The 167,321-nt window shown below is 73.9% G+C and carries 162 protein-coding genes, 1 tRNA gene and 1 pseudogene; 71 read left to right on the top strand and 93 right to left on the bottom strand.

The window, feature by feature from the left end; genetic code table 11:
• Nucleotides 1-194: 194 nt before the first annotated feature.
• Genes ACFZBX_RS26295 through ACFZBX_RS26285 form a run of 3 tightly spaced genes read right to left on the bottom strand, consistent with a single transcriptional unit; the run spans nt 195 to nt 2,035 of the window.
• Nucleotides 195-569 (bottom strand): VOC family protein, encoded by a 375-nt coding sequence (locus ACFZBX_RS26295; RefSeq protein ID WP_391536244.1) that lies wholly within the window; start codon nt 567-569, stop codon nt 195-197.
• A gap of 16 nt (nt 570-585) precedes the next feature.
• A complete protein-coding gene (locus ACFZBX_RS26290; RefSeq protein WP_391536253.1) occupies nt 586-1,488 on the bottom strand; it encodes an aminoglycoside phosphotransferase family protein in 903 nt (300 codons plus the stop codon).
• Nucleotides 1,489-1,522: 34 nt separating this feature from the next.
• Nucleotides 1,523-2,035 (bottom strand): 2'-5' RNA ligase family protein, encoded by a 513-nt coding sequence (locus ACFZBX_RS26285; RefSeq protein ID WP_391536243.1) that lies wholly within the window; start codon nt 2,033-2,035, stop codon nt 1,523-1,525.
• A 53-nt stretch (nt 2,036-2,088) separates the two neighbouring features.
• Here ACFZBX_RS26285 and ACFZBX_RS26280 point away from each other — a divergent pair, with 53 nt between their 5' ends.
• Together ACFZBX_RS26280 and ACFZBX_RS26275 are read left to right on the top strand one after the other, a co-directional pair.
• On the top strand, nt 2,089-2,625 hold the full coding sequence (locus ACFZBX_RS26280; protein ID WP_391536242.1) for a GNAT family N-acetyltransferase: 537 nt from the start codon (nt 2,089-2,091) through the stop codon (nt 2,623-2,625).
• Between the two features lie 7 nt (nt 2,626-2,632).
• On the top strand, nt 2,633-3,388 hold the full coding sequence (locus ACFZBX_RS26275) for an alpha/beta fold hydrolase (protein ID WP_391536241.1): 756 nt from the start codon (nt 2,633-2,635) through the stop codon (nt 3,386-3,388).
• Between the two features lie 15 nt (nt 3,389-3,403).
• Here the strand turns inward: ACFZBX_RS26275 and ACFZBX_RS26270 are convergent, their stop codons facing one another.
• The 4 genes from ACFZBX_RS26270 to ACFZBX_RS26255 form a co-directional block, all read right to left on the bottom strand.
• On the bottom strand, nt 3,404-4,027 hold the full coding sequence (locus ACFZBX_RS26270; RefSeq protein ID WP_391536240.1) for a DJ-1/PfpI family protein: 624 nt from the start codon (nt 4,025-4,027) through the stop codon (nt 3,404-3,406).
• Nucleotides 4,028-4,112: 85 nt separating this feature from the next.
• Nucleotides 4,113-4,592, bottom strand: a complete 480-nt coding sequence (locus ACFZBX_RS26265; RefSeq protein WP_391536239.1) for an HIT family protein — start codon at nt 4,590-4,592, stop codon at nt 4,113-4,115.
• A 9-nt stretch (nt 4,593-4,601) separates the two neighbouring features.
• Nucleotides 4,602-5,540, bottom strand: a complete 939-nt coding sequence (locus tag ACFZBX_RS26260; RefSeq protein WP_391536238.1) for a HEAT repeat domain-containing protein — start codon at nt 5,538-5,540, stop codon at nt 4,602-4,604.
• Nucleotides 5,541-5,628: 88 nt separating this feature from the next.
• Nucleotides 5,629-8,130, bottom strand: a complete 2,502-nt coding sequence (locus tag ACFZBX_RS26255) for a collagenase (RefSeq protein ID WP_391536237.1) — start codon at nt 8,128-8,130, stop codon at nt 5,629-5,631.
• Nucleotides 8,131-8,495: 365 nt separating this feature from the next.
• On the opposite strand from ACFZBX_RS26255, the gene ACFZBX_RS26250 reads away from it, so the two are divergent.
• Nucleotides 8,496-9,119: a DUF998 domain-containing protein gene (locus tag ACFZBX_RS26250; RefSeq protein WP_391536236.1), complete on the top strand. Its 624-nt coding sequence runs from the start codon at nt 8,496-8,498 to the stop codon at nt 9,117-9,119.
• A 45-nt stretch (nt 9,120-9,164) separates the two neighbouring features.
• Nucleotides 9,165-9,380 carry a DUF4287 domain-containing protein gene (locus tag ACFZBX_RS26245; protein ID WP_391536235.1) on the top strand — a complete coding sequence of 72 codons (216 nt, stop codon included), beginning with the start codon at nt 9,165-9,167 and terminating at the stop codon, nt 9,378-9,380.
• A gap of 20 nt (nt 9,381-9,400) precedes the next feature.
• Here ACFZBX_RS26245 and mqnP read toward each other — a convergent pair whose 3' ends face one another.
• Nucleotides 9,401-10,306: a menaquinone biosynthesis prenyltransferase MqnP gene (mqnP, locus tag ACFZBX_RS26240; RefSeq protein ID WP_391536234.1), complete on the bottom strand. Its 906-nt coding sequence runs from the start codon at nt 10,304-10,306 to the stop codon at nt 9,401-9,403.
• On the bottom strand, nt 10,303-11,760 hold the full coding sequence (locus ACFZBX_RS26235; RefSeq protein ID WP_391536233.1) for a menaquinone biosynthesis decarboxylase: 1,458 nt from the start codon (nt 11,758-11,760) through the stop codon (nt 10,303-10,305). Before ACFZBX_RS26235 ends, mqnP begins: the two co-directional genes overlap by 4 nt.
• 127 nt (nt 11,761-11,887) lie before the next feature.
• Between ACFZBX_RS26235 and ACFZBX_RS26230 the strand changes: the two genes are divergently transcribed.
• From ACFZBX_RS26230 to ACFZBX_RS26215, 4 genes are all read left to right on the top strand, one after another.
• Nucleotides 11,888-12,292, top strand: coding sequence for a PLD nuclease N-terminal domain-containing protein (locus ACFZBX_RS26230; RefSeq protein ID WP_391536232.1), 405 nt, complete (start codon nt 11,888-11,890; stop codon nt 12,290-12,292).
• Nucleotides 12,293-12,732: 440 nt separating this feature from the next.
• The gene (locus tag ACFZBX_RS26225) at nt 12,733-14,334 is read left to right on the top strand and encodes an acyl-CoA carboxylase subunit beta (protein ID WP_380758858.1); all 1,602 of its coding nucleotides are present in this window, start codon (nt 12,733-12,735) and stop codon (nt 14,332-14,334) included.
• A gap of 86 nt (nt 14,335-14,420) precedes the next feature.
• Nucleotides 14,421-14,633, top strand: coding sequence for an acyl-CoA carboxylase subunit epsilon (locus ACFZBX_RS26220; RefSeq protein WP_391536231.1), 213 nt, complete (start codon nt 14,421-14,423; stop codon nt 14,631-14,633).
• Between the two features lie 225 nt (nt 14,634-14,858).
• Nucleotides 14,859-15,485, top strand: coding sequence for a ScbR family autoregulator-binding transcription factor (locus tag ACFZBX_RS26215; protein WP_391536230.1), 627 nt, complete (start codon nt 14,859-14,861; stop codon nt 15,483-15,485).
• A gap of 174 nt (nt 15,486-15,659) precedes the next feature.
• Here ACFZBX_RS26215 and ACFZBX_RS26210 read toward each other — a convergent pair whose 3' ends face one another.
• Entirely contained in the window at nt 15,660-16,310 is a 651-nt protein-coding gene (locus ACFZBX_RS26210) for a ScbR family autoregulator-binding transcription factor (RefSeq protein WP_391536229.1), read from the bottom strand.
• 364 nt (nt 16,311-16,674) lie between these two features.
• Between ACFZBX_RS26210 and ACFZBX_RS26205 the strand changes: the two genes are divergently transcribed.
• Nucleotides 16,675-17,733 (top strand): ScbA/BarX family gamma-butyrolactone biosynthesis protein, encoded by a 1,059-nt coding sequence (locus tag ACFZBX_RS26205; protein WP_391536228.1) that lies wholly within the window; start codon nt 16,675-16,677, stop codon nt 17,731-17,733.
• Between the two features lie 5 nt (nt 17,734-17,738).
• Here the strand turns inward: ACFZBX_RS26205 and ACFZBX_RS26200 are convergent, their stop codons facing one another.
• The 7 genes from ACFZBX_RS26200 to hemL all read right to left on the bottom strand — a co-directional run bounded on the left by ACFZBX_RS26200 (nt 17,739) and on the right by hemL (nt 24,795).
• Entirely contained in the window at nt 17,739-18,143 is a 405-nt protein-coding gene (locus tag ACFZBX_RS26200) for a hypothetical protein (RefSeq protein WP_391536227.1), read from the bottom strand.
• Nucleotides 18,144-18,269: 126 nt separating this feature from the next.
• Nucleotides 18,270-19,403: a c-type cytochrome biogenesis protein CcsB gene (ccsB, locus tag ACFZBX_RS26195; RefSeq protein WP_391536226.1), complete on the bottom strand. Its 1,134-nt coding sequence runs from the start codon at nt 19,401-19,403 to the stop codon at nt 18,270-18,272.
• Nucleotides 19,404-19,406: 3 nt separating this feature from the next.
• The gene (locus ACFZBX_RS26190; protein WP_391536225.1) at nt 19,407-21,152 is read right to left on the bottom strand and encodes a cytochrome c biogenesis protein ResB; all 1,746 of its coding nucleotides are present in this window, start codon (nt 21,150-21,152) and stop codon (nt 19,407-19,409) included.
• A 3-nt stretch (nt 21,153-21,155) separates the two neighbouring features.
• Complete coding sequence (locus ACFZBX_RS26185) at nt 21,156-21,929, bottom strand: cytochrome c biogenesis CcdA family protein (RefSeq protein ID WP_391536224.1); 774 nt, start codon at nt 21,927-21,929, stop codon at nt 21,156-21,158.
• Complete coding sequence (locus ACFZBX_RS26180) at nt 21,926-22,531, bottom strand: TlpA family protein disulfide reductase (protein ID WP_391536223.1); 606 nt, start codon at nt 22,529-22,531, stop codon at nt 21,926-21,928. The genes ACFZBX_RS26185 and ACFZBX_RS26180 overlap by 4 nt, the downstream gene beginning before the upstream one ends.
• Nucleotides 22,532-22,771: 240 nt before the next feature.
• A complete protein-coding gene (locus ACFZBX_RS26175; RefSeq protein ID WP_391536252.1) occupies nt 22,772-23,419 on the bottom strand; it encodes a histidine phosphatase family protein in 648 nt (215 codons plus the stop codon).
• A 47-nt stretch (nt 23,420-23,466) separates the two neighbouring features.
• Nucleotides 23,467-24,795 carry a glutamate-1-semialdehyde 2,1-aminomutase gene (gene hemL, locus ACFZBX_RS26170; protein WP_391536222.1) on the bottom strand — a complete coding sequence of 443 codons (1,329 nt, stop codon included), beginning with the start codon at nt 24,793-24,795 and terminating at the stop codon, nt 23,467-23,469.
• 321 nt (nt 24,796-25,116) lie between these two features.
• Here hemL and ACFZBX_RS26165 point away from each other — a divergent pair, with 321 nt between their 5' ends.
• A complete protein-coding gene (locus ACFZBX_RS26165; protein WP_380759331.1) occupies nt 25,117-25,749 on the top strand; it encodes a hypothetical protein in 633 nt (210 codons plus the stop codon).
• A 79-nt stretch (nt 25,750-25,828) separates the two neighbouring features.
• On the opposite strand, the gene ACFZBX_RS26160 is transcribed toward ACFZBX_RS26165, so the two are convergent.
• From ACFZBX_RS26160 to ACFZBX_RS26145, 4 genes are all read right to left on the bottom strand, one after another.
• Nucleotides 25,829-27,604, bottom strand: a complete 1,776-nt coding sequence (locus ACFZBX_RS26160; RefSeq protein WP_391536221.1) for an LCP family protein — start codon at nt 27,602-27,604, stop codon at nt 25,829-25,831.
• 146 nt (nt 27,605-27,750) lie between these two features.
• Nucleotides 27,751-28,251 (bottom strand): MarR family winged helix-turn-helix transcriptional regulator, encoded by a 501-nt coding sequence (locus ACFZBX_RS26155; RefSeq protein WP_391536220.1) that lies wholly within the window; start codon nt 28,249-28,251, stop codon nt 27,751-27,753.
• A 35-nt stretch (nt 28,252-28,286) separates the two neighbouring features.
• Nucleotides 28,287-29,594 carry a hypothetical protein gene (locus ACFZBX_RS26150; protein ID WP_391536219.1) on the bottom strand — a complete coding sequence of 436 codons (1,308 nt, stop codon included), beginning with the start codon at nt 29,592-29,594 and terminating at the stop codon, nt 28,287-28,289.
• A 222-nt stretch (nt 29,595-29,816) separates the two neighbouring features.
• Nucleotides 29,817-30,059, bottom strand: a complete 243-nt coding sequence (locus ACFZBX_RS26145; RefSeq protein ID WP_391536218.1) for a chaplin — start codon at nt 30,057-30,059, stop codon at nt 29,817-29,819.
• Nucleotides 30,060-30,535: 476 nt separating this feature from the next.
• Between ACFZBX_RS26145 and ACFZBX_RS26140 the strand changes: the two genes are divergently transcribed.
• From ACFZBX_RS26140 to ACFZBX_RS26130, 3 genes are all read left to right on the top strand, one after another.
• Nucleotides 30,536-30,778 carry a chaplin gene (locus ACFZBX_RS26140; protein WP_391536217.1) on the top strand — a complete coding sequence of 81 codons (243 nt, stop codon included), beginning with the start codon at nt 30,536-30,538 and terminating at the stop codon, nt 30,776-30,778.
• Between the two features lie 111 nt (nt 30,779-30,889).
• Nucleotides 30,890-31,189 (top strand): chaplin, encoded by a 300-nt coding sequence (locus tag ACFZBX_RS26135; protein WP_391536216.1) that lies wholly within the window; start codon nt 30,890-30,892, stop codon nt 31,187-31,189.
• 118 nt (nt 31,190-31,307) lie between these two features.
• Nucleotides 31,308-31,682 carry a hypothetical protein gene (locus ACFZBX_RS26130; protein ID WP_391536215.1) on the top strand — a complete coding sequence of 125 codons (375 nt, stop codon included), beginning with the start codon at nt 31,308-31,310 and terminating at the stop codon, nt 31,680-31,682.
• A 72-nt stretch (nt 31,683-31,754) separates the two neighbouring features.
• Here the strand turns inward: ACFZBX_RS26130 and ACFZBX_RS26125 are convergent, their stop codons facing one another.
• Nucleotides 31,755-32,411 carry a hypothetical protein gene (locus tag ACFZBX_RS26125; protein ID WP_391536214.1) on the bottom strand — a complete coding sequence of 219 codons (657 nt, stop codon included), beginning with the start codon at nt 32,409-32,411 and terminating at the stop codon, nt 31,755-31,757.
• 311 nt (nt 32,412-32,722) lie between these two features.
• Here ACFZBX_RS26125 and ACFZBX_RS26120 point away from each other — a divergent pair, with 311 nt between their 5' ends.
• The 3 genes from ACFZBX_RS26120 (at nt 32,723) to ACFZBX_RS26110 (ending at nt 33,890) form a co-directional block, all read left to right on the top strand.
• Entirely contained in the window at nt 32,723-33,067 is a 345-nt protein-coding gene (locus tag ACFZBX_RS26120; RefSeq protein ID WP_380764561.1) for a rodlet layer protein, read from the top strand.
• A gap of 84 nt (nt 33,068-33,151) precedes the next feature.
• Nucleotides 33,152-33,496, top strand: coding sequence for a rodlet layer protein (locus ACFZBX_RS26115; RefSeq protein WP_380764560.1), 345 nt, complete (start codon nt 33,152-33,154; stop codon nt 33,494-33,496).
• A 127-nt stretch (nt 33,497-33,623) separates the two neighbouring features.
• Entirely contained in the window at nt 33,624-33,890 is a 267-nt protein-coding gene (locus tag ACFZBX_RS26110; RefSeq protein ID WP_391536213.1) for a hypothetical protein, read from the top strand.
• Between the two features lie 66 nt (nt 33,891-33,956).
• On the opposite strand, the gene hemB is transcribed toward ACFZBX_RS26110, so the two are convergent.
• The 7 genes from hemB to ACFZBX_RS26075 all read right to left on the bottom strand — a co-directional run bounded on the left by hemB (nt 33,957) and on the right by ACFZBX_RS26075 (nt 41,305).
• The gene (hemB, locus tag ACFZBX_RS26105; RefSeq protein WP_391536212.1) at nt 33,957-34,937 is read right to left on the bottom strand and encodes a porphobilinogen synthase; all 981 of its coding nucleotides are present in this window, start codon (nt 34,935-34,937) and stop codon (nt 33,957-33,959) included.
• Nucleotides 34,938-35,002: 65 nt separating this feature from the next.
• Nucleotides 35,003-36,673, bottom strand: coding sequence for a uroporphyrinogen-III synthase (locus tag ACFZBX_RS26100; RefSeq protein WP_391536211.1), 1,671 nt, complete (start codon nt 36,671-36,673; stop codon nt 35,003-35,005).
• Nucleotides 36,670-37,683: a hydroxymethylbilane synthase gene (gene hemC, locus ACFZBX_RS26095; protein ID WP_391536210.1), complete on the bottom strand. Its 1,014-nt coding sequence runs from the start codon at nt 37,681-37,683 to the stop codon at nt 36,670-36,672. Before hemC ends, ACFZBX_RS26100 begins: the two co-directional genes overlap by 4 nt.
• 41 nt (nt 37,684-37,724) lie before the next feature.
• Complete coding sequence (locus ACFZBX_RS26090; RefSeq protein WP_391536209.1) at nt 37,725-39,062, bottom strand: glutamyl-tRNA reductase; 1,338 nt, start codon at nt 39,060-39,062, stop codon at nt 37,725-37,727.
• 31 nt (nt 39,063-39,093) lie between these two features.
• A complete protein-coding gene (locus tag ACFZBX_RS26085; RefSeq protein ID WP_391536208.1) occupies nt 39,094-39,981 on the bottom strand; it encodes a redox-sensing transcriptional repressor Rex in 888 nt (295 codons plus the stop codon).
• A 101-nt stretch (nt 39,982-40,082) separates the two neighbouring features.
• Entirely contained in the window at nt 40,083-40,862 is a 780-nt protein-coding gene (locus tag ACFZBX_RS26080) for an exonuclease domain-containing protein (RefSeq protein WP_391536207.1), read from the bottom strand.
• A 164-nt stretch (nt 40,863-41,026) separates the two neighbouring features.
• Nucleotides 41,027-41,305, bottom strand: coding sequence for a glutaredoxin family protein (locus ACFZBX_RS26075; RefSeq protein WP_380763157.1), 279 nt, complete (start codon nt 41,303-41,305; stop codon nt 41,027-41,029).
• Between the two features lie 118 nt (nt 41,306-41,423).
• Between ACFZBX_RS26075 and ACFZBX_RS26070 the strand changes: the two genes are divergently transcribed.
• From ACFZBX_RS26070 to ACFZBX_RS26060, 3 genes are all read left to right on the top strand, one after another.
• Complete coding sequence (locus ACFZBX_RS26070; protein ID WP_391536206.1) at nt 41,424-42,425, top strand: HAD family hydrolase; 1,002 nt, start codon at nt 41,424-41,426, stop codon at nt 42,423-42,425.
• Between the two features lie 525 nt (nt 42,426-42,950).
• Nucleotides 42,951-43,772 carry an ECF subfamily RNA polymerase sigma factor, BldN family gene (locus tag ACFZBX_RS26065; RefSeq protein WP_391536251.1) on the top strand — a complete coding sequence of 274 codons (822 nt, stop codon included), beginning with the start codon at nt 42,951-42,953 and terminating at the stop codon, nt 43,770-43,772.
• A 325-nt stretch (nt 43,773-44,097) separates the two neighbouring features.
• The gene (locus tag ACFZBX_RS26060; RefSeq protein WP_391536205.1) at nt 44,098-45,450 is read left to right on the top strand and encodes a DUF5667 domain-containing protein; all 1,353 of its coding nucleotides are present in this window, start codon (nt 44,098-44,100) and stop codon (nt 45,448-45,450) included.
• Between the two features lie 77 nt (nt 45,451-45,527).
• On the opposite strand, the gene ACFZBX_RS26055 is transcribed toward ACFZBX_RS26060, so the two are convergent.
• From ACFZBX_RS26055 to ACFZBX_RS26030, 6 genes are all read right to left on the bottom strand, one after another.
• Complete coding sequence (locus ACFZBX_RS26055; protein ID WP_391536204.1) at nt 45,528-46,541, bottom strand: lysophospholipid acyltransferase family protein; 1,014 nt, start codon at nt 46,539-46,541, stop codon at nt 45,528-45,530.
• 6 nt (nt 46,542-46,547) lie between these two features.
• Nucleotides 46,548-47,642, bottom strand: coding sequence for an NAD-dependent epimerase/dehydratase family protein (locus ACFZBX_RS26050; protein WP_391536203.1), 1,095 nt, complete (start codon nt 47,640-47,642; stop codon nt 46,548-46,550).
• Nucleotides 47,643-47,792: 150 nt separating this feature from the next.
• Complete coding sequence (locus tag ACFZBX_RS26045) at nt 47,793-47,891, bottom strand: 30S ribosomal protein bS22 (RefSeq protein WP_003948845.1); 99 nt, start codon at nt 47,889-47,891, stop codon at nt 47,793-47,795.
• A 189-nt stretch (nt 47,892-48,080) separates the two neighbouring features.
• A complete protein-coding gene (locus tag ACFZBX_RS26040) occupies nt 48,081-48,290 on the bottom strand; it encodes a helix-turn-helix domain-containing protein (protein WP_045937940.1) in 210 nt (69 codons plus the stop codon).
• Between the two features lie 251 nt (nt 48,291-48,541).
• Entirely contained in the window at nt 48,542-49,738 is a 1,197-nt protein-coding gene (locus ACFZBX_RS26035; RefSeq protein ID WP_380755265.1) for an acetoin utilization protein AcuC, read from the bottom strand.
• A gap of 69 nt (nt 49,739-49,807) precedes the next feature.
• Nucleotides 49,808-50,203: an HGxxPAAW family protein gene (locus tag ACFZBX_RS26030; protein ID WP_391536202.1), complete on the bottom strand. Its 396-nt coding sequence runs from the start codon at nt 50,201-50,203 to the stop codon at nt 49,808-49,810.
• Nucleotides 50,204-50,319: 116 nt separating this feature from the next.
• Here ACFZBX_RS26030 and ACFZBX_RS26025 point away from each other — a divergent pair, with 116 nt between their 5' ends.
• On the top strand, nt 50,320-50,820 hold the full coding sequence (locus ACFZBX_RS26025; RefSeq protein WP_391536201.1) for a MarR family transcriptional regulator: 501 nt from the start codon (nt 50,320-50,322) through the stop codon (nt 50,818-50,820).
• A gap of 12 nt (nt 50,821-50,832) precedes the next feature.
• Here ACFZBX_RS26025 and ACFZBX_RS26020 read toward each other — a convergent pair whose 3' ends face one another.
• The 3 genes from ACFZBX_RS26020 to proC all read right to left on the bottom strand — a co-directional run bounded on the left by ACFZBX_RS26020 (nt 50,833) and on the right by proC (nt 53,722).
• Nucleotides 50,833-52,071, bottom strand: a complete 1,239-nt coding sequence (locus ACFZBX_RS26020) for an MFS transporter (protein WP_391536200.1) — start codon at nt 52,069-52,071, stop codon at nt 50,833-50,835.
• 138 nt (nt 52,072-52,209) lie between these two features.
• Nucleotides 52,210-52,863 carry an HAD family hydrolase gene (locus ACFZBX_RS26015; RefSeq protein ID WP_391536199.1) on the bottom strand — a complete coding sequence of 218 codons (654 nt, stop codon included), beginning with the start codon at nt 52,861-52,863 and terminating at the stop codon, nt 52,210-52,212.
• A gap of 31 nt (nt 52,864-52,894) precedes the next feature.
• On the bottom strand, nt 52,895-53,722 hold the full coding sequence (gene proC, locus ACFZBX_RS26010; RefSeq protein WP_391536198.1) for a pyrroline-5-carboxylate reductase: 828 nt from the start codon (nt 53,720-53,722) through the stop codon (nt 52,895-52,897).
• Nucleotides 53,723-53,967: 245 nt separating this feature from the next.
• On the opposite strand from proC, the gene ACFZBX_RS26005 reads away from it, so the two are divergent.
• Nucleotides 53,968-54,402, top strand: a complete 435-nt coding sequence (locus ACFZBX_RS26005; protein ID WP_391536197.1) for a hypothetical protein — start codon at nt 53,968-53,970, stop codon at nt 54,400-54,402.
• A 123-nt stretch (nt 54,403-54,525) separates the two neighbouring features.
• Entirely contained in the window at nt 54,526-55,872 is a 1,347-nt protein-coding gene (locus ACFZBX_RS26000; RefSeq protein WP_391536196.1) for a hypothetical protein, read from the top strand.
• 4 nt (nt 55,873-55,876) lie between these two features.
• On the opposite strand, the gene ACFZBX_RS25995 is transcribed toward ACFZBX_RS26000, so the two are convergent.
• The 9 genes from ACFZBX_RS25995 to ACFZBX_RS25955 form a co-directional block, all read right to left on the bottom strand.
• Nucleotides 55,877-56,404, bottom strand: a complete 528-nt coding sequence (locus tag ACFZBX_RS25995; protein WP_391536195.1) for a hypothetical protein — start codon at nt 56,402-56,404, stop codon at nt 55,877-55,879.
• Between the two features lie 95 nt (nt 56,405-56,499).
• A complete protein-coding gene (gene ilvD, locus ACFZBX_RS25990) occupies nt 56,500-58,344 on the bottom strand; it encodes a dihydroxy-acid dehydratase (protein ID WP_391536194.1) in 1,845 nt (614 codons plus the stop codon).
• Between the two features lie 131 nt (nt 58,345-58,475).
• A complete protein-coding gene (locus ACFZBX_RS25985; protein ID WP_391536193.1) occupies nt 58,476-59,246 on the bottom strand; it encodes a class I SAM-dependent methyltransferase in 771 nt (256 codons plus the stop codon).
• Nucleotides 59,247-59,284: 38 nt separating this feature from the next.
• Entirely contained in the window at nt 59,285-60,073 is a 789-nt protein-coding gene (locus ACFZBX_RS25980; RefSeq protein WP_391536192.1) for a class I SAM-dependent methyltransferase, read from the bottom strand.
• Between the two features lie 32 nt (nt 60,074-60,105).
• Nucleotides 60,106-60,933, bottom strand: a complete 828-nt coding sequence (locus tag ACFZBX_RS25975) for a sugar phosphate isomerase/epimerase family protein (RefSeq protein WP_391536250.1) — start codon at nt 60,931-60,933, stop codon at nt 60,106-60,108.
• Between the two features lie 607 nt (nt 60,934-61,540).
• Entirely contained in the window at nt 61,541-62,503 is a 963-nt protein-coding gene (locus tag ACFZBX_RS25970) for a Ppx/GppA family phosphatase (protein WP_391536191.1), read from the bottom strand.
• 188 nt (nt 62,504-62,691) lie between these two features.
• Nucleotides 62,692-64,002, bottom strand: a complete 1,311-nt coding sequence (locus ACFZBX_RS25965; protein WP_391536190.1) for an SUKH-4 family immunity protein — start codon at nt 64,000-64,002, stop codon at nt 62,692-62,694.
• Nucleotides 64,003-64,057: 55 nt separating this feature from the next.
• Nucleotides 64,058-67,027: a toxin glutamine deamidase domain-containing protein gene (locus ACFZBX_RS25960; protein ID WP_391536189.1), complete on the bottom strand. Its 2,970-nt coding sequence runs from the start codon at nt 67,025-67,027 to the stop codon at nt 64,058-64,060.
• Between the two features lie 103 nt (nt 67,028-67,130).
• On the bottom strand, nt 67,131-67,490 hold the full coding sequence (locus ACFZBX_RS25955; RefSeq protein ID WP_391536188.1) for a hypothetical protein: 360 nt from the start codon (nt 67,488-67,490) through the stop codon (nt 67,131-67,133).
• Nucleotides 67,491-67,806: 316 nt separating this feature from the next.
• On the opposite strand from ACFZBX_RS25955, the gene ACFZBX_RS25950 reads away from it, so the two are divergent.
• Nucleotides 67,807-68,634, top strand: a complete 828-nt coding sequence (locus ACFZBX_RS25950; RefSeq protein ID WP_391536249.1) for a hypothetical protein — start codon at nt 67,807-67,809, stop codon at nt 68,632-68,634.
• Between the two features lie 42 nt (nt 68,635-68,676).
• Here ACFZBX_RS25950 and ACFZBX_RS25945 read toward each other — a convergent pair whose 3' ends face one another.
• Together ACFZBX_RS25945 and ACFZBX_RS25940 are read right to left on the bottom strand one after the other, a co-directional pair.
• The gene (locus ACFZBX_RS25945; protein WP_391536187.1) at nt 68,677-69,846 is read right to left on the bottom strand and encodes an NADH-quinone oxidoreductase subunit D; all 1,170 of its coding nucleotides are present in this window, start codon (nt 69,844-69,846) and stop codon (nt 68,677-68,679) included.
• The gene (locus ACFZBX_RS25940) at nt 69,843-70,898 is read right to left on the bottom strand and encodes an SAM-dependent methyltransferase (RefSeq protein ID WP_391536186.1); all 1,056 of its coding nucleotides are present in this window, start codon (nt 70,896-70,898) and stop codon (nt 69,843-69,845) included. The genes ACFZBX_RS25945 and ACFZBX_RS25940 overlap by 4 nt, the downstream gene beginning before the upstream one ends.
• Before the next feature lie 175 nt (nt 70,899-71,073).
• On the opposite strand from ACFZBX_RS25940, the gene ACFZBX_RS25935 reads away from it, so the two are divergent.
• The 24 genes from ACFZBX_RS25935 (at nt 71,074) to ACFZBX_RS25820 (ending at nt 97,296) form a co-directional block, all read left to right on the top strand.
• On the top strand, nt 71,074-72,270 hold the full coding sequence (locus ACFZBX_RS25935; protein ID WP_391536248.1) for a sensor histidine kinase: 1,197 nt from the start codon (nt 71,074-71,076) through the stop codon (nt 72,268-72,270).
• A 58-nt stretch (nt 72,271-72,328) separates the two neighbouring features.
• Nucleotides 72,329-73,021 carry a response regulator gene (locus tag ACFZBX_RS25930; RefSeq protein ID WP_391536185.1) on the top strand — a complete coding sequence of 231 codons (693 nt, stop codon included), beginning with the start codon at nt 72,329-72,331 and terminating at the stop codon, nt 73,019-73,021.
• Between the two features lie 107 nt (nt 73,022-73,128).
• Nucleotides 73,129-74,064, top strand: coding sequence for a Rossmann-like and DUF2520 domain-containing protein (locus ACFZBX_RS25925; RefSeq protein ID WP_391536184.1), 936 nt, complete (start codon nt 73,129-73,131; stop codon nt 74,062-74,064).
• On the top strand, nt 74,064-74,969 hold the full coding sequence (gene panC / locus ACFZBX_RS25920) for a pantoate--beta-alanine ligase (protein ID WP_391536183.1): 906 nt from the start codon (nt 74,064-74,066) through the stop codon (nt 74,967-74,969). Before ACFZBX_RS25925 ends, panC begins: the two co-directional genes overlap by 1 nt.
• A 58-nt stretch (nt 74,970-75,027) precedes the next feature.
• On the top strand, nt 75,028-75,477 hold the full coding sequence (gene panD / locus ACFZBX_RS25915; RefSeq protein ID WP_391536182.1) for an aspartate 1-decarboxylase: 450 nt from the start codon (nt 75,028-75,030) through the stop codon (nt 75,475-75,477).
• Between the two features lie 14 nt (nt 75,478-75,491).
• Nucleotides 75,492-77,168, top strand: a complete 1,677-nt coding sequence (locus tag ACFZBX_RS25910; RefSeq protein WP_391536181.1) for an L-aspartate oxidase — start codon at nt 75,492-75,494, stop codon at nt 77,166-77,168.
• Nucleotides 77,169-77,172: 4 nt separating this feature from the next.
• Nucleotides 77,173-78,165, top strand: a complete 993-nt coding sequence (nadC, locus tag ACFZBX_RS25905) for a carboxylating nicotinate-nucleotide diphosphorylase (RefSeq protein ID WP_391536180.1) — start codon at nt 77,173-77,175, stop codon at nt 78,163-78,165.
• A gap of 79 nt (nt 78,166-78,244) precedes the next feature.
• On the top strand, nt 78,245-79,039 hold the full coding sequence (locus ACFZBX_RS25900; RefSeq protein ID WP_350564455.1) for a type III pantothenate kinase: 795 nt from the start codon (nt 78,245-78,247) through the stop codon (nt 79,037-79,039).
• Between the two features lie 176 nt (nt 79,040-79,215).
• The gene (locus ACFZBX_RS25895; RefSeq protein WP_391536179.1) at nt 79,216-79,497 is read left to right on the top strand and encodes a LuxR C-terminal-related transcriptional regulator; all 282 of its coding nucleotides are present in this window, start codon (nt 79,216-79,218) and stop codon (nt 79,495-79,497) included.
• Nucleotides 79,498-79,642: 145 nt separating this feature from the next.
• A complete protein-coding gene (locus ACFZBX_RS25890; RefSeq protein WP_391536178.1) occupies nt 79,643-80,065 on the top strand; it encodes a hypothetical protein in 423 nt (140 codons plus the stop codon).
• 88 nt (nt 80,066-80,153) lie between these two features.
• Complete coding sequence (locus tag ACFZBX_RS25885) at nt 80,154-81,131, top strand: hypothetical protein (RefSeq protein ID WP_391536177.1); 978 nt, start codon at nt 80,154-80,156, stop codon at nt 81,129-81,131.
• Nucleotides 81,132-81,321: 190 nt separating this feature from the next.
• Entirely contained in the window at nt 81,322-82,173 is an 852-nt protein-coding gene (locus ACFZBX_RS25880; RefSeq protein WP_391536176.1) for a hypothetical protein, read from the top strand.
• 88 nt (nt 82,174-82,261) lie between these two features.
• Nucleotides 82,262-83,959 carry a peptidoglycan-binding protein gene (locus tag ACFZBX_RS25875; RefSeq protein WP_391536175.1) on the top strand — a complete coding sequence of 566 codons (1,698 nt, stop codon included), beginning with the start codon at nt 82,262-82,264 and terminating at the stop codon, nt 83,957-83,959.
• The gene (locus ACFZBX_RS25870; RefSeq protein ID WP_391536174.1) at nt 83,956-84,690 is read left to right on the top strand and encodes an ABC transporter ATP-binding protein; all 735 of its coding nucleotides are present in this window, start codon (nt 83,956-83,958) and stop codon (nt 84,688-84,690) included. The genes ACFZBX_RS25875 and ACFZBX_RS25870 overlap by 4 nt, the downstream gene beginning before the upstream one ends.
• Complete coding sequence (locus ACFZBX_RS25865) at nt 84,687-85,925, top strand: ABC transporter permease (protein WP_391536173.1); 1,239 nt, start codon at nt 84,687-84,689, stop codon at nt 85,923-85,925. The genes ACFZBX_RS25870 and ACFZBX_RS25865 overlap by 4 nt, the downstream gene beginning before the upstream one ends.
• A gap of 130 nt (nt 85,926-86,055) precedes the next feature.
• Complete coding sequence (locus ACFZBX_RS25860) at nt 86,056-86,829, top strand: hypothetical protein (RefSeq protein ID WP_391536172.1); 774 nt, start codon at nt 86,056-86,058, stop codon at nt 86,827-86,829.
• Between the two features lie 144 nt (nt 86,830-86,973).
• On the top strand, nt 86,974-88,530 hold the full coding sequence (gene lysX / locus ACFZBX_RS25855; protein ID WP_391536171.1) for a bifunctional lysylphosphatidylglycerol synthetase/lysine--tRNA ligase LysX: 1,557 nt from the start codon (nt 86,974-86,976) through the stop codon (nt 88,528-88,530).
• Nucleotides 88,531-88,534: 4 nt separating this feature from the next.
• The gene (locus tag ACFZBX_RS25850; RefSeq protein WP_256463529.1) at nt 88,535-88,657 is read left to right on the top strand and encodes a hypothetical protein; all 123 of its coding nucleotides are present in this window, start codon (nt 88,535-88,537) and stop codon (nt 88,655-88,657) included.
• Between the two features lie 118 nt (nt 88,658-88,775).
• On the top strand, nt 88,776-89,213 hold the full coding sequence (locus ACFZBX_RS25845; RefSeq protein WP_391536170.1) for a BlaI/MecI/CopY family transcriptional regulator: 438 nt from the start codon (nt 88,776-88,778) through the stop codon (nt 89,211-89,213).
• 9 nt (nt 89,214-89,222) lie between these two features.
• The gene (locus ACFZBX_RS25840; protein WP_391536169.1) at nt 89,223-89,759 is read left to right on the top strand and encodes an amino-acid N-acetyltransferase; all 537 of its coding nucleotides are present in this window, start codon (nt 89,223-89,225) and stop codon (nt 89,757-89,759) included.
• 92 nt (nt 89,760-89,851) lie between these two features.
• A complete protein-coding gene (locus ACFZBX_RS25835) occupies nt 89,852-90,202 on the top strand; it encodes an Lsr2 family protein (protein ID WP_391536168.1) in 351 nt (116 codons plus the stop codon).
• Nucleotides 90,203-90,787: 585 nt separating this feature from the next.
• The gene (locus tag ACFZBX_RS25830; RefSeq protein ID WP_391536167.1) at nt 90,788-93,307 is read left to right on the top strand and encodes an ATP-dependent Clp protease ATP-binding subunit; all 2,520 of its coding nucleotides are present in this window, start codon (nt 90,788-90,790) and stop codon (nt 93,305-93,307) included.
• A 352-nt stretch (nt 93,308-93,659) separates the two neighbouring features.
• Nucleotides 93,660-96,008 (top strand): immune inhibitor A domain-containing protein, encoded by a 2,349-nt coding sequence (locus tag ACFZBX_RS25825; RefSeq protein ID WP_391536166.1) that lies wholly within the window; start codon nt 93,660-93,662, stop codon nt 96,006-96,008.
• 433 nt (nt 96,009-96,441) lie between these two features.
• A complete protein-coding gene (locus tag ACFZBX_RS25820; protein ID WP_391536165.1) occupies nt 96,442-97,296 on the top strand; it encodes a M23 family metallopeptidase in 855 nt (284 codons plus the stop codon).
• Between the two features lie 21 nt (nt 97,297-97,317).
• On the opposite strand, the gene ACFZBX_RS25815 is transcribed toward ACFZBX_RS25820, so the two are convergent.
• Nucleotides 97,318-97,944 (bottom strand): TetR/AcrR family transcriptional regulator, encoded by a 627-nt coding sequence (locus ACFZBX_RS25815; protein WP_391536164.1) that lies wholly within the window; start codon nt 97,942-97,944, stop codon nt 97,318-97,320.
• A 256-nt stretch (nt 97,945-98,200) separates the two neighbouring features.
• On the opposite strand from ACFZBX_RS25815, the gene ACFZBX_RS25810 reads away from it, so the two are divergent.
• Complete coding sequence (locus ACFZBX_RS25810; protein ID WP_391536163.1) at nt 98,201-99,874, top strand: MDR family MFS transporter; 1,674 nt, start codon at nt 98,201-98,203, stop codon at nt 99,872-99,874.
• Nucleotides 99,875-99,953: 79 nt separating this feature from the next.
• On the opposite strand, the gene ACFZBX_RS25805 is transcribed toward ACFZBX_RS25810, so the two are convergent.
• Nucleotides 99,954-100,892, bottom strand: a complete 939-nt coding sequence (locus tag ACFZBX_RS25805; RefSeq protein ID WP_391536162.1) for an A/G-specific adenine glycosylase — start codon at nt 100,890-100,892, stop codon at nt 99,954-99,956.
• Nucleotides 100,893-101,074: 182 nt separating this feature from the next.
• Between ACFZBX_RS25805 and ACFZBX_RS25800 the strand changes: the two genes are divergently transcribed.
• Nucleotides 101,075-101,980: a hypothetical protein gene (locus ACFZBX_RS25800; protein ID WP_391536161.1), complete on the top strand. Its 906-nt coding sequence runs from the start codon at nt 101,075-101,077 to the stop codon at nt 101,978-101,980.
• A 117-nt stretch (nt 101,981-102,097) separates the two neighbouring features.
• Here ACFZBX_RS25800 and disA read toward each other — a convergent pair whose 3' ends face one another.
• Together disA and radA are read right to left on the bottom strand one after the other, a co-directional pair.
• A complete protein-coding gene (disA, locus tag ACFZBX_RS25795) occupies nt 102,098-103,156 on the bottom strand; it encodes a DNA integrity scanning diadenylate cyclase DisA (RefSeq protein WP_344345239.1) in 1,059 nt (352 codons plus the stop codon).
• Nucleotides 103,157-103,343: 187 nt separating this feature from the next.
• Nucleotides 103,344-104,843, bottom strand: a complete 1,500-nt coding sequence (gene radA / locus ACFZBX_RS25790; protein WP_391536160.1) for a DNA repair protein RadA — start codon at nt 104,841-104,843, stop codon at nt 103,344-103,346.
• 167 nt (nt 104,844-105,010) lie between these two features.
• Here radA and ACFZBX_RS25785 point away from each other — a divergent pair, with 167 nt between their 5' ends.
• Entirely contained in the window at nt 105,011-106,873 is a 1,863-nt protein-coding gene (locus ACFZBX_RS25785; RefSeq protein ID WP_391536159.1) for a sigma-70 family RNA polymerase sigma factor, read from the top strand.
• Between the two features lie 342 nt (nt 106,874-107,215).
• On the opposite strand, the pseudogene ACFZBX_RS25780 reads toward ACFZBX_RS25785, so the two are convergent.
• The 4 genes and pseudogenes from ACFZBX_RS25780 to ACFZBX_RS25765 all read right to left on the bottom strand — a co-directional run.
• A pseudogene (locus ACFZBX_RS25780) lies at nt 107,216-107,491 on the bottom strand (transposase family protein); the annotation flags it as partial.
• A 472-nt stretch (nt 107,492-107,963) separates the two neighbouring features.
• Nucleotides 107,964-108,620, bottom strand: a complete 657-nt coding sequence (locus tag ACFZBX_RS25775) for a GAP family protein (protein WP_391536158.1) — start codon at nt 108,618-108,620, stop codon at nt 107,964-107,966.
• Between the two features lie 35 nt (nt 108,621-108,655).
• The gene (locus tag ACFZBX_RS25770) at nt 108,656-109,999 is read right to left on the bottom strand and encodes a DUF1254 domain-containing protein (protein WP_391536157.1); all 1,344 of its coding nucleotides are present in this window, start codon (nt 109,997-109,999) and stop codon (nt 108,656-108,658) included.
• A 20-nt stretch (nt 110,000-110,019) separates the two neighbouring features.
• Nucleotides 110,020-111,354 (bottom strand): DUF1254 domain-containing protein, encoded by a 1,335-nt coding sequence (locus tag ACFZBX_RS25765; protein ID WP_391536156.1) that lies wholly within the window; start codon nt 111,352-111,354, stop codon nt 110,020-110,022.
• A gap of 251 nt (nt 111,355-111,605) precedes the next feature.
• Here ACFZBX_RS25765 and ACFZBX_RS25760 point away from each other — a divergent pair, with 251 nt between their 5' ends.
• Nucleotides 111,606-112,646 (top strand): NAD-dependent epimerase/dehydratase family protein, encoded by a 1,041-nt coding sequence (locus ACFZBX_RS25760; RefSeq protein ID WP_391536155.1) that lies wholly within the window; start codon nt 111,606-111,608, stop codon nt 112,644-112,646.
• A gap of 92 nt (nt 112,647-112,738) precedes the next feature.
• On the opposite strand, the gene ACFZBX_RS25755 is transcribed toward ACFZBX_RS25760, so the two are convergent.
• Both ACFZBX_RS25755 and ACFZBX_RS25750 read right to left on the bottom strand, forming a co-directional pair.
• A complete protein-coding gene (locus ACFZBX_RS25755; RefSeq protein WP_391536154.1) occupies nt 112,739-113,788 on the bottom strand; it encodes a family 2 encapsulin nanocompartment cargo protein polyprenyl transferase in 1,050 nt (349 codons plus the stop codon).
• 65 nt (nt 113,789-113,853) lie between these two features.
• Nucleotides 113,854-115,275, bottom strand: a complete 1,422-nt coding sequence (locus ACFZBX_RS25750) for a family 2B encapsulin nanocompartment shell protein (RefSeq protein ID WP_391536153.1) — start codon at nt 115,273-115,275, stop codon at nt 113,854-113,856.
• 350 nt (nt 115,276-115,625) lie between these two features.
• Between ACFZBX_RS25750 and ACFZBX_RS25745 the strand changes: the two genes are divergently transcribed.
• Entirely contained in the window at nt 115,626-116,675 is a 1,050-nt protein-coding gene (locus ACFZBX_RS25745; RefSeq protein WP_391536152.1) for an ATP-grasp domain-containing protein, read from the top strand.
• Between the two features lie 19 nt (nt 116,676-116,694).
• On the opposite strand, the gene ACFZBX_RS25740 is transcribed toward ACFZBX_RS25745, so the two are convergent.
• From ACFZBX_RS25740 to ACFZBX_RS25730, 3 genes are all read right to left on the bottom strand, one after another.
• A complete protein-coding gene (locus ACFZBX_RS25740) occupies nt 116,695-117,246 on the bottom strand; it encodes a methylated-DNA--[protein]-cysteine S-methyltransferase (RefSeq protein ID WP_391536151.1) in 552 nt (183 codons plus the stop codon).
• Nucleotides 117,247-117,338: 92 nt separating this feature from the next.
• The gene (locus ACFZBX_RS25735; RefSeq protein ID WP_380762144.1) at nt 117,339-117,575 is read right to left on the bottom strand and encodes a hypothetical protein; all 237 of its coding nucleotides are present in this window, start codon (nt 117,573-117,575) and stop codon (nt 117,339-117,341) included.
• A gap of 52 nt (nt 117,576-117,627) precedes the next feature.
• Entirely contained in the window at nt 117,628-118,947 is a 1,320-nt protein-coding gene (locus tag ACFZBX_RS25730) for an MFS transporter (RefSeq protein WP_391536150.1), read from the bottom strand.
• A gap of 204 nt (nt 118,948-119,151) precedes the next feature.
• On the opposite strand from ACFZBX_RS25730, the gene ACFZBX_RS25725 reads away from it, so the two are divergent.
• A complete protein-coding gene (locus ACFZBX_RS25725) occupies nt 119,152-119,952 on the top strand; it encodes a hypothetical protein (protein ID WP_391536149.1) in 801 nt (266 codons plus the stop codon).
• Nucleotides 119,953-120,010: 58 nt separating this feature from the next.
• On the opposite strand, the gene ACFZBX_RS25720 is transcribed toward ACFZBX_RS25725, so the two are convergent.
• A tRNA-Thr gene (locus tag ACFZBX_RS25720) sits at nt 120,011-120,084 on the bottom strand.
• Between the two features lie 287 nt (nt 120,085-120,371).
• Between ACFZBX_RS25720 and ACFZBX_RS25715 the strand changes: the two genes are divergently transcribed.
• The 3 genes from ACFZBX_RS25715 to ACFZBX_RS25705 all read left to right on the top strand — a co-directional run bounded on the left by ACFZBX_RS25715 (nt 120,372) and on the right by ACFZBX_RS25705 (nt 122,977).
• Nucleotides 120,372-121,463 (top strand): ABC transporter ATP-binding protein, encoded by a 1,092-nt coding sequence (locus ACFZBX_RS25715; protein WP_391536148.1) that lies wholly within the window; start codon nt 120,372-120,374, stop codon nt 121,461-121,463.
• Nucleotides 121,464-121,646: 183 nt separating this feature from the next.
• Complete coding sequence (locus ACFZBX_RS25710; protein WP_380762136.1) at nt 121,647-122,090, top strand: hypothetical protein; 444 nt, start codon at nt 121,647-121,649, stop codon at nt 122,088-122,090.
• A 104-nt stretch (nt 122,091-122,194) separates the two neighbouring features.
• Nucleotides 122,195-122,977, top strand: coding sequence for an NDP-sugar synthase (locus ACFZBX_RS25705; RefSeq protein ID WP_391536147.1), 783 nt, complete (start codon nt 122,195-122,197; stop codon nt 122,975-122,977).
• 90 nt (nt 122,978-123,067) lie between these two features.
• Here ACFZBX_RS25705 and ACFZBX_RS25700 read toward each other — a convergent pair whose 3' ends face one another.
• From ACFZBX_RS25700 to ACFZBX_RS25670, 7 genes are all read right to left on the bottom strand, one after another.
• Complete coding sequence (locus ACFZBX_RS25700; protein WP_391536146.1) at nt 123,068-124,873, bottom strand: DoxX family membrane protein; 1,806 nt, start codon at nt 124,871-124,873, stop codon at nt 123,068-123,070.
• Nucleotides 124,874-125,077: 204 nt separating this feature from the next.
• The gene (rlmB, locus tag ACFZBX_RS25695; RefSeq protein WP_391536145.1) at nt 125,078-126,073 is read right to left on the bottom strand and encodes a 23S rRNA (guanosine(2251)-2'-O)-methyltransferase RlmB; all 996 of its coding nucleotides are present in this window, start codon (nt 126,071-126,073) and stop codon (nt 125,078-125,080) included.
• A gap of 139 nt (nt 126,074-126,212) precedes the next feature.
• A complete protein-coding gene (gene cysS / locus ACFZBX_RS25690; protein ID WP_391536144.1) occupies nt 126,213-127,607 on the bottom strand; it encodes a cysteine--tRNA ligase in 1,395 nt (464 codons plus the stop codon).
• Nucleotides 127,608-127,722: 115 nt separating this feature from the next.
• Nucleotides 127,723-128,115: a PPOX class F420-dependent oxidoreductase gene (locus ACFZBX_RS25685; RefSeq protein ID WP_391536143.1), complete on the bottom strand. Its 393-nt coding sequence runs from the start codon at nt 128,113-128,115 to the stop codon at nt 127,723-127,725.
• A gap of 146 nt (nt 128,116-128,261) precedes the next feature.
• Complete coding sequence (gene ispF / locus ACFZBX_RS25680; RefSeq protein ID WP_391536142.1) at nt 128,262-128,789, bottom strand: 2-C-methyl-D-erythritol 2,4-cyclodiphosphate synthase; 528 nt, start codon at nt 128,787-128,789, stop codon at nt 128,262-128,264.
• A complete protein-coding gene (gene ispD / locus ACFZBX_RS25675) occupies nt 128,779-129,537 on the bottom strand; it encodes a 2-C-methyl-D-erythritol 4-phosphate cytidylyltransferase (RefSeq protein WP_380764025.1) in 759 nt (252 codons plus the stop codon). Before ispD ends, ispF begins: the two co-directional genes overlap by 11 nt.
• A gap of 258 nt (nt 129,538-129,795) precedes the next feature.
• Nucleotides 129,796-130,278: a CarD family transcriptional regulator gene (locus tag ACFZBX_RS25670; RefSeq protein ID WP_030244332.1), complete on the bottom strand. Its 483-nt coding sequence runs from the start codon at nt 130,276-130,278 to the stop codon at nt 129,796-129,798.
• Between the two features lie 416 nt (nt 130,279-130,694).
• Between ACFZBX_RS25670 and ACFZBX_RS25665 the strand changes: the two genes are divergently transcribed.
• Entirely contained in the window at nt 130,695-131,294 is a 600-nt protein-coding gene (locus ACFZBX_RS25665) for a DUF461 domain-containing protein (protein WP_391536141.1), read from the top strand.
• Between the two features lie 109 nt (nt 131,295-131,403).
• Here ACFZBX_RS25665 and ACFZBX_RS25660 read toward each other — a convergent pair whose 3' ends face one another.
• Nucleotides 131,404-132,096, bottom strand: a complete 693-nt coding sequence (locus ACFZBX_RS25660) for a response regulator transcription factor (RefSeq protein ID WP_030305055.1) — start codon at nt 132,094-132,096, stop codon at nt 131,404-131,406.
• A 2-nt stretch (nt 132,097-132,098) separates the two neighbouring features.
• Nucleotides 132,099-133,382, bottom strand: coding sequence for a sensor histidine kinase (locus tag ACFZBX_RS25655; RefSeq protein ID WP_391536140.1), 1,284 nt, complete (start codon nt 133,380-133,382; stop codon nt 132,099-132,101).
• A gap of 308 nt (nt 133,383-133,690) precedes the next feature.
• Between ACFZBX_RS25655 and phoU the strand changes: the two genes are divergently transcribed.
• Together phoU and ACFZBX_RS25645 are read left to right on the top strand one after the other, a co-directional pair.
• Nucleotides 133,691-134,374: a phosphate signaling complex protein PhoU gene (gene phoU / locus ACFZBX_RS25650; protein ID WP_391536139.1), complete on the top strand. Its 684-nt coding sequence runs from the start codon at nt 133,691-133,693 to the stop codon at nt 134,372-134,374.
• A 191-nt stretch (nt 134,375-134,565) separates the two neighbouring features.
• The gene (locus ACFZBX_RS25645; RefSeq protein ID WP_391536138.1) at nt 134,566-134,742 is read left to right on the top strand and encodes a hypothetical protein; all 177 of its coding nucleotides are present in this window, start codon (nt 134,566-134,568) and stop codon (nt 134,740-134,742) included.
• Between the two features lie 162 nt (nt 134,743-134,904).
• Here the strand turns inward: ACFZBX_RS25645 and ACFZBX_RS25640 are convergent, their stop codons facing one another.
• The 3 genes from ACFZBX_RS25640 to ACFZBX_RS25630 form a co-directional block, all read right to left on the bottom strand.
• Nucleotides 134,905-135,492, bottom strand: coding sequence for a lytic polysaccharide monooxygenase (locus tag ACFZBX_RS25640; protein WP_391536137.1), 588 nt, complete (start codon nt 135,490-135,492; stop codon nt 134,905-134,907).
• Nucleotides 135,493-135,827: 335 nt separating this feature from the next.
• Nucleotides 135,828-136,370, bottom strand: a complete 543-nt coding sequence (locus tag ACFZBX_RS25635; protein WP_391536136.1) for an RICIN domain-containing protein — start codon at nt 136,368-136,370, stop codon at nt 135,828-135,830.
• A gap of 342 nt (nt 136,371-136,712) precedes the next feature.
• Nucleotides 136,713-137,471: a phosphoglyceromutase gene (locus ACFZBX_RS25630; RefSeq protein WP_391536135.1), complete on the bottom strand. Its 759-nt coding sequence runs from the start codon at nt 137,469-137,471 to the stop codon at nt 136,713-136,715.
• A 150-nt stretch (nt 137,472-137,621) separates the two neighbouring features.
• On the opposite strand from ACFZBX_RS25630, the gene ACFZBX_RS25625 reads away from it, so the two are divergent.
• Nucleotides 137,622-138,944 carry an MDR family MFS transporter gene (locus tag ACFZBX_RS25625; protein ID WP_391536134.1) on the top strand — a complete coding sequence of 441 codons (1,323 nt, stop codon included), beginning with the start codon at nt 137,622-137,624 and terminating at the stop codon, nt 138,942-138,944.
• Between the two features lie 11 nt (nt 138,945-138,955).
• Here the strand turns inward: ACFZBX_RS25625 and ACFZBX_RS25620 are convergent, their stop codons facing one another.
• Both ACFZBX_RS25620 and mshA read right to left on the bottom strand, forming a co-directional pair.
• A complete protein-coding gene (locus tag ACFZBX_RS25620) occupies nt 138,956-139,513 on the bottom strand; it encodes a YbjN domain-containing protein (RefSeq protein ID WP_391536133.1) in 558 nt (185 codons plus the stop codon).
• Between the two features lie 80 nt (nt 139,514-139,593).
• Entirely contained in the window at nt 139,594-140,976 is a 1,383-nt protein-coding gene (gene mshA, locus ACFZBX_RS25615) for a D-inositol-3-phosphate glycosyltransferase (RefSeq protein WP_391536247.1), read from the bottom strand.
• Between the two features lie 267 nt (nt 140,977-141,243).
• On the opposite strand from mshA, the gene ACFZBX_RS25610 reads away from it, so the two are divergent.
• Nucleotides 141,244-142,077: a class I SAM-dependent methyltransferase gene (locus ACFZBX_RS25610; RefSeq protein WP_391536132.1), complete on the top strand. Its 834-nt coding sequence runs from the start codon at nt 141,244-141,246 to the stop codon at nt 142,075-142,077.
• Between the two features lie 116 nt (nt 142,078-142,193).
• Here the strand turns inward: ACFZBX_RS25610 and ACFZBX_RS25605 are convergent, their stop codons facing one another.
• Nucleotides 142,194-142,745, bottom strand: coding sequence for an O-acetyl-ADP-ribose deacetylase (locus ACFZBX_RS25605; protein WP_391536246.1), 552 nt, complete (start codon nt 142,743-142,745; stop codon nt 142,194-142,196).
• A gap of 238 nt (nt 142,746-142,983) precedes the next feature.
• Here ACFZBX_RS25605 and ACFZBX_RS25600 point away from each other — a divergent pair, with 238 nt between their 5' ends.
• Nucleotides 142,984-144,435, top strand: coding sequence for a PP2C family protein-serine/threonine phosphatase (locus ACFZBX_RS25600; RefSeq protein ID WP_391536131.1), 1,452 nt, complete (start codon nt 142,984-142,986; stop codon nt 144,433-144,435).
• Nucleotides 144,436-144,511: 76 nt separating this feature from the next.
• On the opposite strand, the gene ACFZBX_RS25595 is transcribed toward ACFZBX_RS25600, so the two are convergent.
• The 4 genes from ACFZBX_RS25595 to ACFZBX_RS25580 all read right to left on the bottom strand — a co-directional run bounded on the left by ACFZBX_RS25595 (nt 144,512) and on the right by ACFZBX_RS25580 (nt 147,146).
• The gene (locus tag ACFZBX_RS25595) at nt 144,512-144,865 is read right to left on the bottom strand and encodes a DUF2516 family protein (RefSeq protein ID WP_391536245.1); all 354 of its coding nucleotides are present in this window, start codon (nt 144,863-144,865) and stop codon (nt 144,512-144,514) included.
• Between the two features lie 112 nt (nt 144,866-144,977).
• Nucleotides 144,978-145,496: a hypothetical protein gene (locus tag ACFZBX_RS25590; protein WP_391536130.1), complete on the bottom strand. Its 519-nt coding sequence runs from the start codon at nt 145,494-145,496 to the stop codon at nt 144,978-144,980.
• Between the two features lie 20 nt (nt 145,497-145,516).
• Nucleotides 145,517-145,930 carry a helix-turn-helix domain-containing protein gene (locus ACFZBX_RS25585; RefSeq protein ID WP_380755096.1) on the bottom strand — a complete coding sequence of 138 codons (414 nt, stop codon included), beginning with the start codon at nt 145,928-145,930 and terminating at the stop codon, nt 145,517-145,519.
• A gap of 76 nt (nt 145,931-146,006) precedes the next feature.
• Nucleotides 146,007-147,146, bottom strand: coding sequence for a MerR family transcriptional regulator (locus ACFZBX_RS25580; protein ID WP_391536129.1), 1,140 nt, complete (start codon nt 147,144-147,146; stop codon nt 146,007-146,009).
• Between the two features lie 172 nt (nt 147,147-147,318).
• On the opposite strand from ACFZBX_RS25580, the gene ACFZBX_RS25575 reads away from it, so the two are divergent.
• Nucleotides 147,319-147,933: a YceI family protein gene (locus ACFZBX_RS25575; RefSeq protein WP_391536128.1), complete on the top strand. Its 615-nt coding sequence runs from the start codon at nt 147,319-147,321 to the stop codon at nt 147,931-147,933.
• A 221-nt stretch (nt 147,934-148,154) separates the two neighbouring features.
• On the opposite strand, the gene ACFZBX_RS25570 is transcribed toward ACFZBX_RS25575, so the two are convergent.
• Complete coding sequence (locus ACFZBX_RS25570; RefSeq protein WP_391536127.1) at nt 148,155-149,120, bottom strand: LysR family transcriptional regulator; 966 nt, start codon at nt 149,118-149,120, stop codon at nt 148,155-148,157.
• Between the two features lie 147 nt (nt 149,121-149,267).
• On the opposite strand from ACFZBX_RS25570, the gene ACFZBX_RS25565 reads away from it, so the two are divergent.
• Together ACFZBX_RS25565 and ACFZBX_RS25560 are read left to right on the top strand one after the other, a co-directional pair.
• Entirely contained in the window at nt 149,268-150,500 is a 1,233-nt protein-coding gene (locus ACFZBX_RS25565; protein WP_391536126.1) for an MFS transporter, read from the top strand.
• 10 nt (nt 150,501-150,510) lie between these two features.
• Nucleotides 150,511-150,996 (top strand): macro domain-containing protein, encoded by a 486-nt coding sequence (locus ACFZBX_RS25560; protein WP_391536125.1) that lies wholly within the window; start codon nt 150,511-150,513, stop codon nt 150,994-150,996.
• Here ACFZBX_RS25560 and ACFZBX_RS25555 read toward each other — a convergent pair.
• Nucleotides 150,984-151,523, bottom strand: coding sequence for a GNAT family N-acetyltransferase (locus tag ACFZBX_RS25555; protein ID WP_391536124.1), 540 nt, complete (start codon nt 151,521-151,523; stop codon nt 150,984-150,986). The genes ACFZBX_RS25560 and ACFZBX_RS25555 overlap by 13 nt on opposite strands.
• Nucleotides 151,524-151,703: 180 nt before the next feature.
• Between ACFZBX_RS25555 and ACFZBX_RS25550 the strand changes: the two genes are divergently transcribed.
• A complete protein-coding gene (locus ACFZBX_RS25550) occupies nt 151,704-152,504 on the top strand; it encodes a TetR family transcriptional regulator (RefSeq protein WP_391536123.1) in 801 nt (266 codons plus the stop codon).
• A gap of 51 nt (nt 152,505-152,555) precedes the next feature.
• Here the strand turns inward: ACFZBX_RS25550 and ACFZBX_RS25545 are convergent, their stop codons facing one another.
• On the bottom strand, nt 152,556-153,869 hold the full coding sequence (locus tag ACFZBX_RS25545) for a GNAT family N-acetyltransferase (protein ID WP_391536122.1): 1,314 nt from the start codon (nt 153,867-153,869) through the stop codon (nt 152,556-152,558).
• Between the two features lie 134 nt (nt 153,870-154,003).
• On the opposite strand from ACFZBX_RS25545, the gene ACFZBX_RS25540 reads away from it, so the two are divergent.
• Nucleotides 154,004-154,729, top strand: a complete 726-nt coding sequence (locus ACFZBX_RS25540) for a dienelactone hydrolase family protein (RefSeq protein WP_391536121.1) — start codon at nt 154,004-154,006, stop codon at nt 154,727-154,729.
• A gap of 644 nt (nt 154,730-155,373) precedes the next feature.
• Here the strand turns inward: ACFZBX_RS25540 and ACFZBX_RS25535 are convergent.
• The 4 genes from ACFZBX_RS25535 to ACFZBX_RS25520 form a co-directional block, all read right to left on the bottom strand.
• Nucleotides 155,374-156,840: a C40 family peptidase gene (locus ACFZBX_RS25535; protein WP_391536120.1), complete on the bottom strand. Its 1,467-nt coding sequence runs from the start codon at nt 156,838-156,840 to the stop codon at nt 155,374-155,376.
• A gap of 260 nt (nt 156,841-157,100) precedes the next feature.
• A complete protein-coding gene (locus ACFZBX_RS25530; RefSeq protein WP_391536119.1) occupies nt 157,101-158,216 on the bottom strand; it encodes a hypothetical protein in 1,116 nt (371 codons plus the stop codon).
• Between the two features lie 69 nt (nt 158,217-158,285).
• Entirely contained in the window at nt 158,286-160,136 is a 1,851-nt protein-coding gene (locus ACFZBX_RS25525; RefSeq protein WP_391536118.1) for a threonine/serine exporter ThrE family protein, read from the bottom strand.
• Nucleotides 160,137-160,263: 127 nt separating this feature from the next.
• Nucleotides 160,264-160,974 (bottom strand): DedA family protein, encoded by a 711-nt coding sequence (locus ACFZBX_RS25520; protein WP_391536117.1) that lies wholly within the window; start codon nt 160,972-160,974, stop codon nt 160,264-160,266.
• Between the two features lie 265 nt (nt 160,975-161,239).
• Between ACFZBX_RS25520 and ACFZBX_RS25515 the strand changes: the two genes are divergently transcribed.
• Nucleotides 161,240-161,563 carry a hypothetical protein gene (locus ACFZBX_RS25515; protein ID WP_391536116.1) on the top strand — a complete coding sequence of 108 codons (324 nt, stop codon included), beginning with the start codon at nt 161,240-161,242 and terminating at the stop codon, nt 161,561-161,563.
• 155 nt (nt 161,564-161,718) lie between these two features.
• Here the strand turns inward: ACFZBX_RS25515 and ACFZBX_RS25510 are convergent, their stop codons facing one another.
• Nucleotides 161,719-161,871, bottom strand: a complete 153-nt coding sequence (locus ACFZBX_RS25510; protein WP_391536115.1) for a hypothetical protein — start codon at nt 161,869-161,871, stop codon at nt 161,719-161,721.
• 549 nt (nt 161,872-162,420) lie between these two features.
• On the opposite strand from ACFZBX_RS25510, the gene ACFZBX_RS25505 reads away from it, so the two are divergent.
• Complete coding sequence (locus ACFZBX_RS25505; RefSeq protein ID WP_391536114.1) at nt 162,421-163,578, top strand: acyl-CoA dehydrogenase family protein; 1,158 nt, start codon at nt 162,421-162,423, stop codon at nt 163,576-163,578.
• A gap of 90 nt (nt 163,579-163,668) precedes the next feature.
• Here the strand turns inward: ACFZBX_RS25505 and ACFZBX_RS25500 are convergent, their stop codons facing one another.
• Nucleotides 163,669-163,935 carry a hypothetical protein gene (locus ACFZBX_RS25500; protein WP_391536113.1) on the bottom strand — a complete coding sequence of 89 codons (267 nt, stop codon included), beginning with the start codon at nt 163,933-163,935 and terminating at the stop codon, nt 163,669-163,671.
• A 195-nt stretch (nt 163,936-164,130) separates the two neighbouring features.
• Between ACFZBX_RS25500 and ACFZBX_RS25495 the strand changes: the two genes are divergently transcribed.
• A complete protein-coding gene (locus ACFZBX_RS25495) occupies nt 164,131-164,448 on the top strand; it encodes a cupin (RefSeq protein ID WP_391536112.1) in 318 nt (105 codons plus the stop codon).
• Between the two features lie 48 nt (nt 164,449-164,496).
• On the opposite strand, the gene ACFZBX_RS25490 is transcribed toward ACFZBX_RS25495, so the two are convergent.
• On the bottom strand, nt 164,497-165,135 hold the full coding sequence (locus tag ACFZBX_RS25490; protein WP_391536111.1) for a TetR/AcrR family transcriptional regulator: 639 nt from the start codon (nt 165,133-165,135) through the stop codon (nt 164,497-164,499).
• A gap of 109 nt (nt 165,136-165,244) precedes the next feature.
• On the opposite strand from ACFZBX_RS25490, the gene ACFZBX_RS25485 reads away from it, so the two are divergent.
• Entirely contained in the window at nt 165,245-166,789 is a 1,545-nt protein-coding gene (locus ACFZBX_RS25485; RefSeq protein WP_391536110.1) for an MFS transporter, read from the top strand.
• 90 nt (nt 166,790-166,879) lie between these two features.
• Here ACFZBX_RS25485 and ACFZBX_RS25480 read toward each other — a convergent pair whose 3' ends face one another.
• Nucleotides 166,880-167,173, bottom strand: coding sequence for a type II toxin-antitoxin system Phd/YefM family antitoxin (locus tag ACFZBX_RS25480; RefSeq protein ID WP_391536109.1), 294 nt, complete (start codon nt 167,171-167,173; stop codon nt 166,880-166,882).
• Nucleotides 167,174-167,321 lie beyond the last annotated feature (148 nt).

The following is a 167,321-nucleotide window of genomic DNA, read 5'->3' as shown; positions in this document are numbered from 1 at the left end:
GCCCCCCCCCCCCCCGCCCGCTGCGGCCCCGCCCACGCCCCCCCCCCCCCCCGCCGCCGCGGCCCCGCCCCCCGCCCCCCCCCCCGCGCCCCCCCCCGCCCCCGCCGCCCCCCCCCCCCCACGGCCGGTCGGAGGGCACATCGAGTTCACCCCGCAGGGCGAGCGCCCCGGGTTGACGGGGTGGGATGCCGGGGTCAGTGGCGGGCCGGGAGGAGGCAGAGGGGGTGGCCGGCGGGGTCGGCGTAGATGCGCCAGCGGCCGGCGTCGTGCAGGAGGGTGGCGCCGAGGGCCAGGACGGCGGGTTCGGCGGTGGCGAGGTCGGGGACGTCGATGTCGAGGTGGGCCTGCTGGGGGCTCGCCGGGTCGCCCCAGCGGGGCGGGCGGTGGTCGGCGACCCGCTGGAAGCAGAGCACCAGGCCGGCGGGGGTGTGCAGGGTGGACCAGTCGGGGTGCAGCGACCAGCGCGGGTCCGGGCGGTCCACCTCGCCGCCGAGCAGCCCGGCGTAGAACCGGGCCAGCACGGCCGGGTCCGGGCAGTCCAGGACGATGCACTGCAGTTCGCCGATCACGGGGCTCCTTCGGGGGTCAGAGCGGCTCGGAGAGCGCCGCCTCGATCTGGTGGCGGGTGGCCCGGGCGATCCGGGGGTCGGTGGCCGCGTAGTGGGTGTACGCGTTGAGGCCCGTGGTGAGGGCCCAGCCGCGGCCGCGCAGCCAGGTGGCGTCGTCGACGCCGAGGGCGGTGCGCAGGACGGCGCGGGCGGGGGCGTCCAGGAGGGTCCAGGCGATGACCAGGTCGCAGGCCGGGTCCCCGACGCCGAGGCCGCCGAAGTCGATCACGGCGGTGAGCCGGCCGTCGACGGCGAGCAGGTTCCCGGTGTGCAGGTCCCCGTGGAACCAGACCGGCGGACCGCAGTGCTCGGGGGCGCGCACGGCGGCGTCCCAGAGCGCGGTGAGCGCGCGGGCGTCGAACGCGCCCGCGACCGCCGCGATCCGGGCACGCGTCCCGGCGTCGCGGCCGGCGAGGGGAGCGCCCAGGTGGTCGTTGTGCGCCCCCGGCGCGAGGCCCGGGGCCGTGGGGAGCGTCTGGAGCGCGGCCAGGAAGCCGGCGAGCCTGGCCGCGTCAGCGGACGGGTCGCCGAGGGCGGCGGGCCCCGCCGGGGTCTCGCCGTCCAGCCAACGGGCGACCGACCAGTGCCACGGATACCCGTGCGCGGGCGCTCCGACGGCCAGCGGCGCCGGCACGGCGAGCGGCAGATGCGGCGCGAGCCGCGGCAGCCAGCGGGCCTCCTTCTCCGCCTGCCCGGCCGCCCACTCCCCCCGTGGCAGCCGGACGGCGAGTTCGTCGCCGAGCCGGTGGATCACGTGGTCCGAGCCCCCGGGCTCGACCCGCCGCAAGGGCAGGCCGGCCCATCGCGGGAACTGCTCCGCGAGCAGCCGCCGGACCAGCGCGGTGTCGATCACCAGGGCCTCCGAGGTCACACCCGACAGTCCAGCGCGCCGGCGCCCCGCTGTCGAAGGGTTTTCAGCCCAGCGGGAAGTCGGCGCGCCGGACCCATCGCGCACCGTCGAAGACCAGCAGCCGGACGGCCTCGGCCCGGGCGGCGAGCGGCAGGTGCGGGGCCAGGCCGGCCGCGACGGGCCCCGGATCGTCGCGGTAGGCCACCGTCAGGTGCGGGACGACCTCCTCGAACCGGCCGCCGTAGGGCGGGTGCTCCGGCCAGCGGGCGGCGACGGCGGCCGTGAGCGCGTTCACCCGCGCGGCGCCCTCGGCCGCCGAGGCGAGGTAGTGGACGCCGGGGAACTCCCCGCAGTGGGTGAGGACGAGGTCGAACGCGCGCTGGGCGGCGAGGATCTCGCCGATCTCCCCGAGCACCTCCGCGTCCAGCCGGTCGGCCGGCAGGAACGGGTACAGCACCGTGACGTGCGCGGGAACGCCGAGCCGCGCCGACGGGTCGTACCGCTCGCGCCAGGGCCCGACGACGGCCTCCGCCTCCGGCACCGGGAGGATCAGTGCGCTCTCGCCCGCCGCTGTCATACGGGCATTCTCCACGCTGGACGGCGACCGCCGCAGGACAGGACCATGGGCGGATGATCACAGCGGAAGGCATCCGGCTGGAGCGGCTGGCGGACGGGCACGCGGCGGCGGTGCTGGCGTTCGAGCGGGCGAACCGGGAGTGGTTCGCGCGGTCGGTGCCGGACCGGGGGGACGCGTACTTCACGGCAACCGGGTTCGCCGAGCGGCACCGGGCGATCCTCGCCGAACAGGCCGACGGGGCCTGCCACTTCCATCTGGTGCTGGACGGCGCAGGACGGATCGTCGGACGGGTCAACCTGGTGGACGCCGTGGACGGCAGCGCCGAACTCGGCTACCGGGTGGGCGAGTCGGCCGCCGGACGGGGCGTGGCACGGGCGGCGGTCCGGCTGGTGTGCGAACTGGCCTCTGGCTCCTACGGGTTGACCGCGCTGACCGCCGTGACCACGCTCGACAACGCCGCCTCCCGGGCCGTGCTCGCCCGTACCGGGTTCACCGGAACCGGCGCGGTGGACCTCGGCGGGCGGCCGGGCCTGGCGTACCGGCGCGTGCTCCGGGCGGGGGTTTCGACGGCCACCGCCACCGGGCAGTAGGCCCGGCATGACGATCCCTCACCGCTTGGTCGGCTCCGGTGCCCACAAGGTCCTGGTGCTGCACGACTGGTTCGGCACCAGCGCCGGCTGGGGCCCGTTCCCGGACTACCTGGACGGCTCCGCCTTCTCCTACGCGTTCCTCGACTACCGGGGCTACGGCGAGCGCAAGGACGTCCCCGGCGCCTACACGCTGGCGGAGATCGCGGACGACGCGCTCGCGCTGGCCGACCAGCTCGGCTGGCAGGAGTTCTCGCTGGTCGGGCACTCGATGGGCGGCAAGGCCGTCCAGCAGGTGCTCGCCCAGGCACCGCGGCGGGTGCGGAGGCTGGCCGGGCTGGCGCCCGTCCCGGCCGGGCCGTACCCGATGGACGCGGCCGGGGAGGAGCTGTTCTACGGCGCGGCCGAGGACCGGGCGAAGCGCTACGAGATCCTGGACCAGGTGACCGGGCGGCGGGCCGGCCGGGTCTGGCTCGACCGGATGGTGGACCGCTCGCTGGAGCTGTCCACCCGCGAGGCCTTCGGCGGCTACGTGCGCGACTGGACCACCGCCGACCTGGTCGACCGGATCGCCGGGAACCCGGTGCCGGTCCGGGTGTTCGTGGGCGAGCACGACCTCCTGCTGACGGCCGAGGCGATGCGCGCCACCTTCCTGGCGCACTACCCCAACGCCGAGGTCGAGCAGTTGCCCGCCACCGGCCACTACCCGATGCACGAGACACCGGTCGCCCTGGCCACGGCGCTGGAGTCCTTCCTGGGCGCCTAGCGGACGCCCAGAGCCTTACCGGAGCGTCTTGATCCGCTCCCGCACGGCGGGCGAGGCCTTCTCCCAACTGCCGCTGTCGAAGGGCGGCCTGGGGTCGTACTCGGCGTGCAGCTGGATCGCCCGGGCGGTGGTCTCGTCGGTGAGCAGGGCGGCGAGCCGAAGCGCCATGTCGATGCCGGCGGAGACGCCGGCCGCCGTGACGATCCGGCCCCGGTGCACCACCCGCTCGGGGGTGTACTCGGCACCGTGGGCGGCCAGTTCGCGGGCCGCCGCCCAGTGGGTGGTGGCGGCGAGGCCGTCGAGCAGTCCGGCGGCCCCGAGCAGCAGCGCGCCGGTGCAGACGGAGGCGGTGAACCGGGTGGTCGCGTGCGTCCGGCGCAGCCAGTCGAGGAAGGCGGCGTCGCCCGCCAGCGGCCGGGTGCCGTGCCCGCCCGGGACGAGCAGCACGTCGCACGCCTCGACCTCCGCGTACCGGGCGGGCACGTCCAGCCGCATCCCCCCGATGCTGTCGGTCACCCGCCCCCGCTCCCCCACCGCCACGAACCGCACGGCGGCCCCGGGAAGATGCCCGAGCACCTGGTAGGGGCCGATCGCGTCGAGCGGCTCGAAGTCGTCGAAAAGCGGGATGACGATGTCCATGTCCCGCAGCGTAAGCGGGAGTTGGACCCCCGTCCCGCCCCCGGTCAGCGGATTCACGAGAACGAGTGGTCTGCACCACCGGCCTTTACCGCAGTGCATCCAGTTCGGCGCCGATGGCGGCCCGGACCGGGTCCTGCGCCGAGGTGAGGGCGTGGGCGGGGTCGGTCCAGCGGGTGCGGGGGTAGAGCCAGACGGGGAGGCGGACGAGGTCGGCGGGCTCCCAGTCGTAGCGGGGCCAGACGTGGGCGTGCAGCATCGGGTCGGTGTTTCCGAGGATCTCCAGGTTGACCCGGCGAAAGGCCGGATCGGCCGCCCCACAGGCCCGTTCGACGGCCTCGCCGAGGCGGTCGAGGTCCTCCAGGTAGGCGAGCCGGCGGGGGCGTGGCAGGTCGGAGAGGCGCTGCACCCCGGGGTCGTCGGTGAGCAGGATCGCGTAGCCGGGCAGGAACTGCACGTCCCCGATCACCGCGAACCCGGCGTCCAGGCGGCGGATGACGGTGGGGTTCTCGCCACGCAGGGCGCTGGCGATGCGGTCGGACTTCCAGTCGCCGTTCTCGTCAGTCATGGGCCGATGCTAGGCGTGAATGATCACCGGGTGATCGGATTCGACCAGTTCGGCCGCGCGGTCCGGGTCGCCGCCGGCCCGGGCCAGCAGCCCCGCGACGTCGTAGCAGGGTGCGTCCGGATCGTCGCCGAAACCCAGGGTCAGACCGGGTTCGCAGCGCGCCGCCCACAGCGCCGGGGCGAGGTCGGGCCGCAGCCGCTCCACCGCGCACACCAGCGTCCACGCGTCGTCCTCCAGCCGGGCCCGCCGGACCGGGTCGCAGGCGGCGAGGGCCGCGGCCACCCCGTGGTCGTCCGGGTCGTACTCCTCCAGCAGCGGCAGCAGTTCGGGGGCGCCCAGGATCTCCGCAGCCCCGAAGGTGAGCACGTGCGCGCCGTCCGGGTCCGCCAGCAGCCCGCGCAGCAGCGGCACGGCGCGGGGGTCGCGCCGCCGGGCCAGGCCCCGGACGCCCTCCTCGCGGGCGTCCTGGTACTCGTCGCCGGTCCGCTCCCACAGCGCCGCCCGCACCTCGGGGCCGTCGGCCTCGCAGAGGAACCCGAGCGTGAACGTGGCCCGGTCGCGGACCACCGGGTCCGGGTCCCGGGTCAGGCCGATGAGCGCGCGGACACCGGGGGCGTCCGGCGAAGCGGTGGCCGCCCCGTCGAGGTGGAGGGCGAAGGCCGCCTCTGCGCGCACCGCCGCCTCGGGGTGGCCGGCCAGCTCGACGAGCACCGGCACCGCCCGCCCGTCCCCGGCCCGCCCCAGGGCTTCCGCCAGGCGGGCCAGGACACTGCCGTCCCGCTCAGGCCCGGCGAGCCCGAGCAGCGCGGTCGCCGCCTCCTCGCGGACCGCCTCGTCGCGGTCGGCCGCCTTGCCGATCAGATCGCAGCCCGCCGCCCGCTCCGCCGCCTCCGCCGAGCCGAGCAGTTCGGCCCCGTGCGCCAGCGCCGCCGCCGTGTTCATCACCATCCGGCCAGTCTGGTGCACGGCCCCGCCCACGGGGAACGCCCGGCCGGGAGGCCCCGGCCGGGCGTCGGTGCCGCTGTCGCGGGTCGGGTCAGAACTCGGTGCTGACGGTGACGCCGCTGAAGTCGGTCACGGCGTGCAGGCTGAGGTAGCGGTAGCCGGCCGTCGGGTTGGTGACGGTGATGGCCTGGGTGGTGCCGGTGCCGGTGGAAGAGGCGGTGAAGGCGGTCGGCGAGGCCCAGGTGTCCGCGTTGTAGTACAGGTGCGCGGTGCCGGTGCCGCCGGAGGTGGTGACCTTCAGCGTGGTGGTGCCGGCCGGCAGGTAGACGTACAGGTAGTCGGTGTTGCCGGCGGTCGCGGCGCGGCCGGTCCGCGAGCAGTTGCGGCCCATCGCGTCGGTGCGCTGCTCGGGGCAGGTCGGCAGGACGACCGGGGCGTCCTTCACGGTGACCGTGGCCGGGGTGGTCGCGGTCCGGCCGGTGTCGTCGGTGGTGGTCAGGGCGACGGTGTACGAGCCGGCCGCCGCGTAGGTGTGGCTCGGGTTGCGCTCGTCCGAGGAGGTGCCGTCACCGAAGGTCCAGTGCCAGGCGGTGATCCGGCCCGGGCCGGTCTGGACGGACCGCTCGGTCGCGGTGACGGTCGCGCCGTTCACCGAGGTGTCGAACAGGGAGGTCGGGCCGGCCGCGTAGCAGGCGCCGGCGGCGCAGGCGGTGAGCCAGGCGTCGAAGTCGGCGTCGTAGGAGGTGCCGAGGCCGTTGTAGACCGCGTAGCCGCCGGGGTAGTCACCGGCGCGGAAGCGCTGCAGCATGGCCTGGATGTCGGCCGGGTGCTTCTCCAGCATGTACCGGACGGACAGGTAGCCCCACGGGTAGATGCGGGTCGAGTCCGAGTTGGCGTAGGTGTTCTGGAAGAGGGTGCTGAGCTTGTAGGTGTGCTTGGCCGCCTGCGCCATCGCGTCGACGTCGGTGGCGCCCCGGTAGCCGTACGAGACGTACTCGGCGAGGCCCTCGACCCACCACTTGTTCGGGACGGACGACTGGGTGGTGTAGTTGCCCTTCAGGTTGTAGATGCTGTCGAGGTAGTGGGTGTACTCGTGGTTGAGGTTCCACACCCGCGCGGGGTCGTTGACGTTCCAGGCCTTCTGGTACATCACCGTCACGGCCCGGTTGTTCGGGTCGCTCGCGTCCATCACGGTCTGGCCGCCGTTGTCGGTGTCGTTGCCGAAGATCGCCCACGAGTAGGTGGTGTAGTCGGTCTTGTTGGCGAAGATCCCGAAGGTGACGTTTTTGGCGTACTGGTTCGGGATGGGCCCGTTGTCCTTGGCCACGTTGTGGAAGAACGCGTCCTGGCCGCGCAGGCTGGCGCAGACGGTGGCCAGTTCGGCGGCCGACAGGGCCTGGGCCTGGAGGGTGCGGTTGTCGCAGACCAGCTGGTTCGGCAGGACCACCGAGGTGAGCTTGGCGGGCAGGTCACAGGTGCCGTAGTACGAGCACTGGCTGTTGTTGTACCAGTTCGCCTGGACCGCCGTGTACACGTACAGCGGCGCGTGGGGCGTGAGCAGCGGCGCGGAGTCCAGCACCTTCTTGACCAGCGGCTTGGCCACCGCCTCGGCGGCGGGGCTGGTCCCGGCGAACCGGGCCAGGTCGTTGCCCGCGTTGGTGTCGAGGACGGCGTTGGGCCCGCCGAGCAGGTCCCGGTGGTTGATCGCGAAGTCGGCGAGCGAGTTGATCAGGCTGGGATCGGCGGCGAGCGCCCGGACGAAGTCCTTGTTCCGGTAGCCCTCCCAGAGCGGGTAGAACAGCACGGAGTTGACGGCGCTGACCATCTGCGGGGACGCGCTGTAGGAGTTGTCGAACCCGTCCAGCATCCGCTTGTAGACGCCCATGTAGTGGGCCTGGACGTTGGCGCTGTCGGTCAGCCACACCACCTCTTTGAGGACGCGGCCGTTGTCGTCGGTGACGTCGCGCCAGCGGGTGCCGGCGAAGAGGGTGTCCAGGGCGGACGTGACGGCGTCGGTGAGCGCGGGGGTGTACGCGCCGGCCGCGACGGGGTAGTGGAACTGGATGTAGTAGCCCACCTGGAGGTACTTCACCAGCTGCGTGATGCCGGCCGAGTTGTCGCCGGTGTAGCCGGCCGCCGCGTCCTTGAGGGCGGTCGCGACGGACAGCATCCGGGACTGCTTGAAGATGGCCGGGTCGGCGCTGCCGCTGCTGTACAGCGACTTGATGCAGTCCACGGTCGAGCTCTTGATGAACGCGACCAGGTCGGCCCCGGTGCGGGCCGCGAAGTCGGCCGGGGTGCAGGCCTGTGCGGCAAGGGACTTGGAGAGGGCGGGGGCGCCCGCCTCTGCCTCGGCGGCCGGATCGGCCAGGCGCGTCGCGCCGATCAGCGCCGGGGGCAGCGGAGCGGCGGGCTCGGCGAGGTCCTCGGACCCCGTCGTCGCGGTCGGGGCGGCGGGGGCGACCGGGCCGGCGGTGACGGCCTCGGCGGCGGGGGGTGCCGCGAAGGCCTGGGCCGGGAGCACGGCGGTGGCCGTGGCGCAACAGGCGGCGACGCCGGCTGCGAGCATGGAGAGTCTGGTGCGCAGGAGCACGCCGAATCCTTCGTCGAGTGGGGGCAGCCCGACGTGGGGTCGGGCTGAAGGAAGGAGATTTGGCGTGGATCCTGTCATCGACCGAAGATCAGAACAATGTCACAGGTTATATTTCATGAGAATTTCGGCCACTCCCTGCCCCACAGCACTCCCAGGGTCGCTGACCTGCGGTGTTCACGACCGGGGCAAGGCGGCACGCAGGCCACCGAAAGGATGTCGGGCCACAAGCCGGACCTTCCGGACCGGCGGGCGGGCCGCGCGGACTGGCCGATCTGCGCCCCTACGGCAGAACACCCGGCCGAAAAGTGACGCGGGTCACAGGTGATCCTCCGATGAGTTCCCGGACCGCCTCCGGTCCTATGGGCATGACCAACACGCTGACGGCGCAGAGCGCCCCCGCCACCGCCGCCACCGCCCGCACCCTGCTGACCGCCGGGGCGGCCGGCGGACCGCTCTTCCTCGCCGTCGGCCTCGCCGGGGGACTGACCCGGGAGGGGTTCGACTTCACCCGCAACGCGCTGAGCCAGCTCAGCCTCGGCGACCTCGGGTGGATCCAGCAGGCCGCGTTCCTGCTCACCGGCGCGCTGCTGCTCGCGGGCGCCGTCGGACTGCGCCGGGCGCTGCCCAGCAGCGTGTGGGCGCCGCGGCTGGTCGGGGTGTTCGGGGCGAGCTTCGTGCTGGACGGGTTCTTCGCGGCCGATCCCGGGGCCGGGTTCCCGGTCGGGGCACCCGAGGAGCGGGTGACCGGGCTGAGCGGGCACGGGGCGGTGCACCTGGCCGGCGGAACGGTCGGCTTCCTCGCGCTCTGCGCGGCCTTCCTGGTCCTCGCCCGGCACCTGGACCGCCGCTGGGCCCTCGCCTCGCGCGCCGTCGCGGCCGTGGTGCTCGCCGGCTTCGCCGCCTCGGGCGTCACCGTGCCGGCGTTCACCCTCGCCGCCGCGCTCGGCCTCGGCTGGCTGAGCACTGTCGCGATCAAGCTCCGTGCATGAAGATCACCATCAGAAGATCATCCGACCGGCAAGGAGAGTCACCCCATGAGCGAGACCCCCGCCGTCAAGGGCCCCGCCAGTTACTTCCCCTCCATCGAGCAGAAGTACGGGCAGCCGATCGCGCACTGGAAGGAGCTGATCCGTTCCTCGCCGCTGGCCAAGCACATGGAGCTGGTCGCCTGGCTGAAGGAGGAGCACGGGCTCGGCCACGGGCACGCGAACGCCCTCGTCAAGCACACGCTCGACGAGGGCGGGAAGTAGGACCCCGGAGGGGCGCGGTCTCAGACGCCGAGACCGCGCACCACCAGGTCGACCAGCGCGAAGAAGAACAGCGAGATGCCGACGAAGCCGTTCGTCTGGAAGAACGCCCGGTTCAGCCGCGACAGGTCGTTCGGCTTGACGATGGTGTGCTCGTAGACGAAGGCGCCGGCCACCACCAGCAGGCCGGTCCAGAACGCCGCGCCCGCGTCGGTGAGCACCGCGTACCAGCCGAGCAGCAGCGTGGTGACGACGTGGCAGCCGCGCGCGCCGCGGATCGCGGCCGGGACCCCGAACCTGGCCGGCACCGAGCGCACGCCGCCGGCCCGGTCGGACGCGACGTCCTGGCAGGCGTAGACCAGGTCGAAGCCGCCGATCCAGATGCCGACCGCCGCGCCGAGCACGACCGCGTCCCAGGACCAGCTGCCGGTGACGGCCAGCCAGGCGCCCACCGGGCCCATCGCCTGGGCCAGGCCCAGGATCGCCTGCGGGAAGTCGGTGAACCGCTTGCCGTACGGGTAGACCACCATCGGCACCACGGCGACCGGCGCGAGCGCCAGGCAGAGCGGGTTGAGCAGCGCCGCGGCGCCGAGGAAGACCACCAGGGCGACCGCCGAGCCCACGTACGCGGTCTTCAGCGAGACGGCTCCGGTGACCAGTTCACGCCCGGCGGTGCGCGGGTTGCGGGCGTCGATCTCCCGGTCGATGATCCGGTTGGCGGCCATCGCGAAGGTCCGCAGGCCCACCATGCAGACCGTGACGATGAACAGCTCGCCCCAGTGCACCCGCCGGTCGGCCAGGAACATCGCCGTCAGCGCCGCGATGTAGGCGAACGGCAGGGCGAAGACCGAGTGCTCGATCATCACCAGCCGCAGGAAGGACTTGACCCTGCCGGGCGGGACCTCGGGGATCGCGGCGGCGGTGCTCACAGCCCGTACTCCTTCCAGCGCCGGTCCACCAGGGCCGCGGTCGCCGGGTCGGAGGTGACCATCTCGGGCCAGCCGCCGTCGCGGGTGTAGCCCTCCTCGGGCAGCTTGCGGGTCGCGTCGATGCCCGCCTTGCCGCCCCAGAACTGCTGGTAGGAGGCGTGGTCGAGGTGGTCGACCGGGCCCTCGACCACGGTGAGGTCGCGGCTGTAGTCGACGTTGCCGAAGGCCCGCCAGGCGACCTCCTGGTAGTCGTGGACGTCGCAGTCCGAGTCCACCACGATGATCAGCTTGGTCAGCGACATCATGTGCGCGCCCCAGATGGCGTGCATGGTCTTCTGCGCGTGCTTCGGGTACTTCTTGTCGATCGAGACGATCACGCAGTTGTGGAAGCCGCCGGCCTCGGGCAGGTCGTAGTCGACGATGTCCGGGATGATGATCTTCAGCAGCGGCAGGAAGAAGCGCTCGGTGAACTTGCCGAGCGGGCCGTCCTCCGTCGGCGGGCGGCCGACCACGATGGACTGCAGGATCGGACGGCGGCGCATCGTCACGCAGTCGATCGTCAGCGCCGGGAACGGCTCCTGCGGCGTGTAGAAGCCGGTGTGGTCGCCGAACGGGCCTTCGGGCAGCAGTTCGCCCGGCTCCAGCCAGCCCTCCAGGACCACCTCGGCGTCGGCCGGGACCTGGAGCGGCACGGTCTTGCAGTCCACCATCCTCACCCGCTCGCCCGCGACGAAGCCGGCGAACAGGTACTCGTCGATGTCGCCCGGCAGCGGCGCGGTGGCCGCGTAGGTGACGGCCGGCGGGCAGCCGAAGGCGATCGCGACCGGCAGCCGCTCGCCGCGCTTGGCGGCCACCGCGGCGTGGTTGCGGCTGTCCTTGTGGATCTGCCAGTGCATGCCGATGGTGCGGCGGTCGTGGCGCTGCAGCCGGTACAGGCCGAGGTTGCGGATGCCGGAGTCCGGGTCCTTGGTGTGGGTGAGGCCCAGGTTGAAGAAGGAGCCGCCGTCCAGCGGCCAGGTGAACAGCGCCGGCAGCTCGTCCAGGTTGACGTCCTCGCCGGTGAGCACCACCTCGTGCACGGGGGCGTCGCCGGACTTCACGTGCTTCGGCGGCACGTGGGCCATCGAGGCGAGCTTGCCGAAGGCGTCCCGGAAGCCGGTGAAGCCCTGCGGCAGCTCCGGCTTCAGCAGGCCGGAGATCTTGTCGCCGATCTCCTCCGGGCCCTTGAGGCCGAGCGCCTTGGCGAGCCGGCGCTCGGTGCCGAAGACGTTCATCGCCAGCGGCATCGTGGAGCCCTTGACGTTCTCGAACAGCAGGGCCGGGCCCTTGGCCTTCTGCACGCGGTCGACGATCTCGCCGATCTCCAGATAGGGGTCCACCTCCGCCTTGATGCGCTTGAGGTCGCCTTCGCGGTCGAGGGCCCGCAGGAACGAGCGGAGATCGTCGTATGCCATGCCAGCCAGTATCCGCCACCCGATAGCCTGGCCTGTGTCAAGGGCCCCCTCGAAGCGGCGCACCGCCAGCGGCCGCCGCGCCGAGGGGCCCGACCGCCACCGACGCCGCCCGGGGGAGATCGCCGCCGTGCTGAGGATCCTGACCTTCGTGCTCCCGCTCGCCCTGTGGGTGTGGGCCTTCATCGACTGCCTGACCACCCCCGAGGAGGAGGTGAAGCACCTCCCCAAGGTGGTCTGGGTGATCATCGTCCTGCTCTTCCCGCTCGTCGGCTCGATCGCCTGGCTGGCGGCCGGCAAGCAGCGCGGGGTGCGCACCGCCCCGGCCGGCGGCCGCGGCGCGGGCGGCCCGGCGTACGACCGCCGGCGCGACGGCCGCCCGCTCGCCCCGGACGACGACCCCGAGTTCCTCGCCTCGTTGAAGAAGGACAACAACGACCACGAGGACATGCTCAAGCAGTGGGAGGCGGATTTGCGCCGCCGCGAGAACGAGCTGCGCGGCAAGGAGGACCCGGACGAGGGGCAGCGGGCCTGACCCCCGGTCGCTCGGACAGCCCACCCGGCATCCACCGGGTGGGCTGCGGTGTTTTTGGCGCATCCCTACGACTGGGAGGGCGCCACCGGATCGCTGGCACGGCCTTCACCGGCGTACCGAGCACCCCTTGAGCGCCACTTGAGGCGGCCCCGGCAGGATCTACCGGGACAGCCCTGACCTGCACGTTTCCTCATGCTCAGCTCACCCCGGGGCCATCCTGGCGACAGCTCGGGGTAATCGAACGGCTACCCGCCGCGCGGGCCGAAACGCTTCGGTTTCTGTGCAGCCCTCACATCTAAACGGACGCGACCTTGTACGGAATCGACGCCGAAACCAGCGTGCGGCCCCTCGTACAGTCATAAGTGAAGAAGTGATTCGCAGCCGGGGGCATCGCAGACGTTGGCTGTCGGACAGTTCCCTCACCTTTGGAGTGGTTCGAGATGACGGTTGTGCACCAGGCGCCGGTCGACGACGACGCCCCCGAAGCCCCCGCCGACGTGCGGGGCCGGGTCGCGGAGCTGCACGAACTGCGCGAGCAGGTCCGCCGCGGTCCGAGCGAGAAGGCCACCGAGGCCCAGCACGCCAAGGGCAAGCTGACCGCCCGCGAGCGCATCGACCTGCTGCTCGACGAGGGTTCGTTCCACGAGGTCGAGCCGCTGCGCCGGCACCGCGCCCAGGGCTTCGGCCTGGAGGCGAAGAAGCCGCACACCGACGGCGTCGTCGTCGGCTGGGGCACCGTGCACGGCCGGACGGTCTTCACCTACGCCCACGACTTCCGGATCTTCGGCGGCGCGCTCGGCGAGGCCCACGCCCAGAAGATCCACAAGATCATGGACATGGCCATCGCGGCCGGCGCCCCGCTGGTCTCCCTGAACGACGGCGCCGGCGCCCGCATCCAGGAGGGCGTCACCGCGCTGGCCGGCTACGGCGGCATCTTCCAGCGCAACACCAGGGCCTCCGGCGTCATCCCGCAGATCTCCGTGATGCTCGGCCCGTGCGCCGGCGGCGCGGCCTACTCGCCGGCCCTTACCGACTTCGTCTTCATGGTCCGCGAGACCTCGCAGATGTTCATCACCGGCCCGGACGTCGTCCAGGCCGTCACCGGCGAGAAGATCAGCCAGAACGGGCTCGGCGGCGCCGACGTGCACGCCGGGGTCTCCGGCGTCTCGCACTTCGTCTACGACGACGAGCAGTCCTGCATCGAGGAGGTCCGCTACCTCCTCTCGCTGCTGCCGCAGAACAACCGCGAGATGCCGCCGGCCGCCGTCAACGACGACCCGGTGGACCGCCGCAACGAGTCGCTGCTGGACCTGGTGCCGGCCGACGGCAACCGGCCGTACGACATGCGCAAGGTCATCGAGGAGATCGTCGACCACGGCGAGTACCTGGAGGTCCACGAGCGCTGGGCCACCAACGTGCTCTGCGTGCTCGCCCGGATCGACGGCCACGTCACCGGCATCATCGCCAACCAGCCGCAGTCGCTGGCCGGCGTCCTGGACATCAACGCCAGCGAGAAGGCCGCGCGCTTCGTCCAGATGTGCGACGCCTTCAACATCCCGCTGGTCACCATGCTCGACGTCCCCGGCTTCCTGCCCGGCGTCGACCAGGAGCACGACGGCATCATCCGGCACGGCGCGAAGCTCCTCTACGCCTACTGCAACGCGACCGTGCCGCGGATCCAGCTGATCCTGCGCAAGGCCTACGGCGGCGCCTACATCGTGATGGACTCGCGCTCGATCGGCGCCGACCTCTCGTTCGCCTGGCCGACCAACGAGATCGCCGTGATGGGCGCCGAGGGCGCCGCCAACGTCATCTTCCGCCGGGACATCAACGCCGCCGACGACCCGGACGCGATGCGCAACCAGAAGATCAAGGAATACAAGAGCGAACTGATGCACCCGTACTACGCGGCCGAGCGCGGCCTCGTGGACGACGTCATCGACCCCGCCGAGACCCGCCAGGTCCTGGCGTCCTCGCTGGCCATGCTGCGCACCAAGCACGCGGACCTGCCGAGCCGCAAGCACGGCAACCCGCCGATGTAGCGGCAGCGCCGCCCCGGCCGGGCGCAGCACCGCCGGGCACGCCGACGACGACCACTCACCACCATCCGCCGGGAGAGAACCGGACCATGACCGCTTCCGCCGAACCACTCGTCCGCATCGTCCGCGGCTCGCTCACCGACGAGGAGCTCGCCGCCCTGACCGCCGTGCTGATGGCCCGCGCCGCGGCCGCCCAGCAGGTGGCGGCCGCCGCCTCGCCGGTCGAGCCGATCGCCAACTGGCAGCGCCTGGAGCGCCGCCCGGCGTACTACTCGCCGGTCAGCTGGCAGTGGGCCGCCTGACGGTCCGACCCAGGGCCCGGACACCCGTCCGACCGCCGGCCGGCCACCCGCTGTGCGCGGGTGGCCGGCCGGCGGCGTTCCACCCGGCGGCGGACGCCCGCGACCGGCGCGCGCCGGCGCCCGGAACGGCTCGAAAGGATCGCTACCGCACGGTACTGAGGCAGCCGCCCGGCCCGCCCCCGTAAGATCCAGCCGCTGCCGACGACAGAGATCAGGGAGGCTGCGATGGCCAGGCAGGCCCGGGCGCTGGCGACCCGCCAGACGGTGCTGCGCGCCGCGGCCGAGGTGTTCGACGAACGCGGCTACGCGGGCGCCACCATGGCCGAGATCCTGGAACGGGCCGGCGTCACCAAGGGCGCGCTCTACTTCCACTTCCCGTCGAAGGAGGAACTGGCGCTCGCCGTGATCGAGAGCCAGGGCGGCTGGCTGGCCACCTGGCAGCCCTCCTCCGGCAGCCCGATGCAGACCGTCATCGACCTCGGCTACGCCTTCGCGCACGCCCTGCTGGACGACCCGCTGCTGCGCGGCGCGATCCGGCTGACCATCGAGCACGGCAGCTTCACCCAGCCGCAGATCGGCGCCTACCAGGGCTGGACGGACGCGGCGCGCGAGCTGCTGGAGCAGGCGCGGGAGGCCGGCGAGCTGCACCCGGGGGTGCGGCCGGCGACCGCCGCCGGGGTGATCACCGGCGCGGTGACCGGCATCCAGCTCAGCTCCCAGGTGCTGACGGACCGCAGGGACCTGTTGCAGCGGATGGCCGACCTCTGGGCGCTCCTGCTGCCCGGCCTGGTCGAGCCGGGCACGCTCTCCCGCCTGAACACCGCCTGGGCCATCAGCCGCCCACTCGCCTAGGTTCAGCCCGCGGCGGCCAGGGCCCGTCTTCGGACCCCCCTCGTCCGCCCGCAGGGCGGGCCGGGCGGCGTCCGGGTGCGCGCATCGCAAGGCGGAGGTGGGGGCACCTCCCGGCCGAAGGCCGGGGTCGCGTCGCCCGGCAGGCGGGCGTTCGAAGACGGGCCCTAGATCGCCCTAGATCCGGTAGTCCGTCAGGCGGTCGGCCGGGACGAGGGACGGCAGGGCGGCCGACCAGAGGCCGCTGATCGCGGCGGGGGCGAGCCGGCCGGTGGACTCGGCGGCGAACAGGACCAGGCCGGCCGCCAGGGTGGTGAGCAGTCCCGCCGTCTGGGCGCGGTCCAGCCCGGGGCGCAGGTCCCCGGCGGCCGAGGCCCGGTCGAGCAGGACGTGGAAGACGGCGGTGAGGCTCCGCCAGGCGTCCGCCGAGGGCTCCGGCGGTGAGCCGGCCGGTGCCACCACCGCACCGGAGCCGCAGCCCGCCGGCCGGCCGCCGAGGCCGAGCAGCACGCCGGCCCGGACCACCACGTCCTCCCGCAGCAGCCGGGCCAGTTCATGGGTGAGGTCGACGAGTTCCTGGACGGCCGGCCCGCCGCCGCGCAGCGCGCGCAGCACCGCCAGGCCGATGGTGTCGGCGGCCTCGGTGCGGACCCCGTCCGCCAGCGCCTGCTTGGAGACGAAGTGGAAGTAGAGCGCGCCCTTGCTGACGCCCGCCCGGCGGCTGATGTCGACCAGGCTGGCCGACTCGAAGCCCGCGTCCGCGAAGGTGTCCGCCGCGGCGAGCAGCACGGCCTGCCTGGTTCGCCCCGCCCGTTCCTGCTTAGCCACTCGGCCCCTCCGGCCCCGGCCGCGGCGGGCTGCGGCCCGCCCGGTTGCTGTCACGGCGCCGCCGTCGGTTCCGCGGTGCCCCGTCTGCGGACCGTCGGTGGCGCGCCGCGACCGCCCGAAACCGCATGGTTGGTATCTAATCTAGCCCCTGTCCGGCCCCCGCCGTCCAGGGGGGAACTGCCCGCCGCTCACCGGCCGGAGCGGGCCGGCCGGACGTTGCCGCAGGCCGGAGCGCGGGTACCGTGGACACAGCGGGTGCGCACCGGCGTCGCCCCCGCAGGGGGAGCAGAAACCGGGTGGCCTGTATGTTTTGACAGGGCCGCCCACACGGCCGGCCGACCGACACCCGGGAGTGGGGCCCGTCATGCCAGTGTTCACCGCGATGGACGGCGACGCCCCGTATCCCCACCCCGGCCCCGTTCACGCGGGTCCGGGCCGCTACGACTTCCACGAACGGACCGTCTCGCGCACCCTGGTGCGCCGCTCCTCGGTCGCCGAGGTGCTGATCACCGGCTGGCAGGCCACCGGTCCGTACGACTTCCTGCTCGGCGCCCAGTGGCCGCGGCTGCACGGCTTCTACCGGCTGCCCGGCGACCGTCACCACGACCCGGTGCTGATGGCCGAAACGGTCCGTCAGGCCGCCCTGCTGGTCGGCCACGCCGGATTCGGCGTCCCGCACGACCACCACGCGGTGCTCGACGAGCTCGGCTACACCCTCGGCCCGGCCGGCCTGGAAGGTCTCGCGGTCACCGCCGCCCCCACCGAGCTGATGCTCCGGATCACCTGCCACGACGTCCGGATGCGGCACGGCCGGCTGGCCGCGCTACGGGTGCACGCCGAGGTCGAGCGCGACGGCCACCCGGTCGCCCGCGGCTTCGGCGGGCTGCGGATCCTCTCCCCCGCCGCCTACGACCGGCTGCGCGGCCCGGGCCCGGCCACCGCCCCGCCACGGCTCCCGGGCCAGGCGATCGCCCCGGAACTGGTGGGCCGCCAGCAGGCCGCCGACGTCGTGCTCGGCCCCGCGCTGCTGCCCGGCAGCTGGCTGCTGCACGCGGACGCCCGCCACCCGGTGCTGTTCGACCCGATGGACCCGGCGCCCGGCCACCTGCCCGGGATGCTCGTCCTGGAGGCCGCCCGGCAGGCCGCCCAGCGGCTGCACCACCCGGACCGGGTGGTGCCGCTGGAGCTGCTCACGTCGTTCCACGACCCGATCGCGCCGGACCGCCCCTGTGTGGTGCGGGCCGTCCGGGAGGGCGGGCAGGAGACAAGCGGCGGCAGCGGACGCCGGACGCCGCTGCGGGTCCTGCTGGTGCAGGAGGGCCGGACGGTGGCCGAGGCCCGGCTGCTCACCGGACCGGCCGACGGCGGGCCGGCCCAGGCCGCGCCCGTCCCGGCCCGCCGCGGCCTGCCGCTCGCCAGCTGAACCCGTCAGGCGGCCACCAGCGCGGACGGCCGTCCGGCGTGCATCACGGAGAGGTTCTCCGCCAGCCGCCCCGGATCCTGGGCCAGCCACAGCCGCAGCGCGGCGCCCAGCATCGCGCTGGCCGAGCCGATCCGCACCTGTGTCAGCTGGGCGATCCGGGCCGCTCCCGGCACCAGCAGGTCGGCCAGCGGCGTCGGCAGCCAGACGGTCAGCGCGCACGGCGCGGGGGCCGCGAGGGCGCCCAGCAGCCGGTAGGCGTCGGCCGGCGAGCTCAGCGTGGGGATGATGTCCAGCAGTCCGTCGGCCACCACCTCGGACACGTCACTGCGGTGTCCCTGGGCGAGCCGGCGGAGCAGCAGTTGCTCGGCGGCGGTGATTCGGACGGTCAGCATGACCTCGTCGCACTCCATCGCGCGATTTCCTCCTCAGTTCCTCCCCGTGCCGGACCGGGCGGGCCGGCACGAACTACCCCTGTCGCACCTCGGCCCGGCTTCCTCCTTCGGAGTGCCGGGCCGGTGGGTGGTTTCCGGTCCCGGTCAAATCCCCGCGTAGGAGTGCTTGCCGGTGACGAAGATGTTCACGCCGTAGTAGTTGAACAGCCAGCAGGCGAAGGCGGCGAGCGCCAGGTAGGCGGCCTTGCGGCCCTTCCAGCCGGCGGTGGCGCGGGCGTGCAGGTAGCACGCGTAGGCGACCCAGGTGATGAACGACCAGGTCTCCTTCGGGTCCCACTCCCAGTACTTGCCCCAGGCGGCCTCGGCCCAGATCGCGCCCGCGATGATGGTGAACGTCCACAGCGGGAAGACCAGGGCGTTGATCCGGTAGGACAGCTTGTCCAGGGTCGACGCGGCGGGCAGCCGGCGCCAGATCGACGCCGAGGTGCCGAGCGGGCCCCTGGTCAGGCCGGCCGCCATCCGCTTGTCGAAGGAGTCCTTGCCCAGGTACAGCAGCGTCGTGACGAACGCCGCGTAGAAGGCGCCGCCGCAGACGATCGCGGTGGAGACGTGGATCGCCAGCCAGTACGAGTGCAGCGCCGGGACGAGCTGCTCGGACTCGGTGTAGAGCACCTCGGTCGCGATGCCGAGGGTGAGCACCACCGCCAGGGTGACCGGCAGGCCGAGCCAGCGGACCGGCTTCTTCGCGATCAGCAGGCCGACGAAGGCCACCGCCATGGCGAGCGCGAAGGCGCAGGAGAACTCGTACATGTTGCCCCACGGCCAGCGGGAGACCGAGAGGCCGCGGGTGATGACGCCGCCGATGTGCAGCAGCAGGCCGAGGATGGTGAGCGAGACCGCGATCCGGCCGGCCAGGTCGGCCTTCTCGCTGGTGCCGGCCGCGCCGGGGCCGTCGACCTCGTCGTCGCCGCGCCCGCTGGTCACCACCGTGGCGCCCTCGCCGGCCAGCGCGGTGCGGGTCAGCGTGGTGGTGCCGCCGCCCGCGGAGGCGACGGTGACGGTGACCTTCTTGGCGCCCTTGGCCTTGGCGTCGGCGTCCGCGACGGTCTCGGCCAGGCCGGCCTGTTCGATGGAGCGGACGGCGACGGCGCCCTTGGCACCGAAGGTCCACTCGAACATGTAGGCGAACATGGCGATCAGATAGACCGCCATCGCCGAATAGATCAGCTTGTTGGACAGGTCGGCCAGCTGCGGGTCGACCGACGAGGCGAGGTGCACCGTCTACTCCTTGGAGTTCTGGTCGGCGGGGACTGCGGATTCTTCGGATTCCGGGGCCTCGTCGGCCCCGGTGGCGCCGCCCTCGGCGGGCTCGTCGTCGAGCGCCGGGGCGTCGTCCTGGAGGTCCACCGCGAGCGCGGCCAGCTCCTCGGCGATCTTCGCCGACTCGCTGCGGCCCAGCCCGGCCAGCTCGACCAGCGTCCCGCCGTCCGGCAGGGCCACCGCCCGCACCCAGATCCGGCGGCGCTGGATGAACAGCGAGCCGATCAGGCCGGCGATCGCCGCCACCGCGCCGACCAGGGCGATGCCGTTGCCCGGACGGTGCGAGACGTTGAAGCTCGCCCACTGCTTGTAGCCCTCGAAGGTGACCGAGCCGTAGCCGTCCGGAAGCTTCCAGGCCTGGCCCGGCTCCAGCTTGGCCCTGGCCGGCTCGCCGTCCCGCTGGAGCTGGGTCAGGTTCTTGGTGTTGAGCTGGTAGATGTTCTGCGGCAGGCCGGAGTCGGTGCCCAGGTCGCCCGCGTAGGCGTTGAGCACCAGCACGGGGGCGGCGTCACCGGGGAACAGCGAGCGCGGGCCGGTGTTCTGGTCGAACGCCGTCGGGGCGGTCGGCAGGAAGAAGCCGGAGAGGCCCAGCTGGGTCTTCTTCCCGTCCTTCTCGCCGTAGTCGGAGACCTTGATGACGCCGGTGGAGGTCAGGTTGCCGTCCTGCGGCAGGAACGGGGTGGCGCCGGTGTAGACGACCTCGTCCGCGGCGTTGCGGACCGTGATCACCGGGGCGTAGCCGTGGCCGATCAGGAAGAACTTGCTGCCGCCGATCTCCAGCGGGTGGTTGACCTCGATCTTGCCCTGCTTGAGCTTCGCCGGGTCGCTGCCCTCGTAGTACTCGACCCCGGCGGTGAACTCCCGCGCGCTGCCGATCTGGGAGCCGTTGGTCTGGAACTTCGAGCGGAAGTCGTTCAGCTTCACGTAGAACGGGTCGAGGTCGTCGCTGCCGTAGAAGCGGGTCCCGGTGAAGTCGTCCAGCTGCGTGATGGTGTTGGAGTAGCCCTCGCCCTCGACCAGCAGCTTGCCGCCGGTGCCGCTGGCCAGGCTCGCCCAGGCGAAGCCGCCGAGCAGCGCGAACAGCGACAGGTGGAAGACCAGGTTGCCGACCTCGCGCAGGTAGCCCTTCTCGGCCGCCACCGCGCCGCCGTCCAGGTGCGCCCGGAACCGCCGCCCGCGCAGCAGCCGGTGGGCGGCCGTGCCGACGGCCGCGGCGTCCGCGTCGGTCCGCCAGGCCGCGTACACCGGCATCCGGGTCAGGTTGCGCGGCGCCGCCGGCGGCCGGGAGCGCAGCACCCCGACGAACTGCCAGGTGCGCGGCACGATGCAGCCGGCCAGCGAGACGAACAGCAGGATGTAGATCGCCGAGAACCAGACCGAGCTGTAGACGTCGAACAGCTGGAGCTTCTCGTAGATCGGCGCGACCGTGGTGTGCTGCGCCTTCCAGGTCTCGACCTTGAACTGGTTCTGGCCGTTCTGCGGGATCAGCGAGCCGGGGATGGCCGCCAGCGAGAGCAGGAACAGCAGGATCAGCGCGACCCGCATCGAGGTCAGCTGGCGCCACATCCAGCGCAGCCAGCCGAGCACGCCGATGCCGGTCGGGCCGTCGGACTCGGCCGGGGCGGTGGTGAGCCGCTCGGCCGCGTCGTCGTCCGCGCCCTGCGGGGCGGCCGCGTGCCGCTCGCGATCGGTCGTGGAGTTGGTCACGGGTCAGATTCCGATCTGGAAGTCGGCGAACTGGTTCTGCAGGTCACTCACCATGGAGTCCCAGACCCCGGTGACCAGCAGCAGACCGACCACGACGAGCATGCCGCCGCCGATCCGCATGACGAGCGGATAGTGCCGCTTGACCCAGCCGAAGGCGCCCAGCGCCCGGCGGAAGGCCACCGCGGCCACGACGAACGGTACGCCGAGGCCCATGCAGTAGAAGAACATCAGCAGCGCACCGCGCTGGGCGTCGGCCTGGTTGAGCGCGAGGTTGGTGACGGTCGCCAGGGTCGGGCCCATGCACGGCGTCCAGCCCACCCCGAAGACCACGCCGAGCAGCGGCGCGCCGAGCAGGCCGATCACCGGGCGGCGGTGGGTGCGCACCTCGCGCATGCTCAGACCGGGCACCACGCCCATGAACGCCAGGCCCATCACGATCGTGAGCGCCCCGAGCACCTTGCTGATGACCGCCTGGTGCTCCTTGAGCGTGTCCCCGAACTGGCCGAACAGCGCGCCGCTGGAGACGAACACGGCGGTGAAGCCGAGGATGAACAGCGCCGCGCCGGCCAGCATCCGGCCGCGCCGGGCCCCGCGCGCGTCCGCGAGGTCGGCGGCGGAGAAGCCGGTCACGTAGGAGAGGTAGCCGGGGACGAGCGGCAGCACGCACGGCGAGAAGAACGACACCAGTCCCGCCGCCAGCGCGATCGGCGCCGCCACCAGCAGCGCCCCGCTCTGGATGGTCCCGATGTTGTCGGCGAGCTGGAGCGCCGCGCTCACCGCTGCTGCTCCGCCAGCACCGGCTGGAGCATCGACTCCAGGGCGTCGTCGGTCTGGCCGCCGACGGCGCGGGCGGCCAGCCTGCCGTCCCGGTCGACCACCAGGGTGGTCGGGATCGACTGCGGGTTGAGGCTGCCCTTGGGGAACTTGAGCAGCTCCGCGCCGGCCGGGTCGTAGATGCTGGGGAAGGTGACGCCCTTCTCCTGCTCGAAGCGGACGGCGTTCTTGATCTCGGTGTCCCGGGTGTTGATCCCGAGGAACTGCACGCCCTGGTCCTTGTACTTCTCCCAGACCCGCTGGAGGTCGTCGGCCTCCGAGCGGCACGGGCTGCACCAGGAGCCCCAGACGTTCAGCACGACGACCTTGCCCCGGTAGTCGGAGAGCTTGGCCGGGGTGCCCTCCAGGGTGTTGCCGCCGATGTCCGGCGCGTCCTGGCGCTTTCCGGCGGCGGCGGTCGAGATGTTGCTGCCCTTCACGGTGACGAACCCGATCTGTCCGTCGCCACTGGCCGAGGAGCCGGAGGAGCTGCAACCGGTGAGGACCAGCGCGGCAGCGGCGGCGGTGACCGCGGCGGCGGCGAGACGGGGACGGGGGCGCGTCATGCCAGACATGTGAAAAGTTTCGCATGGAGTCGCGGGCGGGCCCCGGGGGGTCCGGCCTTGTCTGCCGGACCCCCTCTGACCTGCGACGGGACCACCTGAGCCGGTGTCGCGGGAGTGTGACGCAGCTCTTACTCACACGGCTCTTACACCGGATCGGGAACCATTGGCACCGTTCCGCACGTCCGGGTCTCCTCGGCGTACCCGGATTCCGGGCGGCCCGCGGCCGCTCCCGGCCGGCTGTCAGGCGCCGAAGCTCTTGCCCACCGGCTTGCTCTTGCCGCCCTTGCCGACCAGGTGGGCCGGCAGCAGGTCACGGGCCGGCTCGCGGTAGCCGACCGAGACGATCCGGTCCCCCTCGTAGGTGAAGCTGGTCAGCGAGGCCAGCGAGCACTGCCGGTTGCGCGGGTCGTGCCAGAGCCGGCGGCGCTCCACGAAGGAGCGGACGATCCAGATCGGCAGCTGGTGGCTGACGCAGACCGCCTCGTGCCCGCGCGCCGCGTCCCTGGCCGCGGCCAGCGCGCCCATCATCCGCACCGCCTGCTCCAGGTACGGCTCGCCCCAGGAGGGCTTGAACGGGTTGGTCAGGTACTTCCAGTAGGACGGGTTGCGCAGCGAGCCGTCGCCGACCCCGAAGGTCTTGCCCTCGAAGACGTTCTCCGCCTCGATCAGCCGCCCGTCCGCCGCGACGTCCAGTCCGTGCGACTTGGCGATCGGCGCGGCGGTCTCCTGCGCCCGCTCCAGCGGGGACGCCACCACATGGGTGATGTCCCGCCCGGCCAGGTCCTCGGCGACCCGCTCGGCCATCTCGCGGCCGAGCTCGGACAGCCGGTAGCCCGGCAGGCGCCCGTACAGGACGCCCTCCGGGTTGTGCACCTCGCCGTGCCGCATCAGGTGGACGACGGTGATGTCCTTGGCGCTCACTTCTCGGTACCCCTTCAGGCGGTGGCTTCGGCGGCGGCCCGGGCGGCGGCGGGCAGGGCGGCGGCGATCCGCTCCAGCGCCCGCTCGTCGTGCGCGGCGGACACGAACCAGGACTCGAAGGCGGACGGCGGCAGGTAGACGCCCTCGGCGAGCATCGCGTGGAAGAACGCGGTGAAGCGGAACGCCTCCTGGGTCTTCGCCTCGGCGTAGTTCGTCACGGCGTCCTCGGTGAAGAACACCGAGAACATGTTCCCGGCGGTCTGCAGCCGGTGCGCCACGCCCTCCTTGGCGAGCGCCGCGGAGACCAGGCCGGAGACCTCGCCGGCGACCCGGTCGACGGTCGCGTAGACCTCGTCGGTGCAGCCGCGCAGCTGGGCCAGGCCGGCCGCGGTGGCGATCGGGTTCCCGGACAGGGTGCCCGCCTGGTAGACCGGGCCGGCCGGGGCGAGGTGGGCCATCACGTCGGCACGGCCGCCGAAGGCCGCGGCCGGGAAGCCGCCGCCCATGACCTTGCCGAAGGTCAGCAGGTCGGGCGCCCAGCCCTCGTTCGCCGCCTCCAGGCCGTACCAGCCGGCCTTGGAGACGCGGAAGCCGGTCATCACCTCGTCGGAGATGAACAGCGCGCCGTTCTCCCGGCAGAGCCGGGCCAGGCCGCCGTTGAAGCCGGGCAGCGGCGGGACGACGCCCATGTTGCCGGGCGAGGCCTCGGTGATCACGCAGGCGATCTCGCCGGGGTGGGCCCGGAAGGCCTCCTCGACGGCGGCGAGGTCGTTGTAGGGCAGCACGATGGTGTCGCCGGCCTGAGCGCCGGTGACGCCGGGGGTGTCCGGTAGGCCGAACGTGGCGACTCCGGAACCGGCGGCGGCCAGCAGCGCGTCCACATGGCCGTGGTAGCAGCCGGCGAACTTGACGACCTTCGCGCGGCCGGTGAAGCCGCGGGCCAGCCGGATCGCCGACATGGTGGCCTCGGTGCCCGAGGAGACCAGGCGGACCTGCTCGACCGGGGCGACCCGGGCGACGATCTCCTCGGCCAGCTCGACCTCGCCCTGGCCCGGGGTGCCGAAGGAGGTGCCGCGGGCCACCGCGTCCCGCACGGCGTCGAGCACGGCCGGGTGCGCGTGGCCGAGGATCATCGGTCCCCACGAGCAGACCAGGTCGACGTACTCACGGCCGTCGGCGTCGGTCAGGTAGGGGCCGGTGCCGGACACCATGAAGCGCGGCGTACCGCCGACGGCGCGGAAGGCACGCACCGGCGAGTTGACCCCACCGGGGGTCACGACGGACGCGCGGTCGAAGAGCGACTGGGACTGGGGTGCTTCGTAGGGATAGCTCACGGGAGACATGGTCTCAAATCGTGTCCTTCACCTCTGCATGTCGGACCTCATCATCTGGAACGATGATCCTGGCGCCCGAATCTGTACGGTTATCCATACAACGGGGCCCCTGACTGCACCGGCTGCCCGGACCAGTCAGACTATGTACCCGGAGTGTCTCCGGAGTCCCCCCGGCCGCGAGGACGGGAGGGCGCTCCGGGTCGATGCAGGGGTGTGGAGAGGACTGCCGCGTACCGCGACTGGGTACGGCGGCGCATGACGGGTAAGGAGCACGTCCGGAGGGACACCGGACGTGCGGGGGTCTGTCGATTCCGGCGAATTCCGGTGAGGATGGTCCGAGTGTCCGAGGCGCAGGACGGCCACGACGAGGCCGCGGGTGGCCCCCGCCGGCCCGCCGGGGCCGCACGCGGGGGTAAGGGAGCGGGAACCGGGCGGAGCGGCCGGGGCGGCCGTGAGAGGCGGGGTGAGGGACGCGTGGGGGTGACGTACAAGTACTTCGGCGCACCCGACCGGGCGACCGCGGCCCGGGTCCCGACCGCGCTCGGGCCGGGCGGGCTCGGGCTGGACGCGGGCGAGCTCGGCTCGCTCGGCCGGCTCGGCGACCTGATGGAGACCAGTGGCTCCCCCAACGGCCACCTCTCCACCAAGATCAAACCGGAGACCATGAGCGCGATGGTCCTCACCGGCATCCAGGGCGTGCCGCTGCACCAGGTGCCGCCGCTGGAACTCGTCGTGCTGCATCCGGACTACGCCGTCGTCCAGCTGCCGCAGAACGTCGTCGAACCGCTGCGCAAGGCGGACGAGACCGAACTCGGCGCCGCCGCCTTCATCTGGTCCACCGTCCCCGACCGCCGGGGCCCGCGCGACGCCTTCGTGATCTACAGCATGCTGCACGAGTGGCAGGACTTCGCCAACCGCCTGCACGAGGCCGGCCACCAGCTGTACTGCCTGGTCTGGCCCTGATCCGAGGCGGGTGCGAGCGGGCCCCCGGCGGTGTGCCGGGGGCCCGCTCGCCGGCTTTCGCCGGCGGGGTGCCGGGCGGTCAGCCGCCGGAGCCGTAGGTCGTGTTGGCGCAGATGTCGTCGTCCGCCGAGCGGGCCTCGTCGGTGACCGAGGGGGGCAGCGGGGCGGGTGCCGCCGGGGCCGTCGGGGTGGTCGCTCCGGCCGCGGCGCCGGCACCGCCGTTGGCGTCGGCGTAGTCCTTGCCGAGGACGACGCTGATGCCGGCCGCCGAGGTGGGGGTCAGGGTGGCGCCGGGGAACAGCGCGGCGACCTTCTCGGCGTTGGCCTTCTGCCCGGCGCCGTACTCGATGGTGGTGGTGGCCTTGTTGGTGGACTTCGCCTGGTTGACGCCGGTGACGGTGAACTGCGCCGCCTTGAGCGCCTCGCCCGCCTTGGCGCCCAGGCCGTTGACGGTCGTTCCGTTGTAGACCGCGACCTTGACCGGCGCCGCCGGGGCGGTGTGCGCGGGCGGCGCGGTGGTGGTCGGCGGGGCCTCCGGGGTGGCCGGGGGCGCCGGGGTGGCGGGCGCGTCGGGCTGCTGGCCGGTGGCGTCCTTGCCGTCCAGGGTGCGGTCGGCGCGGATCGCCTCCCAGAGCCGGTCCACGTCCGGCTTCACCAGGTCGAGGTTGGCCTCGTTGTAACGCCACGGCGGGGTCACGAACTTGAGGTCGTGCAGGTCGATGTTCTTCAGCGACAGGGCGAAGGACATCAGCTTGTCGACGGTGTTGAGCCCCTCGTCGACGCGCAGCGACTTGGTGGCGGCGTCGGCCAGCGGCAGCAGGGTGGTGGGCTCCAGGCCCTTCTTCTTCACCGTACTGATCATCGAGCTCATGAAGGCCTGCTGACGCTTCATCCGGCCGATGTCGGAGCCGTCGCCGATGCCGTGCCGCAGCCGGACGTAGTCGAGCGCCGGCTGGCCCTCCACCTTCTGCGGGCCCTTCTTCAGGACCAGCGCGCCCTTGGAGGGCAGCTTCTCGTTGAGGTCCTTCTCGTAAATGTCCTTGGGCAGGCAGACCTCGACGCCGCCGACGGCCTTGGTCATCGCCGCGAAGCCCTGGAAGTCGACCACGATGGTGTGGTTGATGTAGACGCCGGTGAGCTTCTCCACGGTGTTCTGGGTGCAGGCGGGGTTGCCCTCCGCCGTGCCGCCCACCGTGAAGGCGGCGTTGAACAGGACGTCCTTGCCCTTTTGTTCCTTGGTCCACTTCCCGTTCGGGAGCTTGCACGGCGGAATGGTGACCAGGGTGTTGCGCGGGATCGAGACACCGATGGCGTTCTTGTGGTCGGCGTAGACGTGCAACAGGATCGTGGTGTCCGAGCGGGCGCCCTCGGTGTCGCCGCCGCCGAGGTCGGAGTTGCTGCCGCCGCGGCTGTCGGAGCCGATCAGCAGGATGTTCACCGGCTTGTTGCCGTTGGCGTCGGCCTGCGCCTCCGGCGGGCGGTCCTTGCTGAGCGCGTCCGAGTCGATGGTCTTGATGTTGCCGTTGAGCTTGAAGTAGATCGCGCCACCGGTACCGGCTATCAGCACCAGCGCGCCGACCGCCGTCCAGCCGACGATCTTCTTGACGCTGCGTTCGGGTTTCTTGCCGCGCCCGCCCGAGCGGCGGTGGCCCTGGCCGTTCGACCCGCCGTCACCGCCCTGCCCGCCGCGGCCCTTCGACTGCGCCGCCCGCCTGGCCTCGGCCCGGCCGCCCGGCCGGGGCGCCGGGACGGTGCCGCCCGATGCGCTGCCGCCCGATCCGGTGCCCGGTGAGCCGCTCCGGGAGCCGGTGGAACCCGCCGAGCCGGTCGAGCCCCCCGGACGCGGCTGGGCCACGTTGGGCTGACTCCTGTCTCGGCGACCCGACATCCCCGCACCTCTTCACGGCTGTGCCATCGAACGATCAGCGGCCAGGACGTCCCCCCTGGCGCCAGGTGGAGCATACAAGCCGACCGGAAACCGACTACCGCCGCGCCCGGGCCTCAGCCACGGGCGCGGCGCGCGCGGCGCACCGTCCGGTCGCCCCCGACCGGTTCGGCCAACGCCCCTCCCCCGCCCACCAGGCGGGTCAGCGCCGCGACGAGGACCGTGCGCTCGTCCCCCGGCAGCGAGTCCAGCACCTCCCGGTGCACCCGGTCGGCGATCGCGGTTCCCCGCTCGACGGCCCGCTCGCCCGCCTCGGTGACCCGCACGATCCGGGCCCGCCGGTCGGCCTCGGCCGGGCGGCGCTCGGCCAGCCCGGCCCGCTCCAGCTCGTCGACGGTCACCACCATGGTGGTCTTGTCGAGGTCGGCCAGCTCGGCCAGCCGGCTCTGGGTGCGCTCGGCCGCCAGCGCGTGGAAGAGCACGCAGTAGGCGCGCGGGGTGACGCCGAGCTCGGTGAACGCCGCCGCCATCCGGGTCGCCAGGACGTGGCTGGCGTGGTCGAGCAGACCGGAGAGGTCGCTGGTCTGACGCACGGGCGGCGTGCGGCTGGTCGTCATGCCGTCGAGGTTACGCGGCCCTCCGGGGGCCCCGGTCAGGGGATGCCGAGCTCGAAGAGCGCGTACCCCGCGTACCAGCCGGCCGCCGCCGCGGGCACCGCGACCAGGCCGCCCAGCGTCGCCGGCCGCAGCCTGCGCAGCGCCACCGCCAGGCCGATGAACAGCGGGAAGGCCGGCAGCAGGTAGCGCGAGATGTTGCCGTAGATCTGGTTGCTGCCCAGCGCCATGACGACCGTCAGCAGGGTGTAGAGCACCAGGACCAGCGGCGGCCGCAGCCGCAGCAGCAGCACCAGCAGCCCGGGCAGGGTGATCAGCAGGCCCACCGCGATGAGGTCCGGCGCCGGGTTGGACTGCCAGAACGACCAGTGCCCGGTGACCGTGTCCAGGGTGCTGCGGACGGTGGACGCGCCCCAGTCGAAGTAGCGGTTCCAGGCGCCGCGCTGGAGCTTGAAGTAGCCGGTCCAGTCGCCCATCCGGTAGCCGACCCAGGCGATGTAGCCGAACAGGCCCCACGGGGTGATCAGCATCGCGGTCAGCGGGCGGGCCACCCCGTCGGTGCGCCGCACCAGCGCCACCAGCGCGGAGATCGAGACGGCGGCGATCAGCGCGGCCGCGGTCGGCCGGTTGAGGCCGGCCACCAGGGCGAGCACCCCGGCGGTGAGCCAGTGGCGAGCCATCACGCAGTAGCAGGCCCAGGCCGACAGGGCGACGAACAGCGAGTCCGAGTAGACCGCCCACTCCACGCCCGAGCCCGGGAACAGGCCCCAGACCACCGCCGCGATCACACCGGCCCGGAAGCCGCCGAGCCGGTCGGCGACCGCGAAGATCCCGGCCGCGGCGACGAAGGAGGCGAGCACCGAGACGACGATGCCCGAGCCGTACGGGCCGAGCCCGGTGACCGCCCCGACCGCCCTCATCAGCCACGGGTAGAGCGGGAAGAACGCGGAGGAGTTCTCGTAGTAGGTGGCCAGCGGGTAGCCGTGCAGCGGGATCAGCTGCGGGTCGTAGCCGTTCTCGGCGATCCGCTGGTACCAGATGCCGTCCCAGGTGCCGAGCACGTCCCAAGGCTGGGCGCCGCCGCCGCGCCCGGGGTCCTTCCTCAGGAAGTCCTCGGTGTGCGAGAGCAGGAGGAGGAAGACGGCCAGGCCGGTCGCCTTGACCACCGCGTACGCGCCGAGCGCGGGCGCGTAGCGGTCGACCGCGGCGCCGAACCGGCCGGGGACGCGGGCCTCCGCCGCCTCCGGGCCCTCCGCCGCCGGTCGGTCCCGCCGCGGCGCGGCGGCGTCGGACGGGGGCACGCTCGCGCCACCGCCCGACGACCCGGTGCTCGATGCCACGCTCATCAGCTCTGGTACTCCCCGCCAACTCGTGACCGGCGCGCCGACCGACACCGCGACGCCGGCCGAGCCTACGACACCGTCCTCGGTGGACGGACGGGCAGCCCGCCGGCGGACGGGCCAGGTCACCGGGCCGGCGGCGGCCCCGGGAACGCCGAGAGCCGCCACCCCGCGCCCCAGGAGGGAAGCACGGAAGCGGCGGCTCGCACCGGCCGGACCGGCGGCCGGTCAGCCGGCGTTGACGCAGGTGTTGCCGAAGGCCGGGTTCAGGATGCCGATGAGGACGTTGATGGTGTTGCCGCAGGCGTTGACCGGGACGTGCACCGGGACCTGGATCTGGTTGCCGGAGACGACACCGGGGGAGTTGGCGGCGACGCCCTGCGCGCCGGAGCTGGCCAGCGCGGTGCCGGCACCGGCGGCGACGATGCCGACCACAGCGGCGCCGACGGCGGCCGTCTTCTTGATGCTCATGGGAGCCTCCTGACTGTTCGACAGAGATGCACGGGGAGTGCGACATCTCCAACGAGACCCGCTCCGGCCGGTTGCGAGGGCACCCCCACTGTCACCCGACCGGAGGAACGGCGCTCCCGGGCCCGGCAATCGGGTGACACCCGCATCCGACCGTTTCCCCCGGCACCCTGCCTCGTTCTCCAGTCGGAACACGCTCCACCCGCCCCGCTACGACGAGGAGATCCGCCGCCGGTCCAAACCCGTCCGGAATTCTCCCGGTCGCGCGTCGATCCGAATGCTTCCCGGCCGTGCGGGAATTGTTCGCGGCGCACGGTGCCGCGGCGGCCGCTCATCGCCCGAGCCATGGGCGACACGCGCCATCTGGGCCGCCCGAGTGACAATCACGGCATTCCCAGAAGCCAACGGGCCAGGATTTCCCCGCGCCCGGCTCCCGACTATTTCCACAGACGGTCGGGAAGAATACGGAGGAAGAACACATGCGCAACGTCAAGAAGACCGCCGTCCTGTCTCTCGCCACCGCCGGCCTGGTGGTCGGCGCGGCCGGCGGCGCGTTCGCCAGCGCCGGTGCCGAGGGCGTCGCCGCCAACTCGCCCGGTGTCATCTCCGGCAACCAGCTCCAGGTGCCGATCCACGTGCCGATCAACCTGTGCGGCAACACCATCAACATCATCGCGCTGCTGAACCCGGCGTTCGGCAACACCTGCATCAACGCCGACTGAACCGGTGGCCGCCGAGCCGGCGGCCACGGCTCCACCGCACTCGTGCCGCACCCCGCCACCGGGCGGGGTGCGGCCCGTTCAATCCGTGTGTGATCGAGGAGATCAACCCCCATGCAGAACGTGAAGAAGGCCGTCGTCCTCACCGCCGCCGCCGCCGGCCTCGTGCTGGGTGCGGCGGGCGGTGCCGCCGCCAGCGCCGGCGCCGAGGGCGTCGCCGCCAACTCCCCCGGTGTCATCTCCGGCAACCAGCTCCAGATCCCGGTGCACATCCCGGTCAACCTGTGCGGCAACTCCATCAACATCGTCGGCCTGCTGAACCCGGCGTTCGGCAACACCTGCATCAACGCGGACGCCCCGAAGCAGGAGCACGAGCACGAGGTGCACGAGCACCACGACGAGGAAGACTGCTGATCCTGATCGGCACGCGTTCCGCCCGCACTGCCTCCCGGCCCGCCGGCCGGGGGGCGGTTCGGCGTACCCGGGCGCGTTCCGGTCGCCCGGGGACCCCCTCCCCCGAAGGTGAACACGCATGGTTGTGAAGAAGAGCGGGGCCGGCCTCGTCGCCGCCCTGGGCGCCGCGGTGCTGCTCGGCGGCGCGGGCGCGGGCGCGGCGCACGCGGCCCCGACCGCCGGCGGCGCCGCCCTCACCAAGACCGACCTCGCCCAGGCGCTCACCGGCGCCACCACCGGCATCGGCTACGGCATCGCGCCGTTCAAGGACCTGCGGCTGGACCCGTGGGCCAACTCCTCGGCCGATGTGCTGAACAACGGCGCGACCGTCCAGCCGGAGGGCTCCGGCCTGGCGCCGATCGGCACCGACCTCCTGACCGGCCCGCTCAGCGCCGGCGGCGGTCCCCGTGACCTGCCGCTGGTCGGCGGGCTGCTCGGGGCGCTGCCCGGCTGAGCCGCCGCCGCACGCGCGAGAGCCCGGCACCCGCCGACGACGGGGTGCCGGGCTTCGTGCCGCACGGACGGGCTAGAGGTGCGTCAGGCCGGCCAGGCCGGTCTCACCGACGACGCCGGTGGTGGTGGCGGTCGCGGTGGTGGCCAGGTTGCCCACCGAGTCGGTCACCGAGATCCGCTCGTCCTCGTTGCCCAGGGATGCCTTGGCGCCGGGCACGGCCTGGATGGCGCCGGTCACCAGCCTCGGGTCGAGCTCGCCCAGCTTGAGCCGGCCGTCGGCCAGCTGGCCGGTGCCGTCCTCGACCAGCGAGAGCGGCTTGCCGAGGCCGACCGCGGGCGTGGAGGCGTTCAGCGGCGCGGCGGGGGCGTCCAGCAGCAGCTCACCGAGGTCGGCGCTGTCGTCGAGCAGTGGCAGCGGCAGCTCGGCCTTGGCGGTCGGGCCGACCTTGCCGATGCCGAGCGCGGGCACGATGCGCTCCGGGATCAGCGCGTCGCCCGTGGCGTGGGTGGGCGCCGGCGGCATCAGCAGCGAGGTCGGGATGGCGCCGGAGATCCGGCTGTCCAGCGGCGCCAGCGGGATGTCCACCGGGACCTGCTGGGTGGCCAGCTGGTCCTCCAGCGCCCCGACCTGATCGGGGCCGACCGGGGCTGCGGACGCCGCCCCCTGGGAGGCGAGCACGCCCGCACCGACCGCCAGCAGCATCGCGCCGGCCCGCTTGGAGAACCTCATGCTTTTCACCGTTCCACCTGTCCGTACGGGAGATCCAATGGGGAGGCGGCCGCGCGGGCGCGGCCGAAAGCAACGGGCTCAACGAGCGACCGGCGTTCCCGATGGCACCGGTTAACCGATTCGGGTTAATAATCCCACCGGAATCCATTGACCGCCGCGCCTCCCGGACTCTTTTCCAAAATCCCCGTAACCTTCCGTGCCGTGATTCTTTGATCTGAACGTCAGTGACCGCAGACCGGGTCTGAGCGTTGAACGCGTCGTACGCACGGAAACCGCACGGAAACCGAGCTCTTTCAGAGAGGGATCTCCTCATGATCCAGAAGTCCTTCGCCGCCGCCGGCCTGGCCGCCGCCGCGCTGGCCGCCGCCGCCGCGCCGGCCTCGGCCATCGCCGACGCGGACGGCGCCGCGGGGTCGTTCCAGGGCAACGGCGGCACCAACTTCACCGGCACCGTCGGCGACCACAGCCCGAACTTCCACTTCCTGGACAACGCGAACATCTGCCTGCCCGAGATCCACAACATCGCCGTCGGTGTGGCCGGCATCGCCGTCCCGATCGAGGTCCCGATCGCCAACAGCGGTGGCAAGCAGTACTGCACCCAGGGCCAGGGCACCCAGAGCCACGGCGACGCGGGCATCTCGCACCTGATCGGCTGACCAGCCCGTCCCGGCAGCGTCACCCTCCCGAACCGACCACCCTTCGAATCGCTCCCCGATTCACCCCCCGAGAGGAACACCGAAATGATCAAGAAGTCCCTCGCCGCCGCGGGTCTGGCCGCCGCCGCCATCGCGATGTCCGCCGGTTCGGCCGGTGCCATCGCCGACTCGGACGGCTCGGCCGTCTCGGTCCAGGGCAACGGCGGCACCAACCACACCGGCACCGCCGGCGACCACAGCCCGAACTTCCACACCCTGGACAACCCGAACATCTGCCTGCCGGAGATCCACAACGTGGCGGTCGGCGTCCTCGGCCTGGCCGTGCCGATCGAGGTTCCGGTCCTCAACAGCACCCCGAAGCAGATCTGCAACGTCGGTCAGAACACCCAGTCCTCGGGCGACGCGGGTGTCTCGCACCTGATCGGCTGATCCAGCCGCACGGCGCAACGCGGAGGGCCCGGGGACGTCTGGTCCCCGGGCCCTCCGGGCGTCCGGGCGGAAACACCCCCACAGGCAGGGCGCCCGCCCCGGGCGCCCCGGAAGAAAGGGCAGATCCATGAAGAGCACGCTGGGCAAGATCACCCTGGTCACCGTCGGCGCGCTGGCGCTGGCCGGCCTCGCCGCCCCGGCGGCGTCCGCGCACGTCGGTGTCGCCGGCGGCGGCGGGTTCGTCGCCTCCGCCGACCCGGTCTTCGCGGCCGGCGGGGGCGGGGGCGTCGCCCACACCTCGAACATCGCGGCCGGTGAGTTCGGCGGCGGCGGCGCGACCTCCACCACCCTCTTCGGCGGTGGCGGGGGCTTCGCCCACATCGGCGACTGGTAGGACGCAAGGACGAAGGCCGGGCCCTCCCGTCGGGGGCCCGGCCTTCGGCGTGCGTACGTGCGTGCGCTACTTGAGCATCGCGGCGGCCTCGACGGCCCAGTAGGTGAGGATCTGCTCGGCACCGGCCCGGCGGATCGACGTGAGGGTCTCCAGGATGGTGCGCTCCCGCTCGATCCAGCCGTTGGCGGCGGCGGCCTCCACCATCGCGTACTCACCGGAGATCTGGTACGCGGACACCGGTACCGGGGAGGCGTCGGCGACCTGCCGCAGGACGTCCAGGTAGAGCATCGCGGGCTTGACCATCACCATGTCGGCGCCCTCGGCGAGGTCCAGCTCCAGCTCGCGCAGCGCCTCGCGGGCGTTCGCCGGATCCTGCTGGTAGGTCTTGCGGTCGCCCGTGAGCGAGGAGTTGACGGCCTCGCGGAACGGGCCGTACAGCGCGGAGGCGTACTTGGCGGTGTAGGCGAGGATCGCCACGCCCTGGTGCCCCGCCTCGTCCAGCGCCCGGCGGATCACGGCGATCTGGCCGTCCATCATGCCCGAGGGGCCGACCATGTGGACGCCGGCCTCGGCCTGGACCACCGCCATCTCGGCGTAGCGCGCCAGGGTGGCGTCGTTGTCCACGCCGCCGTCCCCGGCCAGCACGCCGCAGTGGCCGTGGTCGGTGAACTCGTCCAGGCAGAGGTCCGACATGACCACGAGCCGGTCGCCGACCTCCGCGACCACGTCACGGATGGCCTGCTGGAGGATGCCCTCCGGGTTGGTGCCCTCGGAGCCGACCGCGTCCTTCACCTCGGGCAGGCCGAACAGCATGATGCCGCCCACCCCCGCCTCGGCGGCCTCCACCGCGGCCTTCCGCAGGCTGTCCCGGGTGTGCTGGACCACGCCGGGCATCGAGGAGATCGGCTTCGGCTCGGTGATGCCCTCGCGGACGAAGGCGGGGAGGATCAGTTCCGCCGGGTGCAGCCGGGTCTCGGCGACCAGCCGGCGGACCGCCGGGGTCGAGCGGAGCCGGCGCGGGCGGACGTACGGGAATTCAGCGGACACGGCTTCTCTCTCCGGACGATGGTGCGGTGCCGAGGGCGGCGGTCGGGCCGCCCCCGGTCTCTACGTCAGCGCGCGGCCTTGCGGCGCGAGCCGGGACGGCGCTCACTGGGGCGGTACACCGGCTCGCCCGCGGCGGTCGCGGTGTCCCGGCGCTTGGCCCCGAAGTCCGCCAGCGCCTGGGCCAGCGCGGCCGCCGACGGCGCCGGGGCCATCACGTCGACCCGCAGGCCGTGCTCCTCGGCGGTCTTGGCGGTGGCCGGGCCGATGCAGGCGATGACGGTCACGTTGTGCGGCTTGCCCGCGATGCCGACCAGGTTCCGCACGGTCGAGGACGAGGTGAACAGCACCGCGTCGAAACCGCCGCCCTTGATCGCCTCACGGGTCTCGGCCGGCGGCGGCGAGGCGCGCACCGTCCGGTACGCCGTCACGTCGTCGACCTCCCAGCCCAGCTCGACCAGGCCGGCCACCAGGGTCTCGGTGGCGATGTCGGCGCGCGGCAGCAGCACCCGGTCGATCGGGTCGAACACCGGGTCGTACGGCGGCCAGTCCTCCAGCAGCCCGGCCGCGGACTGCTCGCCGGACGGCACCAGGTCCGGCTTCACGCCGAAGTCCACCAGCGCCTGCGCGGTGGTCTCGCCGACCGCCGCGACCTTGATCCCGGCGAACGCCCGGGCGTCCAGGCCGTACTCCTCGAACTTCTCGCGCACCGCGCGCACCGCGTTCACCGAGGTGAAGGCGATCCACTCGTAGCGGCCGGTGACCAGGCCCTTGATCGCCCGCTCCATCTGCTGCGGGGTGCGCGGCGGCTCGACCGCGATGGTCGGCACCTCCTGCGGCACCGCGCCGTACGAGCGCAGCTGCTCGGAGAGGCCGTGCGCCTGCTCCTTGGTGCGCGGCACCAGCACGTTCCAGCCGAACAGCGGCTTGGTCTCGAACCAGGAGTGCGAGGCGCGGTGGGCGACCTGCTCACCGACCACGGCTATCACCGCGGTGGCCGGGTCCACCGGGGCGGAGACCGGGGAGGGCAGCACCCGGGCGGCCTTGAGGTCCGCCGCGATGGAGGACAGCGTCGCGGTGAAGGTGCGCTGACGGGTGGTGGTCCCGGAGAGCGTGGCGCTCAGCGCCGAGTCCGGCTTGCGGCCGTTGGCGACCAGCGCGTTGGCGGTGGCCGGCAGCTGGCCCAGGGTGGTGCGCACCACCAGGGTGGTCTCCGGCGCGCCCAGGTCCACCGGGGAGCCGGCCAGCAGCGCCGCGGCCTCCACGAAGCGGACGTCGGTACCGGCCGCGCCGCGCAGCGGCACACCCGCGTAGGCGGGCACGCCGACCGACTGGGCGACGCCCGGGATCACCTCGAAGGCGATCCCGGCACCGGCGCAGCCGAGCATCTCCTCGGCCGCGCAGCCGTCCAGGCCCGGGTCGCCGTCGACGGTCCGCACCACGTGCTTGCCGGAGCGCACGGCCTCGGCGACCAGGTGGGCCAGGTCGAACTCCGGCCCCTCGGCGCCCGGGGTGTGCACCTGCACGCCGGTGGGACAGTGGCTGCGCACGGCGGCGGCGGTCAGCGGGTCGGCGACCAGCACGTCGGCGGAGGCCAGCACCTCGACCGCGCGCAGGGTCAGCAGGCCCGGGTCGCCGGGGCCCGCGCCCAGGAAGGTGCAGCGCCCGGCGGACGGGACCGTGCCCCCGAACGGGCTGTCGGCCGGGAACGGGCTGTCGGTGGCGGTGGTGGGGCTCATCGGGCTCGCTCCCCCATCAGGGCGGCCGCGCCCGCGTCGAGCAGCCGTGCGGCCAGCGCGCGGCCGAGGGCCGCCGCCTGCTGCTCGGCGGTCTCGTCGAGGACGATCGGACCGTGGGCGGACATCTTCAGCATGGTGGCGCCGTCGGGGGTGCCGACCACGCCCTCCAGCCGCAGTTCGGTCTGGTGGTTCCAGCCGGCCAGTGCGGCGACCGGCGCGGAGCAGCCGGCCTCCAGGGCACCCAGCAGGGCGCGCTCGGCGGCCACCGCGACCCGGGTGGGGGCATGGTCGAGGGCCGACAGCGCGGCGGCCAGTCCAGTGTTCGCGGTGGTGCACTCGACGGCGAGCGCGCCCTGGCCCGGGGCCGGGATCATCAGCTCGGGGTCGAGGTGCCCGGTGATCTCGGCGGACCGGCCGAGCCGGTTCAGGCCGGCCGTGGCCAGCACCACGGCGTCCAGCTCGCCCGAGGTGACGAAGCCGATCCGGGTGTCCACGTTGCCGCGGATCGCGACGGTCTCCAGCTGGGCACCGTTGGCCCGGGCCCAGGCGTTCAGCTGCGCCATCCGGCGCGGCGAGCCGGTGCCGATCCGGGCCGGGCGGCCGGCGCCGGCCAGCTTCTCGACCAGCTCGTCCAGCGCCAGGCCCTCGCGCGCCACCAGGGCGTCACGGCTGTCCTCGCGCTGCGGGACCGCCGCCAGCACCAGGCCCTCGGGCTCGGCGGTCGGCAGGTCCTTGAGGGAGTGCACGGCGAAGTCGATCCGGCCCTCCAGCAGCGCGTCGCGCAGCGCGGAGACGAACACCCCGGTGCCGCCGATCTGGGCCAGCGCCTCGCGGGAGGTGTCGCCGTAGGTGGTGATCTCCACCAGCTCGACGGGGCGCCCGGTGACGCGGGTCACCTCACGGGCGACCATGCCCGACTGGGCCATGGCGAGCGCGCTGCGCCGGGTGCCGAGCCGCAGGGGTGCCGCGGTGGCGTCCGGCGTCCGGCCGGTGAGCGGTTGACCATTCATGAGGTGATCGTCCCGGTGGTACTCGTGGGATGGCTGACGGTTCATCCGGCGCCCCCGCCCGCAGGCTGCTGGGCGCCGATCGGAGTGCCCGAAACCGCGTGCACGGCGGCCGGGTCGAGGTCGAAGAGTTCGCGCAGGGCCTCCGCGTAGGAGGCGCCGCCGGGCTCGGCGGCCAACTGCTTCACCCGCACGGTGGGCGCGTGCAGCAGCTTGTCGACCACCCGGCGGACGGTCTGGCCGATCTCGGCGCGCGAGCGCTCGTCCAGTCCGGGCAGCCGGGAGTCCAGGCGGCCCAGTTCGGCGGCGACCACCTCGGAGGCCATCGCGCGCAGCGCCACCACGGTCGGGGCGATCCGCGCGGCCCGCTGGGCGGCGCCGAAGGCGGTGACCTCCTCGGAGACGATGCCGGAGACGGCGTCGACGTCGCCCGCGCCGGGGGTGGCGGCGTGGGCGTGCGAGAGGCTCTCCAGGTCGACCAGCAGCGCGCCGGGCAGCTCGTGCACGGCGTGGTCGACGTCGCGCGGCATGGCGAGGTCGAGCAGGGCGAGCGGGGTCGGGCCGGAGCGCGCGGCGACCGCGGCGGCGACGTCGTCGGCCTTGATCACCACGCCGGCCGCGCCGGTGCAGGAGATCACCAGGTCGACGTCGGCCAGTGCCTCGGGCACCTTGGCCAGCTCCAGGGTGCGGGCGACGTCCGCGCCGAGGATCTCGACCAGCCGCTCGGCACGGGCCGGCGTCCGGTTGGCGATCAGCAGGTCGGTCACGCCCGAGCGGACCAGGGTGGCGGCGGCCAGCGAGCTCATCGAGCCCGCGCCGACCACCAGCGCCCGCTTGCCGGCGATCTCGCCCGCGCCGGCCGCGACCTGCTCCAGGCCGAAGGTCACCAGCGACTGGCCGGCCTTGTCGATGCCGGTCTCGCTGTGCGCGCGCTTGCCGACCCGCAGCGCCTGCTGGAACAGCTCGTTCAGGCCGCGCCCGGCGGTGTGCTCCTCCTGGGCCTTGGCCAGGGCGTCGCGCAGCTGGCCGAGGATCTGGCCCTCGCCGACCACCATCGAGTCCAGGCCGCAGGCCACCGAGAAGAGGTGGTGGACGGCGCGGTCCTCGTAGTGGACGTAGAGGTGCGACGTCAGCTCCTCCAGGTCCACCCCGCTGTGGTGGGCGAGCAGCAGCGACAGCTCGGCGACGCCGGCGTGGAACTTGTCCACGTCGGCGTACAGCTCGATCCGGTTGCAGGTGTTCAGCAGCGCGGCCTCGGCGACGGTCGCGGACGCGGCCGCGTCGTGCAGCAGCCGGGTCGGCACCGCACCGGTCAGCGCGGCGCGCTCCAGCACGCCGACCGGGGCCGTGCGATGGCTCAGCCCTACGACGAGAAGACTCACGCCCGCTCCCTGGTCCCACGAATCTCGGTGCTCATGCCGGCATCACCGCGGACAGCTCGCCCTCGCCGGCCTTGCCGGGCTTGCCCTTCGCCGCCGGGTCCGCGTCCTCCGCCGCCGCGCGCGTCTTTCCGCTGCCCCCCGCCGCCCGGCGGAGCTTGGCGGCGGCGGCGCGGACCGGGCCGGGGGCCCGGTCGAGCACGGACTCGGTGCGGTCCGGCTCGTCGCCGGCCTTGCGCTGCTCGTGGAAGGCGAGGATCTGCAGCTCGATGGAGAGGTCCACCTTGCGCACGTCCACGCCGTCCGGGACGGTCAGCACGGTCGGGGCGAAGTTCAGGATGCTGGTGACGCCGGCCTCGACCAGCCGGTCGCAGACCTGCTGTGCCGCGCCGGGCGGGGTGGTGATGACGCCGATCGAGACGTGCTGGCTCTCCACGATGGACTCCAGTTCGTCCATGTGGCGCACCGGCAGGCCGGCCGCGCTGCTGCCGACCACGGCCGGGTCGGCGTCGAGCAGGGCGGCGACCCGGAAGCCGCGGGAGGCGAAGCCGCCGTAGTTGGCGAGGGCGTGGCCGAGGTTGCCGATGCCGACGATGACGACCGGCCAGTCCTGGGTCAGGCCCAGCTCGCGGGAGATCTGGTAGACGAGGTACTCGACGTCGTAGCCGACGCCGCGGGTGCCGTAGGAGCCCAGGTAGGAGAAGTCCTTGCGGAGCTTGGCGGAGTTCACGCCGGCCGCGGCGGCCAGTTCCTCGGAGGAGACTGTCGGCACCGAGCGCTCGGAGAGCGCGGTGAGCGCTCGCAGGTAGAGGGGCAGCCGGGCGACCGTCGCCTCGGGGATTCCCCGGGCACGCGAAGATCGGCGCGCGGCGCCCGGGTCGGGCGTCTGCGAACTGCTCTGTGGTGATCGGCCGACGGCCACGGCGCTCCTGTGGGTGAAGCTGGGCTTTGGCAGCCAGGCTATGCGTTTGTGAACGTGTGCACAAAGATGGTGTCCGTTTTGTCCCTGCACAGTGACGCGCATCACGCCGTCGACCCCATAGCACCGGCCGGTTTCCCGGCCGCCGCCGGGGGCGGTGCAGCGGGTGGCCTGGGGCCGTACGGAAGGCGGTCCGACAGCTCGCGCGGGGCGGGCACGGGAGCCGGGCGGGCGCCGTCGCGCGTCACCAGCGGAACCGGCTCGCCCGACAGGCGGGAGCGGGCCCGCCCCAGCCGCGGCCACGGCACCCGGGCCGCCTCCCGCAGCGGGTCCGTCCAGTCCCCCGGCGGGCAGGAGGGCGCGTCCAGGCAGTGCCGCAACAGGCCGGCGGTGGCGCGGGCGTCGCCCAGCGCGGTGTGCGCCGCGAACCCTCCGAGACCGGCCGCCTCCACGCAGGCCGTCAGGCCGAACCCGCGGGCCCCGGGCAGGTGGGCGCGGGCCAGCCGCATGGTGCACAGCAGCGGCACCGGCGGCATCGGCACCCCGATCCTGGCGAACTCGCGGTCCAGGAAGGCCTGGTCACAGGTCACGTGATGGCCGACCAGCACCCGGCCGGCCAGCAGCTCCAGCAGCCGCGGCGCGATCTCGCGGAACCGCGGGGCGCCCTCGACGTCCTGCTGCTCGATCCGGTGCACATGGGTCGGGCCGACCGGGCCCAGCGGGTCCAGCAGGGTGCAGAACTCGCCCTCCGGACGGAGCCGCTCGTCCAGCAGCACCACGGCCACCTCGACCACCCGATGCCGCCAGGGGCTGCGGCCGGTCGCCTCCACGTCCACCACGGCGAAGCCCCCGCGAGCGGGCGGCGACGACGGGTCGGGAAGCATGGCGGCACTCCTCGCGTGCTCAGCCCCCCATGGGCGCAAACGAGTTCGATCGTAAGCCGACCGGCGGGAGGCGCCCCAAGCCGAGCACGCGGAATCTTCACAACGATTCGGCGAACCGCCCCCGCCGGACGGCGGGGGGTGGCCTCGGGGTCAGGTCCTCGGGGTCAGGCGCCGAGGGCGGTGCGCAGGCGCTTCTCGTCCACGCGCCAGAAGTCGTGCTGGCGTCCGTCGACCAGGGTGACCGGGATCTGCTCCCAGTAGCGCCGGTAGAGCTCCTCGTCCTGGGTGATGTCCTTCTCCTCGAAGGACGCGCCCAGCTCGGCCGTCACCCGGACGATCACCTCCCGGGCGTCGTCGCACAGGTGGCAGCCGGGCTTGGCCACCAGGGTCACCGTCCGGTCGGCCGGCTTCGGGTTCTTGTCACGTCGCAGCAGTGGACTCACCCCGCCATTGTGCGACGCCCCTACACGGGGACCGGACACGACCGGCCCTCCTCCCGTTCACCCGCCGGGAACGCAGCCGTCACGGCCGCCGCGCAGGTGGCTGGTTATGCTCGATGACATGGCCGTGCTCCGAAGGCTCACCCAGGCAAGGCGTTCCACCAGCTCGCGGACCGCCCTGGCGGGCGAGGCCGCGGCCGAGGCGGCGGAGGCCGCCCTGCGGGCCGCGCCGGAGCCGCCCGCCGAGGAGGAGGCGCAGCCCGCGGAGGCCCGGCCCGGGGAGGCGCATCCGGCCAAGCGCGGCAAGGCGCCCAAGGCCCCCGAGGGCAACCACACGCCCGAGCCGGACGACCCGCGCGCCGCCGCGTTCTTCGACTGCGACAACACCATCCTGCGCGGCGCCGCGATCTTCTACCTCGGTGTCGGCCTCTACCGGCGCGGCTTCCTCAGCCGCCGGGACATCGCCCGGTTCGCCTGGCAGCAGGCCTGGTTCCGGCTGCACGGCGCCGAGGACCCGGAGCACATGGCGGACGCCAAGCACACCGCGCTCGGCGTGGTGGCCGGCAAGCGGACCGCCGATCTGGAGGCGCTCTGCGAGGAGGTCTTCGAGGACGTCATCGCCGACAAGGTGTGGCCGGGCACCCGCGCGCTGGTGCAGATGCACCTGGACGCCGGGCAGCGGGTCTGGCTGGTCACCGCCGCGCCGGTGGAGGTGGCCCGGATCATCGCGGCCCGGCTCGGCATGACCGGCGCGCTCGGCACGGTGGCCGAGGCGCGCGACGGCGCGTACACCGGCCGGCTGGTCGGCGACCTGCTGCACGGCCCGGCCAAGGCGGCCGCCGTGCGTTCGCTGGCCCGGCGCGAGCGGCTCGACCTCGACCGGTGCGCCGCCTACAGCGACTCGGCCAACGACATCCCGATGCTCTCGCTGGTCGGCCACCCGTACGTGGTGAACCCGGACGGCGCGCTGCGGCGGCACGCCCGGGCGCAGGGCTGGCGGGTCCGGGACTTCCGGACCGGCCGGAAGGCGGCCCGGGTGGGCCTGCCGGCGGCGGCCGCGCTCGGTGTGGCGGCGGGCGCGGCGGCGGCCGGGATCGCACTGCACCGCCGGCACCGCGCCTGAGCCGCCCGCCCGGGCGCCGCTCGCCGGGGTGAGCGCGGTCAATCCGCACGCTGACCAGGCCGCTCGTACGGGCGAACTCCCGCGCGTCGCCGGGCCGTCCGGACCCGCCGACCGAACCCGACACCCCGTGACCGGATCTGATCGTTCGCCACCTTGCGAAAGTCGGGGATTATCTGACCCCCGGGCCGGGAAACCGCCCGCCGCACCGCCGAATTGGTCACCTGGCGCACCCGTTCTGTCACGTTGAGCCAGCCCATCGCCGACACGTTCGGTCAGTGTCGGCCGGATTTGCACCCTTCGCGGATCTCAAACGACCACTTCGACCACACGGTGTAGCTGTCATTGCACAAAGCGTTATTCTCTCCTGGATGCACGTCACCCACCCGCCCCAGGCACGACCTGGCGGGACGGACGTGCTCTCCGCGCAGGCGGAGGTGATCCGTCCACAGTTCTGCCTCTGGGAGTCCCGTGTACCCACCCGTCCGGAACGACGCGCCTGCACCCTCCCGCCCGTCGTCCGCGCCCCTGCGCTCCCGCACCGGCCTCCGCGGCCGCCCCGCCGCGCCCCGGCAGATCTCCACCGGCCTGGACCTGCTGCGCACCCTGCTCCGCAGCCGGCTCGCCGTCACCCCCCAACCGGTGCCCGCCGGAGCCGTGTTGGGCCACGGACCCGCCGCCGGCGGCCCGCTGCTGCGCACCACCGCCGCCGGCTCGGCCGGCACCGGCGCCCGCAGCCGCGCCGGCACCACCGGCGGCCGCAGCCGCTCCCGCACCACCACCGGCCCCGGCCACGAGACCGAGCACAACCCGGTCATGGAGCTGGTCGAGCGGGCCCAGGCCGGCGAGAGCGAGGCCTTCGGCCGGCTCTACGACCACTACGCGGACACCGTCTACCGCTACATCTACTACCGGGTCGGCAGCCGGGCCACCGCCGAGGACCTCACCAGCGAGACGTTCCTGCGCGCGCTGCGCCGGATCGGCACGTTCACCTGGCAGGGCCGGGACTTCGGCGCCTGGCTGGTGACCATCGCCCGCAACCTGGTCGCCGACCACTTCAAGTCCAGCCGCTTCCGGCTGGAGGTCACCACCGGCGAGATGCTCGACTCCAACGAGTGCGAGCGCAGCCCCGAGGAGTCGGTGCTGGAGTCGCTCTCCAACGCCGCCCTGCTGGATGCCGTCCGCCGGCTGAACCCGCAGCAGCAGGAGTGCGTCACCCTCCGCTTCCTGCAAGGGCTCTCGGTCGCCGAGACCGCCCGGATCATGGGCAAGAACGAGGGCGCCATCAAGACCCTCCAGTACCGCGCCGTGCGCACGCTGGCCCGCCTGCTCCCGCCCGACGCCCGATGAGCCCACGTGCGATGAGCCCACGTGCGATGAACCGACGTGCGACGAACCGGCGGTCGTCCGGGGCGGGCTCCGGGCACGCCGCGGGAGGGACCGGAGGCGGGCCGTCACCTCACGGGACGGCCCGACACATCCGGGTGAACGGTCGGTCCGATGATCAGCCGTGCGTAACCGACCGCCCGCACCGCTCGTTGGCCAGCGTGCAAGCCTCCACCAGGCGTACGGTCAAGTCGAATTGCGACCTCTCACCCGATGGAGTGGCTTTGGCTTGCCGGGGCAACCGTCCGGCAGGCCGGGGTGTCGACAACGACGAAGGGAGGTGTGGCCCGTGACGGCAAACGTGCTGGAGCACCGGCGCGCGAAGGCCTTCGCCGAGGCGCTGGAGGCCCACCGGGCGGAGCAACGCGCCGCCGACGGTGACGGAACGGCCAACACCGCCGGCGGACACGCCGGTTCGGCCGCGATGGCGGAACTCATCGACACGGTCGGCGCGCTGCGCGCGCTGCCCGCCCCGGAACTCGACCAAGAGGTCCGGACCGTCCAACGAGCCCAGCTGATGGCCGCGTTCGAGCAGGCCATGGCGGGCGGCCTGGGCGCCACCGTGCCACGGCAGCGCCGCCACCGGGGCGTCCGCACCGCACCGCGCGGACGCTGGAGCCGCCGGTTCGCGATCGGCGGGCTGGTCGCCGGCCTCGCCGTCGGCAGCTTCGCCGGCGCCGCGGCCGCCAGCGGCAACGCGCTTCCGGGCGACCCGCTGTACGGCATGAAGCGCGGTCTCGAAGGCCTACGGCTCAACCTGGCGGGCTCCGACAGCGAACGCGGCGAACTGCTCCTGGACAACGCGGCCACCCGCCTCGGCGAGGCGCGGTCCCTGGTCGGCCGGGCCGACTCCGACGGAGCGCTCAGCCCGGGCACCGTCGAGCAGCTCCGCAGGGCCCTGGACGCCATGCACGCCGACGCCCTCAAGGGGCGCGACCTGCTGCGCGCGATCTACCGCAACAACGGCTCGCTCGACCCGATGCGCACCCTGGCCGGCTTCGCCCAGGACGAGGACGGCACCTGGGCCGAGCTCCAGTCCCGGCTCCCGGTCCAGCTCATCCCCCAGGCCCACCTGGTGGACCAGCTCTTCGACGACATAAGCCAGGACGTCGCGCCTCTGCGTCTGGTCCAGCAGCCCGCCAAGAGCGGTGCGCCGGCCGGCGGCGGGGCGGGCGGCGGTACCCACGGTCCTGGCACCGGCGGCTCCGGCGCGCCCTCCGCCGGGACGGCGCCGGGCGGCAACCCGGCGGCCGGCGGCGTGCCGGCCCACGGCGGTGCCACCGGCGGTCCGGCGGGCGGCGCGGCCGACGGGCGTCCGGCCGCCCCGCAGGTCCCGCCCCAGGGCGGCGTCCCCGCCCCGGCGGCCCCCGCCGCACCGGTGCTGCCGCTGCCGAGCGGTACGGCCAATGTCGTCCCGGAGGAGGTCGGCGGGCTGGTCGACGACCTCACCAGCGGGCTCACCGGCGTCAGGCCCTCGCCCAGCGCCGACGCCCCCGCGCCGGCACCGGCGCCGGCGCCGGACCAGTCCCCGGCCGCACCGAGCGAGGCGCCGAGCGCCGGCGGCGCCGCCGCCCAGCAGGGCGTCGAGGTGCCGCCGCTGATCCCGGGCCTGCTGCCGGGTCTGCGGATCCTCGGCGGCTGACCGGCCGGCCGGTGGGAGAACGGAGCGGGCCCCGGCGGACATCTCGTCCGCCGGGGCCCGCCCGTGTTCGCGCGCGGTCAGAAGAAGACCGACCGCCGCTGCACCAGCAGCTGGTAGAGCGTGTGCTGGATGGTCTCGCGCACCTCGTCGGCCAGGTCGAAGACCAGCATCGGGTCGTCCGCGGCCTCCGCCGGGTGCCGGTCGGTGGCGATCGGCTCGCCGAACTCGATGATCCACTTGGTCGGCAGCGGTACCGCGCCGAGCGGCCCCAGCCACGGGAAGGTCGGCGTGATCGGCACGTACGGCAGGCCCAGCAGCCGGGCCAGCGTCCGGAAGTTCCCGATCATCGGATAGGTCTCCTCCGCCCCGACGATCGAGCACGGGACGATCGGCACCCCGGCCCGCAGCGCCGAGGAGACGAAACCGCCCCGGCCGAACCGCTGCAGCTTGTACCGCTCGGCGAACGGCTTGCCGATCCCCTTGAAGCCCTCCGGCCAGACGCCGACCAGCTCGCCGCGCTCCAGCAGCGCCTGGGCGTCCTCGTTGCAGGCCAGGGTGTGCCCGGCCTTGCGGGCCAGCTCGTTGACGCCGGGCAGCACGAACACCAGGTCGGCGGCGAGCATCCGCAGGTGCCGCCGGTGCGGGTGGTGGTCGTGTATCACCACCTGGGTCATCAGGGCGTCCAGCGGGATCGTCCCGGAGTGGTTGGCGACGATCAGCGCGCCGCCCTCGGCCGGGATGTTCCCGATCCCGCGCACCTCCACCCGGAAGTACTTCTCCGCCAGCGGCCGCAGCAGCCCGAGCAGCACCTCCTCGGTGAGCTCCCGGTCGAAGCCGAACTCGTCGACCTCGTAGTCGCCGGTGATCCGGCGGCGCAGGAAGGCCAGCCCGTCGGCGGCCCGGTCCTCCCAGCCCTTGCCGAACGCCCGGGTCGCGGCGGCGCCGAGCCGCCCGGCCAGCGCGCCGCCGACGGCGTCGGCGACCCGGTCGGCCAGTCCGGAGGCGTCGGCGGGCGGCTCGCTCCAGCTGGGCGCGGACTCGATCGGGATGACCTTCGCCTCGCCCGGCGCGTTCTCGGCGGCGGCACTCATGCGGGTTCAGCTCCTGGGTCGGTGCGGGCGGGCGGTGGCATCGGACCCGGCCAGCAGCGCGGCCAGTCCGTCGGTGACGGCGGTCAGCCGCCCCGGGGGCAGCAGGCCGGGCGACTGCGCGGCGGCGAAGTCCGCGAAGGCCTCCAGGGTGGTGAACGCCGGACGGTGGCCGAACACCTCGCGCAGCCGCGCGGTGTCCACCACCCGGCCGTGGGTCAGCAGCCGCAGCTGCTCGGGCGAGACGTCGACCAGCCGGGTCTGCCGGGCCAGCCCGGCCATCCAGCTGACGGCGGGCAGCAGCAGCGGCAGGGTCGGGCGGCCCAGCCGGCGGGCGCACTGGGAGAGCAGCAGCACGCCCTCCCCCGCCACGTTGAAGGTGCCGGTGTTCACGGTGCCGGGCTCGGCGGGGAAGGAGGAGCGGCAGAGCACCTCGATCACGTCGTCCTCGTGCGCGAACTGCAGCCGGGGGTCGTACCCGAGGACGGTCGGCAGCACCGGCAGCGCGAAGTAGTCGCTGAGCGGGGTGTCGGCGCCGGGGCCGACGATGTTGGCGAACCGCAGCACGGTGACCGCGACGTCCGGGCGGCGCCGGGCGAAGCCCCGGACGTAGCCCTCCACCTCGACGGCGTCCTTGGCGAAGCCGCCGACCGGCAGCACCTTCGGCTGGGTCCGCTCGGTGAACACCGCCGGGTCGCGCGGCGCGGAGCCGTAGACGCCGGTGGTCGACTTCACCACCAGCCGCCGCACCCCCGGCGCCTTCTGGCAGGCGCCGAGCAGCTGCATCGTGCCGATCACGTTGGTCTCCTTCACCGCGGAGCGGTGGGTGGAGCCGAGACCGGTCGCGCTGACCGCGAGGTGGACGACCGTGTCGACGCCGTGCTCGGCGATCACCCGCGCCACGGCAGGGCGGCGCAGGTCGAGCTGGTGGAAGCGGTACGGCGCGGCGGGCCCGTCCGGCTCCGCGAGCGCGCGCAGCGCCGGGCGCGGCGGCTGCACGTCCACGCCGACCACCAGGTCCACCCCCGGCCGGCGGCGCAGCTCGGCGGCGAAGCGGGCGCCGAGGTGGCGGGCCACGCCGGTGACGAGCACGACCGTTCCCACAGCGCTGCACCCCATTCCTCGGCCCGGGCGACCTGCGTGCACCGTACCGCGCCGCCGCGGCGGGCCGGGAAACGACACCGCCCGCCCCGGGCCGTGAGGCCGGGGCGGGCGGTGCGAAGCGCTGGGCGCGCGAGGCGCGGCCGGGGACGCTTACTTCTTGTTGCGACGCTGAACGCGCGTGCGCTTGAGAAGCTTGCGGTGCTTCTTCTTGGCCATACGCTTGCGACGCTTCTTGATGACAGAGCCCACGGAACAACCCTCGCTCACTGAGACTCTCGCCCGTGAGAGACGGAGTCCATACGACTGACGGAGGGCCTAGCCTACCTTCCACTCGCCCAGGGCCGTAATCGCGCTCCCCGAGGCGGGCGAACTCAAGGCGAATCCGGGGCTAACGGATACGGGGTCCACCGTGGTGGACCCCGTACCGGACCGGCCTGCCTACGCGCTCTCGAGCCGCACGTAGGACTCCTTGAGGTACTCGTGCACTGCCTGCTGGGGCACCCGGAACGAGCGGCCGACCCGGATGGCGGGCAGCTCACCGCTGTGCACCAACCGGTAGACCGTCATCTTGGAGACCCGCATGACCGCGGCCACCTCGGCCACGGTCAGGAAGACGACGTCCTGCAAGGGGCGTTCGCCGGAACTCATGACCATCACCCGACCCTTACCCGTGTGCAAGGCACCGGCTTCCCCTCCGGTGACTCCACCGGCACACGTGTATCCCCAGAGTAGTTATGGGTGGTACCAGTGGGAAGAGGGAGAAGCGCAGTCCTCGTACGGTGAGGGATAAGCCTGTTGCAGTACGTAGCCGATCGGCGGTCTGCACTAGTCGGCGTGCGCACGGAACGCGACCGGGCACCAGGTCTTCACAAGCGGGGGCGCCGGTTCTGCGGCCCGGATCAGGGCATCAGGCCGTGGTGCGGCAGGACGGCGCGGCGGGTGGCCAGGATCGCCTGGTCGAGGCGGTCGGCCGGATCGTATCCCGCGTCGAAGTCGCGCCAGACCGGACGGGCGCCGTCCGTCATCCGCAGCGGGGCCGGGCGGCGGGTGCGCCGGTAGACCTCGGCGCGCCAGGACTCCGGGGTCTCGGTGGCCGGGTCGACGGGGCGGCCGGCCGCGGTGGCGACCAGGTGGGTCCAGGTCCGCGGGACGACGTCGACGACGGCGTAGCCGCCCCCGCCGAGCGCGATCCAGCGGCCGTCGGCGTGCTCGTGGGCGAGCGCGTGCAGCTCCTGGGCGATGGCCCGCTGGGCGTCCACGGTGACGGCGAGGTGGGCGAGCGGGTCCTCCAGGTGGGTGTCGGCGCCGTGCTGGGTGACCATGACCTGGGGGCGGAAGGCGGCGAGCAGCTCGGGCACCAGGGCGTGGAAGGCGCGCAGCCAGCCGGTGTCGCCGGTGCCGGCCGGCAGCGGGAGGTTGACGGCGGAGCCCACGGCTCCGGGGCCGCCGGTCTCGGTGGCCCAGCCGGTCTGCGGGAAGAGGGTGGCGGGGTGCTCGTGCAGGGAGACAGTGAGCACCCGGGGGTCGTCCCAGAACGCCTGCTGGACGCCGTCGCCGTGGTGGACGTCGACGTCGACGTAGGCGACCCGCTCGGCGCCGAGTTCGAGCAGCCGGGCGATGGCGAGGGCCGGGTCGTTGTAGACGCAGAAGCCGGAGGCGCGGTCGGGCATGGCGTGGTGCAGGCCGCCGGCGAAGTTGACCGCGTGCGGGGTCTCGCCGCGCCAGACGGCCTCGGCGGCGGCGACGGACTGGCCGGCGATCAGCGCGGAGGCGGAGTGGACGGCGGGGAAGGACCAGTTGTCGTCGGTGCCGAGGCCGTGCCTGGGGTCCTGCCGCTCGGGGTGGGCGGCGGCGTACTTGACCGCCTCGACGTACTCCGCGGTGTGCACCAGGCGGAGGGTGGACTCGCCGGCGGGCGGCGCCGAGCGGACGGTGACGCCGGGTCCTGCGGCGAGGCCGAGGTCCTCCACCAGGCGCATGGTGAGCGCCAGCCGGGTCGGGTCCATCGGGTGGCCTGGGCCGAAGTCGTAGGCGGTGACCGCCTCGTCCCAGAAGAGGTGCAGGCCGCAGGAGGTGTCACGCTCGGCGTCGGGCATGGCCTCCACCGTAGTGGGTGGGGGCGACGGGGCCCGGCAACGGGTCCTTGAACGCTGGTTGTACGGGCGTCAGCCCCGGGCGGCTCCGGCGGCCGGTCCCGGGGCCGGGGCCGGGGCGTCGGGGGCCTGTGCGGTGGCGGGGGCCGTGGCGGCGGCCCCGGTGGGACGGCGGCCGGCGAGCCGGCAGCCCAGGCAGTCCGGGTGGCCGCGCCGGCCGGCCGGGTCCGGGGTGCGCCAGTGGCGCAGGCCGGGCGGGCGGGGGCCGGTGGCCTTGCCCCGGCCGGCCAGGTGGAGCACCCAGGCGGCGACCGCCCCGAGGGCGGTCAGCGCCGCGCCGGCCCACAGTCCGGGCACGGAGCCGGCGATGAAGGCCGCGCCCGTGACGGCCGAGCCGAGGGTGGCCACCGCCGTGCCGGTCCAGCCGGCCACCGTGTGGCCCATGTCGTGATCACCGTGTGCGCCCATGTCTCCTCGTTTGGTGTGATGGACGGGTTCGCACGGACTCCCCCCGCCCGCGGGACGCCCGATCACCAACGTTTTATCTCACGAGATAAGTAACTTAAATGCTAAGGAGATCTCCCGTGGAGGGCAAGCCCCGCCCGGACGCGACGGCCGCACAGGCGCTCTACGCGATGGACCGGATGATCGCGCTCGCGCAGTTCGGCCAGCAGGACATCGCGGCGCGGCTCGGCCTGAACGTCACCGACCTCACCTGTCTCGGCTTCCTGATCGAGGCGGCCGCGGCCGGCGAGTCCCTGGCCGCCGGTGACCTCGCCGAACGCGCCCAGCTGACCACCGGCGCCGTGACCGGAGTGCTCAACCGGCTGGAGAAGGCCGGGTACGCCCGGCGCCAGGCCGACCCGGGCGACCGCCGCCGGGTGCGGGTGGTGCTGGAGACCGACGCGCAGTCCCGCATCCTGGAGGTCTACGGCCCCTTCTACGAACGGATCGGCCGCCTCTTCGCCGACTACACCCCGGACGAGATCGCCGTCCTCGCCGACTGGTTCACCCGCGCCCGGGGGATCATGCGCGAGTCGCTGGACGAGGTCCGGGGGACCACGGACCCGGGCGCCTCCGGCTGACGCCCTTGCGGGTCACGCCGGAGCGGGCGCCACCGGGGCCGGGGCCGGGGCGAAGCGGTCGGCGAGCGGCAGGACGGCCAGCACCAGCAGCATCGGGGCGAGCAGCGCCCAGCGGTAGGAGCCGGCCCCCGCCAGCACCCCCACCAGCGGTGAACCGACCAGGAAGCCCACGTAGTTGAACAGGTTGAGCCGGGCCACGGCGGCGTCCGGGTCCGCCGGGAGGAGCCGCCCGCCGGCCGCGAAGACCTGCGGGACGATCGCGCAGATCCCGAGGCCGAGCACCGTGAACCCGGCGATGCCGGTCCGGGCGTCCGGCGCGGCGGCGGCCACCGCGAAGCCGAGCGCGGCCAGCGCGGCACCGGCCCGCACCACCGGGACGGCACCCCAGCGGCGCACCGCGCGGTCGCCGAACGCCCGGCCGAACAGCGTCGCCACCAGGTAGCCGACGTACGAGAGCTTGGCGACGTCCTCGGGGCTGCGCAGCTCGTCGGTCAGGTACTTGACGCTGTAGTTGGAGACCGAGGCGTCGGCGATGTAGGCGAAGGCCATCGCCAGGCAGAGCGGCAGCAGCGGGCGCCAGGGGACCGTCCGGGCGGCGGCCTCGGCCGCCCGGACGGCGTCGCCTGGTTCGGCGGGTCCGCCTCGGCGGTCGGCGAGGAGGAGGGCGCCGGTCGGCAGCGCGAGCGGGGCGATCACCGCGGCCGCCGCCCCGAAGAGCACCGGCAGGCCGAGGTCGTAGTGCGCGCCGAGGCCGGCGACGGCCGCGCCGAGGATGCCGCCGAGGCTGAACGCGGCGTGGAAGCCGAGCATCACGGAGCGGCCGTAGCGGCGCTGGAGGCCGACCCCGAGCATGTTCATACTCGCGTCCAGCGCGCCGACCAGCAGCCCGAAGGCGCCCAGGGCGAGCGCCAGCTGCCAGAGCGCGTCGCCGAGGCCGACGGCGGCCAGGGTGGCGCAGACGGCCGGCTGGACCACCCGCAGCACGGCCCGCGCGCCGGTCCGGCGGACCAGCCGCTCGGCGGCGATCGAGCCCGCCCCGGCCAGTACCGGCACCGCGGCCAGGAAGAGCGGCAGCAGCGCGTCGTCCAGCCCGTACCGGTCCTGGATCTCCGGGACGCAGGTGACCAGCAGGGCGAAGACGACGCCCTGGAGCAGGAAGCTCACGGCCAGTGCGGCCCGCCCCGCCCGGAGCCGCGGCGTGATCGCGGGCCCCTCGCCCCGGCCGGCGTTCTCGGGACCCTCGGTACGCACATGCACCTCGCTACTGGCCGGTACGGCGGTCGGTGGCGAGAGCGTAGGCGCAGACGGCCGTCCACGGGAGGGGGTGCGCACGAGGAACACCGTCGGCGGCGTCCTCCGTCGCCCCGCCTCCCGGGGGCGGGCGCGTGCTCAGCCGAGCAGGGCGGGGACCTCGGCCAGGTCGGCGATCAGGCCGGTGGCGCCGGCGGCGGTCAGCTTCGCCGGGTCGGTCAGCGCGGTGTAGCCGTAGACGTCCATGCCGGCCGCGCGGGCGGCCAGCACCCCGTTGGGGCTGTCCTCCAGCACCAGGCAGGCCGCCGGGTCGACGCCGAGGGTGCGGGCCGCGTGCAGGAAGAGGTCCGGGGCGGGCTTGCCCACGCCGACGTCCTGGGCGCTGAAGATCCGCTCCTCGGCGATGTGGCCGCGCAGGCCGGCGGCGTCCAGCGCGGTGCGGATCCAGCTGTGGTGGGCGGAGGAGGCCAGGCAGTACGGCATCGCGCGCCGCCGGAGCTCCTTCAGCAGTGCGTCCGCGCCCCGGACGGCGGTCAGTTCGGTCGTGAAGGCGTCGAAGATCCGGCCGTGGTACGCGTCGTCGAAGTCCTCCGGGAGCAGCGCGCCGTCGTACCGCTCGGCGATGACGTCGTGCACCCGGTGGGCGGCGGTGCCCATGAAGTCCCGGTAGGAGTCCTCGATCGTGGTCGGGTAGCCCAGCTCCGTCAGGTACTCGGCCAGCAGCCGGTTGGAGAGCGGCTCGCTGTCCACCAGGACACCGTCGTTGTCGAAGATCACCAGTTCATAGGTCATGCGTGCGACCCTACCGGCCCGTTCGCGCAGGTCACTTGCCGCCGGAGGCCAGCTCGCGGGAGCGATCCCGGGCCGCCTCCAGGGCGCCCAGCAGGGCCGCCCGCACCCCGTGGTTCTCCAGTTCGCGGATGGCCGCGATGGTGGTGCCGGCCGGCGAGGTGACCGCCTCGCGCAGCTTCACCGGGTGCTCGCCGGAGTCCCGCAGCATGACCGAGGCGCCGATCGCCGACTGCACGATCAGGTCGTGCGCCACCTGCCGGGGCAGGCCGAGCAGGATGCCCGCGTCGGTCATCGCCTCGACCAGGAAGTAGAAGTACGCCGGGCCGGAGCCGGAGAGCGCGGTCGCCGCGTCCTGCTGGGACTCGGGCAGCCGCAGTGCCTTGCCGACCGAGCGGAAGATCTCCTCCGCCCGTTCCAGGTGCGCCTCGGTGGCGTGCGAGCCGCCGGAGATCACGCTCATGCCCTCGTCGACCAGGACGGGCGTGTTCGGCATCACCCGGACCACCGGGGTGCCGGCCGCGAGCCGGGCCTCGAACCAGGCGGTGGGGATGCCGGCCGCCGCCGAGATCACCAGCCGGTCCGGGGCGACGTGCGGCGCCAGCTCGTCCAGCAGGGTGCCCATGTCCTGCGGCTTCACCGCGAGGATCAGGGTGTCGGCCAGCTTGGCGGCCTCGCTGTTGCCCACCACGCCGACCCCGTACCGGGCGGCCAGCTCGGCGGCCCGCTCCGGGCGGCGGGCGGTCACCAGGACGTCCCCCGGGTCCTTGCCGGCCCGCAGCAGACCGGAGAGCAGGGCCTCCCCGATCTTGCCCGTGCCGAGGAAGGCGATCTTCTGTCCGTGCGCCGCGCTGCTGGTCATGGCCGCTCCTTGCCTCCGGTACCGCGTTCCTGCACCGCGGCCATCCTCGCACCGCCCGCCCGCCACCGGCGGCACCGTCCACTCTGCGGGCACGGTCGCCGAGCCCGCCGGGCACCGCCGAGGGGGCGCTGCGACGGGCGCGTCCGGGGGGCACCGCCGGACGGCCCCTAGGGCGAAACTCCGGGTTCTCCCCTATGGCCCGGGGGTTGGCACGGGCGCACCGTGGAGTCATGGCACACGGAGAGATGTCCCGACGTGAGAACCGGCAGGTGGCCGTCGCCGCGGCGACCCTGGGACCGTGGCGGACGGCCGCGGGAGTCGGTGCGCTGGTGGGGGCGACGGACCTGGTGATCGAACTGATCGACGGGGACTGGTCGTCGAGCATGCTGGCCGGTTCGGCCGGCTGGGGTCTGTTCTTCTTCTTCCTGGTCGGCACGGTCGGCGCCCGGCTGCGCCGGGAGGGCGGCGACCGGCGGCTGCAGCGGTGGGCGAACGAGCACCCGTGGCAGGCGGCGGTCCCGGCGGCCGGCGGGCTGCTGGTGCTGAACACGCTGGCGCAGCTGTTCCTCGGGGACGCGGGCGTGTTCGAGGCGTTCTTCGCCTCGCTGTTCCCGGCCGCCATGCTGGTGACCGTCGCGGGGGTGGTCGGCTCGGTGAAGAAGGCCCGCGGCAAGGGCTGACGGGGCCGCGGCGGCGGGCGGGCCGGGGACAAAACGTCCCGATCGACGCACACCGCCGGCGTGTTCACCGGTTGGTGTGGCCCCGATCGAACACTGGTCACCCCCCGTCGGCATACTGGCGCGATGCCGATCGCCGAAGATCCAGAACCGCGCCCGTCCGAGGGCCGGGAACCGGACGGGACCGCCCCGTCCGGACCGGACGGGAAGGACCCGTTCGCCGACCTCGTCCTGGACGAGGAGTTCGTCCAGGGCGCCTCCGTCAAGGAGCAGACGGGCCGCACCCGGATGCTCGCCGCCCAGTGGCGGCACACCCCGCCGGTCGACCCGGGCGGCCGCCGCTCGGTGAACGACGGGCCGGCGCCGAAGAAGCGCTTCGCCCGCAAGGCGCGTCCGGTCGACCCGTGGGGCAACCCGCGGCCGCGGCGCTCGCTGGAGTGGCGCACGCCGCTGTTCGTGCTGCTGGCCGTCGCCCTGGTGCTCGCCGTTCTGAACGTCGACGGGCTGCGAAACTGGTACTCGACGCGCTTCGGTGACGGCTCCGCCGGTACCGCCACGTCCACCCCGGTGCCGACCGTCGCGCCCGAGACGGCCCGGCCGACCGGAGCGCCGTCGGCGGCGGCCGAGCAGCGCCCCACCGTCGACCACCCGTGGGCCGGCTCCCCCGCCGAGGGGTGGCCGACCGGCATCACGGTGTTCGAGCCCAAGGAGGCTCCCGGCGCCATCGGGGTGTTCACGGCCGAGGAGGTCGCCGAGCAGGTCAAGCTGGTCAAGGAGTACCTGGCGGCGGCCAACCTGGACCCGGCGGTGGTGGCCGGCGGGCGTCCGGTGGCGGCGCTGGCGATGCTGGACGCCGAGGAGCAGAACTCGGCGGTCAAGGCGCTCGCCAAGCCGTCCGTCGAGACCGACCCCACGTACTGGTTCACCCGCTTCGACCCGGCCGAGGCGATCCCGGTCAACGACACGGTGAAGCTCCAGGGCATGATCACGGTCGAGGGCGACGGCGAGAAGGGCGTGCTGGTGCACACCGACTTCACCTTCGTCTACGCGCTGCGGCCCGGACCGGAGGCCGCCGCGCGGGCCGCCTCCCCCAGGCCGAAGCCCACCCAGGGCGGCGGCAGCGGCGGCGCGGGCGGCACGGCCAAGCCGGTCGGCTGGACGGTGCCGGCCGCCGACGTCGCCGGGGACACCTGGACCGCCCGCACCGTGGTCCGCAAGGTGGAGACCTTCCGGTTCTACGACCCGAAGCGCTACGACGTGATCCCGAAGAAGCTGAACCTCAGCAGCAGGTCCGAGATCGGCAACAGCGCCTGCGACGTCTACGACGGCTATCTGCACCCGCAGTTCGACCAGTTCGCGGCCGTGGACGGCCCCGAGCCGGCGCCCAGCGGCACCGCCAGCGACCCGTACGACCGCAGCAAGGACCTGCCGGCCGACGACGACGACGAGTGCGGGACGGTGACCCGCAGCTGAGGTCTCAGCGCCTGCGCTTGGCGCGGCCCGGCGTCCTGGCGCCGGGCCGTCCGCTGCGGTTGGCCTGCCGGCGCTCGTGCCGGTCGAGCTCGCGCTCGTAGCGGGCGCGCCGGACGGCCTCGCCGGGGGCCTCGCGCAGGCTGCGGACGAAGTAGGCGAGCAGGGCGCCGACCCCGCCGATGACCCAGACCACGCCGAGCGACTTCTCCTCGGCCATCCAGCCGGTCAGGTTCTCCTTGCCCTCGGCGAGCAGCTTCCAGGTGCGCAGCGCGGCGAGCAGCGAGCAGATCGCGACGGCGGCGGCCAGCAGGCCGTTGAGGAAACCGCCGTTGTCCGCGACCCGGATGCCGTCGACGGCGAACCGCAGCAGGAGGGCGGCGGCCGCGGCGGCGAGCAGGGCGCCGGCGGGGACGAGGACGCGGCGGAGCCGGTAGCCGCCGTCGCGCTCGACCCAGCTGGTGCCGAACCAGCGGATCGGCTCCGGCTCGGGGGCGCCGGCGGGCTGGGCGGGGAGGCTGGGTTCCTGGGTCACGGATCCGATTATCCCCGGTCGGCGGAAACGGCGGAGGAGCCGTCCCGATGGTCGGGACGGCTCCTCGTGGGCGCTGTCGGTGCGGGCGGGCGGGGTCAGCCGAGCTTGGAGACGTCCCGGACGGCGCCCTTGTCGGCGGAGGTGGCCATCGCGGCGTACGCGCGCAGGGCCTGGCTGACCTGGCGGTCGCGGTTCTTCGGCCGGTAGCCGCCGCCTGCCTCCAGCGCGCGGCGGCGCTCGTCCAGGACCTCGGCGGGGACCTCCAGGGAGATCCGCCGGCCCGGGATGTCGATGGCGATGGTGTCGCCGTCCTCGACCAGCGCGATGGTGCCGCCGGACGCGGCCTCCGGGGAGGCGTGGCCGATCGACAGGCCCGAGGTGCCGCCGGAGAAGCGGCCGTCGGTGACCAGCGCGCAGGCCTTGCCGAGGCCGCGGCCCTTGAGGAAGGAGGTCGGGTAGAGCATCTCCTGCATGCCGGGGCCGCCCTTGGGGCCCTCGTAGCGGATGACGACGACGTCGCCCTCCTTGACCCGCTTGGCGAGGATCGCCTCGACCGCGTCCTCCTGGGACTCGACGACGACGGCCGGGCCGCTGAACGTCCAGATCGACTCGTCGACGCCGGCGGTCTTCACGATGCAGCCGTCCTCGGCGAGGTTGCCGTACAGCACGGCGAGGCCACCCTCGACGGAGTAGGCGTGCTCGACGCTGCGGATGCAGCCCTTGGCGGCGTCGGTGTCCAGCGACTCCCAGCGCTCGGACTGCGAGAAGGCCTCGGCGGAGCGGACGCAGCCGGGGGCGGCGTGCCACAGCTCGACGGCCTCGGCGGACGGCGAGCCGCCGCGGACGTCCCAGGTCTTCAGCCACTCGGCGAGCGAGTCGGAGTGCACGGTGTGCACGTCCTCGTTGAGCATCCCGCCCCGGTAGAGCTCGCCGAGGATGGCCGGGATGCCGCCGGCCCGGTGCACGTCCTCCATGTAGTACGAGCCGTTGGGCGCGACCTTGGAGAGGCAGGGCACCCTGCGGGAGACCGCGTCGATGGCCCGCAGGTCGAAGTCCAGCTCGGCCTCCTGGGCGGCGGCGAGCAGGTGGAGGATGGTGTTGGTGGAGCCGCCCATGGCGATGTCCAGCGCCATGGCGTTCTCGAAGGCGGCGCGGCTCGCGATCGAGCGCGGCAGGACGGAGTCGTCGTCCTGGCCGTAGTGGCGGTTGGCGATCTCGACGACGGTCCGGCCGGCGTTCTCGTAGAGCGCCCGGCGGGCGGTGTGGGTCGCGAGGACGGAGCCGTTGCCGGGCAGCGACAGGCCGATCGCCTCGGTGAGGCAGTTCATCGAGTTGGCGGTGAACATGCCCGAGCAGGAGCCGCAGGTCGGACAGGCGTTCTCCTCGATGATCGCGATGTCCTCGTCGGAGACGTTCTCGTTGACCGCCTGGGAGATCGCGTCGACCAGGTCGAGCTTGCGCACGGTGCCGTCGACCAGGGTGGCCTTGCCGGCCTCCATCGGGCCGCCGGAGACGAAGACGGTCGGGATGTTGAGGCGCAGCGCGGCCATCAGCATGCCGGGGGTGATCTTGTCGCAGTTGGAGATGCAGATCAGCGCGTCCGCGCAGTGCGCGTTCACCATGTACTCGACCGAGTCGGCGATCAGGTCGCGCGAGGGCAGCGAGTAGAGCATGCCGCCGTGGCCCATCGCAATGCCGTCGTCGACGGCGATGGTGTTGAACTCGCGCGGGATGCCGCCCACCTCCTTGATCGCCTCGGAGACGATCCGGCCGACCGGCTGGAGGTGGGTGTGGCCGGGGACGAACTCGGTGAAGGAGTTGGCGACCGCGATGATCGGCTTGCCGAAGTCCTCGCGGGCTACGCCGGCCGCCCGGAGAAGCGCCCGGGCGCCTGCCATGTTGCGACCGTGGGTGACCGTACGGGACCTCAGCTCGGGCACTGTGCTCCACTCCTTCGGAGGCTGGCTGGCGGCCCCGGTCGTTCGGAGGGTGCGGGGCCACTGTGTCCGTCGAGCCTACGCCCGCCGTCCGGGCGGCGGACGCCACGTCCGCGATGCGGTCAGCACCGCGGTCAGCTGGGGACGACCGCGACGGTGAGGTCCAGGAGGTACGGCACGGTGATCCGGCCGTCCGGGAACTCGGCCCGCAGGGCCTCGCGCTCGCTCTCCAGCACCGCACGGCGCCGGCCCTCGTCGAGGACGGCGACGTAGGAGCGCGAGGAGAGGTCGGTGATGAGGTGGTCGACGGTGGTCGGGCGCTCCCAGCGGAGGACCGTGGTGGCGGACTCCAGGCCGAGGCGGCGCCACTGCTCGGCCGCCGTCTCCAGTTCGTCGAACTGGCGGACGGCCCCGGGCAGCAGCGCGCGTTCCCGGTCGCCGGCGGCCCGGACCCAGGGCACCTCCCGGTCCATCACGTTCCACCAGGCGGCGAGGGCTCCGCCGGGCCGCAGGACCCGGACCGCCTCGGGGACCGAACGGGCCGGATCGGTCCAGTGGAAGGCCTGGGCGTAGGTGACGAAGTCCGCGGAGTCGTCGTGGAACGGCAGGTCGTCGCCAGTGCCCCGGACCAGCGCCAGCCCCGGACCGCTCGCCAGGAACTGGGCCGCCATGCCCGCGCTCGGCTCCACCCCCACCACGTGCGCGCCCCGGGCCGCCAGCAGCCGGGTCGAGATGCCGGTGCCCGCGCCGACGTCCAGCACCCGCGCGCCGCGCAGGCCCCGGCAGGCCAACCGCTCCAGCTCCTCGAACAGCTCCTGCGGATACGACGGCCGCGCCCGGTCGTACTCCGCCGCCACCCCGCCGAACGACTCCGCCAGCTTCCGGAATTCCTGCACGTCCGTCATGTTCCCTCCCAGGTCGGTCGGTTCGGTGCAAGCGCGGGTCAGGCCGGGGTGACGGCCACGGTGAGGTCCAACACGTACGGCTCGATCACCCAGCCGTCCGGGAACTCCGCCAGCAGGGCCTCGCGCTCGACGGCCAGCAGCGGCGCGCGCTGCTCCGGGGTGAGCGCGGCGAGGTAGGAGCGCGAGGAGAGGTCGGTGATCAGGTGGTCGACGGTGACCCGGCGCTCCCAGTGGAGCACGACGTGCCCGGTCCGCAGGCCGTACGGGGCGAGGTGGGAGGCGATCTCCCGGACGGCGCCGTAGCCGTGGTAGCTCTCGGGCAGCGCGGCGGCGAGCCGCTCGCCCATCGCCCGCACCCAGGTGACGCCGCTGTCCTTCACGTTCCACCAGGCGGCCAGCGCCCCGCCGGGGCGCAGGACCCGGATCGCCTCGGGGACGGAGCGCTCGGGGCGGGTCCAGTGGAACGCCTGGGCGTAGGTGACGAAGTCCGCCGAGCCGTCGTGGAAGGGCAGCTCGTCCCCCGTCCCCTTGACCAGCGCCAGGCCGGGACCGCTCGCCAGGAACTGCGCCGCCATGCCGGCGCTCGGCTCCACTCCGACGACGTCCGCGCCACGGGCCGCCAGCAACCGGGTGGAGATCCCGGTACCCGCGCCCACGTCCAGCACCCGCGCGCCGCGCAGGCCCCGGCAGGCCAACCGCTCCAGCTCCTCGAACAGCTCCTGCGGATACGACGGCCGCGCCCGGTCGTACTCCGCCGCCACCCCGCCGAACGACTCCGCGAGCCTGCGGAAGTCGCCGCTGGGCCTGATCCCGTTCGATTCCGCCATGTCTCCCCCTGTGGACGGCAGTTCGTGTGCCGTCAGCGTACGCGGGCGGGGGTCGCCAGGTGCAAGCGCGTGAAGGCGAGCGCCTCCGCGAGGTCGGCCTCGCGTTCGGCAGGCGACGCGGCCCGGCGGGTGTTGACCTCCAGCACCACATGGCCGTCGAAGCCGGTGCGGGCCAGGTGCTCCAGCAGTTCGGCGCAGGGCTGCTTGCCCCGGCCCGGGATGAGGTGCTCGTCCTTGCCGGAGCCGGAGCCGTCCGCCAGGTGGATGTGGGCGAGCCGGTCCCCCATCCGGTCGACCATCGCGAAGGCGTCCACCCGCGAGGTGGCGACGTGCGACAGGTCGATGGTGAAGTGCCGGTAGTCCTCGTCGGTGACGTCCCAGCCCGGCGCGTACGCCAGCATCTCGCGGTCCTTGTAGCGCCACGGGTACATGTTCTCGACGGCGAACCGGACGTCGGTCTCCCCCGCCATCCGGTGCACGCCCTCGACGAACTCGCGGGCGTACTGGCGCTGCCAGCGGAAGGGCGGGTGGACGACGACCGCGTTCGCACCGAGCTTCTCGGCCGCCGCCCGGGCCCGGACCAGCTTGGTCCACGGGTCGGTGGTCCACACCCGCTGAGTGATCAGCAGGCACGGCGCGTGTACGGCGAGGATCGGCATGCCGTGGACGTCGGAGAGCCGGCGCAGCGCCTCGATGTCCTGGCTGACCGGGTCGTTCCAGACCATCACCTCGACGCCGTCGTAGCCGAGCTTGGCGGCCAGCTCGAAGGCGATCGCGGTGTTGGCCGGGTAGACCGAGGCGGTGGACAGGGCGACCTTGGTGTCCGGGATGTGCAGGGTCGGATGCGCGGGCAGCACCAGGCGGTCGGTGGTGCGCAGCAGCGGGGGGCGGGCGGCGGCCTGGCGGGCGGCCTTGACGGACTTCACCGACTGGACGGCGGCCTTGGCGGCGCCGGCCGCCCGGGCCGTGCGGGTGCCGCGGGCGGGCTCGGGGGACGGCTTGCCGGGGGTCCCGGTCGCGGCGGGCGTCTTGGTCTCGGCGGGCGTCGGGGCCGGCGTCCTGGCCGTCTTGGCGGTGGTCCTGCCCGCCGCCTTGCCCGCCGCCCTGGTGGCGGCCTTCCGAGCGGCCTTCTCGGCGACGCCGCCGGCGGCCTCGCGGGCGGCCTTGCCGAGCTTGCGGGTACGGGCGGGGGCGGGCGGCTTCGCGGGCGTTTCGGGAGCCGGCTCCGAGGACGGCTCCGGGGCCTGTTCCCGGTCCGGTTCCGAGGGCCCGCCGGCGGACGGCCCGGCGTCGCCGCGGCGGGCGGCCGGGCGCGGCGCGTCCGACCGCGGCCGCCCGTTCCCGGGAGCGCGGCCCTCCCGCGTTCCGTCCTCGTCCGCTGGTTGCGCCACGGGAGACAGCGTAAGCGGACCGCGCCCGGAACGGGGAGCGGGTCGGTGCCCGCCCCGCCGTCCCGGGCGCCGTTCGTCAGGGGGTGAGGGCGGGCCGGCGGCGGTCGGCGGCGTTGTCCATGGCGTCCAGACGGCGCAGGATGATGCCCTCGCGCAGCGCCCAGGGACAGACGTCCAGCTCGTCGAGGCCGAACAGGTCCATCGCGGCGTCCGCGACCAGCGCGCCCGCCAGCAGCTGCTTGGCGCGCCCCTCGGAGACGCCGGGGATCTGCGCCCGTTCGGCGACGGTCATCGCGGAGAGCCGGGGCAGCCAGGCGGCGAGGTTGCTGCGGGTGAGCCGGCGGTCCGCGTACGGGCCGGCGTCGGCCGGGGCGGCACCGGTCATCCGGGCGAGCTGCTTGAAGGTCTTGGAGGTGGCGACGGCGTGGTCCGGCGTTCCGAGCCGGGAGATCTCGCCGACCACGGTGGCGATCTCGGCGCGGATGTGCCGCCGCAGCCCGCGCAGCTGCTCGGGGTCGGCGATGTCGCCGGGCAGCCAGCGGGCGGTCAGCCGGCCGGCGCCGAGCGGCAGCGAGCAGGCCGCGTCCGGCTGCTCGTCCAGGCCGCAGGCGATCTCCAGCGAGCCGCCGCCGATGTCGAGGTTGAGCAGCCGGCCGGAGGACCAGCCGAACCAGCGACGGACCGCCAGGAAGGTCAGCCGGGCCTCGTCCTGACCGGAGAGCACCCGCAGTTCGACGCCGGTCTCCTCGGCGACCCGGCGCAGCACCGCCTCGCCGTTCGCGGCCTCGCGCACGGCGGAGGTCGCGAAGGGCAGTATGTCGACCACGCCCTTGTCCTCGGCGACCCGCAGCGAGGAGGAGATCATGCCGATCAGCTTGTCGACGCCGGCATCACTGATCGCGCCCTGCTCGTCGAGGAGTTCGGCGAGCCGCAGCTCGGCCTTGTGGGAGTAGGCGGGCAGGGGGGCGGCGCCCGGATGGGCGTCCACCACGAGGAAGTGGACCGTGTTGGAACCTACGTCGAGCACACCGAGTCGCATAACTCTCCACGCTACGCGATCCGGGGCCCAAGGAGACCGGCCGTGCCGGTGTTCGTGCTGGTCCGGGCCCTGATCGCGGTTCCGGAGGGCGTCCCGGGGCCCGCTCGGCGGGGTCGTTCGAACGGTATTCGGACGGTGTTGTTCCGGCGTTCACCCGGACGGTGGAGGGCCGGTGCGGCGAGGACCTTTCAGAGCAAGCCGTCCCAGAGCTGCTCGACGACGACCGCCCACCAGTTCTCCGGGTCCGCGAAGGCCTCCGGGTCCAGCGCGGCGAGCCCGAGCTGCAGGGCGGCGACGGCCGCCCCGGCGTCCTGCGGACCGAGCCCGCGCAGTCCCGGCAGCCAGCCGGCGAACAGTTCGAGGGAGCGCACGAAGGCGGTGACCGAGGCGTTGCAGTGGCGGGCCGTCGCGTGGTCGGGGTCGACCGCGCGGACGGCGCCGCAGGCGGTGTCCAGGGTGATCAGCGCCCAGCCGTCGGTGCCGAGCACCAGCTGCGGGGCGAGCGCCCGGCGCTCCCGCTCGGCGACCCGGGTGCCGCGGCCCGCCGCCGCCAGGTGGTCGGCCACCGGCGGGAGCACGGTGGCGGGGCGGTCGGCGGCGTCCTGGGGCACGCCGCCGAGGACGGGGTCCGGGCGCGGGTCGTACAGGGCGAAGTAGCCCTCGACGGCCGCCGGTACGCCCACCGTCAGCAGCACGCGGGCGCCCTCGGCCAGCAGGCCGGCGCGGGCGACGTCCGCCGGGGAGAACCGGCGGACGCCCTCCGGCCCGAAACGCGCCGTCAACCGCCGGGCCAGCGCCTGCTCCTCCTCGGCGGGCGACGGCCGGACGGCGCGCGGGAACGGCACCCGGTTGCGGGCCGGGCCGCCGTCCGGCTCCGCCGGCAGTGCGCGGACGGCCGCCGCCCGGTGGTCGAAGCGGGGGCCGTAGGGCAGGTCGAAGTCGATTCGCACGTTGGGGAGTTCGGCCGCCAGCGCGTACGCCCAGTAACCGCCCGGCAGGGCGCTCGGCCGCAGGTCGGTGCGGACGGCGAGCACCTCCTCGGGCCGGACGCCCTGCTCGCGCAGCCACCACCAGCCGCGCAGCGCGGGGTGCGGCAGGCCCGGAGCCGACCGCAGGGCCAGAACCTGCCGCCGGCCGGCCGGGTCACGGTAGGTCAGCTCGGCGCGGGCGCCGCGGCCGGTGGCGGGCGGCCGGGTGGGGTCGTAGCCGCCCGCGCCGACGAAGTCCCGGTACAGCCGGACCACTTCGGGCACCGGCACCGACGGCCAGACGGTGAACCGGCCGTCCGTCCGGTCCACCACGGCGCAGGCCGCCCCGATCTCCTCGGGCGCCCGCCGCTCGCCGGTCCGCGGGTCCACGTGGACCGGCGGCGGCTCGGCCCAGACCACCCAGCCCAGCTCGAACTCGTGCGAGCGGACCTGCCGGGCCCGCGCCGTCGGCAGATCGCCGTTGATCCACCGGTGCGCCGCCTCGATCGCCGCCGCCCTCGTCACCGCCACCGCGGCCACCTCCGTTCGTTCACGGCCACTCTCCCCCGCGCGGGTGCCACCGGGCTCACGGGGTGGGGGCGAGCAGGTCGAGGGGGCGGCCTTCGGGGGTGAGGGCGATGGCCCAGAGGCCGCGGTCGGCGGGGTGGAGGGGAGCGGGGTCCCGACGGCCCGCCTGGTGGTCGAGGTAGGTGACGGCGTCCCGGTGGTTCACCGCGTTCCAGGCGTGCGGGCGGCCGAAACCGTCCAGGGTGAGCAGCACGGCCTGGGCGCCGTGGCCGGCCCGGCGCAGTTCGCCCGCCAGCCGGGCGAAGGCCTGGGCGCCGTCGCCGAGGTCGCGGAACGGCGCGCCGAGTTCGCGCTCGGCGCGATCGCGGCCGCCGCGTTCGCCCGTGTCGCCCTCGGTGGGGACGCGCGGGGCGGCGCAGGTCGGGCGGCCGGTGAAGGTGTCGACGGCGGAGAGGGCGATCTCCAGGCTGTTGTTGGACCGCCCCGGTTCGCGGTACCCGCCGTCGTTGACCACCTCGGTCCAGCCGCCGGCCGCCGGGTCGGGGTGGCGGACGGGCAGGCCGTCGGCGTCCCGGGGCGCCCGGCGTTCGATCTCGCGCTGGTGCTCGGGGTCGACCGGACCGAGCCCGCCGGGCAGGCCGGTCGGGCGGCTGTCGGCGATGGTCCGCAGCCGGAGGACGGGCGTGCCCGGGGCAGCCTCGGCGCGCAGCGCGCGCATGGCCAGGTGCAGGGCGGTCGCGTGCGCGGTGGCCACCGGGACCACGCCCCAGGCGAGCCCGGACTGGCCGTCGGCGGGCGGGGCGTCCGTCCGGCGGCGGTGCTGGTGGTGGCCGTCCGGGTGGTCGTCGGACCGCCCGGGGGCGGGGCCGGGGCCGGTTCCGCCGGCTCCGGGAGCGGGCGGGGGCGCGCCTGGCCCGACCGTGGGCGGCGCCGTCGGGGGCGGGGGCACCGGCAGCGGCACCGGGGCGGCCACCGGGACGACGGCCGGGTGCGGGGCCGCCCCGGCGGCGGCGCGAGGCGTCGGCGCGGCGACGGGAGCGGGGGCGGTCGTTGGCGGCCCGGCCGGGGCGGCGCCCGCGCCGATCCCGCTGCCGAACGGGGCCGGCCCGTGCGCGCCGGAGGACCCCGGCGTCGCGGACGGTCCCGGGGCGGCGCCCACGGCCAGCGGTCCGGGCCCGACCGCCGCGCCGCCGGCGCCCGGCGGCGCGGCGTGGGAACCGGGGTGGGCGGTGACATGGGGCGCGGCGGTCCAGCCGCTCGCCACCGGAGCCGGCGCGGGGCCGGGAGCCGGGGCCGGGGCCGGGGGCGGAACGTCGTAGGCGGTGACGGGCTGGGGTGCGGGCGGCGCGAGCACCGAGTCGGTGCGCACGGTCACCGGGGTGGCGGCGTACCCGCCGCCACCGCCGCCGCCGCCGTGCGCCGGGCTCGGCGCAGGTGCGGGCGCGGCGGCCGGTGGCAGCAGGTAGTCGTCGTCGGCCGCTCGGACATGCCCGGACGAGCCGGACGAGCCGCCTCCTCCCCCGCTCCCGCCCCCGTCGGCGTGGTGGACGGGCGTCGGCCCGGGCCCGGCCGGAGCCCGGTCCCCTCCGCCACCGCCGCCACCACCGCCACCGCCACCGCCGCCACCACCACCACCACCACCGGATCCTCCCGACCCGCCGCCCGTCGGCCCCTCGGCGAACGCCTCCGGCCTGGGCCCGTGCCCGCCCGGCACAGGACCGGTCACCACGTCCTCGCCCCCCGGACCGCCGACGAACGCCCACGGGGCCCCCGCCCCGGGCTCCGCGTCCACCCCGGCCGCCAGCGCCGTCACCGGCCCGCCCTCGCCGGCCCCGTGTCCACGGCCGTCACCGTCACCGTCCGCGCCGCCGTGGCCGTGCCGCCCGTCCCCCTCCCCCGGTCCGGGCAGCGGCGGCCCGGAGAGCGATCCGGGAAGCGGCCCGGACGGCGACCCCGCGAGCGGCACCCCGGTGATCTCCCGCCCGTTCTGCCCGGTCAGCACCGGGCGCCCGTCCTCGCCGAGCACCGGCCGCCCCTGCTCGTCCAGCTTCACGGCCAGGTTCTCCACCCCGACCACCGGCCGCCCGTCCGCGCCCGGCACCACGACCAGCCCGTCGGCGTCCGTCACCGGGGTGCCGTCGGCGCGCACGATGACCGGGTCGCCGTGCTCGTCCAGGACCGGCCGCCCGGCCTCGTCGAGCTTCACCGCCAGCCCGGGCACGCCCACCACCGGTTTGCCGTCCTGCCCGAGCACCACGGCCAGCCCCGTCCCGCCGGGGCCGCCGAGCACGCCGGGCTCGCCGAGGACGGCGGGCAGTCCGGCGGCCACCGGGTCGAAGGCCCCGCCGACGCCGCCCGGCCAACCGGCCGTCCGCACGCCGTCGGTGCCGGGCGGCGCCAGCCGCAGCAGCGCGACCACGGCCGGCTCCCGCAGCGCGGTGCCCAGAGCGTCCTTCATCGCCCGGCCGAGCTCGTCCAGCAGTCCGCCGATCCGCAGCCCGGCGGCCTCGACGGCCGCCGCCGCCACCGCCCGCGCGGCCTGTTCGGCGGCCGCGTCGGCGGTCCGCCGCACCGCGTCGAAGAGCCCGCCCGTTCCAGCCGCCGGCGGCTGCTCCGACGCGGCGGCGGCCCGGGCCACGGCGGCCTGCTCCTCGGCCTTCTTCAGTTCGGCGGCCAGTTCCCGCAGGGCGGCGACGATGTCGGCCTTGCCGGAGTCGACGGCCCGGGCGGCCGCGTCGAAGGCGCCGGCGACCAGTCCCGCGGCGCAGTGCGCGTCGTCCAGGTGCCCCTTGCCGGCGCCGCGGAACGCCTGCCAGTACGCGGCGAAGGCCTCGACGGCGCGGCCTGAGTTGTCCCCGGTGACGCGCCGCGCGGCGTCGCCGCCGCGCTTGGCGAGCCGGTCGGCCTCGGTGCCGAACTCGCGCCAGAGCCCGGCCGCCCTGCGCAGCCCCTCCTCGTCGGCCAGCGGCCACCGGTGACCGGTCCTGGCCAGGACCGGGACGAGTTCCTCGGGCGGTTTCCGGGACACGTGCCTCCCCCTTCGACGGACGGGCCCCGCACGACCGGGCGGTACTCCGCCCCAGGGGAGACGCGCGCCGGGCCCCGAACGGTGCGCGCGTCCACCGCCGGCCTCAGGCCGAGCGGTCCTCGGCGGTACCGCGCGCGCCCGGCGCGCCCCCGGCGAAGCCGCTCGCCGCCGAGGTGTCGGCGTCGGAGGTCCGCTCGGCCATGCCGTGCAGGCCCGCGCCGACCGTCCCGAGCCGCCCGGCCAGCCCGCGCAGTCCGCCCACCAGCCCGCCGTGCGCCTCCCGGTAGGCGGCGGCGAACCCGCTGCCCGGCAGGTCCGCGCCCCACGGGCTGCCGAGCGCGGCGAGCCCCTGTTCCAGGGCGGTGGCGGCCTTCCCGAAGTCCGCCGAGATCTTCTCGAACTCCCGCCCCTCACCGTGCAGTTCCCACGGCTTGATGACGAACCCGCTACCGCCGCCGGCCATCCCCGTACCTCCCCGTGTGGTGGACCGGCCGCCATCCTAGGGCCGCCCGGGCCCCTGTCCGGCGCGCGCCGACGGCCCCTTCACCCGGCCTTCACCGCGGCCCCGCACCCGTCCCCGACCGGCCGGAACGCCCCGCCGCGCGGCCGCCGCACGGTGAACTCGTCGTAAAGCCCGTGGCCACGGACGGTTCGCCACCGCGCGAAGGCTCTACCCTTGCCGAGTGGCAGCAGCAGACACGTCCCAGCACAGCAGCAGCACCTCCAAGGGGAAGAAGGCCAAGCCGAAGGCCGGCGGCCCGACCGCCGTCGACCTCGCGATGCCGGTCCTCCGCTCCGAACTCCGCCCCGAGGTCCCGCTCGACTTCCCGCGTGCCTGGGTGGAGTTCGCCGACCCGGACGACGAGGAGCAGGTCTTCCGCTGCGACCTGACCTGGCTGACCTCCCGCTGGTCGTGCATCTTCGGCCAGGGCTGCCAGGGCATCCGCGAGGGCCGGGGCGAGTCCGACGGCTGCTGCACGCTGGGCGCGCACTACTCGGACGAGGACGACGAGAAGCGCGTCACCGGCCACGCGGCCCGGCTGACCCCGGAGATCTGGGAGAACCACGCGCACGGCACCGACGCCAAGGGCCGGATCAAGGCCGACGGCGGCATCACCATGTTCGACGAGGACGGCGACCGCCAGACCCGGCGGGTCAACGGCGCCTGCATCTTCGTGAACAGCCCCGGTTTCGCCGGCGGCGCGGGCTGCGCCCTGCACGCGCTCGCGCTCAAGGAGGGCCGCGAGCCGCTGGAGACCAAGCCGGACGTCTGCTGGCAGCTGCCGGTGCGCCGCACCTACGACTGGATCGACCGCCCGGACGACACCCGCTACCTCCAGGTCACCATCGGCGAGTACGACCGCCGCGGCTGGGGCCCGGGCGGCCACGACCTGCACTGGTGGTGCACCGGCAGCCCGGACGCCCACCAGGGCGCCGACCCGGTGTACGTCAGCTACCGCCCGGAGCTCACCGAGCTGATGGGCCGGGCCGCCTACCGGGTGCTGGCCGGGCTGTGCGAGGAGCGGATCGCCACCAAGGGCGACCGGAAGGTGGCCCCGCACCCGGCCGACCCGGCGAAGAAGCCGAAGGCGCCCAAGAACACGTAGCGCCGAGGGGGCGGGCCCGCCCGCCCCCTCACCCCGCCCGGCTCACTTGTCGATGTCGCCGACGACGAAGAACATCGAGCCCAGGATCGCCACCATGTCCGCCACCAGCGTCCCGGGCAGCAGCTCGGTGAGCACCTGGACGTTGTTGAACGACGCCGAGCGCAGCTTGAGCCGCCACGGCGTCTTGTCGCCGCGCGACACCAGGTAGTAGCCGTTGACGCCGAGCGGGTTCTCGGTCCAGGCGTAGGTGCTGCCCTCGGGGGCCTTGAGCACCTTGGGCAGCCGCAGGTTGACCGGGCCGGGCGCCAGCTCGGCCAGCTTGTCCAGGCAGGCGTCGGCGAGGTCCAGCGCGTTGACCGTCTGCTCCAGCAGGCACTCGAAGCGGGCCAGGCAGTCGCCCTCCTCGCGGGTGACCACGGTCAGCACCCGGCGCAGCTCCTCGCTGCCGTAGGCGAGGTAGGGCTCGTCGCGGCGCAGGTCGAGGTCCAGGCCGCTGGCCCGGGCGATCGGGCCGCTGACGCCGTACGCCTCGGCCTGCGCCCTGGTGAGGACGCCGACGCCGGCGGTGCGGGCGCGGAAGATCTCGTTGCCCAGCACCAGTTCCTCGAAGACCGGCAGCTGGGAGCGGACGACGGCGACCGCGGCGCGGACCCGGCCGAGCCAGCCGGCCGGGAGGTCCTCCTTGAGGCCGCCGACCCGGTTGAACATGTAGTGCATCCGGCCGCCGGAGGCCTCCTCCAGCACGTGCTGGAGGTCCTCGCGGCCGGAGAAGGCGTGGAAGATCGGGGTGATCCCGCCCAGCTCCAGCGGGTAGGAGCCGAGGAACATCAGGTGGTTGAGGACGCGGTTCAGCTCGGCGAGCAGGGTGCGGATCCACACCGCGCGCTCGGGCACCTCCATGCCGAGCATCCGCTCGACGCCGAGCACCACGCCCAGCTCGTTGGAGAAGGCCGAGAGCCAGTCGTGCCGGTTGGCCAGCATGATGATCTGCCGGTAGTCCCGGGCCTCGAACAGCTTCTCGGCGCCCCGGTGCATGTAGCCGATCACCGGCTCGGCGGTGACGATGCGCTCGCCGTCCAGCACCAGCCGCAGGCGCAGCACGCCGTGGGTGGCCGGGTGCTGCGGGCCGATGTTGAGCACCATGTCGGTGGCGCCCGCCTCGCCCGTGAAGTTCTCGGCTCCCGCCCCGATGCCGACCGTGGTCTCCCTCATGGGGTGAGAGTCTGCCATCCCGCCAGCGCCTCCAGGCTCGGCGGTACCGGCATGCGGACGGTCTGCGCGAGCCAGCCGAACGCGCCGAGACCGGCCGGGTCGGTGAGCTCCGCCCCCTCGCCGGCGCCGCCGAGGGCCCTCAGGTAGGCGGCCGGGTCGGTGGACGCGAGGGCGAGCGCGGGCCGGGCGCCGCTGACGCCGAGCGCCCGCAGCGCCTCGCGCTGCGTCGTCCACAGGCTGTGGAGACCGGGGACGGCGACGGCGTCCAGCGCCACGTGCGTGGTGACGTCGCAGGAGCCGTCGGGCACCGGGGCCACCTCGCGGCCGGCCCGGAAGCCGGTGCGGGTGGGGAACGGCGGGCGGTGGGCGGCGGTGTGCCCGTAGTCGGCGGCGACGGCGAGGCCGCGGTCCAGGCCGGCCACCGCGTGCGCCCAGGCGGCGTCCCGGGGGGTGCCGAACTCGGCGAAGTCCCCGGGGCGTTCGGCCGGCCACCAGCGGGCGGCCCAGGCCGCGTCGGCGGCGTCGACCGGGGCGCCGAGCCGCTCCTCGCCGGTCCCGGTGTCCACCTCCAGGTAGCGCAGCCGCCCGTCCTCGCCGACCTCGCCGGTGTCCAGCGGCACGTTGTCCAGCCACTCGTTGGCGAACAGCAGCCCGGTGACGCCGCGCGGCACCTCGTCCGTCCACACCACCTCGGCCCGGCGCTCCTCCGTCCACAGCCCTGTGGACGGAGCGGCGGGCGGCAGCGGCGGCCGCTCGGCGAGCTCCACCGCGTACACCCGCAGCCGCCCGCCCACCGTCTCCGGCAGCGCCGCCAGCACCCCGGCCACCAGTTCGCCCCGCCCGGCCCCGACGTCCACGAACGCCAGCTCCTCCGGACGGCCGAGTGCCGCGTCCACCTCCAGGAGCAGCCGGGCGACCGCCCGGGCGAACAGCGGCGAGGCGTGCACCGAGGTGCGGAAGTGCCCGGCGGGGCCCTCCGGCCTGCGGTAGAAGCCTCCGTCGGGTCCGTAGAGGGCGCGCTCGGTCGCGGGCGCCCACCGCATCCAGGTCATACGGCGGGACGCTACACACCCGGTCCGTACCCGCCCAATCCGTACGGCATCGGTACGTCACGCTCTCCGACCTAGGGAGTAGGACGGATCGCTCTCCCGGCGGACCTTGGGGCACGGCGCACCTGCCTACGCTTGACCCGTGCATCGACTCAACGCGTGGCTCCGCCGACACCCCATGGTGGTCGACTCCGCCTGGGCCGCGCTGGTGCTCGTCCTCGGCGTCCTGCCGGAGGAGGGCAGCAACAACACCGGCTGGCGCGCGGTGGTCGGCTTCGTCGTCGCCGTCGTGCTGCCGCTGCTGATGGTGTTCCGGCGGCGGTTCCCCGATCTGACCGTGGCCGCCGCGATCCTGGTCGGCCTCACCCAGGTGGCCCTCGACGTCAGCCCGGCGCTCTCCAGCATCGCCTATCTGGTGTTCGCCTACACGGGCGCCGCGTTCGGCGGGCGGTGGACGTCCCGGGCGGCGCTGGCCGGCGGACTGCTGGCCGGCCCGCTGGTGTTCTGGCGGCTCGATCCGGAGAAGGCCACCCGGATGCCCGACGGCGACATCAGCTACGTCGAGTACTCCATCCCCGAGGCGCTGTTCTTCGGCGGCATGATGACCACGCCGTTCATCCTGTGCTGGGCCTGGGGGCGGCTGACCCGGGTCCGCCGGGCCTACCTGGTGGAGCTGGAGGACCGCGCGGCCCGGCTGGAGCGCGAGCGCGACGCCCAGGCCAAGGTGGCGGTCGCCGCCGAGCGGGCGCGGATCGCCCGCGAGCTGCACGACGTGGTCGCGCACAACGTCTCGGTGATGATCGTCCAGGCGGACGGCGCCGCGTACGTGCTGGACAACTCGCCCCAGCAGGCCAAGGAGGCGCTGGGCACCATCGCCTCCACCGGCCGGCAGGCGCTGGTCGAGATGCGCCGGCTGCTCGGCGTGCTGCGCACCGCCGACACCAAGGGCGAGGAGTACGTGCCGCAGCCGGGCGTCGAGGAGCTGCCGGAGCTGCTGGACCAGGTCCGCACGGCCGGCCTCCAGGTGGACTTCGCGACCTCGGGCGACCCGCGCGAGCTGCCGCGCGGCGTCGAGCTGACGGTCTACCGGATCGTCCAGGAGGCGCTGACCAACGTCCGCAAGCACGGCGGCCCCGATGTGCACGCCCGGGTCGCCGTCGACTTCGGCGAGCGCGAGCTGGCCGTGCTGGTCGAGGACGACGGCCGCGGCAGCACCGACGAGGAGCTGGCCGCCGGCGGCACCGACGGCCAGGGCCACGGCCTGATCGGCATGCGCGAGCGGGTCGGCATGGTCAGCGGCAGCCTCGACGTCGGTCCGCGGCCCGGCGGCGGCTTCCGGATCCGCGCCGTGCTGCCGCTCAAGGCGGCCCACTGACCCGGGCCCGGACGCCCACCGACCCCCGCCGTTCCCCCCGAGGAGCTAGGAGCCACCCTTGACCATCCGCGTGATGCTGGTCGACGACCAGGAGCTGCTGCGTACCGGATTCCGGATGATCCTGCAGTCGCAGGGCGACATCGAGATCGCCGCCGAGGCCGGGGACGGTGCCCAGGCCCTGGAGAAGCTCCGGCACACCGCGGTGGACGTGATCCTGATGGACGTCCGGATGCCGCGGCTGGACGGCGTGCAGGCCACCCGGCGGATCTGCCTGGCCGAGGACGGCACCCCGCTGCCGGACGCCCCGCACGTGCTCATCCTCACCACTTTCGACCTCGACGAGTACGCCTTCGCCGCGCTCAAGGCCGGTGCCAGCGGCTTCCTGCTCAAGGACGTGCCGCCGACCGAGCTGGTGGCCGCGATCCGCGCCGTGCACGGCGGGGACGCGGTGGTCGCGCCGACCACCACCCGCCGCATGATCGACCGGTTCGCCGAGGTGCTGCCCACCCCGCAGAGCGGCCCCGGCCGCGCGGACACCCTCGGCCCGCTCACCGAGCGCGAGCGCGAGGTGTTCCTGCTGGTCGCGCAGGGTCTGTCGAACGGGGAGATCGCGGCCCGGCTGGTGCTCTCCGAGGCCACCGTGAAGACCCACGTCGGACGGATCCTGGCCAAGCTCAACCTGCGCGACCGGGTCCAGGCGGTGGTCCTGGCCTACGAGGCGGGCCTGATCCGCGCCGGCGCCGCGGACTGAGCCCGCCCGGGGCCGCCCCGGGCGCGTTCCCGCCCCCCGTAGAATGGGCCGGTACGTCCGGTACCCCCGAGTGGACCGGAACGGGACCCCTGGACAAAGGTGGGTGCGTGAGTCTGTCCGACTACGGCGATCTGGCCCCACTCGACGACCCGGCCGACCCCGGCAACCGCCCCGCGCGGCTCGCCGTCGGCGTGGTCGGCACCGGCCGGGTCGGCCCGGCGCTCGGCGCCGCCCTTCAGCTGGCCGGCCACAAGGTGGTCGCCGCCTCCGGGGTCTCCGCCGCCTCCCGCCGCCGCGCCGAGACGCTGCTGCCGGGCGTGCGGATCGTCACCCCGCCGCAGGTGCTGGCCGCCGCCGACCTGGTGCTGCTCACCGTCCCCGACGACGCGCTGGCCGATCTGGTCGCCGGCCTCGCCGCGACCGGCGCCGTCCGCCCCGGCCTGCTGCTGGTGCACACCTCCGGCGCGCACGGCGTGGCCGTGCTGGAGCCGGCCACCCGGGCCGGTGCGCTGCCGCTCGCGCTGCACCCCGCGATGACCTTCACCGGCACCTCCGTCGACCTGGCCCGGCTGGCCGGCTGCCCGTTCGGGGTGACCGCCCCCGAGGAGCTGCGCCCGGTCGCCGAGGCGCTGGTGGTGGAGATGGGCGGCGAGCCCGAGTGGGTGCCCGAGGACGTCCGCCCGCGCTACCACACCGCCCTCGCACACGGCGCCAACCACCTGGTCACGCTGGTCGCGCAGGCGATGGAGCTGCTCCGCTCGGCGGGCGTCGCCGAGCCGGGCCGGATGCTCGGCCCGCTGCTCGGCGCCGCGCTCGACAACTCGCTGCGCTCCGGCGACGCGGCCCTCACCGGCCCGGTCGCCCGGGGCGACGCCGGCACCGTGCGGCGCCACCTGGCGCAGCTCAGTACGGTGTCCCCGGACATCCCGGCCGCCTACCGGGCGATGGCCCGCGCCACCGCCCAGCGGGCCCTGGCCCACGGGACGATCGACGAGACGTCGGCGGCGGCGCTGCTGGACGTACTGAACGAGGAGAAGCAGTAATGGCACGCGGCAAGCAGCCGGGCAAGGCCCAGCGCGCCCCGAAGGTCCACCGGGCCGTCGTCACGCACACCGTCGACGACTTCGAGTCGGCGTTCTGGCCGGACGAGCAGCCGGTGGACAACGCGGTCGTGATGACGATGGGCGCCCTGCACGAGGGCCACGCCGCGCTGATCCGCGCCGCCCGCAAGCAGGTCGGCCGGGACGGCCGGGTCGCCGTCTCGGTCTTCGTCAACCCGCTGCAGTTCGGCGCCGGCGAGGACCTGGAGCGCTACCCGCGCACCCTGGACGAGGACGTGCGGCTCGCCGAGGCCAACGGCGCCGACGTGGTCTTCGCGCCGTCCGCCGACGAGGTCTACCCGAACGGCGAGCCGCAGGTGCGGCTGGCCGCGGGCCCGATGGGCGAGCGCTACGAGGGCGCCACCCGGCCCGGGCACTTCGACGGGGTGCTGACCGTGGTCGCCAAGCTGCTGCACATCACCGACCCGGACTTCGCCTTCTTCGGCGAGAAGGACGCCCAGCAGCTGGCGGTGATCCGCCGGATGGTGGCCGACCTCGACTTCGACGTCGAGGTGGTCGGCGTGCCGACCGTCCGCGAGGAGGACGGCCTGGCGCTCTCCTCCCGCAACCGCTACCTCTCCACGGAGGAGCGCACCCGTGCCCTCGCCCTGTCCAAGGCGCTGTTCGCCGGCCGGGACGCGGCCGCGCAGGGCCCGGAGGCCGTGCGCGAGGCCGCCTCGGCCGCGCTGGACGCCGCCGAGGGCGTGGACCTCGACTACCTCGCCCTGATCGATCCGCACGACTTCACCGAGGCGCCGGACGACTTCCAGGGCGAGGCGGTGCTGGCCGTCGCCGCGAAGGTGGGCGCGACCCGCCTGATCGACAACGTCCGCATCATCGTTCGCTAGCGCGGACACCCGGCAGCGAGACCCCCTAGGCATGCACTCACAGGAGGCGTGACCCGCAATGCTCCGCACCATGCTCAAGTCCAAGATCCACCGGGCCACCGTGACCCAGGCCGACCTGCACTACGTCGGCTCCGTCACGGTGGACGAGGACCTGCTCGACGCCGCCGACCTGCTCCCCGGCGAGCTGGTCCACATCGTCGACATCAACAACGGCGCCCGGCTGGAGACGTACACCATCCCCGGCCCGCGCGGCACCGGCGTCATCGGCATCAACGGCGCCGCCGCCCGCCTGGTCCACCCCGGCGACCTCGTCATCCTGATCGCCTACGGGCAGATGGACACCGCCGAGGCCAAGGGCCACGTCCCCAAGGTCGTCTTCGTCGACGAGCACAACCGGATCACCGGCACGGGCGGGGACCCGGCCGAGGCCGGGGAGGGCAGCGGACTGCTGCGCGGGGACGCGGCGTACCGTGGCGGCAGCGGCGCCGTCGACGCCGCCGCGCGCTAAGGAGCCACCACGTCATGTCCGCCGTCACGCACCGCCTCACCGCCCCCGCACCGGGCTGGACCACCGACACCGACGTCGTCGTGGTCGGCTCCGGCGTGGCCGGGCTCACCGTCGCCCTCAATGTCCGCAAGGCCGGCCTGCGGGCCATGGTGGTCACCAAGGCGATGCTGGACGACGGCTCGACCCGCTGGGCCCAGGGCGGCATCGCGGCCGCCCTGGGCGAGGGCGACACCCCCGAGCAGCACCTGGCCGACACCCTGGTGGCCGGCGTCGGGCTCTGCGACGAGGACGCCGTCCGGGCCCTGGTCACCGAGGGCCCGGACGCGGTCCGCCGGCTGATCGCGGTCGGCGCCGCCTTCGACCGCGGCGAGGACGGCGCGGTCCTGCTCACCCGGGAGGGCGGCCACCACCGCAACCGGATCGCGCACGCCGGCGGGGACGCCACCGGCGCCGAGATATCCCGGGCCCTGGTCGAGGCCGTCCGGCAGGACCCCGAGGTCGAGCTCATCGAGCACGCCCTGGTCCTCGACCTGCTCACCGACGCCGACGGGCACGCCGCCGGGCTGACCCTGCACGTCATGGGCGAGGGCCGGCGGGACGGCGTCGGCGCCGTCCGGGCCCGCGCGGTGGTGCTCGCCACCGGCGGCATGGGCCAGGTCTTCTCGGCCACCACCAACCCGACCGTCTCCACCGGCGACGGCGTGGCGCTCGCGCTGCGGGCCGGCGCCGAGGTCACCGACCTGGAGTTCGTCCAGTTCCACCCCACCGTGCTCTTCCTCGGCCCGGAGGCGCACGGCCAGCAGCCGCTGATCTCCGAGGCGGTCCGCGGCGAGGGCGCCCACCTGGTCGACGCGGACGGCGTCCGGTTCATGACCGGTCAGCACGAGCTGGCCGAGCTGGCCCCGCGCGACATCGTCGCCAAGGCCATCACCCGCCGGATGGAGCTGCACGGCACCGACCACATGTACCTGGACGGGCGGCACTTCGGCGCCGAGATGTGGGAGCGCCGGTTCCCGACCATCCTGGCGTCCTGCCGCGCGCACGGCATCGACCCGGTCACCGAGCCGATCCCGATCGCCCCGGCCGCGCACTACGCCTCCGGCGGGGTGCGCACCGACGACCACGGCCGCACCTCCGTCCCCGGCCTGTACGCCTGCGGCGAGGTCGCCTGCACCGGGGTGCACGGCGCCAACCGGCTGGCCTCCAACTCGCTGCTGGAGGGCCTGGTCTTCGCCGAGCGGATCGCCGCCGACCTGGCCGCCCGGCACGCGGCCGGCGACCTGCCCGCCCGCACCGTCGACGCGCGCGCCGCCCGCGACGCCCGCCCGGTGCCGCTGCCCGCGCCCGAGGCGCGGGCCGAGGTCCAGCGGCTGATGTCGCGCGGCGCGGGCGTCCTGCGCTCGGCCGCGTCGATGGCCGACACCGCGCGCGGACTGGCGCTGCTCGCCGAGCACGCCCGCGCCGACGCCGCCGAGCAGAAGCCGGCCGACCCCCGGGTGGAGACCTGGGAGGCCGCCAACCTGCTGCTGGTCGCCGACGCGCTGGTCACCGCCGCCGGACAGCGCGAGGAGACCCGCGGCTGCCACTGGCGCGAGGACTTCCCGGAGCGCGACGACGCGCACTGGCGCCGCCACCTGATCACCACCCTCACCGCCTCCGGCGGCCCCGTCAGCACCCCCGAGGAGCAGTAACACCATGACCGACGCAACCGACGTGACCCACCTGCACGAGCACGAGCACGAGGAGCTCCCGCTGGCCGGCGGCTGCGGCGACGGCTGCGCCTGCGGGGACGGCGAGGGCTACGAGACCGGCCTGGACCCGCAGCTCGCCGAACTGCTGGAGGAGGCCGGCCTCGACCCGGTCGAGGTCGAGGACATCGCCACCCTGGCGCTGGCCGAGGACCTGGCCGGCGGCGAGGACGTCACCTCGGTGGCGACCGTGCCGGCCGACGCCGTCGCCACCGCCGACTTCACCGCCCGCCAGGCCGGTGTGGTGGCCGGCCTGCGGATCGCCGAGGCGGTCGTCTCGCTGGTCTGCGAGGAGGAGTTCGAGGTCGAGCGGCACGTCCAGGACGGCGACCGGGTCGAGGCCGGCCAGGTGCTGCTCTCGGTCCGCTCGCGCACCCGGGACCTGCTGACCGCCGAGCGCAGCGCGCTCAACCTGCTCTGCCACCTGTCCGGCATCGCCACCGCCACCCGCGCCTGGGCGGACGCCCTGGAGGGCACCGGCGCGGTGGTCCGCGACACCCGCAAGACCACCCCGGGCCTGCGCGCGCTGGAGAAGTTCGCGGTCCGCTGCGGCGGCGGCGCCAACCACCGGATGGCGCTGTCCGACGCGGCCCTGGTCAAGGACAACCACGTGGTCGCGGCCGGCGGCGTCGCCGAGGCGTTCCGGGCCGTCCGGGCCGCCTACCCGGAGCTGCCGGTCGAGGTCGAGGTCGACACCCTGGAGCAGATCGCGCCGGTCCTGGAGGCCGGGGCCGACCTGATCCTGCTGGACAACTTCACCGTCCCGCAGCTGGCCGAGGCGGTCGCGCTGGTGGCCGGCCGGGCAAAGCTGGAGGCCTCCGGCGGACTCACCCTGGCCACCGCGCGCGAGGTCGCCCAGACTGGTGTCGACTACCTGGCGGTGGGCGCGCTGACCCACTCCTCGCCGGTCCTGGACATCGGCCTGGACCTGCGCGCCTGACCGTCCGCCCGTCGCTCCGCCCGTTCGTCCGCTCCGCCCGTTCGGTCCGTCCGCTGGTCCTCGACGAAGAAAGCACCCCATGCTGCTCACCATCGACGTCGGCAACACCCAGACCACCCTCGGCCTGTTCGGCGGCGAGGAGGTCGTCGAGACCTGGCGGATCTCCACGGATCCGCGCCGCACGGCGGACGAACTGGCGGTGCTGCTGCACGGCCTGATGGGCTCGCAGGGCTCGCGCACCGCGATCGCCGACGCCAAGGTCGAGGGCCTGGCGATCTGCTCCTCCGTCCCCTCCGTGCTCCACGAGTTCCGCGAGGTGACGCGCCGCTACTACGGCGACGTCCCCGCGGTGATCGTGGAGCCGGGGGTGAAGACGGGGGTGCACGTCCTGATGGACAACCCCAAGGAGGTCGGCGCCGACCGCATCGTCAACGCGCTGGCCGCCAACCACCTCTACGGCGGCCCGTGCATCGTGGTCGACTTCGGCACCGCCACCACCTTCGACGCGGTCAACGCCCGCGGCGACTACGTCGGCGGCGCGATCGCCCCCGGCATCGAGATCTCGGTCGAGGCGCTCGGCAACCGCGGCGCCCTGCTGCGCAAGATCGAGCTGACCCGCCCGCGCAACGTGATCGGCAAGAACACCGTCGAGGGCATGCAGTCCGGCATCCTCTACGGCTTCGCCGGCCAGGTCGACGGCCTGGTCGACCGGATGGCCCGGGAACTCTCCAAGGACCCGGACGACGTCCAGGTGATCGCCACCGGCGGCCTGGCCCCGCTCGTCCTCGGCGAGGCGGGCTCGATCGACGTCCACGAGCCCTGGCTGACCCTGATCGGCCTGCGCCTGGTCTACGAGCGCAACCGCCCGAGCTGAGCACGCTCAGTGTGACGCGGATCACACTTTCGCGAACGAGGACATTCACCCACGGTTCCCCCATCGCGACCGTGCGCGACCACTCCCGGCACTCCCCACCGTGCTACCGTCCGAAGACGGGGCCCCGCCACCCACCGCTCCCCATCGAGGAGCGGTAGGACCGAGGGGGGAGACACATGCACGGAACCATCACCGCCGTCGACGACGCCCTGGCCTGCCTGCGCACGTCGGCGTCCCGGATCGACAGCCTGAGCGGCCGCCAGGAAGAGGTGCTCCACCTCCTGGCGCTGGACCTCTCCAACCAGGAGGTCGCCGACCGCCTCGGCATCACCGAACGGACCGTCAAGGCCCACGTGGCCGCACTGATGGACCGCCTCGGGGTCGACTCACGGCTGCGCCTGGCCATGGTCGCGCTCTACCACCGCATGGCCGACTGTCCTTGCGGACAATGGTCTTGATGCGAAGGAAGGCCTAAATTCGGGAGCCTCGGGGGTCCGGGTCCGCATCCGCGACCCCCGGGTGCTCCAATCGGGGGGAAGTACCGACGCTTCTCTCCTTCGTGCCCCCGTCCGATCCATGGGCGGGCCATCCGAAGGGTCAAACGTGAACGTCAAGCGCATCGCGGCCGCGGCCGCGATCCTCGCCACCGGCCTCGGCGCCGCCGTCGCCACCGCCCCGGCCGCCTCGGCCGCCACCATCGGCAGCTGCTCCGTCTTCAACGCCTGCCTGTTCTACAACTCGTCCGGCTACGGCCTGGGCGCCCAGTTCTCGCACGCCGACGACATCAACGACTACGTCGGCTCCTACTTCAGTGCGGGCCCGTACGGCACCAGCGGTGCCGGCGGCCCGGTCAAGAACCACACCGCCTCCGTGGCGAACGGCGACCCGAACTACCAGATCACCATCTGGCAGCGCAGCGGCACCAACCCGTTCGGCAACCACGAGTCGATCACCCCGTACGCGTTCAAGGACCTGACCCTTCTCAAGAACGACAACGCCGCCGGCACCTGGCAGTACGTCGGCTGACGTCGCACCTCGCCGCCCGGTGCGGGCCCGGCAGGTCCGGGCCCGCACCGGCACCACCCGCACCGAGCCACGGGAGACCGCCGAACAGATGGCCACGACCGCTTCCACCCAGGCCCGAGCCCGGTTGCTCGCCGGGGGCGCACTGCTGCTCCTGACCGCCGCCTGCAGCTCCTCCGGCACACCGGCCGCCAAGTCCACGGGCGAGGGGCTCCACGTGCCGCCACCGTCGGTCTCGGCCGTCCCGACCCTCGCCAGGGCCGACGACAAGGCGTTGCCGATCGAGGCCTATCTGCTGACCCCCGAACAGCAGCGCCAGCTGATCGCGGCCCGGGACGCGCTGACGTCCCGATGCATGACCCGGCTCGGCTTCACCTACACCCCGGAACCCGCGCCCGCCGAACCCGGAACGCGGCAGAGGAACCTGACCCAGTGGCGGTACTTCGTCACGGACACGGCGGAGACCTCGCAGTACGGCTACACCGTCAAGGACTTCCGGCCAGGTGAGAAGCCCTCGCGGGCGGCGAAGCCCCCGGCCTACCTCCTCGCGCTCACCGGAAGCGCGGACGGGTCGGTCGCGGTGGCACCGGGCCAGACCCCGAAGGGCGGCCAGGACATCAACGGCCAGCAGATCCCGCCCGGCGGCTGCCTCACCGAGGCCCTGGGCAAGCTGGGCGCCGGCGCGGCCAACGGCAACGGCGGGGACGCCCAACTCGCCTCCGACATCAAGAACTCCGGCTGGAACCAGTCGCTGGCCGACGCCCGGCTGGTCGCCGCCTTCGCCGCCTGGTCCGGCTGTATGAAGGCCAAGGGCTACGACTACCCGACCCCGATCGCGGCCGCCGACGATCCGCAGTGGCAGAGCATCGGCGCCTCCTCCGAGAAGGCCCGGCAGACCGCCACCACCGACGCGACCTGCAAGGCCGAGCACAACGTGGTGGGCATCTGGTACACGGTCGAGTCCGCCTACGAGACCACGCTGATCGAGCAGAACGCCGAGGCGATGCGCGCCGTCAAGCAGGACATCGACAACCGGATGAAGCTCGCCGCCCAGGCCCTCGCGTCCTGATCCATGGCCGACCACGGAACGCCGGAACCGCCGCGCCACTCATCCTTCCCGGGAGCCCGCCGACAACCACGATGGTCGGTCAGACGGTCTTCATGACCGGACAGTTGAATCGATTCCGCGGAACGAGGGTGGGAGCGTGGCCGATTTCGGGCGGAGGCCCCGAGGGCGCCGGCGGGCACTGGTGCCGGCCATGGCGGCGATGACGGTGGCGCCGGCCGGGTGCTCCTCCGGCGGCTCCGGCGGGAGCCCCTCGGCCCCCGGGGCCGCCCCGCCCCCGTCGCAGGCCGCCACCGGGGCCGCGCGGGACGCGGGCCTGCCACTGGAGGCGGTGCGCCAGGAGGGCGCGGAAAGCCAGGCCGCCATCGAGAGCGCCCTGAACAAGATCGCCGCGAAGTGCGCACGGGAGCAGGGCCACCAGGTCACCGAACGTCCGCCGGTGACGGCCGAACAGGTCCTGGCCCGGCTCAAGGAGCAGGGCCCGGTCACGAACCCGTTCGCATGGCCGCCCGTCCAGGCGCTCAAGGACTTCGGCTACGCCGGCTCCGCCCACGGGCGGGACGCGAAACCGCCGGAGTCGGAGCAGCCCGTCGTCGCCGACTCGGCGGCGAGCGGCGCGCAGGCCGGGTGCGCCAAGGAGGCGGCGGCCCGGATCGCGGCGGCCGATCCGACCAAGGGCGCGGCCCGGGGCCGGGTGCGCGAGCTGACGGCGCAGGCGGAGCAGCAGACCGCCGCCGACCCCCGGCTGGTCGCGGCGCTCGCCCAGTGGTCGGGGTGCATGAAGCCGAGCGGCTGCCCGTACGCGAGCCCACTGGAGGCGGAGCGGCAGTTCGAGAAGGCCGTCGGAGTCGCCGGCGCCCAGGAGTTGGCGATCGCCCGCGCGGACGCCGGGTGCCGGACGAGCAGCCGGGTCGCGGACGTGTGGTTCCAGGTCCGCTCGCAGGTGGAACAGCGGCTGGTCGAGCAGAACGCCCAGGTACTGAAGGAGGCCGCCGACGCCGAGAAGCGGGTGGCCCAGGAGGCGAGCAGGGCCGCGGCCGGGTGAGTCGGGAGATCCGCCGACAACCCTGACGCGACATCAGGCAGTCTTGATAGTCGGACAGTTGGACAAATTTCCAGAACGAGGGTGGGTCGTGGCCGAGTTCGAGGGGTCGGACGTCACGCCGGAGGCGGCGGCGGACGACGAGGTGGGCGGCGGCGAGCGGGGGGTCCGGCGGCGCCGGCGGGCGCTGGTGCTGGTCATGGCGGCGGCGGTGGCGCTGGCCGGGGGCGGGGTCGCGGCGTCCACGATGATCAAATCGCCCGCGCAGGCGGCGGCGGACAGCGAACCGCCGGCGCCGGACGTGCTGACGGCGGCGGTGGAGAAGCGGGTGCTGACCGACTCGGTGGTGATCCGCGGCCAGGTGAGCGCCGGGCAGTCGGTGGACGTGGCGCCCGCCGGGGGGGGCGGCGCCACGGGGGCGAAGCCGGTGGTGACCAAGCTGCCGCTCAAGGTCGGCGACCAGGTGCAGGCCGGACAGTCGGTGCTGGAGGTGGCGGGCCGACCGGTGTTCGCGCTGCACGGCGACCTGCCGGTGTACCGGGACCTCAAGCCGGGCGCCACCGGGCAGGACGTCAAGCAGCTCCAGCAGGCCCTGAAGGAGCTGGGGTTCGGCTCGGACGGCGACGCCGAGGGCACCTACGGCACGGGCACCAAGGAGGCGGTGAAGAAGTTCTACGCCGCGCGCGGCTACGACCCGATGCCCGCCACACCCGACGGGGACGCCCAGGTGACCGCCGCCCAGGACGCGGTCACCGGCGGCGAGCGCGCGCTGGCGGACGCCAAGGACGCGCTGAAGCAGGCGAGGAAGCAGTACGACGACGCGGTGGCGGCCGCCCGGCAGCAGGAGCTGGCCCAGCAGCAGGCCCAGCAGCAACAGGCGCAGCAGAGCGCCGCACCGACCGCCGCACCGACCGGTGCGGCCACCGGCGGCCCCGCCGCCACCGCGCCGGCCCCCGTGGCGACGGCCGGCACCGGCCGGTCCGGCACCGCCGGCGGCACGGGCCCGGCGGCCCAGGCTGGGGAGAGCCCGGTGGACGCGGCCCGCACCGCCGTCGAGACCGCCCAGAAGCAGGTGACCCGGGCCACCGAGGACCTCGCCAAACTGCGGAAGAAGGTGACGGACGCGAAGGCCGCCGCCGGCCCGATGGTCCCGGCCGCCGAACTGCTGTTCCTCTCCGGCTTCCCGGCCCGGGTCGACGCGGTGGCCGGCCGGATCGGCGGCGAGGTCTCCGGCAAGGTGCTGACCGTCTCGGCCGGGGCACTGGTGGTCAAGGGCGGCCTGAGCATCTCCGACAAGGGCCTGGTGCACCCCGGGCAGACGGTGGAGATCCTCTCCGAGGTGACCGGCGTCAAGGCCGCCGGCAAGGTCGGCGCGGTGGCCGACACCCCGGGCGACGGCCAGCCGGCCGGAGCCGCGCCGGGTGCCGGCCAGGGCGGCCAGAACCCGGCCCCCGCCCAGGGCGCCGCCACGAACGGCTACCCGATGGTGGTCCAGCCGGACGCCCCGCTGGACCCGCGGCTGGCCGGCCAGGACGTCCGGCTGACCGTGCAGGCCGCCTCCTCGGCCGGCCCGGTGCTGGTCGTCCCGCTGTCGGCGGTCTCCGCGACGGCGGACGGCAGGACGGTGGTGACGGTGTACGAGAACGGGCAGCGCCGCCGGGTGGAGGTCACCCCGGGAACGGTCGGCGGCGGCAGCGCCGAGGTCCGGCCGCTGACCGAGAACACCCTCAAGGAGGGCGACCAGGTGATCGTCGGCGTCAAGGACGCCACCGGGGCGGGCGCCAAGTGAGCGAAGCGCCCGACGCGGCCGGCGCGACCGGCCCGGCCACCCCCGTCATCGAGTTCCGCCAGGTCGGCCTGACCTACCCGGGCCCGCCGCCGGTGGCCGCCCTCAAGCCGTGCGACCTGGCGGTCGCCGCCGGCGAGTACGTGACCGTGATCGGGCCTTCCGGCTCCGGGAAGTCCACCTTCCTGAACATCGCCGGCCTGCTGGACGCCCCCACCGCCGGCCACTACCTGCTGGACGGCATCGACACCGGCGCGCTCCCGGACGCCGACCGCACCGCGCTGCGCGGGCGCCGGATCGGCTTCGTCTTCCAGTCCTTCCACCTCCTCCCGCACCGCTCGGCGGCCGAGAACGTCGCCCTGGCGATGCTCTACACGGCCACCAGGGGCCGGCGCACCGCGGCCGAGCGGCGCGAGCTGGCCCGCGCGGCGCTGGTCCGGGTGGGCCTCGGCCACCGGCTGGACGCGCTGCCGACCCGGCTGTCCGGCGGCGAGCGGCAGCGGGTGGCGATCGCCCGGGCGCTGGTCGGCCGCCCGTCGCTGCTGCTCTGCGACGAGCCGACCGGCAACCTGGACACCGTCACCGCCGAATCGATCCTGGCCCTGCTGGACGAGCTGCACGCCCAGGGCCTGACGGTGCTGCTGATCACCCACGACCCGCAGGTGGCCGCCCGCGGCCGGCGGACGGTGGCGATCCGGGACGGCCTGCTGCGCGAGGAGGTGGCCGCGGCGTGAGGCCGACCCGCCGCCGGGACCGGGTGGTCGAGCCCTCCCGGTTCCCGCTGCGCGACCTGCTCTCCGAGGCGCTGGCCGGCGTGCTCCAGCGGCCCGCCCGCTCGGCGCTGACCGGCCTGGGCACCGTCCTCGGGGTGGGCACCTTCGTGGCCATCCTGGGGCTGACCGCGACCACCTCCTCACAGATCGACTCCCGGTTCAACGTGCTGAGCGCGACCGAGGTGAGCGTCGAGGACATCGGCGGCACCCGCCCGGAACTGGTGCCGCTCGCCTTCCCGGCCGACGCCGACGCCCGGATCGAGCGGCTGAACGGGGTCGAGGCGGCCGGCGTCTACTGGCCGGTGAACCAGGCCTCCGGGACGGTCCGGGCCGCGCCGGTGGGCCGGCAGGGCGGCGGCGAGCAGGTCTCGGTGGTGGCCGCCTCGGCCGGGGTGCTCACGGCCGCCGAGCCGCACCTGGTGCAGGGCCGCACCTTCGACCGCTGGCACGACTCCACCGCCCGGCAGGTGGCGGTGATCGGCGCGGCGCTGGCGTCCCGGCTGGGCATCACCACGCTGGACACCCAGCCTGCGATCTTCCTGGACGACAAGCCGTTCACGGTGATCGGGATCGTCGACGACGTGAAGCGCAAGCCGGACCTGCTGCTCTCGGTGACGGTGCCGCGCGGGGCCGCCGCCCGGCTCTGGGGCGAGCCGAGCCGCGACCGGGCCAAGATGATCATCTCGACCAGGATCGGCGCCGCTCAGCAGATCGCCGCCGAGGCCCCGCTCGCCCTGGACCCGGCGCACCCGGAGTACTTCAAGCCCGTCCCGCCGCCGGACCCGCGCACCCTGCGCTCCAACATCACCTCCGACCTCAACCAGTTGTTCCTGCTGCTGGCCGGGATCTGCCTGGTGATCGGCGCGGTCGGCATCGCCAACACCACCCTGGTCGCCGTCCTGGAGCGGACCGGCGAGATCGGCCTGCGCCGGGCGCTGGGCGCCCGCGGCCGCCACATCACCGGCCAGTTCCTCTCCGAATCGGCCTCGCTGGGGCTGATCGGCGGCCTGGTCGGCACCTCGCTGGGGGTGCTGACGGTGCTCGGCGTGGCGCTGGCCCGGGAGTGGACACCGGTGGTCGACCCGGCGACGGTGGCCGCCGCACCGGTGATCGGCCTGCTCACCGGGCTGCTGGCCGGGGTCTACCCGGCCTGGCGGGCGGCCCGGATCCAGCCCGCGGAGGCGCTGCGGCGCTGACCCCGCCACCGACCCCAGCCGTCCTGCGGGCGGGCCCCGGCGGCCCGCCCGCAGGACGTTCCCGGGGCAAACGTGGGGCGTCGGCGCGACGTTACCGACAAATCGGATATTCCTCACGTAGTGTCAACCCATGCCTACGCCACACGGATCGCGCGGCGGCATGGCCTTCAGCGCCGACGAAGTCCGCGTGCTGCGCCGCGCCCTCGCCCAAGCCCTGCACCCCGCCGTCCCCGTCCACCTCCAGCTCCCCGGCCTGCCGCCGCACGCCGACGGCGCCGCGCTGTGGGCCGAGGACGTCCAGGACGCGCTGCGCCTGACCGAGGCGATCGACGAGGCCGTCCAGGAGGGCGGCCGGCTGCGTGCCTTCCTCCTCGCCGACCTCGCCCGCTACCGGGCCGCGCTGCCCGGCAGCGCCAGCGGCTACCTGGAACGGCTGGAGGAGGCGGTGGCCGACGGCTACCTCCCCGGGCCCGAGGACCTCACCGCGCTGCGCGGACTGAGCCGCCAGCCCTGCGGCCAGGGCGAGCGCTCCCGCCGCTCCCGGCTGGCCGGGCGCTGCCACGCGCTGGCCGAGGCCGCCGTCCGCGAGCGGCTCGCCCTCACCACCGGCCAGCGCCACCTCGTCGCCGTACCGAGCCCCGCCGCACCCCCGAGCAGCACCTCCCCCGCCTTTACCGGCCCCATCCCCGTTGGCCCCCCTGTTGGAGGACGGATCCCGATGAGCAGCACCGAGCCCCCCGTCGAGCAGTCCGCCGACCCGCGCGCACCGCAGGGCCGCAAGCCCGTCCGGCCGCACCGGATGCCCACCCCCGCCGAGCTGTTCGGCCGCCGCCCCAAGCCGCCGGCCGGTACGCCCGCACCGCCCGCGCCCGAGGACGTCGAGCTGGCCACCGGCACCGGCTGAGCCCGCCCGCCACCGCCTCCCGGGGAGGCCGCGCCGGATCCGTCCGCCGCGGCCTCCCCGGTTCCGTTTCCGGCGGTCCCGCCGCACCACCCCGCACGGCAATCCCGTGGCGGAGCACCGGCCGCGGCTGGCTACCCTGGTGGGGTGAGCGATCAGAGCCCTATCCCCGCGACCGACGACCTTCCCGAGCAGATGCGCGTCCGGCGCGAGAAGCTGGACCGGCTCCGGGCCGCCGGCGTCGACCCCTACCCGGTCGGCTTCCCCAGGACCAGCACCATCGCCGACCTCCGGGCCAAGCACCCGGACCTCGCCCCGGACACCGCGACCGGTGAGCGGGCCGGCATCACCGGCCGGGTGATCCTCTCCCGCACCGGCGGCAAGCTCTGCTTCGCCACCCTGCGCGACGGCTCCGGCGACCTCCAGGTGATGCTCTCCCTGGACAAGCTGGGCGAGGAGCGGCTGGCGGCCTGGAAGTCCGACATCGACCTCGGCGACCAGGTCGGCGTCGAGGGCGAGGTGATCACCTCCCGGCGCGGCGAGCTGTCGGTGATGGTGGACCGCTGGGAGCTCACCGCCAAGTGCCTGCGCCCGCTGCCCGACAAGCACAAGGGCCTGACCGACCCGGAGGCCCGGGTCCGCCAGCGGTACGTCGACCTGATCGTCAACCCCGAGGCCCGCGAGATCCTCCACCTGCGCTCCAAGGTGGTCCGCTCGATCCGCCGCACCTACGAGGAGCGCGGCTACATCGAGGTCGAGACCCCGATGCTGCAGCCGGTGCACGGCGGCGCCAACGCGCGGCCCTTCAAGACCCACATCAACGCGTACGACATCGACCTCTACATGCGGATCGCCCCCGAGCTGTACCTCAAGCGGCTGGTGGTCGGCGGCGCGGAGAAGGTCTTCGAGATCAACCGCAACTTCCGCAACGAGGGCGCGGACTCCACCCACAACCCGGAGTTCACCTCGCTGGAGTCCTACGAGGCCTACGGCGACTACGACACCCAGGCCGAGCTGATCCGGGCCACCATCATCAACGCCGCCCGCGACGCGCTGGGCACCACGGTGATCAAGGGTCTGGACCCGCACGGCGTCGAGCACGAGATCGACCTGGCCGAGCCCTGGGACGAGGTCGCCGTCTACCCGGGCGTCTCCGCCCGCCTGGGCGTCGAGGTCACCCCGGAGACCTCCGTCGAGGAGCTGCGCAAGCTGGCCGCCGAGCACGGCATCCCCTTCGAGAAGGAGTGGGGCCACGGCCAGATCGTGCTGGAGATGGTGGAGCGCCTGCTGGAGGAGAACGCCGTCCGGCCGACCTTCATCAAGGACTACCCGACCGAGGTCTCCCCGCTGACCCGCGGGCACCGCTCGATCCCGGGCGTGGCCGAGAAGTGGGACCTGGTGATCTTCGGCACCGAGATCGGCACCGCCTACTCCGAGCTGGTCGACCCGGTCGAGCAGCGCGCCCGCCTCACCGCGCAGTCCCTGCTCGCGGCCGGCGGCGACGTCGAGGCGATGCAGGTCGACGAGGACTTCCTGCGGGCCCTGGAGTACGCGATGCCGCCCACCGGCGGCCTCGGACTCGGGGTGGACCGCCTGATCATGCTGCTCACCGGCAAGAACATCCGGGAGACCGTGCTCTTCCCGCTGGTGAAGCCGGAGCCCAAGGCGTCCGCCGGTGCGGCGGAGAAGACCGAGGAGGAGTGACCTGATGGACTATGTCAGCGCGATCGTCCCGCCGCTGGTCATGGCGATCGGCTTCGGCTTCCTGGTGCGGGCCATCATCCGCAGCCAGGGCGGGGCCCAGAAGGCCAAGGAGGACCTGGTCGACTGACCCCGTCAGCCGCCCGTGAACACCGCGCGCCGCCATTCCCGGATTCCGGGGTGGCGGCGCGCCGGTTTGGCGGCACTTCACAAGATTTGCCCCATTCACTCCCTATCCTGGCCGCACTATGGTCCGGCAACTCGGCGAACTTGAGAACGCCATCATGACCCGGGTGTGGCAGTGGAACCGACCGGTCACGGTTCGCGAGGTTCTCCTGGATCTGCGGTCGGAACGCGATATCGCCTACACCACGGTGATGACCGTCCTGGACAAGCTGCACAGAAAGGGCTGGCTCCGCCGGGAGCGCGCGGGGCGGGCCTATCGATATGAACCGGTCTCCTCCCGCGAGGCGTACACCGCGGCGCTGATGAACGACGCGTGGGCCACCAGCGACAATCCCGCGGCGGCCCTGGTGCACTTCTTCGGCCTGATGTCGCCGGAGCAACGGGATGCGCTGCGGGACGCCTTGCGGGTGGCCGCTCCGTCCCCGTCCGATCCGGCCGCCCCGGATTCCCCGGAGAGCGGACCGGATACCGGGGAGACCCGCTCGGGGCCGGCACGATAACGTCCCGGCATGGAGGTCACCATCCGCCGGGCGCGGACCATGGACGTACGGGCCGTGCGCGGGCTCATCGACGCCTACGCGCGTGACGGGATTCTGCTCGACAAGCCCACCGTCACACTGTTCGAATCGGTGCAGGAGTTCTGGGTCGCGGAACGCGACGACGACGGGACGGTGGTCGCCTGCGGCGCGCTGCACGTCATGTGGGAGGACCTCGCCGAGGTCCGCACCCTCGCCGTCGACCGGTCCTGCCGGGGCCACGGGGTCGGACACCTGCTGCTGGAGAAGCTGCTGCAGACCGCCCGCTGGCTCGGCGTCCGTCGGATTTTCTGCTTGACGTTCGAGGTCGCCTTCTTCGCGAAACACGGTTTCGTGGAGATCGGTGAGCTCCAGGAAACCGATGATGGTACGACAGACCCGGCGGCGATCGCTACGGATGTCTATGAAGAACTTCTCCGCTCGTACGATGAAGGTGTCGCCGAGTTCCTCGACCTGGAGCGGGTGAAGCCCAACACACTGGGCAACTCGCGCATGCTGCTGCACCTGTGAGCCGCCCCCGGACCGGCCAGGGGTTTGTGTTTTCCGGGAAAAGGCGCTTTCCTTTCCTTAGGCAATGGGTCGTTTAGCGGAAAGGGAAGCCCGTGGCACAGAGGGTGCAGGTCATTCTTGAAGACGATCTCGACGGCGGGTCGGCGGACGAGACGGTCACGTTCGCGCTCGACGGCGTTGCCTACGAGATCGACCTGAAGAGCGCCAACGCGGACAAGCTCCGCGGTCTGCTGGCGCCGTACGTGGAGAAGGGGCGCAAGCAGAGCGGCCGCCTCGCCGGCACCCGCCGCGCCGGCCGCAGCTCCGCCCCGCGTCCGTCCGGCAGCGTCCCGGACACCGCCAAGATCCGCGCGTGGGCGAAGGAGCAGGGCCTGGAGGTCAACGACCGCGGCCGCGTTCCCAGCAACGTGCGCGAGGCCTACGAGAAGGCCAACGCGTCCTGAACCGGGCGACGCCCGGCCGTCCGGACGGGTGCGGGGTCCCGGGCGGCGCTTGAGGCGTCCGCGACACACGCGCGGGGCGCGGAGGGGACCCCTCCGCGCCCCGCGGCGCACACCGTCACGGCCTGTGCAACGCTGTAAGGGCGAAGCGGCGACGCGGACGCACCGGAACGGCGCACCGGCCCCGCCGCGGCTGATCCACCGTCAGCGGCGGTCCGACTTCTCGCCAGGCGAACACCGCCACCGCGGAAACTGCGCGAGAACCACCCCGATACCGGGTATGAATGCAGAGGGACGGGGTCCGTGACTCCGCCCGGGGCAGGACGCGTGACCGGTCGGACACCCACCGGCAGCGTCGCGGCGGAGGTTGTTCGCCGATGGCGTAGCGGTATCCGGTGCATCCGGCCCGCGGGCGGGAACACCGTCTTCCAGCATCGGGTTGGGATTGGTGTCGGCTGGTCGCGCAGCATGTCGCTCCCCTTCGAGGGAGTGAATCCGTGGGCCGCGCCGCTGAGCGGGACTAGCATGCGGAAGGACAGGGCGGGGACGGACCCCGAACTGCCCGACCGCTCTGAGGAGCGATAAACGATGTTCGAGAGGTTCACCGACCGCGCGCGGCGGGTTGTCGTCCTGGCTCAGGAAGAAGCCCGGATGCTCAACCACAACTACATCGGCACCGAGCACATCCTCCTGGGTCTGATCCACGAGGGTGAGGGTGTCGCCGCTAAGGCCCTGGAGAGCCTCGGGATTTCTCTTGAGGCCGTTCGCCAGCAGGTCGAGGAGATCATCGGCCAGGGCCAGCAGGCCCCGTCCGGTCACATCCCCTTCACCCCCCGGGCGAAGAAGGTCCTGGAGCTGTCGCTCCGCGAGGCCCTGCAGCTCGGCCACAACTACATCGGCACCGAGCACATCCTGCTCGGCCTGATCCGCGAGGGCGAGGGCGTCGCCGCCCAGGTCCTGGTGAAGCTGGGCGCCGACCTCAACCGGGTCCGCCAGCAGGTCATCCAGCTGCTCTCCGGCTACCAGACCCCCGGCGGCAAGGAGTCGGCCACGGCCGGCGGGCCCGCCGAGGGCACCCCGTCGACCTCGCTGGTCCTCGACCAGTTCGGCCGCAACCTCACCCAGGCCGCCCGCGAGGCCAAGCTCGACCCGGTCATCGGGCGCGAGAAGGAGATCGAGCGGGTCATGCAGGTGCTGTCCCGCCGCACCAAGAACAACCCGGTGCTGATCGGTGAGCCCGGCGTCGGCAAGACCGCCGTCGTCGAGGGCCTGGCCCAGGCGATCGTCAAGGGCGAGGTCCCGGAGACGCTCAAGGACAAGCAGCTCTACACGCTGGACCTGGGCGCCCTGGTGGCCGGCTCCCGCTACCGCGGTGACTTCGAGGAGCGCCTGAAGAAGGTCCTCAAGGAGATCCGCACCCGCGGCGACATCATCCTGTTCATCGACGAGCTGCACACCCTGGTCGGCGCGGGCGCCGCCGAGGGCGCCATCGACGCCGCCTCGATCCTCAAGCCGATGCTGGCCCGCGGCGAGCTGCAGACCATCGGTGCCACCACGCTCGACGAGTACCGCAAGCACCTGGAGAAGGACGCCGCGCTGGAGCGCCGCTTCCAGCCGATCCAGGTCGCCGAGCCGTCGCTGCCGCACACCATCGAGATCCTCAAGGGCCTGCGCGACCGCTACGAGGCCCACCACCGGGTCTCCATCACGGACGCCGCCCTGGTCGCCGCCGCCACCCTGGCCGACCGGTACATCTCGGACCGCTTCCTGCCGGACAAGGCCATCGACCTGATCGACGAGGCCGGCTCCCGGATGCGCATCCGCCGGATGACCGCGCCGCCGGACCTGCGCGAGTTCGACGAGAAGATCGCCGACGTGCGCCGCGAGAAGGAGAGCGCGATCGACGCGCAGGACTTCGAGAAGGCCGCGTCCCTGCGCGACGACGAGAAGCAGCTCCTCCAGGCCAAGGCCAAGCGCGAGAAGGAGTGGAAGGCCGGCGACATGGACGTCGTCGCGGAGGTGGACGAGGAGCTCATCGCCGAGGTTCTGGCCACCGCCACCGGCATCCCGGTCTTCAAGCTGACCGAGGAGGAGACCTCCCGGCTGCTGCGCATGGAGGACGAGCTGCACAAGCGCGTCATCGGCCAGAAGGACGCCATCAAGGCGCTCTCCCAGGCCATCCGGCGCACCCGTGCGGGCCTCAAGGACCCGAAGCGCCCCGGCGGCTCGTTCATCTTCGCCGGCCCGTCCGGCGTCGGTAAGACCGAGCTGTCCAAGACTCTCGCCGAGTTCCTCTTCGGCGACGAGGACGCGCTGATCGCCCTCGACATGTCGGAGTTCTCGGAGAAGCACACCGTCTCCCGGCTCTTCGGCTCGCCCCCCGGCTACGTCGGCTACGAGGAGGGCGGCCAGCTCACCGAGAAGGTGCGCCGCAAGCCGTTCTCCGTCGTCCTCTTCGACGAGGTCGAGAAGGCCCACCCGGACATCTTCAACTCGCTGCTGCAGATCCTGGAGGACGGCCGCCTGACCGACTCCCAGGGCCGCGTGGTCGACTTCAAGAACACCGTCATCATCATGACGACCAACCTCGGCACCCGGGACATCTCCAAGGGCTTCAACCTGGGCTTCGCGGCCCAGGGCGACAGCCAGACCGGCTACGAGCGGATGAAGGCGAAGGTCGGCGAGGAGCTCAAGCAGCACTTCCGCCCCGAGTTCCTGAACCGTGTCGACGACATCGTCGTCTTCCACCAGCTGTCCGAGGACGACATCATCCAGATCGTCGACCTGATGATCGACAAGGTGGACGAGCGGCTCAAGGACAAGGACATGGGCCTGGAGCTCAGCGTCGAGGCCAAGAAGCTGCTGGCCAAGCGCGGCTACGACCCGATCCTGGGCGCCCGGCCGCTGCGCCGGACCATCCAGCGCGAGATCGAGGACCACCTCTCCGAGAAGATCCTCTTCGGCGAGCTGCGGGCCGGCCACATCGTGGTCGTCGGTGTCGAGGGCGAGGGCAAGGAAGCGAAGTTCACCTTCCGCGGCGAGGAGAAGTCCGCGGTCGCGGACACCCCGGCCGCCGTCGCCTCACCGGGTCCGGACCTGACGAAGTAGCAACATTTAACAGATAACAGCAAACGGTTTGGGCCCCCGGCGTTCGCGCCGGGGGCCCAAACCGTTTTCCGCACCTCTGCCGAAGCTGTGACCCGGCCCACGAAGGGGCAGCTCGGGGGCCGCATAGGGGGCCGGTGCGGGTGCGATCGAAGCTGCGGTCATCTTTAATACCAATGTTGTTGACGGTGCGTCAGTTGATACGAAGTTGCGGAGGATAGCGCTGTGGCCATGTCACGGTCAAGGTCTATCTTTTCCGTCCACGCTTGGATCAAATGACGTCCACCTGTCTTTCATTGGTTTACCGGAAGGCCAAGAGCCGGACCGGTTTGGGGAGGACGTCACAACGTTGAAGATGACCAGGAAAGCCGCTTCGGTCGCCTCGGCCGTAGCGGTCATAGCCGCGCTCGGCGCGGGGATGCTCCCGGGCACGGCCGTCGCCGCCGGTGCCGCCCCCGCTCCGCAGGACCCGGCCGACGCCGTCCTGACCAGCACCGAACACAACCTGCCCGGCCCGCTGACCGAGAAGGTCGAGGCCGAGTCGAAGGCCGCCACCGAGCAGCTGCTCGCCGGCACCGCCAAGATCGAGCAGCACGGCGGCAGCTCCAGCATCAAGCTGGGCAAGAACAAGTACGTCGAGCTCGCCCGTGAGCGCACGGACAAGATCTTCACCATCCTGGTGGAGTTCGGTGACGAGGTGGACAACACCACGACGACGCCGGACGGCAAGATCAAGTACGGCGGCACCCCCGGTCCGCAGCGCAACCAGATCGAGAAGCCGGACCCGGCGACCAACAACTCGACCATCTGGCAGTCCGACTACAACCGGCAGCACTACCAGGACCTGTACTTCAGCAAGACCCAGGACTCGCTGAAGACCTACTACGAGAAGCAGTCCTCGGGCCGCTACTCGGTGGACGGCCAGGTCACCGACTGGGTGAAGGTCAAGTACAACGAGGCCCGCTACGGCTCGGACTACTGCGGCCAGCACGTCTGCGCCAACGCGCAGGACCTGATCCGCGACGCGATCGACACCTGGGTCGCCGACCAGAAGGCCAAGGGCCAGACGGACGAGCAGATCAAGGCCGCCATCGCGCAGTACGACCTGTGGGACCGGTACGACTTCAACCAGAACGGCAACTTCAACGAGCCGGACGGTTACATCGACCACTTCCAGATCGTGCACGCCGGTGAGGACCAGTCCGCCGGCGGCGGCAAGCAGGGTACTGACGCCCTGTGGGCCCACCGCTCGTACGTCTACGGCACCGGCGCCGGCACCACCGGCCCGGCCGGCAACAAGCTGGGCGGCACCCCGGTCGGCGGCACCGGCGTCTGGGTCGGCGACTACACCATGCAGCCCGAGAACGGCGGCCTCGGTGTCTTCGCCCACGAGTACGGCCACGACCTCGGTCTGCCGGACCTCTACGACACCTCCGGCAGCGGCATCGACAACTCGGTCGGCTTCTGGTCGCTGATGTCCTCCGGTTCCTGGCTGGGCGAGGGCAAGAACTCGATCGGCGACATGCCGAACGACCTCGACGCCTGGAGCAAGCTCAAGCTCGGCTGGCTGAAGTTCGACAAGGCCAAGGCCGGCACCGAGTCGACCCACCACATCGGCCCGGCGGAGTACAACAGCAGGCTCCCCCAGGCGCTGGTCGTCGACCTGCCGAAGAAGGCCGTCACCACCACCATCAACAAGCCCTTCGCGGGTGCCAACGAGTGGTGGAGCGGCAGCGCGGACGACCTGAACGTCTCGCTGACCCGTGACGTCGACCTGACCGGCAAGACCAAGGCCACCCTGTCGGCCAAGGCCTGGTACGACATCGAGCAGGACTTCGACTACGGCTACGCCGAGGTCTCCACCGACGGCGGCACCAACTGGAAGGCCCTTGAGGGCACCTTCAACGGCGTCGCGCTGCCGAAGGACCCCTCGGGCAACGCCTCGCTGTCCGGCAACTCCGGCGGCAACTGGGGCGACCTCGCCCTCCCGCTGGACGCCTACGCCGGCCAGGCCGTCAAGGTCCGCTTCCGCTACGTCACCGACGGCGGCCTGCACCTCAAGGGCCTGGCCCTGGACGAGCTCGCGGTGACCGCCGACGGCGCCACCGTCTTCACCGACGGCGCCGAGAACGGCGACAACGGCTGGACCGCCAAGGGCTTCTCGCGGACCACCGGGTCGTTCACCAACGACTACAACCAGTACTACATCGCGGAGAACCGCCAGTACGTCTCGTACGACCGCACCCTCAAGGTCGGCCCGTACAACTTCGGTTTCGCCGACAAGCCGCTCTGGGTCGAGCACTACCCGTACCAGCCGGGTCTGCTGATCTGGTACTGGGACGAGTCGCAGAGTGACAACAACGTCACCAACCACCCGGGCCAGGGCCTGATCCTGCCGGTCGACTCGCACCCGACCCCGCTGAAGTGGAAGGACGGCACGCTGATGCGCCCGCGCATCAACGGCTACGACTCCACCTTCGGCTCGCGCAAGACCGACAGCCTGACCCTGCACCGCGCCGGTGTCGAGACGGTCGTCCCGAAGGCCAAGGGCGTCGACGAGTTCTCCGACCTGAAGTCCTACTGGTCGAAGGACAACCCGTACAGCAGCGTCATCGTCCCGAAGACGGGCACCAGCATCGAGGTCGAGAACGAGTCCTCGAACTACCTGGAGACCTGGATCCGGGTCCGCCCGGTCGACAACTGATCGACCGCGCTCTGACGCCTGGTCCCTGACCGGGCACCGCTGAGCCGATCCGGCCCGCTCCCGCATCCGCGGGGGCGGGCCGGATTCCTTTGCGTCCGGGCGGTCGCGGGCGAAGGCGGGCGGTTCCGGGCGGTCGCGGGCCGTTCAAACCCGCGCTCCGGGTGGTGCTGCTCACAACCCCCGACAGGGGTACGAGCGGGCGTAGTAGCCCGCCCGGGTGACGCCCACCGGCCGTCGCCCCATGAACGGACGATCCGACCGCATGATCGTTACTCCGTCGGTTTGAATTCCCGGCGCGATGATGACTACACGCCGTAGTACGTCACACGGTTTGGGACTCCGCTCGGTGACGGTTACACCTGAGTGGTCCCCCGCTCAGCAGCCCGACCGGGCTCAGCGTGCCGTCCCCGTACGTTCGTGAGGTCCGAGCTCCATGCCTTCCGTCCCGCCTCTGGGGCCGGCCCTGTGCCGGCTCGCCGACTCCTTCCTCCGGCAGACCGGCCGCAACCACTCCACCACCGCCGCCGCGGCCGGCGCGGCCGTGCTGACCGGTGCCCTGCTGCTGGCCGCCTCCGGCAGCGCCTCGGCGCAGACGGTCTCCCCGACCACCCCCGGCAGCTCGGCGTTCACCGCGCAGCAGCACGGGGCGGCGCGCACGTCGTCGCTGGTCGAGGTCGCGGGCCCGAGCCCGTACACGCTGCCGTCCGAGCAGGCCTCGGCCCAGGAGTACGTCGCGGTCGCGGCCAACCTGACGGCGCCGCCCGCCGAGCCCGCGCCCGCCCCGGAGCCCGCTCCCGCGCCCGCCCCCGAGCCGGCGCCCGAACCGGCTCCCGCCCCCGCACCGGAGCCCGCGCCCGCCCCGGCCCCGGCCCCGGCCCCCCAGTGGTCCGCCCCGGTCCCGGGCGCGCCGACCAGCAACCCGTACGGCGTGCGCAACGCCCACTACGCCGCCGGCTACCACACCGGTGTGGACTTCGCGGTCCCCACCGGCACACGACTGCTCGCGGTCGGCAACGCCACCGTGGTGTCGGCCGGCTGGGACGGCGCGTACGGCAAGGAGGTCGTGCTGCGGCTGGCGGACGGCCGGTACGCCCAGTACGCCCACATGTCGTCGATCTCGGTGTCGGCGGGCCAGCGCGTGGCGGCCGGGCAGCAGATCGGCCGCTCCGGCAACACCGGCAACTCGACCGGCCCGCACCTGCACTTCGAGATCCGCTCCGCCAACCAGTACGGCGCGGTGATCAACCCGATCGCCTACCTGTCCGCGCGCGGGGTCACCGACTTCTGATCCCCCGTCCGGTCCGGCCGCTCAGTCCGTCGGCGCGGGTCTGCCGATCAGCCGGCAGATCTCCAGCGCGACGTGCTGGGCGGCCTCGACCGCCTGCTCCCGGGTGGCCTCCGCGACCGGCGGCCAGTCGACCGCGCACTCGGGGTCGGGCCGCTGGTCCTGGTGCAGCAGGAAGAGCGCCGAGTTGACGGTGAACAGGGACATCGCCGCGCGCAGCCGGTCCTCGAAGCTCGCCTCCGGACCGTGCATCAGCCGGACCAGCGCGATCATGCTGTCCCGGAACTCCCGCCCGGCCGCCAGGTCGCGCAGTGCCGGCTGGTTCTCCTGGAAGAAGCGGAGCAGCGGCGCCCGCTCGGACATCCCGGCCGCGAACCGGCGGATCAGCTCGTCGCGCACCTCGGGCGTCCAGGTCTGCTCGCGCCCCCAGGCGATCAGCTCGTGGATCGGGGCGGCCGTGGCCGCCACGATGCCCTGGACGATGTCCTCCTTGGTCTTGAAGTGGTAGTAGAGCGCGGCCTTGGTGACGCCCAGCCGGTCGGCGATCTCCCGCAGCGAGGTGCGCTCGTAGCCGTGCTCGGAGAAGAGCTCCAGGGCGACGGCGACGATGCGCGCCCGGGTGTCGCTACGGGGGCCGTGCGTGGTGCCCATCGCCTGCCTCTGACTGCGTCGTGGTCCGTGTACCCGCGGCGGCCGACGGCCGGCGCGGCGCGGCGGCGGACACCTGTGCGGCAACCGCCCCTGCGTTCATTGTTCCTGCCCGGGGAGCCCGCCGGAAAACTGGCTTGACGACCGGCTAGTAAACAACCTACCGTGCCGACGGTCCACAAACTAGCCGGGCGACAAGTAAGGAGGCCGTCGCAGGCCGCACCGGTCGCCCGACGCCCTGCCCGGGAGACTCCCACCCATGTCACATCCCAAGGCCGACACCGGCTCCCCCGAGAAGAAACCGGCCGAGGACGAGGCGCCCCGCTCGGCCCGTGAGATCCGCCTGGTCATGATCGGCCTGGTGATCACCATGCTGCTCGCGATGCTCGACGGCCTGATCGTCGGCACCGCGATGCCGACCATCGTCGGCGAGCTCGGCGGCGCCGAGCACCTGTCGTGGGTGGTCACCTCGTACACCCTGGCCACCGCCGCCTCCACCCCGATCTGGGGCAAGCTCGGCGACCTCTACGGCCGCAAGGGCACCTTCCTCACCTCGATCGTGATCTTCCTGGCGGGCTCGGCGCTCTCCGGCCTCTCCCGGGACATGACCGAGCTCATCGGCTTCCGCGCCCTCCAGGGCCTGGGCGCCGGCGGCCTGATGGTCGGCGTGATGTCGATCATGGGTGCGCTCGTCCCGCCGCGTGACCGCGGCAAGTACCAGGGCATGTTCGCCGCGGTGATGGCCCTCGCCACCATCGGCGGCCCGCTGGTCGGCGGCTTCATCACCGACCACCTGAACTGGCGCTGGACCTTCTACATCAACCTGCCGCTGGGCGCCCTCGCGCTCGCCGTCGTGGTCGTCACGCTGAAGCTGCCGAAGGTCCGCAGCAAGGCCAGGATCGACTACCTCGGCGCGCTGCTGCTCACCACCGGCATCACCGCGCTCACCCTGATCACCACCTGGGGCGGGCAGGAGTACGCCTGGGGCTCGAAGCAGATCCTCGGCCTGACCGCGCTGGCCGCGGCCACCCTGATCGGCTTCTGCTACGTCGAGCAGCGGGTCCAGGAGCCGATGCTGCCGCTGTCGCTGTTCAAGAACCTCAACTTCACCCTGGTCTCGATCATCGGCTTCGTGGTCGGCTTCGTGATGTTCGGCTCGACCGTCTTCCTGCCGCTCTACCAGCAGACCGTGCAGGGCGCCTCGGCGACCAACTCCGGCCTGCTGCTGATGCCGATGATGTTCGGCATGCTGGTGATCTCCCTGGTGGTCGGCCAGGCGGTGACCAGGACCGGCAAGTACCGGATCTACCCGATCATCGGCACCGTCGTGATGACGGCCGGCCTGCTGCTGCTCTCCACCCTCTCCACCGACACCTCGGGCTTCGCCTCCGCCTGCTGGATGGTGGTGCTCGGTGCCGGCATGGGCTTCCTGATGCAGATCACCATGCTGGTCGCGCAGAACAGCGTCGAGCTCAAGGACATGGGCGTGGCCAGCTCCACCGCCACCCTGTTCCGCACCATCGGCGGCTCGTTCGGCGTGGCGCTGTTCGGCGCGCTGTTCAACAGCCGGGTCACCGAGACCATGGAGGAGCGGCTCGGTTCGGCCGCCGGGGCGGGCGGCTCGCAGGGCGGCGACCCGGCGCAGCTGAGCCCGGCCGCGCTCAAGGCGCTGCCGGAGCCGGTCCAGGACGCCTACCACCACGCGGTGGCCAACGGCATGCACACCGTGTTCCTGTGGGGCGCCGCCGTCGCGGTGATCGCGGTCGCCGCCGCGGTCTTCATGCGCGAGGTGCCGCTGCGCGGGGCCGGCGGCCCGCCGGCCGGCGGCGAAGGCGGCGAGGCGGCCGAGGCCGACCAGGGCGGCAAGGGCGGCAAGGGCCGCAAGAGCCGGAAGGGCGCCGCGACGGGCAACATCGAGGCCGTCGCGCTCTGACGCCGGACCTCGACCGGGCCCCCGTTCGCCGCACCGGCGGACGGGGGCCCTCGTGTGTGTCCGGGCCCGGCTGGTGCGCCTACTGAGGCAGCCGGTAGACGCCCTGCTCGACCGGTTCGACCAGGCCGTCGGCGACCAGTCCGTCCAGCGCGCGGGCACGCTGCACGGCGTCCGGCCAGACCGCGTCGAGCCGGGCCTGCGGCACCTCGCCGTGCGCCTCGCGGAGCACCGCGAGCAGCTTGCCGCGCACCTGCCGGTCGGTGCCCTCGTAGGACTGGCCGCGCCGGGCCGGGCCCTCGTACGGCGGGCAGCCGGCCCGCTGCCAGGCGCAGGAGGTGAACAGCGGGCAGTCCCCGCACTCGGGCCCGCGGGCCGTGCAGACCAGCGCGCCCAGCTCCATCACGGCCACCGCCCAGGTGGCGGCCGTCCGGGCGGCGTCGGGCAGCAGCGCGGTCGCGGTGCGCCGCTCGGCCGCCGTGGTGGCCTGCGCCGGGTACTCCACTCCGGTCACGGCGCGGGCGAACACCCGGCGGACGTTGGTGTCCAGCACCACGTGCCGCTGGCGGAAGGCGAAGGAGGCCACGGCCGCCGCGGTGTACTCGCCGACGCCGGGCAGCGAGAGCAGCGTCGCGTGGTCGTCCGGGACCTTGCCGTCGTGTTCCTCGGTGATCGCCACGGCGGCGCCGTGCAAGCGCAGCGCCCGGCGCGGGTAGCCCAGCCGGCCCCACATCCGGACGGCCTCGCCGGGCGCCTCGGCGGCCAGGTCGGCCGGGGTGGGCCAGCGCTCCATCCAGGCCTCCCAGGCCGGCAGGACGCGCTTGACCGGGGTCTGCTGGAGCATGAACTCGCTGACCATCACGGCCCAGGGCGAGGCGTCCGGGGTGCGCCAGGGGAGGTCGCGGGCATTGGCGTCGTACCAGTCGAGGACGGTCGCGTGCAGGACGGGCAGCGGCAGCGCGAGCTCCGGCCCTTCGGCCGGGGTCTCGGGGGCGGCGGGGGTGATGGTGTTGGCAGCCATGGCCCTTCGATCCTCCCACGCCCGGGTCGGGAGCCGAATCGGATCATGAGGTTCCGGTTCGGAGCGCAAATCACCCCATTCGGCCTCCCTCGAACGGCGCAAATGGCGGATCATGTGAAGGAAGGGGTGACTGTGCGGTGTTGGTGCGTCAAGGGGCACACACTGTCTCGTAGAGTTTGGGCGTGCCCTCTCTGCGTCAACCCGTAGGACCGCTGCCGGCCTCGATCTACTGGCGTCGGCGCATCGTCGTGCTCGTCGCCGTCGTCGCGGTCGCCGCCCTCGTCATCTGGCTGATGACCGATCAGGGCGGGGGTGACGACGGCCCGAAGGACAAGGCCGCGCAGGCCGCACCGACCCAGTCGCAGAGCCAGACACCCGCCCAGACGATCACCCCGGGCGCCTCGCCGACCGGGCCGGCCAACAACTCCCGGCCCGGCAGCGGCAGCACCGGCGGCAGCGCCTCCGGTGGCGCGGCGGGCGGCTCCGGCGGCGGCGAGGTCAGCGTGAGCACCGGCGGCACGACCGGCGGCGCCAACCCGGCCCCCGGGACCGGCGGGGCGGCGGCGGGCGGCGCGGCGGCCGGTGGCGGCGCGAACCCGGCGCCCGCGACCGGTGGCGGCTCCGGCGGTGGCGGCACCGGCGGCCCGCCCCCGGCGAACACCCCCGAGGTCATGGCCCTGCCGGTCTGCGTCTCCTCGCAGGTCACCCTCAACCTGGCCGGCGCCCAGAACGCCTACCAGCCCAAGGACAAGCCCAAGCTGGCGCTGACCATCAACAACTCCTCCGGCACCACCTGCCGGGTGGACCTGGGCCGGACCGCCTCGGCGATCACCGTCACCGCCAGCAACGGCGAGCGCATCTGGTCCTCCGGCGACTGCCCGTCCGACAAGAACAGCAGCTGGGTCCAGCTCCCCGCCAACGGCGGGCTGACCGAGACCTTCACCTGGGACCGGGTCCGCAGCAAGCCGCAGTGCGCCACCGCCGACGCGGCGCCCGCCCCGGCCGGCACCTACCTGGTGGTCGCCGACCTCACCGGCCTCTCAGGCGGCCAGGCCTCGGCCCGCTCCTCGATCCGCCTGGAGAACTGAGCAGCCCTCAGGACGCCTCCCGGCAGTACGGCACCGCAGCAGGAAGCCCGGACCACCGCTCAGGTGGTCCGGGCTTCGGCGTCTGCGAGGGGGCGGGCGGCGAGCGCCGGGCCCGGGTCAGACGTAGCGTTCGAGGATGGACGATTCGGCAAGCCGGGACAGGCCCTCGCGGACCGAACGGGCCCGGGTCTCGCCGACGCCCTCGACCGTCTGCAGATCGTCGATGCTCGCGGCCAGCAGCTTCTGCAGGCCGCCGAAGTGCTCCACCAGCCGCTCTATCACGGTGTTGGGCAGCCGCGGGATCTTGGCCAGCAGCCGGTAGCCGCGCGGCGAGACCGCCGAGTCCAGCGACTCCGGCGAGCCCGAGTAGCCGAGCGCCTTGGCCACCGTCTGCAGGTCGAGCAGCTCGGCATGGGTCAGCGCCTCCAGGTCGGCCAGCACCTCGGTGACGGTCCGGCCCTTCTTGGCGGCGCGCTCCGGGAAGTAGTCCCGGGCCACCAGCTCGCGCTCCGGCTCCACGCCCGCGATCAGCTCGTCCAGCTGGAGCGAGAGCAGCCGGCCGTCGATGCCGAGCTCCAGCACGTAGCCGGCGATCTCGGTGGCGATCAGCCGGACCATCTCCAGCCGCTGCGCGACGGCGGTGACGTCCCGGACCGTCACCAGGTCCTCGATCTCCAGGGCGGAGAGCGTGCCGGCCACCTCGTCCAGGCGCAGCTTGTAGCGCTCCAGGGTGGCCAGCGCCTGGTTGGCGCGGGACAGCACGGTGGTGGAGTCCTCCAGCACCCGGCGGGTGCCGTTGACGTACATGGCGATCAGCCGCATCGAGTGCGAGACCGCGACCACCGGGAAACCGGTCTGCCGGTTGACCCGCTCGGCGGTGCGGTGCCGGGTGCCGGTCTCGTCGGTCGGGATGGTGGAGTCCGGCATCAGGTGGACGCCGGCCCGGACGATCTTGGTGATGTCCTTGTCCAGCACCACGGCGCCGTCCAGCTTGCACAGCTCGCGCAGCCGGGTCGCGGTGAACTCGACGTCGAGCACGAAGCCGCCGGTACAGAGCGATTCGACCGTCTTGTCGAAGCCGAGCACGATCAGGCCGCCGGTGTTGGCCCGGAGCACCCGCTCCAGGCCGTCGCGCAGCGCGGTGCCGGGGGCGATGGCGGTGAGGGAGGCCCGCAGCAGGGCCTCCTCGCGGGAGGACTTGTCCGCCCGGTCGCTGGCTGCCACGTGACTCCTCCGTCGACCCCGTACCGCGTGCCCTCGCGCGGGGCGCCGGCCTGCGGTCTGTTGCTCTGTCGCTTAGTACTGCCTTATCACCAATGAGACAGGGGAAGTCTAACTGCGTGCGGCAACGACAGGGCTTGGGTCAGCGCAGTTCGTCGGAGTCGAGCGGCTCCCAGCCCTCCATGACCTCCTCCGGATAGGCCGTCGGCCGGGGCGCGCGGGGCGCCGGCGGCGCCGACGGGGCCTCACTCTTCGGCTTGGCGGCGGCCCGGCGGCGGCCCGGGATCGCCCGCAGCGCCTCACCGATGTCCGCCACCTCGACGACCTTCATGCCCGGCGGGACCTTGCCCGGGTCCGGCGGGACGAGCGCGTGGGTGAAGCCCAGCCGGTGCGCCTCGGCCAGCCGCCGCTGCACACCCGTCACCCGCCGCACCTCACCCGCCAGGCCGACCTCGCCGATCGCCACCAGGTTGCTGGGCAGCGGGGTGTCGGAGGAGGAGCTGGCCACCGCGAGCGCCACCGCGAGGTCCGCCGAGGGCTCGGAGAGCTTCACCCCACCGACGGTCGCGGTGTAGATGTCCTGCTTGCCCAGCTTCACCCCGCCATGACGCTCGACCACGGCCAGGATCATCGCGATCCTGGGCGACTCCAGACCGGAGGTGGTCCGGCGCGGCGAGGGGATCTGGGAATCCACCATCAGTGCCTGCACCTCGGCAACCAGCGGCCGCTTGCCCTCCAGGGTCACGGTCAGGCAGGTGCCCGGCACGGGCTTGTCACGCCTGGTCAGGAAGAGGCCGGACGGGTCGGCCAGGCCCTCGATGCCCTCGTCGTGCAGCTCGAAGCAGCCGACCTCGTCGGTCGCGCCGTACCGGTTCTTGACCCCGCGGATGATCCGCAGCCGGGCGTGGCGGTCCCCCTCGAAACTCAGCACCACGTCCACCAGGTGCTCCAGCAGGCGGGGGCCGGCGATCTGGCCGTCCTTGGTGACGTGGCCGACCAGCAGGGTGGCCATGCCGCGGTCCTTGGAGGCGCGGATCAGCGCGCCCGCCACCTCGCGGACCTGGGCCGGGCCGCCGGGCGCGCCGTCCAGCTCGGCGGAGGCGATGGTCTGCACCGAGTCCAGGATCAGCAGGCCGGGGCCGACCGCCTCGATGTGGCCGAGGACGGCACCGAGGTCGGACTCGGCGGCCAGGTAGAGGTGGTCGGAGAGCGCGTTGATCCGGTCGGCGCGCAGCCGGACCTGGCTGGCCGACTCCTCGCCGGTCACGTAGAGGGTGCGGTGCTGCGGGCCGGCCGCCTTGGCGGCGACGTCCAGCAGCAGGGTGGACTTGCCGACGCCGGGCTCGCCCGCCAGCAGCACCACGGCGCCCGGGACCAGGCCGCCGCCGAGCACCCGGTCCAGCTCGGGCACGCCGGTGGAGCGCGCCGTCGCCACCTGGCCGTCCACCTGGGCGATCGGGCGGGCGGGTGCGCTGACCGGGCCGGCGGCGGTGGTGCGGATCGGCACCGCGCCGTACTCCTCGACCGTGCCCCAGGCGTTGCACTCCGGGCAGCGGCCGACCCACTTGGGCAGCTGGTTGCCGCACTCGGTGCAGCGGTACGCCGGGCGCGGCTTGGCGGTGGTCTTGGTACGGGCAGCCATGCGGTCACCGTAGCGCCTGGGTACGACAGCGCGGGGCGGTCGCGTCGCGACGGGGGCGGTCGGAGACTTCCGGCGTGGTCCACGAATGGGCGATGTTGTTACCCGAAAGAAGTACAACCGGGCGGAATCACCCGGACCGGGCCTGTGCGCTCTCTACCGTCGGACGGGTGACAACGAGTACGGAAGGGCCGCGCGACGCCGTCCTCGCGGCGTACGAACGGCAGGTGGACGGCCTCTTCACCTACTGCCTCTCGGTGCTGTGCGAGCACGAGGCCGCCGGAGCCGCCCTGCGGGAGGTGCGCGGGCTGGCGGCCCGGTACGGTGGCCGGCTCGCCGAGGCCGGGCTGGTGCGGGCCTGGCTGTACTCGCTGGCGCGGTACTGCTGCCTGCGGCGGCTGGCGGACGGGGCCGAACGGGACGGCGGCGGGGGCTGCGCGGTTCCCGGCGTCGGCGGGGTTCCGGGGGACGGCGGGGTTCCGGGGGACGGCGGGGTTCCGGGGGACGGCGGGGCGGAGGCGGTCCGGCGCAGGCACGAACTGGCCTCGCTGGCCTGGCCGGAGGCGGCCGGCACCGATCCCGAGCAGCGGGAGGCCCTGGAGCTGTCGGTGCGGCACCGGCTCAGCCCGATCGAGGTGGCGGCCATCCTCGGGCAGCCGTTCGATTCCGTCCGGGCGCTGCTCGCCTCCGCGCGGGCCGAGGTCGACCGGACCAGGGCCGCGCTGCTGGTGCTCGGCGTCGGCGACTGCCCCGAGCTCGACCGGCTCGGCGGCGCGGGGGCGGAGAGCCGGCGGGACCGGGTGCTCGGCCCCGCGCTCCGCCGCGAGCTGGTGCAGCACGTGGTGGACTGCCCGACCTGCCGGGGCACGGCGGAGCGGGTCGCGGACAAGGCTCCGGAGGACGGGGCCGCCGGGCTGCCGGTGCTGACCGCCCCGTCCCGGGACGCCGGCCTCCCGGCCGGCCCCGTCGCGGCCCCGCCCCCGGTGGCACGGCAACGCGCCGGGCGGCGGACGGCGGCGGTGGCCGAACCAGGGCTCCGCTTCGACCAGGGCGGGTTCCCCCGGCACCGCGCGCCGGACACCGGCCGGGGGCCGACGATGCGGCGGCGGGTGGTGACCACCGGGGTGCTGGCCGCCGTCCTGGTCGCGCCGGTCGTCGCCCTGTGGGCCGGACACCGGGGCGGCGACGGGCCGGGGGTGGCGGCGTCGGTCTCGTCGGTCCGGGTCGAGGGGGAGCGTTCGACGGGTGGCCCGGCGCGAGGTCCGGCGGAGCCCGGCGGGGAGGTTTGGAACCCCGGGGCGTCCGACGGGGCTCACCGAGGGACCGGTCCGGCGGCGGCCGGGATGGAGCTGGCGGGGGCGAGGCCGTTCAATGCAGAAACGTTGCTGCCGGGGATCCAGGGACCGCTGGTCCCGGTCCCGGCCCGCGGGTCGAGCCCGCTCGGCAGCCCCGCCCTGGTCGCGACCCCCGCGCCGGCGCCCACACCCACCGCGCCTGCCACGCCTGCCACGGCGGGTGCGTCGGAGGGGCCGTCGGTGGCTGCGCCGGCGGCCGGGCTGTTGACCGTCGAGGCGGGCGAGTACGGCAGCCGCACGGTGCTCACCCTCACCAACTCCGGCGGCACCGAGATCCACTGGCACGCCGTCGTGGACGCGCCCTGGCTGCGGCTCAGCCGCGACGCCGGCACGCTCGCGCCCGGTCAGCGGATCACGGTGATCGCCGGCGTCGACGAGGACCTCGCCCCCGCGACCCGCTGGACCGCCCGGATCACGCTTCCGCCCTCACAGGCCGTGGTCACCCTCGCGGGCGGCCCACACCACCGCAGCGGCGACACCCCACCCACCGCCGACCCCACCCCGACGCCGACACCCACGACCACCCCGAGCACCAGCCCCACCGCGACGCCGACGCCGACGCCGGCTGAGACGCCCACACCAACGCCAACGCCCACAGCCACCCCGACCAGCGAGCCGACCGGCCCGATTTCGCCGAGCCCGTCCCCCACGGCCACCGCCGGCCCGACGCCTCAGTGAGGAAGGCCCAAGGCGGACAACACGCCCACCCCGCAGTCCGAACGCTGCCCTGCCCGCTTGCCGCACCCCGAGGCCACCGCCGCCACCGCGCCGCCCCGAGGAAGGACCAGAAGGCGGACAGCTGGCCCGAACTCTGCCCTGACGTCTCCCCCACGACGCCACCGCGCCGGGTACGCCCAGGATTGGGCGGCGAGGCCGATGAGGCGAGAGCCGAGGCGGGTGGCACCGGGCAGCGAAGCCCGGCAGCCCCAAGGCCAGGCCGGGGGCACCGTTGAGATGGGCCGGCAGCGGCATCAGAGCCTGACAGGCCGAAGGCGGGCAGTAGTGGGGGCAGCAAGAGATCGAGCCCCTGAGGCCCCGGTCGAGGACCGGAACCAGGGTGCCGTCCACGCTCCACAGCCGCTCCAGGAAGGGGCCGAGGCGCTGCACGATGCGGCACACCGCCGCCGTCAAGGCCCGAAACAGCGGCGCGAACTGTCGCATCGTGAGGTTGGTCCGGTAGTGGACCGCCACCAGCAGGACCCGGTCGGGCGGCGGCAGGCGCCACGGCCTGCCGCCGCCCGGACCAGTGCCACCCCGCTCACGCACCACGCCCACCAGGCCGTCAAACTGCCGCATCCGCAGCCCCGTGAACGTCTCCACCCGGACCTGGCGCCAGGTGCGGCCGGGCCGACCGGCAAAGCCTGGCGCGAACGGACCCGAGGCGGGCGGTACGAGACACGGTCGGCAGCGGGTGACGCAGCCCGACAGGCCGAGGACCGAGGCGGGCAGCGCCGACGTGCAGCCGGGCGGCCCGGCGGCGACTTGTTGTGGGTGGCCGGGTGTGGGCACGTCGGTGTGTGCTCTGACCTGCTGGTTCACCGGGCTGGGGCGAGGTTGTGGATGTGGGCGGCGGCAGTCGCGGAGCGGGCGGTACGAGACACGGTCGGCAGTGGGTGGCGAAGCCCGACCAGGCCGAGGGCCGAGGCGCAGCCGGGCCGAGCGGGCGGCGCCAGGATTCGGCGACACCGGGCAGGCACGCCCGGTAGGTCGGAGGCCGAGGGTGGGCGGCGGCCGGGCCGACCGGTGGGGGTTGTGAGGCGGGGCGGGGTCAGGTGGTGAGGCCGGAGAGGGCGGTGCCGAGGTGGGTGGTGGCGAGGGTGAGGAGGAGGGTGAGGAGGATCGCGGTGTTGTGGGTGGCGGCCCAGGCCTTCCACTCGTTCAGGCGGCGGGGGGTGCGGTGGGCGGCGAGGGGCAGGAGGGTGCCGAGGGAGCCGATCAGGACCAGCAGCGCGGCGGCGACCGCCTTGCCGGTGGCCGGGGCGCCGCCGGTGGCGATCGCGACGGCGGCGGCGACGGCCAGCAGCAGGTTCTTCGGGTCGGTCGCCAGCAGGACCGCCCCGAGGGCGGCGGACCGGGCGGGGGTGGAGCGGTCGACCGTCCGCATCCAGTCCGGCGGCCCGTGCACCCGGCCCTCGCGGGGGCGGTCCCGCCACTGGCGCGCGCCGAGCAGCAGGAGCAGGCCGCCGACGGCCAGTTCGAACCACCACGACCAGTCCGGGGCCACGGCGTCCCCGGCGAGCCGGGATCCGAGCAGCAGCACGATCACCGTCACCGCCGTCAGCGTGAGCGTCCAACCGGCGGCGAACGACGCCCCGTTGGCCCGGCCCCTGGGCGTGGCGAGCAGCAGGACGGTCGCGATCAGCGCCATCGGGCTGATCGCGACGCCCACGGCCGAGGCCAGCATCCGGCCGACGGCCTCGCCCATCGCGCTTCCTTCCTGCCGGCGACCGCCTGCCCCGCTCACCGGGTCCGCTGGAGCGGCGGGAGGCGGTAGGTGCCGTCCAGGGCGGCGGGGCCGGGGCGGTAGAGGCGGATCACCGGGCGGAACGGGCCGACGGGGGTGGGGAGCCAGTTCGCCGTCTCGGACGGGGCGGTGGGGGGTTCGTGGCGGAGGTGGAGGGTGAGGCCGCCGTCCGGGTCGTGGAGCAGGCCGGGGGTGCGGCTGCCGATCGAGTGGCGGGCGGCCGGGTTGGCGACCAGGCGGTGGTCCGGGAGGCCGTACACGGTGAGGGACCAGAACTCCTCGGCCGGCGGCAGCCCGTCCGGTGGGAAGCGCAGGGTGTAGGGGTGGGTGCCGTCGAGGGGGCGGCCGTCGGCGTCGTCGGTGGTGGCGGCGTGCAGGGCCTCGTAGGCGTGGCAGCCCCAGAGGCCGGCACGGGCGGCGGCGGCGCGGCTGAGGTAGGCGGCGCGGCGGTCGGGGATCCGCCACTCGGGGTCGTCGAGGGTGCCCGGGCCGAGGAAGGCGGTGTTGTGGTCGAACAGGTGGAGCGCCGCGCGCCACTCGCCGGGCGGGTGGTCCTCCGGCGTCCTGGTGGCGTCCTCGACCCGTTCGCGCCCGGCGGCGAGTCCGGTCGCCAGGGTGAGCGTCCAGTCGGGGGCGGCGGCGCGGTACGGCGAGGGGCCGGGGTCGAGGAGGCCGAGCGGCGCGAACCGCTGCTGGTAGTCGCGGTCGGCGGCGGCGGGCGGGTAGGCGGCCATCCAGACCCGGAGCCGTTCGAAGAAGGCGAGCCGCTCGGGCACGTCCGGGTCCGGGGCGGGGAGTCCGGCGGCGACCCCGCCCGGTTCCAGCGGTTCGAGGACAAGCCCCTCCTGGAGGGCGCGGACGCGCGGGAGGTCGTCCGGTCCGGCGCAGGCGAAGCGGCCGACGACGGTGGCGACGGTGGTCGGCGAGGCGATCACCCGGTCGGGGTCGGGCGGGGTGCCGTGCCACCCGGGCGGGACGAGGAGCCAGGTGCGGGCCGCGCTGCCGGTGGCGCGGCTGCCGAGGTAGGCGAAGTTGTCGGTCCACGCGTCGACGAACTGCAGTACGTGGTAGGCGCCGGCGGTGTCGGGCACGTGCAGCAGTTGCGGGCCCTCGGAGAGGTCGAGTTGGGCGACCGAGTAGAGCACGTCGTTGTTGACGGAGACGAAGTCGTCGTCCGGGCCCGCCAGCCGGGATGCGTGGGCGAAGCGGTTGAACGGGGTGGCCGGCAGGACGCCCAGGCCGCCGTCCACGAAGCGGTCGACCGTGGTGAGGCCGGCGACGAGCGGGTAGCCGTAGACGTAGGCGTCGGCGGCCAGGGCCTCCAGCTCGGGCTGGTTCATGGGGGTCCTTCCGGGCGGGGTCAGCGCGGGGTGAGCGGCGGCGGCGTCCAGCGGCCGTCGAGCACGGACGGGTCCGGCCCGTACAGGCGGATGACGGCGGCGAACGGGCCGTCCGGGGCGGGCAGCCAGTTGGCGGAGTGCTCGGCGTCGGCGGGCCGCTTGTGCTGGAGGTGGAGGGTGAGTCCGCCGTCCGGGTCGCGGACCAGGCCGGGGGTGCGGTCGCCGACCGAGTAGCGGTCCAGGGTGTTGTCGACCAGGTGCAGCCCGGGCAGCGCGTACATGGTCACCGACCAGAAGTGGCGGGCGGGCGGCAGCGCGTCCGGCGGGAACCGCAGCAGGTAGTCGCGCTCGCTCGCGTCCGGTGGGCGGTGGCCCGCGCTGTCGGCCTGCCAGCCGCCGTACCAGGCCTCCTCGACGGGCAGCCCGTACAGGCCGGTGAGCGCGCCCACCGCCCGGTCGAGGTACCGGGTGCCGAGCTGTTCGCGGGTGCCGAAGAGCCCGATGGAGGACCCGGTGCGGGCGGCGGCGTGCGCCAGTTCGGCCTTGCCGTCGGCGATGCCGCGCTCGATCTCGGCACGGACCGCGAGCGGCAGGGCGGCCGGTTCGAACTCGCCGCGGCCGTCGATGCCGAGGTCGGCCAGTCGGCCGCGCAGGTCGGCCTCGGCGGGCGGGGCGGCCTCGGCGGGCAGGAAGCCGAGCAGGAAGTCGAGGAAGGAGAAGAACTCGACGGTGTCGAGGACCTCGTCGCGCCAGACCGGCCAGACGGGCTGCGGGGCGGGCTCGGGCTCCGGCGTGCCGGCGTACTCGTGCAGCGGGCGGAGGCGGTACTGCCGCTGGAGCGCGGCGAGTTCGGCGACGGCGCCGGGGGACGTCCCGTCGAGGTGGGTGCGGCCGAGGATGCCGGCCAGCCGGGACGTGGTGCGGATGACGCCGGTGATGCCGGGTGGGGGTTCGCCGTGCCAGTCGGGGCCGGCCACCAGGTGGTCGCCGGCCTGCCGGCCGGTGGTCCGGGAGCCGACGAACCCGGCGTAGACGGTGTCGAGTTCGTGCACCGGCAGGACGTAGTAGCGGTCGGTGGCGGGGACGGAGAGCACCCAGGGCTGGGTCCGCAGGTCGAGCCAGGCCCAGGAGTACGGGGTGTCGTTGTTGGGCGTGACGACATCGGTGTCGGCCGGGGTGGCGGGGCGCGGGTAGTGCCGGAAGACGCCGAAGCCGCCCACGTGGCGCGGGTCGGCGTCGTCCAGCGCCTGGGCGTACAGGGTGCGGTAGTTCTGCAGGATCGGGTAGCCGCGGATCCACGCCTCGGCGGCGGTCGCGCGGACGGTGTCCGGGTCCACGAGTGCCGGGTTGACCATGGTGCCGTCCTTCCCTGCGGGGCCGTGCCCCCGGGCGGGGCGCGGCGGCTGCCTGACGGACGTATCGGATGCACGTGCCGAGCGGACGTATCGGCATAAATCGTTATTAACCAGTATGAATCGGATGCTATGCGGGCCCCCGGGGTTCGGCATCCCGCCACGGGCCGGCCGGGCCCGTCCGGACGGGCGGCGGCCTCCGCCCACGGCGAACGACCGCATGCGGGGGAAGGGGGCGGGACAGCCTTGCCGGTATGAAGATCCTTCTGCTCGGCGGCTCGTCCTTCCTGGGGCGGGCGTTCGCCTCCGAGGCACTCACCCGCGGCCACGAGGTCACCACCTTCAACCGCGGCCGCACGGCCGCCGACCTGCCCGGCGTGGAGGCGGTCCGCGGCGACCGTGACACGCCCGGGGACCTGGCGCGGCTGGCCGGGGGACGGTACTGGGACGCCGTGGTCGACACCTCGGCCCAGCAGCCCGCCCAGGCCGCGGAGTCCGCCCGGCTGCTGCGCGGGCGTGCCGGCCACTACACGCTGATCTCCTCCGTCCACGCCTTCGCCGACTGGCCCGCCCGGGTGGTCGACGAGACCTCCCCGCTGCACCCCTGCCCGGCCGACACCCCGCCCGGACAGGAGTTCAGCGCCGCGCTCAAGGCCGGCTGCGAGCGCGCCGTCCTGGAGCACTTCGGCGCCGAACGCGCGCTGGTCCTCAACAGCGGACTGCTGATCGGCCCGCACGAGCAGGGCGGGCGGCTGCCGTGGTGGCTGGAGCGGATGGCCCGGGGCGGGCGGGTGCTGGCGCCCGGGGAGCCGGGGCGGCCGATGCAGCTGATCGACGTCCGGGACTTCGCGGTCTTCGGGCTGGACCGGCTGACGGCGGGCACGGCCGGCCGGTTCATCACCACCGCGCCACCCGGACGGCTCACCTTCGGGGAGTTCCTGGCGGGCTGCGCCGCGGTCGCGGGCGGTGCGGACACCGAGCTGTCCTGGGTCGCGGACGGGCCGCTGACCGCCGACGGGCCGGACAGCGTCCAGCCGTGGAGCGAGCTGCCGCTGTGGCTGCCCGACCTGCCGGAGTCGGCGGGCACCTGGCTGGCCGACACCGGCCGGGCCGAGGCGGCCGGGCTGCGGTGCCGGCCCTTCACCGACACCGCCCGGGACACCTGGGAGTGGCTCCGGCGGCGCGGGCCGTCGGACGACACCGAGCCGGACGGGCGCAAGCGGGGCCGGATCGTGCACGGCATCGAACCGGCGAAGGAGCGGCGGCTGCTGGACGCGGCGGCCCCGACGCACTGACCGGGCCGGCCCGGCCCGCCCGACGAGGAGGGCGCGGGCGGCCCCGCTCCCCGGCGGAGGCCGGCCCAGAGGTGCGGCTCAGTGGGTGCGGCTCAGTGGGTGCGGCGGGTGACCAGTTCGGCGAGCGCGAGCAGTTCGTCGGCGGCCGAGGGCTCGGGCACCGCGAGGGCCAGCTGGGTCATCGCCGCCGCCATCCGGTCGCAGGACTCGCCCTGCGCCCAGGCCCGCCCCCCGGCGCCCTCGACGGCGGCCGCGCAGCTCGCCAGCTCCTCGCCGGTGAGGGGCCGTTCCAGCGCGTACAGCTCGGCGAGTCGGGCCCCGTCGGGCGTCCCGGAGCCCAGCGCCGCGACCACCGGCAGCGACTTCTTGCGGACCAGCAGGTCCGCGCCGACCGGCTTGCCGGTGACGGCCGGATCGCCCCAGATGCCGATCAGGTCGTCGATCAGCTGGAACGCCAGGCCGATCTCCCGGCCGAAGCCGTCCATCGCCTTGGCCGCCGCCTCCGAGCCGCCCGCGTACCGGGCACCCATCGCGCAGGCGGCGCCGAGCAGCGCGCCGGTCTTGGCCTCGGCCATCGCCAGGCACTCGGTCAGCGAGACGTCGTTGCGCTGCTCGAAGGCGCAGTCGATCTGCTGGCCCTCGCAGAGCTCCACCACGCAGTCGGCCAGCCGGCGCACCGCGTCGCCCGCGGCCGGGTGGCCGTCCTCGGCGAGCAGGCGCAGCGCCAGCGAGTGCATGGCGTCCCCGGCCAGGATGGCCTCGGTGGTGCCGAACACCAGCCAGGCGGTGGGGCGGTGCCGCCGGGTCTCGTCCCGGTCGATGATGTCGTCGTGCAGCAGCGTGAAGTTGTGCACCAGTTCGACGGCGGCCGCGGCGGCGGTGGCCGCGGCCGGGTCGCCGCCCAGCGCCTGGGTGGCGGCGAGCACCAGGGCGGGCCGGATGGCCTTCCCGGAGGACGCGGTCGACGGCGAGCCGTCCGCCTCCCACCAGCCGAAGTGGTAACCGGCGACCCTGCGCATGGTGCCGGGCAGCGAGTCCACGGCGGCCCGTAGCACCGGGTCGACCAGGGTGCGGGCGCGCGCGAGGACGTCCTGTGCCTCGTGCCCCTCGCGATGGTCGCGCTCCAGCGTGAACATTCCCATGGGTCCTCCCCCTTGGTGGTGCGACGGGCCGGCCCGGGGTCGGGCCGGCCCTGCCGCGGTCGGCCCTAGCGGTGCGCGATGTCGACGTTCTCCAGGACGCCGACGGCGTCCGGCACCAGAATCGCGGCGGAGTAGTAGGCGCTCACCAGATAGGAAATGATGGCCTTCTCGCTGATTCCCATGAACCGCACCGAAAGGCTCGGCTCGACTTCATCGGGAATTCCGGTCTGGTGCAGACCGATGACACCCTGGTTCTCCTCGCCGGTGCGCATGGCGAGGATCGAGGTGGTGCTCCCGTTGACGATCGGGATCTTGTTGCACGGGAAGACCGGCACCCCGCGCCAGCCGAACACCCGGCGGCCCTGCACCTCGACGGTGTCCGGGTAGATGCCGCGCCGGTTGCACTCGCGGCCGAACGCGGCGATGGCCCGCGGGTGGGCCAGGAAGAGCTTGGTGCTGCGGCGGCGGCTGAGCAGCTCGTCCATGTCGTCCGGGGTGGGCGGGCCGGAGTGGGTCTGGATGCGCTGGTCGTAGTCGGCGTTGGCGAGCAGGCCGAACTCGGCGTTGTTGACCAGCTCGTGCTCCTGGCGCTCGCGCAGGGCCTCGATGGTCAGCCGGAGCTGGTGCTCGGTCTGGTTCATCGGCTGGTTGTAGAGGTCGGCGACCCGGGTGTGCACCTTGAGGACGGTCTGGGCGACGCTCAGCTCGTACTCGCGCGGCTTGAGCTCGTAGTCCACGAAGGCGCTGGGCAGCTCGTACTCGCCGTGGTGGCCGGCGGAGAGGTCGATGGCCGCCTCGCCGTGCTTGTTCTGCGGCTGCTGGAACCCGGCCAGGTACTCCATGACCTGCAACTGGAGCGCCTCGGAGCGGTCGGCGAGCTCCTGGAAGGCGGACCACCGGAGGGACAGCGCGGTGCCCGCGGTGTCCGCCCGGACGGAGTACGGCCAGGTGGCGTTCTCCTGCCGGAGCACCTCGTCGCCCAGGTGGTCGCCGTCGGCCGCCGAGCCGACGACGGTCTCCTCGCCGTACTTGCCGGTACCGAGGCGGCTGAGCTTGCCGTAGGCGATGATGAAGACCTCGTCGATCGGCGCCCCCGCCGAGACCAGGACCTCACCCGCGGAGAACTCGCGTTGGACGAAGCGCCCGGCCAGTTCCTCCAGGACGGCGTCGTCCGGGAAGCCGCGCAGCACCGGCACCTCGCGCAGGGTCGGCGCCAGGATCCGGGCCTCGCTGCCCGTCCGGTCGAAGCCGACCCGGCCGCGGCCGACGGCGTGGCGCAGCCGGCGGTTGACCCGGTAGGTGCCGGCCGAGACCTCGACCCAGGGGAGCGTCCTGAGCAGCCAACGGGGGCTGATCTCCTGCATCTGCGGCGCGGACTTGGTCGTCGTCGCGAGGTTCCGCGCGGCGGCGGTGGCAAGACTCTGCTGGTCCCGGGCCTGCGCTTCACCGCCCGGTGCAGGAATACCGACGTTGGTTTCGGTCGACATAGGAAGCCCTTCGCGTGCCCGTACCCGATGAAGTGTCGCCTTGCAACTTGCAACAATCATGGTGGTCCCATACGAAGGGCCTCCGCAATCACTCTTTCGAGTGGTCGGGATAACCGAAAAAATAGTACGAATAGAATGTCTGATCGATATCAATTCGATCAAGTGATCTAATTCTTTCCGGAATGGGACGGTCCGGTTCGCCTCCCCGGCCGGTGCGCGGCAGGCCCACCCCGCGTTCGGGGCCGCTCGAGATGCCGCTAAGGTGCCACCTCAAAGGGCCACGGGCCACTGGACGAGCGCGGCCGCGAGACAGCCCTTCCCCCTCGTTCACCCCTGCCCTGGGAGGCCCCATGAGCGCCCCCGTCACCGTCTGGCTCAACCGCACGTACGCCGAGAACGTGTTCTTCATCGAACAGCTGCGCGCCGCCCCTCGCCCGGTCCGGGTCCACGCGACCCATGTCGACCCCGACTCCCCCGTCCTCGCCGCCGCCGACACCGCCGGCCTGGAACCCGCCGACCTCACCCCCGACGCCTACGTCGCCTTCGCCCTCGACCACTGCGCCCGCCATCGTGTGGACGTCTTCGTGCCCCGGCTGCACCAGCTCGCGATATCCCTGCACCGCAAGGAGTTCGAGGCCGTCGGCACCGCCCTCGCCTGCCCGCCCGCCACCGCGATCGCCGCCTTCGAGAGCAAGGCCGACGGCTACGCGGCGATGGCCGGCGCCGGACTGCCCACCCCGCCCTGGTGGCTGGTACGCACCGCCGGGGACCTGGTCGCGGCCGTCGACCGGATCGAGTCGGCCGGCCTCACCGCCTGCCTCAAGCCCGCCGCCGGCGCCGGCGGCGAGGGCTTCCGGGTCCTCACCCGCGAGCCGTTCGGACTGCACCGGCTGGCCGGCTGGGACAGTCGCGTCCAGGTCGACCAGGTGGCCGCCGCGCTCGACCGGGCGGCCCGCGAGGACCCGGACGCCGCCACCGACCTGCTGGTCATGCCCTACCTCGAAGGCCCCGAGATCTCCGTGGACTGCCTCGCCGACCTGGACGGCACCCTGCTCGCCGCCGTCGGCCGCAGCAAGCACCGGCGCCGCCGCAGCTTCACCACCGCGCCCCGGTACCTGGAACCCGCCCGCCGCCTGGTCGAGGCCACCGGGATGGCGTACCTGTCCAACGTCCAGTTCCGGCACCTGAACGGCGAGCCGGTGGTCATCGACGTCAACACCCGGCCCTCCGGCGGGCTGCACCAGCTGCGGCTGTGCGGGCTCAACCTGCCCTGGAACGCGGTGCAGTTGGCGCTCGGCGAGCGCCCTGACACCGAGTGGACCGAGGATCCGGCGGGCATCGAGTACACCCTCGTCTCGGGGATCCAGCCGGTGCTCTCCCAGTCCGTCCTGGTGCACTGACCGCCCGTCGGCCCGCGGGCTACAGCGGCCCGTTCCAGTCCAGCGTCGGCTCCAGCACACCCTCCAGGGTGAGCAGCCAGCGCTTCACGTCGATCCCGACCCGGCCGCCGCCGAAGCCGCCGATCCCGTCCGCCGCCACCACCCGGTGGCAGGGCACCAGCAGCGCGACGGGGTTGGCGGCCATCATCTGCCCGACCGTCCTGGCCGCCAGCCCGGGTTCCTCGACCCCGCCGAACACCCCGCTGCGGGCGGCGAGTTCGCCGTAGGTGATGGTCCGCCCGAACGGGACCTCGCGCAGCAGCGTCTGCAGCACCGCCCGGTGCGGGCCGGTGCTCAGGCTCCAGTCGATCGGCAGGTCCAACCGCCGGCGCCGGCCCGTGAGGTACTCGCCGACCCGGCCGGTCACCGCGGTGATCTTCGACTCGTCGGCGCAGCGCGGGAGTTCACCCTCCCGGCCGAGGTAGCCGACGGCCGCCACGCCCTGCGCGGTCACGGCGACGTGCAGCGGTCCGCTCGGCAGCGGGGTGTCCACCGTCAGCCAGGACATCGGCGCCGCCGTACGCTCTGCCACGTCTTCCCCCACGTCCTCCGCGGCGCGCGCGGACCACCCGCCCCGCGCGCCATCGTACGGCGGGTCCGGCGGGTGCTCCGACGCGGCCGGGGTCAGGGGCGCCGGCCCCTCAGCTCCGCGGCGAGCCCCCGCGACCAGCGCGCCAGCTCGGCCCGGTCGGGGGCCCGTCCCTCGCACAGGGCGGCGAGCTGGGTCTCGTTGATCCGGTTCGGCCCCGGGATCCCCAGCAGGTAGGCGAGCTCGTCCAGGACGGCGGCGAGCCGCACGGCGTCCGAGTGGTCCAGGGACGCGGCCGCCTCGTGGTGGCTGATGGTGAGAGAACCGGGCATGTCCTGCCTCCTCCGTTCGCCCCCCGCACTCCCCACGGTACGACCGCCCGGCTCACCCGGCACCCGCCGCGGTCGGGGCCGGCCGCCCGGCCCCCGGCGCCGCTGCCCCGTCCGGCTCCTCCCAGCGCCGGCCGCGCACGTCGCGCACCGCCAGCACCGCGGTCCCGGCCACCAGCTGCCACCCCGCACCGAAGGCCAGCACGGCCGCCACCCCCACCCGGTCGGCCAGCGGACCGGCCGCCGCCAGGCCCAGCGGCCCCAGCACGAACGCGCCCAGCCCGCCGAACGCCGTCACCCTGGCCAGCACCTCGGCCGGCACCCAGCTCTGCAGCGTCGATTCGTACAGCGAGCCGCAGACCGCCGACCCGGCCCCCGCCACCAGCGCCGCCGCGGCCGTCCAACCCAGCGGCGACCCGGCCGCGAGCGCCGCCGAGGGCAGCGCCCATCCGAAGCCCGCCACCGTCGCCACCGCGAGCGGCCGGCCGGGCCGGCGCCCGAGCATCAGCAGCCCGCCCAGCACCGCGCCCACCCCGTACACGCCCATCACCAGACCCCAGGCCCGCGCCCCGCCCAGCTCGCGCTGCGCGGTCAGCGGCCCCAGCACCAGGAACGGCGCCCAGACCAGCAGGTTGAACAGCGCCATCTGCGCGGTGGTCACCCAGAGCCACCGCCGGGAGCGGAACTCGCCCCAGCCGTCCCGGAGATCGGCCAGCAGCGAGTCCTCCCCGCCGTCCGGGCCGGCCGGCGCCACCGTGGTGAGCCGGGCCAGCGCGAGCGCGCCGATCCCGTACGTCACCGCGTCGATCAGCAGCACCGCCCCCGGGCCGAAGCCCGCCGTGATCACCCCGGCGAGCGCGGGGCCTGCCACCGTGGACACCGAACGCGCCAGCCCCAGCAGGGTGTTGGCGTCCGGCAGGCGATCCTCCCGGCGCACCAGGGAGGGCACCAGCGCGCCCAGCGCCGGCAGGAACACCCCCTCGCCCAGCCCCCAGACGGCGACCAGCGACACCATCACCGGCAGCGACGCGTGCCCGGTGGCCAGCAGCGCCGCGAAGGCACCCTGCACCGCGCAGCGCAGTACGTCCGCCGCCAGCATCACCCGCCGGCTGCCCAGCCGGTCCGCGACCACCCCTCCGGCCACCATCACCAGCACGACCGGCAGGATCCGGGCGGCCATCACCCAGCCCAGGTCCGTTCCGCCGCCCCCGCCGTCCAGCACCGCGAAGGCCACCGCGACCGGCGCCATGGAGGACCCGAGCAGCGAGGTCGCGTACCCGATGAAGAACCACCTGAAATCGCGCTCGCCCAGCACGGCCAGACGGCTGCCCAGCCGTCGACGGCAGGCCGGAAAACGCTCCGTCTCCCCTGTCATGGTCGCCCAGTCTGCCCACGGGCGGGAACCGCCGACAAGGCTTTCCGGCGAAAAACCTGAGCCTTTCCCCCTCAATTTCCACCACACCTCGTACTGTCGCAGTAAATACCCGCAAAAACCCGCTACCACCTGCCGTTTACTGCACATCGGACTATTCTTTCAACGACCAGGAACCTCGTCGTTTACTGCGGAAAGCAGGCCCCGATGCCACCCCTCCCCCCGGTCGAGTACGCGGTCGCCGTCGAGCACTACCTGACCGCCTCCGGGCTCGGCGACGGCTCCCGCCGCGTCTACCGGATCGCCCTGCGCACCTGGGCCTGGGCACTCGCCGACCGCCCCGCCCCCACCGGGCCCGAACGGCGCCGGGCCCGCCCGCCCGTGCTGCCGCTCGCCCTGCTCGACCGCCCCGAGGCCGCCGACCGGCTGCGCGCCGCCGTCGAGCGCCGCTCCGCCGACACCGACCCGCGCACCCTCAACCGCGAACTCTCCACCCTGCGCGCCGCCCTCACCTGGTGGCGCGCACAGGGCTGGATCCGCACCGACCCCGCCGACGGCCTGCGCCCCCGCCCCCTCCCGGCCCCCGGCACCGGCCCCGCCCCGCTCACCCCCGACGAACTGCGCGCCCTGTTCGCCCTGCGCGTCCCGCTGCGCGAGCAGGTCCTCTGGCGCCTCCTGCACGAGAGCGGCGCCCCCGTCGAGACCGTCCTCACCCTCGACGCCGACGACCTCGACCTCCCCCACCGCCGCACCCGCCCCCCGGCCCCGCCGCTGACCTGGCAGGCCGCCACCGCCCGGCTGCTCCCCCTCCTCCTGGCCGGCCGCACCACCGGCCCGCTCTTCCTCACCACCCGCCGCGCCCCGGCCACCACCCCCGCCGCCGACCGCTGCCCCCACACCCACCGCGCCCGCCTCTCCTACCGCCGCGCCGCCGAACTCCTCACCACCCACGCCCCCGCCCACACCCTGCGCCAACTACGGCCCCCCACCCGCCCACCGCGCCCCTGACGCAACGACGAAGGCCCCCCGGCTGCGTGCCGGGGGGCCTTCGTGGCGGGACCTGCGGAGCCCCCTGTCGGATTCGAACCGACGACCTACGCTTTACAAGAGCGGTGCTCTGGCCAGCTGAGCTAAGGAGGCATGGTGACCGTCCGCGACGAGGTCACGGCGGCACCTGGGGCAGTCTACCGGGCGGGGCGCGGGCGGTGGGGGGATATCCGGGGGCTGGACGGGCGGGGGCGGCGTGATGGAACCGATGCCGAAATCGGGGCGGCCGGGGGCTGACAAGCGGCGGACGCGCAGGTAGCGTCGCCGGGAGTCGGTTCGCGCAGTGGTTCAGACCACTTGGGCGGGCCGGTGGAATCGGCACCACCCGACCTTTACTCGGATCGTCCGGCACGTTCCTGCCGGTGAAGGAGAGCACAGCCATGGCTTCTGTGACGTACGACAAGGCGACCCGTGTCTACCCCGGGGCGACCAAGCCCTCGGTCGACGCGCTGGACCTGGAGATCGCCGACGGCGAGTTCCTCGTCCTGGTCGGCCCCTCCGGCTGCGGCAAGTCGACCAGCCTCCGCATGCTGGCCGGCCTGGAGGACGTCAACGGCGGCGCCATCCGGATCGGCGACCGCGACGTGACCCACCTGCCGCCGAAGGACCGGGACATCGCGATGGTGTTCCAGAACTACGCGCTGTACCCGCACATGACCGTCGCGGAGAACATGGGCTTCGCGCTCAAGATCGCCGGCGTCAACAAGTCGGAGATCCGCACCAAGGTCGAGGAGGCCGCCAAGATCCTCGACCTGACGGAGTACCTGGACCGCAAGCCGAAGGCGCTCTCCGGCGGTCAGCGCCAGCGCGTCGCGATGGGCCGCGCGATCGTCCGCGAGCCGCAGGTCTTCCTGATGGACGAGCCGCTGTCCAACCTGGACGCCAAGCTCCGCGTCTCGACCCGTACCCAGATCGCCGGCCTCCAGCGCCGCCTGGGCATCACCACGGTCTACGTCACCCACGACCAGACCGAGGCGCTCACCATGGGCGACCGGGTCGCGGTCCTGAAGAGCGGCCTCCTGCAGCAGGTCGACACCCCGCGCAACATGTACGACAAGCCCGCCAACCTCTTCGTCGCCGGCTTCATCGGCTCGCCCGCGATGAACCTGGTCGAGGTGCCGCTGGTCGACGGCGGCGTGAAGTTCGGCGGCTCGGTCGTCAACATCTCGCGCGAGGACCTGGCCGGCGCCGGCACCGACAAGACCGTGACCGTCGGCGTCCGCCCGGAGCACTTCGAGATCGTCCCCGGTGGCGGCATCGAGGGCGTGGCCGTGACCGTCAACGTGGTCGAGGAGCTCGGCTCGGACGGCTTCGTGTACGGCACCACCAAGATCGGCGGCGAGGACAAGGAGCTGGTCGTCCGCGTGCACGGCCGCCAGATCCCGGCCCGCGGCGAGACCATCCACGTGGTGCCGATCGCCAACGAGACCCACGTCTTCTCCACCAGCACCGGCGCCCGCCTCTCCAGCTGAGGCACCCGGCTCCACCGCGGAGCCCCGTCGGACCGTCACCCGGTCCGACGGGGCTCCCGCCGTTCCCGGCCACCCCGACGGGTGACAGGCGTCAACACGACGCCGGGGGTAACCGGGAAACCGTGTCACCCGATGGTGTGACGGAGGGCGAGCGACACCCTACGCACCGCTACGCTCCTGTGCGTGAAGCAGCTAGTTCGCCGCATCGGCCAGACCATCGCCCTCGCCCTGCCCGTCGTCCTGGTGACCACCGGCACCCTCGCCGTGACCAGGGTGCCGTGGGCCCCGCCGACCTCGCTGCACCAGCAGGTGGTGGCGGCGTCCAGCGGGGACGGCGCCGGGATCGGCCGGACGGCGGGCACCGGGCAGCCCCAGGACGGACTCGCCCCGCAGGACGCGCTGCGCGTCGCGGTCCTGGACGAGCTGCGCGCCCACAACCCGGGCAGCGCGCTCGACCTGCTGGAGCGCTCGATGCGCGAGCAGCCCGCGCTCACGCCGTACTGCTCCTCGCTCGCCACCGAGCTGGGCAAGGCCGCGGTGCGCAAGTACCAGGGCGACGTCCAGCGGGCCCGCTCCTTCGCCCGCCCGGTCTGCGACGGCTCGTTCGCCGCCGGCGCGGCGAGCTGACCCGAGCAGACCCGGCGAACCCGCGCTGACCTGGCCGGGCCGCACGGACCGGGCCGGACGGACGGCGGCGCAACCGCCGGGGCCGGTGCGCCTATTGTTCAGCCATGAGCGCTGACTCCGGCCCCACGGCCACTCCCCCGCACGCCCCCGCCGCCTCCGGCCCGGTGCCGGTGACCCAGGCCGTCATCCTGGCCGGCGGCCAGGGCTCCCGGCTGCGCCCCTACACGGACGACCGCCCCAAGCCGCTGGTCGAGATCCCCGGCACGGGCACCCCGATCCTGGGCCACCAGCTGGCCTGGCTCGCCTCCGAGGGGGTCACCGACGCGGTCGTCTCCTGCGGCCACCTCGCCGACGTGCTGGAGGACTGGCTCGACAAGGCCGACCTGCCGCTGCGGGTCCGTACGGTGGTCGAGGCCGAGCCGCTCGGCCGCGGCGGCGGCCTCAAGTACGCCGCCAAGGCGCTGCCCCGCCCCGACGAGCCCTGGTACGCCACCAACGGCGACATCTGGACCAGGTTCAGCCTGCGCGACATGGCCGCCTTCCACCACGAGCGGGACGCCGTCGCGACCCTCGCGCTGGCCCGTCCGCGGATCCCCTGGGGCGCCGTGGAGACCGACCAGTTCGGCAATGTGCTGGACTTCATCGAGGCCCCGCCCTCGCCGTTCCTCATCAACGCCGGCCTCTACGTGTTCAGCCCGGAGTTCGCCGAGCTGCTGCCGGACGTCGGCGACCACGAGCGGACCACCTTCCCGCAGCTGGCCCGCGGCAAGCGGCTGGCCGGCTACCAGCTGCCGCAGGGCGTCTACTGGCGGGCCATCGACACCGCCAAGGACCTCACCGAGGCCGCCAAGGAACTCGCCTCGGGCGCCGGCCGCGCCCCGCGCTGACCGGCCGGACCCGCACGGCAACGCGATCGGCCGGGTGCTCCCCCACGGAGCACCCGGCCGATCGCCGTCACCGGGCGTTCGCCCGGCCCGTCAGGTGGCCGTCGGCGCCCCCGGCCTGGCGGACGACCCGGGGGCGCCGCCGCCGGACAGCTCGGCCAGCGGCGCGCTGCCCAGCACCCCGCCGAGCAGCCCCGAACCGTTGCCGGAGCCACCGGCCCCGCCGCCGGAGCCGCTCGGGGTGCCGCCCTGGCCGCCGGCCCCGGCGCTCGGCGCGGGCTTCGGCGCCGAGCCGGTACCGGCCGCCGGAGTCGGGGTGGCGCGCTGCGCCGGCGCCGACCCGGCGGGCGCCGGTACGGCCGGCGCCCCGGAGGCCGCCGGGGCACCGGAGGGGGACCCGGTCTCCGGCCGGCCCGGCGGCTTCGCCTTGCCGCTCGGCGCGCTCGGCGTGGCCGTGCCGCTCGGCTTCGGCGAGGTCGCGGTGCCGGACGGCGCGGCGGTGGTGGGCGCGGCGCTCGGCGTGGCCGGCCGGGACGGGGCCGGCGAGGGCGCCGAGGCGGCCGGGGCCTTGCCACCCGGGGTGGCGGACGGTCCGCCGCTCGGCCAGACCGGCGTGCCGTAGTCGGTGGCCGGCCGGGACGGCGCGGGAGGCTGCGGACGGGCGCCGGTGCGGACCGCCGCACCCAGCATCGAGCCGAGCAGCAGGGTCAGGCCGATGACCACCGAGGTGACCACCGCGCCGCGCCGCAGCACCCGGCGGCGCAGCGCCGCCGGCGCGTCCGGGCCGTGGTGCCGCCAGGCCTCCAGGCCGAGCCGCCCGTCCAGCGAGGCGAACGGCGCCCCGGCGATCAGCAACGGGCTCCACGCCGCCAGGAAGATCAGGTCGGGCGTGTCGTACACCGGGACGGCCCGCCAGCTCACCGTGAACAGCAGCACGGCGGACAGCGTCATCGCCGCCCCGGCCGCGAGCCGCTGCCAGAGGCCGAGGACGGTCAGCACGCCGACCACGATCTCGGTGAAGGACACCACCAGGCCGGCACCGACCGGGTGCGCCATGGCGAAGGCCAGCAGCGGCTCCGCGACCTTCCAGGGGTGCAGCGAGGCGAGCCAGCGCATCATCGAGCCGCGCTCGCCGCCGTCGAAGTACACCGGGTCGCAGAGCTTGCTGAACCCGGCGTAGACGGAGAGCGCGCCGAGCACGGCGCGCAGCGGCAGCAGCACCAGGCCGAGGTCGACCCGGCGGCCGGGGTACCAGGGCGGCCTGCCCTCGGCGCCGGCGGCCGAGACCTCGGGCAGTTCGCCGCTGGGCGTCCAGCCCTGCGGCGCGCCGACCGGGCCGATGCCGCCCTCGGTGGCGGTGCCGTCGCCCTCGCGCGGCTGGCGCGGCACCGCCCGGGCGCCGCCGTACGGCGGGATGACCTGGGTGTCGGCGTCCGCCAGGGAGCCGCCGAACCGGCCGCCGCGCCCGCCGACCCCGGCCGGGACGGCGCCGAGCCGGACGGCCTCCAGCAGTTGGGTGGCCGCGACGTCGCCCGGGCCGGCCTCACCGGTCCAGGTGACCGGGGTGACCCGGCCCTTGCGGCGCGGCGGCCCGGTGAGCCCGCCGCCGAGCGCGCGCACGTCGCCGGCGGGGACGACCACCTGCGGGGTGACCAGCGGGCGGCGGATCAGGCCCTGGGCGCCGTACGGGTCGCCGAACGCGGCGCCCGTGGACAGCAGTCCGGCCGGGGGGTCGATCAGCGGCGCCACCGGGGTGCCGAGGTTGAGCCGGAAGCTCGCCTGGGTGCTGCTGAGGCGCGCCGGGTCGGACGGCACCTTGACCGTGTTGAGGCCGGGGCCCGCGTCTATCCCGGTGCTGCCACCGCCCAGGAGCGGGCGCCGAGGTGTTCTGGTGTCCACGCCCGTCTAACCGGGTGACGCCCGGTTAGGACACTCTCCCGGGTGGATATCGGGAGTGCCCTTGAAGTGATCAGGAAAAAAGCGATCGGACCCGGGCGGATCCGATCGCTTTCCCCTGACTTGCGGGCGAACGGCGGGCGGTTCCGGAGAACGCCTTGCGCCGCGCGCCCGCGCTGTGCTCAGCCCCGCACGCCCCCGGGGGCGTCAGCCGACCTTGCCGCGCAGCCGGGCCGCCTCGTACAGCACGACGCCGGCCGCGACACCCGCGTTCAGCGACTCGGTGAGCCCGGACATCGGGATCCGCACCCGCAGGTCGCAGGTCTCCGCGACCAGCCGGGACAGGCCCTTGCCCTCGCTGCCCGCGACGATCACCACCGGCCCGGTCAGCGCCTCCAGGTCGCCGATCTCGGCCTCGCCGTCGGCCGCCAGGCCGACCACCATCAGACCGGCCTTCTGGTACGCCTCCAGGGCCCGGGTCAGGTTGGTGGCCCGGGCGACGGGCAGCCGGGCCGCCGCGCCGGAGGAGGTCTTCCAGGCACCGGCGGTCATACCGGCCGCCCGGCGCTCCGGGATCACCACGCCGTGCGCGCCGAAGGCGGCGGCGGAGCGGACCACGGCGCCCAGGTTGCGGGAGTCGGTGACCCCGTCCAGCGCCACGATCAGCGCGTCCCGGCCGGAGTCCGCGGCCTCGTCCAGCAGGTCCTCGGGGTGCGCGTACTCGTACGGCGGGACCTGCAGCACCAGGCCCTGGTGGTTCATCCCGCCGGTCATCTGGTCCAGCTGCGGGCGCGGGGCCTCCATCAGCGGGATGCCGCGGTCGTTGGCGGCCTGGAAGGCGTCCCGGACCCGGTCGTCGGTGTCGATGAACTGCTGGACGTACAGCGCGTTGGCCGGCACGTCGCCCTGGAGGGCCTCGACCACCGAGTTGCGGCCGAAGACCAGCTCGGCGGAGCCCGCGCCGCCGCGGCCGCCCCGGCCGCCGCCGCCGGCCCGGCGCATGCCGGCCCTGGCCTTGGCGTCCCGCTCGCGCTTCAGCGCGGCATTGGCGGCCCGCTGCTTCGGGTGGCCCTTGCGCTCCTCACCGGGCGGGGTCGGGCCCTTGCCCTGGAGCGCCTTCCGGCTGTGGCCGCCGGTACCGACACTCGCGCCCTTCTTCGACCCGGGGTTGCGGCGGTTCCTGCGCTGGCTGTTGCCGGCCATGGCTGTACTTCCTGTCTGTCTGTCCGGCATGGCCGGCCGCCCCGGCCAGTGCCGGTGGCGCCCGACGGCATGCGCTCCGTCATGCGGGAGGGCCGCACCGGTCCGGTACGGCCCACCTCACCCCTCGGTCGCCGGGGGGTTACTGGCTGTTGATCGTCCAGCGCGGGCCGGACGGGGTGTCCTCGATCGCCAGCCCGGCCAGGCCGAGCTGGTCACGGATGGCGTCCGCGGTCGCGAAGTCCTTGCGGGCCCGCGCCGCCTGGCGCTGGTCAAGGACGAGGCGGACCAGCGAGTCGACCACGCCGTGCAGGTCCTCGCCGCGCTCCGTCCCGGCCCACTGCGGGTCGAGCGGGTCCAGACCCAGTACTCCGAGCATCGCACGGACCTCGGCCAAGCGCGCCACCGCGCTCTCCTTGTCGTCCGCGGTGAGGGCGCTGTTGCCCTGGCGGACGGCGGTGTGCACGATCGCGAGCGCCTGCGGCACGCCCAGGTCGTCGTCCATCGCCTCGGCGAAGGACGGCGGCACCTCGGGCGCCGCGTCGACGGCGCCGCAGCGCTCGACGGCCCGCTGGACGAAGCCCTCGATCCGGCCGAAGCCGGCCTCGGCCTCGCGCAGCGACTCCTCGCTGTACTCGATCATCGAGCGGTAGTGCGGGGACGCCAGGTAGTACCGGAGCACGATCGGCCGCCAGCGCCGGACCATCTCGGAGACCAGCACCGAGTTCCCGAGCGACTTGCTCATCTTCTCGCCGGCCATGGTGACCCAGGCGTTGTGCACCCAGAAGTTGGCGAAGTCGTCGCCGTAGGCCTTGGACTGGGCGATCTCGTTCTCGTGGTGCGGGAAGATCAGGTCGAGCCCGCCGCCGTGGACGTCGAAGGCCGCGCCCAGGTACTTGTGGGCCATCGCCGAGCACTCCAGGTGCCAGCCCGGACGGCCGCGGCCCCACGGGGTCTCCCAGCTCGGCTCGCCCGGCTTGGCGGACTTCCACATCGCGAAGTCGCGCGGGTCGCGCTTGCCGGTCTCGCCCTCGCCGGAGGGCTGCAGGAGGTTCTCCAGCTTCTGGTTGGAGAGCGCGAGGTAGTCGGGGTACGACTTCACGTCGAAGTAGACGTTGCCGTCGGCCGCGTAGGCGTGGCCCCGCTCGATCAGGCCGCGCATCATCTCGACCATCTCGGGGATGTGCCCGGTCGCGCGCGGCTCGACGGTCGGCGGCAGGCAGCCGAGGGCGTTGTAGCCGTCGTTGAAGGCGCGCTCGTTCTCGTAGGCGATCTGCCACCACGGCGTGCCGAGCTCGCGCTCCTTGGCGATGATCTTGTCGTCGATGTCGGTGACGTTCCGGGCGAAGGTCACCTGGTACCCGCGGTAGGCGAACCACCGCTGCATGACGTCGAAGTTGAGGTAGGACCGGATGTGCCCGATGTGTGGCGCCGACTGGACGGTAGCGCCGCACAGGTAGATCGAGACACAACCCGGTACAAGCGGGACGAAGTCGCGTACCTGTCGGGTGCTGGTGTCGTACAGTCGAATGCTCACAGCGTCAAGCGTAGTGGGCGGCGGGGGGTGCCCCGCGACATTCCGGAATGTCAAGACCCCCGGCGGAGCCATTTCCGCCGGGTGGGACCCGGGCCTCCCCCGCCGCGCCGGCGGCTCAGATCGAGCCGACCACCTTCCGCGGCGTGAGCCGGACGACCACGCGCACGTCGTCCGGACCGTCGTAGCCGTAGTCCTTGCCCTGGTACTTCCGGGACAGTTCGTCGATCAGCTCCCGGCCGCCCTCGGTGGTCATCGTGGCCTCGCCGCGCGCCTCCAGGTACTCGTACGGGGTCTCCGGCGGGTTGACGACGATCGAGATGCGCGGGTCCCGCACCAGGTTGAGGTGCTTGCGGCGGCCCTGGACGGTGGAGAACAGAATGTCGTCACCGTCGCGCTTGACCCAGACGACCGAGGACTGGGGGCTGCCGTCGGGCTGGACCGTGGAGACCACGGCGAAGCTCGTGCCGTCGAACAGACCCTTGGCGCGGTCGGAGAGTTCTACGCTCATCGGAAACCTCATCTCGTCAGCGGCGGGTACGGCCCGAGGGGTAAGCCCGCGCGGGCCCGATCCCGAACACTATCGACTCGGGCCCGCCGAACGCCCGGTGAACACCCGTCAGCCCGGAATTGTTCCCGGGCCCCGCGCCCCGGAGCTCAACGGCGCTCGTACACCAGGGCGGTGGCGATCGCCGCGAGCCCCTCCGCGCGCCCGGTGAGGCCGAGCCCGTCGGTGGTGGTGCCGGAGACCGAGACCGGGGCGCCGACCGCCGCGCCGAGCGCGGCCTGCGCCTCCGCCCGGCGCTTGCCGATCTTCGGGCGGACGCCGATCACCTGGATCGCGACGTTGCCGATCTCGAAGCCCGCCTCGCGGACCAGCCGGGCCGCCTCGCCGAGCAGCCGCACCCCGGACGCGCCGGCCCACTCGGGCCGGTCGGTGCCGAAGTGCGCGCCCAGGTCGCCGATCCCGGCGGCCGAGAACAGCGCGTCGCAGGCGGCGTGCGCGGCCACGTCGGCGTCCGAGTGCCCGGCCAGGCCGTCCCCGGCGCCGGGCCAGTCCAGCCCGGCCACCCGGAGCGGGCGGCCGGCCTCGAAGGCGTGCACATCGGTGCCGATCCCGATCCTGGGGACGACGGGGGCCTGCGGACCGCCGGTCGGCTCGGTGGACGTCGGCTCAGTAGGCATCGGCGGCCCTCCGGCGGGCGAGTACGGCCTCGGCGAGCACGAGGTCCAGCGGACGGGTCACCTTGAACGCCTCCTCGTGGCCGGGCACCACGACCACCCGGCCGCCGAACCGCTCGACCAGGCCCGCGTCGTCGGTGACCGGCGGCAGGCCGGTCCCGTCCGCCGCGGCCTCCTCGGCCAGCGCCTTGGCGTGCACCCCGGCCAGCGTCTCCCGGCGGAATCCCTGCGGGGTCTGGACCGCGCGCAGGGTGGCACGGTCGGGCGTGTCGAGCACCGGCTCGGGCCCGCCCGCCACCGGCTCGACCCGCTTGACGGTGTCGGCCAGCGGCACCGCCGGCACCACCGCCTCGGCCCCGGCCCGGACGGCCGACGCCACCGCGTCCACCACCTCGACCGGGACCAGCGGGCGGGCCGCGTCGTGCACCAGCACGATGCCGACCTCGGCGGGGATGGCGGCCAGGCCCAGCCGGACCGACTCCTGGCGGGTCGCCCCGCCGGCCACCACCCGGATGTCCTTGTCCTCCAGCCCGTGGCTGTCGAGCAGGGCGACCACCTCGGCCACCCCGTCGGCCGGGGCCGCGACCACGACCAGGCCGACCGCGCGGCTGCGGGTCAGCGCCCGGACGGCGTGCACCAGGAGCGGCACGCCCCCCAGTTCACGCAGGGCCTTCGGGGCCCCCGGCCCCAGGCGCTCACCGCGGCCGGCGGCGGGCACCACTGCTGCTGCGACTGCTGCTGTGGCGTTCAGGTTTCACTCCTTCGGCGAAGTGGGTATGGCCATGGCGTGCACGACGGGCGCGGACCCCTTCCGAAGCACCACCGTCTTCCGCCCGCGACAAAAGCAGAAACGGTCATGCGGACCCGAGACCGGCCAGGCCGCTCGGGTGCGGGGCGTCGTCCGGACACGCCTCAGCGCCCGAAGTGCCACTGCACCACCCGCGGACCCTCGGTCCGGTGGGCGGCGCGCCGGCATCGGGCGCTGTGAGCGTTGTGGAGCGGACGGCCGCTACGAGGCGAGCACCTCGTCGAGCAGCGTCTCCGCCTTGTCCTCGTTGGTGTTCTCCGCCAGCGCGAGCTCGCTGACGAGGATCTGGCGCGCCTTGGCGAGCATGCGCTTCTCACCGGCGGAGAGGCCGCGCTCGCGCTCGCGACGCCAGAGGTCGCGGACGACCTCGGCGACCTTGATGACATCACCCGAGGCGAGCTTCTCCAGGTTCGCCTTGTAGCGACGGGACCAGTTGGTCGGCTCTTCGGTGTACGGTGCGCGGAGCACCTCGAAGACCCGGTCCAGACCTTCCTGGCCGACCACATCGCGCACGCCGACGAACTCCGCGTTCTCGGCGGGCACGCGGAGCGTCAGGTCTCCCTGCTGCACCTTGAGCACCAGGTAGGTCTTGTCCACACCTTTGATCTGGCGAATTTCGATGGCCTCGATCAGCGCGGCCCCGTGATGGGGGTAGACCACCGTGTCGCCAACCTTGAACGTCATGTGACAGGACCCCTTCCGTGGCTTTCCAGAATAACACGCTTTTCGGCGCACCCGAAGGGCGTTTTCGCAGGTCAGGGCCGGTCTCGGGGCTTGACAAGGACCCCCATGACGTGCTGCGACCGGTGTTCGAGGCGGGCTTCCCGCAGGTCGGAGGCGGTTCCGCCGCCCGCTGAAACCTCTGGCAACACTCCCGAAACCATGATTTGATCTTGAGCTTTCACCGTTTATCGGGTCGTTTCCGGATCGTGATCCGATCTTGGTCGGCGGTTGACCTGAACACGCGGAAGTGCCGCCGTCCGGGCGCCCGTCGACGCCGGGTGCGCGACACGAAGGGACCACCCCGTGAGGACGGCATAAGCGAGGTCGATAATCTGAGACCTGACCTTCCGACACGTGACTTAGGAGAAGCCGCCGCCGTGAGCCGCAGCCTTCGACGCGGCAGCATCGCCGCCATCGCCGCCCTGGCCATCGCCTCGCTGTCCTCCTGCGCCGCCGGGAACACCCCGGAGACCTTGCAGATCAAGCCCGACAACGTGTCGGCCACCCTGGGCACCGACGTCCTGCTGAACAACATCGTCGTGGTCACCGGGGCCGAGTCCTCCGGTGAGCACACCGGCCCCGCCAATGTGACGGTGAACATCAGCAACGGCGGGACCGAGGTGCTCGAACTGCAGGCCATCACCGTTGCCGGTGGCGCCCCCGCCACCTTCGCGGACGACAAGGGCGCCCCGCTGACCAGCATCTCCGTCCCGGCCGGCGGCGCGGTGCTGCTCGGCGGGCCGGGCAACCCGACCGCCAAGGTCGCCTCCACCACCGTGACCGTGGGTGGCTACGTGACGACCTCCTTCACGTTCAAGAACCACGACAAGCTCGACGCCCAGGCCCAGGTCAGCCCGAACAAGGACGTGTACAAGGGCTTCGGTCCGGGCGCCCCGGCCGCCGCACCGAGCAAGACCGCCACGCCGGCCGCAGGTGCCACCAGCCCGGCCGCGCACGGGGCCCCGGCCGCGCACTGAGGCCGCGGCGTTGCCGCGCGCACCACGCACGGCAACGCGGAACGCCCCTCCGGCACCGGCCGGAGGGGCGTTCCGCGTTCGTGTCGGCGTCCGCGTTCGCGCGTCGGGTTTACGGCTCGAACTTGTAGCCGAGGCCGCGCACCGTGACCAGGTAGCGCGGCGCGCCCGGGTCCGGCTCGATCTTCGCCCGCAGCCGCTTGACGTGGACGTCCAGCGTCTTGGTGTCGCCGACGTAGTCCGCGCCCCAGACCCGGTCGATCAGCTGCATCCGGGTGAGCACCCGGCCGGCGTTGCGCAGCAGCATCTCCAGCAGGTCGAACTCCTTGAGCGGCAGGTCGACCTTGGCGCCGTCCACGGTCACCACGTGCCGGTCGACGTCCATCCGGACCGGGCCCGCCTCCAGGGCGCCCGGGCCGCCGCCGTCGCCGGGGCCCTCGTTCTCGCCGCGGCGGCGCAGCACCGCGCGGATCCGGGCGACCAGCTCACGGGTGGAGTAGGGCTTGGTGACGTAGTCGTCCGCGCCTATCTCCAGACCGACCACCTTGTCGATCTCGCTGTCCTTGGCGGTGACCATGATCACCGGCACGTTGGAGCGGACCCGCAGCTGGCGGCAGACCTCGGTGCCGGGCAGCCCCGGCAGCATCAGGTCGAGCAGGACGAGGTCGGCACCGTTGCGTTCGAACTGCTCCAGCGCGTCGGGGCCGGTGGCGGCGATGGCCACCTCGAAGCCCTCCTTGCGGAGCATGTACGAGAGGGCGTCGCTGAACGACTCCTCGTCCTCGACCACCAGTACTCGGGTCACGATCAGGCCTCCGGGGCAAGCTGGGGGGTTGTTTCTGACAGGGGTACCGCGGACTCCCCCGCACGGGGCCGGTCCACGGGGGCCTGCCCGGCGGGCAGGCGGAGGGTGAAGGTGGAGCCCTGGCCCTCGACGCTCCACACCGACACGGTGCCGCCGTGCGAGGCGGCCACGTGCTTGACGATGGAGAGGCCGAGGCCGGTGCCGCCGGTCTGCCGGGAACGTGCGGGGTCGACCCGGTAGAAGCGTTCGAAGACCCGCTCGCGGTCCTTCTCGGAGATGCCGATGCCCTGGTCGGTCACCGAGATCTCGATCAGCTCGCCGTCGGCCTCGCCCAGCGCGGCGGCGCTGGATATCCGGCGGGTGGCGATAGCGACCCTGGTGCGGGGCGGGCTGTAGTTGACGGCGTTCTCGACGAGGTTGCCGAGCGCGGCGGCGAGCTGGCCGCGGTTGCCGTGCAGGTAGAGGCCGGCGATGCCGCCGGCCGCGATGAGGATCTGCTTGGCGGCGGCCTGCTGGCGGCAGCGGTCGATCGCCTCGGCGATCAGCTCGTCCACCGCGACCGGCTCCGGGTCGACCATCAGCCGGTCGTCCTGGACCCGGGAGAGGTCGATGATCTCCTGCACCAGGCTGGCCAGCCTGGTCGCCTCGATCTGCATCCGGCCGGCGAAGCGCTGCACCGCCTCCGGGTCGTCGGACGCGTCCGCGACCGCCTCGGAGAGCAGCGAGAGCGCGCCGACCGGGGTCTTGAGCTCATGGCTGACGTTGGCGACGAAGTCGCGGCGGACGGCCTCCACCCGGCGGCGCTCGGTCTGGTCCTCGACCAGCACCAGGACCAGCCGGGAGCCGAGCGGGGCGACCCGGGCCGAGACCGCGAGCGGTTCGGCGGCGCGCGCCGCGCCCGGGCGGGGCAGTTCCAGCTCCAGCTGGCGGATCTCGCCGTCCCGGCGGGTCGAGCGGGCCAGCGCGAGCAGCTGGTCGACGGCGACCGCGCCGCCGCGCACCAGGCCCATCGCGTACGCGGCCGAGCTCGCCTTGACCACGTCGTCGGCCTCGCCGAGCACGATCGCGCAGGACCGCAGCACGGAGAGGACCGTGTCGACCCCCGGCGGCAGCGGGGGTTCCTGCGCGGGGCCCAGGCCCTGGGTACGGCCCTGGTTCCGATTGGTTCCGCCGTACCTGCCCCTGGCCTGCTCGCGCTCGCTCCAACGGAAGGCGACCGAGGCCGTGAGGCCGACGCCGAGCCCGGCTATGGCGCAGGCAGCGGCGGCGGCCACGTTCACGTCCATACGGCCAGCCTAAGCGCACGGTGCGGGCGCTCCCCAAGGGCTCGATCAAGGGATCGGCCACGCGTTGCCGAGAATTCACCTTCAGGTAGCCACCGATTCACCGAACGGGTCGTGCGTGGTCGCCCGGACGGCCCAGAGTGGGCGCCGGAGCCCGTGTGGGAGGAGCGGCCCGGCCGAAACGGCCGCCCGCCGCCCCGGGTGTGCGCGTACGATGCGCGCCACCAGCAGCGGCCGTCCGCACGTCGGTCAGACCGTCGTACCGGGCGGCCGGTCGGCACCGCCACCGACACAGCTACTGAGGAGAGAGCATGCGCGACGCGTACCACGAGGAACTCGACTCGATCGGCGACAGCCTGGTCGAGATGGCCCGGCTGGTCGGTTCGGCACTCGGCCGGGCCACCACCGCGCTCCTCGACGCGGACCTGGCGCTGGCGGAGAGCGTGATCGCCGCCGACGAGAAGATCAACGACCTGCACCACGAGCTGGAGAACCGGGCGATCGACCTGCTCGCCCGTCAGCAGCCGGTCGCCACCGACCTGCGCATCGTCGTCACCTCGCTGCGGATGAGCGCCGACCTGGAGCGCTGCGGCGACCTCGCCCAGCACGTCGCCAAGGTCGCGCGGCTGCGCTACCCCGAGTCGGCCGTCCCCAGGGACCTGCACTCGACGGTCCTGGAGCTGGGGCAGCTCGCCCAGCGCCTGGTCGCCAAGGCCGGCCTGGTGATCGCCACCAAGGACGTCGACAAGGCGCTGGAGCTGGAGCAGGACGACGACGCGATCGACGCGCTGCACCGCGAGCTGTTCGCGCACCTCATCGACGAGCGCTGGCACCACGGCATCGAGACCGCGGTGGACGTCACCCTGGTCGGCCGCTACTACGAGCGGTTCGCCGACCACGCGGTCTCGGTGGCCAAGCGCGTGGTGTACCTGGTGACCGGCGAGCACGTGGAGGAGTTCGTCGCGGCGACCGAGGCCGCCGCCGAGGCGGAGTGACATCCGGCCGCCTCCCGTCGTCGGACGGCGTTCCTTCCCAGGGGTGAGTAAACCCGGGACCGGGGGTGGTGGGGGAGCACGGGCGACCGGACTCCCCACCACTGCGCGCCCGTTGACGCTCCCTCCGGTCGGCGGTTTCACTCGAAGCCGTGGGCACCGAGGCGTGCCCGTCAGAAGGAGGGGTCCGCGCGATGAAGGCAAACCCGACCGGCCCGGCATCGACTCCCGAGACCATCGAACCACCCGCCCCGCGGCTGCTGCCCGTCCTCGCGGCCGGCTGCGGCTGCGGACCGGGCTGCGGCTGCGGCTGCCAGTCCGGCGCGCCCTGCCAGTGCGGCGGGGTCGACGGCGGCTGCTGCGGCCGCTGAGAACCGTCCGCCCGACCTACCCCCGGTGCCGCCGCGGAGCTCCGGGGTGCACGGCTGCCGTGGGAGACGGCCGCGCACCCCGGTCTCCTCACCGCCGGAGCGCCGACGGGGTCCGTTGGGCGTGCGCCCGCCCGGCGGTGGTGCCGCCGGACGGCCCGGGCGTCAGAACCTGACGTCCGAGCAGGAGTAGAAGGCGTTGGCGGTGTCCGCGACGTCCCAGACCGCCACGACCACGTGGTGGCCGGTCCGCCCGGACGGCAGGGTCGCGGTGTGGCTGAGCGTGCTGGGCACCTGGGTGCCGTTGTAGGGGACGTTCAGGAACGGGGTCAGCTCCAGGTTGGCCCGGGTGACCTTCTGGCTGGCGTCGTAGCCGGGCTTGGTCAGGTAGTACCGGAAGCCCGACGTGGCGTGCCGGGCGGTGAACCGCCAGGTGAAGGTCAGCTGCTGGCCCGCCGAGACGGCCGTGGCCGGCCAGGCGCCGCCGCGCGGGTCGTCCAGCTCGGCGAACCGGCCGTTGCCGCCGGCGCAGATGGCGCCGTCGGCCGGGCCTCTGGTCGGGAAGCCCTTCGGCCCCTCGACGCTCTGCGGCTCCCAGCGGATCGCGCCGCAGTTGGTCACCGTGCCCGCGCCGCAGAGCGCGGCCCGGCTGGGCGGGGTGGTGATGTAGCCGTGCGACTGCGCCGGAAAGGCGACCGCGACCGGCACCGCGAGGGCGGCGATCACGGCTCCGACGACATGACGTGTGCGCATGGTGCTCCTCCGTGGGGGTGGATGGAGAGTGCGCCGGGCGCGGACACGCGCGCGTGGGGGCTGGGCATGCCTGCGCCGGGTCGGTGCTCACACGGTAGGAGCCGCCACCGGAGCCGTCAATGGTCTGAACCATTTTGCGGCACACCGAACTCGCGGCAGCCGCAAGCGAGTTGAACGCAAAGGGCCCCGCCCCCCGGAACGGGGAACGGGGCCCTCGACGGGCGGTGCGGCCTACTTCTCGCCCGGGGTCCAGCCTGTCGGCTCTGCAGGGCCGGCCAAGGGCTCCCAACTGACTGACCTGCTCAAGCGCACCCGGCTGTCCGTGCGGCAGGCAGTCACCAGGAGCAGTTGACCCAGGGGTAGCAGTAGTCGAACTCCATGTTCGCCTGCCGGCCGGAGGCGTGCCACTGCCGGGCAGGGGCACCGTTGTCGGTACGCCAGTCCGCGATCTCCAGGAGCATCAAGCTGTTCCGGTTCAGCAGGTACTCGGCGATGTCCGGGTCGGGCGGGATCCCGGGACCGATCTCCATATACTGCCATCCCTGGTTGGCCCCGCCGGTGCAGTACCACTGGCGGGCCGGGGCACCTGGGTCGGTGCGCCAGTCCGCAATCTCAAGGCACTGGCCGCTGTTCACATTGACGAAGCGCATTCCGCGGGAGTCCGGGACTGCCAGCCACATCTGGTTGGCCCCACCGGTGCAGTCCCACTGGCGGGCCGGCGCTCCAGGGTCGGTGCGCCAGTCCGCTATCTCAAGGCACTTCCCGCTGTTGTGATTGCGCAGCGGATACGCCTGCTGTGCGCTCGCCGGCGCAGCCCCCACCCCCGTCAGCAACCCCACCGCCACTGCGGCTGCCGCGACAACTCTGACGATTCCCATCCGCCCTCGCATGATCCCCTCCCATTGGTCTGCCGACCGCGACCCGGCCGACCGCGGCAGGATCCTAGCCCGCTGCCGTGTCAGGTCGAATGGCCAGGACACGCCCCATTGCGCAGTCAAAGAGCGCGCCTGACTGCCTGTTCGGCAGGTCGACGGTTCGAAGCAGGGCGATGCCGCCGGGGGGAGCATCAAGGTGGTCAGCGAGTACCGGCCCGGAAGGCGATCGAAGGGGTCTTCGGGGTGCAAGATCACGAAGGCTGACGGCCCACAGACGGCCCGGGGATGACAACGGCCCCTCACCGGCGCCGAACGCGCAGGTGAGGGGCCGTACCGGCAAGTGGCCTACTTCTTGCCCTGGTTCTTGACCGCCTCGATCGCGGCGGCGGCCGCGTCGGCGTCGAGGTAGCGGCCGCCCTTGACGATCGGCTTGAAGTCGGCGTCCAGCTCGTAGACCAGCGGGATGCCGGTCGGGATGTTGAGGCCGGCGATGTCGGCGTCGGAGATGCCGTCGAGGTGCTTGACCAGCGCGCGCAGGCTGTTGCCGTGGGCGGTGACCAGGACGGTCCGGCCGGCGGCGAGGTCCGGGACGATGGCGTCGTACCAGTACGGCAGCATCCGGTCGACGACGTCCTTGAGGCACTCGGTGCGCGGACGCAGCTCGCTCGGGATCTCGGCGTAACGGGCGTCGCCGGCCTGCGAGTACTCGGCGTCGTCGGCCAGCACCGGCGGCGGGGTGTCGTACGAGCGGCGCCAGAGCTGGAACTGCTCCTCGCCGAACTCGGCCAGGGTCTGGGCCTTGTCCTTGCCCTGGAGCGCGCCGTAGTGCCGCTCGTTCAGGCGCCAGCTGCGGCTGACCGGGATCCAGTGGCGGTCGGCCTTGTCCAGGGCGATCTGCGAGGTGCGGATGGCACGGCGCAGCAGCGAGGTGTGCAGCACGTCCGGGAGGAAGCCCTCGGCGGCGAGCAGCTCGCCACCGCGCGCGGCCTCCTTCTCGCCCTTCTCGTTGAGGTCGACGTCGACCCAACCGGTGAACAGGTTCTTCTGGTTCCACTGGCTCTCGCCGTGGCGGAGCAGGATGAGTCGGTACGTCGTGTCAGCCATGGCCCCCAGCTTAGTGGAGCCCGGAAAACCCCCTGGTGGGGACCTCGTCCGACATGTAAGGTGTGCTCCGCGCCAGAGACTCTTACCTTCGCGCTGAGCGGTCCTGCCCGTACGGCTCAGCGGACGTCCGCCTGCCCCGGGAGCCCCCACATGCCCGACCGGTCCCTGCCCGCCCGCGCCTCCAGAGCCGTCGCCGAGGCGGTGAGCGGGCTCCCCCGCCAGTTCTGGTGGCTCTGGACCAGCACGCTCATCAACAAGCTGGGCGCGTTCGTGGTCACCTTCCTGGCGCTCTACCTCACCACCGAGCGGGGCTACTCGGCCTCGTACGCGGGTCTGGTGGCCTCGCTGTTCGGCCTGGGCTCGGCGATCGCCTCCGTCGTCGCCGGGGTGCTGGCCGACCGGATCGGACGGCGGCCGACCCTGGTCGCCGCCCAGCTCGGCACCGCCCTGTTCACCGCGCTGCTCGGCTTCAGCGACGGGCAGGTGACCATCGCGGCGGTCGCCTTCCTGGTCGGCTTCTGCAACAACGCGACCCGGCCGGCCACCTCGGCGATCATCGCGGACATCGTGCCCGCCGAGGACCGGGTGCGCGCCTTCGCGCTGAACTACTGGGCGATCAACATCGGCTTCGGCCTCTCCGCGGCGGCCGCCGGCCTGATCGCCACCCACGGCTACCTGACGCTCTTCCTGCTGGACGCCCTCTCCACGGTGGTCTGCGCGGTGGTCATCTTCGTGCGCATACCCGAGACCAGGCCGGACGCGCCGGCCGCGGTTCCGGGCGGGCCGGCGGACCCGCCGGCCATCGGCCTCCTCGCGGTGTTCCGGGACACCCGCTTCATGGCGGTGGTGGCGCTCAACCTGCTGCTCGCCCTGGTCGCCCAGCAGGGCTCCACCACGCTGGCCGTGGACATGGGCCGGGCCGGCATCAGCTCCACCCAGTACGGCCTGGTGATCGGGCTCAACGGCCTGCTCATCGTGGTGCTGCAGATCCCGGTCACCCGGTGGATGGAGGGCCGGGACCGGACGGCCCTGCTGGTCGCCAGCGCGCTGTTCATCGGCTGGGGCTTCGGGCTGACCGCGCTGGCCGGCTCCTCGGCCTGGTTCTACGCGTTCACGGTCGCGGTCTGGACGCTCGGCGAGATCCTGAACGCGCCGACCATGATGGGCCTGGTCGCCGAGCTGTCGCCGGCCCGGGCGCGCGGCCGCTACCAGGGCGTCTACTCGCTCTCCTGGTCGCTCGCCTCGTTCCTCGGCCCGGCGGCGGGCGGGGTGCTGCTGGAGCGGGCCGGCAGCGGGGTGATGTGGGGGGCGTGCGCGGTGCTCGGCACGGTGGCCGCCGGCGGGTACGTCCTGCTCGGCCGGCGGCCGGGGGCGGCGCTGGCGAAGTCGGCGACCGTGGCGGCGGCCCCGGCCCCGGGCGCGGGCGCGGCACCGGCCGCCGAACCGGAGCGCGCCGCCGCGACGGGCGGCTGACGCCCCGCCGGCTACCCGGCGGCCGGCGGCTCGACGGCCGGGGGCCCGGCGGCCGGCGGCTCGGTGGCCGGGGCGGCGAGGTGGGCGAAGGCGGCCAGGTTGCGGGTCGACTCCCCGCGCTTGGTCCGCCACTCCCACTCCCGCCGGATCGCGGTGGCGAAACCCAGCTCCAGCAGCGTGTTGAACGGCTCGTCGGCGTTCTCCAGCACCGTGCCCAGCAGCCGGTCCACGGCGTCCGGGGTCAGCGCCTCCAGCGGCAGCCGGCCCGCCAGGTAGACGTCCCCCAGCCGGTCCACCGCGTACGCCACGCCGTGGAGCCGGGTGTTGCGCTCCAGCAGCCAGCGGTAGACCGCCTCGTGGTTCTCGTCCGGGCGGCGGACCACGAAGGCGTTCACCGACAGGGTGTGGTCACCGACCCGCAGCGCGCAGGTGGTGCTCAGCTTCCGGGTGCCCGGGAGGGCCGCCACCAGGGTGTACGGGTCGGTGGGGGCCGGCTCCCAGGCCACCCCGGCCTCGTCCAGGGCGGTGCGCAGGAGGGTCAGGGCCTCGTCCTTGGTGCGGATTGCCATGGGGGTGACGTTACTCGGCGGTACGCCCGTGCGCAGCAGTGCGCCGGCCGCGACCGCCGGGCCGCGACCGCCGCGCGCGGTCAGCCGCGCCGCTGACGCGCCCCGGCCAGCCGGCCGAGCGACCGGACCAGGCTGCCGGCGTACACCTCGGCGGTGGTCGCGGCGGCGGTGTCCCAGCCGAACCCGGCCGCGTGCCGGGCCGCCGCGGCGCCGCGGCGGGCCACCAGCTCCGGGTCGGTGACGTACGGCTCCAGCGCGTGCGACCAGGCCACCGGGTCGTGGCCGTCGACCAGGGTGCCCGTCTCACCGTCCCGGACGGCGACCGGCAGACCGCCGACCGCGGCCGCCACCACCGGCGTGCCGCAGGCCTGCGCCTCCAGCGCGACCAGCCCGAACGATTCGCTGTACGAGGGCATCACCAGCGCCGTCGCGGCCCGGTACCACTCGGCGAGCAGCGCCTGGCCCACCGGCGGGTGGAACCGCACCACGTCGCCGATGCCCAGCTGGGCGGCCAGCTTGTGCAGGCTCTCCGGCCTGGCCAGCCCGGTGCCGGAGGGGCCGCCGACCACCGGCACCACCAGCCGCTCGCGCAGTTCCGGGCGCCGCTCCAGCAGCACCGCGACCGCGCGCAGCAGCACGTCCGGGGCCTTCAGCGGCTGGATGCGGCCGGCGAACAGCAGCACCGCGGCGTCGGCGGGCAGCCCGAGCCGGGCCCGGGCGGCCCGGCGGGCCTCCGCGGTGCCCGCTGCCGCCGGGCGGAACACGTCCAGGTTGACGCCCGGGTGGACGACGGCCAGCTGGTCCGGGCGCGCCGCATAGAACCGGGCCAGCTCGGCGGCCTCCTCGGTGGTGTTGGCGATCAGCCGGTCGGCCGCCTCCACCACCTGGGTCTCGCCGATCACCCGGGCCGGCGGCTCGGGGGTGTCGCCCTCGGCCAGCGCCGCGTTCTTCACCTTCGCCATGGTGTGCATGGTGTGCACCAGCGGCACGCCCCAGCGCTGGGCGGCCAGCCAGCCGACCTGGCCGGAGAGCCAGTAGTGCGAGTGGACCAGGTCGTAGTGGCCGGGCCGGTGGCCGGCCTCGGTGCGGAGCACGCCGTGGGTGAAGGCGCACAGCTGGGCCGGCAGGTCCTCCTTCAGCAGCCCCTCGTACGGGCCCGCCGTGACGTGCCGGACCAGCACGCCCGGGGCCAGCTCCACGGTGGGCGCGTCGTCCGAGCAGATCGCCCGGGTGAACACCTCGACCTCGATGTTGAGCTCGGCCAGTCGCTTGGCCAGCTCCACGATGTAGACGTTCATGCCGCCGGCGTCGCCCGTCCCCGGCTGGTGCAGCGGGGAGGTGTGGACGCTGAGCATGGCTATCCGGCGCGGGCGGCGCCGGCCGCCCTGGACGAGCGACTGGAGCCGGCCGCGCGCGGGCGTGGCCGGCTGGGCACGGCGTACCGAACGGACGGGGTGCTGGATCACCTGGCTGAAGCCTCCTCGTGTACTTCCCGCCTCAGCAGCCCTGCTTGCCTGCTGTCTGCTGTTCTGCCTGCTGGCGGTGCGTGCGCCACGCCCGCGCGCCGCACGCCCGCGGCGCCGCCCCGGCGCGCCGGCCTGCCGCGCCCCGTCCGGGCACACATCACCATCAGTCTGCCAACCACGCGATCGTCGACCGGCATTCCCGGGCCCCGGCATGAGATGGGCCACGCCGCCGACGGCCGCCGCGGGCCCCGTACCCTGTGGGGCATGGCCGCCTCCTCCCCCGACACCGTGACCGCGCCCGCCCGCGGACGGACCGGGCGGCCGGTGGGCACCGTCACCCGGGGGACCACCAACACCAACCGGCTGCGCCGGATGGACCGCTGGATCGCCCACGCGCTCGGACCGGCGCTGCGTTCCGCCGGGAACCCGCCGGTCGCCGTCGACCTCGGGTACGGCGCCGCGCCGTGGACGGCCGTGGAGCTGTCCGGACGGCTGCGCGCGGTGCGGCCGGACGTCCGGGTGGTCGGGATCGAGATCGAACCGGCCCGGGTGGCCGCGGCGCTCCCCTACGCGGTGCCGCCGCTGCTGACCTTCCGGCGCGGCGGCTTCGAGGTCCCGCTGGACGGCGGCGCGCCCGCCCAGCTGATCCGGGCCGCCAATGTGCTGCGGCAGTACGACGAGTCGGCGGTGGCCGGGGTCTGGGAGCGGCTGTGCGACCGGCTGGCCCCGGACGGGCTGCTGGTCGAGGGCACCTGCGACGAGATCGGCCGCCGGCACGTCTGGGTGGCGCTCGGCCCGGAGGGGCCGCGCACGGTGACCTTCGCGGCCCGGCTGGGCGGCCTCGACCGGCCGTCCGACCTGGCCGAACGGCTGCCGAAGGCGCTGATCCACCACAACGTGCCGGGGCGGCCGGTGCACGCCTTCCTGCGCGACTTCGACCGCGCCTGGGCGGCGGCCGCGCCGTACGGGGCGTTCGGCGCCCGGCAGCGCTGGGTGGCGGCCTGCACCTCGCTGGCCGGGGCGTGGCCGCTGGTGGACGCGCGCGGGCGGTGGCGGCAGGGCGAGGTCACCCTGCCCTGGACGGCGCTCGCCCCGTAGCGGACTCCGCCCCGGCCGCCCGACGGCGGTCGAGTCCACGGTTTCACTCGAACGAGTTATCGAATATCTCTGGCGTGTTGACGCCTCGTCACGCCACCATGGGACCCGGCCGGGACTCACCCCCGGCCCGTCAGCCCCAGCTCCCGCCCGACGCCCTCGAACACCCCGTACATCTCCGGCCCGAACAGCACGAACCGCACCTCCCCCGGCCCACTCCCCGGCTCCGCCGTCACCGCCGCGACGGTGCCGAGCGCGATCCTGGCCGCGTCCGCCTGCGGCCACCCGAAAATCCCGGCCGACACGGCCGGGAAGGCCACCGTGCGCGCGCCCAGCTCCGCCGCCACCCGGAGCGACTCGCGGTAGCAGGAGGCCAGCAGCCCCGCCCGCTCCTCGTACTCGTCCTCCAGGTAGACCGGCCCCACGGTGTGCACCACCCAGCGGGCCGGCAGGTCGCCGGCCGTGGTCGCCACCGCCTGCCCGGTGGGCAGCCCCCGCCCGTACCGCGAAGCCCGCAGCGCGCGGCACTCCGCCAGGATCCGCGGCCCGCCCCGCCGGTGGATCGCACCGTCCACACCGCCGCCGCCCAGCAGCGAGGAGTTCGCCGCGTTCACAACGACGTCCACCTGCTGCGCCGTGATGTCACCCTCGACCAGGGTGATGCGCGTCACCATCCCGAAACCCCTCTCCTCGTCCGCCCCGGCACCCGCCGGGGCGGGCCTCCACCCGCGTCCCCACCCATCCAACACACCGCCACCGGCGTGGCGATAGCCACAACGGTGCCGGTCGGTCAGAGAAATCCCCGGAGATCACGTTATGGTCGCGAGAAGTTCCCCGACGCAGGGTGCCAAGCGGGCACTGCGGACGGACGCCGGCCGTTACGCATGCGGGGAAAGGGAGGATCAGCCGATGCCCGCAACGGGAGACGGGCGGGTGCCTGGTGCCGCGGACCCGCCGGACACCCGGCCCGGTGCCCGCCGGCAGCCGTCCGGCCCGGCCGCGACGGCCGCGCCGATACCCCACCCCCGGTCGGACGCCGCGCCCAGCGGCCCGGCCGCCCCCGTGCCCGTGTCCGCCACCACCGCGCCGCTCCGGCTGCTGGTGATCGAGGACGACGCCAGCGACGCCCAGCTGCTCAAGGCCGCGGTGGCCGACAGCGGCGCCCCGATCGAGATCCACTGGACCCGCGGCCTCGACCAGGCCTTCGCCCTGCTCGCCCCCGCCTCGTCCGGCTCCCGGCGCGGCCGGCGCACCCCCGACCTCGCCCGCGGCGACTTCAGCTGCGTGCTGCTCGACCTCGCCGCCCCCGCCGACCTGCCGCACCCCTCCGACCCCTCGGACGGCCTGGAGGGCCTGCACGAACTGCTCCGCCGGGCCCCGCACACCGCCGTCGTGGTCCTCACCGACGCCGCCGGCGCCGAACTCGGGGCGGCCGCCGTGGCCGCCGGCGCCCAGGACTTCCTGGTCAAGAACGAGACGGACGGCCCGCTGCTGGCCCGCGCCCTGCGCTACGCCGTCGAGCGCAAGCGCGCCGACGAGTCGCAGCGCCGGCTCGTCGAGGCCGAGCTGCGCGGCCAGGAGAACGCCCGCCTGCAGCGCCACCTGCTGCCCACCCCGCTGCTCGACGGCGCGAACCTCTCCTTCACCCGCCGCTACCGCCCCGGCCGCCGCCGCGCCCTGCTCGGCGGCGACTTCTACGACGCGGTCCGCACCGAGGACGGCACCGTCCACGTGGTGATCGGCGACGTCTGCGGCCATGGCCCCGACGAGGCCGCGCTCGGCGTGGCACTGCGGATAGCGTGGCGGACCCTGGTCTTCGCCGGCCTCACCGGCGAGACCCTGCTGACCACCCTCCAGCACGTGCTGGAACACGAACGGCGCAGCGACGAGATCTTCGCGACGCTCTGCATGCTGAGCATCGAGCCCGGCGACACCACTGCCCCTCAGGCCCCCGAACAGGCCCGGATCCACCTGGCAGGCCACCCGCCCCCGCTGCTGCTCGGCGAGGACCACGCCCCGATCGGCCTGCCCGCCGACCACGCCGGCCCCGCGCTCGGCCTGCTCCCCTGCGACGACGGCCAGGCCGTCTGGCCCGCCCACCGCTTCGAGCTGCGCCCCGGCTGGCGGCTGCTGCTGTACACCGACGGCCTGATCGAGGGCCGGATCGGCGCCGGCTCCCGCCGCCTCGGCCAGGACGGCCTGGCCGACCTCATCGGCGACCACCAGTCCGCCGGGCTCACCCGGGGCCGGCTGGTCGACAGCGCGATCGCCGAGGTCGAGGAGCTGAACGGCGGCGCGCTGACGGACGACGTCGCGGTGCTGCTGCTGGAGCGCAACCCGGCCCGGCTGCTCCTGGGCTGACCCTGCGCCGGAAACGACGGACCCCGGCGTCCGCGCGGGGGGGACCCGCCGGACGCCGGGGCGCCGTGCTCCGCCGTCACCAGGGCCCGTACGGCCCCATGTTGCGCTGGTCGCCCCGGCCGCCGCCCCGGTTGGTCAGCGCCCGGATCGCCGGGCGGACGTCGACCACGTAGACGATCGCGGCGACCAGGCCCGCCAGGGTGAGGAAGCTGGTCAGGAAGTTCGCGCCGAACAGCAGGTCCAGCCCGAACGCGATGCCGAGGACCGCCAGCCAGAAGCCCTTGGTCTTCTTGTCGGCCGCTCGGTAGGCGTCCTCCGACCGGGTGGCGGCGTCGATCAGCGCGAACAGTTTGTAGCCCAGGATGGCGACGGCCAGCCACCAGAACGGATTCAGGTAGTCCAGGAACAGGATCTGGGCCACTCCGCCCATCACGGCCTCCTCGTCTCGCTGCGGCACCCCGTCCGTCCATCCTGGCACGGCGGGGCGTCCGCCACGGCGTCAACGACCCGGCGGCGCCCGATGCGCCCCGGGCTGCGCGGTCCTACTCCGCGCTCCTGCGGGACCGGCCGCGCTTCGGGGCGGCGGGCGCCTCGTCCTCGACCAGCTCGCCCTCGACCGGCTCGCCCTCGGCGACCTCCGCGTCGACCCGCTCCGCGACCGCGGCGTCCGCACCGGCCTCGGCGCCGCGCCCGCGGTCGACCGCGACCTTGCCGCGCTCGGCCAGCCCGTCGTAGGTCTCCTTGGCCTTCACCGCCAGCTCGACGGCGCGGCCGACCTGCTGGAGCGCGAAGGTCTGCGCCTTCTCCTGGAGCACCTTGAGGTCGGCCGGCAGCGCGGTCACCGTGTCGGTGACCTTCGACTGCGCCTCGACCAGCCGGGCCTGGGCCTCGGCCAGCCGGGCGGTGGCCTTCTCCTGGGTGCCCTTGCGGTCCGCCGCGAGCGCCTCGACCCTGCCCGGCACCTCCCGCAGCTTCTCGTAGGCGAGCTCCCCGGCGCCCGCGAGGGCGTACAGCGGGGTCGGGTCGGTCAGGGTCTTCTTGATCTCGTCCGTGATCGGCACGGCCGGTCCTCCCGTGGTGTCTAGGGTGCCTTGCCCTCGGGCTCGTCCGCGCTCCCGTCCGCACCCTCGTCCGCGCCGGGCGGTCCCCCGGCGGCGTTCTCCTTGAGGAAGGCGTCGTAGACCGCGAGCAGCGCCTGCTTCTGCTGCTCGTTGATCAGGGGATCGGCCAGGATCGAGGCCCGCAGTTCCAGGCCCTCACCGCGCCGTTCCTCCAGGATCCCGGCCTGGACGTAGAGCGTCTCCGCCGAGATCCGCAACGCCTTGGCGATCTGCTGCAGGATCTCCGCGCTCGGCTTGCGCAACCCTCGCTCGATCTGGCTGAGGTAGGGGTTGGACACGCCGGCGGCCTCCGCCAACTGCCGCAGCGAGTACTGCGCGCTGCGCCGCTGTTCGCGGATGTACTCGCCCAGCGAGCCGACGTTCAGGGAGGCCATGGGACCACCCTGCCCCAGGCTGCTTGCTTTTGCAAGCGCACTGCTAGCACCAGCAAACAGCCCGGGGAGGGGCGGGTCAGGCGGCCGGGAGGCGGACCGGCATCAGGACGGAGAAGGTGCCGGGGTGGTCGGGGGTGCGGATGGCGAGCGGGGCGATCGGGCCGCCGAGTTCGAGGACCAGCTGGCCCGGGGTGCCGGCCGGGAGGGCCTCCAGGAGGAAGTCGCGGTTGACCGCCACCCGGAGGGCGCCCGGGGCCGGCGCGGCGGCGTCGGCCCCGGCGTTGACACCGGCGTCGGCGTCCGGGGCGACGAGGGTGAGACGGCCGGACTCGTCGACGGCCAGCACGGCGACCTCGCAGTGGGTGCCGTCCGGTCCGGAGGGGAGGCTGCGGGTCGGGGCGCAGGCGACCGCCTCGCGCAGGTCGGCGGCGGGCAGGCCGACCCGGCGGACGGGGTCCAGCCGGACCAGTGCGCGGTAGTCGGGGTAGTCGTGGTCGAGCGCGGCGCCCTCGATCCGGTGACCGTCCACCACGATGCGCACCGCCCCGCCGTCGAGCGCCAGCTCCACCGGTCCGGCGGCGGGGCCGAGCAGCGCGCGGAGGGCGTCGGCCAGCGCGGCCGGCACGATCACGGCGGCGGAGGCGGCGCCGGAACCCCCGGGGGCGTCGACGGGGACCTCGGCCAGGGCCATCCGGTAGCGGTCGGTGGCGACCAGCCGCAGCAGACCGCCGTCCAGGTCGAACAGCACACCGGACAGGACCGGCAGCTCGGGGTCGCTGCCGACGGCGAAACGGACCGCGTCCAGGGCCTCGGCCAGCGCGGGGGCGGGGACGGTGAAGCGGTGTTCGGCAGGGGCGGTGTTCATCGGATTCTCCCTCTGGTCGATCAGTCGGCGGATCAGGGAGAGCTCCCGGCGCGCGTCGGCGAGGCCGTCCTCCAGTCGGCGCAGGTGCGCGTCGAGCACCCGGTGCGCGGCGCCGCTGCCGGGGTCCGCGCCGAGCACGGCCCGGATGCCGGCCAGCGGCAGGCCCACCCGGCGCAGCCGGGCCAGCAGCCGGGCCTCGGCGAGCTGCCCGGGCGCGTACCAGCGGTAGCCGGTGCGCGGGTCGACCCGGGCGGGGGCGAGCACGTCGGCCCCGTCGTAGAAGCGCAGGGCGCTCACGCTCAGACCGCTGTCGCGGGCCAGCTCTCCGATGCTGCGCAGGTCGCTCTCCATACCGGGGACTCTCGGGCCTCGACCAGGTCGAGGGTCAAGCCGGGTGGCCGGACCGGATCCGACCCTACCGACGGGCCCCTCGCGGCATTGGTTGAACTTTGAACGAACACGGGCTACAGTGGAGCCAACAAGTTGAAGCCTAAACAAATGGCTTCGAACCCGAGGAGGAGCCATGGGCCTGTTCAACCGCAACAAGAACGTCGCCGCCGCGACCACCACCGCCGTCGCCGTCGCGGAGGGCCCGGACCTCGGCCACCTCTCCGGCGACTGGACCATCGACGCCACCCACAGCGAGATCGGCTTCTCCGTCCGCCACGCGATGGTCACCAATGTCAAGGGCCGCTTCACCGAGTACGACGGCAGGCTGCACCTGGACGGCTCCACGCCGGCCAACTCCAGCGCCGAACTGGTGATCAAGGTCGGCAGCATCGACACCAACCAGGCCCAGCGCGACGAGCACCTGCGCACCGGTGACTTCTTCGCCGCCGAGACCTTCCCCGAGATGAGCTTCCGCAGCGTCTCCGCCGAGCGCGTGCGCGACGACTCCTACCGGATGACCGGCAACCTCACCATCAAGGACGTCACCCGCCCGATCGTCCTGGACCTCGACTTCACGGGTGCCGCGATCGACGCGTACGGCGTGGACCGGGTCGGCTTCGAGGGCAAGGCCGTCCTGGACCGCACCGAGTGGGGCCTGACCTACAACGCGGCGCTGGAGACCGGCGGCGTGCTGATCGGCGAGAAGGTGAAGCTCACCTTCGACATCTCCGCCGTGAAGGCGGCCTGACCCGGCCGACCGCGGCACCGGGCCCCACGGGCCCTCCCCGACCGCGGGCGCGCGACCGCCGGTTTCCCCCACCGGCCGCGCGCCCGCACCCGTCCCGCCCCTGCCGACCCCCGAGCGGCAGGGGCGGGGTCGTATACGGCCCGAACAACCGTCCGCTACCCGGTGATTCCTGATCCGGGACAGGTTCGTGCACCATCTTCGCCAGACCCCCGGCGGACCGCTCAGGCCGTCAGCAGCGCCGCGTCCGGCGCCGGGAGCCAGCCGCCCGACGGGCGGCGCAGCCACGCCTCGCGCGCACCCAGCTCGGCGGCCGCGGACAGCAGTGCGGCCAGCCCGGGATGCCGCAGGTCCGGGCGGTGCACCAGGCTCACCAGGCTGAGCGGCACCGGCTCCACCAGCGGCACGTTCACCGAGCCCGGCAGCGTCGGGCCGCCGACCGTGGTCAGCATCGGATCGCCGTGCCGGGCCAGGTAGCGGGCCGTCTCGTCCACCCCCACCGGCGGGACGCGCGGCGCGGCCGGCGTCAGACCGTGCTCGCGCAGCAGCCGCAGGCCGAGGTCGGCCCACTCGGTGGTCGCCGGGTTGCCCGCGCAGACGTCCACCGGATGGCCGGCCAGCTCGGCCACCCGCAGGACCGGCCGCCCGGCGAGCGGGTGGCCGGCCGCCATCATCACCGACACCCGCTCGAACCGGACCGGCCGCTGGGCGAGTCGGGAGCGCACCCCGGCCGCCAGACCGGCGAAGCGGCCGAACGAGACGTCCAGGCGGTGGGCGAGCAGCTCGTCGGCGGCGGCCGCCAGACCGCCGTGGAAGCGGGCCAGGATCTCCCCCTCCGGCCAAACGGCGCGGGCCCGTTGGAGCAGCCGGTCGCTGGTGAGGTCCGGGCCGGTGACGTCGCTGTTGAGGTCGAGCAGCAGCGGACGGTGCCCGGCGCCGGCCAGGATCTCGTCGTGCAGCGCCAGCAGCCGGCGCGCCTTGGGCAGCAACCCGTGGCCGGCGGCGGTGAGTTCGACGCTGCGGGTGGTGCGGGTGAACAGCGCGTCGCCGAGCAGCCGCTCCAGCGTCCGGACGTCCCGGCTGAGCGCCTGCTGGGCCACGTGCAGGCGCTCGGCGGCCCGCCCGAAGTGCAGGGTCTCGGCGGTCGCGACGAAACCGCGGAGCAGGCGGGGATGCAGGTCACGGGGCATGGCGGCAGGCTAGCAACGCGCCCGGGCCGGAGGGTCCGAGGCGATTGACAACGCACTGTTGTCAATGCGGCGGAACAGGTGTTGGACCGCGCCCGGCCGGCGGCCCGAGGCTGGGGCCCTCCCCTCCCCCTCTTCCCGCGGAGTCCCATGCTCGCCCCGTACCGACGCCTGTTCGTCCGGCCCGGCACCGCCGCCTTCACCCTGGCCGGGCTGCTCGGCCGGCTCTCGATGTCGATGACCGGCGTCTCGCTGGTGGTGCTGCTCGCCGAACGGCGCGGCTCGTACGCGCTGGCGGGCGCGGTCGGGGCGGCCGGCCTGGTCACCGGGGCGGTCGGCATGCCGCTGATCGGCCGGCTGGTCGACCGGTTCGGGCAGGCACGGGTCACCGTCCCGGCGGTGCTCTACAACGTGCTGCCGCTCTCCGCGCTCCTGCTCTGCGTCCGCGCCGGGGCGCCGGACTGGACGCTGTTCCTGTGCTGGGCGGCCGGCGCGGCGGCGCCGAACCTCGGCGGCATGGCCCGGGCCCGCTGGGCGCACCTGCTCCGGGACGAGCCGGACGACCTGCACCTCGCCAACTCCTTCGAGCAGGCGCTGGACGAACTCTGCTTCATGGCCGGGCCGGTGCTCGGCATGGTGCTGTGCGCGGCGATCGCCCCGGAGGCCGGGCTGCTCACCGCCGGCGGGTTGGGCGCGGTCGGCGCGCTGCTCTTCGCGGCCCAGCGCCGCACCGAGCCGCCGCTCGCCGCCCGCCCGGCCGACGGACGGCACAGCTCGCCGCTGCGGGTGCCGGGCCTGCGGGTGCTGGCGCTGACCTTCCTCAGCACCGGCATGATCTTCGGCGCGCTCGACCTGACCACCGTCGCCTACGCGGACGCGCTGGGGCACCGGCCGGTCGCGGGCGGGCTGCTGGCCCTGGTGGCGGCCGGGTCCTGCGTGGCCGGGCTGGTGTTCGGGACGCTCCGGCCGGCCGGGCCCGCGGGCGCCCGCTTCCTGCGGGGCGTCGCGGCGATGGCGGGACTGCTGCTCCTTCCGCTGGCCGCCGGGCTGGGCGGCGCGGGGCTCGCGCTGCTCGGGGCGGCGCTGTTCGCCGCCGGCACGGGGACCGCGCCGACCATGGTCACCGGCATGACGCTGCTCCAGGAGCTGCTGCCCCGGCGACAGTTGAACGAGGGGATGGCGATCGCGGTGTCCGGCATCCTGGTCGGCATCTCGGGCGGCTCGGCGCTGGCCGGCGCCCTGGCCGAGCACGCGGGCCCCGGCGCGGGCTACTGGATCCCGGCGGTGGCGGCGGTGCTCGCCCTGCTGATCTCCCTCGCGGGCCGCCACCATCTGGGCGTCCGGACGAAAGGCCCCGAACGCACTGTCAGTGGTGCGCACTAGCGTTCGAGGCATGGCGGAGACGAGCACCATTACCTACGTCCGGGGCGATGCCACGGCACCCCCGGGGAAGGGGGTGCAGGTGATCGCGCACGTCTGCAACGACCTCGGCGGGTGGGGGAAGGGGTTCGTGGTCGCGCTCTCGCGGCGCTGGAGCGAACCGGAGGCGGCGTACCGGCGGTGGCACCGGGAGCGGGCGTCGAACGACTTCGGGCTGGGCGCCGTGCAGCTGGTGCGGGTCGGGGAGCACCTCTGGGTGGCCAACATGGTCGGCCAGCGGGGCATCCGCACCGGCCGCTCCTCCGGGCCGCCGGTGCGCTACGAGGCGATCGACGCCGCGCTGGCGACACTGGGCGGGCACGCGCTCGACCTGGGCGCCTCCGTGCACATGCCGCGGATCGGGTGCGGGCTGGCGGGCGGGCGCTGGAGCTCGGTGGAGCCGCTGGTGACGGCCCGGCTGACCGGACGGGGGGTGCCGGTGACCGTCTACGACCAGTGACGGGCGAGCTCGGAGGCCGGCCAGGTGTACTCGTACTCCGGCAGCGTGTGGCCGCCCGGGAAGACGCCCTCGCGCGCGTCCGTGCGATGGGCGCCCTCGCGCTCGTAGAAGGCGACCGCCCGGGTGTTGGCCTGCAGCACCTCCAGATAGAGGTCGGTCCCGGGGTGGCGGCGGGCCGTGTGCCTGCGGGCCGCGTCCACGAGCTCGCGGCCGATGCCGCCGCCGGTCAGCCCGGGGCGGACGTGCAGGTTGTCGAGCAGGATCCGGCCGTCCCAGTGCGGCACGACGTAGGCGAACCCGACGACGTCCCCGTCCCGCTCGGCGATCAACAGCTCGGGGGTCGTCTCCGGTCCGCCGTAGTCGGCGGCGAGCCGCAGTTCCCAGATCTCGCGCCGTTCGGCGGCCAGCCCGTCGCCGAGGGCCTCGTCGGGGACGAGGCCGGCGTAGGCGGTGCGCCAGCTGGCGGAGTGCAGTTCGGCGACGGCCCCGGCATCCCGGGCGGTGCCGTGCCGTATCACGGTGCTCATGGGTCCAGCATCCCATCCGCACTTGAACGCGTTCAAGTGATGACTTAGAGTCAGGCCATGACTTTGAACGCGTTCGAAATCAATCCGAGGACGGCGTCGGCACCGGATGCGGAGGGGGCATCCGGTGCCGCACGCGCCGACACCGGCTGGGACTGACCCGATCGGGCTAGGCTCGTGGCCGTGGACGACCTGGCAGCGACGAACGGCACGAGCGCGGCGAACGACAGCACCGGCGGTACCGACGGGGGCGCCGCGAGCCCCGCCGAGGCGCGCGGCAGCCGCGCGCAGCCGAAGACTGACAAGAGCGAGCAGACCCGGGCCCTGATCCTGGAGACCGCGATGCGGCTCTTCCAGGAGCGGGGCTACGAGAAGACCACCATGCGTGCCATCGCCACCGAGGCGGGCGTCTCGGTCGGGAACGCCTACTACTACTTCTCGGCCAAGGAATTCCTGATCCAGGGGTTCTACGACGGCATGACGCACGACCACGCGGCGGACGCCAGGAACCGCATGGCGCACACCCGGGACTTCGCCGAACGGCTGGAGATCGCGCTGACCTCCTGGCTCGACACGGCCGCCCCGTACCACGAGTTCGCGGCGCAGTTCTTCCGCACCGCCGCCGACCCGAGCAGCTCGCTGAGCCCGTTCTCCAACGAGTCCCACCCGGCCCGGGCGACGGCGGTCGAGCTGTTCCGCGAGGTGCTGCAGGGTTCCGAGCTGGCGCCGAAGCTGGACGCCGAACTGGTCGAACTGCTGCCCGACGTGCTGTGGCTGCACCTCATGGTCGTGGTGCTCTACTGGGTCTTCGACCGGACCGAGGACACCGAGCGGACCCGGGAGTTCGTGCGGCGCTCGACCCCCATGGCGGCCCGGGTGATCAACCTGTCGCGCTACCGGGTGTTCCGGCCGATCGTGCGCGACGCCAAGGGCCTCATCCAGGACTTCATCCTGCCCACCATCGGCAAGACCGCCGTGAAGTAGCGGCAGTGGCGGCGGGCACCCCCGGCCGCGCGGGCCGGGGGTGAGGGCCGGTCAGAATCCGTCGATGTTCCAGGCCAGCAGCGGTGTGCGCAGCAGCAGGTCCGCGGCGGCCACCGCGCCCGGACGCAGCTCGGTGACCCGGTTGGCCACCGCGAGCCTGGGCAGCGTCTCGCCGGCCAGGTAGAGCGCGCCGAGCGTCGAGGCGTCCAGCGCCAGGTCGGCCTCGTCGGTGGTCCGCACGCAGCGGCCGGTGCCGTCCGCGGCGACCTCGATCGCCCAGCGGCCCTCGGCGTAGCCGTCCCGGTCCTCGACGTCCAGGACCACGCGGCCGGGAGCGCCGTACGTCCGGGCGTTGAAGGCGGCCTCGACGTCCAGCACCCGCAGCCACATGAAGTCGGCGTTCTCGGCGTGCGGGGTGGCGGCGCGCGGCTCGTTGAGCAGCATCGGCAGCGGGTCGTCCGGGCCGACGTTCTCGACCGTGACCTTGCGCACCCAGTCGACCGAGAACAGGTAGCGCCACAGCGCGGTGGCCGTGGGCCGGTCGAGCGCGAAGACATCATGGACGGTGAGCGTGCAGTTCGGGTAGGAGCCGTCCCAGGTGTCGTCGACCTTGTAGACGGCCAGGCCGGTCGGGGTGCCCTCGGCGTCCCGGTGGATGACGGCGAAGGGCTCCTTCCAGTCGAAGCCGGGGACCTCGATCTCGCCGGTGTGGCGCTGCCAGGTCAGCTCGTCGCGGTCGATCGCGCCGGGCTGGGTGACCCGCCAGCGGTCGAACAGCTCGGGGCCCGTCTTGCGCAGCTCCTCCATGCTCACCAGGTCGATCCGCCCGCCGGGCACGGTGGGCAGATCGGCCCGCAGGCCGCCGGCGCGCAGCAGGTCGATGTTCCAGCCGTGGCCGCGGGTGGCGGGGCCGAAGCCGTAGCGGCCGTAGATGTTGTACTCGGCGGCGACCAGGATGGCGACGGCGGCGCCGCGCTCCCGGGCGGCCGCGAGGTCGCCGGTCATCATCCGGCGGAGCAGTCCGCGCCGCCGGTGGGTGGCGGTCACGGTGACGGCGGTGATCGCGTCGGCCTTCACCACCGCGCCGCCGGGGACGGTCAGTTCGGCGTCGAAGCTGCGGAAGGTGGCGACGATCCGGTCGCCGTCGAACGCCCCGATCATCCGGTCCGGCTCCCACTGGCGGCGGCGGAACTCCGTCGCCCGGCCGACGTGCGAACGCAGGAAGCCGACGGCGAGCGCCCGGTCCCACTCCTCGACCTCGTCCTCGCCGACCGCCCGGATCTCGATCCCGTCGACGATGTCGCCCTGCTCCTTCAAGCGGCCGCTGCCCGGATCACGGGGCCCGCCGTTCGTTTCGTTGCCCATTCCCTCACCGTACGGCGGGATTTCGGCGACGGCACCCGATTTATTCCGGCCGCGGAGGCGGGGCCGGAGCCGTGCTGTCCGCCCACGGTGAAGTCCGGTCCCAACGGGCCGGAACCGCACTAGGGTCCGGTCCCATGACGACGGTCACCACACGCACGGTCCGCTATCCCGCCGACGGCCTGACGATGATCGGACACCTCGCGCTCCCGGCCGGAACCGGCCGCGGACCGGCGGTGCTGCTGGGCCCCGAGGGGCCGGGCCTGAACGACGTCCACCGCCACCGGGCCGACGCCCTCGCCGAACTGGGTTACGTGGCACTGGCCTTCGACCTCCACGGCGGGCGCTGGTTCACCGACCCGCAGGAGATGCTGGCGCGCGCGATGCCCCTGCTCGCCGACCCCGACCGGATGCGGGACATCGGCCACGCGGCACTCGACGTGCTGCTCGACGAACCGCGGACCGACCCGGACCGGATCGCCGCCATCGGCTACGGCACCGGCGGCGCGATCGCGCTGGAACTCGGGCGCGACGGCGTGGACCTGCGGGCGATCGGCACGGTCAACGCCCTGACCACGGGCCGCCCCGGCGAGGCGGCGCGCATCCGCTGCCCGGTGTGGGCGGGGGTCGGGTCGGAGGATCCGATCATGCCGCCCGCGCAACGGGACGCGTTCGCCGCCGAGATGCAGGCCGCGGGCGTCGACTGGCGCCTGGTGGTCTACGGCGGCGCCCAGCACGCCTTCCACCACCCGCCGGTCGACCACGCCGTGGTCCCCGGCGTCGCCCACCACCCGCTGCACGCGGAACGCGCCTGGTGCGACATCCTCGCCCTGCTCGCCGAGTGCCTGCCGCTCACGCCGTGAGCGGGCGCGCCCTCCCCGCCGGCCGGCCGGGCGCCTGACCCCGGCCAGGTACGGGCACAGAAGTCCGGGTCACCTGCGCGCCGGATACCGACAGGACGACCGGCCTTCCGACCCGCCGCACACTCCGCCCCGGCCGGGGCGGCACGGGTGGGCGTAGAAGTCCGGTGCCTGCTTGCCGACTACCGTCACGGGACGACCGGACCGCCCCTGCGGCCGCCGCGCGCTCCGCGCCGGCCGCAGGGCCGGGCGTTCTACTCCCACCCGCAACGGGGCGGGCAAACCGCTGGCCGGACGCCGACGTCCGATCCCGGCCCGTGGCGCGGGCGCCTCCTCGTCAGGAGCGGACGTAGAAATCCGGGGCACCTACCCACCAAGCACCCGCCCCGCAACAGGACGGGCCAACCGCCCGGCCAGGCCACCCCAGCCCACCGACCCGCCACACCGACCCGAACGCCAGACATCCACCCCCACCCCCAACACGACACCGCCCCGTCAGGAGCGGACGTAGAAATCCGGGGCACCTACCCACCAAGCACCCGCCCCGCAACAGGACGGGCCAACCGCCCGGCCAGGCCACCCCAGCCCACCGACCCGCCGCACCGGCCCGAACGCCAGACATCCACCCCCAGCACGGCACCGCCCCGTCAGGGGCGAGCGTAGAAGTCCGGGGTGCCCATGATCCAGAGGCTGGCCTGTTTGATCGGCACGCCGGCGCGGGGGGCCTCGATCATCTGGTCGTCGCCGATGTAGATGCCGACGTGGTGGATGTCGGCGGCGCGGCCGGTGGTGCTCCAGAAGACCAGGTCGCCGGGGCGAAGCTGGCGGTAGGTGACCGGGGTGGACTGGGCGTACTGGTCGGCGGCGAAGTGGTTGAGGCGTTTGCCGCCCTGGCGCCAGGCCATCATGGTCAGCCCCGAGCAGTCGTAGCCGCCGGGGCCCTCGCCGCCCCAGACGTAGGGCAGGCCGATCTTGGAGCGGGCGAAGGCGATGGCGTCCGCCGCGCCCTCGGCCGACCAGGGGCGCGGCGGCGGTGGTGCGGGGGTGGCGGCGGCCTTCGCGGCGGCGGCGGCCCGTTCGGCGGCCTCGGCGGCCGTCGCGCGTTCGGCTGCTTCGGCTGCCGCGGCGGCTTCGGCGGCCGCCCTGGCCTCGGCCTCCCGGGCGGCCTGCTCCGCCGCGGCCCGTTCGGCGGCGGCCCGCTCCGCCGCCTCGCGCTCGGCCGCCGCCTTCTCGGCCGCCGCGCGGGCGGCGGCCTCGGCCTCCCGGGCGGCGATCGCCTCCAGCGCCTCGCGCCGCTGCCGTTCCAGTTCGACGGTGGTGTGGCGGGCGGCGGCCAGTTCGGCGAGCAGCTGCTCGCGCCGCAGTGCGGTGGCCGTGACCTGGTTCTGCTGGTCCGCCAGCCGGGCCTCGGCGCGTGACCGGGCGGCCCCGACGGCGGCGGCGGCCCGTTCGGCGGTCTCGGTCGCGGCGCGCGCGGCGGCGGCCGCCTTCGCCGCTCCGGCGGCCGTGGAGACCGCCGCGTCAAGGATCTGCCGGGTGCGGTCGCTGGCGACGCCGACCACCGCGGCCCGGTCCCCGGCCTCGCGCGGGCCTCGCGCGCCGAGCAGGGCGTTGATCGCGGAGAGTTCGGCGCTGGTGCCCTGCCGGTACGTTTCGGCGGCCAGGGCGGCGGCATCCTCGGCGGCCGCGGACCGCTCGGCCTCGGCGACGGCGGACCGGTCGGCGGCGGCGGACTGCTCGACGCGGGCCCGGGTGAGGGTCAGTTGGGCGCCGTTGTAGGCCTCGACGGCCTGTTCGGCGGTCCGGGCGGCCCGGTCGACATCGGCCTTGGCGGCGGTCAGGCCGGCCTCGATGGCGGCGACCGCGCCGGCCTGGCGGTCGGCCTCGGCCCGGGAGCGGTCGATCTCCTCGGCGGAGGGGAAGGCCTGCTCCCCCGCCGCGCCGGCCCCGGACGGATCGGCGGCGGACGGCGCGGCGGCAGACGGCCCGACGGGGGCGACCGGCGCGGCGGGCGCGGCCGGGCCCGGCACCACCGGGGCGGCCGCCGCGGCGGGGAGCAGTGCGAGCACGGAGGTGAGGGACAACAGGAGGGTCGGCAGGAGCCTGCGCGCCATGATGCACCCCTTCGAACGGTCACGAGGGAGTGGAGCGGCCGCACGCGCGCGCCGCCGCGGGACCGGGGTGACGACGGGCCCGGCCGGGGCCCGCCACCGCCGGAGGCCCGGCGAAGCATCCCATTCCGTGACAAGACGGTCACTGTCCGACATGTTCTCAAGTCGGGCCGCTTTCACACCTCAAGCCCGCACCGCCGACCGGGTGACCATCGGATGATCCGACCGCGCCTCGACTCCGGCCGGACACCAGGGGGTACGAACTACCGGCTCATCCTGCGGGTCCGCGTCCGCAGCCGGCGCCGCCGGTCCGGCCGGGGCTCCTGGCCGGCCGGCTCGACCGCGTACGTCCGGCTGCGGCCCGCCCGGACCACCCGCCGGCGCTGCTGGGAGCGGCCGTGCCGCCCGGCCCGGCCGGCCGCGCCGCCGTAGCCGTCCGACCCGCCGTACGCCGCGGCGCCGACGGCACCGGTGCTCCGGCGGCTCCCGGACGGGTGCTCCGCGCCGCCCGCCGCCGAGCGGCGGTCGGCCAGCCGGGCGGAGCGCCGGGCCAGTGCCCGGGCGGCGTGCGCGTCGAGGTGGGCGGTGGCCCGGGCGGCCATCTGCTCGGCCACCCGGTGGGCGGCCGGGTGGTGGGCCGGCACCTTGTCGGGCGCCCCGGCGATCAGGTCGAAGAGCCAGGTGCGGGCCCGGTCCGCACGCCGGTGCAGCAGGCGCTCGCGCCGGAGCGCCCGGGACCGCAGGCGCGGGCTCGCGGCGTACCGCCAGCGCGCCCAGGGGCTGCTCGGGCGGGCCAGCCGGATCGCGCCCACCCAGGAGAGGCCGGGCACCATGATGCCCAGCAGCCCGGTCCACACCTTGCCCTTGAGCAGGGTGACGACCATCGCCAGTGCGTTCACCGAGATGATCGTGACCAGCCCCCACCTGGTCTCCCCGGTGGGCTCGGCGCCGAGCGGGACGTAGCCGACGAGCAGCAGGCCGGTGAAGAGGATGCCGAAGATCACCGCGTCCACCGACTTGCGGCCCTGCTCGCTCCAGTAGACGTCGTCCAGGTGCAGGATCAGCGCGAACTCGTCCAGCACCAGGCCGCAGCCGATGCCGAAGAGCAGCCCGAAGACGTCGATCCACGGGTGCCCGCCGTACGTCGCGAACACCCCGATGCCGCCGGCCAGCAGGAATCCCAGGCCGAAGACCATGTGGTGGATGTGCAGCCCGCCCGGCGTCACGTTGCCGGGCCACCAGCGCACCTGGGCCCGGATCATCCGCACGCTGAACCGGATGAACACGAACGAGGTGATGAACCCGACCAGCAGCAGGAACAGCGGTTGCTTGTGCGTGGCGACGATGTGCTCGCGGTAGCCGTCCAGCAGTGTGGTCATGGGTCTTACCTTCGTTCCTGGTGCTGCGTGCGGCCTGCCGCGACATGGCCCGGGGGCCAACGGCCGGCGTCAGAAGCCGCGGGTGCGCTTGGCGGCCCGGCGGGGGATCACCGGGGCGAGCGAGGGCCGCTCGACCCCGACCGGGAGCTTCATGAAGAGCCGGGCGATCTCACCGCCCAGGTTGACGCCGATGGCCAGCGCCATCGCGATCGCGGCGGCCCGGGTGATCTGGACCAGGCCCCCGCTGGGGTGGCCCTGGGCGAACGAGAGCATGCCGAGGTAGAGCGCCGAACCCGGCATCAGGGGCCCGATCGCGGCGGTGACGTACGGCAGCGCGGACCCGTTGCGGTAGCGCGCCATCAGCTGGCCGAAGAGGCCGACCAGGCCGGCCGCCACCCCGGTCGCGACGATCGGCGAGACCCCGGCGTTGTACGCCAGCACGCCGTAGCTGGCCCAGCCGATGCCGCTGTTCAGGGTGACCAGGGCGAGCGAGCGGCGGTCGGTCTGCAGCAGCATCGCGAAGGCGAGGGTCAGCACCATCGCGGCGGCCATCTGGACCGGCGGGTAGCTGATCCCGACCAGCGACTCGTCCGGTTTGAGCTTCGCGTTGAAGCCGACGCCCAGGTAGAGGATCAGCATCACGCCGATCACGATGCCCGCCACCAGGTAGATGACCTCCAGCAGCCGGGCCGCGGCGGTGATGTAGAAGCCGGTCAGACCGTCCTGCACGGCGGCGACCAGGGCGCGTCCGGGCAGCAGCGCGAACAGCCCGCCGGTGATCACCACGGAGCCGCGCAGGCCCAGGTCGTTGAAGGAGAGCACGATGCCGGAGGCGGCGGCCGGCATCGCGGCCAGCACGAACTGGTAGAACTCCGGCAGCCCGCGACGGGCGATCAGCGAGGCCAGCCGGTCGCCGAGCACGGCGGCGACGAAGGCGCTGAGGAAGACCAGCCAGGCCTTGTCGTCGATCTTCCCGCCGACCAGGAAGGTCGCCGCGCCGGCCAGCAGGCCGGTGTTCAACGCGAGCAGCCAGGCCGCGTACGGGTGCCGGTTGCGGCGGATCACCGCGAGCCGGCGGTAGGCGTCGTTGACGCTCACCCGCTCGGCGGTGATGTCCGCGACCAGCTCGTACACCGCGTTCAGCCGCGTGTAGTCGGAGGTGCGGCGGCGCACCACGCGGTCGGCGGTGATCGGCGGCTCGACCAGTGAGGGCTGGTGCGAGATGCCGATCAGGGTGAAGGTCACCTGCGGTTCGCAGCGGTCCAGCCGGTAGGCGTGCGCGATGCCGAGCATGGCCGCCTCGACGTCCTCGGCGGCCTCGCCGCTGGCCAGCAGCAGCTCGCCGATGCGCAGGGTCAGGTCGAGGATGCGCGGAACGTTGCGGGCCGCGGCCGCGGCGGGGTGCAGCTCGCGGGCGGTCCGCTCGAAGGCGGGGCGCTCGGACATCGGGGTGCGCAGCAGGGTGCGCATCCGGTCCGGCCAGGGCGCCTCACCGGGGGCGCCGGGGCTGAGCGCGCCGAGCGGGATGCCGGTCGGCGGGGTGTAGCCGGCGGCCCGCCACTCCTCGGGGGTGAGGGTGTCCTCGGCCGCGGAGCGGCGGCGGTACACCGGGGGGATCGCGTCCGCCACGGCCCCCGGCGGCCCGGGCCGCGCTCCGGGCGCGGGCTCGGGTTCCGGCGCGGGCTCCGGCTCGGGTTCGGGGGCCAGCAGGCCCTTGGTCTCGGGGGCGGGCAGGGCGAGCGGGATCTCCACGGTCGGCTCGACGACCGGGGCGGGGTGCCCGAGCAGCCCCTCGGTGGGCGGCGCCTCGGACGGGTGGACCGGCCGCGCACCGGCGGCCGGGCGGGCCTGGCGCTGCGGACGGCCGCCCCGGCCGCCCCTGGCCCTCTTGCCGCCGCCCGGTCGGCCCCGCTTCGGCACGTCCGCTCCTTGCCGCCCCTGGCGGTGCCGGTCCCCCGGGCCGCCGTTCGATCTCCGCATACACCTTGCCTGATCGAACTGCAGGACGCACATGTACGCGACGGCGGGCGCGGCCGTCCCCGGACGCCTACCCGGCGCGGTGGCGGCCGCCGCTGCGAGCGGCCGGGGGCGCACCGGCGTCGGCCCGGGCGGCGTCGGCCCCGGCCCGGACGGCCCGGCCGGAGCGGCGGGCACGGAGCAGTTCGACGGCCACCGGGATCACCGAGACCAGCACGATGCCGACCAGGATCGCCTCGATGTTGTCCCGGACGAACGGGATCTGCCCGAGGAAGTAGCCGAGCACCGTGACGCCGGCGCCCCACAGCACGCCGCCGATCACGTTGAAGAGGACGAAGACCCGGTAGTTCATCCCGCTCACCCCGGCGACGATCGGGGTGAAGGTGCGGACGATCGGCACGAAGCGGGCCAGCACGATCGCCTTCGGCCCGTGGCGCTCGAAGAAGGCCGCCGCCTTCTCCACGTTCTCCTGCTTGAACAGCCGGGAGTCGGGGCGCCGGAACAGGCTGGGGCCGACCTTCCGCCCGAACAGGTAGCCGACCTGGTCGCCGGCCACCGCCGCGATCACGATCAGCAGGCACATCAGCCAGAGCGGCTGGTCCAGGTAGTCGCCGTCGGCCACCAGCAGGCCGGTGGTGAAGAGCAGCGAGTCGCCGGGGAGGAAGAAGCCGATCAGCAGGCCGGACTCGGCGAAGACGATGGCCAGGATGCCGATCGGCCCGAAGGTGGAGATCAGGTGGTTCGGATCGAGCCAGGACGGGCCGAGGGCGAGGCTGGTCACGGTGCGGACTCCTGAGGGGCCTGTAGGAAGGTCGACTCTTGGCAATGAAACAGTAAAGCATTCACCAAGTGATCTCCGACCGGCTCCGGCTCGGGAGCCGGTCGGACAATCATCCGCATCCCACCATCGGGCGAATCCGCGCCCGGGCGGTGGAGTTCGTCCGCGGCCCCGGTGAATCCTGGTCGCGCGACGTCAGGCAACGGCGCTGCGGAGCGGCCACTCCGGCAGCCGCCACCATTCGCACTCCACTTCCAGGGAGACCACCGTGTCCCGTATCCGCGCAGCCGCCGCCGTCACCGCCCTCGGGGCCTTCCTGCTCGCGGGCGCCGGCGCCGCCCACGCCGACAACGGCGCCGGCGCGGACCACCAGTCCACCAGCGGCGTGGTGAGCAACACCGGCTCCCACAACGTCCTCGGCAACGTCGTCGGCAATGTGACCGGCACCCAGCAGACCGCCACCGGCTCCGGCGCCGGCAACCAGGCCAACACCCTCGCCGTCTCCGGCAACGCGGGTTCCGTCAGCGCACTGCAGGGCAACGGCGGCCCCGCCGCCCCGGTCGCCCCGGTCGCACCGTCGGCCGAGGACTGAGCGGCGCTCCACCGCTGAGCGTGCCCGGCAAGTCCCGGCCGGGGCGGCGGCGATCGCGCCGCCGACGTCGTCCCGGAGCAGCCGCCGGCCGCGCGCGCCAGGGCCGCCGCCGGCAGATCCTCCCGACGCGGCGGCCGGCCCGTCCCCGGCAGCGGCTACGGTGCCGCCTGGTGCCGGGCGCGGCGTCGCGCGATGCCGTCGGGCCGGACCGCGACGGCGACGAGCGGTTCGCGGAGCAGCCGCTCGGCCCGGCGCGGCAGCGGAGCGGCCGAGAGACAGGAGCGCTCGGCCCGCAGCGCCGCCGTCATCAGGACGACGTCGGCTCGCAGGCCGCGGCGCAGCGCCGCCGGGCGGGCGGGCCGACGGGCGGTGGGCGACCGCCACGGCGGGTTCGGCCGTCGAACCGGCGGCGCGCACGTCCGACGGCGCGTCCAGGCCCCCGGAAGTGCCGGTGGAGCGCGAGGGCGGTGGTGCCGGCGCCCGCGACGACCTCCGCCCGTCGAGAGCCGGTGGTGGCCCTCACGGTGGAGGCGATCGGCGACCACGGCACCACCACGCCGTCCGCCCCTCCCCGTGTCCCGGCAGCCGCTCCGAACACTGCTCCGAAGGCTGTTCCGACGACGCTTCCCAAGGCCGCTCCCAAGGCCGCTCCGAAGGCCGCCCGGCAGGCCGGCAGGCGTTCACCTGAGGCCCCGCGAAGCCCGCCACCAGGCCGTTCACAGCGGCCCGGACGCCGCCCTCCCCACCCTGGACAGCCGAAGCTACCCGCGATTAACTTGTCGGGCGACCGGCGGGCCGTCCGGGGACCGCCGCGCCGGCTCCACCGAACGTCAGGCACCGTCGAAGGGAGGCGCCGCGTGCGCCGCACCGTGTTCACCGAGGACCACGAGGCCTTCCGGGAGACCATCCGGGACTTCATCGCCAACGAGGTCGTCCCCGTCTACGAGAGCTGGGAGGCCGAGGGCCACCCGCCGCGGGACTTCTACCGCCAGCTCGGGGCACTCGGCGTCTTCGGCATCGAGGTGCCCGAGGAGTACGGCGGCGCGGGCGAGAGCGGCTTCAAGTACCAGGCGGTGGTCGCCGAGGAGACGGCGCGGGCCGGCGTCAGCTTCGGCTCCTCCGGGGTGCACACCGGCCTGGTGCTGCCCTACCTGCTGGAGTACGCCACCGAGGAGCAGAAGCGGCGCTGGCTGCCCGGCTTCGTCTCCGGCGATCTGATGACCGCGATCGCGATGACCGAGCCGGGCGCCGGCTCCGACCTCGCCGGCATCTCCACCACCGCGCGGCTCTCGGAGGACGGCACCCACTACGTCGTCAACGGCGCCAAGACCTTCATCACCGGCGGCGTCCTCGCCGACCTCGTCCTGGTGGTCTGCCGCACCTCTCCGCACGACCCGGAGAACCGTCGGGCCGGGCTCTCCATCCTCTGCGTGGACACGGCCTCCCCCGGCTACAGCGTCGGCCGCAAGCTGCAGAAGATCGGGCTGCGCACCTCGGACACCGCCGAGCTGGCGTTCTCGGACGTCAAGGTGCCGGTGGAGAACCTGCTCGGGGAGGAGGGGAAGGCGTTCGGCTACCTGACCCACAACCTGGTGCAGGAGCGGCTGGCGATCGCGGTCGGCGCGTACGCGGCCGCCGCGGCGGCGGTGCGGTTCGCGGTGCAGTACGTCAAGGACCGCAAGGTGTTCGGCAAGGCGGTCGCCGAGTTCCAGAACACCAAGTTCACGCTGGCCGACTGCGAGGCCCAGGTGATGGCGCAGCAGTCGATGGTCGACCGCGCGCTGGAGCTGTACCAGGACGGCGCGCTGACGGTGGCGGACGCGGCGGCGGCGAAGCTGTTCTGCACCGAGTCGGCGTCCGTCGTGATCGACAAGTGCCTCCAGCTGCACGGCGGTTACGGCTACATCCTGGAGTACCCGATCGCCCGGCTCTACACCGACAACCGGGTGTTCCGGATCTACGGCGGCACCAGCGAGGTCATGCGCAGCATCGTCGCCAAGTCGCTCGGACTGTAGGACGCGCCGCCGTTCACCCGTCCGGCGGAGTCGGGCGGGTGAACGCGGACGGGGTGAACGCGGACGGGGTGAACGGGCGGCGCGCCGGGATCAGTTGGGCGAGTGGTGCTCGGCACGCCACGCGTCCCAGCCGGCCGCGGACGCCACCTTGGCCTCGTGCAGGGCCCGCTGGGCCACGGCGGTCGGCGGGGTATCCAGCCGCCGCACCCAGTTGCGGCCGGCCGTGGCCAGCGCCGCGCACACCATCACCGCGCCCGCCGTCCCGAACAGCGCGCCGATGCCGGTGAGCACCGCGCCGCCGGCCAGCAGCGAGCGGTTGACCTGGAACCCGCTGAGAAAACGCTCGTTGGTCGCCATGCCTCCACGATGGAGCCAGTCGGCCGCCGCCGCACGCCGAGCGCGCCTGCGGGCGGCCCGGCCGGGCACGCCTCGGCGGCGTTCCGGCGGCGTTCCGACGACTCTTCGGCATGCGGGCGCGGGGCCTGTCCGGGACGCTGGGCCGCAGGAGCGCCCGCGGAGCAGGACGGCACCCGGACGGCAGGAGGACGCGCGATGGTCGATCTCGAACAGCTCGTCGCGGAGCACGCGGCGAGGGCGGCCGAGAGCCCGCACGGGCGCAGCGCCCATCTGGTGCTGCACGACGGGGTGCTGCGGCAGACGGTGATCGCGCTGACCGCCGGCACCTCGCTCGACGAGCACAACGCCCCGGCCGCCGCCAGCGTCCAGGTGCTGCGCGGGCGGGTGTCGCTCACCATCGCCGGGCGGCACGAGGAGCTCGCGGCGGGGCAGTTGCAGGCCGTCCCGCAGGAGCGGCACGGCCTGCTGGCGCACGTCGACTCGGTGGTGCTGCTGACGGCCGTCACCGTCTGAGCACGGCGAACCCGGCGAACCCGGCGAGCACGGCGAACACGGCGTGGTTCAGGCCGCCGGGCCGTGCCACTCCGGGTCGTCGGAACCGTGCCACTCGGGCGCGGGCTTCGGCTTCAGCACCGAGCCGCCGACCAGCTCCAGCCCGCGCAGCAGCTCCCGCCCGCCGGGCGCCAGACCGGGGGCGGCCAGCCACTGCCCGGCCAGGCCGACCAGCAGCGCCTGGTAGAAGGTGCCGCGGGCCAGCTCCTCCTCGGTGTCCGGTACCTCGGGGAGCCCCTGGAACAGGGCCGCCAGCCCGAGCCGCCCCTCCTTCTGGATCCCGGCCATCGCCTCCCGCAGCTCCGGCGTCCGCTCCACCTGCACCATCGCCTCGAACTGCGAGGCCCAGAGGCCGCGGTGCTCGGCGATGCTCTCCCGCACACCGTCCCAGACCGCGACGAACCGCTCCTCCGGCTCCTCGGACGCCTCGTTGGCCCGCGCCACCACGGCCCCTAGCATCAGGCCCCACTCCCCCGTCGCCTCGATCAGCGCCGCGTTGAGCAGCGCCTCCTTGGAACCGAAGTGGTAGCCGATCGCCGCCAGGCTGACGCCGGAGGCGGTGGCGATGTCCCGGGCGGTGGTGCGCCCGTAGCCCTTCTCGATCAGGCAGTGCTTGGCGCCGGCCATGAGGTCCTCGCGATTTCCCATGCCCGCATGCTACGTGCGTCCTAGACGATTGTCTCGCACGATCGTCTCGAACGAACGTCTTGCACAAACGTACTAGACAAGCGTCTGACACGTCCGTACCGTCTTCCCCATGACCGCAACCACCGGCCGCGCAGGCCGTCGCGAATGGATCGGCCTGGCCGTCCTGCTGCTCCCGACCCTCGTCCTGACCATGGACATGGGCGTGCTCTTCTTCGCCGTCCCCTACATCTCCACCACGCTGGCGCCGAGCGGCACCGAACAGCTGTGGATCATGGACATGTACTCGTTCCTGCTGGCCGGGCTGCTGATCACCATGGGCGCGCTGGGCGACCGGATCGGGCGCCGCCGGCTGCTGATGATCGGCGCCGCCGGGTTCGCCGGGGCCTCGGTGCTCGCCGCCTACGCGGACGGCGCCGGCCAGCTGATCGCCGCCCGCGGCCTGCTGGGCGTCGCCGGGGCCACCGTGATGCCCTCGACCCTCGCGCTGATCCGCAACATGTTCCACGACCCCAAGCAGCGCCAGGTCGCGCTCGGCGCCTGGGGCGGCATCCTGACCGCCGGCGCCACCCTCGGACCCGTCGCCGGCGGCCTGCTGCTCGACCACTTCTGGTGGGGCTCGGCCTTCCTGCTCGCCGTCCCGGTGATGGCCCTGGTCCTGCTCACCGCCCCGGTGCTGCTCCCCGAGTACCGCTCCCCGCGCCAGGGCGGCTTCGACCTGCTCGGCGCCGCCCTCTCACTGGCCGCCGTGCTGCCGCTGGTCTACGGCGTCAAGACGCTCGCGGTGGACGGCTGGGACCCGCTCGCCGCGCTCGCCGTCCCGGCCGGACTGCTCCTCGGCGGCGCGTTCTACTGGCGCCAGCGCACCGCCGCCAACCCGCTGCTCGACCTCGGCCTGTTCCGGATCCGCGCGTTCAGCGGGGCGATCAGCGTCAACACCGTCGCGATGTTCGCGATGATGGGCTTCACCCTCTTCACCTCGCAGTACCTCCAGTTGGTCAAGGGCATGAGCCCGCTCACGGCCTCGCTCTGGTCGCTCGTCCCCAGCGTGGGCGTCGGCGCCGCCGTCGGCCTCGGCTCGGCCCTCGCCGGGAAGGTCCGTCCGGCGGTGATGATGGCCGGGGGCTTCCTGATCGGCGCGGCCGGCTTCGCGATGATGACCCTGGTCGGCCCGAACTCCCCGCTGGCGCTGATCCTCACCGCGGCGGGCGTGCTGGCCGCCGGCACCGTCGGCACCATGACCCTCACCGCCGAGATGGTCGTCTCCGCCGCCCCCGTCGACCGGGCCGGCGCCGCCTCCGCCACCTCCGAGACCGCCGTCGAGCTCGGCAGCTCCCTCGGCATCGCGCTGCTCGGCGCGGCCGGCGCCGCGGTCTACCGCTCCCGCCTGGACGGCACCCTCCCAGCCGGACTGGACGGCGAGGCCGCCCGCACCGCGCAGGACACCCTCGGCGGAGCGGTCACCGTCGCCGCCCAGCTGCCCGGCCGGCTCGGCGCCGACCTCCTCGCCACCGCCCGCACCGCCTTCACCGACGGCCTGCACGTCGCCGCCGTCGTCGGCCTCGTCCTCGCGGTCGGCGCCTCCCTCCTCGCCTACCGCCTCATGCGCCACCTCCCCGCCGCCCCCGCCGCCACCCCCGATCCGGCCGCCGCCTGACCGCCCACCCCACCGCCGATCCCCGCACGCGCGTCATGCCGGCCCCCGCCCACCCGGGCGGGGGCCGCCGCGTTCCCGCTCCGCCCGGGCTCAACGCCGACGCCGCTCCCGGCGGTCGCCCGGCTCCGCGCAACCGGGCGGCTGGACCGGAACGCCCGCCCCCTCCGCCTCGACCCGCTTCAGCCACCGGTACTCGGCGGCTCCGATCAGCACGGCCTCCTGCCGCCCGCGCCGCGTGATGATCGTGGGGGTCCCGCGACCGGCCCGCTCCACGACCGCGGCCAGGTGCCTGCGGACCGCGGACGAGGACTCCACGACCGGCTCGCCCGGTCGGCCGAGCCGCTCGGACACCTGAAGACCGGGCACCGGGATCTGCTCCGGCATGCCACCACCCCTCCGTTCCACCCGACGTCCCTCACCTGCGGCACGGACCGGGGGGGAGTGTCATGAATCAGGTGGACACCCTGACCAAGGGAGACACTGATGAGCTCGCTGACGGATCACCAGATCGGGTCGGTTCCTGATGGAACGG

The sequence above is a fragment of the Kitasatospora sp. NPDC008115 genome, from assembly GCF_042957205.1.
In the GTDB taxonomy this organism is placed as follows: Bacteria; Actinomycetota; Actinomycetes; order Streptomycetales; family Streptomycetaceae; genus Kitasatospora.
This window is presented reverse-complemented; position numbering and strand designations above follow the sequence as displayed.

Excerpts from the sequence above, each read along its gene's own strand:
- ACFZBX_RS26285 (WP_391536243.1), bottom strand. The coding sequence starts at position 2,035 with ATGACAGCGGCGGGCGAGAGCGCACTGATCCTCCCGGTGCCGGAGGCG.
- ACFZBX_RS26280 (WP_391536242.1), top strand. The coding sequence starts at position 2,089 with ATGATCACAGCGGAAGGCATCCGGCTGGAGCGGCTGGCGGACGGGCAC.
- ACFZBX_RS26275 (WP_391536241.1), top strand. The coding sequence starts at position 2,633 with ATGACGATCCCTCACCGCTTGGTCGGCTCCGGTGCCCACAAGGTCCTG.
- ACFZBX_RS26270 (WP_391536240.1), bottom strand. The coding sequence starts at position 4,027 with ATGGACATCGTCATCCCGCTTTTCGACGACTTCGAGCCGCTCGACGCG.
- ACFZBX_RS26265 (WP_391536239.1), bottom strand. The coding sequence starts at position 4,592 with ATGACTGACGAGAACGGCGACTGGAAGTCCGACCGCATCGCCAGCGCC.
- ACFZBX_RS26260 (WP_391536238.1), bottom strand. The coding sequence starts at position 5,540 with ATGGTGATGAACACGGCGGCGGCGCTGGCGCACGGGGCCGAACTGCTC.
- ACFZBX_RS26250 (WP_391536236.1), top strand. The coding sequence starts at position 8,496 with ATGACCAACACGCTGACGGCGCAGAGCGCCCCCGCCACCGCCGCCACC.
- ACFZBX_RS26245 (WP_391536235.1), top strand. The coding sequence starts at position 9,165 with ATGAGCGAGACCCCCGCCGTCAAGGGCCCCGCCAGTTACTTCCCCTCC.
- ACFZBX_RS26235 (WP_391536233.1), bottom strand. The coding sequence starts at position 11,760 with ATGGCATACGACGATCTCCGCTCGTTCCTGCGGGCCCTCGACCGCGAA.
- ACFZBX_RS26225 (WP_380758858.1), top strand. The coding sequence starts at position 12,733 with ATGACGGTTGTGCACCAGGCGCCGGTCGACGACGACGCCCCCGAAGCC.
- ACFZBX_RS26220 (WP_391536231.1), top strand. The coding sequence starts at position 14,421 with ATGACCGCTTCCGCCGAACCACTCGTCCGCATCGTCCGCGGCTCGCTC.
- ACFZBX_RS26215 (WP_391536230.1), top strand. The coding sequence starts at position 14,859 with ATGGCCAGGCAGGCCCGGGCGCTGGCGACCCGCCAGACGGTGCTGCGC.
- ACFZBX_RS26205 (WP_391536228.1), top strand. The coding sequence starts at position 16,675 with ATGCCAGTGTTCACCGCGATGGACGGCGACGCCCCGTATCCCCACCCC.
- ACFZBX_RS26200 (WP_391536227.1), bottom strand. The coding sequence starts at position 18,143 with ATGGAGTGCGACGAGGTCATGCTGACCGTCCGAATCACCGCCGCCGAG.
- ACFZBX_RS26180 (WP_391536223.1), bottom strand. The coding sequence starts at position 22,531 with ATGACGCGCCCCCGTCCCCGTCTCGCCGCCGCCGCGGTCACCGCCGCC.
- ACFZBX_RS26175 (WP_391536252.1), bottom strand. The coding sequence starts at position 23,419 with ATGCGGCACGGCGAGGTGCACAACCCGGAGGGCGTCCTGTACGGGCGC.
- hemL (WP_391536222.1), bottom strand. The coding sequence starts at position 24,795 with ATGTCTCCCGTGAGCTATCCCTACGAAGCACCCCAGTCCCAGTCGCTC.
- ACFZBX_RS26165 (WP_380759331.1), top strand. The coding sequence starts at position 25,117 with ATGGTCCGAGTGTCCGAGGCGCAGGACGGCCACGACGAGGCCGCGGGT.
- ACFZBX_RS26155 (WP_391536220.1), bottom strand. The coding sequence starts at position 28,251 with ATGACGACCAGCCGCACGCCGCCCGTGCGTCAGACCAGCGACCTCTCC.
- ACFZBX_RS26150 (WP_391536219.1), bottom strand. The coding sequence starts at position 29,594 with ATGAGCGTGGCATCGAGCACCGGGTCGTCGGGCGGTGGCGCGAGCGTG.
- ACFZBX_RS26145 (WP_391536218.1), bottom strand. The coding sequence starts at position 30,059 with ATGAGCATCAAGAAGACGGCCGCCGTCGGCGCCGCTGTGGTCGGCATC.
- ACFZBX_RS26140 (WP_391536217.1), top strand. The coding sequence starts at position 30,536 with ATGCGCAACGTCAAGAAGACCGCCGTCCTGTCTCTCGCCACCGCCGGC.
- ACFZBX_RS26135 (WP_391536216.1), top strand. The coding sequence starts at position 30,890 with ATGCAGAACGTGAAGAAGGCCGTCGTCCTCACCGCCGCCGCCGCCGGC.
- ACFZBX_RS26130 (WP_391536215.1), top strand. The coding sequence starts at position 31,308 with ATGGTTGTGAAGAAGAGCGGGGCCGGCCTCGTCGCCGCCCTGGGCGCC.
- ACFZBX_RS26125 (WP_391536214.1), bottom strand. The coding sequence starts at position 32,411 with ATGAGGTTCTCCAAGCGGGCCGGCGCGATGCTGCTGGCGGTCGGTGCG.
- ACFZBX_RS26120 (WP_380764561.1), top strand. The coding sequence starts at position 32,723 with ATGATCCAGAAGTCCTTCGCCGCCGCCGGCCTGGCCGCCGCCGCGCTG.
- ACFZBX_RS26115 (WP_380764560.1), top strand. The coding sequence starts at position 33,152 with ATGATCAAGAAGTCCCTCGCCGCCGCGGGTCTGGCCGCCGCCGCCATC.
- ACFZBX_RS26110 (WP_391536213.1), top strand. The coding sequence starts at position 33,624 with ATGAAGAGCACGCTGGGCAAGATCACCCTGGTCACCGTCGGCGCGCTG.
- ACFZBX_RS26100 (WP_391536211.1), bottom strand. The coding sequence starts at position 36,673 with ATGAGCCCCACCACCGCCACCGACAGCCCGTTCCCGGCCGACAGCCCG.
- hemC (WP_391536210.1), bottom strand. The coding sequence starts at position 37,683 with ATGAATGGTCAACCGCTCACCGGCCGGACGCCGGACGCCACCGCGGCA.
- ACFZBX_RS26080 (WP_391536207.1), bottom strand. The coding sequence starts at position 40,862 with ATGCTTCCCGACCCGTCGTCGCCGCCCGCTCGCGGGGGCTTCGCCGTG.
- ACFZBX_RS26070 (WP_391536206.1), top strand. The coding sequence starts at position 41,424 with ATGGCCGTGCTCCGAAGGCTCACCCAGGCAAGGCGTTCCACCAGCTCG.
- ACFZBX_RS26055 (WP_391536204.1), bottom strand. The coding sequence starts at position 46,541 with ATGAGTGCCGCCGCCGAGAACGCGCCGGGCGAGGCGAAGGTCATCCCG.
- ACFZBX_RS26040 (WP_045937940.1), bottom strand. The coding sequence starts at position 48,290 with ATGAGTTCCGGCGAACGCCCCTTGCAGGACGTCGTCTTCCTGACCGTG.
- ACFZBX_RS26035 (WP_380755265.1), bottom strand. The coding sequence starts at position 49,738 with ATGCCCGACGCCGAGCGTGACACCTCCTGCGGCCTGCACCTCTTCTGG.
- ACFZBX_RS26030 (WP_391536202.1), bottom strand. The coding sequence starts at position 50,203 with ATGGGCGCACACGGTGATCACGACATGGGCCACACGGTGGCCGGCTGG.
- ACFZBX_RS26015 (WP_391536199.1), bottom strand. The coding sequence starts at position 52,863 with ATGACCTATGAACTGGTGATCTTCGACAACGACGGTGTCCTGGTGGAC.
- proC (WP_391536198.1), bottom strand. The coding sequence starts at position 53,722 with ATGACCAGCAGCGCGGCGCACGGACAGAAGATCGCCTTCCTCGGCACG.
- ACFZBX_RS26005 (WP_391536197.1), top strand. The coding sequence starts at position 53,968 with ATGTCCCGACGTGAGAACCGGCAGGTGGCCGTCGCCGCGGCGACCCTG.
- ACFZBX_RS26000 (WP_391536196.1), top strand. The coding sequence starts at position 54,526 with ATGCCGATCGCCGAAGATCCAGAACCGCGCCCGTCCGAGGGCCGGGAA.
- ACFZBX_RS25985 (WP_391536193.1), bottom strand. The coding sequence starts at position 59,246 with ATGACGGACGTGCAGGAATTCCGGAAGCTGGCGGAGTCGTTCGGCGGG.
- ACFZBX_RS25980 (WP_391536192.1), bottom strand. The coding sequence starts at position 60,073 with ATGGCGGAATCGAACGGGATCAGGCCCAGCGGCGACTTCCGCAGGCTC.
- ACFZBX_RS25970 (WP_391536191.1), bottom strand. The coding sequence starts at position 62,503 with ATGCGACTCGGTGTGCTCGACGTAGGTTCCAACACGGTCCACTTCCTC.
- ACFZBX_RS25955 (WP_391536188.1), bottom strand. The coding sequence starts at position 67,490 with ATGGCCGGCGGCGGTAGCGGGTTCGTCATCAAGCCGTGGGAACTGCAC.
- ACFZBX_RS25950 (WP_391536249.1), top strand. The coding sequence starts at position 67,807 with ATGCCGGTCCTCCGCTCCGAACTCCGCCCCGAGGTCCCGCTCGACTTC.
- ACFZBX_RS25945 (WP_391536187.1), bottom strand. The coding sequence starts at position 69,846 with ATGAGGGAGACCACGGTCGGCATCGGGGCGGGAGCCGAGAACTTCACG.
- ACFZBX_RS25940 (WP_391536186.1), bottom strand. The coding sequence starts at position 70,898 with ATGACCTGGATGCGGTGGGCGCCCGCGACCGAGCGCGCCCTCTACGGA.
- ACFZBX_RS25935 (WP_391536248.1), top strand. The coding sequence starts at position 71,074 with ATGGTGGTCGACTCCGCCTGGGCCGCGCTGGTGCTCGTCCTCGGCGTC.
- panC (WP_391536183.1), top strand. The coding sequence starts at position 74,064 with ATGGCACGCGGCAAGCAGCCGGGCAAGGCCCAGCGCGCCCCGAAGGTC.
- panD (WP_391536182.1), top strand. The coding sequence starts at position 75,028 with ATGCTCCGCACCATGCTCAAGTCCAAGATCCACCGGGCCACCGTGACC.
- ACFZBX_RS25910 (WP_391536181.1), top strand. The coding sequence starts at position 75,492 with ATGTCCGCCGTCACGCACCGCCTCACCGCCCCCGCACCGGGCTGGACC.
- nadC (WP_391536180.1), top strand. The coding sequence starts at position 77,173 with ATGACCGACGCAACCGACGTGACCCACCTGCACGAGCACGAGCACGAG.
- ACFZBX_RS25900 (WP_350564455.1), top strand. The coding sequence starts at position 78,245 with ATGCTGCTCACCATCGACGTCGGCAACACCCAGACCACCCTCGGCCTG.
- ACFZBX_RS25895 (WP_391536179.1), top strand. The coding sequence starts at position 79,216 with ATGCACGGAACCATCACCGCCGTCGACGACGCCCTGGCCTGCCTGCGC.
- ACFZBX_RS25885 (WP_391536177.1), top strand. The coding sequence starts at position 80,154 with ATGGCCACGACCGCTTCCACCCAGGCCCGAGCCCGGTTGCTCGCCGGG.
- ACFZBX_RS25880 (WP_391536176.1), top strand. The coding sequence starts at position 81,322 with ATGGCGGCGATGACGGTGGCGCCGGCCGGGTGCTCCTCCGGCGGCTCC.
- ACFZBX_RS25860 (WP_391536172.1), top strand. The coding sequence starts at position 86,056 with ATGCCTACGCCACACGGATCGCGCGGCGGCATGGCCTTCAGCGCCGAC.
- ACFZBX_RS25850 (WP_256463529.1), top strand. The coding sequence starts at position 88,535 with ATGGACTATGTCAGCGCGATCGTCCCGCCGCTGGTCATGGCGATCGGC.
- ACFZBX_RS25845 (WP_391536170.1), top strand. The coding sequence starts at position 88,776 with ATGGTCCGGCAACTCGGCGAACTTGAGAACGCCATCATGACCCGGGTG.
- ACFZBX_RS25840 (WP_391536169.1), top strand. The coding sequence starts at position 89,223 with ATGGAGGTCACCATCCGCCGGGCGCGGACCATGGACGTACGGGCCGTG.
- ACFZBX_RS25830 (WP_391536167.1), top strand. The coding sequence starts at position 90,788 with ATGTTCGAGAGGTTCACCGACCGCGCGCGGCGGGTTGTCGTCCTGGCT.
- ACFZBX_RS25825 (WP_391536166.1), top strand. The coding sequence starts at position 93,660 with ATGACCAGGAAAGCCGCTTCGGTCGCCTCGGCCGTAGCGGTCATAGCC.
- ACFZBX_RS25820 (WP_391536165.1), top strand. The coding sequence starts at position 96,442 with ATGCCTTCCGTCCCGCCTCTGGGGCCGGCCCTGTGCCGGCTCGCCGAC.
- ACFZBX_RS25815 (WP_391536164.1), bottom strand. The coding sequence starts at position 97,944 with ATGGGCACCACGCACGGCCCCCGTAGCGACACCCGGGCGCGCATCGTC.
- ACFZBX_RS25810 (WP_391536163.1), top strand. The coding sequence starts at position 98,201 with ATGTCACATCCCAAGGCCGACACCGGCTCCCCCGAGAAGAAACCGGCC.
- ACFZBX_RS25805 (WP_391536162.1), bottom strand. The coding sequence starts at position 100,892 with ATGGCTGCCAACACCATCACCCCCGCCGCCCCCGAGACCCCGGCCGAA.
- radA (WP_391536160.1), bottom strand. The coding sequence starts at position 104,843 with ATGGCTGCCCGTACCAAGACCACCGCCAAGCCGCGCCCGGCGTACCGC.
- ACFZBX_RS25775 (WP_391536158.1), bottom strand. The coding sequence starts at position 108,620 with ATGGGCGAGGCCGTCGGCCGGATGCTGGCCTCGGCCGTGGGCGTCGCG.
- ACFZBX_RS25770 (WP_391536157.1), bottom strand. The coding sequence starts at position 109,999 with ATGAACCAGCCCGAGCTGGAGGCCCTGGCCGCCGACGCCTACGTCTAC.
- ACFZBX_RS25765 (WP_391536156.1), bottom strand. The coding sequence starts at position 111,354 with ATGGTCAACCCGGCACTCGTGGACCCGGACACCGTCCGCGCGACCGCC.
- ACFZBX_RS25760 (WP_391536155.1), top strand. The coding sequence starts at position 111,606 with ATGAAGATCCTTCTGCTCGGCGGCTCGTCCTTCCTGGGGCGGGCGTTC.
- ACFZBX_RS25755 (WP_391536154.1), bottom strand. The coding sequence starts at position 113,788 with ATGGGAATGTTCACGCTGGAGCGCGACCATCGCGAGGGGCACGAGGCA.
- ACFZBX_RS25750 (WP_391536153.1), bottom strand. The coding sequence starts at position 115,275 with ATGTCGACCGAAACCAACGTCGGTATTCCTGCACCGGGCGGTGAAGCG.
- ACFZBX_RS25745 (WP_391536152.1), top strand. The coding sequence starts at position 115,626 with ATGAGCGCCCCCGTCACCGTCTGGCTCAACCGCACGTACGCCGAGAAC.
- ACFZBX_RS25735 (WP_380762144.1), bottom strand. The coding sequence starts at position 117,575 with ATGCCCGGTTCTCTCACCATCAGCCACCACGAGGCGGCCGCGTCCCTG.
- ACFZBX_RS25730 (WP_391536150.1), bottom strand. The coding sequence starts at position 118,947 with ATGACAGGGGAGACGGAGCGTTTTCCGGCCTGCCGTCGACGGCTGGGC.
- ACFZBX_RS25725 (WP_391536149.1), top strand. The coding sequence starts at position 119,152 with ATGCCACCCCTCCCCCCGGTCGAGTACGCGGTCGCCGTCGAGCACTAC.
- ACFZBX_RS25715 (WP_391536148.1), top strand. The coding sequence starts at position 120,372 with ATGGCTTCTGTGACGTACGACAAGGCGACCCGTGTCTACCCCGGGGCG.
- ACFZBX_RS25705 (WP_391536147.1), top strand. The coding sequence starts at position 122,195 with ATGAGCGCTGACTCCGGCCCCACGGCCACTCCCCCGCACGCCCCCGCC.
- rlmB (WP_391536145.1), bottom strand. The coding sequence starts at position 126,073 with ATGGCCGGCAACAGCCAGCGCAGGAACCGCCGCAACCCCGGGTCGAAG.
- ACFZBX_RS25685 (WP_391536143.1), bottom strand. The coding sequence starts at position 128,115 with ATGAGCGTAGAACTCTCCGACCGCGCCAAGGGTCTGTTCGACGGCACG.
- ispF (WP_391536142.1), bottom strand. The coding sequence starts at position 128,789 with ATGCCTACTGAGCCGACGTCCACCGAGCCGACCGGCGGTCCGCAGGCC.
- ACFZBX_RS25670 (WP_030244332.1), bottom strand. The coding sequence starts at position 130,278 with ATGACGTTCAAGGTTGGCGACACGGTGGTCTACCCCCATCACGGGGCC.
- ACFZBX_RS25655 (WP_391536140.1), bottom strand. The coding sequence starts at position 133,382 with ATGGACGTGAACGTGGCCGCCGCCGCTGCCTGCGCCATAGCCGGGCTC.
- phoU (WP_391536139.1), top strand. The coding sequence starts at position 133,691 with ATGCGCGACGCGTACCACGAGGAACTCGACTCGATCGGCGACAGCCTG.
- ACFZBX_RS25645 (WP_391536138.1), top strand. The coding sequence starts at position 134,566 with ATGAAGGCAAACCCGACCGGCCCGGCATCGACTCCCGAGACCATCGAA.
- ACFZBX_RS25640 (WP_391536137.1), bottom strand. The coding sequence starts at position 135,492 with ATGCGCACACGTCATGTCGTCGGAGCCGTGATCGCCGCCCTCGCGGTG.
- ACFZBX_RS25635 (WP_391536136.1), bottom strand. The coding sequence starts at position 136,370 with ATGGGAATCGTCAGAGTTGTCGCGGCAGCCGCAGTGGCGGTGGGGTTG.
- ACFZBX_RS25630 (WP_391536135.1), bottom strand. The coding sequence starts at position 137,471 with ATGGCTGACACGACGTACCGACTCATCCTGCTCCGCCACGGCGAGAGC.
- ACFZBX_RS25625 (WP_391536134.1), top strand. The coding sequence starts at position 137,622 with ATGCCCGACCGGTCCCTGCCCGCCCGCGCCTCCAGAGCCGTCGCCGAG.
- ACFZBX_RS25620 (WP_391536133.1), bottom strand. The coding sequence starts at position 139,513 with ATGGCAATCCGCACCAAGGACGAGGCCCTGACCCTCCTGCGCACCGCC.
- ACFZBX_RS25610 (WP_391536132.1), top strand. The coding sequence starts at position 141,244 with ATGGCCGCCTCCTCCCCCGACACCGTGACCGCGCCCGCCCGCGGACGG.
- ACFZBX_RS25600 (WP_391536131.1), top strand. The coding sequence starts at position 142,984 with ATGCCCGCAACGGGAGACGGGCGGGTGCCTGGTGCCGCGGACCCGCCG.
- ACFZBX_RS25595 (WP_391536245.1), bottom strand. The coding sequence starts at position 144,865 with ATGGGCGGAGTGGCCCAGATCCTGTTCCTGGACTACCTGAATCCGTTC.
- ACFZBX_RS25585 (WP_380755096.1), bottom strand. The coding sequence starts at position 145,930 with ATGGCCTCCCTGAACGTCGGCTCGCTGGGCGAGTACATCCGCGAACAG.
- ACFZBX_RS25580 (WP_391536129.1), bottom strand. The coding sequence starts at position 147,146 with ATGGAGAGCGACCTGCGCAGCATCGGAGAGCTGGCCCGCGACAGCGGT.
- ACFZBX_RS25575 (WP_391536128.1), top strand. The coding sequence starts at position 147,319 with ATGGGCCTGTTCAACCGCAACAAGAACGTCGCCGCCGCGACCACCACC.
- ACFZBX_RS25570 (WP_391536127.1), bottom strand. The coding sequence starts at position 149,120 with ATGCCCCGTGACCTGCATCCCCGCCTGCTCCGCGGTTTCGTCGCGACC.
- ACFZBX_RS25565 (WP_391536126.1), top strand. The coding sequence starts at position 149,268 with ATGCTCGCCCCGTACCGACGCCTGTTCGTCCGGCCCGGCACCGCCGCC.
- ACFZBX_RS25560 (WP_391536125.1), top strand. The coding sequence starts at position 150,511 with ATGGCGGAGACGAGCACCATTACCTACGTCCGGGGCGATGCCACGGCA.
- ACFZBX_RS25555 (WP_391536124.1), bottom strand. The coding sequence starts at position 151,523 with ATGAGCACCGTGATACGGCACGGCACCGCCCGGGATGCCGGGGCCGTC.
- ACFZBX_RS25545 (WP_391536122.1), bottom strand. The coding sequence starts at position 153,869 with ATGGGCAACGAAACGAACGGCGGGCCCCGTGATCCGGGCAGCGGCCGC.
- ACFZBX_RS25540 (WP_391536121.1), top strand. The coding sequence starts at position 154,004 with ATGACGACGGTCACCACACGCACGGTCCGCTATCCCGCCGACGGCCTG.
- ACFZBX_RS25535 (WP_391536120.1), bottom strand. The coding sequence starts at position 156,840 with ATGGCGCGCAGGCTCCTGCCGACCCTCCTGTTGTCCCTCACCTCCGTG.
- ACFZBX_RS25530 (WP_391536119.1), bottom strand. The coding sequence starts at position 158,216 with ATGACCACACTGCTGGACGGCTACCGCGAGCACATCGTCGCCACGCAC.
- ACFZBX_RS25510 (WP_391536115.1), bottom strand. The coding sequence starts at position 161,871 with ATGACGGCGGCGCTGCGGGCCGAGCGCTCCTGTCTCTCGGCCGCTCCG.
- ACFZBX_RS25500 (WP_391536113.1), bottom strand. The coding sequence starts at position 163,935 with ATGGCGACCAACGAGCGTTTTCTCAGCGGGTTCCAGGTCAACCGCTCG.
- ACFZBX_RS25495 (WP_391536112.1), top strand. The coding sequence starts at position 164,131 with ATGGTCGATCTCGAACAGCTCGTCGCGGAGCACGCGGCGAGGGCGGCC.
- ACFZBX_RS25490 (WP_391536111.1), bottom strand. The coding sequence starts at position 165,135 with ATGGGAAATCGCGAGGACCTCATGGCCGGCGCCAAGCACTGCCTGATC.
- ACFZBX_RS25485 (WP_391536110.1), top strand. The coding sequence starts at position 165,245 with ATGACCGCAACCACCGGCCGCGCAGGCCGTCGCGAATGGATCGGCCTG.
- ACFZBX_RS25480 (WP_391536109.1), bottom strand. The coding sequence starts at position 167,173 with ATGCCGGAGCAGATCCCGGTGCCCGGTCTTCAGGTGTCCGAGCGGCTC.